General features: G+C 55.7%; 234 protein-coding genes, 2 tRNA genes, 1 other RNA gene and 1 other annotated feature (2 of these 238 running past the window's edge). Of the genes, 123 read left to right on the forward strand and 114 right to left on the reverse strand.

All coding sequences use genetic code 11. The features are described 5' to 3' along the window. The 3 genes in view from potC to potA are tightly spaced (each overlapping or abutting the next) and all read right to left on the reverse strand, a layout consistent with a single transcriptional unit that may run on beyond the window. On the reverse strand, window positions 1–352 hold the start of the coding sequence (gene potC / locus UR289_RS04125; protein ID WP_029739855.1) for a spermidine/putrescine ABC transporter permease PotC. It extends 440 nt beyond the left edge of the window; 352 of the gene's 792 nt are visible here — the first part of the coding sequence; its start codon is at window positions 350–352; its stop codon lies beyond the left edge, outside the window. Next, window positions 349–1,206, reverse strand: a complete 858-nt coding sequence (gene potB / locus UR289_RS04130; protein ID WP_033145229.1) for a spermidine/putrescine ABC transporter permease PotB — start codon at window positions 1,204–1,206, stop codon at window positions 349–351. Before potB ends, potC begins: the two co-directional genes overlap by 4 nt. Further along, entirely contained in the window at window positions 1,190–2,338 is a 1,149-nt protein-coding gene (gene potA, locus UR289_RS04135) for a spermidine/putrescine ABC transporter ATP-binding protein PotA (RefSeq protein ID WP_320709360.1), read from the reverse strand. Before potA ends, potB begins: the two co-directional genes overlap by 17 nt. A 237-nt stretch (window positions 2,339–2,575) precedes the next feature. Between potA and pepT the strand changes: the two genes are divergently transcribed. Continuing rightward, a complete protein-coding gene (pepT, locus tag UR289_RS04140) occupies window positions 2,576–3,799 on the forward strand; it encodes a peptidase T (protein WP_320709188.1) in 1,224 nt (407 codons plus the stop codon). A 41-nt stretch (window positions 3,800–3,840) separates the two neighbouring features. Here the strand turns inward: pepT and UR289_RS04145 are convergent, their stop codons facing one another. The 8 genes from UR289_RS04145 to rluE form a co-directional block, all read right to left on the reverse strand. Beyond that, the gene (locus UR289_RS04145) at window positions 3,841–4,962 is read right to left on the reverse strand and encodes a cupin domain-containing protein (RefSeq protein WP_023311180.1); all 1,122 of its coding nucleotides are present in this window, start codon (window positions 4,960–4,962) and stop codon (window positions 3,841–3,843) included. A gap of 91 nt (window positions 4,963–5,053) precedes the next feature. Then, entirely contained in the window at window positions 5,054–6,517 is a 1,464-nt protein-coding gene (gene phoQ, locus UR289_RS04150) for a two-component system sensor histidine kinase PhoQ (protein WP_320709189.1), read from the reverse strand. Continuing rightward, window positions 6,518–7,189: a two-component system response regulator PhoP gene (phoP, locus tag UR289_RS04155; RefSeq protein ID WP_033146521.1), complete on the reverse strand. Its 672-nt coding sequence runs from the start codon at window positions 7,187–7,189 to the stop codon at window positions 6,518–6,520. Between the two features lie 123 nt (window positions 7,190–7,312). Further along, on the reverse strand, window positions 7,313–8,683 hold the full coding sequence (gene purB, locus UR289_RS04160) for an adenylosuccinate lyase (protein WP_008500757.1): 1,371 nt from the start codon (window positions 8,681–8,683) through the stop codon (window positions 7,313–7,315). Between the two features lie 19 nt (window positions 8,684–8,702). Next, window positions 8,703–9,332 (reverse strand): high frequency lysogenization protein HflD, encoded by a 630-nt coding sequence (gene hflD / locus UR289_RS04165; RefSeq protein WP_032657965.1) that lies wholly within the window; start codon window positions 9,330–9,332, stop codon window positions 8,703–8,705. A gap of 26 nt (window positions 9,333–9,358) precedes the next feature. Next, complete coding sequence (gene mnmA / locus UR289_RS04170; protein ID WP_032657963.1) at window positions 9,359–10,471, reverse strand: tRNA 2-thiouridine(34) synthase MnmA; 1,113 nt, start codon at window positions 10,469–10,471, stop codon at window positions 9,359–9,361. A gap of 40 nt (window positions 10,472–10,511) precedes the next feature. After that, window positions 10,512–10,985, reverse strand: a complete 474-nt coding sequence (locus tag UR289_RS04175; RefSeq protein ID WP_033145233.1) for an NUDIX hydrolase — start codon at window positions 10,983–10,985, stop codon at window positions 10,512–10,514. Window positions 10,986–10,994: 9 nt separating this feature from the next. After that, window positions 10,995–11,648, reverse strand: a complete 654-nt coding sequence (gene rluE, locus UR289_RS04180; RefSeq protein WP_023311239.1) for a 23S rRNA pseudouridine(2457) synthase RluE — start codon at window positions 11,646–11,648, stop codon at window positions 10,995–10,997. A 117-nt stretch (window positions 11,649–11,765) separates the two neighbouring features. Between rluE and icd the strand changes: the two genes are divergently transcribed. The 3 genes from icd to UR289_RS04195 all read left to right on the forward strand — a co-directional run bounded on the left by icd (window position 11,766) and on the right by UR289_RS04195 (window position 13,761). After that, window positions 11,766–13,016: an NADP-dependent isocitrate dehydrogenase gene (icd, locus tag UR289_RS04185; protein WP_032657958.1), complete on the forward strand. Its 1,251-nt coding sequence runs from the start codon at window positions 11,766–11,768 to the stop codon at window positions 13,014–13,016. 77 nt (window positions 13,017–13,093) lie between these two features. Then, complete coding sequence (locus UR289_RS04190; protein WP_023311240.1) at window positions 13,094–13,441, forward strand: DUF1304 domain-containing protein; 348 nt, start codon at window positions 13,094–13,096, stop codon at window positions 13,439–13,441. Between the two features lie 74 nt (window positions 13,442–13,515). Continuing rightward, window positions 13,516–13,761 carry a YmjA family protein gene (locus UR289_RS04195; RefSeq protein WP_320709190.1) on the forward strand — a complete coding sequence of 82 codons (246 nt, stop codon included), beginning with the start codon at window positions 13,516–13,518 and terminating at the stop codon, window positions 13,759–13,761. Between the two features lie 290 nt (window positions 13,762–14,051). Here the strand turns inward: UR289_RS04195 and UR289_RS04200 are convergent, their stop codons facing one another. Next, window positions 14,052–15,551, reverse strand: coding sequence for an EAL domain-containing protein (locus UR289_RS04200; protein ID WP_320709191.1), 1,500 nt, complete (start codon window positions 15,549–15,551; stop codon window positions 14,052–14,054). Window positions 15,552–15,756: 205 nt separating this feature from the next. Here UR289_RS04200 and UR289_RS04205 point away from each other — a divergent pair, with 205 nt between their 5' ends. The 3 genes from UR289_RS04205 to UR289_RS04215 all read left to right on the forward strand — a co-directional run bounded on the left by UR289_RS04205 (window position 15,757) and on the right by UR289_RS04215 (window position 19,439). Then, window positions 15,757–17,307 (forward strand): EAL domain-containing protein, encoded by a 1,551-nt coding sequence (locus UR289_RS04205; RefSeq protein ID WP_320709362.1) that lies wholly within the window; start codon window positions 15,757–15,759, stop codon window positions 17,305–17,307. 125 nt (window positions 17,308–17,432) lie between these two features. Next, window positions 17,433–18,905, forward strand: a complete 1,473-nt coding sequence (locus UR289_RS04210) for a sensor domain-containing diguanylate cyclase (protein WP_033146522.1) — start codon at window positions 17,433–17,435, stop codon at window positions 18,903–18,905. A 285-nt stretch (window positions 18,906–19,190) separates the two neighbouring features. Continuing rightward, window positions 19,191–19,439, forward strand: a complete 249-nt coding sequence (locus UR289_RS04215; protein WP_006174788.1) for a GlsB/YeaQ/YmgE family stress response membrane protein — start codon at window positions 19,191–19,193, stop codon at window positions 19,437–19,439. Window positions 19,440–19,569: 130 nt separating this feature from the next. Here UR289_RS04215 and UR289_RS04220 read toward each other — a convergent pair whose 3' ends face one another. Together UR289_RS04220 and UR289_RS04225 are read right to left on the reverse strand one after the other, a co-directional pair. After that, entirely contained in the window at window positions 19,570–19,668 is a 99-nt protein-coding gene (locus tag UR289_RS04220; RefSeq protein ID WP_029739841.1) for a YoaK family small membrane protein, read from the reverse strand. A 45-nt stretch (window positions 19,669–19,713) separates the two neighbouring features. Continuing rightward, on the reverse strand, window positions 19,714–20,742 hold the full coding sequence (locus UR289_RS04225; RefSeq protein WP_047061889.1) for a sensor domain-containing diguanylate cyclase: 1,029 nt from the start codon (window positions 20,740–20,742) through the stop codon (window positions 19,714–19,716). Window positions 20,743–21,051: 309 nt separating this feature from the next. Here UR289_RS04225 and UR289_RS04230 point away from each other — a divergent pair, with 309 nt between their 5' ends. Further along, the gene (locus UR289_RS04230) at window positions 21,052–21,306 is read left to right on the forward strand and encodes a DUF333 domain-containing protein (protein WP_023311246.1); all 255 of its coding nucleotides are present in this window, start codon (window positions 21,052–21,054) and stop codon (window positions 21,304–21,306) included. Window positions 21,307–21,386: 80 nt separating this feature from the next. Then, complete coding sequence (locus tag UR289_RS04235) at window positions 21,387–21,692, forward strand: periplasmic protein (RefSeq protein ID WP_039262013.1); 306 nt, start codon at window positions 21,387–21,389, stop codon at window positions 21,690–21,692. Here UR289_RS04235 and UR289_RS04240 read toward each other — a convergent pair whose 3' ends face one another. After that, window positions 21,693–22,037: a DUF488 domain-containing protein gene (locus UR289_RS04240; RefSeq protein ID WP_143347217.1), complete on the reverse strand. Its 345-nt coding sequence runs from the start codon at window positions 22,035–22,037 to the stop codon at window positions 21,693–21,695. A gap of 101 nt (window positions 22,038–22,138) precedes the next feature. On the opposite strand from UR289_RS04240, the gene UR289_RS04245 reads away from it, so the two are divergent. Further along, window positions 22,139–22,846, forward strand: coding sequence for a CTP synthase (locus UR289_RS04245; RefSeq protein WP_033145239.1), 708 nt, complete (start codon window positions 22,139–22,141; stop codon window positions 22,844–22,846). A gap of 32 nt (window positions 22,847–22,878) precedes the next feature. Here UR289_RS04245 and UR289_RS04250 read toward each other — a convergent pair whose 3' ends face one another. Further along, entirely contained in the window at window positions 22,879–24,066 is a 1,188-nt protein-coding gene (locus tag UR289_RS04250; protein WP_320709192.1) for a CynX/NimT family MFS transporter, read from the reverse strand. 99 nt (window positions 24,067–24,165) lie between these two features. On the opposite strand from UR289_RS04250, the gene UR289_RS04255 reads away from it, so the two are divergent. After that, window positions 24,166–24,957: an AraC family transcriptional regulator gene (locus tag UR289_RS04255; protein WP_033145241.1), complete on the forward strand. Its 792-nt coding sequence runs from the start codon at window positions 24,166–24,168 to the stop codon at window positions 24,955–24,957. On the opposite strand, the gene UR289_RS04260 is transcribed toward UR289_RS04255, so the two are convergent. Further along, entirely contained in the window at window positions 24,941–25,387 is a 447-nt protein-coding gene (locus tag UR289_RS04260) for a DUF441 domain-containing protein (protein ID WP_024908579.1), read from the reverse strand. The two genes, UR289_RS04255 and UR289_RS04260, sit on opposite strands and share 17 nt — an antisense overlap. 145 nt (window positions 25,388–25,532) lie before the next feature. On the opposite strand from UR289_RS04260, the gene yoaI reads away from it, so the two are divergent. Then, the gene (gene yoaI / locus UR289_RS04265; RefSeq protein ID WP_087822389.1) at window positions 25,533–25,637 is read left to right on the forward strand and encodes a small membrane protein YoaI; all 105 of its coding nucleotides are present in this window, start codon (window positions 25,533–25,535) and stop codon (window positions 25,635–25,637) included. A 21-nt stretch (window positions 25,638–25,658) separates the two neighbouring features. Here the strand turns inward: yoaI and UR289_RS04270 are convergent, their stop codons facing one another. From UR289_RS04270 to yeaG, 3 genes are all read right to left on the reverse strand, one after another. After that, window positions 25,659–26,159 carry a YbaK/prolyl-tRNA synthetase associated domain-containing protein gene (locus UR289_RS04270; RefSeq protein ID WP_320709193.1) on the reverse strand — a complete coding sequence of 167 codons (501 nt, stop codon included), beginning with the start codon at window positions 26,157–26,159 and terminating at the stop codon, window positions 25,659–25,661. Window positions 26,160–26,257: 98 nt separating this feature from the next. Next, window positions 26,258–27,541, reverse strand: a complete 1,284-nt coding sequence (locus tag UR289_RS04275; protein WP_032651499.1) for a YeaH/YhbH family protein — start codon at window positions 27,539–27,541, stop codon at window positions 26,258–26,260. Window positions 27,542–27,616: 75 nt separating this feature from the next. Then, on the reverse strand, window positions 27,617–29,551 hold the full coding sequence (gene yeaG, locus UR289_RS04280) for a protein kinase YeaG (RefSeq protein WP_008500713.1): 1,935 nt from the start codon (window positions 29,549–29,551) through the stop codon (window positions 27,617–27,619). Window positions 29,552–29,982: 431 nt separating this feature from the next. Here yeaG and UR289_RS04285 point away from each other — a divergent pair, with 431 nt between their 5' ends. Next, window positions 29,983–30,729: a MipA/OmpV family protein gene (locus tag UR289_RS04285; RefSeq protein WP_032657936.1), complete on the forward strand. Its 747-nt coding sequence runs from the start codon at window positions 29,983–29,985 to the stop codon at window positions 30,727–30,729. Window positions 30,730–30,807: 78 nt separating this feature from the next. On the opposite strand, the gene UR289_RS04290 is transcribed toward UR289_RS04285, so the two are convergent. The 5 genes from UR289_RS04290 to UR289_RS04310 all read right to left on the reverse strand — a co-directional run bounded on the left by UR289_RS04290 (window position 30,808) and on the right by UR289_RS04310 (window position 33,954). Next, window positions 30,808–31,692 (reverse strand): D-hexose-6-phosphate mutarotase, encoded by an 885-nt coding sequence (locus UR289_RS04290; RefSeq protein ID WP_320709194.1) that lies wholly within the window; start codon window positions 31,690–31,692, stop codon window positions 30,808–30,810. A gap of 207 nt (window positions 31,693–31,899) precedes the next feature. After that, a complete protein-coding gene (locus tag UR289_RS04295) occupies window positions 31,900–32,214 on the reverse strand; it encodes a hypothetical protein (protein WP_320709195.1) in 315 nt (104 codons plus the stop codon). After that, on the reverse strand, window positions 32,201–32,599 hold the full coding sequence (locus UR289_RS04300; protein WP_240476415.1) for a hypothetical protein: 399 nt from the start codon (window positions 32,597–32,599) through the stop codon (window positions 32,201–32,203). Before UR289_RS04300 ends, UR289_RS04295 begins: the two co-directional genes overlap by 14 nt. Next, window positions 32,592–33,536 carry a tyrosine-type recombinase/integrase gene (locus UR289_RS04305; RefSeq protein ID WP_205626247.1) on the reverse strand — a complete coding sequence of 315 codons (945 nt, stop codon included), beginning with the start codon at window positions 33,534–33,536 and terminating at the stop codon, window positions 32,592–32,594. The genes UR289_RS04300 and UR289_RS04305 overlap by 8 nt, the downstream gene beginning before the upstream one ends. Before the next feature lie 118 nt (window positions 33,537–33,654). After that, window positions 33,655–33,954, reverse strand: a complete 300-nt coding sequence (locus UR289_RS04310; protein WP_032638449.1) for a helix-turn-helix domain-containing protein — start codon at window positions 33,952–33,954, stop codon at window positions 33,655–33,657. 120 nt (window positions 33,955–34,074) lie between these two features. Between UR289_RS04310 and UR289_RS04315 the strand changes: the two genes are divergently transcribed. The 8 genes from UR289_RS04315 to UR289_RS04350 all read left to right on the forward strand — a co-directional run bounded on the left by UR289_RS04315 (window position 34,075) and on the right by UR289_RS04350 (window position 41,856). Continuing rightward, complete coding sequence (locus UR289_RS04315; protein WP_072058752.1) at window positions 34,075–34,344, forward strand: DNA-binding protein; 270 nt, start codon at window positions 34,075–34,077, stop codon at window positions 34,342–34,344. Window positions 34,345–34,357: 13 nt separating this feature from the next. Beyond that, entirely contained in the window at window positions 34,358–34,579 is a 222-nt protein-coding gene (locus UR289_RS04320; RefSeq protein ID WP_047368320.1) for a phage filamentation protein Fil family protein, read from the forward strand. 22 nt (window positions 34,580–34,601) lie between these two features. Further along, window positions 34,602–34,985 (forward strand): hypothetical protein, encoded by a 384-nt coding sequence (locus UR289_RS04325; RefSeq protein ID WP_205626248.1) that lies wholly within the window; start codon window positions 34,602–34,604, stop codon window positions 34,983–34,985. 69 nt (window positions 34,986–35,054) lie between these two features. Next, a complete protein-coding gene (locus UR289_RS04330) occupies window positions 35,055–36,041 on the forward strand; it encodes a DNA adenine methylase (protein ID WP_047368322.1) in 987 nt (328 codons plus the stop codon). Next, window positions 36,038–36,265, forward strand: coding sequence for a hypothetical protein (locus tag UR289_RS04335; protein ID WP_047368323.1), 228 nt, complete (start codon window positions 36,038–36,040; stop codon window positions 36,263–36,265). The genes UR289_RS04330 and UR289_RS04335 overlap by 4 nt, the downstream gene beginning before the upstream one ends. Beyond that, complete coding sequence (locus UR289_RS04340) at window positions 36,262–38,853, forward strand: replication endonuclease (protein WP_320709196.1); 2,592 nt, start codon at window positions 36,262–36,264, stop codon at window positions 38,851–38,853. The genes UR289_RS04335 and UR289_RS04340 overlap by 4 nt, the downstream gene beginning before the upstream one ends. A gap of 183 nt (window positions 38,854–39,036) precedes the next feature. After that, the gene (locus UR289_RS04345; protein WP_320709197.1) at window positions 39,037–40,572 is read left to right on the forward strand and encodes an AAA family ATPase; all 1,536 of its coding nucleotides are present in this window, start codon (window positions 39,037–39,039) and stop codon (window positions 40,570–40,572) included. A gap of 117 nt (window positions 40,573–40,689) precedes the next feature. Then, entirely contained in the window at window positions 40,690–41,856 is a 1,167-nt protein-coding gene (locus UR289_RS04350; protein ID WP_320709198.1) for an AAA family ATPase, read from the forward strand. 39 nt (window positions 41,857–41,895) lie between these two features. Here UR289_RS04350 and UR289_RS04355 read toward each other — a convergent pair whose 3' ends face one another. Genes UR289_RS04355 through UR289_RS04365 form a run of 3 tightly spaced genes read right to left on the reverse strand, consistent with a single transcriptional unit; the run spans window position 41,896 to window position 45,091 of the window. Continuing rightward, the gene (locus UR289_RS04355; RefSeq protein ID WP_320709367.1) at window positions 41,896–42,156 is read right to left on the reverse strand and encodes an ogr/Delta-like zinc finger family protein; all 261 of its coding nucleotides are present in this window, start codon (window positions 42,154–42,156) and stop codon (window positions 41,896–41,898) included. Between the two features lie 56 nt (window positions 42,157–42,212). Beyond that, the gene (locus UR289_RS04360; protein WP_414146678.1) at window positions 42,213–43,277 is read right to left on the reverse strand and encodes a phage portal protein; all 1,065 of its coding nucleotides are present in this window, start codon (window positions 43,275–43,277) and stop codon (window positions 42,213–42,215) included. Further along, window positions 43,274–45,091 (reverse strand): terminase large subunit domain-containing protein, encoded by a 1,818-nt coding sequence (locus UR289_RS04365; protein WP_320709199.1) that lies wholly within the window; start codon window positions 45,089–45,091, stop codon window positions 43,274–43,276. The genes UR289_RS04360 and UR289_RS04365 overlap by 4 nt, the downstream gene beginning before the upstream one ends. 175 nt (window positions 45,092–45,266) lie before the next feature. Here UR289_RS04365 and UR289_RS04370 point away from each other — a divergent pair, with 175 nt between their 5' ends. The 22 genes from UR289_RS04370 to UR289_RS04475 all read left to right on the forward strand — a co-directional run bounded on the left by UR289_RS04370 (window position 45,267) and on the right by UR289_RS04475 (window position 62,694). Then, window positions 45,267–46,319 carry a GPO family capsid scaffolding protein gene (locus UR289_RS04370; RefSeq protein WP_320709200.1) on the forward strand — a complete coding sequence of 351 codons (1,053 nt, stop codon included), beginning with the start codon at window positions 45,267–45,269 and terminating at the stop codon, window positions 46,317–46,319. Between the two features lie 28 nt (window positions 46,320–46,347). Beyond that, the gene (locus UR289_RS04375; protein WP_163310286.1) at window positions 46,348–47,370 is read left to right on the forward strand and encodes a phage major capsid protein, P2 family; all 1,023 of its coding nucleotides are present in this window, start codon (window positions 46,348–46,350) and stop codon (window positions 47,368–47,370) included. 2 nt (window positions 47,371–47,372) lie between these two features. Further along, window positions 47,373–48,077 (forward strand): phage terminase small subunit, encoded by a 705-nt coding sequence (gene gpM / locus UR289_RS04380; RefSeq protein WP_320709201.1) that lies wholly within the window; start codon window positions 47,373–47,375, stop codon window positions 48,075–48,077. Window positions 48,078–48,180: 103 nt separating this feature from the next. Further along, complete coding sequence (locus UR289_RS04385) at window positions 48,181–48,654, forward strand: head completion/stabilization protein (protein WP_032638426.1); 474 nt, start codon at window positions 48,181–48,183, stop codon at window positions 48,652–48,654. Beyond that, on the forward strand, window positions 48,651–49,127 hold the full coding sequence (locus UR289_RS04390; RefSeq protein ID WP_320709202.1) for a phage tail protein: 477 nt from the start codon (window positions 48,651–48,653) through the stop codon (window positions 49,125–49,127). Before UR289_RS04385 ends, UR289_RS04390 begins: the two co-directional genes overlap by 4 nt. A gap of 35 nt (window positions 49,128–49,162) precedes the next feature. Beyond that, entirely contained in the window at window positions 49,163–49,819 is a 657-nt protein-coding gene (locus tag UR289_RS04395; protein WP_320709371.1) for a hypothetical protein, read from the forward strand. 2 nt (window positions 49,820–49,821) lie between these two features. Then, window positions 49,822–50,970 carry a DUF2586 domain-containing protein gene (locus UR289_RS04400; protein ID WP_320709203.1) on the forward strand — a complete coding sequence of 383 codons (1,149 nt, stop codon included), beginning with the start codon at window positions 49,822–49,824 and terminating at the stop codon, window positions 50,968–50,970. Continuing rightward, on the forward strand, window positions 50,967–51,425 hold the full coding sequence (locus tag UR289_RS04405; RefSeq protein WP_032638419.1) for a phage protein: 459 nt from the start codon (window positions 50,967–50,969) through the stop codon (window positions 51,423–51,425). Before UR289_RS04400 ends, UR289_RS04405 begins: the two co-directional genes overlap by 4 nt. Window positions 51,426–51,429: 4 nt before the next feature. After that, on the forward strand, window positions 51,430–51,741 hold the full coding sequence (locus UR289_RS04410; protein ID WP_048962605.1) for a holin: 312 nt from the start codon (window positions 51,430–51,432) through the stop codon (window positions 51,739–51,741). Further along, on the forward strand, window positions 51,728–52,066 hold the full coding sequence (locus UR289_RS04415) for a M15 family metallopeptidase (RefSeq protein ID WP_049027674.1): 339 nt from the start codon (window positions 51,728–51,730) through the stop codon (window positions 52,064–52,066). Before UR289_RS04410 ends, UR289_RS04415 begins: the two co-directional genes overlap by 14 nt. Continuing rightward, the gene (locus UR289_RS04420) at window positions 52,066–52,446 is read left to right on the forward strand and encodes a hypothetical protein (RefSeq protein WP_320709204.1); all 381 of its coding nucleotides are present in this window, start codon (window positions 52,066–52,068) and stop codon (window positions 52,444–52,446) included. The genes UR289_RS04415 and UR289_RS04420 overlap by 1 nt, the downstream gene beginning before the upstream one ends. A gap of 105 nt (window positions 52,447–52,551) precedes the next feature. Next, the gene (locus tag UR289_RS04425; RefSeq protein WP_320709205.1) at window positions 52,552–52,821 is read left to right on the forward strand and encodes a putative phage tail assembly chaperone; all 270 of its coding nucleotides are present in this window, start codon (window positions 52,552–52,554) and stop codon (window positions 52,819–52,821) included. A gap of 8 nt (window positions 52,822–52,829) precedes the next feature. After that, the gene (locus UR289_RS04430) at window positions 52,830–53,009 is read left to right on the forward strand and encodes a DUF6890 family protein (protein ID WP_032638407.1); all 180 of its coding nucleotides are present in this window, start codon (window positions 52,830–52,832) and stop codon (window positions 53,007–53,009) included. Window position 53,010: 1 nt separating this feature from the next. Then, entirely contained in the window at window positions 53,011–55,089 is a 2,079-nt protein-coding gene (locus UR289_RS04435) for a phage tail tape measure protein (RefSeq protein ID WP_320709206.1), read from the forward strand. Further along, window positions 55,086–55,421 carry a DUF2590 family protein gene (locus tag UR289_RS04440; RefSeq protein WP_136195284.1) on the forward strand — a complete coding sequence of 112 codons (336 nt, stop codon included), beginning with the start codon at window positions 55,086–55,088 and terminating at the stop codon, window positions 55,419–55,421. Before UR289_RS04435 ends, UR289_RS04440 begins: the two co-directional genes overlap by 4 nt. Next, a complete protein-coding gene (locus UR289_RS04445; RefSeq protein ID WP_320709207.1) occupies window positions 55,414–56,598 on the forward strand; it encodes a baseplate J/gp47 family protein in 1,185 nt (394 codons plus the stop codon). The genes UR289_RS04440 and UR289_RS04445 overlap by 8 nt, the downstream gene beginning before the upstream one ends. Then, entirely contained in the window at window positions 56,591–57,184 is a 594-nt protein-coding gene (locus UR289_RS04450; RefSeq protein ID WP_320709208.1) for a phage tail protein, read from the forward strand. The genes UR289_RS04445 and UR289_RS04450 overlap by 8 nt, the downstream gene beginning before the upstream one ends. Before the next feature lie 7 nt (window positions 57,185–57,191). Next, on the forward strand, window positions 57,192–59,135 hold the full coding sequence (locus UR289_RS04455; protein ID WP_320709209.1) for a phage tail protein: 1,944 nt from the start codon (window positions 57,192–57,194) through the stop codon (window positions 59,133–59,135). After that, window positions 59,135–59,743, forward strand: a complete 609-nt coding sequence (locus UR289_RS04460) for a tail fiber assembly protein (protein WP_320709210.1) — start codon at window positions 59,135–59,137, stop codon at window positions 59,741–59,743. Before UR289_RS04455 ends, UR289_RS04460 begins: the two co-directional genes overlap by 1 nt. Continuing rightward, on the forward strand, window positions 59,733–60,455 hold the full coding sequence (locus UR289_RS04465) for a hypothetical protein (protein ID WP_320709211.1): 723 nt from the start codon (window positions 59,733–59,735) through the stop codon (window positions 60,453–60,455). Before UR289_RS04460 ends, UR289_RS04465 begins: the two co-directional genes overlap by 11 nt. Then, the gene (locus UR289_RS04470; protein ID WP_163310301.1) at window positions 60,427–60,966 is read left to right on the forward strand and encodes a hypothetical protein; all 540 of its coding nucleotides are present in this window, start codon (window positions 60,427–60,429) and stop codon (window positions 60,964–60,966) included. Before UR289_RS04465 ends, UR289_RS04470 begins: the two co-directional genes overlap by 29 nt. Before the next feature lie 3 nt (window positions 60,967–60,969). Further along, on the forward strand, window positions 60,970–62,694 hold the full coding sequence (locus UR289_RS04475) for a hypothetical protein (RefSeq protein WP_320709212.1): 1,725 nt from the start codon (window positions 60,970–60,972) through the stop codon (window positions 62,692–62,694). Window positions 62,695–63,396: 702 nt separating this feature from the next. Here UR289_RS04475 and gapA read toward each other — a convergent pair. After that, window positions 63,397–64,392: a glyceraldehyde-3-phosphate dehydrogenase gene (gapA, locus tag UR289_RS04480; protein ID WP_023311257.1), complete on the reverse strand. Its 996-nt coding sequence runs from the start codon at window positions 64,390–64,392 to the stop codon at window positions 63,397–63,399. 340 nt (window positions 64,393–64,732) lie between these two features. Here gapA and msrB point away from each other — a divergent pair, with 340 nt between their 5' ends. Continuing rightward, the gene (gene msrB / locus UR289_RS04485) at window positions 64,733–65,146 is read left to right on the forward strand and encodes a peptide-methionine (R)-S-oxide reductase MsrB (RefSeq protein WP_008500710.1); all 414 of its coding nucleotides are present in this window, start codon (window positions 64,733–64,735) and stop codon (window positions 65,144–65,146) included. A gap of 56 nt (window positions 65,147–65,202) precedes the next feature. Beyond that, the gene (locus UR289_RS04490) at window positions 65,203–65,466 is read left to right on the forward strand and encodes a YeaC family protein (protein ID WP_196238666.1); all 264 of its coding nucleotides are present in this window, start codon (window positions 65,203–65,205) and stop codon (window positions 65,464–65,466) included. Between the two features lie 45 nt (window positions 65,467–65,511). Here UR289_RS04490 and pncA read toward each other — a convergent pair whose 3' ends face one another. From pncA to sppA, 3 genes are all read right to left on the reverse strand, one after another. Next, window positions 65,512–66,153, reverse strand: a complete 642-nt coding sequence (pncA, locus tag UR289_RS04495) for a bifunctional nicotinamidase/pyrazinamidase (protein ID WP_320709213.1) — start codon at window positions 66,151–66,153, stop codon at window positions 65,512–65,514. Between the two features lie 9 nt (window positions 66,154–66,162). After that, window positions 66,163–67,179: an asparaginase gene (ansA, locus tag UR289_RS04500; RefSeq protein ID WP_008500705.1), complete on the reverse strand. Its 1,017-nt coding sequence runs from the start codon at window positions 67,177–67,179 to the stop codon at window positions 66,163–66,165. A gap of 63 nt (window positions 67,180–67,242) precedes the next feature. After that, window positions 67,243–69,099, reverse strand: coding sequence for a signal peptide peptidase SppA (gene sppA / locus UR289_RS04505; RefSeq protein WP_039262030.1), 1,857 nt, complete (start codon window positions 69,097–69,099; stop codon window positions 67,243–67,245). Window positions 69,100–69,266: 167 nt separating this feature from the next. Between sppA and UR289_RS04510 the strand changes: the two genes are divergently transcribed. From UR289_RS04510 to UR289_RS04520, 3 genes are all read left to right on the forward strand, one after another. Continuing rightward, a complete protein-coding gene (locus tag UR289_RS04510; RefSeq protein WP_167819289.1) occupies window positions 69,267–69,818 on the forward strand; it encodes an NAD(P)H nitroreductase in 552 nt (183 codons plus the stop codon). A 115-nt stretch (window positions 69,819–69,933) separates the two neighbouring features. Further along, a complete protein-coding gene (selD, locus tag UR289_RS04515; RefSeq protein ID WP_008500702.1) occupies window positions 69,934–70,977 on the forward strand; it encodes a selenide, water dikinase SelD in 1,044 nt (347 codons plus the stop codon). Between the two features lie 4 nt (window positions 70,978–70,981). Further along, on the forward strand, window positions 70,982–72,889 hold the full coding sequence (locus tag UR289_RS04520) for a DNA topoisomerase III (protein ID WP_320709214.1): 1,908 nt from the start codon (window positions 70,982–70,984) through the stop codon (window positions 72,887–72,889). Window positions 72,890–72,960: 71 nt separating this feature from the next. Here UR289_RS04520 and gdhA read toward each other — a convergent pair whose 3' ends face one another. Next, a complete protein-coding gene (gene gdhA / locus UR289_RS04525; protein ID WP_048979437.1) occupies window positions 72,961–74,304 on the reverse strand; it encodes an NADP-specific glutamate dehydrogenase in 1,344 nt (447 codons plus the stop codon). Between the two features lie 228 nt (window positions 74,305–74,532). On the opposite strand from gdhA, the gene UR289_RS04530 reads away from it, so the two are divergent. Then, on the forward strand, window positions 74,533–74,811 hold the full coding sequence (locus UR289_RS04530) for a DUF1496 domain-containing protein (protein ID WP_029742006.1): 279 nt from the start codon (window positions 74,533–74,535) through the stop codon (window positions 74,809–74,811). Here the strand turns inward: UR289_RS04530 and UR289_RS04535 are convergent. Continuing rightward, a complete protein-coding gene (locus UR289_RS04535) occupies window positions 74,771–75,187 on the reverse strand; it encodes a pyrimidine (deoxy)nucleoside triphosphate diphosphatase (protein WP_269837052.1) in 417 nt (138 codons plus the stop codon). The genes UR289_RS04530 and UR289_RS04535 overlap by 41 nt on opposite strands. A gap of 75 nt (window positions 75,188–75,262) precedes the next feature. Here UR289_RS04535 and UR289_RS04540 point away from each other — a divergent pair, with 75 nt between their 5' ends. Continuing rightward, window positions 75,263–75,832, forward strand: coding sequence for a carboxymuconolactone decarboxylase family protein (locus UR289_RS04540; RefSeq protein WP_045889122.1), 570 nt, complete (start codon window positions 75,263–75,265; stop codon window positions 75,830–75,832). Then, entirely contained in the window at window positions 75,825–76,442 is a 618-nt protein-coding gene (locus tag UR289_RS04545) for a CDP-alcohol phosphatidyltransferase family protein (RefSeq protein ID WP_182931831.1), read from the forward strand. The genes UR289_RS04540 and UR289_RS04545 overlap by 8 nt, the downstream gene beginning before the upstream one ends. On the opposite strand, the gene UR289_RS04550 is transcribed toward UR289_RS04545, so the two are convergent. The 6 genes from UR289_RS04550 to xthA form a co-directional block, all read right to left on the reverse strand. Beyond that, window positions 76,439–77,746: a sulfurtransferase gene (locus tag UR289_RS04550; protein ID WP_087822396.1), complete on the reverse strand. Its 1,308-nt coding sequence runs from the start codon at window positions 77,744–77,746 to the stop codon at window positions 76,439–76,441. The two genes, UR289_RS04545 and UR289_RS04550, sit on opposite strands and share 4 nt — an antisense overlap. Before the next feature lie 73 nt (window positions 77,747–77,819). Beyond that, window positions 77,820–78,440, reverse strand: coding sequence for an ATP-binding cassette domain-containing protein (locus UR289_RS04555; RefSeq protein ID WP_320709217.1), 621 nt, complete (start codon window positions 78,438–78,440; stop codon window positions 77,820–77,822). Continuing rightward, window positions 78,440–79,969, reverse strand: a complete 1,530-nt coding sequence (locus UR289_RS04560; protein ID WP_320709219.1) for a thiamine ABC transporter permease — start codon at window positions 79,967–79,969, stop codon at window positions 78,440–78,442. Before UR289_RS04560 ends, UR289_RS04555 begins: the two co-directional genes overlap by 1 nt. Beyond that, the gene (locus UR289_RS04565; protein WP_414146679.1) at window positions 79,942–81,102 is read right to left on the reverse strand and encodes an ABC transporter substrate-binding protein; all 1,161 of its coding nucleotides are present in this window, start codon (window positions 81,100–81,102) and stop codon (window positions 79,942–79,944) included. The genes UR289_RS04560 and UR289_RS04565 overlap by 28 nt, the downstream gene beginning before the upstream one ends. Before the next feature lie 15 nt (window positions 81,103–81,117). Further along, the gene (locus tag UR289_RS04570) at window positions 81,118–81,801 is read right to left on the reverse strand and encodes a TVP38/TMEM64 family protein (protein ID WP_320709221.1); all 684 of its coding nucleotides are present in this window, start codon (window positions 81,799–81,801) and stop codon (window positions 81,118–81,120) included. Window positions 81,802–81,807: 6 nt separating this feature from the next. Next, entirely contained in the window at window positions 81,808–82,614 is an 807-nt protein-coding gene (gene xthA / locus UR289_RS04575; protein WP_023311273.1) for an exodeoxyribonuclease III, read from the reverse strand. Window positions 82,615–83,047: 433 nt separating this feature from the next. On the opposite strand from xthA, the gene UR289_RS04580 reads away from it, so the two are divergent. The 7 genes from UR289_RS04580 to ves all read left to right on the forward strand — a co-directional run bounded on the left by UR289_RS04580 (window position 83,048) and on the right by ves (window position 90,759). Further along, a complete protein-coding gene (locus UR289_RS04580) occupies window positions 83,048–84,268 on the forward strand; it encodes an aspartate aminotransferase family protein (RefSeq protein WP_039262052.1) in 1,221 nt (406 codons plus the stop codon). Continuing rightward, window positions 84,265–85,299: an arginine N-succinyltransferase gene (astA, locus tag UR289_RS04585; RefSeq protein WP_320709222.1), complete on the forward strand. Its 1,035-nt coding sequence runs from the start codon at window positions 84,265–84,267 to the stop codon at window positions 85,297–85,299. The genes UR289_RS04580 and astA overlap by 4 nt, the downstream gene beginning before the upstream one ends. Further along, window positions 85,296–86,783, forward strand: a complete 1,488-nt coding sequence (astD, locus tag UR289_RS04590; protein ID WP_320709223.1) for a succinylglutamate-semialdehyde dehydrogenase — start codon at window positions 85,296–85,298, stop codon at window positions 86,781–86,783. The genes astA and astD overlap by 4 nt, the downstream gene beginning before the upstream one ends. Then, a complete protein-coding gene (gene astB, locus UR289_RS04595) occupies window positions 86,770–88,095 on the forward strand; it encodes an N-succinylarginine dihydrolase (protein ID WP_167819300.1) in 1,326 nt (441 codons plus the stop codon). The genes astD and astB overlap by 14 nt, the downstream gene beginning before the upstream one ends. 10 nt (window positions 88,096–88,105) lie before the next feature. Then, the gene (gene astE / locus UR289_RS04600) at window positions 88,106–89,071 is read left to right on the forward strand and encodes a succinylglutamate desuccinylase (protein ID WP_320709224.1); all 966 of its coding nucleotides are present in this window, start codon (window positions 88,106–88,108) and stop codon (window positions 89,069–89,071) included. Window positions 89,072–89,409: 338 nt separating this feature from the next. Next, window positions 89,410–89,904 carry an ATP-independent periplasmic protein-refolding chaperone Spy gene (spy, locus tag UR289_RS04605; protein ID WP_320709225.1) on the forward strand — a complete coding sequence of 165 codons (495 nt, stop codon included), beginning with the start codon at window positions 89,410–89,412 and terminating at the stop codon, window positions 89,902–89,904. Window positions 89,905–90,201: 297 nt separating this feature from the next. Further along, window positions 90,202–90,759 (forward strand): environmental stress-induced protein Ves, encoded by a 558-nt coding sequence (ves, locus tag UR289_RS04610; RefSeq protein WP_023311280.1) that lies wholly within the window; start codon window positions 90,202–90,204, stop codon window positions 90,757–90,759. Here ves and cho read toward each other — a convergent pair. Together cho and nadE are read right to left on the reverse strand one after the other, a co-directional pair. Then, a complete protein-coding gene (gene cho, locus UR289_RS04615) occupies window positions 90,737–91,615 on the reverse strand; it encodes an excinuclease Cho (RefSeq protein ID WP_075204792.1) in 879 nt (292 codons plus the stop codon). The two genes, ves and cho, sit on opposite strands and share 23 nt — an antisense overlap. A gap of 178 nt (window positions 91,616–91,793) precedes the next feature. Then, window positions 91,794–92,621 (reverse strand): ammonia-dependent NAD(+) synthetase, encoded by an 828-nt coding sequence (gene nadE, locus UR289_RS04620; protein ID WP_033145265.1) that lies wholly within the window; start codon window positions 92,619–92,621, stop codon window positions 91,794–91,796. 232 nt (window positions 92,622–92,853) lie between these two features. Here nadE and osmE point away from each other — a divergent pair, with 232 nt between their 5' ends. The 7 genes from osmE to chbG all read left to right on the forward strand — a co-directional run bounded on the left by osmE (window position 92,854) and on the right by chbG (window position 98,704). Beyond that, on the forward strand, window positions 92,854–93,198 hold the full coding sequence (gene osmE / locus UR289_RS04625; RefSeq protein ID WP_198885232.1) for an osmotically-inducible lipoprotein OsmE: 345 nt from the start codon (window positions 92,854–92,856) through the stop codon (window positions 93,196–93,198). A gap of 281 nt (window positions 93,199–93,479) precedes the next feature. Then, window positions 93,480–93,797, forward strand: a complete 318-nt coding sequence (chbB, locus tag UR289_RS04630; RefSeq protein ID WP_008500676.1) for a PTS N,N'-diacetylchitobiose transporter subunit IIB — start codon at window positions 93,480–93,482, stop codon at window positions 93,795–93,797. A gap of 79 nt (window positions 93,798–93,876) precedes the next feature. Further along, window positions 93,877–95,235, forward strand: a complete 1,359-nt coding sequence (gene chbC / locus UR289_RS04635) for a PTS N,N'-diacetylchitobiose transporter subunit IIC (RefSeq protein WP_023311283.1) — start codon at window positions 93,877–93,879, stop codon at window positions 95,233–95,235. Between the two features lie 47 nt (window positions 95,236–95,282). After that, window positions 95,283–95,630, forward strand: a complete 348-nt coding sequence (gene chbA / locus UR289_RS04640; RefSeq protein WP_023311284.1) for a PTS N,N'-diacetylchitobiose transporter subunit IIA — start codon at window positions 95,283–95,285, stop codon at window positions 95,628–95,630. Between the two features lie 5 nt (window positions 95,631–95,635). Beyond that, a complete protein-coding gene (chbR, locus tag UR289_RS04645; RefSeq protein WP_071884835.1) occupies window positions 95,636–96,478 on the forward strand; it encodes a transcriptional regulator ChbR in 843 nt (280 codons plus the stop codon). 109 nt (window positions 96,479–96,587) lie between these two features. Further along, on the forward strand, window positions 96,588–97,943 hold the full coding sequence (locus UR289_RS04650; RefSeq protein ID WP_320709227.1) for a 6-phospho-beta-glucosidase: 1,356 nt from the start codon (window positions 96,588–96,590) through the stop codon (window positions 97,941–97,943). Between the two features lie 11 nt (window positions 97,944–97,954). Further along, the gene (chbG, locus tag UR289_RS04655; protein ID WP_320709228.1) at window positions 97,955–98,704 is read left to right on the forward strand and encodes a chitin disaccharide deacetylase; all 750 of its coding nucleotides are present in this window, start codon (window positions 97,955–97,957) and stop codon (window positions 98,702–98,704) included. 102 nt (window positions 98,705–98,806) lie between these two features. Here the strand turns inward: chbG and katE are convergent, their stop codons facing one another. Next, a complete protein-coding gene (gene katE / locus UR289_RS04660) occupies window positions 98,807–101,056 on the reverse strand; it encodes a catalase HPII (RefSeq protein ID WP_320709229.1) in 2,250 nt (749 codons plus the stop codon). A gap of 86 nt (window positions 101,057–101,142) precedes the next feature. On the opposite strand from katE, the gene cedA reads away from it, so the two are divergent. Then, window positions 101,143–101,499 carry a cell division activator CedA gene (cedA, locus tag UR289_RS04665; RefSeq protein WP_072196682.1) on the forward strand — a complete coding sequence of 119 codons (357 nt, stop codon included), beginning with the start codon at window positions 101,143–101,145 and terminating at the stop codon, window positions 101,497–101,499. Window positions 101,500–101,547: 48 nt separating this feature from the next. Here cedA and tcyP read toward each other — a convergent pair whose 3' ends face one another. From tcyP to hxpB, 3 genes are all read right to left on the reverse strand, one after another. Then, window positions 101,548–102,939, reverse strand: coding sequence for a cystine/sulfocysteine:cation symporter (gene tcyP / locus UR289_RS04670; RefSeq protein ID WP_008500667.1), 1,392 nt, complete (start codon window positions 102,937–102,939; stop codon window positions 101,548–101,550). 127 nt (window positions 102,940–103,066) lie between these two features. After that, on the reverse strand, window positions 103,067–103,657 hold the full coding sequence (locus UR289_RS04675; protein WP_014883483.1) for a metal-dependent hydrolase: 591 nt from the start codon (window positions 103,655–103,657) through the stop codon (window positions 103,067–103,069). Between the two features lie 101 nt (window positions 103,658–103,758). After that, window positions 103,759–104,430 (reverse strand): hexitol phosphatase HxpB, encoded by a 672-nt coding sequence (hxpB, locus tag UR289_RS04680; protein ID WP_320709230.1) that lies wholly within the window; start codon window positions 104,428–104,430, stop codon window positions 103,759–103,761. A gap of 148 nt (window positions 104,431–104,578) precedes the next feature. Between hxpB and UR289_RS04685 the strand changes: the two genes are divergently transcribed. After that, window positions 104,579–105,115 (forward strand): YniB family protein, encoded by a 537-nt coding sequence (locus UR289_RS04685; protein WP_023311291.1) that lies wholly within the window; start codon window positions 104,579–104,581, stop codon window positions 105,113–105,115. A gap of 36 nt (window positions 105,116–105,151) precedes the next feature. Here the strand turns inward: UR289_RS04685 and UR289_RS04690 are convergent, their stop codons facing one another. From UR289_RS04690 to pfkB, 3 genes are all read right to left on the reverse strand, one after another. After that, entirely contained in the window at window positions 105,152–106,012 is an 861-nt protein-coding gene (locus UR289_RS04690) for a fructosamine kinase family protein (RefSeq protein ID WP_029740438.1), read from the reverse strand. Window positions 106,013–106,117: 105 nt separating this feature from the next. Then, window positions 106,118–106,408 (reverse strand): type V toxin-antitoxin system endoribonuclease antitoxin GhoS, encoded by a 291-nt coding sequence (gene ghoS / locus UR289_RS04695; protein ID WP_033145271.1) that lies wholly within the window; start codon window positions 106,406–106,408, stop codon window positions 106,118–106,120. A 106-nt stretch (window positions 106,409–106,514) separates the two neighbouring features. Next, window positions 106,515–107,447 (reverse strand): 6-phosphofructokinase II, encoded by a 933-nt coding sequence (gene pfkB, locus UR289_RS04700; protein WP_320709374.1) that lies wholly within the window; start codon window positions 107,445–107,447, stop codon window positions 106,515–106,517. A 295-nt stretch (window positions 107,448–107,742) separates the two neighbouring features. Between pfkB and UR289_RS04705 the strand changes: the two genes are divergently transcribed. Continuing rightward, on the forward strand, window positions 107,743–108,501 hold the full coding sequence (locus UR289_RS04705) for a YdiY family protein (protein WP_033145273.1): 759 nt from the start codon (window positions 107,743–107,745) through the stop codon (window positions 108,499–108,501). Window positions 108,502–108,581: 80 nt separating this feature from the next. Here UR289_RS04705 and yniD read toward each other — a convergent pair whose 3' ends face one another. Together yniD and yncL are read right to left on the reverse strand one after the other, a co-directional pair. After that, the gene (gene yniD, locus UR289_RS04710; RefSeq protein WP_008500658.1) at window positions 108,582–108,689 is read right to left on the reverse strand and encodes a small membrane protein YniD; all 108 of its coding nucleotides are present in this window, start codon (window positions 108,687–108,689) and stop codon (window positions 108,582–108,584) included. 98 nt (window positions 108,690–108,787) lie between these two features. Next, on the reverse strand, window positions 108,788–109,060 hold the full coding sequence (gene yncL, locus UR289_RS04715) for a stress response membrane protein YncL (protein WP_080277768.1): 273 nt from the start codon (window positions 109,058–109,060) through the stop codon (window positions 108,788–108,790). A 142-nt stretch (window positions 109,061–109,202) separates the two neighbouring features. Here yncL and thrS point away from each other — a divergent pair, with 142 nt between their 5' ends. The 14 genes from thrS (at window position 109,203) to selO (ending at window position 121,853) form a co-directional block, all read left to right on the forward strand. After that, the gene (gene thrS / locus UR289_RS04720) at window positions 109,203–111,131 is read left to right on the forward strand and encodes a threonine--tRNA ligase (protein ID WP_320709232.1); all 1,929 of its coding nucleotides are present in this window, start codon (window positions 109,203–109,205) and stop codon (window positions 111,129–111,131) included. 3 nt (window positions 111,132–111,134) lie between these two features. Then, window positions 111,135–111,677 carry a translation initiation factor IF-3 gene (gene infC, locus UR289_RS04725; protein WP_014069901.1) on the forward strand — a complete coding sequence of 181 codons (543 nt, stop codon included), beginning with the start codon at window positions 111,135–111,137 and terminating at the stop codon, window positions 111,675–111,677. 97 nt (window positions 111,678–111,774) lie between these two features. Then, the gene (gene rpmI / locus UR289_RS04730; protein WP_003030583.1) at window positions 111,775–111,972 is read left to right on the forward strand and encodes a 50S ribosomal protein L35; all 198 of its coding nucleotides are present in this window, start codon (window positions 111,775–111,777) and stop codon (window positions 111,970–111,972) included. 50 nt (window positions 111,973–112,022) lie between these two features. Next, window positions 112,023–112,379 carry a 50S ribosomal protein L20 gene (gene rplT, locus UR289_RS04735; RefSeq protein ID WP_000124850.1) on the forward strand — a complete coding sequence of 119 codons (357 nt, stop codon included), beginning with the start codon at window positions 112,023–112,025 and terminating at the stop codon, window positions 112,377–112,379. Between the two features lie 117 nt (window positions 112,380–112,496). Next, window positions 112,497–112,621 (forward strand) — a sequence feature (Phe leader region). Next, on the forward strand, window positions 112,502–112,546 hold the full coding sequence (gene pheM, locus UR289_RS04740; protein WP_001386830.1) for a pheST operon leader peptide PheM: 45 nt from the start codon (window positions 112,502–112,504) through the stop codon (window positions 112,544–112,546). Its footprint overlaps the feature before it by 45 nt. A 62-nt stretch (window positions 112,622–112,683) precedes the next feature. After that, window positions 112,684–113,667, forward strand: a complete 984-nt coding sequence (gene pheS / locus UR289_RS04745; RefSeq protein WP_010426091.1) for a phenylalanine--tRNA ligase subunit alpha — start codon at window positions 112,684–112,686, stop codon at window positions 113,665–113,667. A 15-nt stretch (window positions 113,668–113,682) separates the two neighbouring features. Continuing rightward, window positions 113,683–116,070 carry a phenylalanine--tRNA ligase subunit beta gene (gene pheT, locus UR289_RS04750; RefSeq protein WP_320709233.1) on the forward strand — a complete coding sequence of 796 codons (2,388 nt, stop codon included), beginning with the start codon at window positions 113,683–113,685 and terminating at the stop codon, window positions 116,068–116,070. A gap of 4 nt (window positions 116,071–116,074) precedes the next feature. Beyond that, window positions 116,075–116,374, forward strand: coding sequence for an integration host factor subunit alpha (ihfA, locus tag UR289_RS04755; RefSeq protein WP_003857805.1), 300 nt, complete (start codon window positions 116,075–116,077; stop codon window positions 116,372–116,374). Between the two features lie 103 nt (window positions 116,375–116,477). Further along, entirely contained in the window at window positions 116,478–117,458 is a 981-nt protein-coding gene (gene btuC / locus UR289_RS04760) for a vitamin B12 ABC transporter permease BtuC (protein WP_236902488.1), read from the forward strand. Window positions 117,459–117,492: 34 nt separating this feature from the next. Then, window positions 117,493–118,044 (forward strand): glutathione peroxidase, encoded by a 552-nt coding sequence (locus UR289_RS04765; protein WP_094935163.1) that lies wholly within the window; start codon window positions 117,493–117,495, stop codon window positions 118,042–118,044. Next, a complete protein-coding gene (gene btuD, locus UR289_RS04770) occupies window positions 118,044–118,799 on the forward strand; it encodes a vitamin B12 ABC transporter ATP-binding protein BtuD (protein WP_143347195.1) in 756 nt (251 codons plus the stop codon). Before UR289_RS04765 ends, btuD begins: the two co-directional genes overlap by 1 nt. A 74-nt stretch (window positions 118,800–118,873) precedes the next feature. Further along, the gene (locus UR289_RS04775) at window positions 118,874–119,338 is read left to right on the forward strand and encodes an NlpC/P60 family protein (RefSeq protein WP_320709235.1); all 465 of its coding nucleotides are present in this window, start codon (window positions 118,874–118,876) and stop codon (window positions 119,336–119,338) included. Window positions 119,339–119,632: 294 nt separating this feature from the next. After that, the gene (locus UR289_RS04780; protein ID WP_032657851.1) at window positions 119,633–120,349 is read left to right on the forward strand and encodes an EAL domain-containing protein; all 717 of its coding nucleotides are present in this window, start codon (window positions 119,633–119,635) and stop codon (window positions 120,347–120,349) included. A 61-nt stretch (window positions 120,350–120,410) separates the two neighbouring features. Further along, window positions 120,411–121,853, forward strand: coding sequence for a protein adenylyltransferase SelO (selO, locus tag UR289_RS04785; RefSeq protein WP_320709236.1), 1,443 nt, complete (start codon window positions 120,411–120,413; stop codon window positions 121,851–121,853). 40 nt (window positions 121,854–121,893) lie between these two features. Here selO and UR289_RS04790 read toward each other — a convergent pair whose 3' ends face one another. Genes UR289_RS04790 through UR289_RS04810 form a run of 5 tightly spaced genes read right to left on the reverse strand, consistent with a single transcriptional unit; the run spans window position 121,894 to window position 126,668 of the window. Next, the gene (locus UR289_RS04790) at window positions 121,894–122,664 is read right to left on the reverse strand and encodes a 3-hydroxybutyrate dehydrogenase (RefSeq protein ID WP_320709237.1); all 771 of its coding nucleotides are present in this window, start codon (window positions 122,662–122,664) and stop codon (window positions 121,894–121,896) included. Window positions 122,665–122,674: 10 nt separating this feature from the next. Continuing rightward, window positions 122,675–124,066, reverse strand: coding sequence for a GntP family permease (locus tag UR289_RS04795; protein WP_039262085.1), 1,392 nt, complete (start codon window positions 124,064–124,066; stop codon window positions 122,675–122,677). 14 nt (window positions 124,067–124,080) lie between these two features. Beyond that, window positions 124,081–125,292 (reverse strand): acetyl-CoA C-acetyltransferase, encoded by a 1,212-nt coding sequence (locus tag UR289_RS04800; protein WP_320709238.1) that lies wholly within the window; start codon window positions 125,290–125,292, stop codon window positions 124,081–124,083. A 9-nt stretch (window positions 125,293–125,301) separates the two neighbouring features. Beyond that, entirely contained in the window at window positions 125,302–125,958 is a 657-nt protein-coding gene (locus tag UR289_RS04805; RefSeq protein ID WP_029740425.1) for a CoA transferase subunit B, read from the reverse strand. A 2-nt stretch (window positions 125,959–125,960) separates the two neighbouring features. Beyond that, window positions 125,961–126,668: a CoA transferase subunit A gene (locus UR289_RS04810; protein ID WP_320709239.1), complete on the reverse strand. Its 708-nt coding sequence runs from the start codon at window positions 126,666–126,668 to the stop codon at window positions 125,961–125,963. Between the two features lie 140 nt (window positions 126,669–126,808). Here UR289_RS04810 and UR289_RS04815 point away from each other — a divergent pair, with 140 nt between their 5' ends. After that, window positions 126,809–127,732 (forward strand): LysR family transcriptional regulator, encoded by a 924-nt coding sequence (locus tag UR289_RS04815; protein ID WP_033145286.1) that lies wholly within the window; start codon window positions 126,809–126,811, stop codon window positions 127,730–127,732. Here the strand turns inward: UR289_RS04815 and UR289_RS04820 are convergent. From UR289_RS04820 to UR289_RS04855, 8 genes are all read right to left on the reverse strand, one after another. Beyond that, window positions 127,699–128,478: a heme ABC transporter ATP-binding protein gene (locus tag UR289_RS04820; protein WP_033145287.1), complete on the reverse strand. Its 780-nt coding sequence runs from the start codon at window positions 128,476–128,478 to the stop codon at window positions 127,699–127,701. The genes UR289_RS04815 and UR289_RS04820 overlap by 34 nt on opposite strands. After that, window positions 128,471–129,463, reverse strand: coding sequence for a FecCD family ABC transporter permease (locus tag UR289_RS04825; protein WP_058840776.1), 993 nt, complete (start codon window positions 129,461–129,463; stop codon window positions 128,471–128,473). The genes UR289_RS04820 and UR289_RS04825 overlap by 8 nt, the downstream gene beginning before the upstream one ends. After that, window positions 129,463–130,284 carry a heme/hemin ABC transporter substrate-binding protein gene (locus tag UR289_RS04830; protein ID WP_213730127.1) on the reverse strand — a complete coding sequence of 274 codons (822 nt, stop codon included), beginning with the start codon at window positions 130,282–130,284 and terminating at the stop codon, window positions 129,463–129,465. Before UR289_RS04830 ends, UR289_RS04825 begins: the two co-directional genes overlap by 1 nt. Next, window positions 130,281–131,309, reverse strand: coding sequence for a hemin-degrading factor (locus UR289_RS04835; RefSeq protein ID WP_320709241.1), 1,029 nt, complete (start codon window positions 131,307–131,309; stop codon window positions 130,281–130,283). The genes UR289_RS04830 and UR289_RS04835 overlap by 4 nt, the downstream gene beginning before the upstream one ends. Before the next feature lie 35 nt (window positions 131,310–131,344). After that, the gene (locus tag UR289_RS04840; RefSeq protein ID WP_320709242.1) at window positions 131,345–133,327 is read right to left on the reverse strand and encodes a TonB-dependent hemoglobin/transferrin/lactoferrin family receptor; all 1,983 of its coding nucleotides are present in this window, start codon (window positions 133,325–133,327) and stop codon (window positions 131,345–131,347) included. Between the two features lie 77 nt (window positions 133,328–133,404). Then, on the reverse strand, window positions 133,405–133,587 hold the full coding sequence (gene hemP / locus UR289_RS04845) for a hemin uptake protein HemP (RefSeq protein WP_032638304.1): 183 nt from the start codon (window positions 133,585–133,587) through the stop codon (window positions 133,405–133,407). Between the two features lie 209 nt (window positions 133,588–133,796). Then, on the reverse strand, window positions 133,797–134,843 hold the full coding sequence (gene aroH, locus UR289_RS04850) for a 3-deoxy-7-phosphoheptulonate synthase AroH (protein WP_320709243.1): 1,047 nt from the start codon (window positions 134,841–134,843) through the stop codon (window positions 133,797–133,799). 152 nt (window positions 134,844–134,995) lie between these two features. Further along, window positions 134,996–135,829 carry a pyruvate, water dikinase regulatory protein gene (locus tag UR289_RS04855; protein WP_023311315.1) on the reverse strand — a complete coding sequence of 278 codons (834 nt, stop codon included), beginning with the start codon at window positions 135,827–135,829 and terminating at the stop codon, window positions 134,996–134,998. Between the two features lie 335 nt (window positions 135,830–136,164). On the opposite strand from UR289_RS04855, the gene ppsA reads away from it, so the two are divergent. From ppsA to UR289_RS04870, 3 genes are all read left to right on the forward strand, one after another. After that, window positions 136,165–138,543: a phosphoenolpyruvate synthase gene (gene ppsA / locus UR289_RS04860; protein ID WP_023311316.1), complete on the forward strand. Its 2,379-nt coding sequence runs from the start codon at window positions 136,165–136,167 to the stop codon at window positions 138,541–138,543. A 233-nt stretch (window positions 138,544–138,776) separates the two neighbouring features. Further along, entirely contained in the window at window positions 138,777–140,177 is a 1,401-nt protein-coding gene (locus UR289_RS04865) for an MFS transporter (RefSeq protein WP_320709244.1), read from the forward strand. Window positions 140,178–140,180: 3 nt separating this feature from the next. Next, a complete protein-coding gene (locus UR289_RS04870; RefSeq protein WP_320709245.1) occupies window positions 140,181–142,556 on the forward strand; it encodes a glycoside hydrolase family 3 N-terminal domain-containing protein in 2,376 nt (791 codons plus the stop codon). 5 nt (window positions 142,557–142,561) lie between these two features. Here UR289_RS04870 and rprA read toward each other — a convergent pair. Then, window positions 142,562–142,669, reverse strand: an RNA gene (rprA, locus tag UR289_RS04875) — antisense sRNA RprA. Between the two features lie 209 nt (window positions 142,670–142,878). After that, the gene (gene ydiK, locus UR289_RS04880; protein WP_033145295.1) at window positions 142,879–143,994 is read right to left on the reverse strand and encodes an AI-2E family transporter YdiK; all 1,116 of its coding nucleotides are present in this window, start codon (window positions 143,992–143,994) and stop codon (window positions 142,879–142,881) included. A gap of 199 nt (window positions 143,995–144,193) precedes the next feature. On the opposite strand from ydiK, the gene UR289_RS04885 reads away from it, so the two are divergent. The 3 genes from UR289_RS04885 to UR289_RS04895 all read left to right on the forward strand — a co-directional run bounded on the left by UR289_RS04885 (window position 144,194) and on the right by UR289_RS04895 (window position 147,937). Continuing rightward, window positions 144,194–147,250, forward strand: a complete 3,057-nt coding sequence (locus UR289_RS04885) for an FAD-binding and (Fe-S)-binding domain-containing protein (protein ID WP_320709246.1) — start codon at window positions 144,194–144,196, stop codon at window positions 147,248–147,250. After that, window positions 147,247–147,657 carry a 1,4-dihydroxy-2-naphthoyl-CoA hydrolase gene (gene menI, locus UR289_RS04890; RefSeq protein ID WP_023311321.1) on the forward strand — a complete coding sequence of 137 codons (411 nt, stop codon included), beginning with the start codon at window positions 147,247–147,249 and terminating at the stop codon, window positions 147,655–147,657. The genes UR289_RS04885 and menI overlap by 4 nt, the downstream gene beginning before the upstream one ends. Before the next feature lie 85 nt (window positions 147,658–147,742). Then, entirely contained in the window at window positions 147,743–147,937 is a 195-nt protein-coding gene (locus UR289_RS04895) for a YdiH family protein (protein ID WP_003857766.1), read from the forward strand. A gap of 88 nt (window positions 147,938–148,025) precedes the next feature. On the opposite strand, the gene fdhF is transcribed toward UR289_RS04895, so the two are convergent. From fdhF to ycgZ, 4 genes are all read right to left on the reverse strand, one after another. Further along, a complete protein-coding gene (gene fdhF, locus UR289_RS04900; protein WP_320709249.1) occupies window positions 148,026–150,176 on the reverse strand; it encodes a formate dehydrogenase subunit alpha in 2,151 nt (716 codons plus the stop codon). 191 nt (window positions 150,177–150,367) lie between these two features. Beyond that, a complete protein-coding gene (locus tag UR289_RS04905) occupies window positions 150,368–150,646 on the reverse strand; it encodes a biofilm development regulator YmgB/AriR family protein (protein ID WP_039262102.1) in 279 nt (92 codons plus the stop codon). A gap of 29 nt (window positions 150,647–150,675) precedes the next feature. Beyond that, a complete protein-coding gene (locus tag UR289_RS04910; protein ID WP_029739770.1) occupies window positions 150,676–150,996 on the reverse strand; it encodes a hypothetical protein in 321 nt (106 codons plus the stop codon). A gap of 4 nt (window positions 150,997–151,000) precedes the next feature. Further along, window positions 151,001–151,240, reverse strand: coding sequence for a regulatory protein YcgZ (gene ycgZ, locus UR289_RS04915; RefSeq protein WP_029739771.1), 240 nt, complete (start codon window positions 151,238–151,240; stop codon window positions 151,001–151,003). A 336-nt stretch (window positions 151,241–151,576) separates the two neighbouring features. Between ycgZ and UR289_RS04920 the strand changes: the two genes are divergently transcribed. The 9 genes from UR289_RS04920 to ldtE all read left to right on the forward strand — a co-directional run bounded on the left by UR289_RS04920 (window position 151,577) and on the right by ldtE (window position 160,656). Then, window positions 151,577–152,797 (forward strand): diguanylate phosphodiesterase, encoded by a 1,221-nt coding sequence (locus UR289_RS04920; protein WP_039262103.1) that lies wholly within the window; start codon window positions 151,577–151,579, stop codon window positions 152,795–152,797. A 188-nt stretch (window positions 152,798–152,985) separates the two neighbouring features. After that, window positions 152,986–153,714, forward strand: a complete 729-nt coding sequence (locus tag UR289_RS04925) for a MerR family transcriptional regulator (protein WP_033145300.1) — start codon at window positions 152,986–152,988, stop codon at window positions 153,712–153,714. Between the two features lie 313 nt (window positions 153,715–154,027). Further along, the gene (sufA, locus tag UR289_RS04930) at window positions 154,028–154,396 is read left to right on the forward strand and encodes a Fe-S cluster assembly scaffold SufA (RefSeq protein ID WP_008500631.1); all 369 of its coding nucleotides are present in this window, start codon (window positions 154,028–154,030) and stop codon (window positions 154,394–154,396) included. Between the two features lie 8 nt (window positions 154,397–154,404). Then, the gene (gene sufB, locus UR289_RS04935) at window positions 154,405–155,895 is read left to right on the forward strand and encodes a Fe-S cluster assembly protein SufB (protein WP_023335409.1); all 1,491 of its coding nucleotides are present in this window, start codon (window positions 154,405–154,407) and stop codon (window positions 155,893–155,895) included. 9 nt (window positions 155,896–155,904) lie between these two features. Further along, window positions 155,905–156,651, forward strand: coding sequence for a Fe-S cluster assembly ATPase SufC (gene sufC / locus UR289_RS04940; protein ID WP_033145303.1), 747 nt, complete (start codon window positions 155,905–155,907; stop codon window positions 156,649–156,651). Next, a complete protein-coding gene (gene sufD, locus UR289_RS04945; RefSeq protein ID WP_320709251.1) occupies window positions 156,626–157,897 on the forward strand; it encodes a Fe-S cluster assembly protein SufD in 1,272 nt (423 codons plus the stop codon). The genes sufC and sufD overlap by 26 nt, the downstream gene beginning before the upstream one ends. Next, window positions 157,894–159,114 carry a cysteine desulfurase SufS gene (sufS, locus tag UR289_RS04950; RefSeq protein ID WP_320709252.1) on the forward strand — a complete coding sequence of 407 codons (1,221 nt, stop codon included), beginning with the start codon at window positions 157,894–157,896 and terminating at the stop codon, window positions 159,112–159,114. Before sufD ends, sufS begins: the two co-directional genes overlap by 4 nt. A gap of 14 nt (window positions 159,115–159,128) precedes the next feature. Beyond that, the gene (sufE, locus tag UR289_RS04955; protein WP_028012869.1) at window positions 159,129–159,545 is read left to right on the forward strand and encodes a cysteine desulfuration protein SufE; all 417 of its coding nucleotides are present in this window, start codon (window positions 159,129–159,131) and stop codon (window positions 159,543–159,545) included. 97 nt (window positions 159,546–159,642) lie between these two features. Continuing rightward, the gene (gene ldtE / locus UR289_RS04960) at window positions 159,643–160,656 is read left to right on the forward strand and encodes a L,D-transpeptidase LdtE (RefSeq protein WP_033145307.1); all 1,014 of its coding nucleotides are present in this window, start codon (window positions 159,643–159,645) and stop codon (window positions 160,654–160,656) included. Between the two features lie 60 nt (window positions 160,657–160,716). Here the strand turns inward: ldtE and lpp are convergent, their stop codons facing one another. The 4 genes from lpp to UR289_RS04980 all read right to left on the reverse strand — a co-directional run bounded on the left by lpp (window position 160,717) and on the right by UR289_RS04980 (window position 165,589). Then, window positions 160,717–160,953 carry a murein lipoprotein Lpp gene (lpp, locus tag UR289_RS04965; protein ID WP_010430241.1) on the reverse strand — a complete coding sequence of 79 codons (237 nt, stop codon included), beginning with the start codon at window positions 160,951–160,953 and terminating at the stop codon, window positions 160,717–160,719. A 309-nt stretch (window positions 160,954–161,262) separates the two neighbouring features. Continuing rightward, window positions 161,263–162,684 (reverse strand): pyruvate kinase PykF, encoded by a 1,422-nt coding sequence (gene pykF / locus UR289_RS04970; RefSeq protein ID WP_029739779.1) that lies wholly within the window; start codon window positions 162,682–162,684, stop codon window positions 161,263–161,265. A gap of 377 nt (window positions 162,685–163,061) precedes the next feature. Continuing rightward, a complete protein-coding gene (locus UR289_RS04975; protein ID WP_087822427.1) occupies window positions 163,062–164,207 on the reverse strand; it encodes a trans-sulfuration enzyme family protein in 1,146 nt (381 codons plus the stop codon). Window positions 164,208–164,218: 11 nt separating this feature from the next. Beyond that, window positions 164,219–165,589 (reverse strand): cystathionine beta-synthase, encoded by a 1,371-nt coding sequence (locus UR289_RS04980; protein WP_320709253.1) that lies wholly within the window; start codon window positions 165,587–165,589, stop codon window positions 164,219–164,221. Window positions 165,590–165,989: 400 nt separating this feature from the next. On the opposite strand from UR289_RS04980, the gene UR289_RS04985 reads away from it, so the two are divergent. The 4 genes from UR289_RS04985 (at window position 165,990) to fumD (ending at window position 168,829) form a co-directional block, all read left to right on the forward strand. Then, window positions 165,990–167,012: a methionine ABC transporter ATP-binding protein gene (locus UR289_RS04985; RefSeq protein ID WP_048977436.1), complete on the forward strand. Its 1,023-nt coding sequence runs from the start codon at window positions 165,990–165,992 to the stop codon at window positions 167,010–167,012. Beyond that, window positions 167,005–167,673 carry a methionine ABC transporter permease gene (locus UR289_RS04990; protein WP_008500617.1) on the forward strand — a complete coding sequence of 223 codons (669 nt, stop codon included), beginning with the start codon at window positions 167,005–167,007 and terminating at the stop codon, window positions 167,671–167,673. The genes UR289_RS04985 and UR289_RS04990 overlap by 8 nt, the downstream gene beginning before the upstream one ends. A gap of 23 nt (window positions 167,674–167,696) precedes the next feature. Then, window positions 167,697–168,509: a MetQ/NlpA family ABC transporter substrate-binding protein gene (locus UR289_RS04995; protein ID WP_008500616.1), complete on the forward strand. Its 813-nt coding sequence runs from the start codon at window positions 167,697–167,699 to the stop codon at window positions 168,507–168,509. Between the two features lie 110 nt (window positions 168,510–168,619). Further along, on the forward strand, window positions 168,620–168,829 hold the full coding sequence (fumD, locus tag UR289_RS05000; RefSeq protein WP_008500615.1) for a fumarate hydratase FumD: 210 nt from the start codon (window positions 168,620–168,622) through the stop codon (window positions 168,827–168,829). Here fumD and UR289_RS05005 read toward each other — a convergent pair. From UR289_RS05005 to UR289_RS05020, 4 genes are read right to left on the reverse strand one after another with little or no spacing between them, the layout of a single operon-like run. Continuing rightward, window positions 168,810–169,496, reverse strand: a complete 687-nt coding sequence (locus UR289_RS05005) for an amino acid ABC transporter permease (protein ID WP_032657777.1) — start codon at window positions 169,494–169,496, stop codon at window positions 168,810–168,812. The two genes, fumD and UR289_RS05005, sit on opposite strands and share 20 nt — an antisense overlap. Further along, on the reverse strand, window positions 169,480–170,256 hold the full coding sequence (locus tag UR289_RS05010) for an amino acid ABC transporter permease (protein ID WP_039262345.1): 777 nt from the start codon (window positions 170,254–170,256) through the stop codon (window positions 169,480–169,482). Before UR289_RS05010 ends, UR289_RS05005 begins: the two co-directional genes overlap by 17 nt. Beyond that, entirely contained in the window at window positions 170,256–171,071 is an 816-nt protein-coding gene (locus UR289_RS05015; RefSeq protein WP_039262344.1) for an amino acid ABC transporter ATP-binding protein, read from the reverse strand. The genes UR289_RS05010 and UR289_RS05015 overlap by 1 nt, the downstream gene beginning before the upstream one ends. A gap of 2 nt (window positions 171,072–171,073) precedes the next feature. After that, window positions 171,074–171,892 (reverse strand): ABC transporter substrate-binding protein, encoded by an 819-nt coding sequence (locus UR289_RS05020; protein WP_069303906.1) that lies wholly within the window; start codon window positions 171,890–171,892, stop codon window positions 171,074–171,076. Between the two features lie 257 nt (window positions 171,893–172,149). Here UR289_RS05020 and UR289_RS05025 point away from each other — a divergent pair, with 257 nt between their 5' ends. Continuing rightward, on the forward strand, window positions 172,150–172,317 hold the full coding sequence (locus UR289_RS05025) for a hypothetical protein (protein WP_014831607.1): 168 nt from the start codon (window positions 172,150–172,152) through the stop codon (window positions 172,315–172,317). Window positions 172,318–172,409: 92 nt separating this feature from the next. Here UR289_RS05025 and UR289_RS05030 read toward each other — a convergent pair whose 3' ends face one another. Beyond that, on the reverse strand, window positions 172,410–172,550 hold the full coding sequence (locus UR289_RS05030) for a hypothetical protein (protein WP_003857665.1): 141 nt from the start codon (window positions 172,548–172,550) through the stop codon (window positions 172,410–172,412). A 125-nt stretch (window positions 172,551–172,675) separates the two neighbouring features. Here UR289_RS05030 and UR289_RS05035 point away from each other — a divergent pair, with 125 nt between their 5' ends. After that, window positions 172,676–173,458 (forward strand): MBL fold metallo-hydrolase, encoded by a 783-nt coding sequence (locus UR289_RS05035; protein WP_320709255.1) that lies wholly within the window; start codon window positions 172,676–172,678, stop codon window positions 173,456–173,458. Between the two features lie 72 nt (window positions 173,459–173,530). After that, on the forward strand, window positions 173,531–174,166 hold the full coding sequence (locus UR289_RS05040; protein WP_023311344.1) for a carbonic anhydrase: 636 nt from the start codon (window positions 173,531–173,533) through the stop codon (window positions 174,164–174,166). Window positions 174,167–174,194: 28 nt separating this feature from the next. On the opposite strand, the gene UR289_RS05045 is transcribed toward UR289_RS05040, so the two are convergent. The 4 genes from UR289_RS05045 to mdtK all read right to left on the reverse strand — a co-directional run bounded on the left by UR289_RS05045 (window position 174,195) and on the right by mdtK (window position 177,593). Then, window positions 174,195–175,790, reverse strand: a complete 1,596-nt coding sequence (locus UR289_RS05045) for an FAD-NAD(P)-binding protein (RefSeq protein ID WP_320709256.1) — start codon at window positions 175,788–175,790, stop codon at window positions 174,195–174,197. A 118-nt stretch (window positions 175,791–175,908) separates the two neighbouring features. Next, a tRNA-Val gene (locus UR289_RS05050) sits at window positions 175,909–175,985 on the reverse strand. Between the two features lie 4 nt (window positions 175,986–175,989). Continuing rightward, window positions 175,990–176,066 (reverse strand) — tRNA-Val (locus UR289_RS05055). Window positions 176,067–176,219: 153 nt separating this feature from the next. Beyond that, window positions 176,220–177,593 (reverse strand): MdtK family multidrug efflux MATE transporter, encoded by a 1,374-nt coding sequence (mdtK, locus tag UR289_RS05060; protein ID WP_320709257.1) that lies wholly within the window; start codon window positions 177,591–177,593, stop codon window positions 176,220–176,222. Window positions 177,594–177,818: 225 nt separating this feature from the next. On the opposite strand from mdtK, the gene UR289_RS05065 reads away from it, so the two are divergent. Further along, window positions 177,819–178,463: a riboflavin synthase subunit alpha gene (locus UR289_RS05065; RefSeq protein WP_320709259.1), complete on the forward strand. Its 645-nt coding sequence runs from the start codon at window positions 177,819–177,821 to the stop codon at window positions 178,461–178,463. A 30-nt stretch (window positions 178,464–178,493) separates the two neighbouring features. Here UR289_RS05065 and cfa read toward each other — a convergent pair whose 3' ends face one another. Both cfa and punC read right to left on the reverse strand, forming a co-directional pair. After that, on the reverse strand, window positions 178,494–179,642 hold the full coding sequence (gene cfa / locus UR289_RS05070; protein WP_023335428.1) for a cyclopropane fatty acyl phospholipid synthase: 1,149 nt from the start codon (window positions 179,640–179,642) through the stop codon (window positions 178,494–178,496). Window positions 179,643–179,940: 298 nt separating this feature from the next. Beyond that, window positions 179,941–181,140: a purine nucleoside transporter PunC gene (punC, locus tag UR289_RS05075; RefSeq protein WP_045887802.1), complete on the reverse strand. Its 1,200-nt coding sequence runs from the start codon at window positions 181,138–181,140 to the stop codon at window positions 179,941–179,943. Window positions 181,141–181,254: 114 nt separating this feature from the next. On the opposite strand from punC, the gene punR reads away from it, so the two are divergent. Further along, complete coding sequence (gene punR / locus UR289_RS05080; RefSeq protein ID WP_320709260.1) at window positions 181,255–182,166, forward strand: DNA-binding transcriptional activator PunR; 912 nt, start codon at window positions 181,255–181,257, stop codon at window positions 182,164–182,166. Window positions 182,167–182,183: 17 nt separating this feature from the next. Here punR and purR read toward each other — a convergent pair whose 3' ends face one another. Continuing rightward, the gene (purR, locus tag UR289_RS05085; protein ID WP_023335431.1) at window positions 182,184–183,209 is read right to left on the reverse strand and encodes an HTH-type transcriptional repressor PurR; all 1,026 of its coding nucleotides are present in this window, start codon (window positions 183,207–183,209) and stop codon (window positions 182,184–182,186) included. Between the two features lie 297 nt (window positions 183,210–183,506). Between purR and UR289_RS05090 the strand changes: the two genes are divergently transcribed. Together UR289_RS05090 and UR289_RS05095 are read left to right on the forward strand one after the other, a co-directional pair. Further along, a complete protein-coding gene (locus UR289_RS05090) occupies window positions 183,507–183,596 on the forward strand; it encodes a YnhF family membrane protein (protein ID WP_008500596.1) in 90 nt (29 codons plus the stop codon). 163 nt (window positions 183,597–183,759) lie between these two features. After that, on the forward strand, window positions 183,760–184,926 hold the full coding sequence (locus UR289_RS05095; RefSeq protein ID WP_045353824.1) for an MFS transporter: 1,167 nt from the start codon (window positions 183,760–183,762) through the stop codon (window positions 184,924–184,926). Window positions 184,927–184,964: 38 nt separating this feature from the next. Here UR289_RS05095 and sodB read toward each other — a convergent pair whose 3' ends face one another. Next, complete coding sequence (sodB, locus tag UR289_RS05100; protein ID WP_029739795.1) at window positions 184,965–185,546, reverse strand: superoxide dismutase [Fe]; 582 nt, start codon at window positions 185,544–185,546, stop codon at window positions 184,965–184,967. Between the two features lie 122 nt (window positions 185,547–185,668). Next, a complete protein-coding gene (locus UR289_RS05105) occupies window positions 185,669–186,442 on the reverse strand; it encodes a C40 family peptidase (protein WP_023311354.1) in 774 nt (257 codons plus the stop codon). Window positions 186,443–186,780: 338 nt separating this feature from the next. Between UR289_RS05105 and grxD the strand changes: the two genes are divergently transcribed. Further along, window positions 186,781–187,128 carry a monothiol glutaredoxin 4 gene (gene grxD / locus UR289_RS05110; RefSeq protein WP_003832760.1) on the forward strand — a complete coding sequence of 116 codons (348 nt, stop codon included), beginning with the start codon at window positions 186,781–186,783 and terminating at the stop codon, window positions 187,126–187,128. A gap of 44 nt (window positions 187,129–187,172) precedes the next feature. Here grxD and rnt read toward each other — a convergent pair whose 3' ends face one another. The 5 genes from rnt to eptA all read right to left on the reverse strand — a co-directional run bounded on the left by rnt (window position 187,173) and on the right by eptA (window position 191,844). Further along, on the reverse strand, window positions 187,173–187,823 hold the full coding sequence (gene rnt / locus UR289_RS05115) for a ribonuclease T (protein ID WP_023311355.1): 651 nt from the start codon (window positions 187,821–187,823) through the stop codon (window positions 187,173–187,175). 95 nt (window positions 187,824–187,918) lie between these two features. Next, a complete protein-coding gene (gene gloA / locus UR289_RS05120) occupies window positions 187,919–188,326 on the reverse strand; it encodes a lactoylglutathione lyase (RefSeq protein ID WP_013096923.1) in 408 nt (135 codons plus the stop codon). Window positions 188,327–188,426: 100 nt separating this feature from the next. Next, the gene (locus UR289_RS05125) at window positions 188,427–189,524 is read right to left on the reverse strand and encodes an alkene reductase (protein ID WP_023311356.1); all 1,098 of its coding nucleotides are present in this window, start codon (window positions 189,522–189,524) and stop codon (window positions 188,427–188,429) included. A 53-nt stretch (window positions 189,525–189,577) separates the two neighbouring features. Next, window positions 189,578–190,177, reverse strand: coding sequence for a TetR/AcrR family transcriptional regulator (locus UR289_RS05130; RefSeq protein WP_047061657.1), 600 nt, complete (start codon window positions 190,175–190,177; stop codon window positions 189,578–189,580). 41 nt (window positions 190,178–190,218) lie between these two features. Next, window positions 190,219–191,844 carry a phosphoethanolamine transferase EptA gene (gene eptA, locus UR289_RS05135; protein WP_320709261.1) on the reverse strand — a complete coding sequence of 542 codons (1,626 nt, stop codon included), beginning with the start codon at window positions 191,842–191,844 and terminating at the stop codon, window positions 190,219–190,221. 148 nt (window positions 191,845–191,992) lie between these two features. Here eptA and UR289_RS05140 point away from each other — a divergent pair, with 148 nt between their 5' ends. The 3 genes from UR289_RS05140 to sodC all read left to right on the forward strand — a co-directional run bounded on the left by UR289_RS05140 (window position 191,993) and on the right by sodC (window position 193,777). Continuing rightward, window positions 191,993–192,232, forward strand: coding sequence for a DUF1289 domain-containing protein (locus UR289_RS05140; protein WP_008500587.1), 240 nt, complete (start codon window positions 191,993–191,995; stop codon window positions 192,230–192,232). A 48-nt stretch (window positions 192,233–192,280) separates the two neighbouring features. Then, entirely contained in the window at window positions 192,281–193,177 is an 897-nt protein-coding gene (locus UR289_RS05145; protein ID WP_320709262.1) for an aldo/keto reductase family oxidoreductase, read from the forward strand. 81 nt (window positions 193,178–193,258) lie between these two features. After that, the gene (sodC, locus tag UR289_RS05150) at window positions 193,259–193,777 is read left to right on the forward strand and encodes a superoxide dismutase [Cu-Zn] SodC (protein ID WP_320709263.1); all 519 of its coding nucleotides are present in this window, start codon (window positions 193,259–193,261) and stop codon (window positions 193,775–193,777) included. On the opposite strand, the gene UR289_RS05155 is transcribed toward sodC, so the two are convergent. Genes UR289_RS05155 through UR289_RS05165 form a run of 3 tightly spaced genes read right to left on the reverse strand, consistent with a single transcriptional unit; the run spans window position 193,756 to window position 196,888 of the window. Next, window positions 193,756–195,789, reverse strand: coding sequence for an FUSC family protein (locus UR289_RS05155; protein WP_320709264.1), 2,034 nt, complete (start codon window positions 195,787–195,789; stop codon window positions 193,756–193,758). The genes sodC and UR289_RS05155 overlap by 22 nt on opposite strands. After that, the gene (locus tag UR289_RS05160; protein ID WP_087822437.1) at window positions 195,789–196,649 is read right to left on the reverse strand and encodes an HlyD family secretion protein; all 861 of its coding nucleotides are present in this window, start codon (window positions 196,647–196,649) and stop codon (window positions 195,789–195,791) included. Before UR289_RS05160 ends, UR289_RS05155 begins: the two co-directional genes overlap by 1 nt. Before the next feature lie 2 nt (window positions 196,650–196,651). Next, window positions 196,652–196,888 (reverse strand): DUF1656 domain-containing protein, encoded by a 237-nt coding sequence (locus UR289_RS05165; protein ID WP_032657739.1) that lies wholly within the window; start codon window positions 196,886–196,888, stop codon window positions 196,652–196,654. A gap of 186 nt (window positions 196,889–197,074) precedes the next feature. Here UR289_RS05165 and slyA point away from each other — a divergent pair, with 186 nt between their 5' ends. Then, window positions 197,075–197,515 carry a transcriptional regulator SlyA gene (gene slyA, locus UR289_RS05170; protein WP_033145325.1) on the forward strand — a complete coding sequence of 147 codons (441 nt, stop codon included), beginning with the start codon at window positions 197,075–197,077 and terminating at the stop codon, window positions 197,513–197,515. A 35-nt stretch (window positions 197,516–197,550) separates the two neighbouring features. Here slyA and UR289_RS05175 read toward each other — a convergent pair whose 3' ends face one another. Beyond that, window positions 197,551–198,912 carry a GGDEF domain-containing protein gene (locus UR289_RS05175; protein ID WP_320709265.1) on the reverse strand — a complete coding sequence of 454 codons (1,362 nt, stop codon included), beginning with the start codon at window positions 198,910–198,912 and terminating at the stop codon, window positions 197,551–197,553. A gap of 199 nt (window positions 198,913–199,111) precedes the next feature. Then, entirely contained in the window at window positions 199,112–199,579 is a 468-nt protein-coding gene (gene slyB, locus UR289_RS05180) for an outer membrane lipoprotein SlyB (protein WP_023311367.1), read from the reverse strand. A gap of 255 nt (window positions 199,580–199,834) precedes the next feature. Between slyB and anmK the strand changes: the two genes are divergently transcribed. From anmK to pdxY, 5 genes are all read left to right on the forward strand, one after another. Further along, complete coding sequence (gene anmK / locus UR289_RS05185) at window positions 199,835–200,959, forward strand: anhydro-N-acetylmuramic acid kinase (protein WP_320709266.1); 1,125 nt, start codon at window positions 199,835–199,837, stop codon at window positions 200,957–200,959. A 93-nt stretch (window positions 200,960–201,052) separates the two neighbouring features. Then, window positions 201,053–201,376, forward strand: coding sequence for a C-type lysozyme inhibitor (gene mliC, locus UR289_RS05190; protein WP_023311369.1), 324 nt, complete (start codon window positions 201,053–201,055; stop codon window positions 201,374–201,376). A gap of 57 nt (window positions 201,377–201,433) precedes the next feature. Then, on the forward strand, window positions 201,434–202,090 hold the full coding sequence (gene pdxH / locus UR289_RS05195) for a pyridoxamine 5'-phosphate oxidase (RefSeq protein ID WP_024909355.1): 657 nt from the start codon (window positions 201,434–201,436) through the stop codon (window positions 202,088–202,090). A 125-nt stretch (window positions 202,091–202,215) separates the two neighbouring features. Further along, window positions 202,216–203,490, forward strand: a complete 1,275-nt coding sequence (gene tyrS, locus UR289_RS05200) for a tyrosine--tRNA ligase (protein WP_069302707.1) — start codon at window positions 202,216–202,218, stop codon at window positions 203,488–203,490. A gap of 66 nt (window positions 203,491–203,556) precedes the next feature. Then, on the forward strand, window positions 203,557–204,417 hold the full coding sequence (gene pdxY / locus UR289_RS05205) for a pyridoxal kinase PdxY (protein WP_033146525.1): 861 nt from the start codon (window positions 203,557–203,559) through the stop codon (window positions 204,415–204,417). 60 nt (window positions 204,418–204,477) lie between these two features. Here the strand turns inward: pdxY and gstA are convergent, their stop codons facing one another. The 12 genes from gstA to blr all read right to left on the reverse strand — a co-directional run bounded on the left by gstA (window position 204,478) and on the right by blr (window position 214,745). Further along, window positions 204,478–205,083, reverse strand: coding sequence for a glutathione transferase GstA (gstA, locus tag UR289_RS05210; protein WP_048977464.1), 606 nt, complete (start codon window positions 205,081–205,083; stop codon window positions 204,478–204,480). A gap of 105 nt (window positions 205,084–205,188) precedes the next feature. Beyond that, window positions 205,189–206,697, reverse strand: coding sequence for a dipeptide/tripeptide permease DtpA (dtpA, locus tag UR289_RS05215; protein WP_033145330.1), 1,509 nt, complete (start codon window positions 206,695–206,697; stop codon window positions 205,189–205,191). Between the two features lie 591 nt (window positions 206,698–207,288). After that, a complete protein-coding gene (gene nth, locus UR289_RS05220; protein ID WP_008500570.1) occupies window positions 207,289–207,924 on the reverse strand; it encodes an endonuclease III in 636 nt (211 codons plus the stop codon). Then, complete coding sequence (locus UR289_RS05225; RefSeq protein WP_023617347.1) at window positions 207,921–208,607, reverse strand: electron transport complex subunit E; 687 nt, start codon at window positions 208,605–208,607, stop codon at window positions 207,921–207,923. Before UR289_RS05225 ends, nth begins: the two co-directional genes overlap by 4 nt. Before the next feature lie 2 nt (window positions 208,608–208,609). Then, complete coding sequence (gene rsxG, locus UR289_RS05230) at window positions 208,610–209,230, reverse strand: electron transport complex subunit RsxG (protein WP_087822442.1); 621 nt, start codon at window positions 209,228–209,230, stop codon at window positions 208,610–208,612. Between the two features lie 10 nt (window positions 209,231–209,240). Then, window positions 209,241–210,293 (reverse strand): electron transport complex subunit RsxD, encoded by a 1,053-nt coding sequence (rsxD, locus tag UR289_RS05235; RefSeq protein ID WP_221702463.1) that lies wholly within the window; start codon window positions 210,291–210,293, stop codon window positions 209,241–209,243. Further along, complete coding sequence (gene rsxC / locus UR289_RS05240; protein WP_320709268.1) at window positions 210,294–212,417, reverse strand: electron transport complex subunit RsxC; 2,124 nt, start codon at window positions 212,415–212,417, stop codon at window positions 210,294–210,296. Next, window positions 212,410–212,988: an electron transport complex subunit RsxB gene (rsxB, locus tag UR289_RS05245; protein WP_023311378.1), complete on the reverse strand. Its 579-nt coding sequence runs from the start codon at window positions 212,986–212,988 to the stop codon at window positions 212,410–212,412. Before rsxB ends, rsxC begins: the two co-directional genes overlap by 8 nt. Beyond that, window positions 212,988–213,569 (reverse strand): electron transport complex subunit RsxA, encoded by a 582-nt coding sequence (rsxA, locus tag UR289_RS05250; protein WP_014883581.1) that lies wholly within the window; start codon window positions 213,567–213,569, stop codon window positions 212,988–212,990. The genes rsxB and rsxA overlap by 1 nt, the downstream gene beginning before the upstream one ends. Before the next feature lie 76 nt (window positions 213,570–213,645). Further along, complete coding sequence (locus tag UR289_RS05255; RefSeq protein WP_048977467.1) at window positions 213,646–214,086, reverse strand: DUF2569 domain-containing protein; 441 nt, start codon at window positions 214,084–214,086, stop codon at window positions 213,646–213,648. A gap of 86 nt (window positions 214,087–214,172) precedes the next feature. Further along, entirely contained in the window at window positions 214,173–214,388 is a 216-nt protein-coding gene (gene ydgT, locus UR289_RS05260) for a transcription modulator YdgT (RefSeq protein WP_013096896.1), read from the reverse strand. Window positions 214,389–214,619: 231 nt separating this feature from the next. Beyond that, window positions 214,620–214,745 carry a division septum protein Blr gene (gene blr, locus UR289_RS05265; protein WP_168112406.1) on the reverse strand — a complete coding sequence of 42 codons (126 nt, stop codon included), beginning with the start codon at window positions 214,743–214,745 and terminating at the stop codon, window positions 214,620–214,622. 243 nt (window positions 214,746–214,988) lie between these two features. On the opposite strand from blr, the gene UR289_RS05270 reads away from it, so the two are divergent. Beyond that, window positions 214,989–216,029, forward strand: coding sequence for an oxidoreductase (locus tag UR289_RS05270; RefSeq protein ID WP_143347161.1), 1,041 nt, complete (start codon window positions 214,989–214,991; stop codon window positions 216,027–216,029). A gap of 53 nt (window positions 216,030–216,082) precedes the next feature. Here the strand turns inward: UR289_RS05270 and add are convergent, their stop codons facing one another. The 3 genes from add to malX all read right to left on the reverse strand — a co-directional run bounded on the left by add (window position 216,083) and on the right by malX (window position 219,994). Then, the gene (add, locus tag UR289_RS05275) at window positions 216,083–217,084 is read right to left on the reverse strand and encodes an adenosine deaminase (RefSeq protein WP_033145337.1); all 1,002 of its coding nucleotides are present in this window, start codon (window positions 217,082–217,084) and stop codon (window positions 216,083–216,085) included. 96 nt (window positions 217,085–217,180) lie between these two features. Further along, entirely contained in the window at window positions 217,181–218,353 is a 1,173-nt protein-coding gene (locus UR289_RS05280; RefSeq protein WP_064672360.1) for a MalY/PatB family protein, read from the reverse strand. 48 nt (window positions 218,354–218,401) lie between these two features. Then, entirely contained in the window at window positions 218,402–219,994 is a 1,593-nt protein-coding gene (gene malX / locus UR289_RS05285) for a maltose/glucose-specific PTS transporter subunit IIBC (RefSeq protein ID WP_029740306.1), read from the reverse strand. A gap of 177 nt (window positions 219,995–220,171) precedes the next feature. Between malX and UR289_RS05290 the strand changes: the two genes are divergently transcribed. Beyond that, entirely contained in the window at window positions 220,172–221,200 is a 1,029-nt protein-coding gene (locus UR289_RS05290) for a Mal regulon transcriptional regulator MalI (RefSeq protein ID WP_033145339.1), read from the forward strand. A gap of 2 nt (window positions 221,201–221,202) precedes the next feature. Here the strand turns inward: UR289_RS05290 and UR289_RS05295 are convergent, their stop codons facing one another. Further along, window positions 221,203–222,099 carry a LysR family transcriptional regulator gene (locus UR289_RS05295; RefSeq protein WP_320709269.1) on the reverse strand — a complete coding sequence of 299 codons (897 nt, stop codon included), beginning with the start codon at window positions 222,097–222,099 and terminating at the stop codon, window positions 221,203–221,205. Window positions 222,100–222,206: 107 nt separating this feature from the next. Between UR289_RS05295 and UR289_RS05300 the strand changes: the two genes are divergently transcribed. Both UR289_RS05300 and UR289_RS05305 read left to right on the forward strand, forming a co-directional pair. Beyond that, window positions 222,207–223,187 (forward strand): MBL fold metallo-hydrolase, encoded by a 981-nt coding sequence (locus tag UR289_RS05300; protein ID WP_320709270.1) that lies wholly within the window; start codon window positions 222,207–222,209, stop codon window positions 223,185–223,187. Window positions 223,188–223,202: 15 nt separating this feature from the next. Beyond that, a protein-coding gene (locus tag UR289_RS05305) for an alpha/beta fold hydrolase (RefSeq protein WP_193139117.1) crosses the window boundary here: on the forward strand, window positions 223,203–224,055 show its 5' portion. Its footprint extends 2 nt past the window's final position; only the first 853 of its 855 coding nucleotides appear in the window; it begins with the start codon at window positions 223,203–223,205; its stop codon straddles the right edge of the window (only 1 of its three bases is visible, at window position 224,055).

Below are 224,055 nucleotides of genomic sequence, written 5' to 3' on the forward strand. Positions count from 1 at the left end.
GCACCAGCAGCGAAATGGCCATTACGATGTCCGGCGACATCATCACCACAAATAGCATGCCGCTGACGAACGGTTTGCCGCGAAAGCGATAGCGGTACAGCGCCACGGCGGTGAGCGAGCCAATCAGCGTCGCGAAGGTGGCGGAGAAGATCGCCATCGTCAGCGAGTGCTGCGCGGCCTGCAGCAGGCTGTCGTTGTTCATCAGCAGGCTGTACCAGCTGGTGGTAAAGCCCTGCCAGTTAATCCCGAAGCGTGAGCTGTTAAACGAGTTCACGATCAAAATAACGATCGGGATATAGAGATAGGCATAAATGGCGGTCATAAAACCGCCGCGAAGCAGTCGACCGATCATTCGAGTTCCACCTTTTTATTCAGCAAGCGTGAGGCGCGCCAGTAGACCAGCAGCATCAGGCCCATGATCACCGTCAGCGTAATGCTGGTCGCGGAGCCGAACGGCCAGTCGCGGATGTTCAGGAACTGGCTCTTGATCACGTTACCGATCAGCAGGTTTTTCGCGCCGCCCATCAGATCCGACACGTAGAACAAACCCATCGCCGGGAGCATTACCAGCAGACAGCCCGCGATAATGCCCGGCATGGTCAGCGGGATAATAATGCGGATGAAGGTCTGCAGCTTGTTAGCGCCCAGATCTTTTGCCGCCTCCAGCAGCGGTTTATCCAGCTTCTCGATGCTGGAGTAGAGCGGCATCACCATAAACGGCAGCAGGATGTAGACCAGGCCGACAATCACCGCGCTCGGGGTAAACATGATGCGGATCGGCGTATCAATCACCCCCAGCCACAGCAGAAACTCGTTGAGATAGCCTTTAGTGCTAAGGAAGATTTTCAGCCCGTAGATGCGGATTAACGAGTTGGTCCAGAAGGGAACAATCAGTAAAAACAGCAGCAGGGGTCGCACCTTTTGCGGCAGGCCCGCGAGGAACCATGCGAAAGGATACCCCAGCACCAGACAGGCAAGGGTGGCAATCAGCGCCATGTTGAGCGAGTGCAGCAGCACGTCAAAATAGAGTGGATCGAGCAGGCGCGCGTAGTTGTCCAGCGTAAAGACCAGCGAAACGAAGCTAGCGTCGTCGCGGGTCAGAAAGCTGGTGGCAACGATCATCAGGTTGGGCAAAAAGACAAACAGCACAAGCCAACCGACGATCGTGGCGATCACCACATTCTGGAATTTACTTGTGTTCTTCATCAGCCAGCACAACCTCCCAGCTTTCTACCCAGTTGATAACCATTTTCTGGTCGAGAGAGTGGTCGAAGTCAGGGTCGTCTTCGTTAAAGAACTCGCTGACCATCACCATCTTGCCGTTCTCCAGCTCGACAACGGACTCCAGCGTCATCCCTTTGTAGTTGCGCTCGCGGATATAGCCGATTAACCCTTCGGCCTCGGTATTGCCGTGAATTTCATCGACGCGCAGATCTTCCGGGCGCAGCAGAACGTTGAGCTTTTGTCCCTTTTCGACGGGGAAATTCACCGTGATATTACACTCGCGTCCTTCGACGCTGGCGCGCACGCGCTGGTCGTCCAGACGCTCAATCACCGTAGCGTCGAAGATATTGATCTCGCCAATGAAGCTGGCGACAAACAGATTCTTCGGCTCTTCGTAGATTTCGCGCGGCGTGCCGTCCTGCTCGATTTTGCCGTCGCGCATTACCACGATGCGGTCGGACATGGTCAGGGCCTCTTCCTGATCGTGGGTGACGAAGACAAAGGTAATGCCGAGCTTGCGCTGCAGGGCTTTGAGCTCGTTCTGCATCTGCTTGCGCAGCTTGTAATCCAGCGCGGAGAGGGATTCATCCAGCAGGAGCAGGCGCGGCTTGTTGACCACGGCGCGGGCGATGGCCACGCGCTGCTGCTGGCCGCCGGAAAGCTGATGGGGTTTACGCTGGGCAAACGTCTCAAGCTGCACCATGCGCAGGGCGTTGGTGACGCGCGGTTCGATCTCATTCGCCGGGGTTTTTTGCATCCGCAGGCCAAACGCCACGTTTTCAAACACGGTCATGTGCGGGAACAGGGCGTAGCTCTGAAAGACGGTATTGACGTGGCGATCTTCGGCAGGAACTTGGGTGATGTCCTGGTTTTCAAGATGGATATGGCCGTTATCGACGCTTTCCAGCCCGGCGATAAGGCGCAGTACGGTTGTTTTGCCGCAGCCCGAGGGGCCAAGCAGCGTCAGAAACTCACCGTCATTGATGGTCAGAGTGAGGTCGGAAATAACGTCTTTACCATCAAAACTTTTACGAATTCGTTCCAGTTGCACCAGCGGTGAACGTGAACGGGATTGTGTATTCAATTTTTGCGCTGTCCCATATAGACGCCTCAGGCAGCAGACTGAAGCGGGGTTTGTGTGTAACCACCTTGGTGACTCGTAATGAGGGCGGACATTCTACGGCAATCCCCTGCGATCGCCAAACCTTGTCACTGATTCATAAGCTACATTTACTAACGCATAACCATATAAACGGAAAATATTCTCGTTTGCGGGATAAAAGTGACCTGACGCAATATTTGCGTTTTGATGCTTATTGATAATGTTGTCACGAAAAGTGAGGGTGACTGCATGGATAAATTACTTGAGCGTTTTTTACAGTACGTTTCGCTGGATACCCAATCTAAGCCGGGTGTTCGCCAGGTGCCGAGCACTGAAGGCCAGTGGAAGTTATTAAACCTGCTTAAAGAGCAGCTTGACGCCATGGGGCTGGTCAACGTCACGTTAAGCGAAAAAGGCACTGTGATGGCAACGCTGCCGGCGAATGTCCAGGGTGATATTCCGGCAATTGGCTTTATCTCCCATGTCGACACCTCTCCGGATTTTAGCGGTAAACATGTGAACCCGCAGATTGTGGAAAATTACCGCGGCGGCGATATTGCGCTGGGCATTGGCGAAGAGGTGCTCTCGCCGGTGATGTTCCCCGTGCTGCACCAGCTGCTGGGCCAGACGCTGATCACCACCGACGGTAAAACGCTGCTGGGGGCGGATGACAAGGCGGGTATCGCGGAAATTATGACGGCGCTGGCGGTGCTGAAGGGCAAAAACATCCCGCACGGCGATATCCGCGTGGCCTTTACGCCGGATGAAGAGGTCGGCAAGGGCGCGAAGCACTTCGACGTGGAAGCTTTTAACGCGCAGTGGGCCTATACCGTCGACGGCGGCGGCGTCGGTGAACTGGAGTATGAAAACTTCAATGCCGCGTTCGTCACGATCAAAATTGTCGGCAACAACGTTCACCCCGGCTCGGCGAAAGGCGTCATGGTGAACGCGCTGTCGCTGGCGTCCAGAATTCATGCAGAAGTCCCGGCGGAAGAGAGCCCTGAACAGACCGAAGGGTATGAAGGTTTCTATCACCTGACCAGCATCAAAGGCACCGTGGACAGCGCGCAGATGCACTACATCATCCGCGATTTCGACCGCAAAGCCTTTGAGGCGCGCAAGCGCAAGATGATGGAGATCGCCAAGAAGGTCGGTAAAGGGTTACACCCTGATTGCTATATTGAGCTGATCATTGAAGACAGCTATTACAACATGCGCGAGAAGGTGATGGCGCATCCGCATATTCTCGATATCGCCCAGCAGGCGATGCGCGACTGCGATATTGAACCGCAGCTGAAGCCGATTCGCGGCGGCACCGACGGTTCTCAGCTGTCGTTTATGGGGCTGCCGTGCCCGAACCTGTTTACCGGTGGCTACAACTACCATGGTAAGCATGAGTTCGTGACGCTGGAGGGGATGGAAAAAGCGGTGAAGGTGATAGTGCGGATAGCGGAGTTGACCGCGAAGCGGTAAGAAAAGCCCGGTGGCGAAGCGCCACCGGGAATTAAGGCGACTCAGTCCTCAAAGAACCAGTACCCGCTGTTGACCAGCGCGGCCAGCATCGCGAGGAAGGAAGGATCTTCCAGCGCATCGCCAAAGGTGTCGGCAGTCAGCACCAGATGGCTGGCAATGGCTTCCAGCGCCGGACGGTGCGGAGAGTCCAGCTTCTCGCCGTTGACGAACACCTCTTCACCAATGCGCAGCACGCGCAACCCGCCCAGACGCGTCAGCTTGTCGCCCTGCTGAAGCGCATCATAAATCTCGTCAGCCTGATACGGCGGCTCCGGCGGCGCAACGTCCAGCTCATGACGAGACTGGCTGATAAACTCACCAAACCACTGTTTGAAGTGCTCCGGCTCGTTGATCAGATCCAGCATCATGCCGCGCAGCTTATCGAGTTCTTCTGGCAGAATATCCGCCGGATGCTCGCGTGCAGGCACATCAGGGTCGCTGTAACGATAGCTGCCCAGCTCGCGTTGCAGAACGTAGTCGGCAAATCCGCTGATCATCTCGCGGCCGCTTGGCGCGCGGAACCCCACGGAGTAGTTGAGTGAGTTTTCCAGGGAGTAGCCTTCGTGAGGGAATCCCGGCGGAATGTAGAGAATATCACCCGGCTCCAGCTCTTCGTCGATAATCCCTTCAAACGGGTCAACCTGAAGCAGGTCAGGATGCGGGCAGTGCTGCTTCATCGGCACTTTTTCACCCACGCGCCAGCGGCGGCGGCCCGTACCCTGAATGATGAACACGTCGTACTGGTCAAGATGTGGACCTACGCCGCCGCCCGGCACGGAGAAGGAGATCATCAGATCGTCCATGCGCCAGTCGGGCAGGGCGCGGAACGGGCGCATTAAGGCAGCAGTCGGCTCGTGCCAGTGGTTGACCGCCTGCACCAGCAGCGACCAGTTGTTTTCACCGAGGTGATCGTAGCTTTCGAAAGGACCGTGGCTAACCTGCCATTTCCCGTCCTGGTGGCTGACCAGACGGCTGTCGACTTCGTTTTCCATGGCCAGACCAGCCAGCTCGTCAGGCGAGATAGGGTCGACAAAATTGCTGAATCCGCGTTTCAGAACCACCGGGCGTTTTTGCCAGTAGCGTTCAATAAACTCGGGCCAGTTAAGCGTTAAGTGATAATCCATATTTTTTTATTCCGCAGGCTCTTACTGACTCGGATTATAACGGAAGCTCAGCCCCCCGGCTGCGAGATCCTCGCATTTTTCACATAACGGGTTAACTATCGTTCAATGTGGGCTGCTGGCGACCAAAAATAACCTCCATTCTGGCGCCGCCCAGCAGGCTTTCACTGGTTTCTATTTTCCCGTCGTACTGGTCGACAATCTCACGGGCGACGGCTAATCCTACGCCCTGGCCAGGACGTAGCGTATCGGCGCGCTGACCGCGATCGAACACCACATCGCGTTTATTTCGCGGGATCCCCGGGCCATCATCCTCAACGATAATATGCAGTTCGGTTTCCGTCTGACGCGCTGACACTTCCACGAACTCCAGGCAGTATTTGCAGGCGTTATCCAGCAGGTTACCCATCACTTCCATGAAGTCATTTTTTTCACCCACAAAGCTTATCTCTGGTGAGATATCGAGGCTGATGTTCACCCCTTTACGCTGATACACCTTGTTGAGGGCGGACGTGAGGTTATCCAGAAGCGGGGCTACCGGGTGCAGCTCGCGGCTCAGAAGCGCGCTGCCGGAACGCATGCTGGCGCGGTGCAGGTAATAGCCAATTTGCTGTGAAATACGGCTGATCTGCTCCAGCATCACCGGCTCGGCATCATCGACGCTCAGCTTCGAACTGCGCATTGAACGCAGGGTACTTTGCATGACGGCCAGCGGAGTTTTCAGGCTGTGGGTCAGGTCGGTAAGGGTGGTACGGTATTTATCGTAGCGTTCGCGTTCACTTTTCAGCAGGCGGTTGAGGTTACGCACCAGGCTGGTGAGCTCACGGGTGGTTTCCGGGTTCAGCTTCTCGCGATGATGTTCTTCCAGCTCACGAACCTCTTTCGCCAGTGACTCAATGGGGCGCAAGCTCCACCACGCTGCCACCCACAGCAGCGGGATCACCAGCAGGAGATTCGCAGCCAGAACGTAGATGAACCAGCTCCAGACCATATAAGAACGCTTCAGCTCGACCGGAATGGTGTCGATCACCACAATGGTCAGCTGCGGCATGTTCAGCGTCGCCGGATAGAGGTTAATCGCGACGGAGTGCGTCATCTCCGTTTCGGCGTTGTCGGCGCGGATCTCGTTCAGCTTTTGCTGCAGGGAGCGATCTTCACGGATCAGCGAGCTGGTGGTGTTGAGATCGGCTTCAATTTCATGAAACCCGTTGGTTTTGAGCCAGTCCGGACGAATGCTTTTAACCAGCCAGGGGATATCACGCTGCGCCCACAGTAATTTCCCTTTTTCGTTATAAATCAGGGCCAGCGTTGGGCTCTGCTGGTTGAGTTTTTCCGGCATTTCGACGGTGATTCGGTTGTTTTCCCACTTCGCCAGGGTATAAAACAGATTGCTTTCGCCGCGCAACAGCCGAAAGGTTGTTTTATCAAAGCTGACGCTGTAGCCCACCAGGGCGACCATGCCGTAGGAGAGCGACAGCACCAGCACGACGGCGGCTGTTGCCAGTAAGAAACGAACCCGCAGCGAGAGGGGCAGAATGTGGCGTAAAATCCCTCTCATTTAGCGTAATTCGAACAGGTAGCCCTGGCCACGGACGGTGGTAATCACATCCTGCGGATACTGCGCCTGAATTTTCTTACGTAAACGGCCCATCAGCACGTCAATGGTATGGCTCTCGCGCAGTTCAGCATCAGGATAAAGCTGGAGCATTAAGGAATCTTTGCTCACCACTTTGCCATTGTTACGGATCAGCGTTTCCATGATGGTGTATTCGAAGGCGGTGAGCTTAATCACTTCCTCATTGATCGCTAATTCCCGGCGGGAGAGATCGACCTGGAATGGCGGGATGGAAATAACCTGTGAAGCCAGCCCGCTGTTGCGGCGTAACAGCGCCTGCATGCGCGCCGCCACCTCTTCAATATGAAACGGCTTGGTGACGTAATCGTCTGCACCCGCGCTGAGCACTTCGACCTTATCCTGCCAGCCTTCACGGGCGGTCAGAACCAGAACCGGCAGGGAGACATCGTGGCTGCGCCAGCGGCGAATTAACGACAGACCGTCTTCGTCAGGCAACCCTAAATCGACAATGGCGATATCCGGCAGGTGTTCATTGAGATAATAATCGGCTTCTTTTGCATCTTCAGCATCGTCCACCTGATGTCCCATCTCCTGAAGCTGAACCTTCAGGTGATGGCGTAGCAATGCGTTATCCTCAACAACCAGTACGCGCATCATCTCTTCTCCCTAAATAATTGGTATGAATAGTTTAACGCTGATTATGTTGTTGTGGGGATAAACATTGAGTAAACCGGGGAAAAGCATCCCCCTTTTCGGGCGAAAAGGGGGAGAAGGGCGTTACTTCAGCTCGTCGACCATGGTGATAGCGCGACCAATGTAGTTCGCCGGGGTCATCGCCTTCAGGCGCGTTTTCTCTTCTTCCGGCAGCGCCAGACCGTCGATAAACTGCTTCATGCCTTCGGCGTCAACGCGTTTGCCGCGGGTCAGCTCTTTCAGCTTCTCGTACGGTTTTTCGATACCGTAACGGCGCATCACGGTCTGGATTGGCTCCGCCAGCACTTCCCAGTTGTGATCCAGCTCGTCCAGCAGACGGTCACGGTTCACTTCCAGTTTGCTCACGCCTTTCAGGGTGGACTGGTACGCGATCAGCGCGTAGCCAATGCCCACGCCCAGGTTACGCAGTACGGTGGAGTCGGTCAGGTCGCGCTGCCAGCGGGATACCGGCAGTTTGCTCGCCATATGCTGCAGCACGGCGTTCGCCAGGCCCAGGTTGCCTTCGGAGTTTTCGAAGTCGATTGGGTTCACTTTGTGCGGCATGGTGGAAGAGCCGATTTCACCGGCGATGGTTTTCTGCTTGAAGTGGTTCAGGGCGATGTAGCCCCACACGTCACGATCGAAGTCGATCAGGATGGTGTTGAAGCGCGCGATGCAGTCAAACAGTTCGGCGATATAGTCGTGCGGCTCAATCTGCGTGGTGTACGGGTTCCACTGAATGCCCAGAGAGGTCACGAACTCTTCGCTGAACTGGTGCCAGTCCACTTCCGGGTAAGCGGCGATGTGGGCGTTATAGTTACCGACCGCGCCGTTGATTTTGCCGAGGATCTCAACCTGCTCCAGCTGACGGTACTGGCGCTCCATACGGTACGCGACGTTAGCCATCTCTTTACCCATCGTGGATGGGGTGGCCGGCTGGCCGTGGGTACGGGAGAGCAGCGGAATGTCGCGGTATTCCACGGACAGCGCTTTTACCGCGTCGATGATTTTACGCCAGTAAGGCAGCACCACCTCTTTACGCGCGGTGGAGAGCATCAGCGCGTGAGAGAGGTTGTTGATGTCTTCAGAGGTACAGGCGAAGTGAATGAACTCAGACACGGCATGCAGCGCAGGGACGCTTTCCACTTTCTCTTTCAGGAAGTACTCAACCGCTTTCACGTCGTGGTTGGTGGTGCGTTCGATGGTTTTAATGCGCGCGGCGTCTTGTTCGCTAAACTCAGCAACGATTTTATCAAGGTAATCGTTTGCCTTTTCGTCAAAAGCAGGAACTTCCTTGATTGCTGCCTGGGCGGCCAGCTTTTGCAGCCAGCGTACTTCAACCTGAACACGGAACTTCAGCAAACCATATTCGCTGAAGATCCCGCGCAGCGCGCTGACTTTATCGCCGTAGCGTCCATCGACAGGGGATACGGCGGTCAGTGAGGATAATTCCATAATTCGCAACTCCGGGAGGTTAACAATGAGCAAGAATTTGTTTTGCCTGAGTGGTCAGGCGATTACGAGAAAACATTAACTGCAGGCGGCCACCGCCCACCTGGTGCCACAGCACGGCGGCGCGGATACCTGCCAGCAGGGACGCGCGCACTTTTGCCTGTACCTGCGGACTTTGCAGCACGGCAGGGGATCCGGTGACCTGAATACGCGGCCCCAGCGGGCTGATGACGTCAACATAAATGCCGGCCATAGCGCTCAGCAGCGTTTCGGACTGCAGATCAAAATGGTCAAGTTGGCGCTGCAGCCCGGCAATACGATCGCCCAGGGTATTCATTGCGCCTTTTGCGGCGCTCAGCTTACGCTCCAGCACCATCAGGCTCAGCGTGTAGCGGGTCAGCTCCGCGTTTAATCCCTGACGGCTGCTGGCGTTAAGCACGCCGAGCAGGGTTTCAAGACCGAGACGAAGATTAGTTTCACTGCCGCCGAACACGCCCAGGGTCGAGCCGGGGTTGAGATCGATAACGCTGTTCAGTGAAACGTGCAGGGCATCTGCGTCGCAATGACCCTGATGCGCCAGCTGTTGCACCAGACGGGCTGACTGGCAAATTCCCGCCAGCGCCAGGGTGATGTCATAGTAGTTCTTCGCCACACGGTCTCCTTTATGTGTGAATCGTATTAAACAGCAGGCAGCGGCAGGCGCTGTTCAATGATCCCGCCGCCCAGACAGATTTCGCCGCTGTAGAAGACAGCAGACTGACCCGGGGTGACGGCCGCGACCGGCTCGTCGAAACGCACGTCAATGCGATCGTCATCGAGCGCGGTAATGGTGCAAGGAATATCGGTCTGACGGTAGCGTGTTTTCACCGTGCAGCGCAGGGTGCCTTTCAGCGGCTCACGATCGACCCAGTGAAGCTGCTGCGCGATAAGACCAACGGACATCAGACGCGGATGATCGTGACCCTGGGCAACAACCAGAATATTGTTTTCGACGTCTTTGTCGACAACATACCATGGATCTTCGCTACCTTCTTTGGTCCCGCCAATACCCAGGCCTTTACGCTGACCGAGCGTGTGGTACATCAGCCCCTGATGCTGGCCAATCTCTTCCCCGTCGACGGTGACAATTTTACCCGGCTGAGCAGGCAGGTAACGTCCGAGGAAATCGCGGAATTTGCGCTCGCCGATGAAGCAAATGCCGGTAGAGTCTTTTTTCTTCGCGGTGATGAGGTCCAGCTCTTCGGCGATTTTACGCACCTGCGGCTTTTCCAGCTCGCCGACCGGGAACAGGCTCTGGGCGATTTGCTCGTGGCTCAGCGTATAGAGGAAATAGCTTTGATCTTTGTTGCCGTCCAGACCGCGCAGCAGCTGGCTTTTGCCATTCACGTCTGCGCGACGCACGTAGTGACCGGTCGCGATGTAGTCAGCGCCCAGATCTTCCGCGGCGAATTCCAGGAAGGCCTTAAATTTGATCTCTTTGTTGCACAGAATATCCGGGTTCGGCGTGCGGCCCGCTTTGTACTCTTCCAGGAACAGTTCAAAAACGTTGTCCCAGTATTCTGCGGCAAAGTTAACGGTGTGCAGTTCAATGCCGAGCTTATCGCATACGGCCTGCGCGTCGGCGAGATCCGCTGCGGCGGTGCAGTATTCCTCGCCATCATCTTCCTCCCAGTTCTTCATGAACAGGCCCTCCACCTTATAGCCCTGTTGCTGTAACAGGTAGGCGGAAACGGAGGAATCGACACCGCCGGACATGCCGACGATCACTTTTTTCTGGCTGTTATCTGACATGGAATACTCACGACATTGAACTTCAAGGCGGCGTATTCTATCACGCCCCCCCACCATTGACACCCTCTGTAAACGGCCAGTTAAATGCGCCGATGACATCCAGCGGTAAGCGGCCAGCAGACTGCCAGCAGCGAATGCTTTCCGCAACCAGCGGCGAGCGCAGGTTTGGCGCGTTCAGGATCTCGTCGGCGGTGACCCAGAGACAGCGATCGATATCGTCATCCTGCGGCTCTGTGGCGCACGTTTCGCTAAGCTCAACGGCGAATAAAAAGCGCAGAAACGGGGTGTGATCCGGCGCGATCCACTGGTGCATACGGATGAAGTGCTGGGGCTCAGCGTGAATGCCGGTCTCTTCCCACAGCTCGCGTTTTGCTGCCTGCAGCAGGGTTTCATTGGCTTCAAGGTGTCCGGCAGGCTGGTTCCACAGCGCTTTGCCGTTAATGCTCTCTTCGACAACAAGGAATTTACCCCTGGCGTGGACCACGCAGGCAACCGTGACATGAGGTTTAAACATAGTGACTCCTTAAGGGGTGACGTCGCGCCATTCGCCGTTTGCCAGCGTTTCCAGGGTGTAGCTGCCCATGGCGTAGCGAATCAGACGCAGGGTTGGGAAGCCGACGTGTGCGGTCATGCGGCGAACCTGGCGGTTGCGGCCTTCATAAAGGGTGATTTTGAGCCAGCTTGTCGGGATGGATTTACGTTCGCGAATCGGCGGGTTGCGCGGCCACAGCCACTCCGGCTCATTCACGCGTTCAATACCTGCGGGCAGGGTTGGGCCGTCGTTCAACGTCACGCCGCTGCGTAGCGCTGCCAGCGTCGCGTCATCCGGCTCGCCTTCCACCTGGACGAAGTAAATTTTGCCGGTGCGTTTGCCCGGCTGCGTGAGCTTCGCCTGCAACGCGCCGTCGTTGGTTAAGACCAGAAGGCCTTCGCTGTCGCGGTCCAGGCGCCCGGCCGCGTAGACGCCCTGAACGGGAATGTAGTCCTTCAGCGTGCTGCGCCCGGCTTCATCGGTAAACTGCGGCAAAACATCGTAGGGTTTATTGAACAAAATAACCCGCTTCGGCTGGGTTTCCTGCGGTCTTCTGGCGGCTTGTCGCGAGCTGAATCGCTCAACCCGGTGTTTTGTAAAAGAAGTTTTCTTCATGGTATTTTCAGGCGTTATCAATTGCCGCATTATAGCCTAATAACGAAGACCTTTCATGGCGCAGGACAATCAGGTACTATCGAAGGGCTCATTACAATTTATTAACATAAGATCAGTAACAACCAGAAGCGCTCGAAGGAGAGGTTAATGGAAAGCAAAGTAGTTGTTCCGGCGGAAGGTAAAAAGATCACCCTGCAAAACGGCAAGATTAACGTTCCTCACAATCCGATTATCCCGTTCATCGAAGGTGACGGTATCGGTGTAGACGTTACCCCGGCGATGCTGAAAGTGGTTGATGCCGCTGTTGAGAAAGCCTACAAAGGCGAGCGTAAAATTTCCTGGATGGAAATTTACACCGGTGAGAAATCTACTCAAGTTTATGGCCAGGACGTCTGGCTGCCAGCAGAAACGCTGGACCTGATCCGCGACTACCGCGTTGCTATTAAAGGCCCACTGACGACGCCAGTTGGCGGCGGTATCCGTTCCCTGAACGTGGCACTGCGTCAGGAGCTGGACCTGTACGTGTGTCTGCGTCCGGTTCGTTACTATCAGGGCACCCCAAGCCCGGTTAAGCACCCTGAACTGACCGATATGGTTATCTTCCGCGAAAACTCAGAAGACATCTACGCGGGTATCGAATGGAAAGCGGACTCTGCTGACGCAGAAAAAGTGATTAAATTCCTGCGCGAAGAGATGGGCGTGAAGAAGATTCGCTTCCCTGAGCATTGCGGTATCGGCATCAAGCCATGCTCTGAAGACGGTACTAAACGTCTCGTGCGTGCGGCCATCGAATACGCGATCACCAACGACCGTGACTCTGTGACTCTGGTTCACAAAGGCAACATCATGAAGTTCACCGAAGGCGCGTTCAAAGACTGGGGCTACCAGTTGGCGAAAGAAGAGTTCGGCGGTGAGCTGATCGACGGTGGCCCATGGCAGAAGATTAAGAACCCGAACACCGGCAAAGAGATCATCATTAAAGATGTGATCGCCGATGCGTTCCTGCAGCAGATCCTGCTGCGTCCTGCAGAATACGACGTAATTGCCTGTATGAACCTGAACGGTGACTACATCTCTGACGCCCTGGCTGCTCAGGTTGGCGGTATCGGTATCGCCCCTGGCGCGAACATCGGTGACGAGTGCGCCCTGTTCGAAGCGACCCACGGTACTGCACCTAAATATGCAGGCCAGGACAAAGTGAACCCAGGCTCTATCATCCTGTCCGCAGAGATGATGCTGCGTCATATGGAATGGTTCGAAGCCGCAGACCTGATCGTTAAAGGTATGGAAGGCGCGATCAACGCGAAAACCGTAACCTATGACTTCGAACGTCTGATGGAAGGCGCTAAGCTGCTGAAATGCTCAGAGTTTGGCGACGCGATTATCGCAAACATGTAATCCAGATTCTGGGTTAAACAAGAGCGGGGGCCTGAGGGTTCCCGTTTTTTTTGCCTCTGCCTGCGGGAGACAACACGATGTTAGCCACCGTCCTTATCGCTGTCGTTGCATTCATCCATCTTTACATACTTGTGCTGGAAATGTTCCTGTGGAATACCAAAACAGGGCATAAGGCCTTTAATCTGCGTCCTGATTTTGCGCGCGAGACCCGCGTGCTGGCCGCGAATCAGGGGCTGTATAACGGTTTTCTGGCGGCCGGTCTGCTCTGGAGCCTCTGGCTCGGGGAAAAGGGGATTCAGGTGGCCATCTTCTTCCTTACCTGCGTGCTGATCGCCGGACTCTTTGGCGCAGCCACCGCCAGCCGAAAAATTTTGTATGTACAGGCCGCGCCTGCTCTCGCAGCGCTGCTTGCGTTACTCATCTGAAGCAATGCTTTGGTTGAGATTAGGCGTCCGATATACTGATGGCTTTACCCGTAAAAATTAGCGACGAGACAGTTATGAACAACGATATCCCACTGAAATATTATGACATTGCCGATGAGTACGCGACGGAAGCCGCTGATCCGGTCGCTGAGTCAGAGCGTGACGCGCTGGCACATTATTTCCAGCTGCTGCTCACCCGTTTATCGAATAATGAGGAGATTAGCGAGGAAGCCCAGCAGGAGATGGCCACTGAGGCCGCGATCCGTGCGGGTCGCGTTGATGATATTGCGAACTTCCTCAATCAGTGGGGAAATGAATAGTCTGCTTCAAAAACCGTTATGCTGATGCTTTGCGATACAGCTCAGCATCACGCTATCGGACCACATGCATTTTTTCCGCAGAATATGCGAAGCGGGGGCGTCGATAAACAGCGCGAAAATAACGGTCAGACAAAAGAGTACCACTGGGAATAGTAAGGATAATTTCACGTTTTTAACCAAAATATGAGTGTGCTTCAGGGTAATCTACCGTCTGAATGTGACGACTATATGTTTTTGCGTAAAAAATAGAAATGCCCGACTGGAAAAAAACGGACGCGCAAGGCTTCGGGTTACGGTGCGACCCCGGTGAGTCGCTTCGCCAGCTCGCTCCGGGTGAGTGCTTTTGAAAAATACCATCCCTGAATCAGCGCATCGGGATATCTGCTTGCAATAAAGCGATATTGAATTTCATTTTCCACGCCCTCGAAAACAAGCGTTTTATTCAATCTTGCAAGGGCATCGCAGAAGATTGCAAAGATGTTTTGCTTATAATGCTCGCTGATGCCGTCCACCAGCGACTTATCAATTTTGATTTCATCATATTCAAGCAGCGACAGGCGGGCGAGATTGGAGTTTTGCACGCCAAAATCATCTATTGATATTTTAACGCCGAGCGATTTCAGCTCCTGACAGAATCCCTCGAGGATATCTGCCGTGGAAACGGCTTTCTCAGAAAGTTCGACCTTCATCAGGGAAAGGGGAAGGTGATTGGCAAAACACGCACGACGCAAAATGGTAATGAACTGTCCATCTTCAATTTCCTTGTGCCCAACGTTTATTGAGACTATCAGCTGGTGTTTTATCGCCAGAGGGGCAATTTCGGAAAGGGATTTTTCGATAATATTACTGTAATATTTTTTATACAAACCGATCTTCTTAATTAATGGGATAAACAGCTCCGGAGAGACGTCCCCGTGCTTTTGGTCACGCCATCTCGACAGAACTTCTACACCCACGATTTTTTGATCGTGAATACGAATAATGGGCTGATAGTTAACGCTTATGGTATTCGTGAGGACGGCTTTTATCAGCGTACGTTCCAGAGAAAAACGGTCTTCATAGATACGGAAGATAAATAACGTTATCGCAATCCAGATAAAACAGAGAATGACCGCGAGAAGCGCAAAGATAAACGGAGGTAACGAGGCGAGCCCGGCGTCGTGATGCTGCACGATGACGCACAGGTCCCAGAAGGCGCTGCACTGTGTCAGGGTCAGGGTAAACAATGTCGAATGCAGCCAGCTCTGCTGATTTAGCTCCGTGGCGGCCGAAAAAAAGATTCTGCCGAAGTCTTTGGTGGTAGCACTGAGCGAATAGCTTGCGGTGACCGGGGTGAATTTATCGTAAGCATAGCGGGAGGTGAAGATAATAATATTATTATAAATTGCCGCATTGCCCGTGAAAAAGTCTTTTCTCGAAAACTGGGCCAGGAGAAAGCCCCTCGGCGTTTTATGCAGTTCTGCAGGAAGTGCAACGGGCGTCGCGAGTTTCCCCCAAAAAGCGGTACAGACTATTTTTCCCTTCTCAATAAAGCCTATATCGGCAAAATAAAGATTATTAAGCTTAATTTGTCTGTAGCGATCGAGGCTGGTTTTATCACATCCCTGCGTCGTGATGCTTTTGAGACCCAGCGCCACGCTTTGGGACACGTCTTCTGAATAATGTAAAAGGGTATGGGATATTTCACGCTGTTTACTCTTCTGCTGACCGATGATTACAGCATTGACCGCATAAAGAGACAGGAAGACCAGAAGCGTCGAAACGATAGCAATGGCAATGAGCTTTTTCATTTTCCAGATATCCAGTCCGCTCCCTGATTTCACAAATCTTAACACAGCTAGGGCAAGGAACAAGCCTGATAGTCACGTCATGTGAGTAAATGCCGGCAGGTGAACTCATACGAAAGTATCAGTTTTTTAAGACAATTCTCAGCTAAGCTATTTTCATTGTTATATGCAATACCGGGATAGCACAGGCTCTTCTACCAGAACATCCATGCTTGTTTTTTCTATTAAGGAAAACATCGTGCGCAACGTGATGATCCCTATTCTTAGCGCTCTGTTTCTTTTTCTGAGCGGCATTTTGATTATTAACTGGCAGCTATGGCAGATGGCGAAGCTGAGTAATAGTCATACCGCCACGGCGAGCACCCAAAAAATAGAAAACATTCTGGCTGAAGCAGTCAGTGCGGCCAGCACGGCAAAGCGCATTGCGGCTCAAGGGTGTACCAGTAGCGGACAGCTGGCGCTGGGGACAGAGGCAGCGCTAAAACCGCATCTGCGCGCCATCATGATCGAGTTGCAGGGTAAAATCATCTGTACTTCCCTTCCCGGGAATGGCGTGTTGATTATTCATCCTGAGACGTTACCTGCCGAAAAATTGATGCTGTTACCCGGCAATCGACTGGTGAACGGCATTCCGGTGCTTATCTTCCAGATGCCCATCGCGGGAGGGCGCGTCATTGTCAGCATCAGTGACGCGCATTTGCAGGACGTCATTGCAAGCGCATCGAACAGCGTGGATCTGGGACTGGTTGTCGGCGAAAGCATGCTTGTTCGCAACGGCGATGTGAGGGGCTGGAAAGCGGCCTCCTGGACGGGGGCGCTTATGGCATCAACGCAATTTCCCTTTAGCCTTGCCTGGCAACCTCCTGCCTTTTTCAGCCTGACGCGGCTTTTGCAACAGGGATGGAGCCTGATACTGCTTATTCTCGCGCTATCGGTGGCGGTGGGTATTTTGATCCGCCGATACAAGGGGAAAAGTACCTCATTTGAAGACGATTTGCGTAAAGCGATTTTGCAGGGGGAGATCGAGCCTTATTACCAGCCGATCGTGAACGGCGATACCGGCGGGCTGTACGGCGTTGAGGTCCTGGCAAGATGGAAGCATCCAAAGTCAGGCTTTATCCCGCCGGATGTCTTTATTCCTATTGCTGAACGTAGCGGGTTGATTATTCCGCTGACCAAAGGATTGATGGCGAAAGTGGTGACCCAGCTTAAGCCGCTTTTGCCTAAGCTACCGGACGGGTTTCATATTGGGGTGAACATCAGCGCCAGGCATATTAATGCGCCTTCATTTATCGGTGACTGTCGCGTTTTCGGGAAGGGGTTTCAGGGTAAAGAGGTCAAACTGGTTCTCGAGGTGACCGAGCGTGAACCGCTGGTCGATAATCCTCACCTCGTGGAGAACCTTAACATGCTGCATAACGCCGGCTTTGTTATTGCCCTGGATGATTTTGGTACGGGTTATTCCGGGCTGTCATGCCTTAATGCGCTTGCCATTGATTATATTAAAATTGATAAAAGCTTTGTGAACCGGGTTTCAGAGGAAAAGGACTCAACTATCTTGCTGGACTGCGTCATTGACCTGGCGAAAAAACTCTCATTGCGCATTGTCGCTGAAGGCGTAGAAACAAAAGAGCAACTGGAGTATCTCAACCGTAATGAGATAACCCTGTTACAGGGATATTATTTTGGTAAGCCCGTCTCCTATATCGATTTTATTAAGGTCATTTTATCTAAACCCAGGGAGACCGTTAGTTTGTAAAACGAAATAAAGACGAGCTTCTGTTGTATGCTTAAGTGCAATTCATTTTCCTCTTATCCCCAGCTTTGTTACAGTGACAAGAGTTGTCAGCCAGGGATGTCAGGCGTGATAAGGTGGAAAAGCTCGTGCATGTGAAAAATACTTTTTACACAACAACCATTACCGTCATCATTGTCTCATTGATCATCTCGCTGTCGCTTGCCGTCCAAATTGCCACGTCCAGACAGCAGTCAATTCAGCAAATTAATACCAGCGTTGCTAACCTGAGCCATACCCTTGATGTCTACACCGAGGGGATCATGCGCCAAAGCGAAATGTTAATTACTACCGTTTCCGACATAATCGAAATTTATGGCATGACGCCGCAACAGGCGACCAATATTCAGCGGATGATAAATAATCAGGATAATCTTCTTACCCAGATTAATAATGTGGTTGTTTACGACGCTCAGGGCGATATCTTTACCGCGTTGCACGAAACTTTTACAGGCCCACGCAAAGGATCGGACAGGTCATTTTTTATCTATCACAAGGAAAATAAAAATCAGCAGATTTTTATTGGTGAGCCCGTGGTCAGCAGAACCAATGGCAAATGGGTCATTACCATTAGTCGTCGCCTTGAAACCCACACCGGGGCATTTAACGGTGTCGTGGTGGTGACGCTGGGTATCGAGAATTTTCTCGCGCTTTACGGGCAGATTAATATTGGTCACCTGGGCGTCATTGGCTTAACGACACAATCCGGCGTGCTGCTGGTCCGTCACCCCTTTAAAAATACCTACGTCGGCACGATTTTTTCTGATTCACCCCTCTTCAGGAAATACCTAAAGGTACAAAATACCGGGATAGCCAGTTCCGTTTCGCGGTTTGATAAAATCGAACGCATTTACGCCTATGAGAAAAACCGACGCTACGGGCTGGTGACCACCGTGGCCGTCAGCATTGATGAAGCCCTCGCACCGTGGCGCAAGCAGGCCATTCAGCTGGCGCTGCTCATTTTCGTTTTCACTGCGATACTTATCGTCGCGTCATACTTCCTGTATTCCGACTTATCCAGAAAAACCAGAGATAATAAGGCGCTGAAGATTATCGCTTCCGAGGATGCGTTGACCGGGCTGTATAACCGTCGCATTTTTGATGAAAGAATCCTCTCGGAAATCGCGACTTGTGCCGCGCATGACGCAGCAATTTCGATACTGATTGTGGACGTGGACTACTTCAAAAAATACAACGATAACTACGGCCATCCGGAAGGGGACCGGTGTCTGACGCTGCTGGGAAACAGTCTCAGGGAGAGCCTTACCCGTGATAATCAGATTGTGGCGCGCTACGGCGGAGAGGAGTTTGCGCTGATATTGCCTGATACGGATATTCAGGAGGCGCTTCGACTGGCGCAGACGATTATTCGCAACGTGTTCTCCCTGCAAATCACGCATGATTTTAGCCCCTTCGGACGGGTGACGGTAAGCGTCGGGATTTCCACCGCGCGTGCGGTCGACATCGCGGGCAGCCAGCAGAATATCATTATTGCCGCTGACCAGGCGCTCTACCAGGCAAAACGCGCAGGACGTAACCGGTACGCGTTTGTTGGGGTATGAACAGAAAAAAAAGCCCACTCAGGAGTGGGCAAGAAATACTGGAAGCAATGTGAGCAATGTCGTACTGAATACCTGAGTGTTACGCTCAACTATTCAGTGTTGAGAAAGATAATCTTTCTCAACAAAAGATGCAACCCCACAGTTTATGCGGTAGGCTCTTTTTGTTGATGAATAATTGCGCACTCTCTCATTGTGATGCCTATCACAAATTTCCTTTCTGAAATCCTGTGCTATTCTTTTTTGTGTCGTTGATTTAATGACAAAAACCATACAGAGAGGAAAGTTATGGGAATTTTATCCTGGATTATCTTTGGGCTTATTGCGGGTATTCTGGCGAAGTGGATCATGCCGGGCAAAGATGGCGGTGGGTTTATCGTCACCGTAATACTGGGTATTATCGGCGCGGTAGTCGGCGGCTGGATCAGTACGCTGTTCGGTTTTGGCAAAGTCGATGGCTTTAACTTCGGCAGTTTCGCTGTCGCGGTGATTGGTGCGCTGGTTGTTCTGTTTATCTACAGAAAAATCAAAAGCTAAGGCTTACAAGCGTTAAAAAAGGCTGCCAGATGGCGGCCTTTTTACGTAGTGGCGTTTACCACCAGCCAAGCTGCGTGCCGGCAAATGCCGCGATGGCAACGATCAGCATAACGAGGGTCGTTTTTCTCATTTATGCCCCAGGCGCCGCGTAACCACCGACAAAAAACCATGCTAAAAAAATCACCGCCGTTATAAAAATAACGACCGGGAAGAGGATCCCTATTCTCATATCATCACCTGTTTCGGTTTTTGTAACGCCGTAGAGTGTACGGGGTTAATCGATAGTGAGAAAGCGTGTTTTGCTTTTTCCTTTCTTATCCTGATACATCGCGACATCTGCGTCGCGTAATGCGCTGTCCGGATCGGTTATCTGAGGGTCCACTTCGATAACGCCGACGCTGGCTCCGGGGTAAATGAGGTTGACGCTACCCAGCCAGTATTCACCGGCAATACAGGCGCTGAGACGCGTTTTGAGCAGCGTGACCTGCGCGTTATCTCCTTCGCTGTGGGATGTGCTCAACGACGCCACCAGAAACTCATCGCCGCCCAGCCGGCCAATGATATCGTCCTGCTGTTTTTCTTCCGTCAGACGCTTGCCCACTTCAATCAGGAACTGGTCGCCAGCCTCGTGGCCGTAGCGATCGTTAATCAGCTTGAAATCATCCAGATCGATGAACGCGATGACGGTGTTACGTTTAAGGTGACGCGCCAGGGAAAACAGCGTGGTCAGATCTTCAAAAATGGCGCGACGGTTGGGTAAACCGGTAAGGGCATCCGTGTAAGAGTGCGCGATGAGGGCCGCGTTGGCTTCGCGAAGCTGGGTTACCAGCGACTCTTTCTGAATGGACTGGGCAATCAGCCCGGCGAATAACTTCAGGACCTGTTCACCGCGCTCGCTAAGCGGCTTTCTGGCGGTGCTGGTGGCACAAAGCGTTCCGTAGAGTGAACCATCCGCAAGATGGACAGGAATACTCATGTAGGTCGTAATGCCGAGCGCTTTCGCCGCCTCGCACTCCGGCCAGCGTTCGGGAACGTCGTTGCTGAATACGGTGTCGCTATCCAGCGCGCGCTTGCACAGTGTTTCATCCCACGGGACGCTCAGCCCCTCAGGAATTGTCATCTGCTTGCTGTTGCGGGCGTAGAGGATATGCTGCAGTCGGGCTTCGATATCTACCTTGGTGAGGTAAGTCGACTCCATGTCAGTCACAATCTCCAGCATCTCCAGCAGCTGGCGAACGAGACCTTCAAGGGATTGTTCAGTGGCGAGGGTTTCTGAAACACGGGCAAGGATAATATCCGACATGACGTAGAATGACTCCCAGGCAGAAGACGTCTGCATCTGCATGTTATGCTGAGTTTTTAGACTTCAGGCATAGTAAAACATGAATATAAAAAATTTAATATATGCAGGGAGGGGGCAGCAGCAGAGAAAAAAGGCCCCGTTGTTGAGACCGGGGCAAAGACATCTTGATTACGGAATGATGTTCTCTGGTCATATCGAGAACATGCCACACTATAGTGTTGAAAAGTGCAGTTAAAATGGAGAAATCATGGAGAAAGGGGTGATGACCCGTTAACCTTAGATTGTCATGATGTCACAAGGATCAATGAGATGAGATTTCTGCTTCTGGCGCTGGCGCTTCCCCTGGCTGCCTGCACCGCGAAAACAACTCCACCCGATGCCCCGAAACCGCCTCATGCTATCGGTATGGCGAACCCGGCCTCCGTGTACTGCCTGGAGAAAGGTGGGGAACAGATCCCGGTTCAAAGCCCGCAGGGCGTTCGCACGGAGTGCAAACTACCGGGGGGCGAAGTGATTGATGAATGGACGCTCTACCGTCGCGATCGTCCGCAACCCACCAGGTGACAGACGTATATTGCCTGCGATACACTTCTCTTTAGGATTATTCTTAGCCATTTCCTGGCTACCGTTACCGTGAGAGAAGTATGTTTCAGCTTAAACCGGGCAGCATGGCGATGATCATCGGTGCCCGCACGGCGTCAGGCCGTCGCAATATTGGTAAATCTGTTGAGCTGTTTGGCCTGTGTCAGCCCGGCCTGCGTTTCGTTAACCCGGTCAACGGCGTGATGACGCAATTACCCGCTACCGCCGATCGCGCCCTTTGGCTGGTGACTGGCGATGTTTACGCCTTTGACAATCAGCACGGCTTTGCCTTTGTCCGCGCCGAACATCTGATGCCGCTCACTCCCGATGAAGCGCCGCAAATCCTCGATGAGCTGGCGATCGGCTGATCAGAGATGGCGCAGCCAGTCGGCTAATACCAGGGCGTGATTTTGCTTCGTGTCTTTGGCAGCGTAGAGCAGGGTGACGGTCTGCCTGTTCGCCAGCGTCGCCAGACGCATTCCCTCGTCAGCATGCTGCGCCAGCTCTTCCCGATAGGCTTTACTGAAGGCGGCGAAATCAATGGTTTCGCTATGAAAGGCCTTGCGTAATTCATTCGAGGGCGTGAGCGTTTTACACCATTCATCATACGCGAGGTCCGTCTTTTTAACCCCGCGCGGCCACAGTTTGTCCACCAGCACCCGATAGCCGTCGTCCGGGCCAGCCTGCTCGTATACACGTTTGCATTGAATCATAATTCCACCCTCCCAATTTAAGGTATTGTGATAATTGCAGAAGATCGGTAGTCTGAGGTTCCTTATGTTATCTGATAATACTCTGGCATAAGGAACCTTTCATGGAACACCTCCCGGTTAAAACGACGCTGCGCATTGCGCTGGTTGGCGATTACAATCCCAGTGTTATTGCGCATCAGGCGATCCCGCTGGCGATTGACGACGCCGCCGCAGTCCTTGACCTCACCGCCGATTACGACTGGCTTGCCACCACGGAGCTGACAAGCCCTGAAGATCTGGTGGGCTACGATGCCATCTGGCTGGTGCCTGCCAGCCCCTATAAAAACACCGAGGCCGCCTTTATCGCCGCGCGCTACGCGCGTGAAAACGGCGTACCGTTCCTGGGCACCTGCGGTGGATTCCAGCACGCGCTGATTGAGTATGCCCGCAATGTGTTGGGCTGGGCCGATGCGGCACATGCCGAGACGGATACAGAAGGCACCATGGTGATTGCGCCGCTGACCTGCTCGCTGGTGGAAAAAACCGATGCCATTGAGCTGCGCAAAAATACGCTGATCGCGAAAGCGTACGGCAAGCCGGAAATTGAAGAGGGCTATCACTGTAACTATGGCGTGTCGCCGGCGTTTGCACAGGCGCTGGAAAGCGGTGATATGCATGTTACGGGCTGGGACGAACAGGGGGAAATTCGCGCCGCAGAACTGGTTACGCACCCGTTCTTCGTGATCACCTTATTCCAGCATGAGCGTGCAGCGCTGGAAGGCCGTCCGGTCGTGCTGGTGCAGGCGATGCTGCGCGCGGCTCGCGGGTAGGAAAAGGCAGACCCGATGGTCTGCCACAGTCTTTAACGGGGCGAGATCTCGCGGTCTCGCCCGGCAAGCACGCCGCAGAGTGCCATTATCACGGCGGCCAGAGCGCAGCCCAGAAGCGGGATTTGCCAATTTCCCGCGCTATCGTGAATTTTCCCCATAAGCGGAGGGCCGCAGGCGGCGAGCAGATAGCCAATCGACTGCGCCATGCCGGACAGCGCCGCAGCCTGGTGCGCGGAGCTGGCGCGCAGACCGATGAACGTCAGGCCGAGGATCATCGTTGCTCCAGAGCCAAAGCCAAACACCAGCGTCCACATCACCGCCATGTCAGGCATAAACCATAGCCCCGCCGCGCTTACCGCGCACATCAGCGCCACCGCGGCGGCGATCCCCCGCTGGTCTTTCAGACGGTGGAGGATCAGCGGAACGGCAAGCCCCGGCACGGCCGTGGCCAGCTGCAACAGCCCGTGCACCGAGCCGGCCTGCGCTTCGCTGTAGCCGTGGCTGAGCAATATCGCCGGCAGCCAGCCGATGATGACGTAGTAAATCAGCGAGTTAATCCCCAAAAAGAGCGTTACCTGCCAGGCGAGGGCCGAGCGCCAGATGGCGCGATTATGCAGCGCGCCAGCGCCCGTTACCGTCGCAACGTGTTTCTGACGCCACTGCGGCAGCCAGAGCAGCAGCGCGACCAGCGGAAACGCCATCAGCATCAGCAGCGCGCCATGCCAGCCTGCGCTACCCTGCGCCAGGGGAACAATCATCGCTGAGCCAAACGCCGCCGAGACGCCCATCGTCAGGGAATAGGCCCCGGTGAGTCGGGCTACCTGGCCCGGGAAGTCACGCTTAATTAATCCGGGTAATAGCACGTTCCCGAGCGCAATTCCGCAGCCAATGACCGCGGTTCCGATGAAAAGCAGCGCGGCGGAGGGCAGCGAGCGAACCGCAATTCCGGCGCAAATCAGCAGCAGGGCGACAAACAGGCTGCGCTCCATGCCGATACGTCGGGCAACGCCTGCGGCGAGCGGCGAGACAAGGGCGAAAGCCAGCAGGGGCAGGGTGGTCAGCAGACCGGTTTGCGCCGTGCTTAAGCCATAATCAAGACGAATAGTGTCGAGCAGCGGGGCTGCGCCGGTAAAGGTGACGCGAAGCGTAGTGGCAATCATCAGGATGCCTGCAATCAACAGCGCGCCGTGTTTTCCTGAGGTGCGAATAGCAATAGTCATTATGTTCTCATACGTTCAAGCGAGCGCACACAATACCGATTTTCCCGGCGGTTTAAATCAGGCTAAAATGACAGTTTATCGCTAAAATCGGACAAAATGATGATTGGTCTGGGACTGGACGGCTATGATCCCGATAGCCAGCACGACGCGGCCGTCGCATTTCGCATCCGCGTGGTGGCGGAGGAACAGTATATTCCCCGGCATCATCACCGTAAGGGGCAGCTGATTCTGGCCCTCGGCGGCGCGATCACCTGCGAAGTGGAAAATGCCATGCTGATGGTTCCGCCCCAGTACGCCGTCTGGATCCCCGGCCAGATGCCGCACAGCAACAGGGCCACCCCGGGCGCGCAGCTCTGCTTTTTGTTCATTGAACCGGGGGCGGCAAGCTTGCCCGACCGCTGCTGCACCCTGAAAATTTCCCCTCTGGTGCGGGAGCTGATTTTATCCCTGGCGGAAAAATCGCGTGAACAACTCTCTCTTGCGGCCACGTCGCGCCTGGTGGACGTTCTGTTTGACGAGCTGCCGCTCCAGCGTCAGGAGCATCTGCAGCTGCCCGTCTCGCCCCATCCTAAAATTCGGCTGATGAGCGAGAAAATGGCGGAAGAGCCCGCCGCCTGGCAGACGCTGACGCAGTGGGCGAGCCACTTTGCCATGAGCGAACGCAACCTGGCGCGGCTGGTAGTGAAAGAGACCGGTTTAAGCTTTCGCCGCTGGCGTCACCAGCTGCAGCTGATCGTGGCGTTACAGCATTTGATCGGTGGGAAATCGGTACAGCAGGTGGCACAGACACTCGGCTACGACTCTACCACCGCGTTTATCACCATGTTCAGAAAGGGACTGGGCCAGACGCCGGCGCGTTATATGGCCAGCCTGACTACGACTTCCCAATAAACAGAGAGACAAGGCCTGCCGCAATCAGCGGCCCCACCGGAACGCCGCGAAAGAGCGCCACGCCCAGCACGGTGCCCACCAGCAGACCCGCCACCAGCGAGGGCTGGCTGCTCATCAGCGTAACGCCGCGCCCGCCCAGCCACGAAACAAAAATCCCCACCGCGATCGCCACCAGCGATTTCCAGTTTACAAACGAGTGCAGCAGGGTTGAAGCGGGAAGCGTGCCGCTGGCGATGGGCGCCATTACTCCGATGGTTAAAATGATGATCCCGATGGTGAGGCCCTGTTTTTCTATCCACGGGAAGAAGGTATTTAACGGGGTCACGCGAACAATAATCAGCACCAGAATCGAGATGGCGACGGTGGTGTTATGGCTGACAAAGCCGAGCGCGGCGAGTGCCAGAAGAATGAGCAGAGTAGGGTCAAACATAGGGAATCCTTGCCAAAATAATCAACTTGCTTACTGTACGCGCAAACGCGTCGGAGGACAGTTTTAAAAAGATTATATTGCTGTCATAACCTTGTCATTTACGCGGATTAAAACGAAGGCAGATATCGCAAAAGGGGTCGCCATCATGAACGATCACATGTTTGTTGAAACGCTGATTATCTCCTCATCGTTTTTCGCTATTGCCATTATTCTCGTCGCCTCCGTGCTGTTTCTGGAAAGAAAAGGCTGACAGGGGCGTCAGCCATCGCGGTTACGCTTTGTGGAAGGTCACCAGCTCAGGACGGGCGATGCGCAGGTAATCCTTGGTATCCATAATCACGGATTTCTCCAGTAAACCGGCGTTAAAGGCGATTTCGTCAAAGCGCTCGAACAGCAGCGGGTCGGCCACCAGTGCCAAATCAGGATGGAAGCTAAAGGGCGGGATCGCGCCGAAAACGCAGGCGGTCAGGGTATCGACCTCAGCCGGGCTGGCGAGGGAGGCCTTCAGCCCGCCAAAATGGCTGGCAAGCTGGCTCAGGTCGGCCTGCAGATCGGCGGCGAGGATCGCCAGAACGTGTTTTTTTACGCCGTTTCCCTTCACCTTGCAGACCAGGGCTTTTGCGCCTTGCCGCAGATCGGTTCCGCGAATTTCACTTACCGCTTCGCATTTCCCGACCGCCTCGTGCTCCATGACGCGAAACCGCGCGCCCTGCTCGGTGAGTAAGGTAATCAGCTGCTGGTGGGTTCCTGCCCCAATAACGTCGTCAGTCATAACGATTTCCCGGTGATAATCCATTTTGCAGGGTTCTACATTAGCACGGGATGAACGGGGTCGAAAGAAAACAGCCAGCGGGTTCGCTGGCTGTTGGGTTATGCGTTGCTGGTAGCAGATTGCTTGTGGAACAGCTCCCTGAACACCGGATAAATATCATCCTGGTCACGGATATGCTGCATGGCAAAATTATCGAACATTGCTTGCAGATGTTCATACTCCCGCCACAGGGTCTGGTGCGCGCGACGGGTAATTTCGATATAGCTGTAGTAACGCACCACCGGCAGAATTTTCTTCGCCAGAATCTCGTGGCACAGCGGTGAATCATCGGCCCAGTTGTCGCCATCGGACGCCTGCGCGGCATAAATGTTCCACTGCGCCGGGTCGTAACGCTCTTTGACCACTTCATCCATCAGCTTCAGAGCGCTTGATACGATGGTCCCGCCGGTCTCCTGCGAGTAGAAGAACTCATGTTCATCCACCTCTTTCGCCTGAGTGTGGTGACGAATATAAACCACCTCCACGTTCTTATAGGTTCTGCTCAGGAACAGGTAGAGCAGAATATAAAAACGCTTCGCCATATCCTTCGTGGCCTGGTCCATCGAGCCGGAAACGTCCATCAGACAGAACATTACCGCCTGGCTGGAGGGCTCAGGGCGTTTTTCGTAATTCTTGTAGCGCAGGTCGAAGGTGTCGATAAACGGTACCCGTTCGATCTTCGCTCTTAGTTCCGCAATCTCTTTACGCAGGCGCTCCTCTTCCAGCAGTTGCGCCGGTTCCGTGTTTTCGACGACCTTCAGGCTGCTCTCCAGCTCGCGCAGTTCGCGCCGTTTGCCCGCCGTCATGGCCGTTCGTCGCGCCAGCGAATTCTGCAACGAACGCACGACGCTGATATTGGCGGGCACGCCGTTGGCGGTATAGCCCGCGCGATGGGTTTTATATTCATTAAGCTGACGATGCTGATTCTTTTTCAGATTCGGCAGCGCCAGGTCTTCAAACAGCAGGTCGAGATATTCGTCTTTCGAAATCTGGAAGACAAATTCGTCCTGACCTTCACCGTCCTGGCTGGCCTGTCCCTGACCGCTTCCTGAACCACCGCCGCCGCCCTGAGGACGCTCAATTCTGTCGTTCTGAACGAAGTGGTCATTACCTGGGTGTACGCGATGGCGCAGGCCGCCTCGCCCCTGATGAAACATCGGTTCGCTGATGTCATCGGTGGGGATGGAGACAGACTCGCCGCTGTCGACGTCGGTCACCGAGCGTTTGTTGATGGCCTCGGAGATAGACTGTTTAATTTGCGCTTTATAACGACGCAAGAAGCGCTGGCGGTTCACCGTGCTCTTGTTTTTGCCGTTAAGACGCCGGTCAATAAACCAGGTCATATACCCCCCGTACTGCATTTGCCAACTTGCATTTTGTAGGCCCGGTCAGCGCTAACCGCCACCGGGCACTTGTTTTTAAGACGATTTACGCACGCGCAGATACCATTCGCAGAGCAGGCGGACCTGCTTGCGGGTGTAGCCTTTTTCCATCATACGGTCGACAAAGTCGTCGTGCTTTTTCTGCTCATCGGTTGAGGTTTTGGCGTTAAACGAGATCACCGGCAGCAGCTCTTCGGTATTGGAGAACATTTTCTTCTCAATGACCGTGCGCAGTTTCTCGTAGCTGGTCCAGTTCGGATTGCGCCCGTTGTTATGCGCTCTGGCGCGCAGGACAAAGTTCACAATCTCGTTACGGAAGTCTTTCGGGTTGCTGATCCCGGCAGGCTTCTCGATTTTTTCCAGCTCCGCGTTCAGGGATTCACGGTCAAACAGCTGGCCGGTATCCGGGTCGCGGTACTCCTGATCCTGGATCCAGAAGTCAGCATAGGTGACATAACGGTCGAAAATGTTCTGCCCGTATTCTGAATAGGATTCCAGGTAGGCCGTCTGGATCTCTTTGCCAATGAACTCGGCGTATTTCGGGATCAGGTAACCTTTGAGGAACTCAAGGTAGCGTTCAGCCTGCTCCTGCGGGAACTGCTCGCGTTCGATTTGCTGCTCCAGCACGTAGAACAGATGAACCGGGTTGGCCGCCACTTCCGCATGGTCGAAGTTAAAGACGCGGGAGAGGATCTTAAACGCGAAACGCGTGGACAGACCGTTCATCCCCTCATCGACCCCGGCATAGTCGCGGTATTCCTGATACGACTTCGCTTTCGGGTCTGTATCTTTCAGGCTTTCACCGTCATAGACGCGCATTTTCGAATAGATGCTGGAGTTTTCCGGCTCTTTCAGACGCGAAAGGATGGAGAAGCGCGACAGTGTTTCCAGCGTTCCCGGTGCGCAAGGAGCGTGCACCAGCTCGCTGTGGTTAAGCAGTTTCTCGTAAATTTTGATCTCTTCGGAGATCCGCAGGCAATAAGGCACCTTGACGATGTACACGCGGTCAAGGAAGGCCTCATTGTTTTTGTTATTACGGAAGGTCACCCATTCAGATTCGTTCGAGTGGGCGAGAATAATCCCGTTGAACGGCAGGGCGGAGATACCTTCCGTCCCGTTGTAGTTGCCTTCCTGGGTAGCCGTCAGCAGAGGATGCAGCACTTTAATCGGTGCTTTAAACATCTCGACGAATTCCATAATCCCCTGGTTCGCACGGCACAGCGCGCCTGAGTAACCGTAGGCATCCGGATCGTTTTGCGCGAAGTTTTCCAGCTTACGGATATCGACTTTACCCACCAGCGCCGAGATATCCTGGTTGTTCTCATCACCCGGTTCTGTTTTGGCGATGGCGATTTGCTCAAGGATAGACGGCCAGACCTTCACCACGCGGAATTTGGTGATGTCGCCACCAAACTCGTGCAGGCGTTTTGCCGCCCACGGCGACATGATGGTGCCGAGGTAGCGACGCGGGATGCCATACTCTTTATCCAGAATTTGCGCGTCTTCCTGCGGATTGAACAGGCACAGCGGATGGTCGTTTACCGGGCTGCGTTCACCGTTGGCGCTCAGCACATAGATAGGGACGCGCTGCATCAGCGACTTCAGACGTTCAGCCAGCGATGATTTACCGCCACCCACCGGGCCGAGTAAATAGAGGATCTGTTTCTTCTCTTCCAGACCCTGAGCGGCATGCTTCAGATAGGAGACAATCTGTTCAATGGCATCTTCCATACCATAGAACTCTTCAAACGCCGGGTATCGGGCGACCACCCGATTCGAAAAGAGACGGGAAAGCCGAGGCTCCAGGGCAGTGTCAACCATGTTTGGCTCACCAATAGCCATCAATAGCCGTTCTGCCGCATTGGCATAGGCACTGCGATCTTGCCGACAGATGGTAAGAAACTCCTGCAGTGTGAACTCTTCGTCCTTGGCAGCTTCATAGCGCTGGCGATAGTGATCGAATATATTCATGGCATGCCGTCCTTTCGTTTTTTAGCACAGGATAAGAGCCGTTCGTATGAGTAGTGGAGGCTCCCGGAAGAGAATCTCTCGCACCTCACTGCCAGAGCAGCAACCTGTGTGCCAGGTCAGACGCTAAGAACCGCAGGGTGTTCAGGAAAACTCTTCTTAAATTAAAGCGTAGATGGCATTTGCAAAACTTGCATGCCCAGAAAATCTACTTTCAATGACATATCAATAACTCATCCAAAAATTTCCACTGTCGTTATAAGACAAATGCACGTTTTTCATTCAGTGGTCATATAAATGAAAGCGTGTTGTCATCTGAAAAGTTAAAAATAACGGGTTAATCAGACTGATTAGCAGGCAAAAAATTTTGGGATGTACGGGAATGGCGGTTACACTTCATCCGCTGATTATTTGACTACAGGAAAGAATGGATTGTGACCAAACTCAAACTTCTGGCATTAGGCATCCTTGCCGCGACCGCAGTGAATACCGCGCAGGCGGAAAGTCAGTGGACGGTTGGCGCGGGTGTTGGCGTCATTAACAGCCCGTATAAACAGTATGACCGTGATGTTTATCCTGTTCCCGTTATCACCTATGAAGGCGACAACGTCTGGTTCCGCGGGCTCGGCGGCGGCTACTATCTCTGGAACGATAAGGCCGATAAGCTTTCCATCATGGCCTACTACGATCCAACGCACTTCAAGCCGGGTGACAGCGACAGCCATGCGCTTCGCCAGCTCGACAAGCGTAAAAGCACCATGATGGCCGGGCTCTCGTATGTACATAACACCGAGTATGGCTTCCTGCGTACGGCACTGGCGGGTGACACGCTGGATAACAGCAACGGCTTTATCTGGGATCTGGCGTGGTTGTACCGCTACACCAACGGTGGGCTCACCCTGACGCCGGGTATCGGTGTGCAGTACAACAGCGAGAACTACAACGACTACTACTACGGCGTCTCTAAAAACGAGTCCCGCCGCAGTGGTCTGAAAAGCTACAGTGCAGATGACGGCTGGGATCCTTACCTGGAGCTGACCGCGAGCTACAACTTCCTCGGTGACTGGAGCGTGTACGGTACCGGCCGCTATGAGCGTCTGAGCGATGAAGTGAAGGATAGCCCGATGGTCGATAAGTCCTGGGCAGGCATCTTCTCTGTGGGTGTGAGCTACAAGTTCTGATTGTGCATTAATTTAGTGTAATTTATGCATCAAAACGGGGCGCTTGCGCCCCGTTTGCTTTAGCGTGGTGCAGGGAGTTTATCGCTTAACAATGCGAATCGTCTGCCCTAAACGAGACGGTTTTTCCTCACTCGCTTTTTGCGGGTTGCTCACGCAAGCGGTTTCCACGCAGACAAACGTTTTGTAGCCATCATCCGCCATGTCGGCCATGCTGACGGACAGCGCAGGGCCCGGGTTCCAGCCCACCACGTCGCTGTGATGATGATGGACCACTTCAATGCCGCGGTTCAGGGCGCCGTCGTGGATCACGCTGCACGCTTCCGGGTGCAGGTAAACGCGGTCGGTACGGTCAGGGAATGCCTGAACGCCGTCGCTCAGTTTGCCTTCTTTCGCGTTATCCACTTTGTCGATATAGGTATCGCCCAGGCCGCTCACCTTCACGGCGCTGATATCACCCACGTTGAAATAGGTGTGCAGGGCAGAGGTGGTTTCGAACTCGCCGTGAGCTTCCAGTTCGATTTCACAGGTTTTACCCAGCTTGAAGCGGGCATAAAGGGTGAAATCGTGCGGCCAGAGGGCGCGGGTTTCATCATTAGCCTGCAGCTCAAAGGTCAGCACTGCGCCGTTGTCATCTTCGTTATGCGCTTTCAGCGTCCACTGCTGGTTGCGGGCAAAACCGTGAGACGGCAAACCCGGCTGTGCGGACGGGCCGAACCACGGCCAGCAGATCGGTACGCCACCGCGGATTGCGGCCCCTTTTTTGAAGGAGGTCGCATCGCTCAGCCATAGGCCTTCTGCTTCGCCTTCCGGTTTCCAGGAGAGCAGGTGGGCGCCGTTGAGCGCTACGGAGGCTTTAACGCGTGGGTGGTCAACGACGATGACATCAGCACCGTCAATCTGACGGCGGGAGAGCACAGGGGTAAGTTGTTCGACTACCGGAAGTGCAAAAATTTTATTAGTCATTAAGCAATCCTCTGTCTAAAAACAATAAAAAAGGCGACCGAAGTGGCCTCTTTTAATCTAGTGAATTCAGTAAGTTACTGTTTTATCAGTAATGTGGTTACAACATTCTACACCATAAAACCACACCAAACAGCAGTGATTGGGGCAATTTGTGGGCACGCAGATACGAAAAAGCCCCGCATTGCGGGGCTATTCTTATACTGTGATTTACATCCATCCAAAACCACGGGCCATGATACCGGCCAGACCTAGCGCGACGGCGATCAGGGCGCCGAAGGTGATTCGGAAGTCAGTACGCATATCTGTTCGAATATCTTTGATATCACTGCGCACATCTTTAATATCGCCTTTAATGTCCTGAATATCTCGTTTGATATATGAGATATCTGACTCAATGCGAGCTACGCGACCGTCCATAGAGGCATCGGAACTTGAAGCGTCACTTCTGCGCATACCCACTTGTCTAATACCTCCATACGAGAAGCCAATCTGTGATGATATGATATCACTATAGTTGCCCATCTTCAGCCTCTCCCTCATTAGCTTCAGATTGCAGCCATTGCAAAACAGGAGTCACAGCATGCATCGTGATGTAACCGCAGTTTTCGCAGAAGGATTTATAATAATAGTTCTGATCGCTGTCTCCGGGGTGGTCGGGAGCAAGTCTAAAAAAAGTGACAAAATGAATCCCGTCTTTTCCTTTTAGCAATGCCCCAAGGTTGGTTTTACCTGACGTTGCGGTAACCTGTAGACCTTTTTTACCACAACCCTGACAAATATCAGTTACTCCTTTTTCATCTAGAAAACGGAAGAAATCTTGAGGTGTGACGGATTCTAAAAGGTTTCTAAAAACTTTAGCTTTTTCATTTTTATCGTTCTCTTGTGCTTCATCCATCTGATCAATCATTGTGGAACTCCTTACTTAATGGATTGAACCGTACTGCTTCCAATAGGAAATCGGGCGCCAGATGCGCATAAACCATTGTTTGCTGTATTTTGGCGTGGCCCAAAATCTTTTGCAGAACAAGGATATTTCCGCCGTTCATCACAAAGTGAGACGCGAATGTGTGACGTAGTGCGTGCACTGCCTGGCCTTTCGGCAGGTCGGGCGCGACTTTCTTAAGCGCTTCTCTCACAATGTCATAATCAACGTTAGAAAAAATGTAACCACGCCCCCGCGCCTTAAGTGCTTTCTCAAGTTTTTCACTTATCGGCACCGTGCGATCTTTGCCGTTTTTTGTATCGGTATACGTAACGCGGCCATGGGCAATACGTGTGCTCATGAGACCTTTAACTTCCCCCCAGCGCGCACCAGTTGAAAGTGAAAGCTCCGCCGCCAGTTGTTCATCTTCGGGAAGTTCAGCGAGTAGGGCGCTGATTTCGGCCCGAGTTAAAAATCCCATTTCGGCAGTGGCGATTTTTAACTTCTTAGTACCGGAGAATGGATTTTCTCCGTGGTAGTTTCCGGTCTCGATGAGAGTGGTAAACACTGCTGAGATTGCTGTGATATCGCGATTGATTGTGTTTGCTGTAACACCCGCCTCGAATCGTTTAGCCCGGTAGTTGGCAATCATTTTTTTGTTAATTTTATCTGCACGCGGATAGCCAAGCCGTTTATCAATCGCTTTAACTTTGTTGTGGGTATTTGTAGCAGATTTCATCATCTGGCCTTTAATCTGATACCAGAGGTCAATCAACTCGGAAAGCTGGCGTTTATCCGCTGGCCGTTCCTGCCACTCTTTATTGTGAAAAGACGCAACCGCCCAGCGCTCATACTGCTGAGCTTCGGATTTGGTTGTAAATCGTTTTCTAATCCGCTTCCCATCCCGACCCTGAGGACGCACGTCTACTAGATACCTGCCGTCAGGCAATTTAGAGACTGTCATTCGGCATCCTCCCAAAAGTTCACTTTGTAGGCGCAAATCCCGCCAGCTGACCAATTTTCCTTAATTTTCAATGCGACTAACCAGCCTTGTGGCCTTTTGGGTGGTCGGATGTGTTCTCTTGCCCATTAGGGGAGAGAGCCGGACAGATCTGTCCGGCAGATTCATTAGCTACGCCGGTCATTAGCCACAAGGTGTATTTACTAAAGTCTTTAGTCTCGATTACTCGATCAATAACGGTTATACCTGCGCCGGAACGACCAGACTCATAATTCTTTATAACTCCGATATTTATGCCTGTTAACTCTGCAAATCCTGCTTGGCTGTAACCTTCAGCCTCACGTATTTCTTTGAGCCTTTTTCCACGATCGCTTGACATGGTAGTGTTTTCACTCCTAATATTGCGCTCATTGGTAGTGAAAACACTTCCAACTAGCAATGGAAAACGGCTAACTGCAACAAACTACAGCAGAAAGCCCCAAAAGGTGAGAATAACACTATGCCTAAGAAGCTGAAAACCTCAGTGAATGCTGGGTCATTAAACAACCAATTACCTTCTGATTATCCATTCGGTAACCGTGTCTCCGAATCGCTTGCAGAATATGCAAAACGTATGGGGGTTTCAGTCGGTGCAATACGTACAAGAGCGGATCGGGGATTAATTCCGATTCTCCAGACTGCACCTGGCAAAAAGCGTGAAGTTAACCTTTATGCGCTTTATATGAACGCCCGTTACAAAGCCGAGCGTTACACTGAAATGATGAACTGAGGCAAAGACAATTATGGATATGATTCAATGCCCTTCATTTGCCAGCCTATTAACTAAAAGCCAGCAGATAACACACCGCGCCCACACCCGGGGCTGGATCGAAACCCCGGACGGGCGCTTCTTCCAGCCAAAGGCAACCGACGTGCAGTTCATCAAACAGTCACGTTTGCCGTTTATGTCTCGCCCGCGCAATAAGCGCCGCTGGTTCGCCCGCCTGATGGGCATCTTCGCTTAGTTCTGGTGAGGTGGATATGTTCATGGATAAAACAGGACAGCAACCGGGCCGCCGCAGTTTTCTGGAACAACGCGCCCGACTGCAAGCCAGTTTGAACGCCAACCGCGTGAACGATACGGCAACCCGCTTTAATCGCCTGGATGAAACTCGCAAGAAAGTGGTTTTCATCCTGGCGAATGATGCGGCCAGCCGCGTGGCCGGTTTACCACAACTGACCCGCCGCCACCTGAATTTATCTTTTGCTGATCTGACCGAAGCGGAACAAACCTGCCTGATGATGGGGATTAAGCGCCTTTCAGAGTTCGCCGCGTCAATGCCGTGGGAATTTGAGGACTACGCCGCGCCTCGCGCTGAAATGCAGGCTTTACGTGACAAGCCGCCAGAGCCAGACAAACCAACCAATTAACAAATAACTGACCACAAAAAAGAAACAGGCGCTAACGCGTCGGGCTTCTTGCACCCTGGAGAAAGTAAAATGATTCGTTCGCTTGTGAAATGGCCTGGTGGTAAAAGCCGCGTAATTCCCGATCTGCTGCCCGTACTGCCTAAAGCGGATTGCCTGGTTGAACCGTTCGTCGGCGGTGCTTCTGTCTTCCTCAATACTGAATATCGCCGCTATATCCTGGGCGATATCAATCCAGACCTGATTAACCTTTACCGCCAGATAACGCGCTGGCCGGATGCAGTGATTAACGCCGCTCGCCCGTTGTTTAAGGTGTATGGCGATAAAGACGGTTATCAGTGGGTCCGGGATGATTTCAACGCCCGTGCCAGAGATAATCTTTCTTCGCGTGAAGTTTTCGAAAACGGCCCGGACGCGGGCAAGATCCTTCGCGCTGCGCACTTCCTTTATCTGAATCGCCACGGCTATAACGGCGTTGTGCGCTACAACCGCCAGGGCGGATATAACGTTCCCTTTGGTAAGCATAAAACCCCGCCTTACTTCCCCGAAGAACAGATCCGCTTGTTCTCTGAAAAGGCCAACGACACGAAGGCCGTTTTCGTTTGTTGCGACTACCAGAGCACATTAAAAATCATGATTGGCAGCGATGCCGTTATCTACTGCGATCCGCCGTACCTGCCAGCGAGCGAAACAGCCAATTTTACCCAGTACCACACCGCCCCGTTTGGTGAGAAACAACACCACCAGTTAGCTGCGGCCCTGCTGGCTGCCAACCGCCTGACTGGTTCGCCGGTGATCCTGTCAAACAGTGATACCCCCGCCACCCGTGATATTTACAGCGCTTTCAAATTCCAGGAAATCAGCGTTAACCGTTCAGTGAGTGCGAGCGCCATTACCAGGGGAGCCGCCAGCGAGGTGATCGGCGTCCTCAAAGTGTGCGACAGCTGCGGGCGTGCCGGTGGCGGTTGCTGCCCTGATTGCGGCCCAGTAATGGGGAATGCGACATACAAAGAAATGATCGCGACGGCTACGGCGAATGGTGTGGAGGTTTTCCAGTGACTACCCGTTTGCAGATTTCATGCGCCGCACCGCTGTGCGTAAGCAAGCGTGCAACCGCTGAATTAAGCCAGTACGTGAAAGGCCGGAGAAATTTTTCCCGCATTGCGCCACATCATTACCTGGTGATCCGTCTGGGTTGCCGCTGGCGGTTGTTGAGTAAGGACGGCGGCAAGGTCTGGTCATTGCTGACCCACGAAAAGTACAACGTGGAAAGTAAGAAATGACGGAGTTCGCCTGGCCCTGGAATAAGCCCCGCCCCGCTATCGGGGCGTTTACCTTTGAATCTGCAAAACTTGCCCCGCTCGCCGGGGCGGTGGCGCATCATCCTGCCGTTGAAAAGCATATCGACCGGCTTATCAAACGCGCCGGTTATAACCCGGCTGAGGTTCGCAATCGTGGAGCGCTGATCCATGCGCTGGACAAATACGAGCCGCACGGCCTGCCGTTTGCCGTACATCAAGAAATGGTCAGAAAAGATATGGCCTCTGCAAAGGCCGCCGCAGCCGCATGGGCCAGCACGCCGGAAGGTGTGGAGGCCCGTTTGTTGTCTGAGCCGTTTTTTATCCGCGAAGTCTGGCGCAAAAAAATCGACTGGTTACGCGCCAACCGTGAAGCCCGACACATTAATGATTTTGTTATGGGGACCGTGAAAAAATCATTACTGCGTCTTGATGTCGTGCGCAGCAAACAAGGCGTTGCGACAGATGTTAACAGCGAACTAGCCGCCTACTGGCATGGCCGCTGGCAACGCCTGGCAGATTTCACCAAACGGGAAGCGTTAAGCGCCGCGCATGAGATTGCCAACCGCCTGGCGGAAATGCTTGAAACCGAATGCGCCGCTTTGGGCCTGACCGCCGAGGGCATGAGCGTTGAGGAACTGGACTGGATTTATTGCCACCTGGGCCGCGAAATGCTGGCCCTTCGCGTTGTGCCGCCCGCATGGACCGCGCCGTGGGAACGAGATCGGATCTTTACCGCCATTCTGCGTATGTGCTCGCCGGACTGGTGGGGCCGTAAAATCTGGCGTCTTCGCTGTGACTGGCGCGAAAACCAGTTGCGTGCAGTCGGCGCAGTTCATCGCAAGGCCCACGCCTATGTAAGTGCATCAAGCCTGGTTGAGTGGCAGGAACAGCGCCGGAAGAACCGGGAATTTTACAAGAGTCATGAGCTTGTAGACGAAGACGGCAACGTTTCATCGCTTGAAGATATGATAAACAAGTCCACGTCCAATCCGGCGATCCGCCGCCATGAGCTAATGGCGCGTATGGCTGGCGTGGAGCTTGTCGCACAACAGCGCGGCGATGTGGGTATCTTCCTGACCATCACTTGCCCGTCCAAATATCACAGCAATGTCGAATCCGGTCACCATAACAGCAAGTGGAATCACACCACCGTTGCCCAGGCGCAGCGGTATTTATGCCGCGTCTGGAACCGAGCAACCGCCAAACTGAAACGTGAAGATTTGCGCCCTTATGGCTTCCGTGTCGCGGAGCCACACCACGACGGCACGCCGCACTGGCACGCCTTGTTATTCATGCCGCAGGCCGAGGTTAAAGCCACCGTCGCGATCCTTCGCGCTTACTTCATTGCGGAGGACCGCGACGAACTGGGCCGCAATACCGGCGCTCGCTTCAAGTCCAAAAAAATGGATCCGCGCAAGGGGTCAGCAACGGCCTACATCGCGAAATATATTTCCAAGAATATCGACGGCCACGCGCTGGCCGGTGAGCTGGACGACGAGACGGGCAGGCCGCTGAATGAAACGGCCAGATATGCAATGGCGTGGGCATCGCTTCACCGTATCCGCCAGTTTCAGCCGCTGGGCCAGCCGCCTGTGTCCGTTTATCGCGAACTGCGCAAACTGAGCAACCAGCTAACCAACCAGCGCAAAATCGCGAATACCTTCAAACGTGGCGCGGCAATGCTGGCAGATCCCGAAATGGATGCGGTCTGCGCCGCTGCCGATGTGGGTTGCTTCGCCACATACATTTTGCGCCAGGGCGGTGTGTTGATCCCGCGTGAAAACTATGTCGTCCGTCTCGCCTATCAACCAGCCGATGAAATGAATGCTTACTGTGAGATCCCCGACAAGGTCTTCGGTGTCTGGTCGCCGCGTCTGGGGGAAGACTCCCGCATTTGCACGCGTCTGGTTAAGTGGACAATCCGCACCAAATCAAAAGCCGCCACCGGGGCCAAAAGCGGCCCTAGCTTGGGGGGTGACGTTTTGCCGTCGCCACCCGGCGACGCTTGGAGTTCTGTCAATAACTCTACGGAAGATGAAAAAAACACCGATTTTTCGCCTGATGTGGGGGACGTGGCAGTAGATTCTGAGGAAGAAATGGTCGATTTTGATAACCTTGATCATGCGGCACATCGCAAGCTTATGCAGCGGTTAAGGGATACTCCGTTCAAAAAACATTCTACTGACACACCATATGAGTTAGGAAGTGATCTGGAACTCACCTGGCGGAGTGCTTTTAACGCTAGGCTGGAAAAACAACAAACGGAAGAGGCTTGTGTGGCTTTGTTACAGCCCGCAGTGGAAAGATTAATATCAGAAGGAATAATACAGAAGCTAAGTATTAGCAGAGGGCAAGCTCTTTCTTTAATCCGGGGAAGTAAGCTGAAAGTAGGTTGCAAAATTTACCGCTCATCACCATTTGGCCGGTTGTGGATTGAACGCAGTAAATCTTATGATCTTGTCGTGACTCATCTATGGCTTCGGCTCAGTACCTTGCATGGGGTAGATAGCAAAAAATTTAGATTTGATCCTTTCGGGGAGTATTTGAAAATGTTGAAAAGCATAGTCTAGAAGGACTTTGGGGAAGTTGGGTACTTAAGTGTCCAACTAATATGTTGAAAGATTCCTCCGATACTCTTTTCGATTTTTTTTCGTCAAACCTGCTAGAGGATCTAGCAATAATCATTCATTTTGTATAATGTGAACTGGAAAAATCTGAAATTGTAAGTTCTATACAAAAGCTTAAGGTTACCTATGGACGAGTATATCTCTGAATTTTTATATAATTATTACGATGAAGATAATAACTACAAGAAACTATTGTTATGGCTTATCCTCGATAGGAATAATAACGCCAGCAAAATTACGGCTAGATTGAAGTACGCTCAAGAATATAAAAACATATATAATGATACGAGTTTTTATCGAAGCCTCTTGAAATATAAAAAATTCTACGAGTCGCGCAATTTAAATGTACAGGGTAGGAGGGCGTCAAACAGGAAAATAAAATACCTCCAAGTCAGTAATTTTCGTGGTTTTGGTCAGCTTACTGATGAAGATATGGGAGTTAGATTTAATTTTAATATATCGAACAATATATTTTTCGCTCCAAATGGCGGAGGGAAGAGCAGTCTTTGTGAGGCGCTGGAGTTCCAGACGACAGGTGATATTAAAGAAGCTGGACGGAGAAAGACAGCACTTAAAAATTACATTAAACGAAATGGGAAACCTAGCATTACTCTTCATGATTATAATAATAAACCAATTCTTCCTACCTCAGATTGCAAGTTTAATTTCATTGATAGGAACCGACTCCAAGAGTTTTCATTGCTTGGATCTAATGATACTAAGTTCCAAGAGCGAGATGTTCTTGCCGCATTAGTTGGCCTAGAAGATTATGATACATTCCTTTCTACACTTGTTGCACCAAAGAGCTTCAATGCACAAAGCTTTGTCAGTGTAGATTGCTCCTCAAAACTTACATCTCTGAATCTTGATTTACAAAGATACCGTAAAGCGTCAAAAGACAATTATGACGATTTGCAGGAAATAAAATTAAAGATCCTTAATGAATTAGGTATAAATTATGAGAAACTTTGCGAACGTTATCGCGATAATGTTGCAAGAACAAAATTCCCACACCTTAAAAGATATCACGCGATATTAACTGAAAAGAAATCACAATTAAAAAAAGGCATTTCATCTATTGAAATACCGTTAGAAAAATCAACAAAAATCTTATTGTCACTAATTAAAGTAATAGAGAGAAAAGAAAGGATTGAGGCAGCTTTAGAGGGAATAGCATTCAACGAAAAAACAATAGAACTTCACAGGATTTCAAAATTATTACTTGAAGAAGAAGCACATGATGCTTGCCCGTTATGTAATACACCTATTGAAAAGGTTAGTATCAATCCATTACAACATAGCATTGATATTCTCGTATCATTCACTAATGTAACCAGCTTACAGAAACGATTGAAAAAGCATAGTTTATATATAGTAAAACTAACAAATGTGATCCTGGAAACTCTGCGGTCGTTTTTGATATCGCCAATTAATACATTGGTAGACTGCGATTTTGTTTCATTATCTGATATTTCAAATAAATTAGCACAAATGAATGAAGACGGGTTGAAAAAAAATCTTAGATACCTGCATGAATCATTGATAAACTGCACGTCCATTGCATCATATAATGAAAAAACAATTCAGCACAATTTAATTGTTAGTGACATTACTGAGAGTCTAAAAAAAATAGATGCAAAAATAAATAAGGTTTCTAACTAAATCACTAATATTACTAACTATATTGCAATTTATAAATCAAAGATTCAAAATAAGGCAGAGAAACATAAGGCATTTGATACGCTCCTAAAGCAAATACAGTCTGCTAGTGTTAAGTTATTGGAGGAGAATGCAAGGAATGATTTTTTCAGAGGGTTGAATGTTGAATATGCTGAGTTTCACAGGCAAGCATATGAGTATAAAAGAAATAAAGAAGCACAAATACTTTCAGGTATTGAGGGTTCAATCGTTGATTATTATAATGAAATCAATAAGCATGACGACGATAGCGAAAAACTTGATGGTATTTCATTTGTTTTTGAAAGCTCACAGCAATCCTATCGAGTTCAATTGAATATCCAAAATGAACAAGTAGACGCATTTGTAAGGTTATCAGAAGGTCATTTAAAATCACTTGGCCTTTCAATATTATTAGCTTTAGCTAAAAAGAAAAATTCGCAGTTTATCGTTTTTGATGATGTTGTAAATGCTATTGATACTGAACACAGATCGAACATTATCAATACGTTTTTGACTGATCCCTATATAAAGAAAACTCAAAAAATAATTACTACTCATGATAAGTTATTTTGGGAGTTATATAGCAATCGGCAAAGATCATTAGGGAATGGTGAATTCAAGAGTTTTGTCCTTAACTGCTATCCGCATGGCATTCACTATGAAGAAAAGGATATTTCTTTTGAAGGGAAAATAACTGAGAGTTTAGAGTGCTATGACATTAGGCAGGCATTAATATATTGTCGAATTTGGTTTGAGTCACTTGCATCTCAGCATTGTGTAGACTCAGGGTTGAGTGTAACTGCTAGTTTTACAAGTAGAGATTTTCAAAAGCCTAATATGATTAAAATAAGCTTGGAGAAAATGTATGCGGTTCTCATTGAATCCTTGGGTACACGTTTGGAAAATGTTAATTACATTAAATCAAATTTCTTAAGTTGGGCATCTCAAAATCAAGAGCATCATGCTTTTAGTGAGCACAATTATAATATAGTGCATTCAAAAACCAGCCAAGAAATCCAAATGATTTTTGATTCTATTAGGCGGTTTGAAATTCAGCTATCTCCTCAGAAAAAATTAGCTAGTTTAGTTGCTACTCTTAGTGCGTTAGAAACTAAAATATCATCTTGTGATAATAAAATTCAGAGAGCAACACAAGCAACACCGGCTGATGTGATGCGGCAATGGAATAATGAACGTTTAAAATATCTGAGAGAGAAAAGTAAAATTGAAGAATTAAAGGATTATTGCGAAAATTGTCTTTTATAAACTAACTCAAGGAGCCTCAAAATGAGGCTCCTTGACAAATCAATTTCCATTCAAGAGATTAAGCGCGAACTGGCGTTCTTCAGGTTTGAGCCGGTCAATCAGGAATTTGACCAGCTTGTTACCGGTTAGCCCGCTGGGGCTGAGAGTGTGAGAAAACGAGGCGTTAAAAACAAACGTGTGGCCGCATTCAACTTCGGTGCACGCGCAGTATAAATCAGCCAGTTTTTTATCTTTCCAGTCAGATTTACGAATGATGGCCGGTTGACCGCATTCAGGACATTTAATTTTAAAAACTCGCATGTTCACCACCCCGCACGCCATTGCTAACAATGGGGATGATTTTAAACTAATTACGTTCATTTTTCGCCCTTATCGGCGGTAATTACCGGCAATTCAACGTCAAAATTAAGGTGTAAGCGCGGCGGGATTTCCGGGTCATTGTTAACCCCATTCATAAATTTACGCTGTAACGGGATAACTTCGTCTTTCCGATAGGTCGTTCGGGCGGTTTCAGGGTTACCCATTACCGCGCCGTTCGTCGGGATGATGCCCGCCAGCCCTGCGGGGAAACGGTGCGCGGTAAAGATATCCTGCGCGGTGATCCCTTTGATGTTCTGGAATTCATCCTTTGCGCTGACTTCACCCACCGGCAGGATTTTGACCCCGTCCGGGTCGCCTTTCGGGATGTTGATAAACATGTTGCGGAAGTTGCCCAGCCCTTTGGACTGCGCAATCTTGTCTTTGATTTCGTTTTCCATTTCCAGGGTTAAATTTGGGTCGCTGGTATACAGAATAAAGCCCATATGCGCGCCGTTGTTGTAGTAGCGGCGGCGGAAGATGGTCGCTTCGCTGTTAAGTAAAACGGAATGGATCCCGCCGATATAATCCGGCAGGCCGTAGACCTGCTGACGCGGGTCATACATTTTAAAGAAGACAATGTCTTCCGGGTCATAAATCAGCGCTGGCCCTTCCTGGAGAACGGCGAACGTTCCGTCTTTACGGCAGCGCAGATAAAGCGACGGCAGCGGCAGCAGGTCGATCACCTCCCCGAATACGTTGCGAATTTTCAGGATTGCGACGTCGCCAAACAGCAGATAATCAAAAACCGCTTGTTCTACCTGGTCAGGCGTCAGGCCGCCGCCGATATAGCCACCCGCAACCATATTGCGCCGCGCATACAATACGCCACCATGCTGGCCGTTAAGGTTTGGCAACTGAGCCAGCGCCAGCCGGTCAATCGGGAGCCGCCAGTGATCCGCCTCGTTGTCATACCAGATGTTGTGATAATCGGTGCCGGTCGTCAGGATGGGTTCTGGTTCGCCAAACGTGATCACGCTGCCGCGCCCCGGTGTGAACGTTTCAACGTTGCTGCCGGTCATTGCCCTGAATTTTTTCGCTTTACGCTGTTTCTTTGTCGTCATGCTGCATTCCCAAAAGCCCAGGTCGATGGGCGGTCAAATTCGTGATCGATAGGTTCGTTTATTACGGCGTGCGAGATAGCAAAGAAAACATCCGCGTGGCCGGTCGCGTCGGAACGTTCAGCAACGAACGTTAACGCGTTGCCGCTGTTAGTTGTGGTGCGCCGGATAGCCATAAACGACGCGGGAATTTCGACGCGCTCTTTGTTGGTTTCGTCTATGGCGTCTTTCGCCCATTCGATGCGCTTACGTTCCACGACGTCGATCATCTTCATTACCAGGCGGTTTTTACTTTCGACGCTGTAAAGAATGGCGTTCGCTTCGCGCGGGGCAAACTTGCTGACCAGGTCATACACCCCTTTCCCGATGCCGGTTGTGTCGATCCCGATGTAGGTAATATTAAAGCGGCGCATAAGCTGGCGGATCTGGTCAGCCTGCCAGCTAAAGTTAAAGCCCTGCCATTGCCAGCAGGCCAGCACGCGGAAGCGTTCACCGTCGTGAATGGGTGGCGCGATTATCACAAAAGTGGAGTTGTCGCCGGAGCGAGACGGGTCGAAGCCCGCCCACACTTCGCGGTTACCGAATGGCCGCGCGGCGGTCGGGTCATAATCGCCCCAGGTTGCCCGGTCCACTTCGCAGCCGACCAGCGTCGAGAATTTGAAGACCGCGTCTTTGCTGTCAACGAACTGGCACATGTAGAGCATGGCGAACGCGGTCGGGTTGTACTTGTTGCGGAGCCGCTCAATATCGACGAGCGCACCCAGCCCGCCTTTGATAGCGTCTTCCATCGTGATGATGTAGCGCCAGATCCCGTCCGGGCAGATGATGCCCTGGCGCATGGCGTTTTCTTTCGGAAACTCAATCCCTTTGCGCTTCGGATCGTCGCCGCGCCATTCTTCGCCAGTCCATACCGGGTAGGCCTGGTGCGTCTTCGCGCTGGGCGTTGAAAAGTAGGTCGTTCTGTATTTGTTGTGCGTCGCCATTGCGCTGGCAACTTCGTGCAGGCGCGTGAATTTCGGGATCCAGAAGACTTCATCACCATACAGGTGGCCGTTAAAGCCCTGGGCTGTGCTGGCGTTCGTGGACAGAAAGCGCAGGATTGCGCCGTTGCTGAGGCGGATATTTTTGCCGGTCAGTGTGATGCCGAAATGGTTCTGGGCAATCTGGACAATGTATTCGCGGAAGATTTCAGACTGTGCGCGGGATGCGGAGAAAAAGACCTGGTTATCACCGCTGATTACAGCGTCTTCAAAGGCTTCCCATGCAAAGTAGTAGGTCATGCCAACCTGGCGGCTTTTCAGGATGAAGCGCCAGTCTTCGCCTTTGTGCTCGCGGCAATGTAGCTGATATTCGAAAAGATGTTCCCGCGCCCAGGTATCGAGCATTTCAGGCGTCAGCCCGGAAACGTCGTTTTTCTTATACCGGCGCTTTCCTTCTCTTTCCCCAGGTTCCCCGCCTGCGCTACTGAGGCAGTAACCTTCACCGTCATAGGATGCTTTTTTGGCCTGAATTTCGGCCAGTTTTTCGGCGTGCTTATTGCGCTGCGCCATAAGCTTGACGTGATGGGCAATCAGATCGCGGAGTTCTTCCAGTTCCAGCGCCGTTTTTTTCTCGCGGCGGGAAAGCTGGTCAATGCGGCGGGCGATGACGTTTTCCACTGATTCGACGGGCAGCAGTGATGCCCACTCCCCGACGTCAGCCCAGTGGTATATGGTGCGCGGTGGAATATTCAATTCCTGCGCAATATCTTTCGGCGCCCAGCTTTTAATGTAAAGCGTGCGGGCCGCTTCTTTTAATTCATCGGAATATTTAGCCATGAGGCTATTATGACGGGATTATTTGACCAGCCTGATAACTAAATATCGGCAAAAAGTGGTTATCCATTTATAACCGAATGCATAAGAAATAAAGCGGTCGCGACATTCTTTTTAATTGGCAATACTGACCATCACAAACGAATTGTATTATTCATTTCATTATTAAAGGTCAGTTATGACGCAACCCAGTTATCGAACTGATTGGCTATGCATCGCCACATCCGGGCAGGCCGTGGACGGTCGTACCATTGAAGCGCAATGGTTAATTGACGCTGCGGAAACCTATTCCCGCAAAACCTACACGGCAATGATTTGGCCGCATCATCCACAATACGATATTGGCGAGCGTGAATTTACCTGCAACCTGGGCGAAGTGGATGCGCTAAAAGTTGAGACGGAAGGTGACGTCACCAAATTATATGCCCAGTTAATCCCTAACCAGTTCTTAATTGATGCCAATCGCATGGGGCAAAAGTTATTTACGTCTGCCGAATTTGTCACTGATTTTGCAGGCAGCGGACGGGAATATCTTTTCGGGCTGGCCGTTACGGATATTCCGGCAAGTCTGGGGACTGAAAAACTTAAATTTATTCTGGCTGGAGAAGAAAAGGACGCGGAACGCGGAAGCCTTGAAACATTCAGCCTGGGAAATTTGCAGAAAAGTAAAAAAGATTCTTTCTGGTCGCGACTGTTTTCGGCCAGCAAAGATTTTACGCCAACACCAGAACCTAACACCGACAAGCCCAACGAGGGCGAGGAACAGAAAATGGAAGAGTTAAAAGCCCTCATCCAGCAACTGCTGGATTTAGTCAAAAGCGGCAAAGACGCTGCCACTGGCGACGCTGACAACGTCGACACGCCGGAGCAGGCGGCCGAGGAAGTGGCAGATATCGCCGCTGATATCGCCGAAGCTGCGGCAGAAGTTGCCGATCTTGCCGAGGAAGTGGCAGAGAACCCGGAAGACGAAGTCAAGGCGGAGGAATTCAGCGTTGCAAAAGCAAACCTGGCTAAAGCAATGAAAGCGTTCAACGTGACCCCGTCCAAACGCCCGCGCCGCAGCCGTCGCCGTGAGTTTTCAGCGCGTCGCCAGTCTGGTGGTAACCAGATGGACACGCTGACCACACAACTGACCACCGTACTGACGAAGTTGTCAGCGATGGAAAGCGGCGGCACGCAGCGCCCGAATAATGCGCCAGGCGGCAGCAACAAGCCGTTTGACTTCTGTTAATCAATTTTCTTTCCAGGGATAAAACGAAATGCAATTAACCCCAAAAGCAGAGCAGATGTTGCGTAAGTACGCCGCAGGCCTGGCGAAAGCCAACGGCCAGGTGGACACCTCGCGATACTTCTCGCTGACCAACCCGAAAGAAACTCAGTTGCGCAATGCGCTGCTGGAAAGCTCTGAATTCCTGCGCCTGCTGCCTAACGTGCTGGATGTGAACCAGATCACCGGACAGGTGGTAACTACCGGCCAGAAAGGTATTTATACAGGCCGTAAAAAAGACGGGCGTTTCTCGCGCGTACTGGGTGTGGAGGGTAACGAGTACAAACTGGTAGAAACAGATTCCGGTTCGTATCTGCCTTACTCCCTGCTGGTTGTCTGGGCTAATGCGGGCAGTGAGGAAGAATTCTTCCAGCGCATCCAGGCTTTCAGCAATGAATCATTCGCACTGGATATGCTGCGCGTGGCGTTTAACGGTACAAGCGTTGCCGAAGATACCGATCCGGAAGCCAACCCGAACGGCGAAGACGTAAACATCGGCTGGCACAAAATTGTTAAGGACCGTTCAGCCGAGCAAATCATCACCGGCGACGTCACTATCGGCGGTGCGAATGCTGATTTCATGGGGCTGGACGCGGCGGTCACCGATCTGGTGCATAGCTGCATTTATGAGCCTTATCGCAATGACCCGCGCCTGGTTGTGCTGGCATCCGCTGACCTTATCGGCGCAGACGTCACCACGCTGATGAATAAGATTGATCGCCCTACTGAAAAAGTTGCGGCGCAGTTGATTGGTCGCCAGATCGCGGGCCGCACAGTGTACACCCCGCCATTCATGCCGGAAGGTCGCCTGATCGTCACCACGCTGGACAACCTGCATATCTACACCCAGCAGGGAACCCGCAAGCGCAAGGCCGAATGGAACGACGACCGCAAGCGCTTTGAAAATAACTACCTGCGTATGGAAGGGTACGCCGTCGAGCATGACGAGCTTTACGCCGCATACGACAAAATTACCCTGGCAACCGACGCGCCAGCTTCAGGCGGGGGCGAATAATCATGGCTCTTTCCCTGTGTCAGCGACACCGCGCACGCATTAAGACCGCAAAGACGCTGGATAAACGCGAAGCCCTGGCGTCATCACCGGTCAGCTTCCACCTGCAAATGCTGGAACTGGCAAAAGATGTTGAGCAACTCCGCAGCCTGCCGCGCACCGAAGACCGCATCGAATTTAAACGCGATGTGTTGTTGCCACGCTGGATGCCGACCGTTGAGTCCTATCTTGCCGGTGATGCCCGCTTCGCAAATCCGGCCCTGGTCTACTGCGTGATCTGGTTGTTCGACACGGGGGAAATGAGCCAGGCGCTTGACTGGGCCGACGTGGCTATCACTGAAAATCAGGCGATGCCGGAAAACTTCAAAAGTACCATGCCCGCCTTTGTGGCCGATACGGTGCTGGAGTGGGCAACGAGCCAGGCGGAAGCCGGTCACAGCATCGAGCCGTATTTCAGCCGCACGTTTGAAAACATCCGCGAAAAGTGGCGTTTGCACGAAGACATTAACGCGAAATGGTTCAAGTTCGCGGGGCTTTACCTGCTGCGCGACGAACGGGGCCGCCCGCGTGCCACTGCCGTGGATGATGTGGAAACGCTTGAACAGGCCGATGCCCTGCTGGCCCAGGCGCACGCCTTTAACAATAACTCTGGCGTCAGGACCGCACGCGACAAGATTCGCGCCCGGATTAACAGCCTGACAAAGCAATAACGACTCCCGCAAGCCGGGACGGGCGCGGGGGAGGCATCAACCCTTTTGGGTTGTTGGCTATGGATCCCGTTAGCCCGTTTCTTTTGCAAACAAGGTGTAAACCATGAGTGGTCCAAGTTTCAGCATTAGCGGCAAGCCGTTAACGGTCACGCCAACTGTGATCACCAATGGTGTGACGTTCTGGCCTGATCTGGATCTGGCTGAATTTCAGACGTCGCGCACCCTGCCCGCAGACCTGCCGCCAGACACCGCAGGCGTTGCCCTGCTGGCCGCCATAGCGGAGGTAAACACGACGCTGGCCGACGTGGTGGCCTACTGGAACGGGAAAGGATGCGAGCGGGCCGCCGATGTACCGGGCGCAAAGCTGGGAGACGAAAACCAGTTAACAGCCCAGTACAAAAAAGCAGTTTATGCGCGGGCGAAAGCCGATTTGCTGGGCGAGTTCGCCACCATCGGGCGACGTGAGTCGCACCCGGGCCAGGAAAGCCTGGACACCCGCGCCAATCTGCTGGCCGAAGCGGCCAACGTGATGCGCAACATGCTGCAACAGCCACGCGTGGGGGTGCATCTGATATGAGCCAGCTTGAAAGCCTGACGGCGTTTATTACGGCGAATCTGCCGCCCGATGCCATGCAGATGTTTTCCAGTTCAATGGACGATTGCGAACTGGTCCGCAGCGCCAAAGCGCTGGGGAACAATCAACGCCGCATCGGCGTGCTGACGTATAGCGCCCGCTTGTCGTGGGATAGCTTCCCGTTTCGCATTTATTCGCCGGGGCTGATTTATGCCCTGGTGCTGGCCTGGGTGGATGAACATGCAAACGAGCTGCGCGACGAGCTGAAATTACCCGATCCCACAGTGGACCCGGAGTTCGACGACGAAGGAAGCTGCATTCTTGATGTGGTGGTCGGGTTGGCTGATCCGGTGATTATCCGCGAAGTGGAAGACGGTCCGATCCCGTTCAGGGGCAAAGCGTGGGACATCGTCAACCCGGAAATCTGGGTCGCGGAGGAAGCGGAATTCACTGTCCAGCGTGGTGATGCGTCGTGATCCGAGGGGAGTTAAACCAGCAACAGCTTAAGCAGATGCGCGAAGTGCTGGCAAAAGCTGACCTGCCACCACAGAAGCGCCAGCGCCTTTTATGGCGTATCGCAAAACTGGGAATTATTGCGGCTGCTAAACGTCACCAGCGCCAGCAGGCGGCCCCGGACGGCACGCCGTGGGAACCGCGTAAGCGCGGCAAAGGGAAGATGCTAAAGGGATTGCCCAAGCTGCTGGCCGTCCGGGAAATGCCGGAAATTCAGGGCGTCCGGGTTTATCTCAAAGGCGGCAATTATCGCAACGGAAATAAGCCCGTCGCGGCGGGTCTGGTCGGTGCGGTCCAGCAGGACGGTGCGCGGATCCAGATGAAAGCCAGCAATGCCCCGCGTAAACCGCAGGCGAATCAGCCAGCGCTGCCGCGCCAGGCAAAGCGACTGCGGGCGCTGGGGTACAAGGTCCGCAAGGGCAAGCGCTGGCTGAAGCCGTCCAGCAAACAAATCATGGAAACCATGAGCATGGCACAGGCCGGGCTGGTTATCCGCAAGCTGAAAGGCACACCGGCCAAACGCACATGGACCATAGACATACCGGGCCGCGTTTTTCTGGGTGTCAGTAACGACGAATTTAACCAAATCATAGCGCGGCAAATGCAGGCAATCGGCTTCGGCTGGGACGTCAACGCGCAGGATATCAGGGGGTAAAAATGACGTGGCCGAATGTCACAGTTAGTCAGAAAAACCGCTACAACGGCACGACGAACGATATCGAACGCGTTGTCCTGTATGTCGGTTACGGTGACACCAACACCGACAAAACCCAGGCGGTCAACACCGGCACAGATCTGGATAAGGCGCTGGGCAACACCGACAGCCTGTTAAAACGGATTGTGGCCGCTGCCGCCAATAACGCCGGTCAAAACTGGTTTGCTTATGTGCATGTCATGCCTGAGCCAGATCCAGACAATGCGGATTACAAATTCGATGATGCGTGGATGAAAGCCGTCACGGCTGCCCAGTCCGTCGCATCCGTTGAAGGGGTTGTCCTGGCGGTTGATGTGACTGAAAAAGCGACCATCAACCGCGCCACAGAAATGCGAACGACCTTACAGGCTAAATTCGGGCGCTTTGTCTGGTTTGTGCTGTCTGTGGGTGGCCCGGAGGAAGACGAATCCTGGGCGGATTACCAGACGCGCATGGCTGCGCTTGAAAACGGTATCGCATCGCCTGGCGTCCAGCTTGTGCCGCGACTGTGGGGCAACGAACCGGGCGTTCTCGCCGGTCGCCTGTGCAACCGTGCGGTGACCGTCGCAGACAGTCCGACCCGTGTGGCAACCGGCGCGGTCACTGCGCTGGGCAGTGACGACCTGCCGAAAGACGGAACCGGGCAAGAAATTGATCTGGCCGTCTTGCAGGGATTGCAGGCAAACCGCTTCAGCGTGCCGATGTGGTATCACGACTATGACGGGATTTACTGGTCAGACGGTCGCACGCTGGATGTTGAGGGCGGCGATTATCAGGTCATTGAAAACGTCCGCGTCGTGGATAAGGCATCCCGCCGCGTCCGTTTACGAGCCATTCCAAAAATCGCGGATCGCTCGCTTAACAGCACACCGGGCAGCATTGCGGCGCATGAAACCTATTTCGGCAAGCCGCTGCGCGAAATGTCGATTGCAACGCAGATCAACGGCGTGGAGTTCCCCGGTGAAGTGAAACCGCCAAAAGATGGCGACGTCACTATCACCTGGACCAGTAGCGTTGCGGTGCAGATTTATTTGATTGTCCGCCCGTATGAGAGCGCGAAGGAAATCGGCGTCAGCATCGAACTGGATACATCACTGGAGAATCAGGCATGAGCGGAGAACGCATTAGCGGCGGTTCGTTCGATGTGAACTATGACGGCGTCATGATTCACGTCGAAAACGCAACCGTCACCATTACGGATAACAGCGCCGTGGCACAAACGCGTGGCGTTCCGAACGGCCACACAAAGGGATCGGTGTCGGCGGATGTGGAAATCGAAGTCGATTCCCAGAATTTTAAAAAATTCACCGCCGTGGCCCGCGCTGCCGGTTCGTGGCGCGGCATCCCCGCAAAGGACTTTTTGTTCTATGCGAACGCCGGAGACGACGAAGAAAAAATCGAGGTGTTTGGCTGCGTTCCCGCGCTGTCTGACATCGTCAACATCAACCCCAACGAGGCCAGCAAAACCACGAAGAAAATTAAATTCATGGTGACCAGCCCCGACTTTGTGGCGATTGACGGCGTTCCGTACCTGTCAGCCCGCGACACCCGCGATCTGAAAGGTTAACAAGATGCCAAATGGAGAAACATCACTGCTGGCAAAGCTGCTGCTGATCGGGGCCGTGATCGGCCTGGGGCAACTGATGGTCAGCAGTGAGCAGATCACAACCCGCCTGCTGGTCGGGCGGATGATTCTGGGGGCTGCGGTGGCCCCGCTCGCCGCAATCCCGCTGCTGAAATTTCCCGATATGCCGGAACTGGTTGTCGTGGGCATTGCCTGCGCCCTGGGCATCCTGGGGAGCGCCTTTATCGAGGCCGGTTTAAAACGCCTCGCGGAATACTGGATTAAACGATGGGGAAGCAAACGCCATGAAACTGAGTGAGAAACAACAGCTTTTCACCGTGATGATCGCAAATCTGATCCACTTCGCGGAGGAAAAAGGCTACCGCCTGACGTTTGGCGAGGCGTACCGCACGCCCGAACAGGCCGCGCTAAATGCCAAAAAAGGCAGCGGCATTGCAAACAGCCTGCATACCCAGCGCCTGGCCGTGGATTTCAACCTGTTTATCAATGGGGAGTACCAGACCGACAGCGCCGCCTACCGTCCGCTGGGCGAATACTGGGAATCCATCGGCGGTTCATGGGGTGGCCGTTTCAGTAAGCCGGACGGCAATCATTTTTCCCTTGAGCATAACGGGGTGCGCTGATGCGTAATTTGCTGGGGTTGCTGCTGATCCTGATTGCTGCCATGTCAGCAGGGTGGCAGGCGCACGACTGGCACGACGCAAAGCTAAAGCTGGCCGCCAGCGAATCGGCAGAGCAAACCCGCCAGATTGTCGCCGAAGTAACGCGGCAGTCTGGTGAAGCGCTGGAAGCAAAAATCGCGGAGCTAAAAGGTAATGAGATCCACACGGAACGGGAAATACGCACCGAAATCATCAAGCCGGTATTTAGTAACGTTTGCGCTTCTGATGATTACGTCCGGTTGTTCAACGAAAGTGCAGATCGTGCCGAGCGAGCATTATCAGGAAAACCAGCTAACGCTTTGCCCGGTGAATCTGCCCAGACTGGCGGGGCCAACCGGTAACGACTTTGACGCGGCGTTAACTGCCTATCGGCAGATGTACACCGATTGCGCCGCACGACATAACGCCCTGGTGGGCATCATTCGACAACGTAAGGATTTAACAAAATGAGCAAGTCCAAAAAAATCACCATGACCGTGGCGGGCGTCAGCCTGAGCTTTGAACCGAACAAAACCGCTTACAACGGCCTGATTAATGAAATGACCATGACCAACAAGGTTGCGCCGATGGTCACCTATCTGGGCCGCATTGTTGATGCCGAATGCAAAGAGGCATTAAACAAGCTGCTGGACGATTATCCAGGCTGTGAAATGCAGATCGTCGAGAAGGTCAACGAGATTTACTCGCCGAAGCTTGAGATCGAAGTAAAAAACTAGCGGCGCGGGTGGCGGCCATTCGCACGAACGGGCTGGAGCAATACCTTGCCCTTCGCCGCTACTACCTCCCGCATGAACCTGACGACGAAGAAAGCATCGCCCGCGCCCTATGGCTGGACGAGTATTTCGCCAAAACCAGGGCGAATAAAACGGCGGAAGGTATCGCCATTGCACTAAACGGAAGCTGATATGAGCCACCTGGATTTTACGCTGAGCCTGATTGATAAGCTGACGCGGCCACTGAAAACGGCCCAGTCTTCGCTGACTGGCTTTGCCGAAAAATCGCAGGCGTCTTTTGCAAAGATCGGCATCGGCGCGGCGGCGGTCTGGGGTGTTGCCCAGTCCATCGCGGGCGTGGTTGGCCCCGCGTATGAAATGAATGCTGCGCTTTCCGAAGTTGGCGCAAAGGGCGTGGCAGAAGACACGCTAAAAAGGCTGTCCAGCGAAGCCCTGAAATTCAGCATGCGCTACGGTAAAAGCGCGGTTGATGTGGTGAATTCCAGCTATGCGATGAAAGGCGCAATGTCCGGCCTGAGCGATGCGGATCTGCCACGCGTGACAGTGGCGGCCAACACTCTGGCCGCAGGCGTGAAAGCCAGCGGCGAGGAAGCGGGCGAATATATCGGCGCGATGGCATCCCGTTTCAATGCGGAACTGTCCAGCCTGGGCCATGTAAAGTTTGCCGAAGAACTGGCCGGTAAAACGGCGTACATGGTGCAAAACTTCGGCGTGAAAATGCAGACCATGCAGGAGCTTATCGAGGGGACCAAAAACGCCGGTGCTGACTTCGGCGTCAGCATGGATGAACAGTTCGCGGTGCTGGGTACGCTTTCGCGCACCCTGGGCACGGAGTCCAGCGGTATTTACGAGCAGTTTTTGCGAAGCGCACCGGCAGCGGCTGAAAAGCTGGGCATGAGCTTTGTAGATGCGACCGGCAAAATGCTGCCAATGGGCGACATCCTGCAAAAGTTGCAGGACAAATACGGGGCCAGCATTGAAGGGAACGTCAAAGCCCAGCAGGCGCTGGACGCGGCCTTTGGTGGCGGTGCTGATGTCATTAAAAAACTGTACGGCCAGCAGAATGATTTAAATCGCAGCATCACCGAACTGGGGCGCAATGACGGCATGAAACGCGCCCAGGAAATGGCCGCACGTATGGCGAAACCGTGGGAACGCATCGTCGCCACGTTCTACGCGATGCGCGTCGCGCTGGGTAATACGCTGATCCCTATTCTTACGCCGATGATGAACCGTGTCGCCGACGTGGGGGCAAAATTTGCCCGCTGGCTGGAGATGTTCCCCAACATCGCCCGCTGGCTGGGTTATATCACCCTGGGCGTGCTGTCCTTCGGGCTGGCCGGTGCGGCAACCAATATCGTGATGGGCATCTTTGGTTTCACCATGACGGGCCTGACCAGTATCGGAAAAGGTCTGGGCAATGTATGGAAAGCCCTGTTATGGACCCTTAACTTGCTGCGCCCGTCATTGCTTACAACCCGCATCGGGCTGGCCGCGCTGTGGATCCAGTCAAAGCTGTTAGCCCTGTGGACTGGCGTTTGTCGTGTCGCGCTGGCCGCCTGGAATGTGGTGTTAAAAACCGGTGCGGTTGCCATGCGCGTTTATGGTGTGGCGACCATGTTTGCCGGTGTGGCCATGCAACTGCTGACCAGTCCGATCACCCTGATAATTGCCGCCCTGGCTTTGCTGGCGCTGGGGGTCTGGTATGTCGTGAAACACTGGGATGAACTGAAAGCGGCGGTAATGAATACCGAGGCTTTTGCATGGGTGATGGATGTTGCCGGCCAGGTAGGCCAGGTCTTTTCCGACGTCTGGCAATCCATCACTGACGGCTGGGATTCTGTGGTTGCGTTCTTCGCCGGTCTGTCCCCCCTCGCCACGTTTGAAGGATTCGCGGACACCATCGGCGGTGTATTCAGCAAGCTTTTTGACGTCCTGAAAAGCACGTTTGCATCCACCTATAACTGGATTGCGGAAAAGCTAAACAAAATCCCCGGCGTCAATATCGATCTGAAAAACGTTTCACCGCCTGCGGGAGCCGGAGCGCCGCCAAAACTGAACGGCCCGTCCTTGCTGACGGGTAACACGGTTAATGCGGATATCCCGCGCGGCGGCCTGATGGGGCAGGTCAAAACCGACAGTAAAACCGTTGTGGATAGCCGTAAGACGTGGGGCGATACCTATATCAACGCCCCGAATGGAATCACCCCGGCCCAGTTGGCCGAATGGCAGGAGCTTAACGCCGGATGAGTACCGAACCGTTATACATCGACCTTTTGATCACAGACGGCGATTTCACGCTGGACAGTGGCAACGAGCCGCAGCGGTGCAATAACCGCGACAGCATAGCTCAGGACATCATCCACAGCATTCTGGAAAGCGGCATCACCACGCGGCTGATCGGTGAGCGAAGCCCGACCATGCGCGGCGACGCGCTGACCCAGTTATCACTACTGATTGAAAGTGACGAACGTCTGGTCCCCGGCACGATTGTGATCACAGAGGAAAGCATCACGCGGCTGTATGTCACCGCCGAAACCTACGATTTCGGCAGCGTTGGCACGGAGGTGAATTATGACTGAGAAACCGGAAGTTGATTTCGAAAAAGTCCTGAGTGACAGCGGGATGCCAACGACGGAAGCGGAAATCACCGCCGTGTTTAAAGACACGGTTAAGGCTGAGGGATTTATTACCAATACTTCCCGCATGTCACCGTTCTGGCGTCTGATTTCGAAAATAGTCACCACACCCGTGCTGTGGTTGCAGGCTGCGCTGGTCAATGTCGTCCTGCGAAACATGTTTGTGGCAACCGCCACGGGTGCAATGCTGCGCTTGCTCGCCTGGGCGGTGAACATCACCCCGAAACCGGCAAGCGCTGCCGCAGGAGTAATGCGCTTTTACAAAACAAATCCTTCGGATGTTGTGATCGTGCCTGCCGGTACGTTGATTCAGACAGAGCGAATTAACGGCGTGGTTTACGTGCTGGCCGTGAACGAAGACACGACACTGGCGGCGGGTCTTGAAAGCGGGCTGGTTCCCGTTACGGCAACCGGCACCGGCAGCGGTTACAACCTTGCGCCGGGATATTTTCGTATTTTGCCCGTGGCCGTTGCAGGTATTGCCAGCGCAGTGAATGAGGAAGACTGGTTGATCACACCAGGCGCAGACGAGGAAAGCGACGACGAATTGCGCGACAGAACGCGAAACCAGTTCAACCTGGTGGGCAATTACCACACCGATGCCATATACCGCAGCATGATTGCGGGCGTTGTGGGGTTGAGCATTGATCGCATCTTCTTTTTGCATGACGCCCCGCGCGGGCCGGGAACCGCAAATGCCTACCTGCTACTGGATAGCGGGGAAACGTCGCAGCCATTTATTGATGCGGTTAATGATTACGTTAACTCCCAGGGCCACCACGGCCACGGCGATGATTTGCAGTGCTTCGCGATGCCGGAAACGACCCACGCGCTCGCGGTAAAGGTCTATGTGGAAAGCAAAGAAAATATGGAGCCGGAAGAACTGAGCCAGCTAGAAAGCGGGGTTTCAGATTTGATCCGGTGCGCATTCAGGGAAAACGCCAATTACGACGTTAAAAAGACGTGGCCGTATTCGCGTTATTCCTTTTCGAATCTGGGCCGGGAGATTCACAAAGCATTCCCGGTCATAGATTCGCTGAGTTTCTCACTGACAGATATTGTCAGCGAATTATCGGTCCCGCGTCTGGCCTCCTTAACAGTGGAGATCCTCAATGACTGAGTTTGCCAGACTGCTGGCCGGTTTAAAGCTGCCGTCATGGATGGACCGTGGCGACCCCGCGCGGCTGCTGCGTGCCTGCGTGAAATTCTGGTTGCAGGTTTACGAGTGGATCACCTGGCCGTTGAGGCAGTTCGACCCGCTGACCTGCGTCGAGCCAGTGTTGAACCTGATCGCATGGGAACGTGATATCACCCGCTTTAAAGGTGAGCCGTTAAGCCTGTTTCGTAAGCGAGTCAGCTACGCCTTTATCAATGCGCAGCAGGCGGGCGAGGTGGCGGGGTTTATCGCCATTTTTGAGCGGCTCGGGATCGGGTATGTCGAACTACTGGAACGCCAGGAGGGGGTGGACTGGGACGTGATTACCGTCCGCGTCACTGACAGTCAGATAGCGGATAACAGCGATCTCCTGCTGGAGATTATCCGCAAGTATGGTCGAACCTGCCGCCGTTATCAGTTTGAAGTGATCACCGCCCTGCCGCTGCATATCAATATTGGATGGTATCAGGGTGATTATGTTTGCTGGCCTGCGACCCTGGGCGATGTGCAAAACGAGTTAAGCGCGACATATAGCGCAAGGTTGGAGTAAAGGAATTATGGCTCAGACAGTCATTACAAAAGCGTTTACCGAATGGAAAGCCCAGCAGGCAATTGATAATCAGCCGGTTAATCTGGATGAATTTATTTTTGCCTATATCCCCGATCTGGATGTGACAAAGCCGGTTGAGAATACAGAGGGTTTGCCACCTGCCGATAAAATCGTCCATCGCCAGGCGGTGAGCAAATCAGGTGTTGTTAACGCGGATTCCGTTGTGTATTCCGTCACTCTGGGTGCGGACGTCGGCGACTTTAATTTCAACTGGATCGGTCTGGCGAACAAAGCAACCGGTACGCTGGCGATGATTATTCACGCCCCTACCCAGAGCAAAATTAAGAACGCCAGCGGGCAACAAGGTAACGTCCTGGTTCGTTCCATGCTTATGGAGTATAGCGGGGCTGAGTCGGCAACCAATATCACCACGCCAGCAGAAACCTGGCAGATTGACTTTACCGCCCGCCTGGCGGCAATTGACGAACGCCAGCGCAGGGAGAATATCGATCTTTATGGTATGGCGGCATTTTTTGACAGCGGTTATCTGGTCGCCAAAAGTGGCGCACAATATTACGTAACAAAAGGCGCGGGCTACGTTGCCGGGCTACGCGCAGAACTGGCCGCGAATCAGAACATCACGGTTTCAACCAGGCCGGTAAAGGTCTGGCTGGATGTGTCCTGGTCGGGAACGCTGACAAGCGAATGGGCTGTAAAGAGCAAAATTACTGTGGCTGCGAGTCTTGCCGATTATGTGGAAAACGGTAGCCAACATTATGTGTTTGCCGTGGCTAGCATCGACGCAAGCGGCAATATTACCGATCTGCGCCCGAAAGGCTCCCTTAACGACCAGTCAATCAAAGAGCATGAAAAATCACGAAATCACCCTGACGCGACCACTACCGAAAAGGGATTTACAAAGCTAAGTAGCGCAGTCGATAGCGAATCAGAAACGGAAGCCGCAACACCAAAAGCGGTAAAAGCTGCTAATGACAACGCAAATGGCCGCGTGCCGTCAGGGCGGAAGGTTAACGGGCGAGCGCTGGCAGAAGATATCAATATCACTTCGCAGGACATTTTTAACGGTCAGGCCGTGCTGATTGGGGATGCTGCCGATCTGAATAGCTTTACCACACCGGGGCTTTATTACCAGTCATCCAATACGCAGGCGCAAGCTGGAACTAATTATCCCGAAACGGTGGCCGGGTCGCTTGAAGTTTACAAACATGCGGGTGTTACACAGGTATACCGGATATATGCTGATTCACGCTCATACATCCGTATTTTTTATAATGGCACATGGACGCCATGGGCAAAACAGTATGACTCAGCCAATAAGCCAGTACCATCGGATATCGGTGCGGTGTCTGCGAATGGAGGTAATTACAACGCCACATTCAAGCTGGGAAGAGTTGAAACCTTGCCCACAGAATCAAATATGTCTGCTCTTTATAATGTGCGGGCTGGTGATGGCGGGGTTGTGTCAGGTGTTGAATTTAACTGGTACGGTCAAAAATTTACAGTCGGCATCACCCGCGACGGAAGCACCGGCACAAACGGTTTAGTATTTCAGCACAACGGATATACGCGTCTGAGAATAGATAAGGATGGTAATTTAATATCTACCGGTGCAATTTCCGCAGGTGACAAAGTAGTAGCTGGCGCTGGCGTTTTCGATACTCCAGGCGTGCGGGTTTATTCTTCGAACAACCCCCCAAATTTAAGCGCTTATGCAACAACTTCATGGACTATCGCTAACTTCCTGCAAGGGGGGCTCAGGCTGGCATCAGTAGGCGTCGCCACAAACGGAAATAATGATAACGAATTTGCGTATGCGCCTAACGGAACGGTAGTTACTGCTGTGCAACAAAGAACGAATTACACGGCGGTACAATATCGTTCTCTTCAATATAACATCGGCGGGAACTGGTACACAGCATGGGTGGCTTAATGACGAAGCAATCTGGAGTGTTTAAAAAATATGACCCATTAGATAAGTGGGGGAAATATACCCCGGCGAAGGTGGCTAAATTATCGCCGGAGGAACTCGAATTATATTACGTTGCAAAATCACCAGAGGTGAATATTGTTTTCCTGAAAGATGATAACGGCAATGACTGGTATCTTTGGCTTAAGACGCTTTCGCAGGAAACGCTAAAAATATCATTTAACCCTGACACAAAAGAAATTATCCATTTCTCTTATGATGCAAGCGCGATTTTCCCGATTAATCAGATTGTCGTTGAAGTCGCGCCGGAGAATGTACCGGATGAATTTACCGCTGCGGGCGAGAAAGCATTAGGCGGAGCATTTCTTTTTGATGGAGGGGAGATCATTGCCGCACCTATTGATTATGAGGCAGAGGCAGAACGTAAAAAACTGGAGTTATTAAGCCAGGCGAATAACGTGATTGCCACGCTTCAGGATGCCGTTGATCTGGGTATGGCGACCGATAAAGAGGCAAAAAACCTGCCGGAGTGGAGAAAATACCGCGTTTTATTAAACCGGGTTGATACCACCAGGCCCGAATGGCCGGAGCCACCCGAAGATGTGGCGTGATTCAGTTATCAAAATTGCCGACGATATGGCGGGTTTGAGTTGCTCAATCATCCCGGCGCATCCGTGGGTTTATGGTCTGGGTCAGTCGGCAGATTCAGGGGGGTATCTGAGTCCGGCTAATGCTCTGGGCTATCTGGCGGGGAAGCTGGCAACCAGCAGCGGGAGCGGTGACATTATCGTGATGATGATTGCCGAAAATACCCATGATGGATTTATGAAAGCCCTGAACGGGCTTGCAACGGTGTTTCCAGCGCCCGCATTTACCCAGGTTCGCCGCATGGCGGCTGCGGCGGCCGAACTGAGCACGGTTAAAATGCAACTGCCGTCGAAATCCAGTTCGCTGCCGGTCGCCGCGCCGCTGTCCGTCGCGACAAACCGCCTTGCGGTGAACGCGCAGCGGGTTGCCGCCGCGCAGCTAGCTGCCGCTATCAGCACGACAACCGAAGGGCTGAAAAAACAAATTGCCGAATTCGTCCAGGCGCGTGCTGGCCTGCTTTCTTCAGTTAGTCAGTCTCTTGAAGACCTGAAAGGGGCCAGCGCGAAAGCCTGGTCATTCAGTTACACCGGCAATCACAGAATGGCGGCTATTGAATTACTAAAAGACATACCGCAGGCAACCGCCGTGCATACAGCGGCAATGATGTTTATCGGTGATTCGCTTGCAGATTTGGGGAAGATGATAAATGAGCCAGACCGCACTACTCGCGCTTAATGGTGAAGGGATCGCGATGCAAAACATGCTGGTTTCCCCTTCCATGCAGTTTCAGGAAAAGGACCAGTCAGGCCAGACATCGAGCACGACAAATTCAGAACAGGGCATCAAGGCCAAAGAATTGCGTGTGTCGGGCCTGGTAACATTTGACGACGAGGCTGTTTTACAGCGCCTTTTCCAGTTGGCATCCGCTACAGAGTCCAGCGGAGCCTTAAAAACTTATCGCGTCGCCAATGCCACGGCAACCGCAATCAACTTCCGCGAAGCCACCTTTACCGGTCAGATTGATGCCGTTCCCCAGGAAGACCGCCTCGCCTGGCAGGTCAGTTTCACGCTTCGGGAAAAAAACAGCGTGCCGGAAAAACGCCAGGCACGAAAAGGCAACGCAACCGCCAGCACGAAGCAAACCGGCGCAGGGGGTAAAGGTGGCGCAGCGGCAGACGAACCAGCCGACAAAATGAGCTGGTTTGAAGAAAAAGTCCTGAAACCCGTTAATGATGCGCTGGGGTAAAACATGAAACCAATTAAACGCCTTTTCCTGTCCAGTGACCCGGTCCACATGGTGGACTGTAATATCGTGCTTGAGCAAAACGCCTGCGGGCGTGGATTCATCACGGCCAGCACTGAAATGGATTACACCGGCAAATTGGTTCGGGTCGATGTGGGTTATGACGGGCTGGTCCTGCGCTGGTTCACCGGCTATGTTGAGCGGTCGCAGCCTGCTGATAATGGCGCCTGCCGGTTGTTCGTGCGTGAGCTTGTCGGAGTGTTCGATAAGCTGTGGCCGTGTTCGTTCCAGCACCCAACGTTACGCCAGATCACTGACTGGTTAACGGAGCAAAGCGGGCCAACCGTCGCACCGCCTGCCGGTGCGGCTTATGCGGATAAACCTATCCCGCACTTTACCCACAGCGGAACCGGCTATCAGCTATTAGCCAGCCTGGGGCGGGCTTTCTCAATCAAAGATTATGTCTGGTATCAGTTGCCGGACGGAGCCGTCTTTACCGGCGCAGCAGAGCATAGCCTTTTTGCCGGTAAGCCAGTGGAGATCCCACACGAATTTAGCCAGGCATCCGCAGCCGGTAATTCAATGGTTGTACCGATGATCCAAAGCCTGCGCCCCGGAGTTGAGGTCAACGGCCAGCGCTTAAGCCAGGTTCAGCTTAACAACGACGATATGACAATCACCTGGTTGCCACGCAATAAGGCAACCGGCAAGCCACTGCAAAAATCACCGATTCAGCGCCAGATAGAAAGCGCCTACCCGGAACTGGCTTCCGGGCTGCATTTGCCAAAACTCGCCAGGGTTGAAGCGCCAAGCGAAGATGTTTCCGGGGGTAACATCGCGGACCCATTCCGCCCCCGTTACGCTGTGGATCTGCAACTGCTGGATGAAGACGGCAACGCGGCGGCCAACACGCCGGTTTATTCCGCCGTGCCGCTGCCGGTTCCAATGGCAGGTAGTGAATCGGGCATGTTTCAGTTTCCGCCGCCTGGCACGCTGGTTGAGATTGGTTTCGTGGAAGGCCGACAGGATAAACCGTTTATTCGTCAGACCATGCCTCAGGGGCATAACCTGCCAGCGGTTAAGCCTGGCGAACAGTTACAGCAACAGCGCGATGGTGTATCACAGCGCGTTACCGTTGCCGGTGACTGGGTGCGCCAGACCGACCAGACGATAAGCGAAACATCAATGACGCGGGAAGTGACCGCAGATGATGAAAAGCGAAAGCTGGTTGCCCGTGAAACAACAGTCCAGGCCACGGATAAAACAACCGTGCTGGGAACGGCCACACTTCTGGCCGGTGCGGTTATGCATGTAAGCGAGGGAGATTACAGCGTCGGCACGTCTGGCAACCTGACGGTGACTTGCAGCAAGGACAATTCTGTCAGTGTGGGCCAGAACGTAAAACGCGATATCGGCGGCAAGCTGGAAGACAACATCCAGGGTAATGCCGACGTCACTATCGGCGGAGCGCTTAACGAGAAAATCGCAGGCATTAAAAAAAGCGTTGCCGCAGCGCAGGAGTTGATCGGGGCTTCCGTTAAGCTGGGCAGCGAGGAAACCAACGTCCTGACGTTGCTGACCGACACTCTGGACGTTGTCCGCGAACTGGCGCAGATATGTGCGACCCATACGCACCCCAACACGGGAGCCAGCGGGCAGGCATCACAGTTCACCGGAACCGCAGAAAAAACAACCGCTTTGAAAGAAAAATACAGCCCCATTATTGCCTGACAAAACGCAGGCGAAAACCATCACGTCACCAGACGCCACAGAACGCCCCACAGCAAGCGCAGAAACATAAGGCCGACACCGTTCGGCCTTTTTTGCGTTCGTTTAACCACGCCTCGGAGACAAAGCGACAGAACGCAGACGGAAGCGGATCCGAGACGGAAACGGCGCTACACCGCACCCGCCTGCGGTATTTGGATCATAAAAATTTTGCAAAAAAATTTTTGCGCAAAGCATCTCGCCAGCCCGCGCCGCCGCTGGGCTTCTGCGGTCTGCTGGCGCTTGCACACCGCGCAAGGATTTGCAGAGTTTTGCAAAATTTGCCGACCAGTCAGCACCTAACCGATTGGTTAACATGATGTTTTTAAAAGGATCGTTTTACTTTCCGTCACGATCAAATGTGAGCGGCGGTTGCTGGGTGTTTTTAATCGGTAACGAGGCAAAGCCATACACGGCGGGGGCTGGCAGTTTGCTAAAGTATCACTGGACTTTGCAAAAATTTGCTTAACTCAGAAAAAAGGTCTGTATAGGTTGTGCTGTCAAATTATGGGTTATGAGTGGTAAGAAAGGAGGAGGGCGGTTGTAAAATTAATATACGTGGACACTATGTGGGCCATGAAAATAATAAATTCATTCTATACAGTTAGTTGTGTAAATAAAAAAGGCGACCGAAGTCGCCTTTTTGGATCAAACACTCATCTCAACTTATTTGGAGATGTGAGCGATCAGGTCCAGTACTTTGTTAGAGTAGCCAGTTTCGTTGTCGTACCAGGAAACCAGTTTCACGAAGTTGTCGTTCAGTGCGATACCTGCTTTAGCATCGAATACTGAAGTGCAGATTTCGCCGTTGAAATCGGTAGATACAACGTCGTCTTCGGTGTAGCCCAGAACGCCTTTCATTGCGCCTTCGGAAGCAGCTTTGATCGCTTTCTTAATTTCTTCATAAGAAGCAGCTTTTTCCAGACGAACGGTCAGGTCAACAACGGATACGTTAGGAGTTGGAACGCGGAACGCCATACCAGTCAGTTTGCCATTCAGTTCTGGCAGTACTTTACCTACAGCTTTAGCAGCACCGGTAGAGGATGGGATGATGTTCTGAGCCGCGCCACGGCCGCCGCGCCAGTCTTTGTGAGACGGGCCATCAACGGTTTTCTGAGTAGCGGTAGTCGCGTGAACGGTAGTCATCAGACCTTCGATGATGCCGAAGTTGTCGTTGATAACTTTAGCCAGCGGTGCCAGGCAGTTGGTGGTGCAGGATGCGTTAGACACGATATCCTGGCCAGCGTAAGTTTCGAAGTTTGCACCACGAACGAACATTGGGGTGTTGTCTTTGGAAGGACCAGTCAGAACAACTTTCTTCGCACCCGCGGTGATGTGTTTACGCGCAGTTTCGTCGGTCAGGAAGATACCGGTTGCTTCAGCAACAACGTCAACACCGATTTCGTTCCATTTCAGGTTAGCTGGGTCTTTTTCAGCAGTAACGCGGATGGTTTTGCCATTAACAACCAGGTGGCCGTCTTTCACTTCAACGGTGCCGTCGAAACGACCGTGAGTTGAGTCGTACTTCAGCATGTACGCCATGTATTCAGCGTCCAGGAGATCGTTGATACCAACGATTTCGATGTCAGAACGTTTCTGAGCAGCACGGAAAACAATACGGCCGATACGGCCAAAACCGTTGATACCTACTTTGATAGTCATATATTCCACCAGCTATTTGTTAGTGAATAAAAGGTTGCCTGTAAAATTACAAAAACCTTACGCAGCGTCAAGCGGAATCGTGTCAATCATTGCGACAAATCAATCCTGTGACTAACGTTTGTGCGACTGACTCGCCTCACTTTCCCTTTGAGCTTGCACCCATATGGGGGCTGAGCCGGGATTTTAAAGTCCTCGCAGGATAAAAATGTGAACGTGATCACAATTGCCTGACCGCTTATTCGCGACACATAAGTTTAGATCAAAAGTGCACGCAAGGGTGTTAATGTTTTGTTAGAATCCGGGTTGAAAGATGTCTGTTTCTACAGCGAGATGTAAGCATATGTCGAACCAACGTAACCCTGACGATTTGAAAAAAAACCTCACAGAAATGCAGTTTTACGTGACGCAGAATCACGGAACGGAACCGCCGTTCACCGGGCGTTTACTGCACAACAAGCGAGACGGCGTCTACCACTGCCTGGTCTGCGATGCGCCTCTGTTCAATTCACAAACGAAATTTGATTCTGGCTGCGGCTGGCCGAGTTTCTACGAGCCGGTGAGCGATGAGGCCATCCGCTACCTGACCGACTCGTCGCACGGCATGGTGCGTACGGAAATTCGCTGCGGCAACTGCGATGCGCACCTTGGGCACGTCTTCCCGGATGGCCCCCAGCCTACGGGCGAGCGTTTCTGCGTAAATTCAGCCTCAATGAGCTTCACCGATGATGAAAACGGTGACCAGATTAAGGGTTGAAAAAACGATTCAGCAAATTATTCCTTTGAAAGGGCGCGAGAGTGAATATTGATGACATGATTAGCGGCATGACGCCAGAGATTTATCAGCGTCTGGTGACCGCCGTAGAACTGGGAAAATGGCCCGACGGCGTTGCGCTGACGCCGGAGCAAAAAGAGAACAGTCTTCAGCTGGTGATGCTGTGGCAGGCGCGCAATAACACCGACGCGCAGCACATGACGATCGACACCAAAGGCCAGATGGTCATGAAGAGCAAGCGCGAGCTGAAAGAAGACTTTGGCATCACGCCGAAGCCGATTGCGACGATGAAAATGCAATAACGGTGCAGGTTGATACCCTCTCCCACAGGGAGAGGGCGTAAGAGACTACGCCTGCGTTTCCAGCCAGTCTTCGAGCGTATACAGCGTTGCGCCTTCCGCAGCCATATCCATAAACGCCTGAGCGCTGTCCTGCGGGTTAATGTTTACCCCGCGGCAGCCGTCGGTGATGACGCTGACGGTATACCCCAACTGGAGCGCGTCCAGCACGGTAAACTTCACGCAGTAATCCGTCGCCAGGCCCAGCACGATCAGCTCCGTGATTTCATGGTGGCGTAACCACGCGTCCAGCGCCGTTTTCTGGCGATGCCCGTTATCAAAAAACGCGCTATAGCTGTCGATAGCCGGGTTTTCACCTTTATGGAACACCGCGTCGATGGCTTTCTGGTTCAGGAGCGGATGCAGCTCCGCGCCTTCCGTCTGCTGCACGCAGTGATCCGGCCAGAAGGTTTGCGCCAGCCCGTCGAGTTCTCCCTGAGTGAAAGGCTCGACGTCGTGCTGGCTGGCAAAGCTGCCGTGGTTCGCCGGGTGCCAGTCCTGGCTTGCGACAACCGCTTCGCCGCGGGCTTTGCACCAGTCAATCAGCGTGTTTGCCACGTCAACGGTACTGTCACCTTCGGCGACGGCCAGCGCACCGCCCGCGCAGAAATCATTTTGCAAATCGACCAGTAGCAGGGCGCGTTGCTTCATGAGCACTCCTTATTCGTCCGGGGTCAGCTCGCCGCGCAGGTTTTGCATCATCGCGCTGCGAATGGACTGAATGTCCAGATCCTGACTCAGTAAATAGTGAAGTTTAGTCAGCGTTGCCTCAACGGTCATATCGAAGCCGCTGATAACTCCCGCATGCGCCAGCGCGTTGCCGGTGGCATAGCCGCCCATGTTGACCTTTCCGGACATACACTGGGTCAGGTTCACGACCACAATTCCGCGCTCGCTGGCTTCCTGTAGCTCTTTCAGGAATTCGCCGTTCTGCGGCGCGTTGCCGACGCCATAGGAGCGCAGAATCAGCGCTTTCACCGGCTGGCGCAGGAAGTTACGCACCACGTCGGCAGAGATACCCGGGTAGATAGTGACCACGCCAATCGGCTGCGGAGTGATCGGATGCACGATCAGCTCGCCGGCGGTGTTCGGCGCAGGCGGCGTGCCCAGACGACGGATATGAATCCCGGCCTCCAGCAGCGGCTGCAGGTTAGGGGAGGCGAAGGCGTCAAAACCGTCAGCATGGGCTTTGGTGGTACGGTTGCCGCGATACAGACGGTTATTGAAGAACAGCGACACTTCGTTGATCGGGTAATTCGCCGCCACGTACAGGGAGTTCAGCAGGTTGATCTGCCCGTCCGAGCGCAGCTCCGCCAGCGGGATTTGCGACCCGGTGACGATAACCGGCTTGCTCAGGTTCTCCAGCATGAAGGAGAGCGCCGAGGCGGTAAACGCCATGGTGTCGGTGCCGTGCAGGATCACAAAGCCGTCGTACTGGTCGTAATGGGCTTTAATGTCATCCGCGATATGCTGCCAGTCTTCCGGCGTCATGTCGGAGGAGTCCATCAGCGGCTCGTATTCGTGGATGGTGAAGTCAGGCATCTCCGGACGGTGGAATTCTGGCATCAGCGCAAGCTGACGCTGAAGGTGGCCGGAGACAGGGATATAGCCGTTTTCAGAGCGCTGCATACCGATGGTACCGCCAGTGTAGGCTACATAAATCGATTTCTTCTGCATGGTAGTGAGTTCTTGTTCTTCAAAAGAAAAAAATCCCCTCTTCGCGGGAAGAGGGGACGGTTTTTAACGGACGTTAGCGCAGGTCAGGCAAAACGCGTAACGACTCTGTGGATCGTTAAAGGCCGCAAGCTTGTCGCTTTCCGCCTTCATCGCTTTCGCTGCCGTGGCGACCGGCGCAGGCAGGTAAGCCTGCATCGCCTCCGGCAGCATGGCGCGTACCGAGCCGGACATGCTGTCCATGACCATATCGAAGAACGACGGCTCGTCCTGGTAATACTCGATATGCCACTGCTTGAGCTTCGCCAGCTCGGCGGCTTTTTTCACCGCGTCATCGAAGTCGCCCAGGCTGTCCACCAGACCGTTGCTCTTCGCATCCTGGCCGGTCCAGACGTGTCCCTGTGCGATCTGGTCGATCTGCTCAGGCGTCTTTTTACGCGAGTCCGCCACCAGGGTGATAAAGCGCTTATAGCCGTTCTCAATGCTGAGCTGCATCATCTCAGAGACTTCCGGCGGCAGGGATTTGGTCACCGACACATCCGCCAGCGGAGAGGTGGCCACGCCATCGGTATGCACGCCAAGAGAATCCAGGCTGTTTTCCACGGTGTTGATCACCCCGAAGATGCCAATCGAACCGGTCAGCGTGCTTGGGTTGGCCACGATGTAGTTGGCTGGCGTTGAGATCCAGTAACCCCCGGAGGCGGCCATTCCGCCCATTGATACAACCACCGGCTTGCCGGCGGCACGCGCCGCGGCAAGTTCAGCGCGGATCACCTCGGAGGCGCTGACGCTGCCGCCAGGGCTGTTCACCCGCAGGACAATCGCTTTAACTTTCGGATCCAGACGAGCATCGCGGATTTGTGACGCGGTAGTATCGCCGCCCACGTTCCCCGGCGTCTCCTGGCCGTCCATGATGGCGCCGTTGGCAAACACCACCGCGACGCTGTCACCGCTGTCATCCGGCTTTTTTGCCGAGTAATCATACATGCTGATGGCGCTGTAATTTTTGTCCTCTTTGCTCCAGCCAAACTGCTTGCTCAGGGATTTTTCAATCTCGGCGCTGGTGCCCAGGGCATCAACCAGTTTGTTATCCAGCGCATATTTCGCGGTATCACCGTCAACCTTACGCAGGCCATCCAGCACGCCCTGCGCGCCGGGGAACGCCTGCTCAGGCGTAATCTGGCGGTTAGCGGCAACGGTGCCGAGATAGTTCTGCCACAGCTCGCCAATCCAGCGGCTGTCCGCTTCGCGGGCGGCAGGGGACATATCGTCGCGGATAAACGGCTCGACGGCGGATTTGTACGTGCCGACGCGGAAGACGTGGGTGGTGACCTTCAGCTTGTCGAGCAGGGATTTGTAGTACAGGCCGTTGGTGGCAAAACCGTGCAGATCCACCGTCCCCTGCGGTGAGAGCCAGATTTTATTGGCGAAGCTCGCCAGATAATATTGCCCCTGGCTGTAGCTGTCGCCCACGGCAATCACCGGCTTGCCGCTGTCGCGGAATTCGCGCAGCGCTTTACCGATGTACTGCATTGAAGGCTGATCGCCTCCGGCAAAATCTTTCAGATCCAGCACGATCCCGGTGATGTTCCGGTCGTCTTTGGCCTGGCGGATGGTATCGACGATATCGAACAGGGAGTTTTCCTGCAGACGGTCTGATGTCGCGCCAAACAGCTGGCGGCTGATTGCCCCCAGACGGTTGCTGGCGGACGGTTTATCAACGATAACGCCGGTGATATCGAGTAACAGGGCCCCGCGAGTCGAATGCTGCGCCTGATTCGCGTTGCTGATATGCATCCAGATGCCCGCGCAAACCAGAACCAGCAGGATGAAGAAGATGTTCATCACCAGGTTGCGGACGAAGTTGAGCAGTCGCCACGTCCATTTAAAGAAACCGGCAATGATTCGCCAAAGGGTTCGCATGTATTCTCCCTAACCAGAAAATGACTGTTTCCGTCGCCACTGGACGGTAATGTTGGGTTATCGTAATGACCCAACCGCCACTTGTCAGCAGGAATCGCCTGCCAGGCTGTAACAAAATCTGCCGTCGTGTTAATTTTGTGAGTAAATTTCAAGAAAGGAGTTAACCAATGGACGCACTCGAACTGCTTGTTAACCGCCGTAGCGCTTCCCGTCTGGCCGAACCTGCCCCGGCAGGCGAGCAGCTGGAGAACATTCTGCGTGCCGGCATGCGTGCCCCCGATCACGGCACGCTGCAGCCGTGGCACTTCTTTGTGATTGAAGGCGAAGGCCGCGATCGTTTCAGTCAGCTGCTGGAGCAGGGCGCGGTTGCCGCCGGTCAGGATGAGAAAGGGATCGACAAGGCGCGCAATGCCCCGTTCCGGGCCCCGTTGATTATCGCCGTCGTGGCGAAATGCCAGGCCGGCCATAAGGTGCCGGTCTGGGAGCAGGAAATGTCCGCAGGCTGTGCGGTGATGGCGATGCAAATGGCCGCCGTCGCGCAGGGCTTTAACGGTATCTGGCGTACCGGTGCGCTGACCGAAAGCCCGGCGGTCCGTGACGGTTTTGGCTGCGGTGAGCATGACAAAATTGTCGGCTTCCTCTATCTCGGCACCCCGCAGCTTAAAGCCTCCAGCACCATCAGCATTCCGGACACCACGCCTTTCGTCAGCCATTTCTGATAACGCACCTAAACTGTCTGGATTCTGAGCATCTGCCGCAGAATTCAGACAGTCATACTTACCTCTTTATGGAATGAGCGCTACCATAGCGCGATTGAGATGACAGGAGACGTCCATGAGCGAGCAAACCATTCGTTTAACGCAGTACAGCCACGGAGCCGGTTGCGGTTGTAAAATTTCCCCGAAAGTGCTGGAGACCATCCTGCACAGTGAACAGGCGAAGTTTGTCGACCCGAACCTGCTTGTCGGCAATGAAACGCGTGACGATGCTGCAGTTTATGACTTAGGTAACGGCACCAGCATTATCAGTACTACCGACTTCTTTATGCCGATTGTCGATAACCCGTTCGACTTCGGGCGCATTGCGGCCACCAACGCCATCAGCGATATCTTCGCGATGGGCGGTAAGCCGATCATGGCGATTGCCATTCTGGGCTGGCCGATCAACACCATCCCGCCGGAAGTGGCCCGTGAGGTGATTGATGGCGGACGTTTTGCCTGCCAGCAGGCAGGGATTGCCCTGGCCGGCGGTCACTCTATTGATGCGCCGGAGCCTATCTTTGGCCTGGCCGTTACCGGCGTAGTGCCGACCGAACGCGTGAAGCGCAACAGCACCGCGCAGGCGGGCTGCAAACTGTTCCTCACCAAGCCGCTGGGCATTGGCGTGCTGACCACCGCCGAGAAAAAATCCCTGCTGAAACCGGAGCACAAAGGCCTGGCAACGGAAGTCATGTGCCAGATGAACCTCGCCGGTGCGGCGTTTGCCAATATCGACGGCGTGAAGGCGATGACCGACGTCACCGGTTTTGGTCTGCTGGGACATCTCTCTGAAGTGTGTCAGGGCGCGGGCGTGCAGGCGCAGGTCTGGTATCAGGACGTGCCGAAGCTGCCGGGCGTGGAGGAGTATATTGCTCAGGGCGCGGTCCCGGGCGGTACCCAGCGCAACTTCGCCAGCTACGGTCACCTGATGGGCGAAATGCCTGAGGAGTGGCGCAACCTGCTGTGCGATCCGCAAACCTCCGGCGGCCTGCTGCTGGCGGTCACACCGGAATCCGAAGCCGAGGTTCAGGCCACTGCCGCCGAGTTCGGCATCACCCTGACGGCGATCGGCGAGCTGGTGACCGCGCGCGGCGGTCGTCCGATGATTGAGATCCGTTAATTCGATGCGGTTGTTTATTGCCGAAAAGCCGAGCCTGGCCCGTGCCATCGCCGACGTGCTGCCTAAGCCGCATCGCAAGGGCGACGGCTTTATCGAATGCGGTAACGGGCAGGTGGTCACCTGGTGTATTGGTCACCTGCTTGAGCAGGCGCAGCCGGACGTTTACGACAGCCGCTACGCCCGCTGGAACCTGAACGATCTGCCCATCGTGCCGGAAAAATGGCGCCTGCAGCCCCGTCCCTCCGTCACCAAACAGCTCAACGTGATTAAGCGCTTCCTGCATGACGCCGCTGAAATTGTGCACGCGGGTGACCCGGACAGGGAAGGACAGCTGCTGGTGGATGAGGTGCTGGACTATCTTGAGCTGGCGCCGGAAAAGCGCCAGCAGGTGCAGCGCTGCCTGATTAACGACCTCAACCCGCAGGCCGTCGAGCGGGCGATTTCGCGCCTGCGCGCCAACAGCGAGTTTATTCCGCTGTGCGTTTCCGCGCTGGCGCGTGCGCGTGCCGACTGGCTGTACGGCATCAACATGACCCGCGCCTACACCATTCTTGGGCGCAACGCGGGCTATCAGGGCGTGCTTTCCGTGGGGCGCGTGCAGACGCCGGTGCTGGGGCTGGTCGTGCGTCGTGACGAAGAGATTGAGAACTTCGTCGCCAAAGATTTCTTTGAGGTGAAAGCGCATATCGTCACGCCTAAGGACGAACGCTTTACCGCCGTCTGGCAGCCGAGCGATGCCTGTGAATCGTATCAGGATGAAGAGGGGCGTCTGCTCCATCGTCCTCTGGCGGATCACGTGGTTAACCGCATTACCGGGCAGCCGGCTATCGTCACCAGCTATAACGATAAACGGGAATCAGAACCCGCGCCGCTGCCGTTCTCGCTTTCTGCACTTCAGATTGAGGCGGCCAAAAAGTTTGGCTTGAGCGCGCAGAACGTGCTGGACATCTGCCAGAAGCTCTACGAAACCCATAAGCTCATCACCTATCCGCGTTCGGACAGTCGCTATCTGCCGGAAGAGCACTTTGCCGGACGACATTCGGTGATGAACGCCATCAGCGTCCACGCGCCGGATCTGCTCCCGCAGCCGGCGGTAAACCCGGACACCCATAACCGCTGCTGGGACGACAAAAAAGTCGATGCCCACCACGCGATTATCCCGACGGCGCGCGCCAGCAACGTCAACCTGACCGAGAACGAAGCGAAGGTCTATAACCTGATCGCCCGTCAGTACCTGATGCAGTTCTGCCCGGACGCGGTATTCCGTAAGTGCGTGATTGAGCTTGAGATTGCCAAAGGCAAGTTTATCGCCAAAGCGCGTTTCCTCGCGGAAGCAGGCTGGCGCACGCTGCTGGGGAATAAAGAGCGCGACGAAGAAAACGACGGCACGCCGCTGCCGGTGGTCGCCAAAGATGACGAACTGCTGTGCGAGAAGGGCGAAGTGGTTGAACGTCAGACCCAGCCCCCGCGCCATTTCACCGATGCGACGCTGCTGTCGGCGATGACCGGGATCGCCCGGTTTGTGCAGGATAAAGATCTGAAGAAGATCCTGCGCGCCACCGACGGTCTGGGGACGGAAGCGACGCGATCGGGGATCATCGAGCTGCTCTTTAAGCGCGGCTTCCTGGAGAAAAAGGGACGCTACATCCACTCAACGGAACCGGGCCGGGCGCTGATTCATTCTCTGCCGGAGCTGGCCGCGAGGCCGGACATGACCGCGCACTGGGAATCGGTGCTGACGCAGATCAGCGAGAAGCAGTGCCGCTATCAGGACTTTATGCAGCCGCTGGTCGGGACGCTTTATCAGCTGATCGATCAGGCGCGCAGCACGCCGGTGAAAATGTTCAGAGGGATGGTTGCGCCCGGTGGCGGCGCGAAGAAACCGTTTAAAAAGAAAAAGAGCGCGGCCTGATACGCCCGGTTTTCTCCCTCTCCCTGCGGGAGAGGGCCGGGGTGAGGGCACCCGGCCGCACGCGATAAACCTTAAATCACACCCTGCCCAATCATCGCATCCGCCACCTTCACGAACCCGGCGATATTCGCCCCGCGCACGTAGTTGGTTTGCGACGCCTCGCCGCCGTACTCCACGCAGGCATGGTGAATATCCAGCATGATGTGGTGCAGGCGCGCATCCACTTTCTCCGCCTTCCAGCCGAGACGCGCGGCGTTTTGCGCCATCTCGAGGCCGGAGGTCGCCACGCCGCCCGCGTTAGCGGCCTTGCCCGGCGCAAACAGCACGCCCGCTTCCAGGAACAGGTCCGTCGCGTCGATGGTGGTCGGCATATTCGCCCCTTCGGCCACCGCTTTTACGCCGTTGCTAATCAGGGTACGCGCGGCGTCTGCATCCAGCTCGTTCTGCGTTGCGCACGGCAGGGCGATATCCACCGGCACGCCCCACGGCTGTTTCCCTTCCAGGTAGGTCAGGCCAAGCTCCCGGGCATAATCCGCCACGCGACCGTCGCGGCTGGCTTTGATTTCACACAGGCGCGCCAGCTTCTCTGCCGTGAAGCCCGCTTCATCCACCACCGTGCCGCTGGAGTCAGAGGCGGTCACCACGCGAGCGCCAAACTGCATCGCTTTCTCAATCGCATACTGCGCCACGTTACCGGAGCCGGACACCGCGACGCGCATGCCTTCAAAGCCTAAACCGTGACGCTTGAGCATCGCCTCGGTGAAGTAAACCAGGCCGTACCCGGTCGCTTCCGGGCGGATCAGGCTGCCGCCAAACGACAGACCCTTGCCGGTAAAGACGCAGGCGCTGTTGTTGGAGAGCTTTTTCATCATCCCGGCCATAAAGCCCACTTCACGTCCGCCCACGCCGATATCACCGGCAGGAACGTCGGTATCCGGGCCGAGGTGACGGTAGAGTTCGGTCATCAGCGCCTGGCAGAAGCGCATGACTTCGCCTTCGCTTTTGCCTTTCGGGTCGAAATCGCTGCCGCCTTTCCCGCCGCCCATCGGTAGCGTGGTGAGGGCGTTTTTAAAGGTCTGCTCGAAGCCGAGGAATTTCAGAATCGACAGGTTCACGGACGGATGAAAACGCATGCCGCCCTTAAACGGGCCAATCGCCGAGTTAAACTGAACGCGCCACGCCCGGTTAACCTGTACCTGGTTGCGATCGTCAACCCACGTCACGCGGAACTGGATCACGCGCTCTGGCTCGACCAGGCGTTCAAGCAGAGACATCTGGCGATAACGCGGGTTTTGTTCAAGGAAGGGCCACAGGGTGGTCATAACTTCACGCACGGCCTGCGCGAACTCGCTTTGGTGCGGGTCGCGCTGCTGAACATGGGCAAGGAAACTTTCCAGAGAGCGTGTCTGATCCATAGATATAAGAACCTCTTATCGTATTTTATGTGTATTACTTATGCGATTTGTGTTGTTTTTTTGACTATACCACCCGTACCGCTTTGTGAGGCAAGCAGAAATTTATGACGAAAGGGAAATTAATGAGAGGGCGGGCGTCATAACTAAAAGCGATGAAGAGATAAATTAAAGGTTCGGCTCTGGTTTACCGTTATAGTCATTATCAAGGAACTACTGGAAGATGTGTCTATGAAACGTTATCTACTCACCGCGTTATGTCTGATCTTTACCGCAGGCGTGCAGGCCAACCCCATTCTCCCGGACGTGGAAGTGAATGTGCCGCCGGAAGTGTTTAGCTCCAGCGGCCAGAATCAAACGGTGCAGCCCTGTAATCAGTGCTGTATCTATCAGAATCAGAACTACTCGGAAGGGGCCGTTGTGAAAGCGGACGGCATTCTGCTGCAGTGCCAGCGCGACGAGCGCGCCATCAGCACGAACCCGCTGGTCTGGCGTCGCGTAAAACAATAAAGGCTTCCAGCAGCGGAATATCCGCCGGGGCTAAGTCGTAGCCAAACGCCTCTTCCGGCGTACACCATGCGAGCGCGCTGTGGTAGTGCGCCGTGAGCTCGCCGCGAAAAGCAGGAACGTGCCAGGCATGCAGGTTAATTAACCGCTGGGAGACTTCCCGCTGGTGGCTTGCCACGTATTGCCCCGGCAGGGCGTCAATGCCCAACTCTTCACGCAGCTCGCGGATAAGCGCTTCTGGCTGGGTTTCTCCGGCCTCGACTTTACCGCCTGCAAATTCCCACATTCCCGGCTGGTCGGCGTGGGCAGGGCGCTGCGCCAGTAAAATGTTGCCGTCTTTTTCGATGATGGCGGCAACGACATCGAGTGTTTTCAGCATGGTCGTCAATAATTGATAGCGAAAAAAGACATATTATCGTGCCCTTTCTCAGAGTCCAGTAAACAGGAGAATCAGGTGAAAGAGTCCACCGCCTGGGTTGCCCCCCTCGAATCCCTTCCCGCCAGCCTAAAACCGATAGCCGCCATGCAGAAAAAACATTTTGGCGCGGTGCTGAATCCCACCCGCTGGTGGGGGCGCATGCCGCGTCTGTTCTGGCTGGTGGCGCTGTTTGTCGGCTTTCTGGAGCGCCGTCACGCGCGCCTGACGCCCGCGCTGCGTTCGCTGCTCATGACGCGGGTATCCCAGCTCTGTCACTGCGCTTTCTGTATTGATGCCAACAGCCTGCGTCTGGCCGAGCGCTGCGGCGCGCTGGATAAGGTTCAGGCCGTGAGCGACTGGCAGGATTCCGCCTTGTTTACCGAGCAAGAGCGCGCGGCGCTGGCCTACGCCGAGGCGATGACCGCCACGCCGCCCCGGGCGGATGAGGCAGTCAGAACGGCGCTGAAGCGCCACTTCACGGATGATGCCATCACCGAGATGACGGCGCTGATTGCGTTTCAGAATCTCTCCGCCCGCTTTAATGCCGCGCTGGATATTCCGGCGCAGGGGCTGTGCGCCACGTTTAACGAGACTCCTCATGCTTGACCGTCATCTTCATCCGCGGGTAAAGCCCGTTCTGAATCGTCTGGTTTCCGTGCTGGATAAGCCGGGCATCACGCCCGACGGATTGACCCTGACCGGGTTTGTCTTCGGCGTGCTGGCGCTGCCGTTTCTGGCCCTCGGCTGGTATCCGGCGGCGCTGGCCGCCATCGTGCTTAACCGCCTGCTGGATGGTCTGGACGGCGCGCTGGCGCGCCGGAGAGGGCTGACCGATGCGGGGGGATTTCTCGACATCGCGCTCGATTTTCTGTTCTACGCCCTGGTGCCGTTTGGCTTTGCACTTGCGGCTCCGGCAGAGAATGCGCTCGCGGCCGCCTGGCTGCTGTTTGCGTTTATCGGTACCGGCAGCAGCTTTCTGGCGTTTGCGGCGCTGGCCGCAAAGCACGACATCGACAACCCCGGCTATGCGCACAAGTCGTTTTATTACATCGGTGGGTTAACGGAAGGGACGGAGACCATCGCGCTGTTCGTGCTGTGCTGCCTCTTCCCGGCGCACTTTGCGCTGTTCGCGTGGGTATTCGGCGCGCTGTGCTGGCTGACCACCACAACGCGCGTCTGGAGCGGTTATGTAACGCTGAAGTCACTCACCCGTTAGAGAGTACTCTCGGGCCCGCGCTCTCCGGTGGTGACCGGGTTCTGCGGGTGACTGCTCCATTCGTACCAGCCGCCGTCATAGACGGCGACATTCTTCCAGCCCATCGCCCGGGCGTACATAAAGGTTTCTGACGCCCGCCACCCGGTGCCGCAGTAAAACGCGACGTGCTGCTCCGGCAGAATATTCCAGCGCTTCCACTGGGCGGCGATATCGTCCGCGCTGCGCATGGTGCCATCCGGGTTATGGAAATCTTCCATATGGGTCGCGTCGCTGCCCGCATGACCCCAGCGGGCACCGGCTATTTCACCTTTTGGCTTGATGTAGCTGTAGCCGCTGGTTTCGCCGATGAACTCCGGCCACGAACGAATGCTGACCAGGGAGGCATCCTGACGGTGCAGCATCCCCCGCGCCTGTTCCATATCAACCATCAGCTGCGGCTGGCCGGGGATCGGCGCGCCGAAATCGGGTGCTGGCGTCACTTTGCCGGGCGTGCCGCGTTCAACCGGGAGGCCTGCATCCGACCACGCCTTCCAGCCGCCGTCGAGAATGCGCACATCCTTCACGCCTGCATACAGCATTATCTGCGCCACGCGCGCGGCGGCGTAAACGTCACGGCCATACAAAATAACGGTGGTGTCGTGACGGATACCGTGCTTCGCCAGCATCGCTTTCAGCTTGTCGTCGGAGACTTTATTCCACAGCGGCTCGCTCTCCACCTCGTTGGTGTCGATGTAGCCCGCGCCGGGAATGTGGTTCAGCAGGTAAAACTTCGGTGCGCCCCAGGCGGCTTCAATCACTTTCCAGTCACCCGCCGGCGCGGCGGTCACGGGTTTACCCTGCTGGAGGCGGTGGATCCACTGCGGGTAAACCAGCTGTTCAAAGTGGGGCAGGCGCTGAAGGCGGTCGGGCGTCTGCAGCGCGTCGCTGAGCAGCGAGACCTGGCGGTATCCGGCTTTCTCCAGGCGGGACTTCACCGCCAGGTTATCGTTCTCGTCGCCGTACAGGGCGATGGCGGTTGCAGGCGTAAGCTGATGCTGTTTTGCCCAGCTCGCAATCTGCTCGTCGCTCATTGCGCCCAGCCAGGCGGCAGCCAGGTTGAGTGCGGCGGGTTCATGTCCTGAGGGGCCGCTGAGGGTTTGCGGCCAGCCGTTATAGAACGCGCTGGGGCGGGTGTCGACAGGCGTGCCGTGCTGCGCCTGAAGCTGGGAGAGCGTCATCGCGTTGGGCATATCAGCCGCCAGAGAGGAAAAGGACGCGAGGCCGCAGAGCAGGGCCAGCGCGGTCAGTTGAGAAACACGTTTCATCGAATAACCTGACGTCAGTAAAAGAGGGGGGCATTGTCGTCTCTCCCGAAACGGAAAACATTGCGTTAGCACATTATTGCCAGCGAGAAATCTCAATCAGCTCGCCGCCGGGCGGAATATCGTCCTCATCGTGCGTGATCAGCACCACCGGGATATTGCGCGCGCGGACGGCGTCAAAAACCCATTCCCGAAACGCTATGCGCAGCGTTTTATCGAGACGACTGAACGGTTCGTCCAGCAGCAGCGCCTGCGGCTCTGCGAGCAGGGCGCGCAGCAGGCTGACCCGGGCACGCTCCCCGCCGGAAAGGGTGGCCGGATCGCTGGCGTAATGACCGCTCAGCCCGGCGGAATCCAGCGCCTGCTCGACCGCTTCCCGACGCGCTCTCCCTACGATGCGCTCAGGCAAGGCCAGCAGCAAATTTTGCCCGACGCTGAACGGTTCAAACAGCAGCGCGTCCTGAAAGAGAATGCCCAGCCCGCGGGATTCGACGGGAAGGCCGTCGCAGCGACGCGCGTCGAGCCACAGTTCGCCCCGCGCCTGGAAATCGTCTGACAGCGCGCCGACCATCCACGCAAAAAGGGTCGATTTGCCGCTGCCGGACGGCCCCATCAGGGTAACGATCTCCCCGCGAGGAACGCAAAAATTGACCTCGCGGAAAAGCGGTTCGATGGTGAGATCTTTTACCTTCAGCATTAACGTAATCCTTGACGGTAGCGGCCCGCGAGTCGGGATAACAGGGCGGCAAGACCGAACACCGTGCCCGTGACCAGCAGTAATCCCAGCGCCCGGTTAGCGAGAACAGGGATGCTGCCCCCGCTGCTGAGCGCGACGGTTTCAGTGGTCAGCGTGGCGAAACGCCCCGCGCCAAGCCAGAGCGTCGGCATGTATTGCGCCATGCTGACGGAAAAACCAATGGCAAAGGCCAGCAGCGCCGGGCGCACCAGCAGGGGGCATTTCAGCAGTAAGAATATTTTTGCCCGTCGCCAGCCGAGCGTTCTGGCGGTAAGGATAAGCCGGGGATCGATTCGCCGCCAGGCGGGCTGCAGAACCAGCAGCATCCAGGGTAATACCCACAGCAGATGGCTCCAGAGCACGGCGGCATAGTGCCCGTCGAGTCCCAGACGCAATGCAATAAAGTATTGCCCGGTGACGAGCGGCAGCGCAGGAAGGGCGAGCGGTGACCACACCCACGCTGCGCCGCGCTGCGGTCCCCATTCCAGCCAGAGAAAAATGACGATGAGGGCGATCAGGCTCGACAGCAGGCCGAAGGAAAGGCTGGTCTCCACGGGGCCAACGTCGCCCCCTTGCGCCTGCATCAGCAGTACCGCGGTGCACAGGATGCCGCACGCGGGCAGTAACCCGCTGAATGCCCGCTCAGGCAGGACGAGTGGAGAACGGGGGCGCTTCCCCGCGAGATTCGGGATCGTGCGACGCCATGCTTTCCAGAGGCCGTACCCGAGGGCGGCCAGCGCGGCCAGCAGTACAAGGAGAAGCAGGCACAGCAGCATTCCTTTTGCCTGCTGCTGCGCGTCGCCCTGGCTTAGCCACTGAAAGGCCAGCACGGCCAGGGTGGGCGGGTTGCCGGGCCCGAGAACGATCGCCACGTCCACGACCGAGAGCGACCATGCCAGCACCGCCAGCATCACCGCGCCGAGGACAGGCGCGATCGCCGGGAGGATCAGCCAGCTGAGCGTCTGATAACGCCCGTAGCCAAAGGTTTGCAGGACGATCTTCTGCTGCGCGAGCCGTTTTTCCGGCAGCACGGCGTAAATGGCCCACAGTACGAACGCGCTCTCTTTGACCGCGAGCGTCAGGCCCAGCCCGACGCCGTAGCGGTCAAACGGAGCCGTACAGACGGTACAGAGCTGATAAAACAGACCGCCCTCGGCAAACAGCAGCAACGCGCTGGTGGCAAAGGCCACATGGGGGATAGCCAACAGCCAGGGCAGGCGGGTCGTGAGGCGTCGCCAGCGTTGACCGGGCCACAAAAGGCAGACGAAGAAAAGGGCAATCAGCAACGCCCCCAGCGTGGCGATGAGCGTTGAGACCAGCGTGGCGACGGTCGCCTGCGGCAGCTGCGGATCGTTCAGCAGCCGCTGCCAGTTTGTCGCAGAAAGCGCCGGTGCGAAAAGCATCACGCCGGCGGGCAGGATCGGCAGATAAATCACCGCCATCGCCAGCCAGACAAGCCCGCTCAGCGGGTGCCGTAACGACGCAGCCATTCCTGCTCCAGCGCGTTCACCCAGGCGGACTGCGGCTCTGCAAGCACCTGCGGCAGCCCCTGAGGCGTATGGGCCAGCAGCTGTTTCGCTTCCTCTTCGGGCAGCGCTTTCGCATCCAGGACGCTCGGGTCTCCCCAGATGGCCGGGTCGGCCTTGCGGATTTGCGCCTGCGGTGACAGCAGGAAATTAGCGACCACCTTTGCACCCGCGCTCGCGCTGGCATTGGCCGGGATAGCCACAAAATGGACGTTGCCGAGCATCCCGCTCTCGAAACCAAAGCTGTAGCTGTCGGCGGGCAGTTCGCCGCTCGCCACTTTCTGCTGCGCATGGGCGGGGTTAAAGGTCAGCGACAGGTTCAGACTGCCGCTGGCAAGCAGGGTATCCATTCGGGCAGGTGAGGGAGGGAAATCTTTTCCTTCGCGCCACAGCAGAGGGTGCAGCTTATCGAGGTAGGACCAGAGCGGCGCCGTAACCTGAGCAAACGTTGCATCGGGCGCTTTTTGTAACGCCTCAGGGCGATCGGTGAACGTCAGCAGCAGCTGCTCAAGAAAGGCCGTGCCGGTAAAATCGGGCGGGCGAGGATAGCTGACCTTGCCCGGATGCTGCTGCGCGTACGCCAGCAGCGCCTGGGGATCCACCGGCGGCGTCGGCATGCTGGCTTTGCGGGCGATAAAGGTCAGCTGCGCGCCGCCCCACGGGGATTCCGCCCCGTCGGTTGGAATCGCAAAATCTTCCGTGACGGGTTTGCGGGTATCGACATAGCGCCAGTCTGGCAACGTCTGCGCCCATCCGGTTTGCAGCAGGTTCGCCTCTTTTAACGTGCGGAAGTTTTCGCCGTTGACCCACAGCAGGTCAACCGAGCCGTTGGCCTTACGTCCTGCGGCGGCTTCCGTCTGGATCCGTTTTACCGCATCGGCGGCGTCCGCCAGCGGGACAATTTTTAGGGTAATGGCGTAGTGCGTTTGCATCTCACCGCTGACCCACTCAAGGTAGCGGTTGACCGCCGGATCGCCGCCCCAGGCGTTAAACCAGACGGTCTGGCCTTTGGCCTGCTGTTGAATATCGTACCAGCTTTCGGCGGCACAGAGGGGGGCTGCCAGCAGCAGACCGGTCAGGAACGCGCAAAAACGCACACGGCGCATAATGCCTCACTTTTTAACAGACGGGAGATAACGGGAAAACAGCCGGCGAGTCGCCAGCGGCAATAACCCCAGTAGTGTAAAGGCGATTAGCATGCCCGGCGACACAATATCGCGCAGCGACGCCACTTTCCCCAGCTCGCGCCCGGCGTTCAGAAAGACCACCGTCGCGGGCAGCATGGCGACCTGGCTGACCCACCAGTAGCGATATACGCCAATGCGGGTCAGCCCCATCAGCAAATTCACCAGGAAAAACGGGAACAGCGGCATCAGGCGCAGCGCAAAAAGATAGCCCGCGCCGTCATGCGCCATACCGGCGTTCACCGTTTTCATCTGCTGAGCAAACCGCCGCTGGATCCCGTCGCGCAGCAGATAACGGCTGGCGAGCATCGCAAGCGTGGCCCCGAGCGTGGAGGCAAACGAGACCAGCACGGTGCCTTCCCACAGGGGAAATAACGCCCCGCCCAGCAGGGTGAGGATCGCCGCGCCGGGGATCGACAGGGCGGAGACCGCCACATAGAGCGCAAAAAAGATCAGCGCGCTTCGCAGCGGCGCGTGGTTAACATGGGAGAGGAGTGCCTGCTGGTGGGTTTTAATTCCTTCCAGGGAGAGCGTGCCTGGAGGAAGCATGACAAACGTCAGAATAAATGCGCCCAGAAGGGCGCAAAGGAAAAGTGTTTTTCGAATGTTCACGCGTCATTACAGCTTGAATTTAGCCCACACCGGCGCGTGGTCAGACGGTTTTTCCATGCTGCGGATCTCGTAGTCGATCCCGGTTTCGATGCAGCGCTCTGCCAGCGGCGAACTGGCCAGCAGCAGGTCGATACGCAGGCCGCGGTTGTCGTCAAAGCCTTTTGAGCGGTAGTCAAACCACGAGAAGCGATCCTGCGTGTCCGGGTTGGCGGTACGGAAGGTATCCACCAGCCCCCAGTCCAGCAGGCGCTGCATCCACTCGCGCTCTTCCGGCAGGAAGGAGCATTTGCCGGTACGCAGCCAGCGTTTGCGGCTGTCTTCACCGATGCCAATATCCAGATCGGTCGGGCTGATATTCACATCACCCATGATCAGCACCGGATTGTCTTTATTGAGTTCGGTTGTCAGGTAGTTCTGCAGATCCTGATAAAACTTGGCTTTGGCCGGGAATTTGGTCGGATGGTCGCGGCTTTCGCCCTGGGGAAAGTAACCATTAATCACGGTGATGTTCCCCAGCGGGGAAGGCAGCTCCGCCATGATGATGCGGCGCTGTGCTTCTTCGTCATCGCCGGGAAACCCACGGCGGACTGAAACTGGCGTCTCTTTGGTCAACAGCGCAACGCCGTAATGGCCTTTCTGCCCATGATAGAAGACGTTGTAGCCGAGCTTCGCCACCTCTTCGAGGGGGAACATGTCGTCGTGAACCTTGGTCTCCTGCAGGCCGATCACATCTGGCTGATGTTGCTCAACAATGGCTTCAAGCTGATGGGGGCGGGCGCGCAGGCCGTTGATATTAAAAGAGACAAATTTCATAGTCGCTGCCAGTGCAAGGTGAATAGTGCATGGATGGTAGCAGAATTTGCGTCAACTGTTACCGGGTTCGGCCAATAACTGCGACAGATAATGCCGGTGGTGCAATATTTGCACCATTCTGACGCGCATCGCCCTCAAACAGGGCGTAAATGACCGATAAATTTCGTGAGCGATCACAATTCCAGAATTATATTTGGCCCTTGCATACTCTTTCTGATTTTCATGCGGCAAAGCGCCGCTTGTCGTAAAAATATTCACTTTTTATGCAATAACAGTGAATAACTCCATATTGTAACTTATTGATATTCTGTTACCTCAGCCCGTTTATGCAATTTTATCGCTGGCTGGCACGAAGGCTGCAATCTACATTCACAGTGCAAACACTCAATTATTTAACATTCAAATAACTTTTTATTTACCGGATGAGGTCGCTATGTCTCTGTCAATTACGCGTGAAAATTTCGATGAATGGATGATGCCGGTTTACGCTCCGGCGGCTTTTATTCCGGTTCGTGGGGAAGGCTCGCGCCTGTGGGATCAGCAGGGTAAAGAGTATATCGACTTTGCAGGTGGGATTGCGGTCAACGCGCTGGGTCATGCGCACCCTGCGCTGCGTCAGGCGCTGAATGACCAGGCGGCGAAGTTCTGGCATACCGGCAACGGCTTTACTAACGAGCCCGCGCTGCGCCTGGCCAAAAAACTGATCGACGCGACGTTTGCCGAAAAAGTCTTTTTCTGTAACTCGGGGGCGGAAGCCAACGAAGCGGCGCTGAAGCTGGCGCGCAAATATGCGCACGATAAATTTGGTACCCACAAGAGCGGCATCGTGGCGTTTAAAAATGCCTTCCACGGGCGCACGCTCTTTACCGTCAGCGCGGGCGGCCAGCCTTCCTACTCGCAGGATTTCGCCCCGCTGCCGCCGGATATCCGTCACGGTGTTTATAACGATCTGCAGTCCGCCAGCGAGCTGATTAACGACACCACCTGCGCGGTGATCGTCGAGCCGATGCAGGGCGAGGGCGGCGTGCTTCCGGCGCAAAAAGCCTTCCTGCAGGGGCTGCGCGAGCTGTGCGATCGCCACAACGCGGTTCTGATTTTCGACGAAGTGCAGACCGGCGTGGGCCGCACCGGCGAGCTGTATGCCTATATGCACTACGGCGTGACGCCGGACGTGCTTTCGACCGCCAAAGCGCTGGGCGGCGGCTTCCCGATTGGCGCGACGCTGACCACCGATAAATTCGCCAGCGTAATGACCGTAGGTACCCATGGCACCACCTACGGCGGCAACCCGCTGGCAACCGCCGTTGCCGGGCAGGTTCTGGACATCATTAACACGCCTGAGGTGCTGAAAGGCGTTAAGCAGCGTCACGACTGGTTTGTTGAACGTCTGAATGCCATCAACGGCAAAACGGGGCTGTTTAAAGAAATTCGCGGTCTGGGGCTGTTAATCGGCTGCGAGCTCACCGCCGAGTTTGCCGGAAAAGCTAAACTTATTTCACAGGAAGCGGCAAAAGTGGGCGTGATGGTGCTGATTGCCGGTGCCAACGTGGTGCGTTTTGCGCCGGCGCTGATCGTCAGCGAGGAAGAGGTGCAAACCGGTCTGGACCGTTTTGCGCTGGCGTGTGAAAAAGTGAAATCCGGGGTGTCATCATGATGGTCATCCGTCCCGTTGAGCGCGGCGATCTCGCCGGGCTCATGCAGCTTGCCGGTAAGACGGGAGGCGGGCTGACCTCGCTTCCTGCCGATGAAAAAACGCTGTCGGCGCGCATTGAGCGCGCCCTGCAAACCTGGCACGGGACGTTGCCAAAAAGCGAACAGGGGTATGTGTTCGTGCTGGAAGACACCGACACGGGGACCGTGGCCGGGATCTGCGCCATTGAAGTGGCCGTCGGGCTTAACGACCCGTGGTACAACTACCGCGTCGGCACCATGGTTCACGCCTCGAAAGAGCTGAACGTCTATAACGCGCTGCCCACGCTGTTCCTCTGCAATGACCACACGGGCGCCAGCGAGCTGTGCACGCTGTTCCTCGACCCGGCGTGGCGCAAAGAGGGCAACGGCTATCTGCTCTCCAAATCGCGCTTTATGTTTATGGCCGCCTTCCGCGATCGCTTTAACGAAAAAGTGGTCGCTGAAATGCGCGGCGTGATCGACGACACCGGCTACTCGCCGTTCTGGGAGAGCCTGGGCGAGCGCTTCTTCTCGATGGAGTTCAGCCGGGCGGACTATCTCTGCGGCACCGGCCAGAAAGCCTTTATCGCCGAACTGATGCCGAAGCATCCTATCTATACCCATTTCCTCAGCCCGGAAGCGCAGGCGGTGATTGGCGAAGTCCATCCGCAGACCGCGCCCGCCCGCGCGGTGCTGGAAAAAGAAGGGTTCCGCTACCGGAACTATGTCGACATCTTTGACGGCGGCCCAACGCTTGAGTGCGATATCGACCGCGTGCGCGCGATCCGTAAAAGCCGTCTGGTTGAGGTCTCTGAAGGTCAGCCCGCGCCGGGTGACTGGCCCGCCTGTCTGGTGTCGAACGAAAATTACGCCAACTTCCGCGCCATGCTGGTGCGTACCAACCCGAAATGTGAACGTCTGGTGCTGACGGCTGCAGAACTGGATGCCCTGAAATGTAACGCCGGCGATACGGTTCGCCTGGTGCGTCTCTGCCCTGAGGAGAAAACAGCATGACATTATGGATTAACGGTGACTGGGTCACGGGCGAAGGCGAAGAGCGCGTAAAGACCAATCCGGTTGGAAAAGAGGTGCTCTGGAAGGGGCATGACGCCAGCGCCGCGCAGGTGGAACAAGCCTGCCGTGCCGCGCGCCGCGCGTTTCCTGCGTGGGCAAAACAGCCTTTCGCCGTGCGTCAGGCGATTGTGGAAAAGTTTGCCGGGCTGCTGGAGGCAAACAAGGCCGAACTGACGCGCATCATCGCGTCAGAAACCAGCAAGCCGCGCTGGGAAGCGACAACCGAAGTGACGGCGATGATCAACAAAATCGCCATTTCGGTGAAGGCGTACCACACCCGCACCGGCGAACAGCACACCGACATGCCGGACGGCGCGGCCACGCTGCGCCACCGTCCCCACGGCGTGCTGGCGGTGTTTGGCCCGTATAACTTCCCGGGGCATCTGCCGAATGGCCATATTGTGCCTGCGCTGCTGGCGGGCAATACCGTCATTTTCAAACCGAGCGAGCTCACGCCATTCACCGGCGAGGCGGTGGTTAAGCTGTGGGAACAGGCCGGCCTGCCGCCGGGCGTGCTGAACCTGGTGCAGGGCGGGCGGGAAACCGGTCAGGCGCTGAGCGCGCTGAGCGATATCGACGGCCTGCTGTTTACCGGCAGCGCCGGTACGGGCTATCAGCTGCACCGCCAGCTGGCAGGGCAGCCGGAGAAAATCCTGGCGCTGGAGATGGGCGGCAACAACCCGCTGATTGTGGAAGACCCTGACGATATCGACGCCGCGGTGCACCTGACGATTCAGTCCGCCTTTATTACCGCCGGACAGCGCTGTACCTGTGCTCGCCGTCTGCTGGTCAAGCGCGGCGCGCAGGGGGATGCCTTCCTGAAGCGTCTGGTTGAAGTGAGCGCGCGTCTGGTGCCTGCCGCGTGGGATGCCGACCCGCAGCCGTTTATCGGCGGGCTGATTTCCGAACAGGCCGCGCTGAACGTGCTGAAGGCCTGGCAGGACCACGTCGCGCGCGGCGCGAAAACCCTGCTGGAGCCGAAGCAGGTTCAGCCGGGTAGCTCGCTGCTGACGCCGGGCATTGTAGAGATGAGCGGCGCGAGCAACGTGCCGGATGAAGAGGTCTTTGGCCCGCTGCTCTGTGTCTGGCGCTATGACGATTTCGATGCGGCCATTGCGATGGCGAATAACACCCGCTACGGCCTGTCGAGCGGACTGATTTCACCGCATCGCGAGAAGTTTGATCGGCTGCTGCTGGAAGCACGCGCCGGGATTGTGAACTGGAATAAACCGCTGACCGGGGCCGCGAGCACCGCGCCGTTCGGCGGCGTGGGCGCGTCGGGCAACCATCGCGCCAGCGCGTGGTATGCCGCCGATTACTGCGCGTGGCCGATGGCGAGCCTGGAAACCCCGGCGCTGACGCTGCCGGAGACGCTTAATCCGGGGCTGGATTTTACCGGAGGGGATCGCCATGAAAGCGCGTGAGGTTAACTTTGACGGGCTGGTGGGGCTGACGCACCACTATGCCGGTCTCTCTTTTGGTAATGAAGCCTCGACGAAGCACCGTTTTCAGGTCTCCAACCCGAAGCTGGCGGCGAAGCAGGGGCTGCTGAAGATGAAAGCACTGGCGGATGCCGGTTTCCCGCAGGCGGTGATCCCGCCGCAGGAACGCCCGAACGTGGCAGTCCTTCGTCAGCTCGGCTTTAGCGGTACCGATGAGCAGGTCGTCGAAAAAGCGGGTACGCAGACGCCGCACCTGCTCTCCGCGGCAAGCTCCGCCTCCTCGATGTGGGTGGCAAACGCGGCGACCGTCGCGCCGTCAGCCGACACGCTTGATGGCAAAGTTCATCTGACGGTGGCGAACCTGAACAATAAATTCCACCGCGCCACCGAAGCGGAAACCACCGAGCGCGTGCTGCGCGCCATTTTCAACCATGACGCCCATTTTGAGGTGCATCAGGCCCTGCCGCAGGTGGCGATGTTTGGTGACGAAGGCGCGGCCAACCATAACCGCCTGGGGGGCGACTATGGCGACCCGGGCCTGCAGCTGTTTATCTACGGGCGAGAAGAGGGGGGCCACGCCGCGCCAACTCGTTATCCTGCTCGTCAGACGCTGGCGGCCAGCCAGGCGGTTGCGCGCCTGAACCAGGTCAATCCTTCCCAGGTGGTTTTTGCCCAGCAAAACCCGCATGTGATTGACCAGGGCGTGTTCCATAACGACGTGATTGCCGTTTCTAACCGCCAGGTGCTGTTCTGCCACGAGCAGGCGTTTGCCCATCAGGAGAAGCTGCTCGCCACGCTGCATGAGCGCGTGCGCGGCTTCACGCCAGTCCAGGTGCCCACGGAGGCGGTGAGCGTGCAGGACGCGGTAGAAACCTATCTGTTCAATAGCCAGCTGCTGAGCCGTGACGATGGCAGCATGATGCTGGTCCTGCCGCAGGAGTCCCGGGATCATAAAGGCGTGTGGCACTACCTGACGGAGCTGGTTAAGGCCGATAACCCGATTGACGAACTGCGCGTGTTTGACCTGCGCGAAAGCATGGCCAACGGCGGTGGTCCCGCCTGTTTGCGTCTGCGCGTGGTACTGACCCAGGACGAAATGCAGGCGGTGAACCCGGCGGTCATGATGAACGATACGCTCTTTACGCGGCTGAATGACTGGGTCGATCGCTACTACCGCGATCGTCTGACGCAGGCGGATCTGGTTGACCCGCAGCTTCTGCGTGAAGGACGCGAGGCGCTGGACGCGTTATCGACAATCCTGCAGCTGGGATCGGTTTACCCGTTCCAGCGCTAAAGGAGTGGATATGGAAAATTTACTGGCGCTGACCCTGGCCGACGAGACGCCGGAACTGAAAGAGGGGGACGGCCCCTCATTTCGCTGGCGGTGGCTGGGGCGAGGGGTGCTTGAGCTGACGCCGACCGTAAAAAGCGATCTCTCCCTGCTGCTTTCAACGGGTATCCACGGGAATGAAACCGCGCCCGTTGAGATTGTTGATCTGCTGCTGCGTGCGCTGTACCGCAATGAGATCGCCCTGAAGTGCCGCACGCTGGTGGTGCTCGGCAATCCCCCTGCGCTGGCGCAAAACAAACGGTATCTGGTGAGCGACATTAACCGCATGTTTGGCGGCCGCTGGTCGCAGTTTCCCCAGAGCGATGAAACGGCGCGGGCAGAGTGGCTGGAGAACGTCGTGACCGCGTTTTTTGCCGCCGCGGGACCGGGGCGCTGGCATCTGGATCTGCATACGGCAATCCGCGCGTCCTACCACGTTCGCTTCGGCGTTCTGCCGCAGCGCAGTCAGCCTTGGGATGAAGCGTTCCTGAGCTGGCTGGGTGACGCCGGGCTGGAGGCGCTGGTATTTCATCAGTCGCCGGGCGGAACGTTTACCCATTTCACCTGTGAACGTTTCGCTGCGCTGTCCTGCACGCTGGAACTGGGAAAAGCGCTGCCGTTCGGCCAGAACGAGCTGAGCCGCTTTGCGCCTACGCATCTCGCCCTTCGGGCGCTGCTGGGAGGAACGGCTCCCGAGCACGCGCATCAGCCCGTTGAGCGGTATCGGGTCGTACAGCAGATCACGCGCCGCAGCGATGCCTTCCAGCTCCATATGGCCGCGCACACCCTGAACTTCACCCCGTTCCGCAAAGGGGCGCTGCTGGCTGAGGATGGCGAGGAACGTTACGAGGTGCAGAACACCACCGAGTATGTATTATTTCCTAACCCCACCGTCGCGTTTGGCCTGCGGGCCGGGCTGATGCTGGAAAAAATATCCTGAACCTTTCCCCTCTCATCATCCGGGAGGGGGAAGCAAAAAACTTTTCTTAACGATTAAAGCGCTTGCGCTTGTTTTGCAGAATATTCCTGGTGAATTGCTTTATTATTGATCTGCACTTCGCTATACTTCTGCTTAATCTCTTTAAAATCATCCTGTTAAATATTTTTTGTTGCAACTCTCCACGCTTTATCCTTATTTCCTCCACATTTGGCGAAAATTTGTTTTTTACACTTTCATTGTTTTACCGTTGCTCTGACTAATTGACGATAAACCCCGTAAAGTTAATCTCGTCAACACGGCATAGCGCCGAAGAATAACTGAAAGAAAGGAAATAAATTATGCGTAAGTTTACTGCACTGTTTGTTGCTTCTACCCTGGCTCTGGGCGCTACCAGCATGGCGTTCGCCGCAGATACTGCGACCACTGCACCTACCGCGCCTGCTGAAGGCAAAATGATGATGCATCATAAAGGTACGGGTATGCACAACGAGATGATGATGTTTAAGGATCTCAACCTGACGGATGCGCAGAAGCAGCAGATCCGCGACATCAGAAAAGCCGAACGCGACCAGATGAAACGTCCTCCGCTTGAAGAGCGTCGTGCGATGCATGACATCATCGCCAGCGACAGCTTCGATAAGGCGAAAGCCGAAGCGCAGATCGACAAAATGGCCGAGCAGCACAAAGCCCGCATGCTGGCTCACATGGAAACCCAGAACAAGATCTACAACATTCTGACCCCGGAACAGAAAAAACAATTTAATGCGAATTTTGAGAAGCGTCTGACAGAACGTCCGGCGATGGAAGGTAAAATGCCAGCACCAACCGAATAATCGGTTCACACTCTTAAGACCGCCGGGATCCTGTCCACAAAAGCGCAACCGCTGTGGACAGGACCGGCGGTTTTTCTTTCCTGCCCTCTTGCCTGCCGCCGCCAGCGCGGTATCCTCCTGTAGTCGCTTCAGAGAATGTTTGCAGAGTCATGGCGTTAGAATTTTTATTAACGTTCCGCTAAGGCCTGCCCGCTCTGCTGCCGATACTGTTTCTGTGAATACCCAACGATAACAAACAAGACAGCAACGATAGCGATATCCTTGCCCTGGCACGGGTTGTGCCATTCAGGAGTGGTGATGGAGTTCTTTGATATCCGTAAGATGCCGGTCAGCCTCTGGCGCAATGGTGCTGGCGAAACGCGTGAGATTTGCTGCTTCCCTCCCGCGACGCGCGATTTTCACTGGCGCGCCAGTATCGCGACGATTGCCAGCAACGGCGAATTCTCCTCGTTTCCCGGTGTTGACCGGGTGATTACCTTGCTGGAAGGGGGAGAGGTGACGCTGGACGCGGGTCAGGCGTTCTCCCATACCCTCAAGCATCATCAGCCCTACAGTTTTGCCGGCGATCTGCCGGTGAAAGCGCTGCTTTCAGATGGGCGGATGGCGATGGACTTTAACATCATGACCCGGCGCGACTGCTGCCGGGCGAAGGTGCGCGTTGCTGACCGAACCTTCACCACCTTTGGCTCACGCGGGGGCGTGGTGTTCGTGCTAAGCGGGGCGTGGCAGCTGGGCGATAAATTGCTGACGGCCGATCAGGGTGCCAGCTGGGAGGAGGGTACCCATACGCTGCGTCTGCTGGAGGCTCAGGGCACCTTATTGTTCAGCGAAATCACGTGGCTGCCGGGTCATTGAGCACAATGATCTCAAACTTTCCTGCCAGGACCGGTTTACAGAGAATTTTGTAGCCATCGTGGTCAAATCCGGCGGGCGTGCGCAGCAGGGTTGCCGCGTCGTTGATGTCGTCGACGGCGCCCAGCCAGAGCCAGTTGTTGACGATGTGGTACTGGGTCATAGCCTCGCCCACTTCTTTTAGCGCAACGGCGCTTTCCCAGGGCCAGCAGTTCACGCTGATGGCCGCCAGACCGGTGAGAAGCCGGGCGTGATGCGCCTCAACGCTCTCTTTCCCGCAGCACGCACCGGCGCAGCGCTTCAGCGCGGATCGAAAACAGGCGCGTCCCCGGGTGGTAGCCTCCAGACCTAAAAGGCTATAGCAAAGCTGTAAATCGTCCGCCAGCGTCTGCAGCGCCTGGAGCGCGGCGCGTTTATTGGCGAATAGCCCATAGAGATTCGGGGCATGAGAAAAATCGACGTCGCGCGCGTAGACGACCTGCGGCCTGCCATCGTTTATCTGCAGGGAGCAGAGCTGACGGTTGCGGCGCAGGCGCTTATTGAACAGCGGCTGTTGTTCTTTTATCAACCGCGCCTCCAGCAACAGCGCGCCCATTTCTCCCGCCGTCTGGAACCAGGTAATGCGTCGCGACTGGCGCAGCATGGCGGCCTCGTCCGGCGTACGGAGATGGGATAACACCCGACTGCGAATGTTTACGCTCTTGCCGATATAGAGCGGCAGGGTGTCGCTTTCACCGTGAAAGATGTACACGCCCGGCTGTTTAGGCAGCGCCTCAAGCCAGGGGCGAAGGTGTTCGGGATATTCGTAGATAGCCGCCGCTTCAAATTCAAGACGCGGGGCGGATTGACGCCTGCTCACATACTGCTCCATATACTGTTCAGGCATACAGTGTAGCAGGAGTGTGATGGTTAAAAAAGAGCCGGGTGGCGGCTAAGCCTTACCCGGCCAGGACGTGCGGCTTGATGCCCTCACCTCAACCCTCTCCCATGGGAGAGGGCGCAAACATTAAAAGCGGTAACCTGGTTACCGCTTTGCTTTATTTTTTCCAGAAGTCGTCAAACACCGTAATTGGCGTGTGGCGCTTGTGCTCGGTTTTCAGATACCAGCCTTCGATGATTTTCGCGGTCCGTTCATCCAGCTTTTTGCCTTCCAGATAATCATCGATGTTGTCATAGGTGACGCCAAGGGCCGCTTCATCCGGCAGGGAAGGGCGATCGTCTTCAAGGTCCGCTGTCGGCGCTTTCTTATACAGATGCTCAGGACAGCCCAGCGCGGCCAGCAGCTGCTTACCCTGACGCTTGTTCAGACGGAAGATCGGGTTAATGTCGGTGCCGCCGTCGCCGTATTTGGTGAAGAAACCGGTGATCGCTTCTGCCGCATGATCGGTGCCGACCACAACGCCTTTGGTCATCCCGGCGATGCTGTACTGCGCTTTCATGCGCTCGCGGGCCTTCTCGTTGCCGCGAACAAAATCGCTCAGCTCAATGCCCGCTTCGCGAAGCGCCTGCTCGCTTGCCAGCACCGAGCCCTTAATATTCACGGTGAGCACGCGGTCAGGCTGAATGAAGGCAATGGCATCCTGGCAATCCTGCTCGTCCGCCTGTACGCCATAAGGAAGACGCACCGCGATAAACTGCAGTTTCTCATCGCCCGTCTCTTCGCGAAGCTCTGAAATCGCCATCTGGCAGAGTTTACCGGTCAGGGTAGAGTCCTGGCCGCCGCTGATGCCCAGCACCAGGGATTTCAGGAAAGCGTTCTTTTTTAAGTACGATTTTAAAAAATCCACGCTGCGGCGGATCTCTTCATGTGCATCTACCGTAGGCTTCGCGCCCAGTGCCTGAATAATCTCTTGTTGCAGAGCCATCACGCCCTCCATATGCAGTACATAAACAGAATGTGTTAGCTGTTAAAACTAACCCTTTGGGCGAGAAACGACAAGGATCACAGTTTCGAGTGCGCTAATTTGCGCCGATTTAGCAGGTTATCGTTGTTTTATTAGAATTTTCCGAAATTCGTCTGGCGTAACTCACAAAGTTGAACAATAGTACTTTTTATCCCATGCTTAGATAACACGCTGATAAACAAGAGGACGGAATATGAACAAGAACGTAGCAGGAATTCTTAGCGCAGCGGCGGTACTGACTATGCTGGCAGGGTGTACGGCTTACGATCGCACTAAGGATCAGTTTACGCAGCCCGTAGTAAAAGACGTTAAAAAAGGGATGACCCGTTCGCAGGTGGCTGCGATTGCCGGTAGACCTTCTTCTGAAGTGACCATGATTCATGCGAAAGGGACCTGCCAGACCTATATCCTGGGTCAACGTGATGGTAAGGCAGAAACCTACTTCGTCGCCCTGGATGATACCGGTCATGTGATCAACTCCGGCTATCAGACCTGTGCTGAATACGATACCGATCCTCAGGCACCTAAGGCGCAGTAACCCTGCTTGCCTGAGGATGTTAACAAACCGGCCCATGGGCCGGTTTTTTTATGCATCAGAAAATCTTATTTCTTTGCGCGAATTATTTGCCCGAAATGTGAAGGGAGTCAACAAGTCAGGTCAATGAGAGACAATTTGAGCCTATCCAGAATTATCCCCTGTCTGTACCATTGCGTATACTCACTCCAACGATAAACAACAGTACGCAAGCTACCTGTCTGCCGGGACAGCGAGTCGAGTGATAGCGCGATGGCAGGTAGTCATACAAGAGGGAAATCACGATGGAAAAGAAACATATCTACCTGTTCTGCTCAGCGGGCATGTCAACGTCGCTTCTGGTGTCAAAGATGCGTGCGCAGGCTGAAAAGTATGAAGTCCCTGTGGTGATTGAAGCGTTTCCAGAGACGCTGGCGGGCGAAAAAGGCCAGACAGCCGATGTTGTTTTACTGGGGCCACAAATTGCCTATATGTTGCCCGAAATTCAACGACTGTTACCCAATAAACCGGTCGAAGTGATCGACTCGGGGCTGTACGGCAAAATTGATGGTTTAGGTGTTCTTAAAGCTGCTGTGGCAGCCATTAAAAAAGCTGCTAATTAATTTTTATTTTTCCCGTCAAAGAGTTATTTCACACACAATACGCCGTAACATGCGTTACGGCATTTAAGGGTATTTTCCTATGAGTAAAGTCATCGCTTCACTTGAAAAGGTACTCCTTCCTTTTGCTGTTAAAATAGGAAAGCAGCCTCACGTTAATGCCATCAAAAACGGCTTTATTAAATTAATGCCGTTGACGCTGGCCGGGGCCATGTTCGTTTTAATTAACAACGTTTTTCTGAGCTTTGGTGAAGGTTCCTTCTTTTATTCATTAGGAATTCGGTTAGACGCTTCCACTATTGAAACCCTTAATGGTTTTAAAGCCATTGGCGGCAACGTCTATAACGGTACGTTAGGGATTATGTCGCTGATGGCGCCTTTCTTTATTGGGATGGCACTGGCAGAAGAGCGTAAAGTGGATCCGCTGGCTGCCGGGTTATTATCCGTTGCCGCCTTTATGACCGTAACGCCTTATAGCGTGGGTGAAGCCTATGCCGTTGGCGCCAACTGGCTGGGCGGGGCCAACATCATCTCCGGTATTGTTATCGGCCTGGTGGTGGCAGAAATGTTCACCTTTATTATCCGCCGCAACTGGGTTATCCGCCTGCCGGATAGCGTACCGGCTTCCGTTTCTCGTTCATTTTCCGCGTTGATTCCAGGCTTCATTATTCTCTCCATCATGGGGATTATCGCCTGGGCGCTCTCCCACTGGGGCACTAACTTCCACCAGATCATCATGGACTCTATCTCTACGCCGCTGGCGTCGATGGGTGGCGTGGTCGGTTGGGCGTATGTGATTTTCACCTCTCTGCTGTGGTTCTTTGGCGTGCATGGTTCACTGGCACTGGCCGCGCTGGACAGCGGGATTATGACCCCCTGGGCACTGGAAAACGTTGCGCTTTACCAGCAGTACGGCTCCGTTGACGCGGCGCTGGCAGCGGGTAAAACCTTCCATGTGTGGGCGAAGCCGATGCTTGACTCCTATATCTTCCTGGGCGGTACCGGGGCGACCTTGGGTCTGATCATCGCGGTCTTTATTGTCTCTCGTCGTGCTGACTACCGTCAGGTCGCGAAGCTGGCGCTGCCATCAGGCATCTTCCAGATTAACGAACCGATTCTGTTCGGTCTGCCAATCATCATGAACCCGGTAATGTTCATTCCGTTCATCCTGATTCAGCCGCTGCTGGCCGCGATCACCCTGACGGCGTATTACATGGGCATCATTCCACCGGTCACCAACATTGCGCCGTGGACCATGCCGGCGGGCCTGGGCGCCTTCTTCAACACCAACGGTAGCGTCGCGGCCTTCCTGCTGGCGATATTCAACCTCGGGATTGCCACCCTGCTGTACATGCCGTTCGTGGCGATTGCCAACAAAGCCGCCACCATTATTGATGAAGAAGAGAGCGAAGAGGATATTGCCCTCTCACTGAAATTCTAGGATTGACCGGCGCGGGGAAGCCCGCGCCGGCCACAAGGAGCTTAAACATGTTAGATTTGGATAGTATTGTCGCAGACGAAGCCGTCGAGAACGATCTCGAAGAAGTGGTGATGGGGCTTATCATCAACTCCGGACAGGCCCGCAGCCTGGCCTATGCCGCACTGAAGCAGGCCAAGCAGGGAGATTTCGCCGCCGCGAAAACCATGATGGACCAGTCCCGCACGGCGCTGAACGAAGCGCACCTGGTGCAGACAAAGCTGATTGAAGGCGATCAGGGCGAAGGGAAGATGAAGGTCAGCCTGGTGCTGGTCCACGCGCAGGATCACCTGATGACCTCGATGCTGGCGCGTGAGCTGGTGGCGGAGCTTATCGAGCTTCACGAGAAAATGCACTGAGTCGGATTTCGCAGCAGGAGGTCAGCACGATGGAAATTAAAACCGCACTTGAACAGCAGCTGTTTAACGGCAAAAATTTTCACGTGGTTATCTACAACAAGACGGAGAGCGCCAGCGGTCTGCACCAGCATGACTACTACGAGTTCACGATTGTTCTGACCGGCCGCTACTACCAGGAGATCAACGGTAAGCGCGTCCTGCTTGAGCGAGGGGATTTTGTCTTCCTGCCGATGGGTTCTTATCACCAGAGCTTTTACGAATTTGGTGCCACCCGTATTCTGAATGTGGGCGTCAGCAGACGCTTCTTTGAGAAGCACTATCTGCCGCTGGTGCCGTTCTGCTTTGTGGCCTCCCAGGTCTATCGGGTCAAAAACGAGTTTATGACCTGGATTGAAACGGTTATCGCCTCGCTTAACTTCCGCGACAATGAATTTGATGAGTTTATTGAAACGGTGACCTTCTATGTGATGAACCGGCTGCGCCATCATCGTGAGGAGCAGCAGGTGACGGATGATATTCCACAGTGGCTGCGCAGCACCGTTGAGCTGATGCACGATAAAGGCCAGTTCAGCGAAAATGCGCTGGAAAATATGGTGTCACTGTCGGGAAAATCCCAGGAATATCTGACCCGCGCGACGCAGCGCTATTATCGTAAAACACCCGTGCAAATTATTAATGAAATCCGCATTAATTTTGCCAGGAAACAGCTGGAAATTACCAACTACTCTGTCACCGATATTGCGTACGAGTCAGGATACAGCAGTCCCAGCCTGTTTATTAAGACCTTTAAGAAATTGACTTCATTCACACCGAACAGTTACCGGAAGAATTTAACGGTAATTAATTAACTTTCGGCGGATTACCCGCCACAAATATTGCTTTAATGGCTTGCCCAAATAGCGGGAAGAGTACGCTATACCTTGCAGGCGATTAACCTGATACGCTAAGGGAGATATTATGCAGAAGAAATTAAAAGTCGTAACCATTGGTGGCGGCAGCAGCTATACCCCGGAATTACTTGAAGGTTTCCTGAAACGTTATCATGAATTACCGGTCAGCGAATTATGGCTGGTAGACGTTGAGGAAGGTCAGAAAAAGCTGAATATTATTTTCGACCTGTGCAAGCGCATGGTGGAGAAAGCGGGCGTGCCTCTGACCGTGCATAAAACCCTGGACCGTCGTCTGGCGCTGAAAGATGCGGATTTCGTCACCACCCAGCTGCGCGTCGGCCAGCTGAAGGCGCGCGAGCTGGACGAGCGTATTCCGCTGAGCCACGGCTATCTCGGGCAGGAGACCAACGGCGCGGGCGGCCTGTTCAAAGGCCTGCGTACCATCCCGGTGATTTTCGACATCGTCAAAGACGTACAGGAGATCTGCCCGAACGCGTGGGTGATTAACTTCACCAACCCGGCCGGGATGGTGACCGAGGCGGTCTATCGCCATACCGGTTTTAAACGCTTTATCGGCGTCTGTAATATTCCGATTGGTATGAAGATGTTTATCCGCGACGTGCTGGCGCTGAACGACAGCGACGATCTCTCCATCGACCTGTTCGGCCTGAACCACATGGTGTTCATTAAAGACGTTATCGTGAACGGTCAATCGCGCTTTGCCGAACTGCTCGACGGCGTGGCTTCCGGTCGCCTGACGGCGGCATCGGTGAAAAACATCTTTGACCTGCCGTTCAGCGAAGGGCTGATCCGCTCGCTGAATCTGCTGCCGTGCTCGTACCTGCTTTACTATTTTAAGCAGAAAGAGATGCTGGCCATCGAAATGGGCGAGTACTATAAGGGCGGCGCGCGCGCGCAGATCGTTCAGAAAGTCGAGAAGCAGCTGTTCGATTTGTATAAAGATCCGAACCTGAACGTCAAACCGAAAGAGCTGGAGCAGCGCGGCGGGGCCTACTACTCCGATGCGGCGTGCGAAGTGATTAACGCCATCTACAACGACAAGCAGGCGGAACACTATGTCAACGTGCCGCACCACGGCCATATCGACAATATCCCGGCTGACTGGGCGGTCGAGATGACCTGCATCCTGGGACGCGAAGGCGCTAAACCGCATCCACGCATCACCCACTTCGATGATAAGGTCATGGGCCTGATCCACACCATCAAAGGCTTTGAAGTGGCGGCAAGCAACGCGGCGCTGAGCGGCGAGCTCAATGACGTGCTGCTGGCGCTGAACCTCAGCCCGCTGGTGCATTCCGATCGCGATGCGGAGCAGCTGGCCAGCGAGATGATCCTGGCGCATGAAAAATGGTTGCCGAACTTTGCCGCCACCATCGAGAAGCTGAAGTTCAAACACCACTGAGAGGACGCACAATGGAAAACCTGCTGATCGTTAATGCTGATGATTTTGGCCTCTCGAAAGGTCAGAACTACGGCATTATTGAAGCCTGTCGCCGGGGTGTTGTGACCTCTACCACGGCAATGGTTAATGGTGAGGCGGTTGAACACGCGGCGCAGCTGAGCCGCGAGGTGCCGGAGCTGGGCGTCGGCATGCATTTTGTGCTGACGCTCGGGATGCCGCTTTCGCCAATGCCGGGCCTGACGCGCGATGGCCAGCTGGGCAAATGGATTTGGGAACTGGCGGAGCAGGGCGCTCTGCCGCTCGAAGAGATTGCCCACGAGCTGGAGTGTCAGTTCAACCGCTTTGTTGACGCGTTTGGTAAGGCATCGACGCACATCGACAGCCATCACCACGTGCATATGATCCCGGCGATTTTCCCCATTGTCGCTGAGTTTGCAAAACGCAAAGGCGTGGCGATGCGCGTGGATCGGGAGGCGCGCGGCGTTCCCGACTGCGACGTGACCACCACTGAGGGGTTCAGCAGCGCATTTTACGGCGACGAGATCGACGAAGCGCTGTTCCTTAAGGTGCTGGATGATTCCAGCGCGCGGGGGGAACGGTCGCTGGAGATCATGGCGCATCCTGCTTTTGTCGATAACATCGTACGTAAGAGCGCCTACTGCTGGCCGCGCCTGGCGGAGCTGGACGTGCTGACGTCGCCGTCGCTGAAATACGCGATTGCCGAGCGTGGGTATCGGTTGGGGACGTTCGGGGATCTTTGAGATAAAGCCCGGTGGCGAGGTAAAAGCAAAACGGTAACCTGGGTTACCGTTTTTATTGTTTACTCCCTCTCCCGTGGGAGAGGGGTGGGGTGAGGGTATTTTTTACGCCGGGATCTGGTCAATCTTACTGCTGCGCGACCAGACGCGGTGCGCGGCGACCAAATCAAACAGCTTCGTCATAAAGGCATCGTCAACGTTGTCGCCCTCGACAATGCCGTCCTCACCCTGATCGGCCACCTTCAGCTGCGCCTTAAACCGTCGCGCGTCGCCGGACAGCGCGATCGGTTTCAGGTGCTTATAGGCTTCCAGCAGATAATACACCGCGTCACCGTTGTTCAGCAGGCTGTCAATGTCCCCGCACGGCACAATCACCGCATCGACGGTCAGCGATGGCGCCCCGGCAAAGGTCGCCGCCACCGGCAGCACGGAGCCGTCATCGGCGGTCACTTCCCCCATGCGGGAATAAAGCAGTTTCGCATGCACGCCCTGGGTCTTCAGCGCCTGCATGATCCCCAGCACGTCGCTGGCGCGGGTTTTGTCGTTCAGCAGGATGGCGACCACGCGGCCTTTAATCGAGCCACCCGGCACGGCATACAGGCTCAGCGACGGATCTTTCTTCACGCCGTTAACCTCTTTAGGCGGGGCAAGGTTGCGCTGCTCGTCGGTCAGCGTAATGCCCAGGTTATCCGCAACGCTCTGGGCGAGCTGAATATCAATGCGCGCCAGCTGATCGACGACCCGCTCGCGGATGTAGGTACGCACCACTTTGCTCAGCTCAAAGCTGAAGCCGCCGATAATGTGCTGTTGCTCAATCGGCGTCTGGCTGTTCCAGAACAGGCGAGGATGGGCGTAATACTCGCCGAACGACGGGCTGCGCTCGCGAATTTTGTTGCCGTCGATACGCTCCTGGTACGATTCGAATCCACCGCGTTTCGGCGCCGGAGGCGTTTCGCGCGGCCAGTTATCGTTGATGGAGTTCGGCTCATAGTTCGCCGGATTGGTATCAATATCCTGACGGTGCATCCCGTCGCGCTGGAAATTGTGGTATGGGCAGGTTGGGCGGTTAATCGGAATTTCGTGGAAGTTCGGCCCGCCCAGACGGCTGATCTGCGTATCGGTATACGAGAACAAACGACCCTGCAGGAGCGGATCGTTGGTGAAGTCCAGCCCCGGCACGATATGCCCCGGGTGGAATGCGGCCTGTTCGTTTTCGGCAAAGAAATTATCCGGGTTGCGGTTGAGCACCATTTTGCCCACCAGCTGAACCGGCACCAGCTCTTCCGGGATCAGCTTCGTCGGGTCAAGCAGGTCGAAATCGAACTTAAATTCGTCCTCTTCCGGAATGAGCTGCAGGCCCAGCTCGTACTCCGGGAAGTCGCCCGCTTCGATGGACTCCCACAGCTCGCGGCGATGGAAGTCCGGATCGCGCCCGGTCAGCTTTTGCGCCTCGTCCCACACCAGCGAGGCTTTACCCGCCACCGGCTTCCAGTGGAAACGGACGAACGTGGCTTTACCCTCGGCGTTGATCAGACGGAAGGTATGGATGCCAAAGCCTTCCATGGTGCGATAGCTGCGCGGAATGCCGCGGTCTGACATCGCCCACATCACGTTGTGTAAGGTTTCAGGCTGCAGGGAGACATAGTCCCAGAATGTGTCGTGCGCGCTTTGTCCCTGCGGTATGGCCCAGTGGGGCTCCGGTTTTACCGCATGGACAAAGTCAGGAAATTTATGCGCGTCCTGAATGAAGAACACCGGGGTGTTATTGCCCACCAGATCGAAAATACCCTCTTCGGTATAAAACTTGGTGGCAAAGCCGCGGATATCCCGGACGGTATCTGCCGAACCCGCGCCGCCCTGTACGGTGGAGAAGCGCACAAATACCGGAGTGATTTTATCCGGGTCGGAGAGGAAATCCGCTTTGGTGATCGCTTTCAGGCTCTTATAGGGCTGGAAGTAGCCGTGCGCAGCGGAACCGCGCGCGTGGACGATGCGTTCCGGTATCCGCTCGTGGTCGAAATGGGTGATTTTTTCCCGCAGGATAAAATCTTCCAGCAGGGTTGGCCCGCGCGCGCCTGCGCGAAGGGAGTTCTGATCGTCAGCAATGCGCACGCCCTGATTGGTGGTCAGCGCAAAACCTTCGCCGCCTTTGCGGTGCGGCTCAAGCGATTTCAGCTTCTCGTTTCCCGTCTCCGGCGATTTCATGCTTCCCGGTGCGGTAGGCTGTTCGCCCGGTGCAGAGGGGCCAGGGGAGGGGCGGTGAGAGCCGTCAGCAGGGGCGAGAGAGTCCATACCCGGTTGAGATTCCTCAGTGCCATGAATCGGTGATTGATGTGTTTTATCTTTGTTCGACATTGCACGCTTCTCCTTTATCCATTGCTAAAAACCCTATTAAGGATAGAACAATGTCGCGAGATGGCTCGCGAACTAAGAGTTTTCACATGCCGTCATTGACGAAAGGAGCCTTCTCGCCCACTCGGGGCGCGACGGAAGGCAGCAGGATCGGCTATCATAGAATTTTCCTGCTTCAAGAATTTGCTTTAGTGAACCAGTCGCTTATGAAACCTCTTCGTCAACAAAACCGCCAGGTTATTAGCTATGTGCCCCGCGTTGAGCCCGCGCCGCCTGACCATGCCCTGAAAGTGGAGGGTTTTCGCGATGTCTGGCAGCTTCGGGGGAAATATGTGGCCTTTGTGCTGATCGGCGAACACTTCCGCCGCTCGCCCACGTTTACCGTGCCGGAGTCAGCGCAACGGTGGGCGATGCAGATCCGCCAGGATGAAGAGGTTGAGGAATAACAGCCATAAAAAAACCGCCATCAGGCGGTTTTTTTATTTCGACCGTAATTAACGGTGCGCCAGCTCGGCGTCGTCTTCACTTTCCAGAATCGCTTTGTCGGTCTGCTTCAGCCACTGGCTGGTCAGCGTACCGGCGGTCATGGAGCCGCTCACGTTCAGCGCGGTACGGCCCATGTCGATCAGCGGTTCAACGGAGATCAGCAGCGCGACCAGCGTCACGGGCAGACCCAGCGCGGGCAGCACAATCAGCGCGGCGAAGGTTGCGCCACCGCCAACACCCGCAACGCCTGCGGAGCTTACGGTAACAATCCCGACCAGCGTGGCGATCCAGACCGGATCCAGCGGGTTAATCCCAACGGTAGGGGCAACCATCACCGCCAGCATCGCCGGGTACAGACCCGCACAGCCGTTCTGACCAATGGTGGCACCAAAGGAGGCAGAGAAGCTGGCGATGGATTCAGGCACGCCCAGACGGCGGGTTTGCGCTTCAACGTTCAGCGGAATAGACGCGGCGCTGGAACGGCTGGTGAAGGCAAAGGTCAGCACCGGCCAGACTTTACGGAAGTATTTCAGCGGGCTGACGCCGTTTACGCCCAGCAGGATGCCGTGCACCACGAACATAATGCCCAGGCCCAGATATGAGGCGACAACGAAGCTGCCCAGCTTAATGATGTCCTGCAGGTTAGAGCCGGCAACCACTTTGGTCATCAGCGCCAGCACGCCGTAAGGCGTCAGCTGCATCACCAGACGCACCAGCTTCATCACCCAGCTTTGCAGGGTATCAATCGCGGTCAGCACGCGTTCGCCTTTAGGCGCGTCGTCTTTCAGAAGCTTCAGCGCCGCTACGCCCAGGAACGCGGCGAAAATAACCACGCTGATGATTGAGGTTGGGCTCGCACCGGTCAGGTCAGCAAACGGGTTCTTCGGAATGAAGGAGAGCACCATCTGCGGCACGGTCAGATCAGCCACTTTACCCACGTAGTTGGTTTGAATCGCGGTAAGACGCGCCGTTTCAGCGGTACCCTGAACCAGACCTTCTGCGGTCAGGCCAAACAGGTTGGTGACCAGCACACCCACCAGCGCGGCAATCAGCGTGGTGAACAGCAGCGTACCAATGGTCAGGAAGCTGATTTTTCCCAGCTGGGTCGCGTTATGCAGGCGGGCAACGGCGCTCAGAATAGAGGCGAATACCAGCGGCATAACGATCATCTGCAGCAGCTGAACATAGCCGTTACCGACGATGTTGAACCACTGAATAGAATCTTTCAGAACTGGATTATCGGAGCCATAAATTGCCTGTAACGCCAGACCAAATACGACACCCATGGCCAGACCAACCAGCACTTTTTTCGCCAGGCTCCACTGTTTGTGGCGCGCCTGCGCGAGAAGCAATAGCAATACAACGAACACAACGACGTTCGCGATGAGTGGAAAATTCATCCCCGTTCTCCTGATTTATTATTGGGTCGGTTTTTACCGATCCTGTTGGCGGAAGGTTAGCAGAAGTGTGATGTAGCGCTTATATCCAAATGGAATGGGTTATGACAAATAGGATAATTTTGTTGGTTTACTGTTCAATCTGGTGATGAATAAAGCGATTGAACTGAAATTGCAGCGAATTAATCATCTGGGATGACCAGCGAACTGCACTGTTTTCGGGCAATGTTTGCGGCATCCAGACGGCATAAGCAAATAGCGCCATGCACAATACGCGCTCAAGCTGGTTCCCTTTCTGCGGTGCGAGGATCGGAAAGCGGAAACGCCAGCGGCAGGGCCAAAGCAGCGGCACGCCCGCAGGCGTCAGCATATCGGCGAGAATATGGCTTAAATAGCCCAGCACCATCCCCTGGATGGCATCGGCGGGGACTATCCAGCTTTCGGGCACCTTCAAATAGAAAAGCGTCAGCAGGCCAAACACGGCCAGCAGGCTGTGCGTAAACCCCCGGTGGCCGAACGCGCGGGCGATGGGTTTCGACACCCACTTCAGGCGTTGTCCGAGGAAGGACTTGGGGTGGTCAATGTCGGGCAGCAGACAGGTCAATACGGCGGAAGGGACAATATGCCACCAGTCCCCCTGCGCCAGCACGGGGGTGAGTTCAGCGTTTTTGGCAAATACTGCGCACGCAATAGAAAAAAGCAGGTGGCCTTCCGCCGTCATGATAAAACCCACAAAACTGTCAATTCATACAGTATAGGGTTTTTATACAGTAGGCGGAAGAGGTGACGGTGTAACTGTTTGTCACAAACCGGAGAAGGGCGTTAACCGCCCTGCAGATGATGCGCCGTGAGTTCTGCCAGCGAGTTAAGCTTCACGTCGGCGAGGGCAAACCGGGGGTCGTGACGGCCTTCTTCAGCGGGCACCACAATGGAGCGCATCCGTGCAGCCTTCGACGCCACCATACCGTTAACGGAATCTTCCAGCGCAACGCAGTTGAGGGGATCCAGGCCCAGCTTTGCGGCGCAGTCCAGATAGACCTGCGGGTGCGGCTTGCTGTAAGGCAATTTTTCAGCGGACGCCAGCGCGTCGAAACTGTCGCGCAGTTCAAACATCGTGAGCACTTTTTCCAGCATATGCAGCGGTGAGGCCGAGGCCAGGCCAACCTTCAGCCCCTGGGCTTTACACAGCGCGACGGCCTCACGTACGCCGGGCAGCAGCGGCCTGTTCTCTTCCACCAGAGAAATGGCGCGGCTGATAATGCGTGCGGTCACCTCATCGCGATTGGGACCCACCCACGGCTGTTGGGCAAACCACAGTTCAACCACCATATCGATGCGCAGGCCCAGCGTATCGGGAAGTTCATTACGGCGGCTGATATCCACGCCGAGGCTGGCCATCACATCCAGTTCGGCGCGATCCCACAGCGGTTCGGAATCGATCAGTAATCCATCCATGTCAAAAATTGCGGCAAGAATTTGGCGCGGTGTCGACATCACAACGTCTCCTTATCCAGGGTGTTCGACAGACGATACGTGCTAAGCACACTCTGCAATTTAGCATATTGCTTTTAAAGAGCGGGCGAAATTGATGACCAGCAGGTAGACTTAGGCACAAATAACGCGTCTTTATGAAGAGGAACTGATGACGTATCAACAAGCTGGACGCATTGCGGTCTTAAAACGTATTGCTGGCTGGGTGATTTTTATTCCTGCCGTCATTTCTACGCTGATTTCTGTACTCAAATTTATGTACGACCACAGCGAAAAACAGCCGGGTATCAATGCGGTAATGCTTGATTTCGCTCATGTCATGATTGAGATGATGCGTTTTAATACGCCATTTTTGAATGTCTTCTGGTTTAACTCACCCACCCCGGATTTTCATCAACAGCTGAATATCGGCTTTTGGGTGATATATGCCCTGATCTTTGTCGCGCTGGCATTACAGGCCTCTGGCGCGAGAATGAGTCGCCAGACGCGCTTTTTACGCGAAGGCGTTGAGGATCAGTTGATTCTGGAGCAGGCCAAAGGCCCGGAAGGAATGAGTCGGGAGCAGATTGAATCCCGCATTGTTGTGCCGCGTCACACCATTTTCCTGCAAATTTTCCCGCTCTATATCCTTCCCGTGATTATCATTGTGGCGGGATACTTCTTCTTCTCACTGCTCGGTTTTCTGTAAGCGATAAGGGTGGTGGCAAGGCCACCCGTTATCTTCTCAGGCGGCAAGCATACGCTCGAGTGCCCGCTGCGCGTTAACAAGGTGTTCTCCGCCAAAAAGAATGGCCCGGTTCATCAGCGTATAAAGCTGATACACCGGCTGGCGGTCGAGGAAACCGGGCGGGAGAGGGGAAACAGACTGGTATCCGTCGTATATTTGCGGCGGCTGCTCAGGATGAAGCGGCAGCATGGCAAGATCGCACTCTCTGTCACCCCAGTAGCAGGCCGGGTCAAAGATATACGGGCCGTTGGGACCCAGCGCGCAGTTATTGGACCACAAATCGCCGTGAAGCAGAGACGCCTGAGGCTGGTGGGATGCCAGACGCTGTTGAACATGCTCGACGATGGCGTCAATATTGCCAAATTCCAGCCCTTTCTCGGCGGCCAGCTCAAGCTGCCAGCCAATGCGCTGCTCGGCAAAAAATGTCGACCAACGACGCTGCCAGGCATTGGGCTGTGGCGTGGTGGAGAGATCGTTGTCAAAGTCGAGACCAAACTGCGGCTGGTCGCTCCATTGATGCAGGCGCGCTAACTGTTGGCCAAGGATGAACGCATTATGGGCATCCAGCGGGCGGGCGGGGAGATATTCCATTACCAGGAAGCTGTAGTCGCGGTCGCTCCCCACGGCCAGAACCTGCGGGACCGTGACCGTTTTACTGCGGGACAACAGCTCCAGCTGGTCGGCTTCGGCGGTAAATATTGGAAGCAGCTCTCGCTCATCGCATTTAACGAAGAGATCGCGCCCTGCGTAGCGTAAATGCCACGCGGCGTGGATCTCACCGCCTGGCAGTTCGTTACGCAGTTCAATTTCACCTTCACCCAGCTGCTCACGTAAAAGATGACTGATAGCCTGCCACATGTTGTCTCTCCCATGTTGTCTGCCAGATCATAAAGTTAGCGCATAACTGCGGTAAAAAAATACGAACTAACGCACACCTGAGCGGTTTAAATTCATACAGCGCACTTATTGTTCTTTTTTCCGCCAGCTTTCCCAGGTATCCACGTCAATTTCGGCAGGCTTGTCGGTCACGCTCTCCACCAGACTGGCGGCCAGCGCATGAACCTCTTCCTGACTCAGGGCGCCGATCAGACCAAATGTCAGGGTGCCTAAATCATGAATGTTGCCCTCGTCATCCGTCAGCGTGAGGAGAAAATTAGCGCGGGTGAAAGCATTGTTGAGCTCATTCAGCTCGGTCAGCGATGCTTCATGAAGGTTGATGGTCACGACGTAGCGTGTGATGTCACCACTGCTCATAATTCACCTCATTGTTATCATGGAAGTTTTCTTAGCATAGTCGATAGTTTGCGTTTGGCGACTCAGAGACGGCATTCCCCTCCGTAAAGACGAAGGGGAAGAGGGGTTAATTTCGGGACAGGTAATCGACGATTTTTTGCGTATCGGCGAGCGAACAGAGACGCGTGCCCTGGTTGATGGTGGCGGCGCTACCCGCCGCCACGCCGTAGCGTGTCATCTCGAGCAGAGACGCGCCCTGCGCCAGTTTTAGCGTCATCGCACCCACCATGCTATCGCCCGCGCCAACCGTGCTCTGGCTCTTCATCGGCGGTGGGACAACCTGAACGGACGACGATTCATCGACTGCCAGCGCCCCCTGAGGGCCAAGGGAGACGACTACGCGCCGCGCTTTGCCGCTGCGCACCAGCTCCTGCGCGGCGGTGCGCACATCATCAGGCTGCGTCAGTTCGCGGTTGACCAGCGCGCTTAACTCTTTCTGGTTGGGTTTGACCAGCTCCAGATTGCCCGGCACCAGGGCCGCCTGCAGGGCCTCGCCGCTGCTGTCGACAATGCAGCGGATGCCGCGCTGCTGCGCGGCCTGAATCAGCGCCGTTAATTTTTCCGGGCTTACGCCGGGCGGCAGGCTGCCGCTTACCACCAGCAGCGCGCCGCTTTCTATCGTCAGCACTTTCTCTTCAAGCTGACGAAACTCGTCATCGCTGAGTTTCGCGCCCGGCATGACAAAACGGTACTGCTCGCCGCTGGATTCTACGTGGACATGCAGGTTTTGCCGCGTCCAGTCTTTCGCCTCGACGGTGTCTACGGCCACCTGTTCATCGGCCAGCAGAGAGACCAGGTGTTCACCGGTGGCACCGCCTGCGGGGAAAATTGCCGTGGCTTTGCCGCCGAGGTGTGTAATGGCGCGCGCCACGTTGATCCCGCCGCCGCCGGGCTCAAAGACCGGGGCGCTGCAGCGCAATTTACCTTCCGGGTAAATCTGCGGCGTCAGGGTGGCGGAATCCAGGGAAGGGGAGAGCGTCAGAGTATAAATAGAAACCATCATTACCTCCTTTTAGCATGGGTTCTTATTAGCCTGGCACCATTTGTCAGGAAGGCAATGTAAATAACAGTATGATTTTAAATATGAATACTGACGAAAAGTGAGGCGGGGGATATATAAAATAAAACGCTTTTTGAGATCGTTCTTATTCAAAAAATGAAATAAGAAAACATTGCTATGTTATTTGCGGCTTTTTATAATTTGTTACCTTTCTCTGGACGCCTTGTCATTGATCCTCAAGAAAGATTCCGGGACCGTGTGGTCTCTTTTTTTGTTGTACGGACTCCTTAATAAAATGAAGCTTTTAAAGACAGTGCCCGCTGCACTGATGCTGGCGGGTGGCGTGTTTGCGGCTATGAACGCGACCGCTGATGATACCGTTTTTACTGTCATGGACGATCCTTCCACCGCGAAAAAACCCTTTGAAGGTAACCTGAACGCCGGATACCTGGCACAATCCGGTAACACGAAAAGCTCTTCTCTGACGGCGGACAGTACGCTCACCTGGTACGGTAATACCACCGCCTGGTCTCTGTGGGGTAATGCCAGCAACACTTCCGCTAACGACGAACGTTCTTCCGAGAAGTATGCGGTAGGCGGACGTAGCCGTTACAACATGACCGACTATGACTACCTGTTTGGTCAGGCAAGCTGGTTAACCGACCGTTACAACGGTTATCGCCAGCGCGATGTATTCACCGCCGGTTATGGTCGCCAGTTCCTGAACGGTCCGGTACACAGCTTCCGTTTTGAATTCGGTCCGGGTGTGCGTTATGACGAGTACACCAATGGCGATACTAAAACCCAACCGCTCGGTTACGCTTCCGGTACCTATGCCTGGCAGATGACTGACAACACCAAATTTACCCAGGGTGTTTCTGTATTTGGTGCCGACGATACGACGCTGAACTCTGAGACGGCGCTGAACGTGGCTATCAACGAACACTTTGGCCTGAAAGTCGCCTACAACGTGACCTGGAACTCTTCACCACCAGAATCTGCACCGGATCATACCGACCGCAGAACCACGGTTTCACTGGGTTATAGAATGTAATAAAAGCGGGCCGATGATGATGTCGGCCCGTTTATTGTCTGCGGTCTTTAGACGTCCCTTCTGATGACTTGTCTTCGCCCCTAGCCCCAAATCATTGCCGCCCAACGGAGTAGCAGCATTGCGCCGCAGATGGCAATCAGCACCAGCACCATTTTCCAGTGTTTTACGGCAAATCGTTTAGTTGGCATAACCTAATCCTTGTTGGTTGATATCCCCAGTCTACCAAACAGGGCCGAAATATGCCCCTTCTCAGGATCGATTGGGTTATGCCAGCGCAGGATTCGGCTCAGAACCAGTGGAATCGTTCGGCGAGAATCAACAATAAACCTGTGGCGGAAAGGATGTTCAATATCACAACCGTTCTACTGGATACGTTCATGGTATGCACCTTTGGGTTTAAAGACCTGTTCAAGAGTAGCCCAGCATCTTTGAAATGCGAGCGCAGGGGAGAAGCAACCTGCAAATTCGTACGAAAGCGCCAGCCCATCAATCTGGCCGCAGAGGGTGCAATCTCCTTGCCGTTAGTGTTAACATTACGTCGCTTGCCGTAAATCCGCATTAATCTGAATTCGGCTGGTGAATGATGACGAACCAATTTGACGATTGTTGGTCAGATGGTGTCGTAATCTATTGTCAAATCACGATTATTTTCTTTGTATATGCTCTTATGTGTGGGGCATCACTGCAAATAAGGATATAAAATGCCTGTAATTACTCTTCCTGATGGCAGCCAACGCCATTTCGACCGTGCTGTTAGCCCAATGGATGTTGCCCTGGACATTGGTCCTGGTCTCGCGAAAGCGACTATCGCTGGCCGCGTTAACGGTGAGCTGGTGGATGCTTCCGATCTGATCGAAAACGATGCGACGCTTGCAATCATCACTGCGAAAGACGAAGAAGGTCTGGAGATCATTCGTCACTCCTGCGCGCACCTGTTAGGCCATGCCATCAAACAGCTGTGGCCAAACACCAAAATGGCGATCGGTCCGGTTATCGACAATGGTTTCTACTATGACGTTGACCTTGACCACACCCTGACTCAGGAAGATATCGACGCGCTCGAAAAACGCATGCACGAGCTCGCCGAAACGAACTATGACGTCATCAAGAAGAAAGTCAGCTGGCACGAAGCGCGTGAAACCTTCGTGAAGCGCGGCGAGAGCTACAAGGTCTCTATTCTTGACGAAAACATTTCGCATGATGACAAGCCTGGCTTGTACCATCACGAAGAATACGTCGACATGTGCCGTGGACCGCACGTGCCGAACATGCGCTTCTGTCATCACTTTAAGCTGATGAAGATCGCAGGCGCCTACTGGCGTGGCGACAGCAACAACAAAATGTTGCAGCGTATTTATGGTACCGCGTGGGCTGATAAAAAAGCCCTGAACGCATACCTGCTGCGCCTGGAAGAGGCGGCGAAGCGTGACCACCGTAAAATCGGTAAGCAGCTTGACCTGTACCACATGCAGGAAGAAGCGCCGGGTATGGTGTTCTGGCATAACGACGGCTGGACTATCTTCCGTGAACTGGAAACTTTCGTACGCTCCAAACTGAAAGAGTACCAGTATCAGGAAGTGAAAGGCCCGTTCATGATGGACCGTGTGCTGTGGGAAAAAACCGGCCACTGGGACAACTACAAAGATGCGATGTTCACCACCTCGTCTGAGAACCGTGAATACTGCATCAAGCCAATGAACTGTCCGGGCCACGTTCAGATCTTCAACCAGGGTCTGAAATCCTACCGCGACCTGCCGCTGCGTATGGCGGAGTTCGGTAGCTGCCACCGTAACGAGCCATCAGGTGCGCTGCACGGTCTGATGCGTGTTCGTGGCTTTACTCAGGATGATGCGCATATCTTCTGTACTGAAGATCAGGTCCGTGACGAAGTTAACGCCTGTATTCGTATGGTCTACGATATGTACAGCACCTTTGGCTTCGAGAAGATCGTGGTCAAACTCTCAACGCGTCCGGAAAAACGTATCGGCAGCGATGAGACATGGGATCGCGCAGAAGCGGATCTCGCCGTGGCGCTGGAAGAGAACGGCATTCCGTTCGAATACCAGCTGGGCGAGGGCGCATTCTACGGTCCGAAAATTGAATTTACCCTGTATGACTGCCTCGATCGCGCATGGCAGTGCGGTACTGTACAGCTGGACTTCTCCCTGCCGCAGCGTTTAAGCGCCTCTTATGTTGGCGAAGACAACGAGCGTCAGGTACCGGTAATGATTCACCGTGCAATTCTCGGTTCTCTGGAGCGCTTCATCGGCATCCTGACCGAAGAGTTCGCTGGCTTCTTCCCAACCTGGCTTGCGCCAGTGCAGGTCGTGGTGATGAACATTACCGATTCTCAGGCGGATTACGTTAAAGAATTGACGCTGAAACTGCAAAATGCGGGCATTCGCGTAAAAGCAGACTTGAGAAATGAGAAGATTGGCTTTAAAATCCGCGAGCACACTTTACGTCGTGTCCCGTATATGTTGGTCTGTGGTGATAAAGAGGTGGAAGCAGGCAAAGTTGCCGTTCGCACCCGCCGTGGTAAAGACCTGGGGAGCCTGGACGTAAGTGAAGTGATTGAGAAGCTGCAACAAGAGATTCGCAGCCGCAGTCTTCAACAACTGGAGGAATAAGGTATTAAAGGCGGAAAACGAGTTCAAACGGCACGTCCGAATCGTATCAATGGCGAGATTCGCGCCCAGGAAGTTCGCTTAACAGATCTTGAAGGTGAACCACTGGGGATTGTGAGTCTGAGAGAAGCGATCGAAAAAGCTGAAGAAGCTGGAGTAGATTTAGTTGAAATCAGCCCTAACGCCGAACCGCCAGTTTGTCGTATCATGGACTACGGCAAGTTCCTTTATGAAAAGAGTAAGTCTTCTAAGGAACAGAAGAAGAAGCAAAAAGTTATCCAGGTTAAGGAAATCAAATTCCGTCCTGGTACCGACGATGGCGATTATCAGGTAAAACTCCGCAGCCTGATTCGCTTTCTGGAAGATGGCGATAAGGCCAAGATCACACTGCGTTTCCGCGGTCGTGAGATGGCCCACCAACAGATTGGTATGGAAGTGCTTAACCGCGTCCGTGACGATCTGAGTGAACTGGCAGTAGTCGAATCCTTCCCTACGAAGATCGAAGGCCGCCAGATGATCATGGTGCTCGCTCCTAAGAAGAAACAGTAAGGCCTTCAAGCAGCAAAATCTGTGGAGCCTTCGGGTTTCATAGGTTTTGTTCGCCTATGTTTCGTTTATTTAACAATGCGAAGTGGAAGTTATTAAGATGCCAAAAATTAAGACCGTACGCGGTGCTGCTAAGCGCTTCAAAAAAACCGGTGGTGGTGGATTTAAGCGTAAGCACGCAAACCTGCGTCATATTCTGACCAAAAAATCTACTAAGCGTAAACGTCACCTGCGTCCAAAAGGCCTCGTTTCTAAAGGCGATCTGGGTCTGGTTATCGCGTGCCTGCCGTACGCATAAGCCGTTAACGTTTAATTTTTTACTAAGAATATAGATACAGGAGAGCACATATGGCTCGCGTAAAACGTGGTGTAATTGCACGTGCACGTCACAAGAAAATTTTGAAACAAGCTAAAGGCTACTACGGTGCGCGTTCACGCGTATACCGCGTTGCCTTCCAGGCTGTTATCAAAGCAGGTCAGTACGCTTACCGTGACCGTCGTCAGCGTAAGCGTCAGTTCCGTCAACTGTGGATTGCGCGTATCAACGCAGCAGCACGTCAGAACGGTATTTCTTACAGCAAATTCATCAACGGCCTGAAAAAAGCCTCTGTTGAAATCGACCGTAAGATCCTGGCTGACATCGCAGTATTCGACAAAGTAGCGTTCACCGCTCTGGTCGAAAAAGCGAAAGCAGCACTGGCATAAGCCAGTTGAGAGAGGGGGCTTTGCTCCCTCTTTTCATTTAACACCATCAGAAGATTGACATTTATCCGTCCAGGCTTTTCAATAAGGTCTCAACGGTTTTTACCAGACAAGGTAACGCAAGCATGAATGCTGCTATTTTCCGCTTCTTCTTTTACTTTAGCACCTGATTTCAGGAGGCTAGCGCGTGAAAGATGAAACGAAAAACAGCGCCAGATAAGCCTCCCGATGGAGGCTTTTTTTGTGCCTGAATTTGAGAGAATAACTCCACCAAATCGGTGTCTGCACCGACATAATGAGGAAAATCATGTCACATCTCGCAGAGCTGGTTGCCAGTGCAACAGCCGCCATTAATCAGGCCTCAGATGTTGCCGCGTTAGACAATGTCCGCGTCGAATATCTTGGGAAGAAAGGGCACCTGACCCTTCAGATGACAACCCTGCGTGAGCTGCCGCCAGAAGAACGCCCGGCAGCGGGTGCGGTGATTAACGAAGCCAAAGAGCAGGTTCAGCAGGCGCTGAACGCGCGTAAAGCCGAGCTGGAAAGCGCGGTGCTGAATGCGCGTCTGGCCGCAGAGACGATCGACGTTTCTCTGCCGGGTCGCCGTATCGAAAACGGTGGTCTGCATCCGGTTACCCGCACCATCGATCGCATTGAAAGTTTCTTCGGTGAGCTCGGCTTTACCGTGGCGACTGGCCCGGAAATCGAAGATGATTACCACAACTTCGACGCCCTGAACATTCCTGGCCATCATCCGGCACGCGCTGACCACGACACTTTCTGGTTCGACGCTACGCGTCTGCTGCGTACTCAGACCTCCGGCGTTCAGATCCGTACCATGAAGGATCAGGAGCCGCCAATCCGCATTATCGCGCCGGGCCGCGTCTATCGTAACGACTACGATCAGACCCACACGCCAATGTTCCACCAGATGGAAGGTCTGATTGTTGATAAAAACATCAGCTTCACCAACCTGAAGGGCACGCTGCACGATTTCCTGAACAACTTCTTTGAGGAAGATCTGCAGGTTCGTTTCCGCCCGTCCTACTTCCCGTTTACCGAACCGTCTGCGGAAGTTGACGTGATGGGTAAAAACGGCAAATGGCTGGAAGTGCTGGGCTGCGGCATGGTGCATCCAAACGTGCTGCGCAACGTGGGTATCGATCCGGAAGTTTACTCCGGCTTTGCTTTCGGCATGGGCATGGAGCGTCTGACCATGCTGCGTTACGGCGTGACCGACTTACGTGCATTCTTCGAAAACGATCTGCGTTTCCTCAAACAGTTTAAATAAGGGCAGGACAGAACAATGAAATTCAGTGAACTGTGGTTACGCGAGTGGGTGAACACCACGCTGGACAGCGACGCGCTTTCTAACCAGATCACCATGGCAGGTCTGGAAGTCGACGGCGTTGAGCCGGTTTCCGGTGCCTTCAACGGCGTGGTCGTTGGCGAAGTGGTCGAGTGCGGCCAGCACCCTAACGCTGACAAACTGCGCGTAACAAAAGTAAACGTGGGCGGTGACCGTCTGCTGGATATCGTCTGCGGTGCGCCAAACTGCCGTCAGGGCCTGAAGGTGGCCGTGGCGACCGTCGGTGCGGTGCTGCCGGGTGATTTCAAAATTAAAGCGGCTAAGCTGCGCGGCGAGCCGTCTGAAGGCATGCTGTGCTCCTTCTCCGAGCTGGGTATTTCCGACGATCACAACGGCATTATTGAGCTGCCGCTGGATGCGCCAGTCGGCACCGATATCCGTGAATACCTGAAGCTTGATGACAACACTATCGAAATCAGCGTCACGCCAAACCGTGCCGACTGCTTAGGTATCATCGGCGTGGCGCGCGACGTGGCCGTGCTGAACCAGACTGAGCTGAACGCGCCGGAAATCGCGCCGGTTGAAGCGACCATCAGTGACGTGCTGCCTATCCAGGTTGACGCTGCGGATGCTTGCCCGCGCTACCTCGGTCGCGTGGTGAAAGGCATCAACGTGAAAGCGCCAACTCCGCTGTGGATGAAAGAGAAGCTGCGCCGCTGCGGTATTCGCTCTATCGACGCCGTGGTTGACGTGACCAACTACGTTCTGCTGGAGCTGGGCCAGCCAATGCACGCGTTCGATAAAGATCGTATCGACGGCGGCATCGTTGTGCGCATGGCGAAAGAGGGCGAAACCCTGGTTCTGCTGGACGGCAGCGAAGTGAAACTGAACGCCGACACCCTGGTGATTGCTGACCACAGCAAAGCGCTGGCAATGGGCGGTATCTTCGGTGGCGAGCACTCAGGCGTCAACGACGAGACGCAAAACGTCCTGCTGGAATGCGCATTCTTCAGCCCGCTCTCCATCACCGGTCGCGCACGCCGCCACGGCCTGCATACCGATGCCTCTCACCGCTACGAGCGCGGCGTTGACCCGGCGCTGCAGTACAAAGCGATGGAACGTGCGACCCGCCTGCTGATCGACATCTGCGGCGGTGAAGCGGGCCCGGTTATCGACGTCACCAACGAAGCGACCCTGCCGAAGCGTGCGACCATCACCCTGCGCCGCAGCAAGCTGGATCGCCTGATTGGTCACCACGTTGCCGATGCGCAGGTAACCGACATCCTGAAACGTCTGGGCTGTGAAGTAACCGAAGGGCAGGACGAGTGGAAAGCCGTTGCGCCATCATGGCGTTTCGACATGGAAATTGAAGAAGATCTGGTGGAAGAAGTGGCCCGCGTTTACGGCTACAACAACATCCCTGACGAGCCTGTCCAGGCGGGTCTGGTAATGGGCACCCACCGTGAAGCCGACCTGTCCCTGAAGCGTGTGAAAACCATGCTGAATGACAAAGGCTACCAGGAAGTGATCACCTACAGCTTCGTTGATCCAAAGCTGCAGCAGCTGATCCACCCGGGTCAGGAGGCGCTGATCCTGCCAAGCCCAATTTCCAGCGAAATGTCCGCGATGCGTCTGTCTCTGTGGACGGGCCTGCTGGGTACTGTCGTTTATAACCAGAATCGCCAGCAAAACCGCGTGCGAATTTTCGAAAGCGGTTTGCGCTTTGTACCGGATAATCAGGCAAATTTAGGCATCCGTCAGGATCTCATGCTGGCTGGCGCCATCAGCGGCAACCGCTATGAAGAGCACTGGGACCTGGCAAAAGGCACGGTTGATTTCTACGATATGAAGGGCGATCTGGAAGCGATTCTGGATCTGACCGGTAAATTATCTGAAATTGAATTCCGCGCAGAAGCTATCCCGGCGCTGCATCCGGGCCAAAGTGCAGCCATCTATTTAGACGGCAAACGCGTTGGTTTTATTGGGGTTGTTCACCCTGAGCTGGAGCGTAAGCTGGACCTGAACGGCCGTACCATCGTGTTCGAGCTGGAATGGAACCCGGTGGCTGACCGCGTGATTCCTCAGGCTCAGGACGTCTCCCGCTTCCCGGCAAACCGCCGTGATATCGCGGTTGTGGTCGCGGAAAATGTGCCTGCAGCAGATATTTTGGCCGAATGTAAGAAAGTTGGCGTAAATCAGGTAGTTGGCGTAAACTTATTTGACGTGTACCGCGGCAAGGGCGTAGCAGAAGGTTTCAAGAGCCTCGCTATTAGCCTTATCCTTCAGGATACCAGCCGTACACTCGAAGAAGAGGAGATTGCCGCTACCGTCGCCAAATGTGTAGAGGCATTAAAAGAGCGATTCCAGGCATCATTGAGGGATTGAACCTATGGCGCTTACAAAAGCTGAAATGTCAGAATATCTGTTTGATAAGCTTGGGCTTAGCAAACGGGATGCCAAAGAGCTGGTAGAGCTGTTTTTCGAAGAGATCCGTCGTGCTCTGGAAAATGGTGAGCAGGTAAAACTCTCCGGTTTTGGCAATTTTGATTTGCGAGACAAAAACCAACGTCCGGGCCGCAACCCGAAGACGGGGGAAGATATTCCCATTACAGCCCGCCGCGTGGTGACCTTCAGACCCGGCCAGAAGTTGAAAAGCCGTGTCGAAAACGCAACGCCCAAAGCAGAGTAATATGAACTAACTAAAAAGGCCGCCCACGCGGCCTTTTTTCTTTGCGCTCTCCGGCAAACCCGCCGTAAAATCAATTACATCTCACGCTACTAAAACCGTACACATGCTTGATTATGCCTATCACCAGCACCGTTCCGATCGGCGTCACCTGCTTTTGCTGGTGCTGATGCTCATTGTCGCCGCGGGCGTGAGCCTCTGCGCGGGCGACAGATGGATCGGGCCTGAAAGCTGGTGGGGGCCTGACGGGCAGCTCTTCGTCTGGCAAATTCGCCTGCCGCGCACCGTCGCGGTGGTTCTGGTCGGCGCCGCGCTGGCGCTGTGCGGTACCATAATGCAGGCGTTGTTTGATAACCCTCTGGCGGAGCCCGGGCTGCTCGGCGTGTCAAACGGCGCAGGCGTAGGCCTGATTGCGGCGGTGATGCTGGGTGGGGGAGAACTCTCCGGATGGAGTATTAGCCTGAGCGCTATCCTCGGCGCGCTGCTAATCACCGCGATCCTTCTTCGTTTTGCCAGACGGCACTTATCGACCAGCCGCCTGCTGCTTGCCGGCGTGGCGCTGGGGATCATCTGTAGCGCGCTGATGACCTGGGCGGTCTACTTTTCAACATCCTTTGACCTGCGTCAGCTGATGTACTGGATGATGGGCGGTTTTGGCGGCGTTGACTGGCACCAGGGCTGGCTGATGGCGCTGCTGGTACCGGTCATCGTCTGGGCGGCCCTGCAGGCGCAGCCGCTGAATATGCTCGCGCTGGGTGAAACCTCTGCCCGCCAGCTCGGCATGCCGATTGGGTTCTGGCGTAATGTGCTGGTAATAGCCATTGGCTGGCTGGTCGGCGTCAGCGTGGCTCTGGCGGGCGCGATCGGCTTTATCGGGCTGGTGATTCCGCACATGCTGCGCCTGTGTGGCCTCACGGACCATCGGACCCTGCTTCCGGCCTCGGCGGTTGCCGGGGCCGCCACGCTGCTGGTGGCCGATATCATCGCCCGGCTTGCCCTGACGGCCGCCGAGCTGCCGATTGGCGTGGTGACCGCCACGCTGGGCGCGCCGGTATTTATCTGGCTACTATTAAAAGCTGGACGTTAAAACAACTAGCCGTAAGACAACCTGAGGGAATGCTATGCAGACTGATATCCTGAATACTGAAGTGACCACCATTGATGGCGTTAACACCACGCTGGAAGGCTACAAAGGCAACGTGCTGCTTATCGTCAACGTGGCATCCAAATGTGGCCTGACGCCGCAGTACGAACAGCTGGAGAACATTCAGAAGGCCTGGGAGAAAGACGGTTTCACCGTGCTGGGCTTCCCGTGCAACCAGTTCCTGGGCCAGGAGCCGGGCAGCGAAGAGGAGATTAAAACCTTCTGCAGCACCACCTATGGCGTGACGTTCCCGATGTTCAGCAAAATCGATGTCAACGGTGAAGACCGCCATCCTCTGTATGCGAAGCTGATCGCTGCCGCGCCGAAGGCCGTTGCGCCGGAAGGAAGCGGTTTTTATGAACGCATGGCCAGCAAAGGCCGCGCGCCGCTTTACCCGGACGATATCCTGTGGAATTTTGAAAAATTCCTGATTGGCCGCGACGGCCAGGTCGTTCAGCGTTTTTCGCCGGATATGACCCCTGAAGATCCGATCGTCATGGAATCGATCAAGCTGGCGCTGGCGAAATAATGTCGTTGCTGATGCAGCTCACGGACGTTGCCGAGAGGGGACGTCTGGAGCCGATAACCGGTACCATCAATGCGGGAGAAATCCTGCATCTTGTCGGGCCAAACGGTGCAGGGAAGAGCACGCTGCTGGCACGGATGGCAGGCATGACCGACGGAGAAGGGCAGATAACGCTGCTGGAGCATACGCTCGCCGACTGGTCACCGGTCTCGCTGGCGCACCGGCGCAGTTACCTCGTGCAGCAGCAGGTGCCGCCCTTTGCGATGCCGGTCTGGCACTATCTGATGCTGCATTTGCACGACAAACAACAGACGGCACTGCTGACGGACGTGGCCGCAGCCCTGGGGCTGGAAGATAAACTGTCCCGGCATGCCAGCCAGCTTTCCGGCGGAGAGTGGCAGCGGGTGCGTCTGGCGGCGGTCATTCTTCAGATCCACCCGGCAGGTAATCCTCACGGGCGAATGCTGCTTCTCGATGAACCCATGAGCGGTCTGGACGTGGCGCAGCAGGCGGCACTGGATACGCTGTTAAGCGCCCTGAGCCGAAAAGGTATCGCCGTGGTGATGAGCAGTCATGACCTCAACCACACCCTGCGTCATGCCCACCGGGTGTGGCTGCTGTCGCAGGGAAAGATGATCGCCAGCGGCGCGCGGGATCGGGTTCTTACGCCGCCCCATCTTGCCCGCGCGTACAACATGTCGTTCCGCAGGCTGGATATTGAGGGACATAAGATGCTGATTTCTACCGGGCAGACGTAACCGTTTCTTGCCTCTTAGCACAATTGCACGCTAAATTACGAAAAGAACAAAAAAAGCAGAGGATTCGTCTGAAAATGCGATTCTGGTTTCTCCTGATGGCCGCACTTTTTCTTGCGGGATGCAGTAGCCATCGTGCGCCGCCGCCTAACCCACGGCTTTCAGATTCGATCACCGTCATTGCCAGCCTCAACGATCAGCTGAGCAACTGGCGCGGTACGCCTTATCTTTACGGAGGCATGAGTCGAGGCGGCGTAGATTGTTCCGGCTTCGTTCTGATGACGTTCCGCGACAAGTTTGATTTACAGCTTCCGCGCGAAACGCGCAAGCAGGCCGAAATTGGCACTGAAATTGATAAAGGCGATCTTCTCCCCGGGGACCTGGTTTTCTTCAAAACCGGATCGGGTGAAAGCGGTCTTCATGTGGGCATATATGATACAGACAATCAGTTCATTCATGCCTCGACAAGCCGCGGGGTGATGCGCTCTTCACTTGATAATGTTTACTGGCGTAAAAATTTCTGGCAGGCACGACGTATATAGTCTTTGTCAGACACTTCTCTTATGACGGCATGGTTTCTAATAAATCATGCCGTTTTTTCTCAAATAAGATGCTTAAAGTTAAATTTATCTAAAATTAGCGAATCCTGCATGTGTCTGTTTTATCTAAAACTGGCTATTATTCGGCAACCAGGATAAAATTATTTAAGATTCAGGGATAAATCTGAAAATAAATACGGAACTAATGAAATTAATCTTATTAAAATCAAGACAGTGGAATTGTGTCGGCAATTGCTCCAGGATGTCCTCTCTCATCTTTAATGCGGAGCGAGTGCAATGATTATTACGCTAGATAATGCTTACCAGTCTGAACTGCTGCTTCTGCCTGCTCGTAATAGCGCAGGGGAGCTTAAAGGTTTAGAGGTTCTGGTTAACTTTACTGGCGTCGGCAGCGATGTGCGGATCCCCACTGAGCTCGTTATCCCTCGGCTTTCAGCAGCTGAAGAGTTAGTGCTGTTTAACGAAAAATTGCAATTGCTTGATACCTGTAAACTGTTTTTTATTCAGCATCAGTTAATTGCATGGATCAATATTACACCTGCAATAGTTGAATTTTTATTAAGTAATGGAAACGCTGTTTCAATCCTTGAGCGTTACCCGTTTCTTGAGTTTACTGTTAATGAGAATTATCCAGGTTTAAATAACGGAAAGGACGATCTGCAGCTGGCGAGAATGGCAATCCATTTCCCGTTGGTCCTGGCAAACTTTGGCGCAGGTGCCGCATCGCTCAAAGCGGTCTATGATGGATTATTTAAACGGGTTATTCTCGACAAAGGCTTCATTCAGCAGCGTGCCCCGGAGCTCTCTTTTGAGCCTTTTATGCGCGCCATCCTCTGGCAAATCACACCGCACTGCCAGTCAGTGATCGTCTCGGGCATTGACGACCACGGCCTGTTGCAACGCGTTTTGTCCTTCAATTTTGGCGCCATGCAGGGCGCACTCTGGCCAGCCGTCTCTGCGGAGCACGTTACATCGCTGGTTCAGCAGCGATAACCCTTGCTTTCGCCCGTGTTTAAGTCCGGGTAAACCCTCTACACTAAAAGCAGGAGGACTTATGACCCTGTCTTTTACTGCTCACTGGCATGACGAGTTGCCTGGCTTTTACACCGCACTCAAACCAACACCGTTACAAAATTCACGCCTTATCTGGCACAACGATTCGCTGGCAGAAGAGCTGGCCATTCCGCCTGGGCTGTTTCAGCTTTCAGAGGGCGCTGGCGTCTGGGGCGGTGAAACGCTTCTCGCCGGGATGCAACCTCTGGCTCAGGTCTATAGCGGACATCAGTTTGGCGTCTGGGCGGGGCAGCTGGGCGACGGCAGGGGGATCCTGCTCGGCGAACAACGGCTTCCCAACGGGGAGACGGTTGACTGGCACCTGAAAGGCGCAGGCCTTACTCCCTATTCGCGAATGGGCGACGGGCGCGCGGTGCTGCGTTCAACGATTCGCGAGTGCCTGGCGTCCGAAGCGATGCATGCCCTGGGGATTCCCACTACGCGCGCGCTGTCGATTATCACCAGCGATACGCCGGTAGCACGCGAAACGGTGGAAAAAGGGGCAATGCTGATGCGTATTGCGCAAAGCCATTTGCGCTTCGGCCATTTCGAGCACTTTTACTATCGCCGCGAGCCGGACAAGGTTCGCCAGCTGGCTGATTTTGCCATTCGTCACCACTGGGCGCATTTGCAGGACGAGGCGGATAAATACGTTCTCTGGTTCAGGGATGTGGTTGCCCGTACCGCAAGCCTGATTGCCCGCTGGCAAACGGTGGGCTTTGCGCATGGCGTCATGAATACGGACAACATGTCGATCCTGGGGCTGACCTTTGATTACGGTCCGTTTGGTTTCCTGGACGATTATCAGCCTGGCTATATCTGCAACCACTCCGACTATCAGGGACGTTACAGCTTTGATAATCAGCCAGCGGTTGGCCTGTGGAACCTGCAGCGGCTTGCGCAAACCCTGTCGCCGTTCATCGACGTAGATGCCCTCAATGATGCGCTCGACAGCTATCAGGACATATTGCTGCGAGAATACGGCACGCTGATGCGCAACAAGCTGGGGCTGATGACGCAGGAGAGGGGCGATAACGACATTCTCAACGGTCTGTTTGCCCTGATGGCGCGCGAGGGCAGCGATTATACCCGTACCTTCCGGATGCTGAGCCAGACGGAGCAGCACAGTGCGGCCTCACCGCTGCGCGACGAGTTTATTGACAGACAGGCGTTTGACGACTGGTTTGCCACTTACCGCGCGCGGCTGCAGCAGGAGCAGGTAGATGACGCTGTCCGACAGGCGCAGATGAACGCGACGAATCCAGCGATGGTGTTGCGCAACTGGCTGGCGCAGCGGGCGATTGAGCAGGCAGAGCAGGGTGAATACGACGAGCTACACCGTTTGCATCTGGCGTTGCGCACGCCATTTGCCGAGCGGGATGATGACTACGTCAGCCGCCCGCCTGACTGGGGCAAGCGGCTGGAGGTCAGCTGCTCAAGCTAGCGATTTTGCCGGGTGGCGGCGTCGCCTTACCCGGCAAACATTACTGCGCAACCCAGCCGCCATCCATATTCCACGCGGCGCCGCGAACGTTCACGGCGCCCTCGCTGCACAAAAACAGCGCCAGTTCACCCAGCTGCTCCGGGGTAACAAACTCGCCCGAAGGCTGTTTCTCCGCGAGAAGCCGATCGCGAGCCTGCTCCGGCGGGACGCCTTCAGCGATACGCTGGTCGATTTGCTGTTGCACCAGCGGCGTCAGTACCCAGCCGGGGCAGATGGTATTGGCGGTAATACCGGTGCGGGCGGTTTCCAGCGCCAGCGATTTCGTAAAGCCCACTACGCCATGCTTGGCGGCAACGTAGGCTGACTTCTCTTTTGAGGCGACCAGCCCGTGAACGGAGGCGATATTAATGATGCGCCCCCAGTTTTTCTCGCGCATGGCGGGCAGCGCTAGCCTGCTGGTGTGAAATACCGAGGAGAGGTTGATGGCGATAATGTCGTTCCATTTCTCCACCGGAAACGAGTCAACCGGGGCGACATGCTGTATCCCGGCGTTGTTGACAAGAATGTCCACGCCGCCAAACTGCGATTCGGCGTAGCGCATCATGGCTTCAATTTGCAGCACGTCACGCAGGTCCGCATCGTGATAGCCTGGCTTTTTGCCCAGCTGCGCAATCTCTTCTCTTGCTGATTCGCTGTCGCCGAAACCGTTGAGGATCAGCTGCGCTCCGGCCTTCGCCAGCACGCGGGCGATCCCAAGTCCAATGCCGCTGGTCGAGCCCGTCACCAGCGCGGTCTTACCGTTCAGATTCATCTTTCTCTCCTTACACAATGCCGGTCAGATAGAACACGGCAATGACAAAAAGCACTGCCAGACTTTTAATGAGGGTGATAGCGAAAATGCCGCCGTAGGCCTGACGATGGCTCAGGCCGGTAATCGCCAGCAGGGTAATCACCGCGCCGTTATGGGGAAGGGTATCCATCCCCCCGCTCGCCATCGAGGCCACGCGGTGCAGAACCTCAAGCGGGATATTGGCTGCGTGGGCGGCGGCGACAAACGAGTCTGACATGGCGGCGAGGGCAATGCTCATCCCGCCGGACGCCGATCCGGTGATCCCCGCGAGGACGGTCACGCTGATGGCCTCATTCAGCAGCGGATTCGGGATGGCCGCCAGCGCTTTGGATAACACCAGGAACCCGGGCAGGGCGGCGATCACCGCGCCGAAACCGTATTCCGAGGCGGTATTCATCGCCGCCAGAATGGCACCGCTCACCGCGGTCCGGCTGCCTTCAGCCAGACGCCCCCGAATATTGCGAAAGCCAAAAATCAGCACCAGCACGATACCGGAGATCAGCGCAGCCTCGACGGCCCAGATGGCGGTGATCTTGCCCACCTCGGTCACAATCGGTTTCGCCAGGCCGGGCAGAGTAAGCTCGTGGGTCGTGCCGTACCAGCCGGGGATCCAGCGGGTAAACAGCAGGTTCAGTATGCCCACCACCAGCAGCGGGGAGATAGCAATCAGCGGGTGCGGAAGGTTAATGTTATCCGGCGTTTCGGGTTCATTTTTCAGATCCGTGCCGTAGCCTTCGTTGTTATTGAACGCCTTACGACGCTGGCGCTCCAGCCAGAGCAGGCCAAAGACGATAATAAACAGAGAGCCAATAAGCCCAAGCCACGGCGCGGCCCAGGCGTTCGTGCCAAAGAAGCTGGTGGGGATGATATTCTGGATCTGCGGCGTGCCGGGCAGGGCGTCCATGGTAAACGAAAATGCCCCCAGCGCCACGGTGGCCGGGATCAGCCGCTTAGGGATGCCGCTCTGGCGGAACAGTTCCGCGGCAAACGGATACACTGCAAACGCCACCACGAACAGCGACACGCCGCCGTAGGTTAACAGCGCACACACCAGGACAATCACCGGAATGGCGTGGCGACGGCCGAGGATCTGAATCGCGGCCGCGACGATGGATCGTGAGAAACCGGAAAGCTCAATCAGCTTGCCGAAAACGGCCCCCAGCAGGAACACCGGGAAGTAGAGCTTGACGAAGCCCACCATTTTTTCCATAAACAGACCGGTAAACGTCGGGCCGACGGCACCCGGATCGGTCAGCAGCACGGCGCCGAGCGCCGCAATCGGCGCAAACAAAATAACGCTGTATCCGCGATAGGCCGCCAGCATCAGCAGCGCCAGCGCCGCCAGGGCAATTAACACGCTCATTACGACTCCTCACTTTAGTTATTATTCGGGTACCAACGAGATGCATACCGCTCGACGGTCAGAGCAATGCCTTGCCCGCCGCCCACGCACAGGGTGACGAGCCCTTTTTTGACGTCACGGCGCTGCATTTCGTACAGCAGCGTCACGAGGATGCGGCAGCCGGAGGCGCCAATCGGATGACCCAGGGCGATAGCGCCGCCGTTAACGTTCACCCTGCGCTCATCCCAGCCGAGCTGCTTGCCCACCGCCAGCGCCTGGGCGGCAAAGGCTTCATTGGCTTCAATGAGATCCACGTCATCGAGCGTCCAGCCCGCCCTCGCCAGCGCCGTCCGGCAGGCGCTGACCGGACCGATGCCCATTACCGACGGGTCAACGCCCGTCACGGCGTAGCTCACGATGCGACCGAGGATCGGCAAACCGCTCTCCCGCGCCTTTTCGCCGCTCATCAGCAGCACCGCGGCGGCACCGTCGTTGAGCGTCGACGCATTTCCGGCCGTCACCGTGCCTTCCGCCTGCAAAAAGGCGGGGCGCAGCTGCGCCAGCTGCTCAGCGGTAGTGCCAGGCCGGGGTTGTTCGTCACGGCTGACGATAAGCGGCGGTTTTTTGCCCTGTTTTACCGTCACCGGCGCTATCTCGGCGTCAAACCGACCCGCTTCAATGGCAAAGGCCGCTTTTTGCTGCGACCGGGCGGCGAAGGCGTCCTGCTGCTCGCGGGAAATGGCATTCTCACGGGCGACGTTTTCAGCGGTGATCCCCATGTGGTAATCGTTGAACGCGTCCCACAGCCCGTCGGTAATCATGCTGTCCTGCAGGCCCGTATGGCCAAAACGCAGCCCTGAACGCGCGCCGTCCAGCAGATAGGGGGCGTTGCTCATGCTCTCCTGACCGCCAGCGATGGCCACGTTCGCGTCGCCGCAGCGGATCGCCTGCGCGGCGAGCTGCACCGCTTTTAGGCCCGCGCCGCACACCAGGTTGACCGTTGTCGCCGGCGTGCTGACGGGTAATCCGGAGGCGATGGCCGTCTGACGCGCGGGGTTTTGCCCGCATCCCGCCGTCAGCACCTGTCCGAAAATCAGTTCATCTACCTGTTCTTCGAGAAGATTGCTGTTCTCCAGCAGTTGCCGCACCGCGACGGCCCCCAGTTCAACCGCCGAAAGGGACGATAGCGAGCCGCGAAAACTGCCTATGGGGGTCCGCGTTGCCCCGACAATCATGACTTCTTTCATCGTGAGTCCTCAGTTGAAGCGCATCTCGCGAACGTCGTCCGCCACAATCATTTTTCCGGCTGTCTTAGCCGCAATTTCGTCGATACTGACGCCGGGAGCGTATTCCCGCAGGATGAACGCGCCGTCCTCGATCTCCAGCAACGCGAGGTCGGTCAAGACCCGACGGATGCAGCCCGCGCCCGTGAGCGGCAGCGTGCAGCGCGGCAGCAGCTTAGACTCACCGCTTTTCGAGGCGTGGGTCATCACCACAATGATGTTCTGCGCCCCGGCGACGAGATCCATTGCGCCGCCCATGCCCTTGACCATCTTTCCGGGGATCATCCACGAGGCGATATTGCCCTCGACGTCCACTTCAAACGCGCCCAGCACGGTCAGATCCACATGACCGCCGCGGATCATGGCAAACGACTGGGCCGAGTCGAAAATGGCCGCGCCGGTGCGTGCGGTGACGGTCTGTTTACCGGCGTTGATCATGTCGGCGTCAAGGCTCTGCTCGTCAGGAAAAGCCCCCATCCCCAGCAGCCCGTTTTCCGACTGAAGCATCACGTCCATCCCGTCCGGAATGTAGTTCGCCACCAGGGTAGGAATACCGATCCCCAGGTTGACGTAATACCCGTCGCGCAGCTCGCGGGCGACGCGCATGGCCATCTGTTCACGGGTTAACATCGTCAGACTCCTTCCGCGCGCAGGGTGCGCTGTTCGATGCGTTTTTCAAACTGGCCGACAATCAGCCTGTCGACGTAAATTCCCGGGGTATGAATGGCCGACGGGGGCAGCTCGCCCGGTGCAACAATCTCTTCCACCTCAACGACCGTTATCCGGCCCGCCGTTGCCATCAGCGGATTAAAATTTTGCGCGGTATGCCGATAGACAACGTTGCCGTACCAGTCCGCTTTCCAGCCCTTAATGAGCGCGAAATCTCCCACAATCGCCTCCTCGAGGATGTAGTGCTTCCCCGCAAACTGGCGCACGTCTTTGCCGGTAGCCACGGGCGTGCCGTAGCCGGTGGCCGTGTAAAATGCCGGAATGCCCGCGCCGCCCGCGCGCACCTTTTCCGCCAGCGTGCCCTGAGGCGTGAGTTCAATCTCCAGTTCGCCGCTCAGCACCTGCCGCTCGAACAGGGCGTTCTCGCCGACGTAAGAGGCCACCACTTTGCGAACCTGCCGCGTTTCGAGCAGTATCCCGAGACCGAAACCGTCCACGCCGCAGTTGTTTGATACCACCGTCAGATCTTTCACCTGACGGCGTCTGACCTCTGCAATCAGGTTCTCCGGAATCCCGCACAGGCCGAAGCCGCCCGCCAGCAAGGTCATTCCGTCCGTCAGCCCTTCCAGCGCCTGCGCATAGCTGCCGACGCGCTTGTCCAGTCCCGCCATAGTTATCCCTCCCGTTATCCGTGCCGGTATCATTAGGGACGGCGACTCATTTGTTAATTTTGAATTTGTGACCCACTCATTTGGTTTTTTTATTAATTTACTGTTAACTAAATTTTTTCAATTAGTTAACAGGATGGAAAATGAGAATGAGTGTCAAACAGTTACGCGCGTTTTTAGCGGTAGCTCACACTCTCAATTTCGCGCACGCCAGCGAACGGCTGAATCTTTCCCAGCCGGCCCTGAGCCTGACGATTAAAGCGCTGGAGGATGCGCTCGGCGGACCGCTGCTGCAGCGGAGCACGCGCAAGGTCGCGCTGACGCAGGAGGGAGAGACGTTTTTGCCGATGGCGCGCCAGCTGCTTGCCGACTGGGATAACGTCGAAGAGGCGATGCACCAGTGCTTTACCCTGCAGCGCGGTAAAATTTCGGTTGCGGCCATGCCGTCGTTTGCCGCGAATGTCCTGCCCGAGGTGCTAAAAGCGTTTCGCGATCGCCATGCCGGGATCAACGTCACCGTGCATGATGTCATTAACGAGCAGGTGATAGAGATGGTGCGGGAAGGGCGGGTCGAGATGGGCATCGCCTTTGAGCCCGCGCCAACGCACAACCTGCTGTTTACCCCGCTGGGCCTCGACAGGTTTGTGGCCATTGTGCCAAAAGATTCCTCGCTGGCAGGCAAGAAGCGCCTGTCATGGGAAGAGCTGCTGACGCTGGATTTCATCACCCTGCAGCGCCCTTCGGCGGTACGTCTGATGATGGAGGAGGAGCTGGCGCGAAGCGGCAGAAAGCTGGACGTGGCGCTGGAGAGTCATCAGCTGGTGACGGTCGGGCGAATGGTCGCGAGCGGGCTGGGCGGCAGCGCCGTTCCGGCGCTCTGCGAGGCGCAGATGACGGCGCTGGGCGCGGTCTGTATTCCGCTGGATAACCCGCCGATAGAAAAGTGCATTGGAGCGATCCATCCAGGACACACGCAGCTCTCTAAAGCGGCGCATGCCCTGCTGGAAACGCTGAAAGATTTTTACCAGCCCAATCAGGGGGCGAGAAACACCTGCGGCGCGGCGTGAGCCGGATGCCTGCCGACGATAACCTGCGCGCCGTACCAGCGCGCCAGCGCGTCGGCCTGCAAAACGGTTTCCGGTGCTCCCTGGGACACGATTCTGCCGTCATGCAGCAGCAGGATGCGGTCCGCCCACAGCGCCGCCAGATTAAGGTCGTGCAGCACCGCGCAAACGTGCAGATGACCCCGACGGGTCAGGGATTTCAGCAGGCGCAGCAGATGCTGCTGGTGATAGAGATCCATCGCAGACGTGGGTTCATCAAGGAACAGCCAGCCGCGCGGCGCGCCGTCGCACCAAAGCTGAGCCAGCGCGCGGGCGAGCTGGATGCGCTGCTGCTCGCCGCCGGAGAGTGCGGCAAACTGCCTGCCCGCCAGCGGTAAACAGCCGGTGACGGCCATGACCTCCTCAATAACCGTCGCTTCAGGCGTGCGGGTCCAGGGCGCTCGCCCCATACCGACGACCGCCTCAACCGGCCAGTCAAATCCGAGCTGCGTGTTCTGGCGCATTACCGCCCGGTAGCGGGAAAGCCTGTTCGGCTGCCAGGCCGCAAGCGGTGTGCCCGCCAGGCTGCACCGTCCGCCCGCAGGTTTAAGGTAGCCGGTCAGCAGCCGCAACAGCGTTGATTTCCCGGCGCCGTTGGGGCCAATCAGCGCCACCAGCTCGCCCTGAGATAAGGTCAGCGACACGTCGTCAATCAGCGTCCGTTGTCCGGCGCGAAAAACAAGGTTTTCAGCACAATAGCGTTCAGCCATGCGCACCTCCGCGACGAAAGATAAGCCACAGAAACCACGGCGCGCCGAGAAGGCTGGTCAGTAAGCCGACCGGCATTTCCGCCGGTGCGACCAGGCTGCGCGCCAGCGTATCGGCAACCAGCAGAAGCAACGCGCCGGCCAGCACCGAGCCGGGGAGCACGGCCCGGTGGTCGGCTCCCAGCCACATGCGCACCAGGTGCGGCACCACCAGGCCGACAAAGCCGATCACGCCGCTGACCGCAACGGCGGCGGCCACCAGCAGGGCGCTGCACAACAGCAGGATCCGCTGCACGGCGGCAACCTCCACGCCGAGGTAATGTGCCTCTTCGTCGCCCAGCTGCAGCAGGTTGAGGGCGCCTGCCAGACGCCAGATCGCGAGCACGGTGGGAACCATCAGCGACGCGACGACCAGCAGCGTTGACCACTGCGCCTGGCCGAGGCTGCCCATTCCCCAGAGCGAAAGCTGGCGAAGCTGGGCATCATTGCTGAGCCATGACAGCACCCCGACGGCCGCGCCGCACAGGGCGTTGATAGCAATTCCCACCAGCAGCAGGCGCGACAGGGAAGCGTCACGCTGACGGCTGAGCAGGAAAATCACGAAGGTGGCGGCCAGCGCGCCGAGAAACGCCGCCAGCATCGGGGCATACAGCATCACCAGTGCAGGCAGCGAGAGCGGAAGAACCACCCACAGCGCAACGGCGAGCGCTGCGCCGCTGCTGATGCCGAGCAGTCCCGGGTCTGCCAGCGGATTTCGAAACAGCCCCTGCATCACGCAACCCGCCAGCGCCAGTGAACCGCCGATCGCCAGCGCCAGCAGCACGCGAGGCAGGCGGATTGTCAGCCAGATTTGACGCAGCGCCTCGTCGGTCCCGTTCCACATCAGGCTGATCGGCAGGTGTAATGCCCCAACCCCGGTCGCTGCGAGCGTCATGATGGTCAGGATCGCGGTCAGCATCCATAACGATAAGGCGATCCGCCGGGACATCAGGGCAGCAGCTCCGCTTTGGCACGCAGCTGCTGGATGGCTTCCGGCGTTCGCACGCTGAAGCCCAGCAGCGCCATATCGTCAATCGCCAGCACCTGCTTGTTCCGTCCCGCCGGGGTTTGCGCCAGGCCGGGCAGCGTCCACAGATTCGCTTCACCGCCCAGGGCGTTGAGACCGTCCTGAGAAATCACCACCAGATCGGGTTGGCTGGCTATCGTGCCTTCCTGAGACAGCGGCTGATAGCGGGTAAACCCCTGCATCGCGTTCTGCAGCCCCGCCGCACGAATGGCAGCATCCGCGCCGGTCTGTTGTCCGGCGGCCATGGCGGTCATCCCGCCGTGGTTGAGAATAAACAGTACCCGCTTATTGAGCGGCGACGCGGGAAGCGCCGACAGTGCCTGGCGCAGCGTGCTGCGCAGGACCTCCCCCTCGACCTCGCGGTGCGTCGCTTCAGCGACGATCCGCACCTTTTCGTCAATGACGTTCAGGTCGTTACTGGCAGGAACAGCGATCACCCTGACGTGGCTTTGCTCAACCTGCTTTAGCGCCAGAGACGGCTGCGCCTGAGCGCTGGCCAGCACCAGCGTGGGGCGCATGGATAAGATCCCTTCCGCATTGAGCTGGCGCAGATAGCCCACGTCAGGCAGCGAATTCGCCGGCTGCGGCCACTGGCTGGTGCTGTCGCGGGCCACCAGCGAGGGCGCCGCGCCGAGAGCGTAGACAATCTCGGTGACGTCGCCGCCGAGGGTAACGATTTTCTCCTGCGGCGCCGCAGACGCCAGCAGGGGCAGGGCGCTAAGCAGGGCAAGCCACCGTTTCATGCGGTCAGCCCTTTCGCCGTTAAGGCGTCAATCTGGCTGCGCCACTGGCTCTGCTCCGGTTCGCCTTCCGTACGCTGGCCGTACAGCTGGGCGATTTGCGTTCCGTCGGCGGCAAACAGCTCCAGGCTGGTGACATGCCCGTCAGCCGTCGGCTTGCGCGTGACCCACGTTTCCGCAATGGATCCTTCAAGCAGATGCAGGGTAAAGGTTGGGTTAAAGACGTTCAGCCAGCCTTTCATTGGCACCAGCTTTTCCACCGCGCCGGTGAAGATCTGCACGCAGCCGCGGTTGCCGACGAAGACCATGATTTCGTTACCGTCCCGACGCGCCGTCTCCAGGAGCTGCGCCAGCGCGGTGTTTTCTACCCGGCAGGCCAGATCGTCACCCACCAGGCGAAACGCCTGCTGGCGGCTGAGGTTATGGCGCTTGAGCAGGCTGAAGAACTGATGAACGTCGGTCATGGCGCGCCACTCGTTATCCACGAGAGCGGCATTTGCGTTTTCTGCATGAGCCGGAGCATCGGCTATCCTCAACGCCAGCGGCGGGTTGTCGGCAAAGATAAAGCGGGTCAGCACGTCGCCCCAGGCGGAAACGTCGGTGTTGTCCGTGGCGTAGACCTTCAGCAGGGCATCGCCCTGGTGATCGAAGAACTGAATGCTCTGCCGCTCGCCGCGTGCGGTGGCTTCACTGATGTGAAACACGCTCGACCACTGGTTGAGGAACAGGCGCAGATCCAGCGCGCGCGGGTTCAGCACCAGCCCGGCGTGGCCGTTCAGGTGCTGGTTGGTAAATCTCCCGACCTGCTCGTGTACGGCGTATTCGTTGCGGCAGATACATTTGGTTTCGCCCACCGCCTCCAGCGCGCCCAGGATCTCGCGGATTTCACCGCGCAGTCGCCAGGCGTCGTGACCTACGCGGGCAAAGGTCAGCTCTGCTTCACTGATGTTCATTAACCCCGCGACGTCGCGCGCGTACATACCCGGATTGGCTTCTTTTAGCTCAAGCCAGCGCGTGTAGTGATTCATTGTCTCTTCCTTCTGAATAGTTGCCCCGAAGGGAATTACCACTGATAGCTTACGAAAATCTTACCGTTACGACCGTCCTGCGGAATGCCCTGAGGTGACCAGTACGCTTTGTCAAAGGCGTTGCCCAGCACCAGCGTGGTGGTCACGCCTTTGAGCCGCTCCTGGCCTTTGTAGCTCACGTAGAAATCGTTGACCGCATAGCCCGGCTGCTTGCTGTAGCTGCCGCTGATATGCGTTGAGCGATCGACAAAAGTACCGATCCAGCCGACGGAGAACCCGCTTTGCGCCACCGGGATATCCAGCTTGCTGGTGACGGTGTCCGGGTTAATGCTGGAGATGTACTCGCCCGTATCGGTGTCTTTCCCGCGCGTGCGGTTGTAGGCCAGATCGAGGCTGAAGAGATCGGCCGAGTATTTTGCCATCATATCCCAACCCCAGATTTTGGCGTTCGGAACGTTGTACGACATGGTGGTCGCGGCGGCAAAATCGACGGTGGTGGAGATATAGTCTTTGGCTTTGGTGTCGAAATAGCTGGCTTTAAACTCCAGCGCATCGTTGGCAAGCAGCAGATTGTCAAAGCGCAGGCCAAAACCAAACTCCTGCGTTTCGTTGGTTTCCGGGCGCAGGTTCGGGTTTGGCACCCAGTAGTTGGTATAGAAGCGGCCAATGGAGAAGTGTTTGGCGTCGTTATACATTTCGCCCATGGTCGGCGCGCGGAAGGCCTGCGCGTAAGAGCCAAACAGCATCAGCCAGTCGGTTGGGCTGATGGTTAACCCGGCGCGGGATGACCACTTGTCTGCATCCACATCTTTGTAGCCGTCGCTGCTGCCGCGGTAGCTGTCATAGCGCGTGCCGCCCAGCAGGGTAACAGGCAGATCGCGCAGGGTGATCTCATCCTGCAGCCAGCCGGAGCTGAAGTCGATTTTCGCGTCCGGGAAGCCGGTGGTTGCCCCGCCCGGATGCTGCTCCTGACGATAGTATTCCCCGCCGTAGGTCAGAAGGTGTGCTGCAAAGGTGTCGCTGAACAGACGGGTGCGGTTTTCCACCTTGCCGCCTTTGGTGGTCTGCTTGCGGAACTCACCGCTACCGTCGACGTTCTGGGCATTAATGCGCGCTTCGGACCAGTAGACCTTCGCGTCGGCGTCCAGCCAGTCGTACCCTTCCGGTGAAATGTGGTAGCCAACCTGCGCATCGCGCTGGATGGTGGAGCGGTCAGTCATCGGGTTACTGCTGTCCGCCCCGGTGGTTTGCGGGTTTTTCGGCTCCTGAGCGGCGTTGTTGTAGTAGCGCAGGGAGCCGCTCAGGGTCTGGGCGGGGTCGATTTTCCAGCTGCCTTTCGCCAGCATGTTGTTGATGGATTCGTCGTTAGGCGCGATTGCACCGTCGCTCTGGCGGACATCACCGCGATCCCGGCTGGACCAGGAGACCAGACCGTCAAGCGTATCGGTGCGGCCGTAGGCGCTGGCCCCCATCCCGAGGCTATGATCGCCCGTTGCGCCCGTTCCAAACACGCGGTAGCCGCTGTTTTTACCCGGTTCGAGCAGATCGTTGGCATCGGCGGTGTCATAAGAGATCACGCCGCCCAGCGCGCCGCTGCCGTACAGCAGGGCCGACGGGCCGCGGACCACCTCGATACGTTTGATTAGCGCGGGATCGAGAAAGGTGCTGTTCAGGTGACCGGTGTCGGTGCCCTGACGCACGCCGTCAACCAGCACCAGCACGCCGCGACGGTCATAGCCGCGCAGGTTGACGTCCTGCCCGTTAGTGCGCCCAGTGCCGTCCAGCGTCAGACCGGGGACGTTACGCAGCAGGTCGGCCGCCGAGCTTGCGGTTTGTTTCTCCGGCGCGCTGGCGTCAATTACGCTTACCATCATGGGCGCTTCAAAGGTGCTGCGGGCGTTGCCCGTGGCGGTGACGGTAATGTCGTCTGTGGCGGCGAACGCGACGCCCGGTAGGGTACTGGCAATCGCCAGCGCCAGAAGTGACGGACGTAAAGATGCGGAAGGCAGGTGTGGCATAGCAACTCTCCATAAGAAGTGAAAAGCGCTGGCTGCCTGGGGATAACCTGGGTGGCTGGCGTATTTTTAAGTGTTGTTTATTTTGTGAGGATCAGTTTTCCGGCATGGGTCTGGCGCAGAAGATAGCGCTGTCCGTCATGCTCGATAATGACCCGTCCCTCATCGCCGAGGAGGGTTTTGCTGTCAATGCGACGCTCGGCGGGGGCTGGCGCTGTGTGTGTTTTTGCTGGCGTTGCCGCGCTGTTATCCGTACGTGACATAATGTTTATAAATAACAATCAATGTAACAATGATAATCATTATCAATAAACTGCAAATTGACGGCAAGCATTTTTGTGAAAAAAGGGTGAGGGGATCAAATTTGGGGGTGAGGTGCGGTCTGATGCCCTCACTCCGACCCTCTCCCACAGGGAGAGGGAGAAGGGCACAATCGTAGGTCGGGTAAGCGCAGCGCCACCCGACAATAACATCAGAAGCGAGAATCTACCGCAGCTGCCAGCTTTTCCAGCAGCAGTTCGCTGTCTTCCCAGCTCAGGCACGGGTCGGTGATCGACTGGCCGTAAACCATCTGCTGTCCGGCAATGATTTTCTGCGTGCCTTCTTTGATAAAGCTCTCAGCCATAATCCCTGCAACGGCAGTCGAGCCGCTGCGGATCTGCTGACAGATCTCATCGCAGACGTCCAGCTGGCGGCGATGCTGCTTCTGGCAGTTGCCGTGGCTGAAATCCACCACCAGATGTTCCGGCAGGTCGAATTCGGCCAGCGTTTCACAGGCCGCCGCAATATCCTGGGCATGGTAATTGGGTTTCTTCCCGCCGCGCATAATGATATGCCCGTAAGGGTTACCGCTGGTCTGGTAGATGGTCATATGACCGCTCTTGTCCGGCGACAGGAACATGTGGCTGGCACGGGCAGCGCGGATGGCATCAACCGCGATACGGGTGTTGCCATCGGTCCCGTTTTTGAAGCCGACCGGGCAGGAGAGGGCAGAGGCCATCTCACGGTGGATCTGGCTTTCGGTGGTGCGCGCGCCAATCGCGCCCCAGCTGATCAGATCGGCGATAAACTGCCCGGTCACCATATCGAGAAACTCGGTCGCCGTCGGAACGCCCAGTTCGTTGACCTGTAAAAGCAGCTTACGTGCCAGCTCGATACCGTGGTTAACGCGATAGCTGCCGTTGAGGTCAGGATCGGAAATCAGGCCTTTCCAGCCCACCACGGTGCGCGGTTTTTCAAAGTAGGTGCGCATCACGATCTCAAGGCGATGCTGGTACTTATCCCGCAGTCCCTGGAGTCGTTTTGCATAATCCATCGCGGCATCCAGATCGTGGATGGAGCAAGGCCCAATCACCACCAGAAGACGTTTGTCTTCACCGTTCAGGATTTTTTCAATGCGGCGGCGGGAGGCCGTCACATGTTCCGCGACGGCGGCGGAAACGGGATGCCGCTGTGCCAGTTCAGCCGGCGTGACCAGGCTGTCAATGCGCGCAGTGCGGAGTTCATCGGTTTTATTCATGGAATGTCTCAGAAAATTTTTGCTTCATCGGCAGACTACCGGGAAGTGATGGGCATCACCTTAAACCAATCCCTGCTGATTTCAAGTTCGGGGCGACACCGCCCCGTGGTTGCAGGTGATGATACCTGAATCTGAGCTAATGTACTAGCATATTAGTACATGCGGCGATTAAGCCCCATGATGTCGAGAATTTTGGTGGCAATTTCTTCAACCGAATAGTTGGTGCTGTTCAGCCACGGGATCTGGTTTTTGCGGTACAGCGCTTCCACTTCGGAGACCTCCATCCGGCACTGGCGCATGGAGGCGTAGCGGCTGTTCTCGCGACGCTCCTCGCGGATGGCCGCAAGGCGTTCAGGGTTGATCGTCAGGCCGAACAGCTTGTGCTGCAGCGGCTTAAGGGCGGCGGGCAGCACCAGGTTATCCATATCGTCGGCGATAAACGGGTAGTTTGCGGCGCGAATGCCAAACTGCATCGCCAGATAAAGGCTGGTCGGGGTTTTGCCGCAGCGCGACACGCCAAGCAGGATCACCTGCGCCTGGTCGAGATTTCGCAGCGAGATACCGTCGTCGTGGGCCAGGGTGTAGTCGATAGCGGCGATACGCGCGTCGTACTTGGTCAGGTTGCCGGGGTTCAGCCCGTGGGTTCGGTGGGCAATCGGGGTCGGGTCGAGCTTAAGCTCGCTCTGCAGCGGCGCCACCAGCGCCTGCACGATATCCTGGCAGAAGCCTTCACTTTGCAGAATGATGGAGCGAATCTCGGGGATCACGATAGAGTAGAACACCAGCGGGCGGACGCCGGTCTGCTGGTAGATGGCGTCAATCTGGTCCTTCACCGCTTTGGCGCGGCTCTCGTTTTCGACAAACGGCAGCGTGATGCTGTTAATCGAGACGGGAAACTGCGACATCACCGCGTGGCCCAGCACCTCGGCGGTGATCGCCGTACCATCAGAAATATAAAAAACGTGGCGATCGACAGCACTATCCATTTTACTCACCCTGAATATCAGACCTAATTGTCTGAAAGCATAAATTAAAAAAGTAAATTACACAGCAAAGAACTTATCCTAATTATGAATGAAACACTGTTTTTGATTTTCCTGAAAAGTGGATTTCATTTTTCAAATAGCGACTTTATTTTTGGGGTTTCTGGCTGAATATAGAGGAATCATCGGGTTAATCGTTGATGGGAAAGTATCCGAAAAGTTGAAATTTTAAATTGCTTACACGATTCACCGTTTTTTTAGCGGAAATAAATATGCCAGTATAAATACGTAGTCAGGTGTTACTTACTCCGATCAAATATCACAAAAGGATTGTTTCGATGTCCAACAATGGCTCGTCACCGCTGGTGCTTTGGTATAACCAACTCGGCATGAATGATGTAGACAGAGTTGGGGGCAAAAATGCCTCCCTGGGTGAAATGATTACAAATCTGTCAGGTATGGGTGTCTCCGTACCGAACGGGTTTGCCACCACCGCCGATGCCTTTAACCTGTTTTTAGACCAGAGCGGTGTTAACCAGCGCATTTACGACCTGCTGGATAAAACGGATATTGATGACGTTACCGAGCTTGCCAAAGCCGGGGCGCAGATCCGCCAGTGGATCATCGACACACCTTTCCAGCCGGAACTGGAAAAAGCCATTCACGACGCGTACAACCAGCTCTCTGCTGACGATGCGCAGGCCTCCTTTGCCGTACGTTCCTCTGCGACCGCAGAAGATATGCCGGACGCCTCGTTTGCCGGGCAGCAGGAAACCTTCCTGAACGTCCAGGGTTATGATGCGGTGCTGGTGGCGGTGAAGCACGTGTTTGCTTCCCTGTTCAACGATCGCGCCATCTCCTATCGCGTGCACCAGGGCTACGACCATCGCGGCGTGGCGCTCTCCGCTGGCGTGCAGCGCATGGTGCGCTCGGACGTGGGCTCATCCGGCGTGATGTTCTCCATTGATACCGAATCCGGCTTCGACCAGGTGGTGTTTATCACCTCCGCGTGGGGTCTGGGTGAGATGGTGGTGCAGGGCGCGGTAAACCCTGACGAATTCTACGTCCACAAGCCTACGCTGGCTGCTGGCCGTCCGGCGGTGGTGCGCCGCACCATGGGCTCGAAAAAAATCCGCATGATCTATGCCCCGACCCAGGAGCATGGCAAGCAGGTTAAAATTGAAGATGTACCGCAGGAGCAGCGCGACCGCTTCTCCCTGACCGACGCCGAAGTGCAGGAACTGGCGAAGCAGGCGGTGCAGATCGAAAAACACTACGGCCGTCCGATGGACATCGAATGGGCAAAAGACGGTAACACCGGCAAGCTGTTTATCGTGCAGGCGCGTCCGGAAACCGTCCGCTCGCGCGGTCAGGTGATGGAGCGTTATACGCTGCACGCGCAGGGTAAAATCGTGGCGGAAGGCCGCGCCATCGGCCACCGCATCGGTGCCGGTCCGGTCAAAGTGATCCACGACATCAGCGAGATGAACCGTATTGAGCCAGGCGACGTGCTGGTGACCGACATGACCGACCCGGACTGGGAACCGATCATGAAGAAAGCGGCGGCTATCGTCACCAACCGCGGCGGTCGTACCTGCCACGCGGCGATCATTGCCCGCGAGCTGGGCATTCCTGCGGTTGTCGGCTGCGGTGACGCCACCGAACGCATGAAGGACGGCCAGAACGTGACCGTCTCCTGTGCCGAAGGCGATACCGGCTACGTCTACGCCGATATCCTCGACTTCAGCGTGAAGAGCTCAAGCGTGGATACCATGCCGGACCTGCCGCTGAAGATCATGATGAACGTCGGCAACCCGGACCGCGCGTTTGACTTCGCCTGCCTGCCGAACGAAGGCGTTGGCCTGGCGCGTCTGGAATTTATCATCAACCGTATGATCGGCGTTCACCCGCGCGCGCTGCTGGAGTTTGACGACCAGGATCCGAAGCTGCAGAACGAAATCCGCGAGATGATGAAAGGCTACGACTCACCAAAAGAGTTCTACGTCGGTCGTCTGACCGAAGGGATCGCGACGCTGGGCGCCGCCTTCTATCCGAAACGCGTGATCGTGCGTCTGTCAGATTTTAAGTCTAACGAATACGCCAATCTGGTAGGCGGCGAGCGCTACGAGCCGGAAGAAGAGAACCCGATGCTTGGCTTCCGCGGAGCCGGACGCTACGTGTCCGACAGCTTCCGCGACTGCTTCGCGCTGGAGTGCGAGGCGGTGAAACGCGTGCGCAACGACATGGGGCTGACCAACGTCGAAATCATGATCCCGTTCGTGCGTACCGTTGATCAGGCGAAAGCCGTTGTGGACGAGCTTGCGCGTCAGGGTCTGAAGCGCGGCGAGAACGGGCTGAAGATCATCATGATGTGCGAAATCCCGTCCAACGCCCTGCTGGCCGAGCAGTTCCTGGAGCACTTCGACGGCTTCTCTATCGGCTCGAACGACATGACGCAGCTGACGCTGGGTCTGGACCGCGACTCCGGGGTGGTCTCCGAGCTGTTCGACGAGCGCAACGAGGCGGTGAAAGCGCTGCTCTCCATGTCCATCCGCGCGGCGAAGAAGCAGGGTAAATACGTCGGGATCTGCGGTCAGGGTCCATCCGACCATGAAGACTTTGCCGCATGGCTGATGGAAGAGGGGATCGATAGCCTGTCCCTGAACCCGGACACCGTGGTGCAAACCTGGCTGAGCCTGGCGGAACTGAACAAGTAACGCCACGCTGACCCGAAAAGGCGAGGATATTATTCCTCGCCTTTTTTATTTCATTTCTTATTTGCTCCCCATCACAAATAAAGTAAAAAACCAAATATCATAATTTGTCTGTCAATTTAGACAATTGTTAGCGCGCAAACCGTTGCTAATACTTGAGCCTTACTGCGCATTTCCCTTAAGAAGATGCGCAACTGGTTGAAATACGTTTTAACCTGATAAAAAGGCAAATAACAATGACTCTCTCCTCTGTATTGCGTACCAAAGATAAAATAGGTTATGGCTTAGGCGATATGGCCAGCGCGCTGGTCTGGCAAACGGCAACCTTATTTCTCGCTTATTTTTATACAGACGTATTTGGGCTGCCCGCCGCGATTATGGGCACCATGTTTTTAGTGGTGCGCGTGGTCGATGCGTTTGTCGACCCGTGCATTGGCGCACTGGTTGACCGCACCCGGACGCGTCACGGACGTTTCCGTCCCTGGCTGCTGTGGTTTGCTATCCCGTTTGGCGTGAGCTGCCTCATTACCTTCTATGTGCCGGACGTTGGGCCGACGGCAAAAATCGTTTACGCCTGCGTGACCTACGCGATTTTAAGCCTGATTTACTCCGCGATTAACGTGCCTTACTGCGCCATGCCCGGCGCGCTGACGCTGGACCCGCGCGAGCGTCATTCTCTGCAGTCGTGGCGCTTTGGCCTGTCGTTTATCGGCGGGCTGATCGTGACGGTTATTGCCCTGCCGCTGGTCTCACTGTTAGGCCAGGGCAACGTGCAGAAAGGCTATTTCTATGCCATGAGCCTGATGGGTCTGCTGGGAATTGTGCTGTTCTTCTGCTGTTTCCTGATGACCCTCGAGCGTTATTCTCCGCGCAATGATACCTCCGGCTCCATGCTCACCGATTTAAAACTGCTGGCCGGGAACAGCCAGTGGCGTATTGTGTTCCTGTTTAATATTTTGCTGTTAACGGCGGTGGTGACGCGCGGTTCCGCCACCATGTATTACGTGAACTATGTGCTGCTGCGTCCGGATCTGGTTTTTGCCTTTATTGTTTCCGGCATGGTGGCCTCCTTAAGCGGCGCATTATTATCTGAACGGCTGCTGGGGAAATTTGACCGCGTGCGCGCCTACCAGTGGACGATTATCTCCTTCGTTATCTTCGGCGCGCTGATTTTCTTCCTGCCTCCTTCACAGGTGTGGCTAATCTTTGGCCTTAACATCGTCTTTAGCTTTATTCAAAACCTCACCACGCCGCTGCAGTGGACCATGTTCTCCGATGTGGTCGACTACGAAGAGCACCGCAGCGGCCGTCGTCTGGACGGGCTGGTCTTCTCCACCGCGCTGTTTGCCATCAAGTTTGGCCTGGCGCTGGGTGGGGCGGTCGTCGGCTGGGTGCTTGGCATGGTGGATTACGCCCCGGGCCAGGCAACCCAGGCGCCAGGCGTTCTCTCGACCATTAACGCGCTGTTCACCCTTATCCCTTGCGCGCTGTTCCTCTGCATGGTCGCGCTGCTTGCTATCTACAAACTCAACAGCCGGCTGGTGGATTCCATCGCCAGGGAGCTGGCCAGCAAGCGTGAAGTCAGACTCGAAGCGGGGCAGCTTCGCCCGGCAACCCCTTCCGCACTACAGGAGTAAAACATGACGACTATCTATAAGGACGCGGGACGTCCCGTGCACGAGCGCGTCGCCGATTTACTGGCGCGCATGACCCCGGAAGAGAAGTTCGCCCAGATGCACGCGTACTGGCTGATCCTCGATGAAAACGGTAACCACCGCGAGCGCAGCGATCTGAGTGACGAATTCGCCGGCGTGAGCGAGCAGGCTGCGCTCAGCGAACGGCTGAAGCTGGGCGTCGGGCAGATCACGCGGCCGCTGGGCACCCACATCGTTGACGCGAAGACCGGCGTGCGCGCGGCGAACCGCCTGCAGCGCATGATGATGGAAGAGACGCGGCTCGGCATCCCGGCGCTGTTCCATGAAGAGTGTCTGGTGGGGCTGCTGTGCAAAGATGCTACTCTGTTCCCGTCGTCATTGAACTACGGTTCGACCTGGGATCCGGAGCTGGTGCAGCGGGCGGCAGAGCAGATTGGCAAAGAGGCGCGCTCCGTCGGCTGCCAGCAGGGGCTGGCACCGGTGCTGGACGTATCCCGCGACGTGCGCTGGGGGCGAACGGAAGAGACCTTCGGGGAGGATCCCTGGCTGGTGGGCGTAATGGCGACCGCCTACGTGAAGGGCTTACAGGGCGATAAGCGCGATCTGCTGGCGACGCTCAAGCATTACGTGGGGCATTCGTTCAGCGAAGGAGCGCGCAACCATGCGCCGGTCCACCTGGGGTTCAGCGAGCTGAACGACACCTTCCTGCTGCCGTTCGAAATGGCGGTCAAGCTGGCAAACGCCGGTTCGGTGATGCCCGCGTACCACGATATTGATAACCAGCCGGGGCACAGCGACAGCTTCCTGTTGACCACCGTCCTGCGAGAGCAGTGGGGGTTCGACGGGATTATTGTCGCGGACTACGGCGGCGTAAGCCTGCTGCACCAGCACCATGGGATTTCCCACGATGCGGCCGAATCTGCTGCGCTGGCGTTCAACGCCGGGCTTGACGTCGAGCTGCCGAAAGATGACTGCGCGCGGCATCTGGCGGAAGCGGTAGAGCGCGGGCTGATCTCTATGGCGAAGGTCGACGAGATCGTGGCGCGTACGCTGACGGAAAAATTCCGCCTTGGCCTGTTTGAAAAGCCGTACGCGGATGAAAACGGTATCGACCTGCAAAATACTATCACCCGACAGGCCGCGCGGGAGGTGGCGACGAAATCGATCACGCTGCTGGAAAACAACGGCATTTTACCGCTCGGGGGCAAACCCCGCGTGGCGGTAGTGGGGCCGACGGCAGACGATCCGCTGGCATTACTCAACGGCTACAGCTTCCCGGTGCATTTGATCATCAGCGATATGGTGGAAGAGACCTCGCAGGTCACGACCCCGCGCGCGGCGCTGGAGCAGTATCTCGGTGCATCGAACGTCCGCTATGCCAAAGGGTGCCACATCATCGAAAAACGGATGGCGGGCGCGCCGGTCTTCCCTGGCGACAGCGGCGGCAAACCGATGCAGCAGTCGCCGGTATCGCAAAGTACCGCCCCGATCCCCGAGGCCGTGAACGCCGCGCAGGAGAGTGACGTGGTGGTGGCCTGCGTGGGCGATCTCGCCGGGCTGTTCCAGAGCGGTACCGTGGGGGAAGGTTCCGATACCGACTCCCTGAACCTGCCGGGCGTGCAGCAACAGCTGCTGGAAGCGCTGGTCGCCACCGGTAAACCGGTGATTGTCGTGATGACCGGGGGGCGTCCATACAACCTGCAGGGTCTGGAAGATAAGGTCGCGGCGCTGATGATGGCCTGGGCGCCGGGGCAGGAAGGGGGCTGGGCGATTGCGGACGTGTTAACCGGGCGTGCGGAGCCGCAGGGTCGTCTGGTGGTGAGCGTACCGAAAAGCGCCGGTGCGATGCCGTATTACTACAATCACAAGCTCAAAAGCGGCGGCACGCCGTTTGCGTTCCATTTCGGCTCACGTTACCCGTTTGGCTTCGGCCTCGGCTGGACGACGTTTAGCTGGGGCGCTGTCCGCGTCGCCGAAAGCAGCGTACCGGTCGACGGTGAGGTGAGGCTGAGCGTGGATATCACCAATACCGGAGAGCGCAGCGGCAGCGAGGTGGTGCAGGTTTACGTCAGGGATAAGGTCGCCACGCAGGTGCGGCCGCTTCAGGAGCTGAAGGCCTTCCAGCGCGTCACGCTCTCGCCGGGAGAAACCGCCACGCTCACCTTCACGCTGCCGGTTGAGATGTTCAACTTCACCCGTCGCGACGGAAAACGCATCGTCGAGCCGGGCGAGTTTGAGCTGCAGGTTGGCGCATCGTCGGCGGATATCCGCGAGACGGTGATGGTCAATGCGACAGGGGAAACGCGGGTGCTGCCGGCTGAGTGGCGGATGCTCAGTACCTGTGAGGTTCAACGCGCGTAGTCAGAATAAAAAAAAGCCCATCGTGGGAGATGGGCAAAGACTACACACAGCAATTCGTTGTTTCACTCAGGGGATTTCCATGCTTATAAATCAAGGTGTTGATTTATAACCGTGTGCTAATAGTAGGCATTGTGTTATTTAGCGTCGATCGGATTCGTCTCAATAGTTAAAGAGACGTAAAGAATTCTTGAGGTTATTAGCAGACTTATTGCTGAAAAGGCGGGTCTGACCAGTGAGCAACGAATAAATACTTTAGCAGTGTTTAAGTATCATGCGGGAAAGTGTAGGCCGGGTGAGCGTTAACGCCACCCGGCAGCATACCTTAATGCGTGTTCTTCTCTTCCAGCTCTTCCAGTTCGCTCAAAATCACGTCCGGGTCAGTTCCCGGCGGCGGAATTTCATGCACCCAGGCAGAGAACAGACGCCAGGTGACGGCGAGCAGCACCGGGCCGATGAACAGGCCAATCATGCCAAAGGCAATCAATCCGCCAATGACCCCGGAGAGGATCAGGATCAGCGGCAGGTCTGCGCCCATGCGGATGAGGATCGGACGAATCACGTTATCCATGGTGCCGACCACGCAGCTCCAGACCAGCAGCACCGTTCCCCACGTGGTATCGCCCGTCCAGTAGAGCCAGATAATGCTGGGAACCAGCACCAGCAGAGGTCCCAGCTGTGCAAGACAGGTCATCAGCATGACAACGGTGAACACGGTGGCGTACGGTACGCCGGAAATCGCCAGACCGATCCCGCCCAGCACCGCCTGCACCAGCGCGGTGACCACCACGCCCAGCGCAACCGCGCGCACGGCCTGCGCGGCCAGCAGCACCGCCGCGTCACCGCGTTTGCCCGCCAGGCGGGTGGCAAAGTGACGAACGCCTAAAGCCACCTGCTCGCCGCGCCAGTAGAGCAGGGCGCTGAAGAGCAGCATCAGGGTACAGTGCATCATAAAGCGGCCGATATGCGCCGCCTGCCCGACAAACCAGGTGGTGGTGGTGCCAATGTACGGGCGGACTTTTGCCATCAGCGCGCTGCCGCCCATCTCCAGCAGGCTATGCCAGCCGCTGTAGAGTTTGGCGCCCACCAGCGGAATGCTGTTCAGCCAGGCGAGATCCGGCAGCGTCAGGTCGCCGCTGCTAATGGCGCGAATAACCGGGCCACTCGAATCCACCAGGCTATTTACCAGCAGGGCAATCGGAATGATAAACAGCAGGAACAGCAGGAGCGTCATGACCAGCACGGCGAGCCCGCGACGGCCGAACAGCAGCTTCTGCAAGCGCAGCAGCAAAGGCCACGTGGCCACGACAACGGTCGCTGCCCACGCAAAGCCGAGAATAAAGGGTTGAACAATCCACAGACACGCAATAATCATGAGGGCCAGAAACAGCACCGACAGCAAAATTTGCGCAACATCCCTGGGCTGGCGAAGATTGACCATAAATGAAACTTTCCTTAAAAGAACGCCAGTACAACTGGCGGGAACGGAAAACCGCGTCTCTTTAATCATTAATGATCTCAGCGGTTTTTAACAGGCGAATTCTGCCTGTAATTCAGCAGAGATTATAAGAAAAAAATGTGATAAAACTTTTAAGATACACGCAAACGATTTCATACAACTCTAATTAGGGTCGACAGTCATGATCCCACAGATTTCTCAGGCACCTGGCGTCGTTCAGCTGGTGCTTAATTTTTTGCAGGCACTGGAGCAACAGGGTTTTACAGGTGATACCGCCACGAACTATGCCGACAGGCTGACGATGGCGACCGATAACAGTATCTACCAGCTTCTTCCCGATGCCGTGGTTTTCCCTCGTTCAACGGCCGACGTCGCGCTTATCGCCCGGCTGGCCACGCAGGAGCGGTTTGCCTCGCTGGTCTTCACGCCGCGCGGCGGCGGCACCGGGACCAACGGTCAGGCGCTAAACCAGGGCATCATTGTTGATATGTCGCGCTATATGAACCGCATCATTGAGATCAACCCGGAAGAGGGGTGGGTGCGGGTCGAAGCGGGCGTCATCAAAGATCAGCTTAATCAGTATCTCAAGCCGTACGGTTACTTTTTTGCCCCCGAGCTTTCCACCAGCAACCGCGCGACCCTTGGCGGGATGATTAACACGGATGCCTCCGGGCAGGGCTCGCTGGTCTACGGTAAAACTTCCGATCACGTGCTGGGCGTGCGTGCGGTGCTGCTGGGCGGCGACATCCTCGATACCCAGCCGATGCCGGTTGAACTGGCGGAAACGCTGGGCAAAGACAACACCGCCAGCGGGCGCATCTATCGTACCGTGCTGGAACGCTGCCGCGACAACCGCCAGCTTATTCTCGATAAATTCCCCAAGCTGAACCGCTTCCTGACCGGTTACGATCTGCGTCACGTCTTCAACGATGACCTGACCCAGTTTGATTTAACCCGCGTGCTGACCGGCTCCGAAGGAACGCTGGCGTTTATTACCGAAGCGCGGCTGGATATCACCCGGTTGCCGAAGGTGCGCCGTCTGGTGAACGTCAAATATGACTCCTTCGACTCCGCGCTGCGCAATGCGCCGTTTATGGTGCAAGCGCAGGCGCTGTCGGTGGAGACCGTCGACTCTAAGGTGCTCAATCTGGCCCGGGAAGATATTGTCTGGCACTCCGTAAGCGACCTCATTACCGACGTGCCGGATAAAGAGATGCTCGGTCTTAATATCGTGGAATTTGCCGGCGATGATGCGGAGCTGATTGAGCGTCAGGTCACCACGCTCTGCCAGCGGCTGGACGAGCTGATAGCGCAGAGTGAAGGCGGCGTGATCGGCTGGCAGCTCTGTAACGATCTGGCCGGGATTGAGCGTATCTATGCGATGCGTAAAAAAGCCGTGGGCCTGCTCGGCAATGCGAAAGGGGCGGCGAAGCCCATTCCCTTTGCCGAAGATACCTGCGTGCCGCCCGAGCATCTGGCGGATTACATCGTGGAGTTTCGCGCCCTGCTGGACAGCCACGGCCTGAGCTATGGCATGTTCGGCCACGTCGACGCCGGGGTACTGCACGTGCGTCCGGCGCTGGACATGTGCGACCCGCAGCAGGAGATCCTGATGAAGCAGATCTCCGACGACGTGGTGGCCTTAACCGCCAAATACGGCGGTCTGCTGTGGGGGGAGCACGGGAAAGGGTTCCGCGCGGAATACAGCCCGGCATTCTTCGGCGAACAGCTCTACGCGGAATTGCGTAAGGTGAAAGCGGCGTTCGACCCGCATAACCGCCTCAACCCGGGTAAAATCTGCCCGCCTGAGGGTGTTGATGCCCCGATGCTGCAGGTGGATGCCGTCAAGCGCGGCACCTACGACAGGCAGATCCCTATTGCGGTGCGCTCGTCCTGGCGCGGCGCGATGGAGTGCAACGGCAATGGCCTGTGCTTTAACTTTGATGTGAAAAGCCCGATGTGCCCGTCGATGAAAATCACCAGCAACCGTATTCACTCGCCGAAAGGGCGGGCGACGCTTGTGCGCGAGTGGCTGCGTCTGCTGGCCGACCGCGGGGTGGATCCGCTCAAGCTGGAGCAGGAGCTGCCGGAAAAACGGGCCAGCCTGCGCTCGCTGATTGAGCGCACCCGCAACAGCTGGCATGCCAACAAGGGCGAGTATGATTTCTCCCACGAGGTGAAAGAGGCGATGTCCGGCTGTCTGGCCTGTAAAGCCTGCTCCACCCAGTGCCCGATTAAAATCGACGTGCCGGAGTTCCGCTCGCGTTTCCTGCAGCTTTACCACACCCGATACCTCCGCCCGGTGCGCGACCATCTGGTGGCGACGGTGGAAAGCTACGCGCCGCTGATGGCGCGTGCGCCAAAGACCTTCAACTTCTTTATCAACCAGCCGCTGGTGCGCAAGCTCTCCGAAAAACACATCGGCATGGTCGATCTGCCGCTGCTGTCGGTGCCGTCTCTGCAGCGCCAGCTCGTCGGTCACCGTTCGGCGAACATGACTCTGGAACAGCTGGAGGCGCTCGCTCCGGAGCAAAAAGCCAGTATGGTGCTGGTGGTGCAGGATCCGTTCACCAGCTACTACGATGCGCAGGTCGTGGCCGATTTTGTCCGTCTGGCGGAGAAAGTGGGTTACCAGCCGGTGGTGCTGCCGTTCTCTCCCAACGGCAAGGCGCAGTACATTAAAGGTTTCCTGAACCGCTTTGCGAAGACCGCGCAGAAAACGTCTGACTTCTTAAACCGCGTGGCGCAACTCGGGATACCGATGGTCGGTGTCGATCCGGCGCTGGTGCTTTGCTATCGCGATGAATACAAGCAGACGCTGGGCGATAAGCGCGGTGATTTCAACGTCATGCTGGTGCACGAGTGGCTTCCGGTGGCGCTGGCAGATAAAGCCGTTCAGGATGTCAGCGGTGAACCGTGGTATCTCTTCGGCCACTGCACGGAAGTGACCGCGCTGCCGGGTGCCCCCGCGCAGTGGGCGTCCGTTTTTGCCCGCTTCGGTGCGAAGCTGGAGAGCGTCAACGTAGGCTGCTGCGGGATGGCCGGAACCTACGGACACGAAGTGAAAAACCACGCCAACTCGCTCGGCATCTATGAGCTGTCCTGGCATCAGGCGATGCAGCGTTTGCCGCGAAACCGCTGTCTGGCGACGGGCTACTCCTGTCGCAGCCAGGTAAAACGGGTAGAAGGTAACGGTGTGCGTCACCCATTGCAGGCTTTACTGGAGATAATTGGATGATCTGGAAACGTGCCGTGACGCTGCAGGCGCTGAACGCCATGGGCGAGGGGAATATGGTGGGGCTGCTGGATATCCAGTTCATCCGCATTGGCGACGATGAGATTGAGGCCACCATGCCCGTCGATAGTCGCACCCACCAGCCGTTTGGTTTATTGCACGGCGGGGCCTCCGTCGTGCTGGCCGAAACGCTGGGCTCGGTGGCGGGGTATCTCTGTACCGAAGGGGAGCAGAAGGTTGTCGGACTTGAGGTGAATGCTAACCACATTCGCTCGGTGCGCAGCGGGCGCGTGCGCGGTGTTTGCCGCGCGCTGCACGCCGGAAGCCGCCATCAGGTGTGGCAGATAGATATTCTCGATGAGCAGGATCGCCTGTGCTGCTCGTCGCGGCTGACCACGGCGGTTGTGTAAAGTTTTCAGATGTTTTGCCTTTGGTCAAAAACTAGCCAGTGCGTTGTGATATACTGGTCAGGTTTTGTACATAAGCGAGGACATCATGGATACTGAAATAACCCCAACACAGCTGGCAATTGAATATTTACGTCGCGATAAGAGCAACCTGTCTCCGGCGCAGTACCTGAAAAAGCTGAAACAGCTTGAGCTGGAATTTACAGATTTGCTGGCGCTCTCTTCGAATGAACTGAAAGAAGAGATCTACTTTGCCTGGCGGTTGGGCGTTCACGTCCATTGAGTACATGAGAATAAAAGGGCCGCGAGTGCGGCCTTTTTTGTGTCTGAAATTCAGTATCGGGCGGCGGTGACGCCACCCGATATTTTCCTCAGACATTGACGGCGTTGATCAGCCGCGACTTCATGGACTGATACGCCGACGCCGCAAAATCCTCCGCCCAGCGCTGGTCCTCAATCGCCTCAAGCTGCACCGCACAGTACTTCGTTTCCGGCGTTTTGGAGATGGGATCGAGATTATCCTGGGTCAGCTCGTTGCAGGCGCCAATCCACCACTGATAGGTCATGTAGACCGCCCCGGCGTTGATACGCTCGCTGATGCTGGCGCGGGTAATCACTTTGCCGCGACGCGAGCGCACCCAGACTAGCTGGCCCTCCGCGATGCCCAGCTTTTCCGCATCGGCAGGGTTCATTTGCACCCGGCCCGGCTCATCGGCCAGGCTTTGCAGCGCGGCGCAGTTCCCGGTCATCGAGCGGCAGGAGTAGTGACCCACTTCACGGACCGTACACAGCACCAGCGGGAAATCCGCGTCCGGAGTTTCCGCCGGTGCGCGCCACGGGGCAGCAAAGAGCTGCCCTTTACCGGTTGGGGTGTCGAACTGATTGTCTTTGTACAGGTACGGCGTTCCCGGATGATCCAGCGTCGGGCACGGCCACTGCACGTGGCCCATCTCGCCCATTTTTTCATACGTCACGCCATAGAAGAGAGGGCACAGCTCGCGCATCTCGTCCCAGATCTGCTGGTTGGAGTCATAATGCATCGGGTAGCCCATCTCGGTGGCGAGCAGGCTGATAATCTCCCAGTCGCGCTTCACGTTGCCGCTGGCCTCAATGGCTTTGCCAAAACGCTGGAATCCGCGATCGGCACAGGTAAAGACGCCGCCGTGTTCACCCCAGGAGGTGGCAGGAAGCAGAACGTCCGCCACTTCTGCCGTTTTGGTCATAAAGATGTCCTGAACCACCACAAAGTCGAGCGCCTCAAAACCGCTGCGAACGAGACCGAGATCGGCTTCGGTCTGAAGCGGATCTTCCCCCATGATGTAGTAGGCCTTGACCTTGCCTTCCAGCGCCAGATGGGGCACCTCGGTAATGCGCGTCCCGACCCGATCGTCCATTTTAGTGGCGTCAATTCCCCAGGCATCGGCAAACTTCTGCCTGACCGCCGGATCGGTCACATCCTGATAGCCCGGGAACATATTCGGCAGAACGCCCATATCGCAGGCGCCCTGAACGTTGTTTTGCCCGCGCACGGGACCGACGCCGACGGCAGGGCGCCCGAGGTTGCCGGTCAGCAGCGCCAGGCTGGAAAGCCCTTTGACCACATCCACGGCCTGACCAAACTGGGTCACGCCCATCCCCCACATCACGGTGGCGGAAGGGGCCGCCGCGAAGGTGCGCATCGCCTGGCGAACGTCGCGGGCGGGAATGCCGGTAAGATGCTCGACCTTCTCCGGCGCATAGTCTTTCACCGTCTGGCGATAGGCCTCAAGCCCCTCGGTAAAGCGCGCCACGTAGCTTTTGTCGTAGAGCTCCTCTTCCAGCAGCACGTAGCCAAAGGCGTTCACCAGCGCCATGTTGCTGCCGTTTTTCAGCTGCAGATGCTGGTCGGCGATGCGCGCCGTTTCAATGCGCCGCGGATCGCAGACGATAATTTTTGCGCCATTTTCCCGCGCTTTCAGCACGCGTCGGGCGACGATAGGGTGGGAGTCCGCGCAGTTATAGCCAAACACCAGCAGGCATTTTGAGTTTTCAATATCGTTGATTGAGTTGCTCATCGCGCCGTTGCCGAGCGTTTCCTGTAAACCGGCCACGGAAGGGCCGTGACAAACGCGCGCGCAGCAGTCCACATTGTTGGTGTTAAGCACCGCGCGGGCAAATTTTTGCATCACATAGTTTGTTTCATTGCCGGTTCCGCGGGAGGATCCGGTGGTCATGATCGACCGCGGCCCGTGCTGCGCTTTAATGCTGCTGAGTTTGTGCGCGGTGTAGCGGATAGCCTCTTCCCAGGTAACGGGAGTGAATGCCTCGCCTTTGCGGTAGCGGATCATCGGCTGGGTCAGGCGCGGGGTGAGCAGACGGGTATCGTTGAGGAAGTCCCAGCCGTAAAAGCCTTTCAGACACAGGGTGCCCTGGTTTGTGACGCCTTCTGCGGCTTCGGCACGGATGATACGGTTATTTTCAACGACAAGGTTTAGTTTACAGCCTGCACCGCAGTAGGGGCAGACGCTGGCGATCTTTTTCATCAATAACAGACCTGTTAAGAAATGAAGCAAAGTTGACTGGAAAATCCAGTCCCGTACACGGAGGTAAGCAGGAACCGTGCCAGGTTGGCTTTGCTGGTTTTACAGGGTGTTAAGCGGGGAAGGCGCGTGTCATCGTCAGGCTGTTCGTCAGTTTTGACGATGACACGAAAGCAGGATGAGGAGCCGTGAAATTACAGGTCGTCCATGGTGTGGCCCACGACAATTTCCAGCGTCTTGCGAATCACATCCGCCTGGACAACGTCACGGGTCGCTTCCAGCGTCTGAATGAGCCAGAGGATGATCGCTTTGTTGGACAGATGGCCTTCGGAGGCCAGAACACAGCGTACTGCAGTAGAAAAAATAGCGGACTCTTCAGCAAAACGATCGCCTGCATGACGGAAATATTCCGCCAGCGCACTGTCTAAAAAAGCAGAGTGGTATTCGGGTTGAAGCTGAATATTTTGTCTCATTTGTTCTCACCGTAGCTGTTAAATTGCAGTCAATGTATTTTTTTGGGGTCGGACGGTTTTCCACTTCCAAATAACGGCACTACATTGTCTCTGTTATCGTTGAGAGGTCCCTCTCTGTTCGTTCGTCCTTGCGCGGTTCTGCGACGTTTAAAGGCGATGCTGTTTGAGCCGATCTCGGCAATCACCACCGCTAGTGTCTCCCGCCGCCGGGGATCCTTTTCATGTTCTTTCATAACCCGCAGACGCTGCAGCAATCCTTCGGTTGTCACTGGCCCCCGCTCTTTCAGAAGAGAGAGAACGGCTTCACCGATAAGCGTGTCGATCAGTCGGTCTGCGTCACTGCTATTCATCACGTTACCGTTCGAAGAGCAGACCAAGCAGCATGTGGTAGTGCTCTTCCTCTTCCGGACCATCGGCCCTTTCGAGGCGGCTGAGCAGTTTGGTACAGAGCGATTTGCGATTCAGGTTTCGCCCGTCGCTGAGGATTTCGACAACCACCTGGCCCAGCGTCTCCTGCTGAGTAGGAAGCGCCGCCTTTTCGAAGTACTGTGCGATCGCTGCTGCGGAATCTGTGGCGTAACCTTTCTGCTGCATGTTTCGCTCCTGTAAAATTTTGTAATCACTAACGTTACAATTAAGGTATACACAATTCTTAAATCTGTACACTTAAAATGTACAGATTTTTAATATTTTTATGATATATTTTATAAATTGCTTTATTTTCAGATGGTTAATTAGTTGGTATGAACCGGTAATGTTACAGGATATATTGTACAAAAAGGTCTGACACTGGTAAGTTGTACAGCGCAGAAAAATGTTTCATTAACTGCCGTAAATGATTGAGATGTAAATTATTTGTCAGGCAATGAATGTGCTATAAATGATACTTATCCACCTTTTTGTGGCCAAAACCCTAACCCCAGGAATCGCATGCTCACAACCATCATTTACCGCAGCCATATCTGCGAGGACGTTCCAGTGAAAGCGCTGGAAGCCATGGTCGCTGCAGCAAATAGTAAAAACCGGCAATCCAATGTCACGGGGATCCTGCTGTTTAACGGCACACATTTTTTTCAGCTGCTTGAAGGGCCAGTGGAACACGTCTCTGCTATCTATGAGCAGATCTGCAACGACCCGCGCCACCATAACGTGGTGGAGCTGATGCGCGATCACGGACCTGTCCGGCGTTTTGGCAACGTGGGCATGGAGCTTTTTGATTTGCGCCACTTCGACAGGGAAGAAGTGCTGCAGCAGGTGCTCAACAGGGGGACGACACGCTATCAGCTGACGTATAATGACCGCCCGCTGCAGTTTTTCCGCACCTTTGTCGAGGCCACGGAAAAAGCGAACTATTTTGAACTGCCGCCTGCGGATTCCTGGGAGTTCGTTCGCGAAGAAACGCGCCTGTCCGCGCAGCCCGAAGTGGTCGCGAAAGGGGCGGATTGCAGCTTTGCGTTCCAGCCGATAGTCGATCCGTTTATGCAGCAGGTCGTCTCCTGGGAGGCGCTTCTCCGCACGCCTGACGGCGGCGCACCGGGAGATTACTTTGCCAATCTGCCGCGTGACGAGGTGTATGCCTCTGATTTACACAGCAAGCAGGTGGCGCTCTCCATGGCCAGCGCGCTGGGGCTACAGGATCAGACGTTATCCCTCAACCTGCGGCCCATGACGCTGGTCAACATTCCCAACGCCGTGGATTTCCTGCTCACCGCGATTGAAGCCAATGGGTTTGTACCCGAGCAAATTGTGGTGGAGTTCACCGAGAGCGAAGCCATTTCCCGTTTTGATGAATTCACGGATTCGGTCAGGCAGTTAAAAAGCGCGGGTATCAGCGTGACGATCGATCACTTTGGCGCCGGTTTTGCCGGGCTGCAGCTGCTGGCGCAGTTCCAGCCGGACAGAATTAAGATTAATCGCGATCTGGTCGCGAACGTGCATAAAAGTGGCCCCCGACAGGCCATTATTCAGGCGATTATTAAATGCTGCTCCTCGCTTGAGATCCAGTTCTGCGCGGTAGGAGTAGAGAAGGCTGAAGAGTGGATGTGGCTGGAATCCGCCGGGATTTCCCAGTTTCAGGGACATCTTTTTGCCAGCCCGCGACACGGCGGTATTCCCGCGATTGCGTGGCCGGAGAAAAAGTTCGACTTCTGATAAAGCTGTACACATTACGGCAGAGTTAACTGTACGAATGGTAATTTTTATACAACAATGTATTAACAGGTGAAGGGAGGAGTAGCCCATTCGCCTGAGCAAAATGCGGTCTTAGTTATACAAATGGTGTGTACAATCTGATAAGGTTGGTGCAGTTAGGTATGGAAGTTCTGAGCGTGAGGGAGTTAATGGCCTATTACAGTATCGGCGAAGTGGCCGAACGATGCGGTATCAACCCCGTTACGCTGCGTGCCTGGCAGCGCCGTTATGGATTGTTGAAGCCGCAGCGCAGCGAAGGGGGTCATCGTCAGTTTGACGATGAAGATATCCTCCGCATAGAAGAGATCAAGCGCCTGATGAAAAGCGGCGTTTCGGTCGGAAAAGTCAAAGCCTTGCTGGAAAACAAAGAAGTATTGACTCAGGGCAACTGGGTCTCGTTCCAGGAAGAAATGATGACCGTTCTGCGTTACGCCAGCCCGGCAAAGCTGCGCGCCAAAATGGGCGAATTCCGCCGCGATCACGCGATAGATGCGCTGATTGACAATATTATTTCTCCCGTTCGTCAGCGCATGAATCAGGATCAAAACACCGTGCGCCACATGGCGAGCCTGTTTGACGGCGTCCTGATCGAATTCGCGATTGCAAGCCTGGCGGAATCCCGCAAAAAAGCTGGTAAAGACGCGCTTCTGATTGGCTGGGAATGCGATGACCGCACCCACCTGTGGCTGGAAGCCGCGCGCCTATCGCAGAAGGGCTGGCACATTGACGTCCTGGCGGAACCTATTGATTCGCCGCGTCCTGAACTGTTCCCTGGGCAAAAAATCTTCGTCTGGACGGGGAAATCCCCAACGCCTCGCCAGCAGGAACAGCTCGACCACTGGCGTGAACAGGGGTTTGCTGTCTCATTTCATCACTGATTAACAGAGGCCTTGAGGGCCTTTTTTTGTTTTTGTCATTTTCTGTGCAAAAGCTATCTCAAAAATAGGCATTTCCGATGCATATTTTACTTTTCTCTTCCCTGTCATAAATACCGCGACGAAATGCATTATTAATCAATGCATTGAACAAATACATCCATCCTGACTGCATCCTCTCACAGGGTCTATGCTTAATAAAAGTAGGCAAAAAGGGCGGTTTAGCCGAATGCCCCTGCTGACAGAGGGTTGAAGTGATAATCGTTATCACTAACATGGTGTTATGCCCTGATGGCTTATCAGATGAGGTGGACCTATGGAACTGCATTCAGAAACCTTTAATCCTGCCGATTTTGCCTGGCGCGGCTTAACGCTCACGCCAGCGGCGGCGGCACATATTCACGAGCTGGTGGCGAAAAAGCCCGAGATCCTTGGCGTGCGTTTAGGCGTCAAACAGACCGGCTGCGCGGGTTTCGGCTACGTGCTCGATACCGTCACCGAACCCGAGAAAGATGACCTGGTGTTCGAGACTGACGGCGCGAAGCTGTACGTCGCGCTGCAGGCCATGCCGTTTATTGACGGCACCGAAGTGGACTACGTCCGCGAAGGCTTAAACCAGTTATTCAAATTTCATAACCCGAAAGCCCAGAACGAATGCGGCTGCGGCGAAAGCTTTGGGGTATAGGCGGTACTATGTCTCGTAATACTGAAGCAACGAGTGAAGTAAATACCTGGGGCGGTGGGCACCTCAACTATAAAGAGGGGTTCTTCACCCAGCTGCAGACCGATGAGCTGGCAAAAGGCATCAACGAAGATGTCGTGCGGGCGATCTCGGCGAAACGCAACGAGCCCGAGTGGATGCTGGAGTTCCGCCTGAGCGCCTTCCGCGCCTGGCTGGAGATGGAAGAGCCGCACTGGCTGAAAGCGCACTACGACAAGCTGAACTATCAGGATTACAGCTACTACTCCGCGCCCTCCTGCGGCAGCTGTGACGATACCTGCGCCTCGCAGCCCGGCGCGGTGCAGCAAACCGGTGCGGAGAACAGTTTCCTCAGCAAAGAGGTGGAAGAAGCCTTTAACCAGCTTGGCGTGCCCGTGCGTGAGGGGAAAGAGGTGGCGGTGGACGCCATTTTCGACTCCGTCTCGGTGGCAACCACCTACCGCGAGAAGCTGGCAGAGCAGGGGATCATTTTCTGCTCCTTCGGCGAAGCGATTCACGATCATCCGGAACTGGTGAAAAAATACATTGGGACCGTGGTGCCCTCTAACGACAACTTCTTTGCGGCGCTCAACGCGGCGGTAGCCTCTGACGGCACCTTTATCTATGTGCCGAAAGGCGTGCGCTGCCCGATGGAGCTGTCGACGTATTTCCGTATCAACGCCGAAAAAACCGGCCAGTTCGAACGCACGATTCTGGTCGCGGATGAAGGCAGCTACGTCAGCTATATCGAAGGGTGCTCCGCCCCGGTCCGCGACAGCTACCAGCTGCACGCGGCGGTGGTGGAGGTCATCATCCACAAAGACGCCGAGGTGAAATATTCCACGGTGCAAAACTGGTTCCCGGGCGACGGCAATACCGGCGGTATCCTGAACTTCGTCACCAAGCGCGCGCTGTGCGAAGGCGAAAACAGCAAGATGTCGTGGACCCAGTCTGAAACCGGCTCTGCCATCACCTGGAAATACCCGAGCTGCATTCTGCGCGGGGATAACTCCATCGGCGAGTTTTACTCGGTGGCGCTGACCAGCGGCCATCAGCAGGCCGATACCGGCACCAAGATGATCCACATTGGTAAAAACACCAAATCAACCATCATCTCGAAAGGGATCTCTGCCGGGCATAGCCAGAACAGCTATCGCGGGCTGGTGAAAATCATGCCGACGGCCACCAATGCGAGAAACTTTACCCAGTGTGACTCGATGCTGATTGGCGCTGACTGCGGGGCGCATACCTTCCCGTACGTCGAGTGCCGTAACAACACGGCCCAGCTTGAGCACGAGGCGACGACGTCGCGGATTGGGGAAGATCAGCTCTTCTACTGCCTGCAGCGCGGGATCAGCGAAGAAGACGCCATCTCGATGATCGTCAACGGCTTCTGTAAGGACGTGTTCTCTGAACTGCCGCTGGAATTTGCCGTTGAAGCCCAGAAACTCCTCGCCATTAGTCTTGAACACAGCGTCGGTTAAGGAAAGCACATGTTAAGCATTAAAGATTTACAGGTTAGCGTAGAAGACAAAGCCATCCTGCGTGGCCTCAATTTTGACGTCAGGCCGGGCGAAGTTCACGCCATCATGGGGCCGAACGGCTCCGGGAAAAGTACGCTTTCTGCGACGCTGGCGGGGCGCGAAGATTATGAGGTAACCCACGGCTCGGTGGAGTTTAACGGCAAAGATCTGCTTGAGATGTCGCCGGAAGACCGCGCGGGAGAGGGCATCTTCATGGCCTTCCAGTACCCTGTCGAAATTCCGGGCGTCAGCAACCAATTCTTCCTGCAGACGGCGCTGAATGCGGTGCGCAAGTATCGCGGCCTGGAGGCGCTGGACCGCTTTGACTTCCAGGACCTGATGGAAGAGAAGATCAAGCTGCTGAAAATGCCGGAAGATCTGCTGACCCGTTCGGTTAACGTTGGCTTTTCCGGCGGCGAGAAAAAGCGTAACGACATTCTGCAGATGGCGGTGCTGGAGCCCGAGCTGTGCATTCTGGATGAAACCGATTCCGGTCTGGATATCGACGCCCTGAAGATTGTCGCTGACGGGGTGAACTCCCTGCGCGACGGCAAGCGTTCGTTCATTATCGTCACCCACTACCAGCGCATTCTGGACTACATTAAGCCGGATTACGTTCACGTGCTTTACCAGGGGCGTATTGTGAAATCCGGTGATTTCACGCTGGTTAAACAACTGGAGGAGCAGGGCTATGGCTGGCTTACCGAACAGCAGTAATGCGCTCCAGCAGTGGCACCGGCTGTTTGAAGCCCAGGGCGGCACGCGCTCTGAGCAGGCGCAGCAGCATCTGCAGCAGATGCTGCGTCTCGGCCTGCCGACGCGTAAGCATGAGAACTGGAAATACACCCCGCTTGATGGCCTGCTGAACGCCGAGTTTGTGACCCGCCTGGCGGATCTCACCCCGGCGCAGCGTGACGCGCTGGCCGTAAACGTGGATGCCGTGCGCCTGGTGTTTGTCGACGGTGAGTTCCGTCCGGAGCTGAGCGACGACCTTCAGGGGAGCGGATTTGAGATTGAGATAAACGACGATCGCCAGCCCCTGAGCGCCCCGGTTCAGCCTGAGGTTTTCCTGCACCTGACCGAGAGCCTGGCCCGCAGCGTGACGCATATCCGCGTGAAGCGTAACCAGCGTCCGGCAAAACCGCTGCTGCTGATGCACATCACCCAGGGTCTGGACGGCGACGAAATCAACACCGCGCACTATCGCCACCATCTTGAGCTGGCGGAGGGGGCGGAGGCCACGGTAATCGAACATTACGTCAGCCTCAACGATGTCCGGCACTTTACCGGATCGCGTCTGACGATGAACGTTGCCGCCAATGCCCAGCTTCACCACGTCAAGCTGGCGTTTGAGAATGCGCAGAGCCACCACTTTGCCCATAACGACATTGTACTGGGTCAGGATGCCGCGGCGTACAGCCACAGCTTCCTGCTCGGCGGGTCGGTATTGCGCCACAATACCAGCACGCAGCTTAACGGTGAAAACACCACGCTGCGCATCAACAGCCTGGCGATGCCGGTTAAATCTGAAGTGTGCGACACGCGCACCTGGCTTGAGCACAACAAAGGCTACTGCAACAGCCGCCAGCTGCACAAAACTATCGTGAGTGATAAAGGGCGCGCGGTATTTAACGGACTGATTAACGTGGCGCAGCACGCCATTAAAACGGACGGGCAGATGACCAACAACAATCTGCTGTTAGGTCGCCTGGCGGAAGTGGACACCAAACCGCAGCTGGAGATCTACGCCGACGACGTGAAGTGCAGCCACGGTGCGACGGTCGGACGCATCGACGACGAGCAGATGTTCTACCTGCGTTCCCGCGGTATCGACCAGCAGGCGGCGCAGAAAATGATTATCTATGCGTTTGCCGCCGAACTGACGGAAGCGCTGAACGATGGTCAGTTGAAACAGCAGGTGCTGGCGCGTATCGGTCAGCGTCTGCCTGGAGGCGAAGCATGAGTTTTCCCGTCGAGAAAGTACGGGCAGATTTTCCGGTTCTGACCCGTGAAGTAAACGGTCTTCCTCTGGCCTATCTGGACAGCGCGGCCAGCGCGCAGAAGCCGAACCCGGTAGTGGATGCGGAAGCCGAGTTTTATCGCCACGGCTACGCCGCCGTGCATCGCGGTATTCATACCCTGAGCGCCGAGGCGACCCAGCGTATGGAAAACGTGCGCACGCAAATTGCCGCCTTCCTCAATGCAAAATCGCCTGAAGAGCTGGTCTTCGTGCGCGGAACTACCGAAGGGATCAACCTTGTCGCTAACAGCTGGGGCAACGCGCAGGTCCACGCGGGGGATAACATTATCATCACCCAGATGGAGCACCACGCCAATATCGTGCCGTGGCAGATGCTCTGTGAGCGCGTTGGCGCGCAGCTGCGGGTCATTCCGCTTAACCTTGACGGGACGCTGCAGCTTGAGCAGCTCGACGCACTGCTGGATGATAAAACGCGGCTGGTGGCGGTCACCCAGGTCTCTAACGTGCTCGGGACGGAAAACCCGGTGGCAGAGATTATCGAAAAAGCCCACCAGGCCGGCGCGAAGGTGCTGATTGACGGCGCTCAGGCGGTGATGCACCACGCGGTTGACGTTCAGGCGCTGGACTGTGATTTCTACGTCTTTTCAGGCCACAAGCTCTATGGGCCGACCGGGATTGGCGTACTGTACGTGAAAGAAGATATCCTGCAGGCGATGCCGCCGTGGGAAGGGGGCGGATCGATGATCGCCACCGTTAGCCTGACGGAAGGCACCACCTATGCGCGCGCGCCGTGGCGTTTTGAGGCGGGCACGCCCAATACCGGCGGGATTATCGGGCTGGGGGCGGCGGTCTCCTACGTCTCCGCAATCGGCCTTCAGAGCATTCAGGAGTACGAACAGCTGCTGATGCACTATGCGCTTGCCGAGCTTGCCAGCGTGCCGGATCTGACCCTCTACGGGCCTGCCGACCGGCAAGGGGTGATCGCGTTCAATCTCGGGAAACATCACGCCTATGACGTGGGCAGTTTCCTCGATAACTACGGCGTGGCGGTCCGTACCGGGCACCACTGCGCCATGCCGCTGATGGCGTTTTACCAGGTGCCGGCAATGTGCCGCGCGTCGCTGGTGATGTACAACACAACGGAAGAGGTCGACAGGCTGGTGGCGGGGCTTAAGCGCATTCACCAGCTGCTGGGCTAACGGAGAGGCGAAAGATGGCAGAACTGCCGGACAGAGACAAATTGCTGCGCAACTTTGGGCGTTGCGCAAACTGGGAAGAGAAGTACCTGTATATCATCGAGCTGGGGCAGCGTCTGCCGCCGCTCGGTGAAGAGGCGCATAACCCGGAAAATATTATTCAGGGCTGTCAGAGCCAGGTGTGGATTGTGATGGAACAGTCTGACGACGGCACGATAGCACTGCACGGCGACAGCGATGCGGCCATTGTAAAAGGGCTTATTGCGGTCGTCTTTATTCTTTATCACCGGATGTCGGCGCAGGATATTGTCGCGTTCGATGTCCGCCCGTGGTTTGAAAAAATGGCCCTCACACAACACCTCACCCCGTCTCGTTCCCAGGGGCTGGAAGCGATGATTCGCGCGATCCGCGCCAAAGCTGCAATCCTTAGCTAGACTTACAGAACAGCATTCATTCTGTTTCGCGAGGTGGTTCCCGCCTCGCTGGTTTTTCAGCTTTCTGGCGTCCTGCCAGTGAATAAGGAATCTCAGCATGAAGCGCGCGTCTCTCATAACTCTATTACTCCTCAGTTCGCTCGGCGCACTTAATTCGGCCCGCGCGATGGACTATCCGTTGCCGCCCGCAGGCAGTCGCCTGATTGGGCAAAATCAAACCTACACGATACAGGAAGGGGATAATAAGCTGCAGACCATCGCCCGCCGGTTTAATACCGCGGCGCAGGTGATTCTGGAAACGAACAATACCATTGCGCCAGTCAACCCGGCGCCGGGAACCGTCATTACCATCCCGTCGCAGATGCTGCTGCCGGACACGCCGCGCGAGGGGATTGTGGTGAACCTCGCTGAGCTGCGGCTCTACTACTTCCCGCCGGGAGAAAACATCGTTCAGGTCTTCCCGCTCGGCATCGGACAGCTGGGGCTGGAAACACCGGTCACGACCACGCGCGTAAGCCAGAAAATCCCGAATCCCACCTGGACGCCCACGCCGGGCATCAGAGCACGCTCTCTTGAGCAGGGAATTAAATTACCGCCGGTGGTACCTGCCGGGCCAAATAACCCGCTGGGACGCTTCGCACTGCGTTTAGGCGTGGGCAACGGGGAATATCTCATCCACGGCACCAGCGCGCCGGACAGCGTTGGCCTGCGCGTCAGCTCCGGCTGTATGCGGATGAACGCCCCGGACATTAAAGCCCTGTTTGAACAGGTGCGGGTTGGCACGCGGGTACAGATTATCAATGAACCCGTGAAGTTCTCCGTGGAGCCGGATGGTAAACGCTATATTGAAGTCCACCGCCCGCTGGCGCAGGCTGAGGGAGAAAACCCGCAGGTCTCGCCCATTACCCACTCCGCCGACTTTGCGACCTTTGTTTCTCAGGCGGGAAGCGATAAGGCACTGATTGAGAAAGCCCTGTCGCGCCGCGCCGGGATCCCGGTTATCGTGTCGTCAGGGAGCGGCCCGTCGGCCAGCAATAGCGTGTTATCGGTGCAGAACAGTCGGGTGTCCGCTGCGGTAGCGGAAGATGAAGGGGAGAAGGTGACGCAGTAGCCGTTTGACGCAGGCAAAAAAAATGGCGCACAATGTGCGCCATTTTATTAACAGGTACTATTACTTACGGTATTTAGTAGCCTGGTTGTCCAGACGCTGGTTAGCGCGAGCTGCGTCGTCTTTAGCAGCCTGAACGTCGGAACGGATTGCGTTCACGTCGTTGCTCAGCTGGTCAACTTTAGCGTTCAGAGTCTGAACGTCAGAAGACAGCTGATCGATTTTAGCGTTGCTGGAGCAACCAGCCAGCAGAGTAGAACCCAGGATTACCGCGCCCAGTACCAGTTTAGTACGATTCATTATTAATACCCTCTAGATTGAGTTAATCTCCATGTAGCGTTACAAGTATTACACAAAGTTTTTTGGGTTGAGAATATTTTTTTGATGGGAATACACCTATTTTTGATCGTTCGCTCAAAGAAGCATCGAATCGGCCCTTTTTGAGCAAAAATCTATGTAAAAAAAGGCATTTATCATCGGATTCATCTTAGATAATTCGCAATTAAATAGAAAAACCCGATTTGCAATTTGAATGACTTTAGCTAATGCCAGGAATAAAAAAAGCGCCCGGAGGGCGCTTTTTATCAAAATTAATTCGTTCGGGAATTATTACAGCACGTGAACAGATGCGGTATTGGTGGTTCCGCTTGGTACCAGCGCGCCAGAAACCATGACCACAACGTCACCTTTCTGTGCCAGACCACGATCAACCAGCTCCAGAGCCACTTCTTTACCCAGACGGTAGAAATCATCCGTAGACGCGATCTCTTTCACCAGGTGAGGGATCACGCCTTTGCTCAGCACCAGCTGACGAGCCGTGGTTTCGTTGGTGGTCAGTGCCAGGATAGTCGCATCCGGGAAGTATTTACGCACCGCGCGAGCTGATTTACCGCCCTGGGTGGCAACCACGATCAGCGGCGCTTCCAGCTTCTCAGCCGTTTCTACTGCACCGCGGCATACCGCTTCGGTGATGCGCAGCTTGCGGCTGTCGTTGTTGTAGTCCAGACGGCTTTTCATTACGCGGTCGGTACGTTCGCAGATGGTGGCCATGATGGACACCGCTTCCAGCGGATATTTACCTTTTGCGGATTCGCCAGACAGCATAACGGCATCAGTACCGTCGAGGATGGCGTTAGCCACGTCGCCTGCTTCTGCGCGGGTTGGGCGTGGGTTTTTGATCATGGAGTCCAGCATCTGCGTTGCGGTGATAACCACTTTGCGCGCGCGAACGCATTTCTCGATCATCATCTTCTGCGCGAAGATCACTTCTTCAACCGGGATTTCTACGCCCAGGTCGCCACGTGCAACCATGATGCCGTCAGACGCTTCGAGGATTTCGTCGAAGTTGTTCAGGCCTTCCTGGTTTTCAATTTTGGAGATGATCTGGATCTTCTCGCCGCCGTGCGCTTTCAGGTGCTCACGAATTTCAACCACGTCAGAACGCTTACGGATGAAGGAGGCCGCAACAAAGTCAACGCCTTGTTCGCAACCGAAGATCAGGTCCTGTTTGTCTTTTTCGGCCAGTGCTGGCAGTGCGATAGAGACGCCCGGCAGGTTAACGCCTTTGTTTTCGCCCAGGTCGCCGTTGTTCAGCACTTTACAGATAACCTTGTTGCCTTCGATGGCGGTCACTTCCATACCGATCAGACCATCGTCTACGAGCACGGTGTTACCGACGGACAGGTCGTTGGTGAATCCTTCGTAGGTCACTGCAACGATTTCGCTGTTGCCGACAACGGATTTGTCGGTGGTGAAGGTGAAGGTCTGGCCCGCTTTCAGAGAGACGTCGTTACCGCCTTCCAGTTTGATGGTGCGGATTTCTGGACCTTTGGTATCCAGCAGGATCGCAGCTTTTTTACCGGTCTTGCTCATTACGTTGCGCAAGTTCTGGATACGCTGACCGTGTTCTGCGTAATCACCGTGGGAGAAGTTCAGACGCATCACGTTCATGCCGGCGTCCAGCATTTTGGTCAGCATCTCTTCAGATTCGGTTTTCGGGCCGATAGTACAAACAATTTTCGTCTTTTTCATGACAGTCTTAGTCTTTAAGTTGGGAAGGATATGGAAATCTCGCTCCGGGGGCGCACCGCCGCGGAGTCAAACCTGTGTTGCAAAAGAGTATATGACACGCACTAAGGATAGGAGACATCAAATGAGCGTGCAGAAGAAAGTGTGCCTGAGTGACAGCCCAACGAAGGAGAGGAGAAGTTGTACGTTGTTTTTTGTATTCCAAGCGCTGAAACCATTCACCAGGGATTAGGCGCGCATTATACGCTGATTTTAAGATAAAAGGAAAATGGAAACGGTGTTTCAGAAATAATCTGTGCAGTTTCACATAATATTGTTATCAAGGCGTTAAGCCATGATGACAACTTATGGCGGCAGGTGATTGACCTGCCGCGTTTTGCTTATTTTTGCAGCGCCTGGCTGAGGTCGGCAATCAGGTCTTTCGGATCTTCAATCCCGACTGACAGACGGATCAGCTGCGGCACAATGCCGTTTGCCAGGCGTTGCTCCAGCGGAATCGAGGCGTGGGTCATGCTGTAGGGCTGGCTCACCAGACTTTCCACACCGCCGAGGCTTTCCGCGAGGGTGAACAGCTTCAGGTTGCGAATTACCTCGGTGGCGCGTTGCGCATCGCCTTTTACCACCACGGAAATCATCCCGCCGGGAAGGGCCATCTGCGTGCGGGCAAGTTGATATTGCGGATGCGATTCCAGGCCGGGATAGAACACCTTTTCGACCAGAGGATGCTGCTCCAGCCATTGCGCAATCGCCAGCGCGTTGGTGCTGTGCTTTTCTACCCTCAAAGCAAGCGTGCGAATACCGCGCAGCGTCAGGAAGCTGCTGAACGGATCCAGTACTCCGCCCACCGCGTTTTGCAGATAGCCCAGCTTATCCGCCAGTTCCCTGTTGTCCCCGACAATCGCCAGCCCGGCCACCACGTCAGAGTGGCCGTTCAGGTATTTGGTGGCGGAGTGCACCACGATATCGAAACCCGACTCCAGCGGACGGTGGATCACCGGTGACGCGAAGGTGTTATCCGCCACGCTGATGACGTTATGACGGCGGGCGATCGCCGCAATGGCAGCCAGATCCGCCAGCTTCAGCAGCGGGTTGGTTGGCGTTTCGACCCACACCATGCGGGTATCCGGGCGGATGGCGCCCTCGAGACCGGCTAAGTCGTCCGGTTTAACCCAGCTGACCTGCAGGCCGGTGCTGCGCTTGCGCACGTTTTCAATCAGGCGGTACGTCCCGCCGTAAACGTCATCAATGGCGACAATATGGCTGTCTTTATCCAGCAGTTCGAGCACCGTGGAGATGGCCGCCAGACCGGAGGCGAAGGCGTAGCCGCGCGTGCCGCCTTCCAGTTCGGCGATGGCGGTTTCCAGCGCATGGCGGGTAGGGTTGCCGCTGCGGGAATATTCATAGCCGGTATGCTCGCCGGGTGACGGTTGCGCAAACGTCGAGGTGGCGTAAATCGGCGGCATGACTGCGCCGTGCTGGTCGTTAAACTCGCCGCTGTGTACGCTCAGGGTAGCCAGGTTTTTCATCATCGATTCCTTTATTGCTGTAGACGGTTGCGCCAGGCGGTCAGAACGTCGCTGCGCGTAATCAGACCGAGAAAACGGTCGTTGTCATTAATGACGGCCACCAGACCGCGGTCGAAGATGGCGTTCAGGGCGCTTTCCGGGGCGTGTTTATCAAGAAACTCCACCTGACGCGTCATGGCTGCCGTCACCGGAAGCGCGAAGCGGTCGCCGTCGCCGCCGATATGCCGCAGGAGATCCCACTCGTCGATAATGCCCACCACCTTGCCGTTCTCCAGCACCGGCAGCTGGGAGATGTCATACAGGCGCATGCGTGCCAGTACGGTGGAAAGCGTGTCATCCGGGGCGGCGGTTACGGTGGCGCCTTCATCGTGGCGCAGGGCGATGTAGTCAGAGAGATCGCCGGCCTGAGGGCGCGTGATGAGCCCTTGTTGACGCATCCAGTCATCGTTGAACATCTTCGAGAGATACTTATTGCCGCTGTCGCAGGCGAAGGTCACCACGCGTTTCGGCGCGGTCTGCGCCTGGCAATACTTCAGCGCGGCCGCCAGCAGCGTGCCGCTGGAGGAGCCCGCCAGAATGCCTTCCGTTTTCAGCAGATCGCGCGCGGTGGTGAAGGCCTCGCGGTCGGTGATGCGCCAGGCGCGATTCACCCCTTCAATGTGGGCCAGCGGCGGAATAAAGTCTTCGCCAATACCTTCAACCAGCCAGGAGCCCGCGTCGTGATAGCGTCCAGTTTCCACCTGGTCGGCCAGAACCGATCCTGCCGGGTCTGCCAGGACAAACTCCGTGTGCGGAGAGTGCTCGGCGAACCACGCCTGCAGGCCGCCCAGCGTACCGCCTGAGCCGACGCCCACCACGATGGCGTCGATCCGCCCGTCAAGCTGCTCGTACAGTTCCGGTGCCGTGGTGGTGCGGTGCGCCAGCGGGTTGGCCTCATTATTGAACTGGTCGATGTAAAACGCGCCGGGCAGCTCGTTGGCCAGGCGCTGGGCGTAATCCTGGTAATAGGCGGGGTGGCCCTTGTTAACGTCGGAGCGGGTCAGCACCACCTGGGCACCCAGCGCGCGCAGGTGGAAAATCTTCTCGAGGCTCATTTTGTCCGGCACCACCAGGATCAGCGAGTAGCCTTTCTGGGCGGCAATCAGGGCCAGGCCGAGACCGGTATTCCCCGCCGTCGCCTCAATAATCGTGCCGCCCGGCTGCAGCTGGCCGGTACGCTCCGCTTCGTTAATCATCGACAGCGCAACGCGATCCTTAATAGAGCCGCCCGGATTCTGGTTTTCCAGCTTCAGGAACAGCGAGCAGGGGCCGGTATCAAGCTTGTGCAGCTGGATAAGCGGGGTACGGCCAATCAGTTCGGTGACGGAGTGGTAAATCGTCATGATGTTTTCCTTTCTGGATGTCATGACGGGATGATAGAGCGGCGAAATTTTCGCAATAAAGAACCATTCACTGCTCTTTAGAACAGAAAAGAATATAAATGCCATTTTTGGATGTCAGGACAGCAAGACGTAAAGTTGTCTGGATGTGAGGATGGCTATACCGGCAGGAAATGCTGAAAAAATGAGCGTTTTTAGCGGGCATCTGCCAGCAGATATGCATCCGGCAGATAATCATTGCTGAAATTGATCTAAATGCTTCCCACCCTGTAAATCCGCTGTTTATTTCCGAAAGTTATAACAAATTCTTTTTTGTTCATTTGAAAGCTGATAACGCCTGTTTACTATCGTTTGGACATCCATACTGCTAAACAGCCATGCGCGAAACGGATAAAGAATAAGAATGATCGTACTCAGGAATATTTCGAAGGTTTTTGACAACGGAAAGGTCGCGCTGACTGCCGTTGATAACGTCAATTTGACGATAGAGCAGGGACAGATTTACGGAATTATTGGCTACAGCGGAGCCGGGAAAAGCACGCTGATTCGTCTGCTGAACGGTCTGGAAAAACCCAGCGCCGGAAGCGTGACCATTAACGGGCAGGATATCTCTGCGGCAAAGGGTGAAGCGCTGCGCCAGGCGCGCCTGAAAATCAGCATGGTGTTCCAGCACTTCAACCTGCTGTGGTCGCGCACGGTGAGCGAGAATATCGCTTTCTCGATGCAAATCGCCGGTGTGCCAAAAGCCAGCATCAAGGCGCGCGTCGCCGAGCTGGTGGATCTGGTCGGCCTGAAGGGGCGCGAGAATGCGTACCCGTCCCAGCTGAGCGGCGGGCAAAAGCAGCGCGTGGGTATTGCGCGCGCTTTGGCTAACAGCCCTGACGTGCTGCTCTGCGATGAAGCCACGTCCGCGCTCGACCCGCAGACCACCGATCAGATCCTCGATCTGCTGCTGGATATTAACCGCCGCTTCAGGCTGACCATCGTGCTGATCACCCACGAGATGCACGTAGTCCGCAAAATCTGCGACCGCGTGGCGGTGATGGAGAACGGTAAAGTGGTTGAAGAAGGCGACGTGCTGAGCGTCTTTACCCATCCGCAGCAGCCGATTACGCAGCAGTTTGTCCGCCAGGTGAGCCAGTACGCTGAGGAGGAAACCTTCAATACCGAACTGGCAAACGATCTGGAAGGCACGGTCATCAGGCTGACCTTTACCGGGCACAGCACCCATAAGCCGATTGTGGGTGAACTGACCCTGCGCTACGGCCTGCCGTTTAACATCCTGCACGGGAAAATGACGCAAACCGCCCACGGGGTGTTTGGTCAGCTCTGGGTACATGTCGTGGCATCCGATGAACAACTGAACAATATCCTCGCCGACCTGCAGCACAGCGATATTGAAGGCGAGGTGATTAAACATGGCTGAGAATCTCTTTCCGCATCTCAAGTGGGATCAGCTCTGGGCGGCGACGCTGGAGACGCTGTACATGACCGCGCTGTCCGGCGTGGCGACGTTTGTGCTGGGCATCGTGCTGGGGCTGGCGCTGTTTTTAACCGCGCGCGGCGGGCTGTTCCACAACCGCACGGTCTACAGCGTGATTTCGATTGTGGTGAACGTGTTCCGCTCTATTCCGTTCATCATTTTGATTGTCCTACTGATCCCGTTCACCAAGACCGTCGTCGGCACCATTCTTGGCGCCAACGCGGCGCTGCCGGCGCTGATTGTGGGCGCGGCACCGTTCTACGCACGCCTGGTGGAGATCGCCCTGCGTGAAGTGGATAAAGGCGTCATCGAAGCAACGCGCTCGATGGGCGCACGACTGAGCACGTTAGTGTTTCGGGTTTTACTGCCGGAATCATCACCCGCACTGGTATCGGGTATTACGGTGACGCTCATTGCGCTGGTGAGCTACAGCGCAATGGCGGGGGTGATTGGCGCCGGCGGTTTGGGAAATCTGGCTTATCTGGAAGGATTCCAGCGCAACCATGGTGACGTCACGCTGGTGGCAACGGTGACCATTCTGATCATCGTTTTCATTATCCAGTTCTGCGGCGATGTCATTACTTCATTGTTAGATAAACGCTAATAAATACACACAGGAACCACATCATGAAAAAAACACTGACACTGATCGCCGCCGCAACCCTGAGTGCCCTGAGCTTCGCCTCCTGGGCCGACACCCTGACCGTGGGCGCATCCAACACGCCGCACGCCGAAATTCTGGAGCAGGCTAAGCCGATTCTGGCGAAGCAGGGTATCGACCTGGAGATTAAACCGTTCCAGGACTACATTCTGCCGAACACCGCGCTGGCGGGTCATGACATCGACGCGAACTATTTCCAGCACATTCCTTACCTGAACAGCGTGCTTAAGGATCATGCGGGCGATAAAGACTACGATTTCGTCAGTGCGGGCGCGATCCACATTGAGCCAATCGGCATCTACTCCAAAAAATACAAGTCGCTGAAAGACCTGCCGGAAGGTGGCAAGATCATCATGCGTGACGCGGTTTCTGAAGAGGGGCGTATTCTCTCCATCTTCGAGAAAGAGGGCGTGATCAAGCTGAAGCCGGGCATCGACAAAGTGACCGCGCGCATCAGCGACATCGTTGAGAACCCGAAAAAGCTGAAGTTCACCCCGAACGTGGAAGCCTCTCTGCTGCCGCAGATGTACAACAACAACGAAGGCGATGCGGTGGTGATTAACGCCAACTACGCGATTGACGCCGGTCTGGATCCGGTTCACGACCCGATTGCGGTAGAGAGCGGTGAAAACAACCCGTACGCCAACATCATTACCGTGCATCGCGGTGACGAGAAGAAGAAAGATATCGTTGCGCTGGTGAACGTGCTGCACTCGAAAGAGATTCAGGACTGGATCCGCACCAAGTACAAAGGCGCGGTCATCCCAGTAAACAACTAATTTACTGATTTTACAGATGAAGCCCGGTGAGTCTCTCGCCGGGCTTCTTTTTTGTATCCGGCAGGAGAATCATTTAAGCTCAACGTTTAACAGGCAATGGAGTGATGACGATGGGTAACGTGACCAAAGATGAAGCGCTGTACCAGGAGATGTGCCGGGTGGTCGGGAAGGTGGTGCTTGAGATGCGTGATTTAGGGCAGGAGCCAAAGCATATTGTCATTGCCGGAGTCCTGCGTACCGCGCTGGCGAACCAGCGCGTTAAGCGCAGTGAACTGACAACCGAAGCGATGGAAACGGTGGTTAAAGCGCTGGCCGGGTAATGCGCCAGCGTTTCGCAAGCTGTTCGAGCGAGCAGCAGAGCAGGTAGTAGACCACGCCCGTAAAGATAAAAATGGCCGCCGGGTAGATTTGCACCCGGTTGTTGACCTGTCCCGCCACCGTGGTCAGTTCCGGTACGTTCACGATAAACGCCAGCGACGTATCCTTCAGCAGGCTGATAAAAATCCCCACCAGCGACGGCAGAATATTCCTCAGCGCCTGCGGCAGCAGCACGCGCAGGAGGGTTTGCTGCGTGCTGAATCCCTGTGACAGTGCGGCCTCATATTGTCCGGACGGTAGCGCGTTAAGCCCGGCCAGCACCGAGTGCATCACCGTTGCCGCGGTAAACCAGGCCAGGGCCAGCGTGACGGTCAGCGCTCCCGGCAGATCGCCCCCGGTCATAAGCGGCAGCAGATACCACATCCAGAAAATCACGAAGATGAGCGGGATACCGCGGATCAGCTCTGCCCATAAAAAGAGGGCCTTTCGCACGAGCCCGGTAAAGCGCCAGGCCAAACACGCGAGCACTATCCCACCGGGCAGGGCGATGACGGCGGCCCCGGCCGCCATCATCAACGACAGCAATACGCCCCCCGGTTCACCCGTCGCCGCGCGTCCCCACAGCAGATAGTCGAGGTTATCGGTGATGACGTTAAGTCCGGCAATCATGTTTTTCACTCCCTGTGGTGGCGACGCCTGGGCGTTTACGTTTCGCGTCAGGCCCGATGCGAACCAGCACCAGCCCCATGACCAGGCCGGTCAGCAGATAGAGCGCGGTACCGAGGGTAAACGCCTCCAGCGCGTGCGCATTATAGCTCTCGATCTGCCTGACCTGATAGGTCAGCTCGGCAAAGCCAATCCCGCTCGCGAGCGAGGAGAGCTTCATCAGATTAAGGTACTGGCCCACAACCGGCTGCCAGGCGTTGGCCAGGCCCTGCGGCAGAAGGATGTAACGAAACAGACGCCACGCGGAGAATCCCTGCGCGAGCGCCGCCTCCCGCTGTCCGGCAGGTACGGAACGTAACCCCGATTCCACCTCTTCGATTAAAAACGCCGAGGTAAAGACGCCCAACCCCCAGGCAGAACATAAAAATTCGGGCGTAAACCACCAGACGTCGCCGGGCAGAATTGACCAGCTGTGATCCGCGTTCACCGCGTCGCGGAACGCCTGCGGTAGCCCGTTCCAGGCGGCAAAATACCAGAACAGCAGCTGCACCAGCAGCGGCGTATTGCGAAACAGCGACACCCAGCTGCTGACGACCGCGTTCCCGGGGCGTCCGCCGGAAAGGCGCAGGAGCATAAAGAGCAGTGCGAGCAGGCTGGCCAGCAGCATCCCGGCAAGCGTGACCCACAGGGTGGTGAGGAATCCGGAGAGTATCCACTGCAGAGGCTGTCCGGTCAGTACCCCCTGCCAGTCGAGCGCGGGCATTACAGATGCTCCTGATGCAGCGGGTTGAGCACCTTCTGCAGGAACCGCTGCGCGCGCGGATGCGACGGCTGGCTGAAAAATTGTGCCGGCGGCGCCGTTTCCAGAATTTGCCCGCCGTCGATAAAGACAATCCGGTCGGCAATTTCCCGGGCAAACTGCATCTCGTGGGTCACCACGATCATCGTGATCCCGCTGTGGGCGAGGGCTTTCATCACGTACAGCACTTCACCAATCATCTCCGGATCCAGCGCGGAGGTGGGTTCATCGAACAGAATGATTTGCGGTGAAGAGGCCAGGGCGCGGGCAATCGCGACGCGCTGCTGCTGTCCACCGGAAAGCTCTGCCGGGAAATGGTGGGCTTTTTCCAGCATCCCGACCTTCTCCAGCAGGGCCAGCGCGCGCTCCTGAGCTGGCTGCGGCTTCCAGCCGTGAACGTGCTCCAGCGCCAGGGTAATGTTCTGGCTGGCGGTGAGGTGGGCGTAAAGATTGAACTGCTGGAACACAAACCCCACGCGGCTGCGCAGCTGGCGCAGCCCGGTACCGGAGAGCTTTGCGGTAGGCTTGTTGTCGACCAGAATCTCCCCGCCGCTCAGGGTTTCAAGCTGGTTGATGAGACGAATCAGGGTGGATTTACCGGAACCCGAAGGGCCGAGGATGGCGACCACTTCACCGGGCGTGATGGTGAGGTTAATGTCGTTTAAAACCTGATGGTCACCGTAGCGTTTGTCCACATGACGAAACTCGACGCTGGCCTGTTCCAGATGTGAAAAATCCGCGGCACCGGCCGCGGAGTGTGAAAATAAACCTGAGAGCATAATTATCTGGCTTCTATTTTAAAGGCGCGAGGCTGTGGGGAAGGCGTGTTTGGGCCAAACCAGACATCGTAGATTTTTGCTGCCTGACCGTTCTTCTCGAGATTAACCAGCTCGTCGTTAACGGCCTTCAGCAGCGCCGTTTCACCTTTCTTCACCCCAACGCCAATCTCTTCTTTGCTGAGCAGATCGGGCAGGATTTTAAAGTTCGCTTTATCCGGCGCCTGCGCCAGCAGACCGGCCAGAATGGTGCTGTCCTGGGTGATGGCCTGTACGTTACCGTTGCGCAGCGCCGTCAGCGCCAGCGGAATATCGTCATACGAGAGCACGCGTGACTGCGGGAAACGCTGGTGCAGCGCCTGCTCGCCCGTCGTTCCTTTGACCGCGCCAATCCGCGCCCGGCTGTAGTCATCAAGCTTGTCCGGTGATTTAGCCGGCACCAGGAACTGCTGGCCGGTGACAAAGTAAGGCGTCGAGAAGTCAATCACCTGCGCGCGTTCCGGGGTGATGGTAATATCCGCCACGATCAGGTCGGCTTTTCCGGACTGCAGCAGCGGAATACGGTTAGCCGGATTGGTGGCAACCAGTTCAAGCTTCACGCCGAGCGATTTTGCCAGCGCTTTGGCGAAGTCCACGTCATAACCCACGATCTCGTGCGTTTTGGCATCAATAGAGCCAAACGGCGGGTTGGCGTCAAACGTGGCCACTTTCACCACCCCTGCGGCCTTAATATCCGCCAGCTGATCGGCCTGTGCCTGCGCTGAAAGCAGGCTCCCCGCCGCCAGTAATGCCAGAACCAGTGTCCGTTTGGTAAACCCTTTCATATTTGCTGCCATAGTCATTCGCCATCCCGTTGTTTTTGTTTTACCCCGCTACGCTCCCATAAGCGAAAGCTATCGCCAAATAAGAAATCGTTCTTTGCTATGAGCAAAAAAGCATTAGTGAACAACGTGTTAATGAAGAGTGAAAAGAGCGGGATGCTATTTGCAGATCCTGCACATCGACAGTGGATTTTGGTATTTCCCCCGCGCGGCATTTGAGTGCTTAACTGAGATCAGACACGGCGAGAGAGGGTAAGACGATGAAAAAATGGATCAGCACGTTACGGCGGTTTTTTGCGACCCGACCAGTGAATGCGGAGAACAGCGCGCAACGTGTTCTTGAGTCAATCCTGCCTGTCGCCAGCCTGTATGGCGTCGACGTTGCCAACATTGACCCGGAGTGGTTCCATGATAAAACGTCACGCTGAACTGCGCCGCACGCGCGAAACGTACTGGAACGAGGTGTGCGTGACGTTTAACGAGTGAAATAAAAAAGCACCGGTTTCCCGGTGCTTTTTTATTAGATTTTGCAGGCGTCGCCGCAGTCGTCGTCGGCGACAATCGCCTGCGCTTTTTTGTCTGCATCGTCCAGACGTTCCGCATTACGCTCTTCGGCTTCATCCAGACCGTTAAAGACTAAGTTATCGAGATCAATTTCCATGTGGCACCTGCTCTGTTCAGTTTTCGATACTGGCACAGTATAGGGCAAAAAAAGCCAGCAATGTACCTCGCAGCACATAAGGATAATCCCTGCCATACTCAGTGCTTTATCGCTGAGGAGAGCACATGATTACACTCTGTAAAACCTGCGGAACCGCCTACGATGCCCGGCCGGACAGATGCCCAATTTGCGAGGATGAGCGCCAGTACGTGCCCGCCACGGGCCAGGCATGGACCGATTTCGACACCGTCACCGCCACCCATACCAACAAATGGCAGCAGCTGGAGCCGCGGCTGTTCGGGATCAAAACGGTGCCCGCGTTTGCGATCAACCAGCGGGCGCTGCTCCTGCAAACGGCCTACGGCAATATCCTCTGGGACTGCATCGCCAACCTCGACCCCGCAACCAAAACGCTCATTACCGCCCTCGGCGGCATCAGCGCGATTGCTATTTCACATCCGCACTATTACACCACGATGCAGGAGTGGGCTGCGGCGTTTGATGTGCCGGTTTACCTGCACGCCAGCGACAGAGAGTGGGTCATGCGCGATAGCCCGGCCATTCATTTCTGGGAGGGGGACGCGCTGGAGATTTTCCCGTCGGTCACCTTGCTGCGTCTGGGCGGGCATTTTGCCGGTGGAACGGTGCTGCACTGGCAGGAGGGGGATGGGGTATTGCTGGTGGGCGATATTCTGCAGGTCACGCCGGGTAAAGACGCCGTCTCGTTTATGTGGAGCTACCCGAATTATCTTCCGCTGCCGGCCCGCGCCGTGGCGTCGGTGGTGAATCATCTCGAAGGCAAAACCTTCGAACGTCTTTACGGCGCGTTTGAAGGGCAGAACATCCCGGCCTTCGCGGACGAGATTGTTCAGCGGTCGGGCCAGAAATATATTGCTTGTCTGAAGTAAACCACGATGGGTAAACTTTACGAGTGTGATCTCGATCATGCCTAAACTAAAACAGATAAAAGAGACATTGCTATGCAACATATCATTGAAGGTTTTCTCAGCTTTCAAAAAGAGATTTTCCCGCAACGTAAAGAACTCTTCCGCAGTTTAGCGTCCAGCCAGAATCCCAAAGCGCTGTTCATCTCATGCTCCGACAGCCGTCTGGTCCCGGAACTGGTCACCCAGCAAGAGCCAGGACAACTCTTTGTCATTCGTAATGCTGGCAACATCGTGCCGCCATTCGGGCCGGAGCCTGGCGGCGTGTCTGCAACCATCGAATACGCCGTGGTGGCGCTGGGCGTCACGGATATCGTGATTTGCGGTCACTCCAACTGTGGCGCGATGAAGGCGATTGCCGATAACGCGAACCTGGAGCCGATGCCTGCTGTGTCACACTGGCTGCGCTATTCTGACGCGGCGAAAGCCGTGGTAGAGAAGAAAACCTGGGATAAGCCGATCGATAAAGTCAATGCGATGGTGCAGGAGAACGTGTTTGCGCAGCTGAGCAACATTAAGACCCACCCGTCCGTCGCGGTGGGCCTGCGTAATAACTCCATCCGACTGCACGGCTGGGTGTACGACATTGAAAGCGGCAAAATTCTTGCCCTGGATAAAGCGACGAAAACCTTCGTTTCGCTGTCTGAAAACCCGGAAGTCTTCTTCGAGTAATCCGCGACAGCAGGGCATGGAAGCCCTGTTAGTTCTCAATATACGGTAATCTGCGCCGCGATCCCGACGCGGGTTTTTCCGCCGCCTTCGCCATTGCTTGTGCAATCTCTGCACACTCCGCCAGCCCCTGAACGAAGGGACGATCGTGCATCAGCCACGGTATCGCGCCGAAGGCAATGCGCCCGCGAACGGCGTCAGGCGCATTTAAGGTGTAATCCTCACCGACGTCCGGTATCTCTTCACCCGTGGCTTCCAGCTGTTTGCGCAGCGTCGGAAAGGGCAGATCTTTCGTTTTGAGCGGCTTTTGCCCGCGCGCATCAATAAACACGTCGAAACGGTAAACGGTCTCTTGTGTGGTGATTACCGTTCGATCGCTGCCAACGTCCAGCGTGTAATCGTCACCGAGCGTCGCCACGCTGATGATGCCGGCTTCGCGAAGCGCGAGCAGCCTGCGGATAGACTGCGGAGGAATGGCCGCATAGTTGTCGATGAATACGCGGGCGAGGCCTTGCTTAAAGCGCTCTCTGTCCCGTTCGCTGAGGTGGGGAACAATCTCCTGAACCACCTCATGCAGCCGAAGCACGGTATAGCGCCAGGCTACGGTGCGCCGCTCGCGTTTGTTCCGCTCCACCTCGTTGAGATTCTCTTCCGCCCAGGTAAACGGGCCGTGCCGTTTACGATCCTCAAACCAGGCCTCACGAATGCTGTCCGCATTCTGCTTATGCAGGGATATTTTCTCACACCACGTCGGGTCAGCGAGCTGAAGCTCTTTCACCATCAGGGTAAATATACGGTCGAGCAGGCCATTCGATCCTTTGGCGATCTCGTTTTCAACCACAAATTCGGTTAAGACCGACAGCGGTTCATAAGGAATAGGGCAGTAAAAATCGGCTTCCGGCAGAATGCCCGTCCGGGACATCAGGACAATCTTCAACGCGTCGCTGCCTTTATCCAGCACGAACTCATCGTCACGAAATTCACCGTGCTGCATCACTACCGCCATGGCCGCGTCGAGACCGCTTAACGATGTCCCCATAATACCGACGCGGCAGGGAGGGATACTGGCGTCCATCAGACCGGACCACGGGCTTGGGAAGAACGCGCGCGTGGCTTCGTCCTCGTCTGGCCAGACGTGACCGGTGGCGATAACCGCAAGGTCGAAGCGTTCAGGAAAGGCGCTGTCGTTGACGGAAAGCGTGACCCCTTCTTTCGTGGACACGATATCGGTGACCCGGGCGGATTCATGGACATCAACCTGAAACCCCAGCTTTCTGGCCTCTTTCACGATTGAACGAAAGCTGTCGCGAAAATACTCGCCCAGCAGAAGCCGGGGCAGGAACTGCCGGTCATGCAGGCGGGTTGTATCGACCTTAAAGCGCGCCAGATGAGCTTCGCTCTGATCCTTCAGCCAGTCGAGGTAGTTCATAAAAATGGGCGGGATTTCAATGCTCGCAATGTTCGCCAGCATCAGCCGTGAGTTATCGTCGTCGTTATAGGGCATACCCACGCCAGCTTCATCGGCCTGTTCGAAAACGGAAACGGAGAGCGGCTTACTGTTTTTAAGGAGATGATAAAAAGTATAAATCCCTGTGGGGCCGGAGCCGATAATCGCGATTTTCTTCATCGACGGTCTTCCTGTTTTTTTTCCATAAGAAAAGCGTAGCAGGAGAACAATGATGAAAATAAGGGATTAGGAAAATTCAGGATATCAGAAGAGGATTTGCACCATTTCAGGACTGAAATGGTGCGTCCGAGTGGACTCGAACCACCGACCCCCACCATGTCAAGGTGGTGCTCTAACCAACTGAGCTACGGACGCAGAATGGTGCGTTCAATTGGACTCGAACCAACGACCCCCACCATGTCAAGGTGGTGCTCTAACCAACTGAGCTATGAACGCAACGTGTTGTCGGCGACAACGGGGACGAATATTAGCGGCACAGCACCGAGGTGGCAAGAGGGAAAATGCATTTTTCTCTCTGATTTCACGCGATTGCTTCATTACCGCGCAAAGTGAAGAGAAAGTAGCCGCCGGGCGGCGGCTACCGCGTCGTTAACGTGCCGCGCGTTGCAAAATGACCGTTGATGGCTGGCGCTGCAGGAAGCGCATTCGCATCATCATCATAATTGCCGCCGACGTCAGGCCGATGATAAAGCCCATCCAGAACCCTGCCGGACCCATGCGATCCACCACCAGATCGGTAAGCGCCAGGATATAGCCACACGGCAGACCCAGCACCCAGTAGGCGATGAAGGTGATAAAGAAGATGGAGCGCGTGTCTTTATATCCGCGCAGCACACCGCTGCCAATCACCTGGATGGAGTCAGAGATCTGGTAAATCGCGGCCAGCAGCATCAGGTGCGATGCCAGCGTGACCACTTCCGGGTTGTCGTTATAGAGCAGGGCAATCTGCTCGCGTAATGCAACGGTAAAGAGCGCCGTACAGATAGCCATGCAGACGCCGACGCCCAGCCCGGTCCGGGCGGCCGTTTGCGCATCCAGCGTTGAGCCCTGGCCCAGGCGGAAGCCGACGCGAATCGTCACCGCCGCCGCCAGCGACATCGGCAGGACGAACATCAGGGAGCTGAAGTTCAGCGCAATCTGGTGCCCGGCCACGTTCACAATGCCCAGCGGGGAGACCAGCAGGGCGACTACGGCAAACAGGGTCACCTCAAAGAACAGCGCGAGGGCGATCGGCAACCCTAACTGCACCAGACGCGTCATGATGTTCCAGTCCGGCGTGCTAAATCTTTTCTCGTTACGAATATCGCGCATGGAACGGGCGCGTTTTACAAAGGCGATCATGGAGAAGAACATCACCCAGTAAACGGCTGCTGTCGCCACGCCGCAGCCGACGCCGCCGAGCTCCGGCATCCCGAAATGACCGTAAATAAAGACATAGTTCACCGGAATGTTGACCAGCAAACCGATAAAGCCCATCACCATTCCGGGCTTGGTTTTCGCCAGGCCTTCACACTGGTTACGCGCCACCTGGAAAAAGAGGTAGCCGGGCGCACCCCAGAGCAGGGCGCGCAGATAGCCCACGGCTTTATCAGCCAGTGCCGGGTCAATGTTATGCATAGCGCGAATGATGTGGCCCGCGTTCCAGAGCACGACCATGATCAGCACGGAAACAAACCCTGCCAGCCAGAAACCCTGACGAACCTGATGGGCAATGCGCTCGCGACGACCCGAGCCATTGAGCTGAGCGATAACCGGCGTGAGCGCGAGCAGCAGACCGTGGCCGAACAGGATGGCCGGAAGCCAGATTGACGTGCCGATAGCAACGGCCGCCATATCGGTGGCGCTATAGCCACCTGCCATTACCGTATCCACAAATCCCATTGCGGTCTGGGCCACTTGCGCGACGATCACTGGTATAGCCAGTGCCAATAGCTGGCGCGCTTCATTCATGTACTTCTGCACGTGAACACCTTTATTTTGTTGTTATTTGAGAGACTAAAAAAGCCGCCGAAACGGGCAGCAAGAAGAAAATGCAGGGGGGTGCCAGCTATTGTAGCGGGCTTTAGCTATTTATCTAGTGAAAAAATCGCCAGAAAATGCGCTCCGCTGGCAACCTCTTTTTCCAACTGTTATTGTGGTGGGATTAAACGGTGTCACCACCGTCCGGAAAAAACAGGAGTTGTAAGCATGTTTACTGGTATTGTGCAGGGCACCGCCAAAGTGGTGTCCATTGATGAAAAACCTAATTTCCGTACTCATGTTGTTGAGCTGCCGGAATATATGCTTGAGGGCATTGAAACAGGCGCGTCGATTGCTCATAACGGCTGCTGCCTGACCGTTACCGAAATTAACGGCAACCAGATTAGCTTTGATTTAATGAAAGAGACGCTGCGCATCACCAACCTTGGCGAGCTGGCGGTGGGAGATACCGTCAACGTTGAGCGGGCGGCGAGGTTCAGCGATGAGATTGGCGGCCACCTGATGTCCGGGCACATCATGACCACCGCTGAAGTGGCAAAAATCGTGACCTCGGAAAATAACCGTCAAATCTGGTTTAAAATGCAGGATCCTTCATTAATGAAATACATCCTCTATAAAGGATTTATTGGCATTGACGGGATTAGCCTGACGGTGGGTGAAGTAACGCCAACGCGTTTTTGCGTGCATTTAATTCCTGAAACGCTGCAGCGCACCACGCTGGGCGCCAAAAAACTGGGGCATCGCGTGAATATTGAAATCGATCCGCAAACCCAGGCGGTAGTGGATACGGTTGAGCGCGTGCTGGCAGCAAAAGAAGCGGCGATAATAAAGACCGCCACAGAAGAAGAATAAAAAATAACCCCGGGCATCCGGGGTTATTTTTTAGCGTGCGACACGTAATCCGTGTTCAATCCCACGGCTGAATACCACCTGCCAGAGCTGAATATCCCGTGCGCGAAACGCCCCCGCGCAGGCATTCAGATAATAGCTAAACATCCGCCTGAATCGTTCAGAATAGTTGTCCGCAATCTCAGGCCAGGTTTCCTGAAAACGCGCATGCCAGGCCATCAACGTGGTGTCGTAATCCGCGCCAAAGTTATGCCAGTCTTCCATCACGAAATGGGGTTCACTGGCGTTGGCAATCTGGCGGACGGACGGTAAACAGCCATTCGGAAAGATGTATTTGTTGATCCACGGGTCGACGTTATTGTCGGTCCGCTTAGAGCCGATGGTGTGCAGCAGGAAGATACCGTCCGGTTTCAGATTCCGATCCACCACCTCAAAATAGGTAGCGTAGTTTTTCGGCCCGACGTGCTCGAACATGCCGACGGAAACGATCCGGTCAAACTGTTCGTTAAGATCACGGTAATCCTGCAGCCGGATATCCACATCGAGGCCCTGGCAGCGTTCCCGCGCCATTTTTTGCTGTTCCGCTGAAATCGTGACGCCGACGACGCTGACGCCATAGTGCTTCGCCATAAAATACGCCAGCCCACCCCAGCCGCAGCCGATATCCAGCACGCGCATTCCGGGCTGGAGCTGGAGCTTCTCGCTAATCAGACGCAGCTTGGCCTGCTGGGCCTCTTCAAGCGTCGACGCCTCTTTCCAGTAGGCGCAGGAGTACTGCATGAAAGGGTCCAGCATACGGCTGAACAGGTCGTTGCCAAGATCGTAGTGTTCTTTACCAACGATCCACGCGCGTTTTTTACTTTGCAGATTGAACAGTCGGGCAGAGGCGACGCGCAGGGTGTCTTTCAGATTGCGAGGGAGTTGATTTTCAAGACCGGCACGCAGCACGCTGGCGAAAAAGGTATCCAGACGTTCGCACTCCCACCAGCCGTCCATGTAGCTTTCTCCCAGGCCTAACGATCCCTCTCGCAGCACGCGTTTAAAAAAGTCGGGATGTTTAACCTGAGGATCGGATGGCGATGATCCATTGATAGTGATGCCTGCTCGACCTAACAGTTCACTGACGATCCGGGACCAGTTATCGTCCGGAACGCTGACTTCTTCTATACACGATGAACTCATAGCTTCTCCATCACCCTACTGTGATCAGAACCTTAAAACAGCGTAGACGCTTTTTTTGGTTTGTGAGAAATCTCACGGTAAATACCGCGAGGCTAGTATCCGACGTAGAACAGAGGAAGGGAGATAACCCTTGCCGAAATGCCTTCCATGGTAAAACGGGAGCACTCCGGCTCCCGTTAACACTTAATATTTATCGTATTTAATCGAACCAAATTTAGTATAGGCCTCAAAATTTGGTGATTCAATAGAAAATTCTTAGCAACCTAATCACTGAAAATTAACATGATTTCTGACGCAATCAGGCATGTGACGTTTCAACCTGAGCACTCTTTTCATGCTCACGCTGCGCGGAGGCCTGCATGCGATAGCCCAACACCGCCAGCGCAACGGTCACCAGCATCACGCTGGTGGTGGTCAGGAGCGGCGTGGCAATCAGCGCCGATACAACCAGGCTTGCCAGGAAGCACAGCCCCAGCTGCAGGGTATTCTGCAGCGCGGCGGCGCGGCCTGTTGCCTGCGGGAAGGGACGCAGCGCCTGGGCTACAACGATAGGGTAAATCGCCCCGTTCGCAACGGCCATCACGCAGAATGGAATCAAAATTTCGGCCAGACCGGCGCCAGGAATAAAGCCAACGGCCCAGGTCCCGATAACGCTCAGCGCATATAGCACCAGCAGCCACGGAAGCATCTGCTGACCTTCCCACTTTTGCAGCGCCGCGCGACAGCCGTACCCGCCTACCAGGAACGCGATTGTCTGCGGAACATAGCTCAGGCCGATGGCTGCCGGGCTGTAGCCCATATCGTGCAGAATGAACGGCGAGCCGGTGAGCCACGCGAAGAAGCTTGCCGAGCAGGCGGCATAGATCAGGACATTCCCGCGATACGCTTTGGCGCTGAGCAGGGAAGTGAAGGTAATCGGCTTCGCGTCTGCATGCGCTTCTTTTTTATGCGCAGGCTTGAGGGCGAACGCCGGCAGCATCAGGACCAGGGTAATGGCAAACAGCGTGGCGAAAATGGCCTGCCAGTCGAAATGCGCGAGGATCCAGCTGCCCAGCAGGGGAGCGAGGGCAGGTGAGAGGCCCACCAGCGGCATAATGGTGGCGAAAATACGGTTTGTGCGGTTAGCCGGGTAATAGTCGGTGACCAGCGCCTGCCAGGTCACGGCCGCGGCACAGACGCCCACGGCCTGAATAAACCGCAGCACCAGCAGCCAGGTGGCATCGCGTACCCATAACATTCCCAGGCAGCCCACCGCAAAAATGGCCAGGCCCAGCAACAGTACCGGTTTACGACCAAAGCGATCCGAGAGCGGTCCCCAGAGCAGCTGTGCGAAGGCAAAGCCGGCGAGGAATAAACTCAGGCTGGCGCTGATGGCGGCAGCCGGGGTTTGCAAATCTTCCTGCATGGCGGCAAACGCCGGCAGGTACATATCGGTGGCTAAAAAGCCCAGCACGCTTAAGCCGCCGAGCCAGACTAAAAAACCGTTCCTGGGTTGCATTATTTTATTCTCCTGAGGAGGCAGGTATACATTGGCGCTGAGTGTAGGGAGTGCAAAGCCGCTTGTGAAACGCTAATATTTGGCGGGTGCATTCAAAAATTTTGCAGGCAGAAAATGTGGTCAGATTATTCTCTTGAAGTGGTCGATGCTGTGGCGCGTAACGGCAGCTTCAGCGGTGCGGCGCAGGAGCTGCACCGCGTCCCTTCGGCAATAAGCTACACGGTGCGCCAGCTGGAGGAGTGGCTGGCGGTTCCGCTGTTTGAACGGCGGCATCGTGATGTGGAATTAACGCCCGCAGGCGCGTGGTTTTTGAAGGAAGGGCGTTCTGTTATCAAAAAAATGCAGATCACCCGCGAACAGTGTCAGCAGATCGCGAACGGCTGGCGGGGGCATCTTTCCATCGCGGTGGATAACATCGTTAAGCCGGAACGCACCCGGCAGATGATCGTCGATTTCTACCGTCATTTTTCTGACGTCGAGCTGCGGGTCTCGCAGGAGGTGTTTAACGGCGTCTGGGATGCGCTGGCGGACGGCAGGGCAGAGATGGCGATTGGGGCGACGCAGGCGATCCCGGTCGGGGGACGTTACGCCTTTCGCGATATGGGGATGCTGAGCTGGAAATGCGTGGTGGCAAGCGATCATCCGCTGGCTTCGATGGAAGGGCCGCTCAGCGATGACACGCTGCGCAACTGGCCGTCGCTGGTGCTGGAGGATACGTCCCGTTCATTGCCCAAGCGTATTACCTGGCTTCTGGACAACCAGCGGCGGGTGGTGGCCCCTGACTGGGAATCGTCGGCGACGTGCCTCAGCGCCGGGCTGTGCGTCGCGATGGTGCCCGTTCATTTCGCGCGTCCGCGCATCGATACCAGAGAGTGGGTTGAGCTGACGCTGGAGAATCCGTTCCCGGATGCGGCCTGCTGCCTCACATGGCAGCAAAATGACGTCTCGCCTGCGATGGCCTGGCTGCTGGATTATCTGGGAGACAGCGAAACGCTGAACCGGGAATGGTTACGGGAGCCAGCATAGCTGGCCCCGTAAAGCGATTAACGACGGTAGTCGCGGAACGGACCGTCCGCAACGGAACGGCGTTCGATAAGACGCGGGTGAACTTCAATAGACTGCGACTCTTCGCGCTTGTTGACGATCCTGTCCATCAGCATATTGAAGGCCGTTTCGCCCAGCGAATCTTTCGGCTGGTGAATGGTGGTCAGCGCCGGGGTGAAGAAACGCGCGTTACGCACGTTGTCATAGCCGATCACGGAAATATCCTGCGGTACGCGCAGGCCCAGCTCGTCGGCAGCGCAGAGCGCGCCCATGGCCATGATGTCGCCCCCGCAGAACACGGCGGTCGGACGGTGCGGCTGGGAGACGATCTGCTGCATCGCGCGGTAGCCCGATTCCGGCTCAAAGTCGCCCTGCACAATCCAGTTTTCCGGCACGTTGATCAACGCTTCTTCCATCGCTTTCATAAAACCGGCCAGACGGCCCGCGCCGGTGTTGCGCTCCAGCGGACCGGGGATCACGCCAATCTCGCGGTGACCGCGTTCGATCAGATAACGACCGGCCATATAGCCGCCTTCAAAGGCGTTATCGATAACGGAATCGGTAAAGTCCGCGCGCGCTTCGCCCCAGTCCATCACCACCATCGGAATATGGCGATACTCTTCCAGCATCGACAGCACGGATTCCGGGTACTCGGAACACATCACCAGCAGGCCATCAACGCGCTTTTGCGCCATCATCGACAGGTAGGCACGCTGTTTTTCAATGCTGTTCCACGCGTTGCCCAGAATCAGGGTATAGCCTTTCTGGAAGCAGTTCTTTTCGACCGCTTCAATGATCTCGGCAAAATAGGCCGCTTCACTGCTGGTCGCCAGCAATCCAATGGACTTGGTGTGATTAACCTTGAGGCTACGCGCAACCGCGCTTGGCGAATAGTGCAGCTCTTTGATCGCTGCCCAGACGGCGTTGCGCGTCTCTTCCGCCACAAAGCGGGTTTTGTTAATTACATGTGATACGGTTGTAGTGGAAACGTTTGCGCGTTTTGCTACGTCTTTAATTGTTGCCATTAAATGTCACTCCAGACCATATCCTAAGCTCCTGAAAAACTTGAAGGTAAACGTTTGCCTTCTCTCACCCTTATCTCGCAATCTTGAATTGCGGCACGCCGGGAAAACGACACGGGACGTCAGGAGGGGGTCAATGGCCGGTACGCTAATAAATTTAGCGTGGAATTTTGTCCTATCTTGATGAAAAGGGGAAGAGCTAAAGTGGTTATCAGTATAAATCCAGGAAGATTTTTGACGTAATCTGTGCAAAAATGAGCAAGCTCACTTTTCGTGTGGGGATTAAAAGGAGAAAAATTGATGAGTTCCGATCTTAAGTTTTCGCTGTTCACCACCGTTGTTGTGCTGGCTCTGATTGTTGCGGCCGGTCTGACGGCTGCGCTGCACTGATTTACGCGGAGGGAGAGCCTTCTCCCTCCCGACTCCCCGGATTGTTACTTCTCTGGCAAAAATCTTTTGCCATTTTGTTAACTTCTCATTTTTTGTGATTGATGTCATGCTTTCCGCTTCTTTGTTCTGTGTCACCACATGACACGGCATCCGGAGTTGACGCATGAAAATCAATTTTCCCCTGCTGGCCCTGGCGATTGGCGCTTTTGGGATTGGCACCACTGAATTCTCCCCAATGGGGTTACTTCCTGTTATTGCCCGGGGCGTAGATGTCTCTATCCCTGCGGCAGGGATGTTAATCAGCGCCTACGCTATCGGCGTGATGGTAGGGGCGCCGCTGATGACCCTTCTTCTTTCGCACCGCGCGCGCCGCAATGCGCTGATTTTCCTGATGGCGATTTTCACCCTGGGCAACGTGCTTTCGGCCATTTCGCCGGACTACACCACATTGATGCTGTCGCGCATTCTGACCAGCCTTAACCACGGAGCGTTCTTTGGGCTGGGGTCGGTCGTGGCTGCCAGCGTGGTGCCAAAACACAAGCAGGCGAGCGCCGTGGCAACCATGTTTATGGGGCTGACGATTGCCAATATCGGCGGGGTGCCTGCGGCAACCTGGCTGGGAGAAGCGATCGGCTGGCGTATGTCTTTCCTGGCGACGGCCGGTCTAGGCGTGATTGCGATGGTGGCGCTGTTCTTCTCCCTGCCGAAAGGAAGCGCCGGAGAACGTCCGGAAGTGCGTAAAGAGCTGGCGGTGCTGATGCGTCCGCAGGTGCTCTCCGCGCTGCTCACCACCGTGCTGGGGGCAGGGGCGATGTTTACCCTCTACACCTATATTTCGCCGGTACTGCACGATATCACCCACGCAACGCCTCTCTTCGTTACCGCGATGCTGGTGCTGATTGGCGTGGGCTTCTCGATTGGCAACTATCTCGGCGGGAAATTTGCCGACCGTTCCGTGAGCGGGACGCTGAAGGGCTTCTTAACCCTGCTGATTGTCATCATGGTTGCCATTCCGTGGCTGGCGCGTAATGAGTTCGGGGCCGCGATTGCGATGGTCGTCTGGGGAGCCGCCACTTTCGCCGTGGTGCCGCCGCTGCAGATGCGCGTAATGCGTGTCGCGCACGAGGCGCCGGGACTTTCATCTTCCGTGAATATCGGTGCGTTTAACCTGGGTAATGCCCTGGGCGCGGCGGCCGGTGGGGCCGTGATTTCAGGTGGTCTGGGGTACAGCTTTGTGCCGGTGATGGGGGCGATTATTGCCGCGCTCGGCCTGCTGCTCGTGATGATGTCGGGTCGTAAACAGCCTGAAGCAGCCTGCGCTGCGGAATAAACCAAAAACGCAGAAGGGCGAACCCTTCTGCGTGTCTCTTACGCGGCGAAGTTCTTCGCGACAAAGTCCCAGTTAACCAGTGCCCAGAAGTGCTCCAGGTAGTTCGGACGCGCGTTGCGGTAGTCAATGTAGTAAGCGTGCTCCCACACGTCCACGGTCATCAGCGGCTTCGCGCTGGTGGTCAGCGGGGTACCCGCGTTAGAGGTGGACACGATAGCCAGTTTGCCATCCGCCTCTTTAACCAGCCACGTCCAGCCAGAACCGAAGTTCTTGATGGCTGCATCGGTAAATTTCGCTTTGAAATCCGCGAAGCTGCCAAATGCGGCGTTGATAGCGGTAGCCAGTTCACCGACAGGTTCACCGCCGGCATTTGGCGCCAGGCAGTGCCAGTAGAAGGTGTGGTTCCACACCTGAGCGGCGTTGTTAAAGACGCCACCCTCTGAGCTGCGGACGATCTCTTCCAGCGTTTTGCCTTCAAAATCGGTGCCCTTGATTAGATTGTTCAGGTTGGTGACGTACGTCTGGTGATGCTTGCCGTAGTGATATTCCAGGGTTTCCGCAGAAATGTGCGGTGCCAGGGCGTCTTTTGCATACGGTAGTGCAGGTAATTCGAACGACATTGCTTCTCTCCTTATTGTATTTTGTGTTGCCAATAACCACACAGACAACATGGACAGGATAGCAAATTGAAAGGGTATGCAAAAGAGGAACTTACCCTGCCACGGATGCGGCAGGGCAGGGATTAGCGAATGGTTTTTGGCGTCATCACGCGACGCGCGCCGACGTAGTGGCGTACCCAGTAGTCTTCACTGAGAGAAGTGATCTGAATATCCTGGCCGCTGCGTGGAGACTGGATGAATTTCCCGTTGCCGACATACACGCCGACGTGGTCAGCCGTGCCGCGACCCTGAGTGCGGAAGAACACCAGATCGCCGTTTTCCAGCTCACCGCGGTCAACCGGTGAGGCATCGCGCAGGTGGTACATCTCATTGGCGGTACGAGGAATGCGGAATTTGACCAGATCTTTATAGGCGTAATAGACGAGGCCGCTGCAGTCAAACCCGGTACGCGGCGAGCTGCCACCCCAGTGATAAGGTTTGCCAATCTGCCCCATCAGTTTGTTCATCGCGGTTTTTTGCGCTTTCTGTACGCGCACTTTATGCACTTCCGCTATTTTCGTGACCTTCGTGCATTTCGCCTTGTGGCCTTTACGCGTGATGCATTTTTCAGTAACGAGGTTAGCGGCGGTTTGCGAAGCTTTACTTTTGGCGGAGTGGGCAGTGCGGGAAGGTTTTGTTTTCGTCTTGCTGGAAGCGGTCTGTTTCGTCTGAGCCGGTGTTTTTTTCTTGTCGTTCTTAGCGGTGGTTTTTTTCTTACGTTCTGTGGCTTTCACCAGATGGTTTTTTTGTACAGCAGAATGCCGCGCCTGCTGAGAGGCGTTTGCCACTGGCGTGAAAGTGAGTGAAGTAAACAGTAAAGCACAGAGCGTGATCGAGATTTTATTTATCCGCGCCACTGGGCAGTCCCCTGATAAATGCAGGTCATCAATAATACCCGCGTGTGATTTACAAAGCCCGTCGATTCTAATCTATAAAAACCCAGAAAGTTAATAGCATTTTTCAATCTACAATCGTGTTTCGTTAGCAAGTGCAAAAAAATTCATCGTTCTGTCGCACATTTACCCACTCCCTAAGCAAAACCCTGACCGCCGCAGGGGTAAACACCATTTGCAATGCAACTTTTCGTGACTCGGGGTAGAATGTATAAACGTGACAAAAATGTTATTTTCCGATGCCAGTCTGAACCGCTACAATGTCAGACGAATGCCGTAACAGAAGTTAAAGGAAGCAAGACATGAGCACCACTATTGAAAAAATCCAGCGCCAGATCGCTGAAAACCCGATTCTGCTGTATATGAAAGGTTCTCCGAAGCTGCCAAGCTGCGGCTTCTCCGCGCAAGCGGTTCAGGCGCTGTCAGCCTGTGGTGAGCGTTTTGCTTACGTTGATATCCTGCAGAACCCGGACATCCGCGCTGAGCTGCCTAAGTACGCTAACTGGCCGACTTTCCCACAGCTGTGGGTTGACGGTGAGCTGGTTGGCGGCTGCGATATCCTGATTGAAATGTATCAGCGCGGCGAACTGCAGCAGCTGATCAAAGAGACGGCGGCGAAGTACAAAACCGAAGAGCCGGACGCAGAGTAATTTTCTGAGCAAATAAAAAAGCGACCTGATAAGGTCGCTTTTTTTTATTCTTCGCTGTCGCCCATCGGCAGCGGCCAGCCGCCAAGACGCTTCCAGCGGTTGACGATCTCACAGAACAGCTCTGCGGTGCGCTCCGTGTCGTATAAAGCGGAGTGCGCCTGCGTACCGTCAAAAGGTATACCCGCCGTGATGCAGGCTTTTGATAACACCGTTTGTCCCAGGGCCAGGCCGCTCAGTGCGGCGGTGTCGAAGGTCACAAACGGATGGAAGGGGTTGCGTTTGAGCGCGGCGCGCTCGGCGGCGGCCATAGTAAAGCTGTGATCGAAGGTGGCGTTATGGGCCACCATGATGGCGCGGCTGCAGTTACTCTCTTTCATGCCTTTACGCACCATTTTGAAAATGGCGTGCAGCGCATCATATTCACTGACTGCACCACGCAGCGGGTTGTGCGGATCGATACCGTTAAACGCCAGCGCTTCCGGCTGTAAGTTTGCCCCTTCGAAAGGTTCAACGTGGAAATGCAGCGTGGTGTCCGGTGTAAGCCAGCCCTGTTCATCCATCTTCAGCGTGATGGCGGCAATTTCGAGCAGCGCATCGGTTTTAGCGTTAAATCCGGCTGTTTCTACATCAATGACAACGGGATAAAAACCACGAAAACGGTCGCACAGACCGCTAAATTGAGCGTTATCGGACATCAGGGTCTCTTACAAGGGGAAAAAGCAGAGCGCATTATGGCAAATTTTGCAGGGTGATGCAGTAAAACTACGGGCGCATGTTGCGCCCTGAGGGATCAGTTGCCCAGACCGCGACCCGCGTCTTTGGCTTCAATCAGTTCGATTTTGTAACCGTCCGGATCTTCCACGAACGCAATCACGGTGGTACCACCTTTTACCGGACCCGCTTCGCGCGTAACGTTACCGCCGTTGCTGCGAATGCGTTCACACGCTTCGGCCGCGTTGTCCACTTCCAGCGCGATGTGGCCGTAGGCGGTGCCCAGCTCATAGCTGTCCACGCCCCAGTTGTAGGTCAGCTCGATCACCGCTTCATCCGTTTCCGGGCCGTAACCCACGAACGCCAGCGAGTATTTGTATTCCGGGTTTTCGCTGGTGCGCAGCAGCTTCATGCCCAGGACGTTAGTGTAGAAATCAATGGAACGTTGCAGATCGCCAACGCGCAGCATGGTGTGAAGTAGGCGCATAATTTCCTCATTAACCAATGGAATAGACTGTCTTTTTGAACAGAAACGATGTTTTAGTATAGCGGCGAAGTATCGCCGCTATCAATGAACAATGGCGAGATTACAGAGAAGGGTAGTCGGTGTAGCCTTCCGCGCCGCCGCCGTAGAAGCTTTCCGGGCGCTGCGGGTTCAGGGCCGCTTTTTTCTGCAGGCGGGCTACCAGATCCGGGTTGGCGATGTAGTCGCGGCCAAACGCGACGGCATCGATCAGCCCTTTGCCGATCAGGTCTTCGGCTTTCTCCGGGGTATAAGCCCCCGCACCGATGATCACCCCGTGGAAACGCTCGCGCACTTTCTGACGGAAAGCGTCCGTGTAAGGCTTACCGCCAGCCCAGTCCGGTTCGGACATGTGCAGATAGGCGATGCCGCGTTTAGCCAGTTCTTCGATCAGGTACAGGGCATCGGCTTCTTCGTTCGGACCGTTGTCGACGTTCTGGAAAGAACCGATTGGGGAGACGCGGATCCCGATACGATCCGGGCTCCACTCCTGGCATACGGCGTCAACCACTTCCAGCACCAGGCGAGCGCGGTTTTCGACGCTGCCGCCGTACTGGTCGGTGCGATGGTTGGACGACGGTGACAGGAACTGGTGTAGCAGGTAGCCATGGGCGGAGTGCAGCTCAATCAGGTCAAAACCGGCTTCACGGGCGTTGGCCACGGCCTGGCGGAAGTCGTTCACGATACCCGGAATTTCATCCAGCTCAAGCGCGCGCGGCATAGAGGTATCCACGCGGATCGCATTGCCGTTTTCATCACGCAGGGAAGTACGGGTATTTGCGCTCAGGGCCGAAGCGGAGACCGGTGCCTGGCCGCCAGGCTGAATGCTGCTGTGGGAGATACGACCGGTATGCCAAAGCTGGACCGCAATGCGACCCTCTTCAGCGTGAACGCCCGCGGTGATTTTCTGCCATGCGGCGATCTGTTCCGGGCTGTGAAGACCCGGCGCACCCGCATAGCCTTTAGCCTGAGCGGAAATCTGCGTGGCTTCGGTGATGATCAGGCCAGAGCTTGCGCGCTGACGATAGTATTCACCCATCAGTGGGGTTGGGATGTCGCCCGGTTCAATGCTGCGCAGGCGGGTAAGTGGAGCCATAAACACGCGGTTTGGCGCAGTGACGGCACCTACTTTCAGTGGGGTAAATAATTTTTCAGCGGACATAAAGACTCCTGAGTAGACCAGTCGACTAGTAGTTGGGTAAATAAAAACGCCTGTTAAATGCCAGGCGCAGTAATGCTGTTTTTCACATGTGCCAGCGCGCTTTCCAGCGGCACGGCACTGCGCGAGATTTTTGCCTGCAGGTTAGCGCCTAGCCAGAGCGCATATAACACCTGCGCCTGGGTTAACGGCTCGCCGGAAAAGGCCAGCGTTTTTTCATCGCGGCCTTTCTCCAGCGCCTGGGCCAGGAGGGCGATAACGCCGCGGGCACCTTTATCCATCGCCGTGCGCATATCTTCAGAAAGATCGCACACTTCTGCAGACAGCTTAACGGTCAGGCATCCGCTAATAATGCCCTGCTGACAGAACTGGTTCAGCGTTTCCTGATAGTAGTTCAGAACACGATCCCGGTAGTTACCTTCACCCGACGCAAAGTGGGTCGCCAGACGCTGGTGGTAGCCAGCATAATGACGCTCCAGCATCGCTACGCCAAAAGCCTCCTTGGACCGGAAGTAGTGATAAAACGACCCCTTCGGTACCTCAGCGGTTTTTAACAGCTCGCTCAACCCCATACCGGTAAACCCGCGATGCATGCAAAGCTGCTCGCCGGTTGCCAGTAAATGTTCGCGGGTATCGTGTTCAGTATTTCTGCTCATGGCCGCACTCTAATAGACCGTTCGGTCTAATGCAAGCGAGTTTACGGGCGACATGCGCTCAGGATATCCAGCTGCGGTTGATAAACCGTTGATTTCACATCCATCATACCCAATACGGTTGAGAATAAATTGTCCTGGGAAACCGCATTTTTTGCTGCATGGTCGCGCAAACACTGTTCGTTGATGCCAAAGTTTTTCGCGTAATCCGGTGACAGCCAGAACATAAACGGAATATGGGTTTGCTGCTCCGGCGCCAGCATGTATGGCGTACCGTGCAGGTAAATACCGCTTTCGCCCAGCGATTCACCGTGATCTGAGAGATAAATCAGCGCGGTGTTCATGCTCGACTGGCGCGCTTTCAGCGCATCAATGGTTTTACTGACCATGCTGTCGGTATAGAGGATAGTGTTGTCATAGGTATTGATCAGCGCCTGATGGTCGCAATCCTGAATTTCATTAGTGTCGCAGGTTGGGGTGAATTTACGGAAGTTGTCCGGGTAACGGCGATAGTATGCCGGACCGTGGCTCCCCATCAGGTGGATAACCAGCACCGTATCTTGCTTCACGCCATCCAGCACGTTGTCCAGACGATAAAAGTTCACATCGTCAATACAGGATTTGTCTTTGCAGAACTGATCCAGCTGCCACTGCGTCATGTCGGTATGGGGCACGCGATCGCAGGCACCTTTACAGCCGCCGTCGTTGTCGCGCCACAGCAGGTTGATACCCGCATGCTTAAGCACGTCGAGTAGCCCCTCGCGATGGTGAGCCAGGTCGGCATCGTATTTGCTGCGCGTCATGTCGGAGAACATGCACGGAACGGAAACCGCGGTTTCGGTACCACATGAGGAGGCCTGCGGGAAGTTAATCACGTCCTGCTTTTTCAGCTCCGGGTTGGTTTCGCGTTCGTAACCGTTCAGGGAATAGTTTGCCGCGCGAGAGGCTTCGCCGACGACAAGCACCAGAACGGTTTTCTTTTGTTGGCCGGTAATCAGTGACCCTTTGTGGGCATCTTCACCAATGCGCACCAGCGTTTGATCGCCGGCAAACCAGCGCATCTTGCTGTACTTCACCACGGCGCTGACATAGTTCGCCGGGGTGACCATTTTGACGATGCTTTTGTTATTGCGGAACAGCGACGCGTAATCTTTATAAAACAGCGCGGCAATCAGGATAATCACCAGCAGAGCGCCGAGCATCGCGGCAACGCGCGTCAGCAGCGCGTACCACCATTTTCCGGTACGAATCCGGGTCAACGCCAGCACCACGGAGGGAACGAGGCCGGCTATGACAATCCACAGAATCATCTGCGGGGTCACCAGGGCGGTCGCTTCCTGAGAGTTGGTTTCGAACACGTTCACAATCATGTTCTGGTCGATCACCGCGCCGTAGGTATACATGAAATAGGTCGCCGCGGCGCATCCGATCGTCAATACAATCAGCAGCGGCTTGCGGAGATACGGGATGTTAAGCAGGCTAAAGACAATCACCCAGCCGCAAAACAGCACCAGCGGGACGGAGGCGGCAAAGAGGAAGTCGTGCAGATGCACTGGGCCGATAATGGCCCAGCTGCGCTGGATAAACAGCCCGTTCAGCAGAGTAAAAAAGAGTGCACAGCCCAGAGTAAATTTAATGTCGTTACATTGTAACTTTCTGATTAACCACATCGATCGGTAAACCTGTTATTGTCATGATGGGCCGAGTATAGAGAGGGAAGATTAGTGAAACCTTAATGCCACAAATCTGTGATACGGCCTTGCACGCGGCGCGATTAACGTCTTCACTGTAGGTGAGAGTAGCTATCGGGAGGTGAGTGTGGCAGAGCAGCTGGAGTTTTTCCCCATCCAGAGCCCGTGCCGGGGTATTTGTCAGGTCGATGAACGCGGATATTGCCGCGGGTGCATGCGTACCCGCGATGAGCGTTTTAACTGGCAAAACTTTAGCGACACGCAAAAGCAGGAGGTGTTACGCCTCTGTCGACAGCGTCTTCTGCGCAAAATACGCGCAAACAAAGCGGGTGAAACCGAAGAACCCCAGCAACCTTCACTTTTTTAACACGGTAATTGCGTATACTCATGACATTACGTCCTTGAGGAAAATGTTATGGTTCAGCGAATTACCCTTGCCCCCCAGGGGCCAGAATTCTCCCGTTTTGTGATGGGCTACTGGCGTCTGATGGACTGGAATATGTCCCCCCTCCAGCTGGCGAGCTTTATTGAAGAGCACCTCGATTTAGGCATCACCACGGTCGATCATGCGGATATTTACGGTGGCTACCAGTGCGAGGCCGCGTTCGGCGAGGCGCTTAAGCTGGTTCCGGCCCTGCGCGACCGCATGGAGATCGTCACGAAGTGTGGAATTGCCACCACGGCAAAACCTGAACATGCCCTCGGTCATTACATCACCGACAGCGCGCATATCATCAAGAGCGCCGAGCAGTCGCTGGTCAATCTGGCGACCGATCGTATCGACCTGCTGTTAATCCACCGCCCCGACCCGCTGATGGATGCCGATGAGGTGGCGGAAGCCTTCCTGAACCTGCACCAGAGTGGGAAAGTGCGTCACTTCGGCGTGTCAAACTTTTCCCCGGCACAGTTTGCGCTGCTTCAGTCTCGTCTGCCGTTCACCCTCGCCACCAACCAGGTTGAGATTTCCCCGGTACACCAGCCGCTGCTGCTGGATGGTACGCTCGATCAGCTGCAGCAGCTGCGCATTCGCCCGATGGCGTGGTCCTGCCTGGGGGGCGGACGTTTGTTTAATGATGAGGAATTCCAGCCGCTGCGCAACGAGCTTGAAACCATCGCCCGCGAACTGAACGCGGAGAGCATCGAGCAGGTGGTTTACGTGTGGATCCTTCGCCTGCCGTCAAAACCGCTGCCCATTATCGGCTCCGGCAAAATAGAACGCGTGCGTTCTGCACTGGCTGCTGAAGAGCTGCAGATGACCCGTCAGCAGTGGTTCCGCATCCGTAAGGCCGCGCTGGGTTACGACGTACCATAAAGCGCCTGAAGGTGACTTTCCGGTGAAATCTTTGCCCCTGGTATACACTTAAGGGGCAAAAAATAACCCGCGGAGGTCACTATGAAGCGTTTTGCTCTGGCACTGGTCACGCTGGTTGTTTGCGCAGGGGCGCAGGCAGCCAGTGACGAAGTGGAAATGAATCTCGTCACCCCACAGGGTGTGGGTCAGTCCATCGGAACGGTGAAAATCACTGAAACCGATAAAGGACTGGAGTTTGCCCCCAACCTCAAAGCCCTCCCTCCCGGTGAACATGGTTTCCATGTTCACGCCAAGGGCAGCTGTCAGCTCGCTTTAAAAGAAGGTAAACCGTCTGCGGCGGAAGCGGCAGGAGGGCACCTCGATCCGCAGCATTCCGGCAAGCATGAAGGCCCGGATGGAATGGGGCATTTAGGCGATCTGCCTGTGCTGGTGGTGAATAACGACGGTAAAGCCACCGATCCTGTTGTCGCGCCGCGACTGAAAAAGCTGGATGAGGTGAAAGGCAAGGCGCTGATGATCCATGTCGGCGGCGACAATATGTCCGATCGGCCTAAACCGCTTGGCGGCGGCGGAGCACGCTATGCGTGCGGCGTGATCTGATCCCCAATCGTTCCCGGTGGCGGTGCCTGTTCCAGCTGCGACAGCGAGCAGTGCAGGCGCCAGATTATTGAGGCCAAATCACGGGCTGCGGGCAGATGATGCTGTGCCAGCGTATCGCAGATCCGCTGCAGTTCATTCAGCGTGGCTTCCAGTGGCCGCTGCTGGACACCGCGCTCGCTCATTACATCGCGCAGCAGGGAGATGCAAACATCACGAACCTGCGACAGCGGATCGGAACGCGTTTCCCACTCGCGCAGCTGCCAGACCACGTGCGAGCAGTTCAACAGCACCACGCCCCAGCGCAGCAGCCAGCGCCGGGACAGCGCGTCCTGGCTGTTATTCAGCTGGCTGACGTGATGATAGACCAGCGACTCATATTCGTTTTCGCTCAGATGCGGTTTACGGCTGAGCTGATCGACAAACCCTCTGCGTAGCTCCCGGATATGCCTGCGGCTCTTGCGTGCATCGGAGCCGGGACGTAACACCGCGAAAGCCAGCCACGCCAGCCCCACGCCCAGGATCTTCGCCAGGTTGTCATTGAGAAAATCGGCGTAATCATAAACAGGTGGATTCGTCACGGAGATAAACGAGCCCATAAAGACAATCAGCTGTCCCCAGAGGCCCGCCAGCTTAGGCATTTGCAGCTTCAGAAGCTGCATGGTGGTCAACAGGGGAAACAGGAACAGCAGGAACTGCCACAGATCGCTTATCTGCACCATCAGGCCAAACTTCACCACGAAGCTGAACAGCGACAGCAGCACCAGCGTGCGCAGCAGCAGCGTAAGCGAGTTGAACGGCGAGGCCGCGACGGAATAAAGCACGCAGCTGATGGCGGCAAGCGTCAGGGCCGCCGTACCGGACTCCCACTGCGTGGTAATGCTCCACGCCCCCACCAGCATCAGCGCGCAGAAGGTGCGAAAACCGCTCCACAGCGCTTCCAGATAGTCGGTATGGCGCGCAAGTGCCGGGCTGCCGGGGACGTTGAACTCCGTCAATGGGGTCGCGTTTTCGACGGCCGTAATCCAGCGGCTGCTGCGCAGGTACAGCCGACAAAAGTAATTCAGGCGCTGCCAGAAGGCACGATGGCGGTAGTCGTACTCATCAACCGGAGCAAGCGGGGCGATAATCCGCGCTACGGTGTAAATGTCCGCATCCGGGCGCGCAAGGGCCGCGAGCAGCGTTTCAATCACGGCGCGGGTGTTTTCAGGCGGCGTCGGCCAGTTGAGCAGCATCCGGCGCAGGCTGGAGATGGCGCTGGTCATGCGCAGCTGCTGGTGCAGCAGATAGTTAAGCAGGGTGTTCTGGCGGCGAAAGCGGTAGTGGCTCCAGAACGCCTGAATGCGCAGCAGATTCATGGTCAGGATCTGTCCGATAACCTTTTCATGCGCGAGGCGGATATCGTCGCTGGAATCCGGTTGCCACAGCAGGCTCGCGTGTTCCAGTAATCGGGTATGCATGGTTTTTAGCGCGGTGATGAGCGCGGTGCCGTCGGATGTGCTGGGGAGGATCATCATCATGAAGCCGCCGCTGAGGATCCCGACAATCACTTCACAGACGCGCGCCTGCGCAATATCCCACAGCTCGGTGGTGTCGAGCACGTTAACCACCGGAAAGGCGATGATGGCGGCGGTATAGCCAGCCAGCTGAAACGCGTAGGCGACGTTATTGGTAAAATGGGCGCAGGCCCAGGTACAGCAACCCAGCCATGCGGCCATGCTCAGCAGGAACAGCCACGGATCGTTCAGCGTATGGCCAGCGATAATTAACGCCGCGGTGGCGCCCAGCAGGCTGCCCGCGATGCGGCCAAGACTTTTACTGATCACTCCGCCTACTGTCGGAAAACTGACTACCGCCGCAGACGTCATCGCCCAGTAGGGCTCATCCAGGTTCAGGTAATAAGCCAAAGTCAGCGCAAGACACATGGCAATGCCGTTACGCAGCGCATAGCGCCACTGGGGACGCGTTGCTTTCATCCACGGCGTGTTTTGCCAGGAGAGACCCTCCAGCTTCATCACCGGTTTCCGATGGAGACAGTGCAGGTTGTGCCGGACACCAGGGTAATGTCCTCCGGTAAGCGGTCAAACTCCACGCGAACCGGAACGCGCTGGGCCAGGCGCACCCAGGGAACGTTCGGCTTTATGTCCGGCACCAGGCCTGAATCCGTTTCAACACTCTGATCGTAAATGGCGCGGCCAATGCTGGACACGTGACCCTGTAACTTTTGAGAGCCGCTGTAAAGCGTAATTGCGGCTGGCGAACCCTCGCGAATATGCCGAAGCTTGGTCTCTTCGAAATAGCCCACGACGTAGAAGGAGTGGCTGTCGACGAGGGCAAATATCGGTTGTCCCGTGGTGGCATAATTCCCCACGCGGGCCGAGAGGTTGGTCACCCATCCATCAACAGGTGCCGTAATCACGGTTTGGGTCAGTTGCCACTGCGCCTGCTTCAGCGTCGCCTCCGCCACGTTAACGTTAGCTTGCATCGCCTTGACGTTGATATTGGCGGTGTCTAAATCTTCCGCTGAGATGTAGTTTTGCGACAGGTGGCGGCGGCGGTTGGCCTCGTTGTTGGCCTTAGCCAGATCCGACTGGGCTTTCGCCAGCTGCGCCTGGGCGTTCAGGATCGCAATGTGGTACGGGGTATCGTCGATGCGGAATAAAATGTCTCCCTTTTTGACGAACTGGTTATCCTTAACCAACAGCGTCGTAATACTTCCCGATACCTGAGGGGTAATGCTGACCTGCTCGGCGCGGACTTTGCCGTCACGCGTCCACGGCGACTGCATATAAAAATTCCACATCCACCAGCCCGCAACCAGCGCGAGGGCAAGGACCAACAGGGTGGAAAAGTACTTTAGCGTTTTCAGGGACATATTCACCACACAGTCAAAACGGCAAGGCCCAGGCATACGGAAAGGGCAAACAGGGAAAGATCCATCAGCATGGGATGCCAGATTTCGCCGGAGTACATCCAGTCGCGAAGCAGGCGATGCGCGATGAGCCAGAGGATAAAGCCCACCAGAACGGCCTTAAACAGAGGAGGAAAGTAGACTGACGCACCGAAGATCAGGTCCTGAAGGGGTAAACCCTCTGAGCGATGAAAAAACGTCACGGGCAGAAATCCTTTGCAGTGAACAGAATGCCGCGTTGGCTTGTCTTAGTATGATGAAGCATCACAATTCAGTGTAAGTCATACTTTTAAGTTCGATGAATGCAGTATTGCATTTGTTTTGGCAATACAAATGCTGCACACTATTCTAAAATCAGTATAATAACTTAGCAAGCTAATTATAAGGAGATGAAATTGGAATCGCCATTAGGTTCTGATCTGGCAAGGTTGGTACGCGTCTGGCGTGCTCTGATTGACCATCGCCTGAAACCTCTGGAACTCACACAGACGCATTGGGTCACGCTGCACAACATTCATCAGCTGCCGCCCGAACAGTCGCAAATTCAACTGGCAAAAGCGATAGGGATTGAGCAACCGTCGCTGGTGCGCACGCTTGACCAGCTGGAAGAGAAGGGGTTGATCTCGCGGCAAACCTGCGCCAGCGATCGTCGCGCCAAGCGGATTAAACTCACCGAGAAAGCGGCGCCTATCATCACGGAAATGGAAGCCGTGATCACTAAGACGCGCGGTGAAATCCTGTCAGGCGTTTCACCGGCGGAGCTGGAAATGCTCATCAGCCTCATTGGGCGCCTTGAGCAAAACATCCATGAGCTACAGTCGCGCGACTGACAAACAACAAGGCCTTGCAGCAGCAAGGCCTTTTTTTACTTAAAGGCGACCACGCGGTTACGGCCCGTCTCCTTCGCTTCATACATCGCTTTGTCGGCATTTTCCACGCACGTTTCTGCGGCTATTGCGGGTGACGTTGCCGTAAACACCCCCATGCTGATGGTGATTGGCTCCGGTAGTTGACCGCCGCTGCTGGCGTTATCGAAGCTGCTCAGATTTAACCGTATGCGTTCCGCCACCTGGTACGCCGCGTCTGATGAGGTGTTGGCCAGCATCAGAACAAACTCCTCACCACCGATACGGGCCGCGATATCCTGGGGGCGCACGGAATCCATCAGCAGATTAGCAACAAACTGCAGGACCTTGTCGCCCTGAAGATGCCCGTAGGTGTCGTTGATGCGCTTGAAGCGATCGAGATCGCTGACGATGACGGAAACCGGACGGCTGGGTTTGGCGATATCCAGCGCCTGCTTTAATGTTTCATAAAAATAACTGCGGTTATACAGGCGCGTCAGCGGGTCGCGAATGGAGTTCTGGTAAGACTGCTGATATTTAACGTGCGAGTCGCGATACAGCCTGAAAACATCGTAGAGCAGAACAAAAATGATCATCAGCGTGGCGACGGTTTCAAATAAGCGAGCGCGATACCAGGAGACATCTTCAACATGTCCACCCACTAACAGCATTGAGAGCGTGACGATATAGCAGACGCACAGAAAATTACCGCCCACCCAGAATAAGTTGCGTATGCGCGTAATAAACATCAGCGTGACTAATGTGACCACCCAGAGTGCAATCAATGCAATATTAATAAAGTGGCTCCAGAGAACCATAAACTCACGGGTTTCATTATCAACAAGATCAATGGATAAAATGGAAGAATGACTGGAATACATCCAGGCCAACCCTACAGTAAAAGCGGTAAAGAGAAACTCGCCGCTCACAATAACAATATGCGCCAGCCGCGAAAGGGGACAATTGCGCGTGGTATAAAGTATTGCCGAAACGATTATTAGCACCGCCATTAAGAGATGGCGGAACATATAGAAGATCATCGCATCGTTGTAGTTCACCGCGTTGAACTGATAGAGGTCCAGCCAGGCGGGAAAGCTGCACAGCGTTCCGACCATCAGCGATGCCGACCCGGCAAAGGCAAAAGCAAGCGATACCAGATACAACCGTTTTCGGTCACACCAGTATTTCATTGCCATAAAGCAGGCAATAAACAGGTCAAACACCAGTAAAAAAATGGTGAGCGTAGGGAACAAGTGAGACGAAAAGGTAGGAACCCATTCGGCAATTTTTGAAAACAGGGCGTGTAATATGCCGATAACAGCAATACAACCTAGACAGAACGAGATATAACGGCCCTTTACAGAACGGCGATTCGCAAACATATATGGTTTTAATAACTTTATAATGAATTAAGGTGAGGGTATTGCGAAGAGTGTAATCAATTAGCACGCTAAATACTTTGCGCAGAAACAATATATGGCGTGGTTAATTATGGGTAGGGTGAATGTATTTTGTAAATATATTTGTGGGAGTGATAAATAATGTAAATGGATGTGGCCTGATGACCACATCCATTTTTAATTAACGTGGAGAAACGGTCACCTGACTTCCGTTGCTTGCCAGAACAACGCGCTGGCCTGCAGAGAAGCGAGTGCTGCCTTGTTTCTGCACAACCATGATCGTGCTGCCGTCGTCTTTACGAATTTCCAGCTCTACGCCCTGGGTTTTGTTCATCGCACCCTGAACGCCCTGGCCGGCTACGCCACCCGCAACGGCACCTGCGGCCGTTGCCAGAGAACGGCCAGTGCCGCCGCCGACGGTATTACCCAGGAAACCACCCAGCACGGCACCGCCGATTGCGCCCATCACGTTGCTTTCATCACCACCCTGGATCTGTACAGGGCGTGCGTTAACAACGGTACCGTAAGTCACGTTCTGAACCTGTTTCGCTTCAGAAGCGCTGTAAACGTCGCCAGAAAGTGAACTGTCATTCACACAGCCAGCCAGAGTTAAACCAATCAGCGAAACGCCCAGTACACGTAAAATCATTTGAATCTCCTGTTCACCAAAAACGCCCGATTGGGGGCATCCGTTATGGCTAAATTATATGGCATAAGGGGCAATAGTTCATATCTTTGCACTAACAATAAGAAAATTGTACTTGAATTTGACTTAACGAGACATAAACAGGATCCGCCCGTGTTACCCGTCTGACATTGTTAAAAAATATTATCGCCGGATGGCAAAGCTGCGCCGTTTATGGTTGAGTGGATATCCTTAGCCCACGCAACGTAAGGAAAGCGCATGAAATCGGGTCGCTACATTGGTGTGATGTCAGGCACCAGTCTGGATGGGGTAGATGTCGTTCTGGCCGCCATTGACGAAAACATGGTGGCGCAGCAGGCAAGCCTGACCTGGCCAATCCCCATTTCACTGAAAGAGGATATTCTGAGTATCTGTCAGGGGCAGCAGCTGACCCTCTCCCAGCTTGGACAGCTTGATGTTCGCCTGGGGGCGCTGTTTGCGGATGCAGTGCAGGCTTTGATGCAAAAAGAACATCTTCGCCCGCAGGATGTGGTGGCCATCGGCTGTCACGGACAAACGGTCTGGCATGAGCCCGGCGGAGATGCCCCGCATACCCTGCAAATCGGCGATAACAACCAGATTGTGGCGAAAACGGGCGTGACTGTGGTAGGCGATTTCCGTCGTCGCGATATCGCCCTTGGCGGGCAGGGAGCGCCGCTGGTACCCGCGTTCCATCAGGCGTTACTGGCGCACCCTATAGAACGTCGCATGGTGCTCAATATTGGTGGGATTGCCAACCTGTCGATGCTCATCCCGGGGCAGCCCGTCCGCGGCTACGATACCGGCCCGGGCAATATGTTAATGGATGCCTGGATCTGGCGTCAGTGCGGACAACCGTATGATAAAAACGCCGAGTGGGCGAGCGGGGGGAAAGTGATTATTCCGCTGCTGCAGTCGATGCTAAGCGATCCTTATTTTGCCCTGCCGGCCCCCAAGAGTACGGGGCGTGAATACTTCAATCTGGGCTGGCTTGAGCGTCAGCTGGCGCCATTCCCGGCGCTCGCACCGCAGGATGTCCAGGCGACGCTTGCCGAGCTGACGGCCGTGTCGATCTCCGAACAGGTTCTGCTCAGCGGCGGATGTGAACGCCTGCTGGTGTGCGGCGGAGGAAGCCGAAACCCGCTGGTGATGGCGCGTCTTGCGGGGCTACTGTCGGGTACCGAAGTGACCACGACCGACGAGGCAGGCATCAGCGGGGATGATATGGAGGCGCTGGCCTTCGCCTGGCTTGCCTGGCGCACCATTGCCGGACTGCCGGGCAACTTGCCGTCGGTGACCGGCGCGCGTGAGGCGAGCGTCCTCGGGGCGATTTTCCCGGCAAATCCTCGTCATAATCAGAGTTAACTGAAATTCAGCGCGGCGCGTCATCGTTAGAATGGAACGAAACAGGAGGGCAGCCATGCCCTCCAGGACCAGGAAAGTCTTCGGAATACGCCCATGAAAAAACTTCTTCTTATTGCCGCGCCTTTATTGCTGTCAGGATGCAGCGTCTATAACCAGCTTCTTGAGCGCATGCAGACCGATACGCTGGAGTATCGCTGCGATGAAAAACCGCTGACCGTCAAGCTGAATAACCCACGCCAGGAAGCCAGTTTTGTTTATGACAATAAATTGCTGACGCTGAAGCAGGGCATGTCAGCTTCCGGCGCACGTTATTCCGACGGTATCTACGTCTTCTGGTCGAAAGGCGACAGCGCCACGGTCTACAAACGCGACCGCATTGTGCTGAACAATTGCCAGCTCGAAAATCCGAAGCGTTGAGATTTTTACAGGGGCGGCGCACAATAGCGCCACCCACTCTCAATGTCAGCTAACGCCATGTCAGATAACGACGAACTGCAGCAAATTGCGCATCTGCGCCGTGAATACACTAAAGGCGGCCTGCGTCGCCAGGATCTTCCCGCTGAGCCCCTCGTGCTTTTTGAACGCTGGCTGAAACAGGCCTGCGAAGCGAAACTCGCCGACCCAACCGCCATGGTTGTTGCGACGGTGGATGAAAACGGCCAACCGTATCAGCGAATCGTATTGCTCAAGCATTATGACGAGAAAGGGCTGGTGTTCTATACCAACCTCGGTAGCCGCAAGGCGCACCATTTAGAAAACAATCCGCGTATCAGCCTGCTGTTTCCCTGGCACATGCTGGAACGTCAGGTAATGGTAACCGGCAAGGCGGAACGTCTCTCGACGCTGGAAGTGGTGAAGTATTTCCACAGCCGCCCGCGCGACAGCCAGATTGGCGCCTGGGTATCAAAACAGTCCAGCCGAATTTCCGCCCGCGGCGTGCTGGAAAGTAAATTCCTGGAGCTGAAACAGAAGTTCCAGCAGGGTGAAATTCCTTTGCCAAGCTTCTGGGGCGGTTTCCGCATCCCGATTGAGCAGATGGAGTTCTGGCAGGGGGGCGAACATCGCCTGCACGACCGCTTTTTATACCAGCGCGAGAATGGCGGCTGGAAAATCGACAGACTGGCACCGTAATCCCCGAAATTTGTTGATTTAAGCGCTAGCGCACACCGCGCTTGCGCTTTATTCTATTGTCCTTTCGCATCAGGCGAAAAGTCGTGTACCGGCAAAGGTGCAGTCGTTTATACATGGAGAATTTGATGGCAAGCAGTAACTTGATTAAACAATTGCAAGAGCGGGGCCTCGTGGCCCAGGTGACGGACGAGGAAGCGTTAGCAGAGCGACTGGCGCAAGGCCCGATCGCGCTCTATTGCGGCTTCGATCCCACCGCTGACAGCTTGCATTTGGGGCATCTTGTTCCATTGTTATGCCTGAAACGCTTCCAGATGGCGGGCCATAAGCCTGTTGCGCTGGTGGGCGGCGCGACCGGCCTGATTGGTGACCCAAGCTTTAAAGCCGCTGAGCGTAAACTGAACACCGAAAATACCGTGCAGGAGTGGGTGGATAAGATCCGCAAACAGGTTGCACCGTTCCTCGACTTCAACTGTGGTGATAACTCTGCCATTGCCGCGAACAACTACGACTGGTTTGGCAGCATGAACGTGCTGACTTTCCTGCGCGACATCGGAAAGCACTTCTCTGTTAACCAGATGATTAACAAAGAGGCCGTGAAGCAGCGTCTGAACCGTGACGACCAGGGTATCTCCTTTACCGAGTTCTCCTACAACCTGCTGCAGGGTTATGACTTTGCCTGCCTGAACAAGCTGCACGGCGTTTCCCTGCAGATTGGCGGTTCCGATCAGTGGGGTAACATCACCTCCGGTATCGACCTGACCCGTCGTCTGCACCAGAACCAGGTCTTCGGTCTGACCGTTCCGCTGATCACCAAGGCAGACGGCACCAAATTTGGGAAGACAGAAGGCGGCGCGGTATGGCTCGATCCGAAGAAAACCAGCCCGTACAAATTCTACCAGTTCTGGATCAACACGGCGGATGCCGATGTTTACCGCTTCCTGAAGTTCTTCACCTTTATGGACATCGAAGACATCAACGCGCTGGAAGAAGAAGACAAAAACAGCGGTAAAGCACCGCGCGCCCAGTATGTGCTGGCGGACGAAGTGACCAAACTGGTTCACGGTGAAGAAGGTCTGGCCGCGGCAAAACGTATTACCGCAAGCCTGTTCAACGGTACCCTGAGCGATCTGAGCGAAGCGGACTTCGAACAGCTGGCGCAGGACGGCGTGCCAATGGTTGAGATGGAAAAAGGGGCTGACCTGATGCAGGCGCTGGTGGACTCTGAGCTCCAGCCTTCGCGCGGTCAGGCGCGTAAAACTATCGCCTCTAACGCTATCACCATCAACGGCGAGAAACAGGCTGACCCGGAATACACCTTCGTTGACGGTGACCGTCTGTATGGTCGCTACACGCTGCTGCGTCGCGGTAAGAAAAACTACTGCCTTGTCTGCTGGAAATAATTAACAGTCTCCAGGGGCGTGGGAAACCACGCCCCTTTTGTTTTTTCAGGGTTTGGTAAGAAAAAAATGAAGAACATCCTCGCCATTCAGTCCCACGTTGTTTTTGGACACGCAGGCAATAGCGCCGCGGAATTCCCGATGCGTCGCCTCGGCGTCAACGTCTGGCCCCTTAATACCGTGCAGTTCTCTAACCACACGCAATACGGCAAATGGACCGGCTGCGTAATGCCACCTTCGCACCTCACCGAGGTTGTGCAGGGAATTGCCGATATCGACCAGCTCAGACGCTGTGACGCCGTGCTGAGCGGCTACCTCGGCTCAGCGGAGCAGGGGGAGCATATCCTCGGCATCGTACGTCAGGTGAAAGCCGCAAACCCGGCGGCAAAATACTTCTGCGACCCCGTCATGGGCCATCCGGAGAAAGGCTGTATCGTGGCGCCAGGCGTCGCAGAGTTTCACGTCCGCCACGCGCTGCCCGCCAGCGATATCATTGCGCCAAACCTGGTCGAGCTCGAAATTCTCTGCGAGCGTCCGGTTAACAGCGTAGAAGAGGCGGTAAGCGCGTCTCGCGAACTGATCGCTCAGGGGCCTGAGGTGGTGCTGGTAAAACATCTCGCCCGCGCAGGGCTGAGCCAGGACCGTTTTGAGATGCTTCTGGTGACGAAAGATGACGCCTGGCATATCAGCCGTCCGCTGGTGGATTTTGGCCTGCGCCAGCCGGTTGGGGTCGGGGATGTCACCAGCGGTCTGCTGCTGGTGAAATTGCTGCAGGGCGCGACGATGCGCGACGCGCTGGAGCACGTTACCGCGGCGGTGTACGAAATCATGATTGCGACGAAAGAGATGCAGGAATATGAACTGCAGGTGGTTGCGGCACAGGATCGTATCGCGAAGCCGGAGCACTATTTCAGCGCAACCCGGTTATAACCGGCCAAAACGTGTAGGCCGGGTAAGCGTTAGCGCCACCCGGCAACACAGGCAGCTCGGTTAGTTCAACCCTTCCGCTTTCAGCGCCGCAGCCACTGCAGGACGCTCTGCCACGCGTTTCATATACGATGCGATATGGTCTAACCCTTCCAGGTTCAGCTTAACCGCGCGCGCCCAGCGCAGCACGGTAAACAGATACGCATCGGCAATCGTGAAGCGCGAACCACAAATCCACTGTTCGTCTTTCAGCGATTCGTTAACGTACTGCAGCTTTTTCTCAAGAAGCGCACGCAGGGTCGGTTTGAACTCCTCTGGCGTATCCGGGCGGAACAACGGCGTAAATCCTTTGTGCAGTTCGGTCGCAATGTAGTTCAGCCATTCCAGCGTCTTATAGCGAGAAATGGTACTGACCGGAGCCAGCAGCTGGCGATCGGGTACGCTATCGGCCAGGAACTGCATAATCGCGACGCCTTCGGTCAGCAGAGTACCGTCATCCAGCAAGAGCGCCGGAACTTGTCCCTTGGGGTTAATGGCAAGAAAATCATCGCCATTTTCCAGACGCTTTTTCATCAGATCAACGCCATCCAGCGTGAAATCTTTGCCGCTCTCGCGCAGGGTGATATGGGAAGCAAGAGAGCACGCGCCCGGTTTGTAGAACAGTTTCATCGGTAACTCCTTTTTGCTGAGGTTTCAGCTATGTTAGTGCGCCAACGGACAAAAAAAAAGCCGCTAATACACTAGCGGCTTCTGTTCTGTCGTTTCTCAATAATCTTACGCGGTAGCGGTTTTGGTCGCTTCAGCCGTCTTGTCGTCGTCCTGAGTCATACGATTCAGTTTCGGCGCGGTCAGCAGCATCAGAACTGCAATAACCGCAGTCGCGATACCAATCTGCATGAACACGGTACCGTAGACGTTCAGGGAGACCAGTGGGTCAGTGACGTTTTCCGGCACAGCCATCAGATTCGCAATTTTACCCGCAATGATTGCCGCACCGGCAGTGGTCAGGAACCAGCTACCCATAATGAAGCCCATCAGACGCTGTGGCACCAGCTGCGCAACCATCGCCAGACCCAGACCGGAGATCATCAGTTCACCGATAGACTGCAGCGCGTAGCTCAGGATCAGCCAGTTAACGGACACGATACCCGCGTCGGTGGCAAATTTGGTACCCAGCGGCAGCACCAGGAACGCGCCGGAGCACAGCACCATACCGATAGCAAACTTGTGCGGCATTGGCAGACGGTCGCCCATCTTGTTATAGATAGCGGCCAGAATCGGGCTACCAATCATGATCCAGAACGGGTTCAGCGCCTGATACTGTTCCGGCTCGAACGCGATGCCCAGAATTGAGTGCTCAACGTTACGAATGGCGAAGAAGTTCAGTGAGGTTGGCATCTGGCTGTACAGTACGAAGAAGATAATCGCTTCCAGCATCAGGATGAACGCCACAATCATCTTGCGACGGGCAGCACCCTGCATGGCGAACGCTTCTTTCGCAAAGATAACCACGATACCCAGCGCAACCACGCCCAGAACGGCACGGGCGATACCCTGGTTGTGCAGCAGCCAGGTGGCAATTGCCGCGAGGACAACAACGCCCACGATGGTGGCCAGCAGTTTGCCCATATGCACAGGCTCGAAGTCAGGTTTTGAACCGTAGTCTTTAACCCAGCTGCGGCAGAACAGGAAGTTGACCACGGTGATCAACATGCCCACGAAGCTCAGCGCAAACGCCACGCTCCAGCCGAACTTCGCCGCAAGCCATGGGGTTGCCAGCATCGAGAAGAACGAACCGATGTTGATGGACATGTAGTACATGGTAAATGCACCGTCCAGGCGCGGATCGTCTTTGTTATAGCAGGTAGAAAGCAGGGAGGACGGGTTCGCTTTGAACAGACCGTTACCGACGGCAATCGTCGCCATACCCATATACACGACAGCGGCATCATGCCCTGACCATGCAACCAGACCATAGCCAATCGCCAGGACAATGGCGCCCAGCATGATGACGCGTTTAGTCCCGAGGACTTTATCACCCAGCCAGCCGCCAATAGCGACCAGACCGTACACCAGAGCACTAAAGGAAGAGAACAGCGTGATGGAATCGGCTTCGGACATACCCAGCTGTTTTACCAGGTAAACCGCCATGATCCCTTGCAGGCCGTAATAACCAAAACGCTCCCATAACTCGATAGAGAAGATGAGATAGAACGCTTTAGGCTGTTTAAAAGCGTTAAGACTCACGCTTTCATCTGTTGGTTTATTGTTTGCAGTAGACACATATACCTCTTTTTTTACATCCCATATTAACGGGGGTGTTCATAGCGCGATGGCCGTAGTCCATACGCCTTATAGTTATATTGGGAGGAGAAACGGCGGGTAATGTTCACTATCCTGCCCCATCTGGCAATACGTTTGTAATAATCTGTTACATATATCTGAGGTGGTATAATCGTCGGTTCATATAAATGTTATTCAGCGTTAAATTTCATACGATGAGTAAAGGTAGTTTTTTCGACTGGCGATAACCCACCCTGACCGGCTTTTGGCGATATGTTCTGCTATTTGCCGCTTAATGCAGTGATATGGGCCATATTCTGAAAAATAGCTGGTCTTATCTTCGGTGATGGAAGGAGAGTATCTTGTCAGACAAAGGGTTTAGGCGGATTTTGACAACAAAAATTCAACATGAAGTTATCAGGGTGATCGCGATCACAGATGTATAGAAATTTTTGGCTATGAAAAAAGTATTAACCTGTTTGAGCGTTAAACAACCGAACAAGTGACAGGTCAGGGGGAATGAAAGACGGACAAATAACGGCCAAAAGAAGGGTGTCTGGTAGCCCTTCTTTTGGTAAGGGTTTGTGACGATCAGGGATACACTTTTTCTTTGTATTCGCAGAGATCTTCAATAATGCAGGAGCCGCAGCGAGGCTTACGGGCAATACAGGTATAGCGGCCGTGCAGAATCAGCCAGTGATGACAGTCAACCTTAAATTCGGCCGGAACCACCTTTAACAGCTTCTCTTCGACCTGCTCAACATTTTTCCCCGGCGCGAAGTTAGTCCTGTTAGAGACGCGGAAAATATGCGTATCCACGGCGATGGTCGGCCAGCCAAACGCGGTGTTGAGCACCACGTTTGCGGTCTTACGCCCCACGCCCGGTAAGGCTTCCAGTGCGGCGCGATCTTCCGGTACTTCGCCTCCGTGCTGTTCCAGCAGGATCCGGCAGGTCTTAATGACGTTCTCGGCTTTGCTGTTAAACAGGCCGATGGTTTTGATATAGGACTTCACGCCTTCCACGCCCAGCTCCAGCATGGCTTTTGGCGTATTGGCGACCGGATAGAGCAGGGCAGTGGCTTTATTGACGCTCACATCGGTCGCCTGTGCAGAGAGCAACACCGCGATCAGCAGCTCAAACGGGGAGGTAAAATTCAGCTCCGTCGTCGGGTGCGGGTTCTCGTCCCGCAGACGGGTCAGGATCGCAATGCGCTTTTCTTTATTCATGAAGCCTTCTCGGGTGTCCCTTCCAGAACGCTACGCTCAGCCGCGCGGCGCTTACGTTTCTCATCAATCAGGTATTTTATCGCCAGCATCATGCCAAGGCCAATAAACGCGCCAGGGGGCAGCATTGCCAGCAGGAATGGCGTATCGGTGTGGAACACTTCAACGCGCAGCGCTTTGGCCCAGCCGCCCAGTAGCGCATCTGCGCCGTCAAACAGCGTACCGTTACCGAGGATCTCGCGCAGCGAGCCCAGCACGAACATGGCGCAGGTGGCGCCCATTCCAATGGAAAAACCATCCAGCGCCGACATGGCGGGGCTGTTTTTCACCGCGAACGCTTCCGCACGGCCAACGACGATACAGTTGGTGACGATAAGGGGAATAAAGATCCCGAGCGACTGGTACAGACCGAACGCGTAGGCGTTAATCAGCATCTGGACGATACTGACCACCGACGCAATGATCATGACGTAAATCGGAATACGAATTTCCGACGGCGTCCAGCGGCGCAGGGCGGAGATGGAGAGGTTGGTCAGCGTCAGCACCAGCGTGGTTGCCAGACCCAGACCGAGCGCGTTGGTGGCGGTGGACGTTACCGCCAGCAGGGGACACATCCCCAGAAGCTGGACCAGCGCGGAGTTGTTCTTCCACAACCCCTGGACAATAACCTCTTTAACCTGGCTCATGATTACTCCTCACAGGCCGGAAGATTGTTGATTTGCGCGGGCAGCGTTTCAGCATACAGCCCGGCTCGTTTTACGGCGTTCACCACGGCGCGCGGCGTGATGGTCGCGCCGGTGAACTGGTCGAACTCGCCGCCATCTTTCTTCACCGCAAACGCGGTATCCCCTTCGCCATGGATAACTTTACCGGCGAAGTGCAAAATCCAGTCGCTCAGACGGGTTTCAATTTTATCGCCCAGGCCCGGCGTTTCATGATGTTCCGTCACGCGAGTACCCAGAATAGTGCCGGAGAAATCGCTGCCGACAAGCAGCTGAATGGCGCCGGAATAGCCGTCGGGCGCGGTCGCTTCCATCACCGCGCCTACCGGTCTATCCCCTTTGCGGGCAATAAAGAGGCGGTGCGCGCCTTTCCCAAGCTGCGGCGCGTCTACCACAAAGCAGCTCTTTTGCAGGTCATTATCGTAGAAATCTGACGGGATCACCTGATCGAACAGCGCCTTTTGCTGCTTTGAAGCCTGCTCTTCGATGGTCGTTTTGGTTAACGTGTTAACCAGGGCCGTCAGCCCGGTGAGAACCGCGGCGAAGACAGCCAGCGTGACGCCGTGCTTTTGCATCGTTTTTAACATGGCGAAACCCTTAGCGATGGCCGTACACGCGCGGACGCGTGTAATAGTCGATGAGCGGAACGGTAATATTGGCAAGCAGGACGGCAAACGCGACGCCGTCCGGGTAACCGCCAAAGCTGCGGATGAGCCATACCAGCAGGCCCGCCAGCGCGCCGAAGATCAGGCGGCCGCGGTTAGTCGTTGACGCCGTGACCGGGTCCGTCAGGATAAAGAAGGCACCCAGCATGGTCGCACCGGAGAGCAAATGCATCTGCGGGCTGGCGAGTGATTCAGGAGAGAATACCCAACCCAGCGTGGCGCAAACCGCCAGCGTCACGAGGAAGCTGACCGGAATATGCCAGCGAATGGCTTTCTGCTGCAGCAGGAACAGGCCGCCCAGCAGATACGCCAGGTTGACCCACTGCCAGCCCGCACCCGCCAGCATGCCGCTGTAAATCGCGGATTTCATGATCTGCTCAACGCTTTGCCCGGCGTGCAGGGACGTTTTAAAGGTATCGAGAGGCGTCGCCTGGCTGATACCGTCCACGCCCATGCGCAGCGCGTTCATATCAGCGCCGAGCGCCGTATGGCCGGTAAAGATAACGTGCAGGGCATCCATAAAGCCCGGAACCGTGGCCGCAATCTCGTGCGGTGGCAGCCAGCTGGTCATCTGCACCGGGAAGGAGATCAGCAGCACCACGTAGCCAATCATCGCCGGGTTAAACGGGTTATGGCCGAGCCCGCCGTACAGCTGTTTGGCAATGATCACGGCAAACACGGTACCGAGCATGACCATCCACCACGGGGCAAACGGCGGAATACTGATGGCGAGCAGCAGGCCGGTCAGCAGCGCGGAGTTGTCAGCCAGAATGCGTGACACCGCCATCTTACGCAGCTTCAGGACGAGTGCTTCCGCCGCGACGGCGCTGGCGCAGCCCAGGGCTATCTGGAACAGGGTTCCCCAGCCGAAAAACCAGCACTGAACGGCAATGCCCGGCAGCGCGGCCAGGCAGACCAGCATCATAATGCGCGATGTCTGACGCTGGTTGTGGGTGTAAGGGGAACTTGCGATTCTGAAAACCATTTAATCCTCGTTTACGGCTTGCTGTGCGGCTTTCTTCGCCTGAACGCGCGCAATGGCGGCGGCGACGGCGGCCTTGCGCGGGTCATCGTTGGCGGCCTGCGGCTGCTCTTCCTGCTGCGCAGCCTTACGGGCTTTGGCGCGGGCAATCGCTGCTTCGACGGCGGCTTTACGCGGGTCGACCGGTGGTGTTTCTGATACTGCCTCTGGCGCCTGCTGCGCAGCCTTGCGGGCTTTGGCGCGAGCAATCGCTGCTTCGACGGCGGCTTTACGCGGGTCGACCGGTGGTGCTTCTGATACTGCCTCTGGCGCCTGCTGCGCAGCCTTGCGGGCTTTGGCGCGAGCAATCGCTGCTTCGACGGCGGCTTTGCGTGGGTCGACCGCTTCTTGCTCGACGACTACCTGCTGCTCTCCAGCTTTGCGGGCCTTGGCCCGGGCTATCGCCGCTTCAACGGCCGCTTTACGCGGGTCGATCTCAGTATCTGCCTGAACCGTTTGCGCTTTTTCCGCCTGACGCGCGCGAGCCGCAGCCTTTCGCGCTTCGCGAGCGTCAATCGCCTCGCTGTTATCCGGTTTTTCCCCGGCCTGGATCACCACCGTCTGGGCGGCATCGGCTTTTTTCTCGCGAACGCGCGCCAGTGCGGCGTTGATCGCATCCTGATCTTTCCCGGCAGGCTGAACGGCGGCCTGCTTATGGCGTTCCTGACGGGCGATTTTTTCGCGCTCCAGTCGCGCCTGACGCGCTTCAAAACGTGCCTTGGCTTCTGCGGCGCGTTTTTCTTCCATGGAGATGGCATAAATCTCGGCCTTCTCCTGACGGAAGTATTGCACCAGCGGAATGTTGCTTGGGCAGACCCAGGCGCAGGCGCCGCATTCAATGCAGTCGGCCAGATTATGTGATTTTGCCTTGTCGTGCAGTTGGCCTTTGCTGTACCAGTACAGCTGCTGCGGGAGGAGATCCGCCGGGCAGGCATCGGCACAGGCGCTGCAGCGGATGCAACCTTTCTCTTCCTGCTCTTCACCCATTTCGGTGGGGGAAGGGGCGAGCAGACAGTTAGTGATTTTCACTACCGGAACGTCCAGCCACGGCAGCGTAAAGCCCATCAGCGGGCCGCCCATGATCACCATCTGATCGCTGGCCGGGCAAAATTCAGCCTGTTCCAGCAGATGGCGCACCGGCGTACCCAGACGCGCCCAGACGTTGCCCGGACGGGAAATCGATTCCCCTGTCAGCGTCACCACGCGCTCGGTCAACGGCTCGCCGTCAATCACCGCGCGCTTCACCGCATAGGCGGTGCCAACGTTTTGCATCAGCACGCCGATATCCGATGAGCGTCCGCCGTGCGGCACCTGCTTGCCGGTCAGAATTTGCGTCAGCTGTTTTGCGCCGCCAGAAGGGTACTTGGTCGGGATAACGCGCAGGCTAATATCATGACTGCCCGCCAGCACGGCGCGCAGCATCGAGATGGCCTGCGGTTTATTGTCTTCGATACCAATCAGCACTTCCCGCGGCTTAAGAATGTGCGCCAGGATGCGGATGCCTTCCACCACCTGAGCGGCGCAATCCTGCATCAGACGATCGTCGGCGGTGATATACGGCTCGCACTCGGCGGCGTTGATAATCAACGTCTGGATGTTATCGCCACCGCCGCGCAGCTTAACGCCGGTAGGGAAGCCCGCGCCACCCAGCCCGGCGACGCCGAACTGATGAATTCGCTCGATAAGGGCTTCGCGGCTGTGGGAGCGGTAGTCGCTCCAGCCGTCACGATCGATCCAGCGGTCTTCGCCGTCGGCTTCAATGATCACGCTCGGCTCCGACAGCGCGGACGGATGAGCCACCGTATGAGGGGCAATCGCCACCACTTTACCGGAGGTAGGGGCGTGCACCGGCAGCATACGTCCACGGCCAAAGGTCAGCGGCTGACCGCGAAGAACCGTATCGCCTTCTTTCACGCACAGCTCGCCCTCAGCGCCAATATGCTGCTTGAGCGGCATGACGTAACGCGTTGCCAGCGGAATTTGACGCAGCGGCGTGCCGTTGGACTGGGTTTTCATCTCTGGCGGATGGATACCGCCGTCAAAGTCCCAAATCTTCTCTTTTCTGAAAGCAGAAAATAACTTAAGCATGTTGTTCCACAGGAATGATGCGAACCGGAATGGTTTGAAGATCCCACTTCCAGCTTTCGGTAGTCGTTTCAACCGGGCGCAGCTCGATACATTGCGTCGGGCAGGGAGCCACGCAGAGGTTACAGCCGGTGCAGAGGTCCGCCACGACGGTGTGCATGGCGCGGGTGGCGCCGACAATGGCGTCAACCGGGCAGGCCTGAATACATTTGGTGCAGCCGATGCAGTTGGCTTCGTCGATCACGGCCAGGGCGCGAACCGGCTCCTGCACCTCCGCATCGCCATCAACGGGCTGCGGATCGACGTTAAGCAGGGCCGCGATTTTCAGCATCACCGCTTCGCCGCCGGGGGCGCAGCGGTTAATTTTTTCACCCTGAATGCCTACCGCTTCAGCGTAGGGACGGCAGCCCGGGTAGCCGCACTGCCCGCACTGGCTTTGCGGCAGCAGCTCATCAATTTTCTCAACAACAGGATCGTCCTCTACCGCGAAACGGCGGGAGGCGTAACCCAGGATAAGGCCAAACACCAACCCCAGGACGCTGATAGAGGCGATGGCAATCCAGATAGCATTCATTACAACTTCACCAGACCACTAAAGCCCATAAAGGCCAGAGACATTAAACCCGCGGTCACCAGCGCAATCGCGTTACCGCGGAAGGGCGCAGGGATATCCGCTGCCGCCAGACGCTCGCGAATCGACGCGAACAGGACCATAACAAATGAGAAACCGACGGCGGCGGAAAAACCGTACAGCGCCGACTGCATAAAGTTATGGCCAAGGTTGATGTTCAGCAGCGCAACGCCGAGAACGGCGCAGTTGGTGGTGATCAGCGGCAGGAAGATACCCAGCAGGCGATAGAGGGCCGGGCTGGTTTTACGCACCACCATTTCAGTAAATTGCACAACAACCGCAATGACCAGAATAAAAGCCAGCGTACGAAGATAGATTAACCCCAGCGGGATGAGGATCCAGGTATCAATCAACCACGCGCAGATGGACGCCATCGTCATGACGAAGGTTGTCGCCAGCCCCATGCCCATCGCCGTTTCCAGCTTTTTGGACACGCCCATAAACGGGCACAGGCCAAGGAACTTCACCAGAACGAAGTTGTTAACCAGCACGGTGCCGACAAAGAGCAGTAAGTAATCGGTCATTATTTAGCCTGAAATAAAAAAGCCGCCTATTATCGGACAAACTCACGCAGGCGACAACAGGTTATCTGTAAGGTTATTACGGGTTCACGAAGGTGTTTTTTACCCGCGTCGAACGTTTGAAATAGGGAACCAGCAGCGCGGCCGCCAGTAACGGGAAAAGCAGCTGACGAACGGCCAGAGCGTCTGATACGGGCGAAAAAGCAAAGGCTTTAACCGCCAGCAGAACCGAAATCAGCAGCCAGATAATGTAGTGTTTAGGTACACTTTTGCGGCGCTTAAAGAAGGCGATGGTCAACCACAGGGTGTAGTACCACATACCAATCGCGAAAACGAACGACACAAACCACATCGCAATACTCAGCACGCTTTGCGACATCAGGGTCTGGATGGCGTGAGGAGTAATCAGTGCGGTGGTATACAGCAGCAGCGCAAGTGATGCGCTTAATAAGGCAACCAGCAGCCATGCCAGTGGGGCGATTAACCAGCCTCCAATGCGTTCTCCAGGCGTTGCGGTCATGAACTCTCCCATAATCTGCGCGAAATGTTGTACAGCCAGTTTGCAGGGCGGAGAGTATATAACATTTCGCGCGGATGGCTACTTTCTTATAAAACGTAACGCCATACGGACTTAGGCACTTCACCCACGTTGAACAAACGACCTCCGGAAACCAGCTCCGCACGGCGATGGTCAGCAGCGCGATACATATTAATGATGTCCTGATTATCCGACAGGGTGTAGTTCAGATGGTCAAACAGTTTTTCCAGGCTCTCAAGCGAATTGATCTTGCGAAATTTTAATAAATAGTCCTGAACTGTCATATTAATAAGTTTCCATATAAAAGTGAGTAATACCAGTTAAGGTAATTCGTTCGAATAATAAACGGATTAATAAAGACGTAAACAGCCCACTCAGGTAACGCGACGAAATTAGGAGTTTTCTTTGCTGAAATTCAGGCATCAGACGATGCCTGGAAGAGAAGGTTAACCGTGTTCACCAGGGCTGGCAATAAGTAACTGACATATTATGTCACTCTTTATTGCAGTAACCGGTTACTTAGGTTGGGCGACTGTGACAGGCTCCGGCGGCTGGTAGTTATCGATATGGCTGGCAACGCCCAGCAAAATGACCGAAACCCCAAGGACAATCCATCCCGCTAATTCAATGATTCGATTAATAATTGACGTCATGATTCGTAGTTGTACTTTATCCATAAATACAGGTCGCAAATGTTACAGCGACGTTTCCCCGACGGCAAGCGCTTTGGGAACGGTTCCCTTAAACAAAATCAGTGGGTTAATACTATGTAACAAAAACAACCCTTACAACCTGCTATTTTAAGTCATATGGCACATTATTAATCTGTGGTAATGCCAGGCTAGCCAGTGTGAAATAAGAACGTCATAAAAGAGGACGGCACTATGAGTGATAATATCCGCGTTGGGCTTATCGGCTACGGGTATGCAAGCAAAACGTTTCATGCGCCTCTGATAGCCGGGACGCCGGGGATGATCCTGGCTGCGGTATCCAGCAGCGATGCCGCTAAAGTCCATGCCGACTGGCCTTCCGTGCCGGTTGTCTCTGAGCCAAAACACCTTTTCAACGATCCGAATATTGATTTAATCGTTATCCCCACCCCGAACGACACCCACTTCCCGCTGGCAAAGGCCGCGCTTGAAGCCGGTAAGCACGTGGTGGTCGATAAGCCCTTTACCGTCACGTTGTCTCAGGCTCGCGAGCTGGATGCGCTGGCAAAAAGTCTGGGCAGGCTGCTGTCGGTATTCCATAACCGCCGCTGGGACAGCGACTTTCTGACGGTAAAAAGGCTTCTCAGTGAAGGCACGCTAGGGGAGATCCTCTTTTTTGAATCGCACTTTGACCGCTTCCGTCCGCAGGTACGAAACCGCTGGCGCGAGCAGGCCGGTCCGGGTAGCGGCATCTGGTACGATTTAGCCCCGCATCTGCTGGATCAGGCCGTCAATCTTTTTGGTCTGCCGGTGAGCATGACGGTCGATCTGGCCCAGCTCCGGCCCGGAGCGCAGACGACCGATTACTTCCACGCGGTGCTCAGCTACCCGCAGCGGCGGATTGTGCTGCACGGCACGATGGTCGCGGCCGCGGAATCGGCCCGCTACATCATTCACGGCACGCGCGGGAGCTACGTGAAGTTTGGCCTCGATCCGCAGGAGGACCGGCTGAAAAGCGGTGAACGTTTGCCGCAGGAAGACTGGGGCTATGATATGCGGGACGGCGTGGTCACGCGGGTGGAAGGTGAGGAACTGGTAGAGGAAACCTTGCTGACGATCCCGGGCAACTATCCGGCCTATTATGCGGGCATTCGCGATGCGCTGAACGGCACGGGCGAAAATCCGGTTCCGGCCAGCCAGGCGATTCAGATTATGGAGCTGATTGAGCTGGGTATTGAATCTGCCAAACATCGCGCCACGCTCTGTCTGGCATAAGTTTTAAGGGCTGTTGTAGGCCGGGTAAGGCGTAGCCGCTACCCGGCAAATGCTCAACCGCGAGCCACTTTATCTTTAAGCGCCTGCTTCTCTTCAGGCGTCAGGAAGGCGATCTCCAGCCCGTTGATCTGCGCCTGACGGATCTGCTCGCGGCTCAGACCCGCCTGCGGTGCGGCGATGTTGTATTCGTGGATGATATCCACGCCCTGAACCGCCGGGTCGTCAGTGTTCAGCGAGGCCAGCACGCCGTGCTCGAGGAACGTTTTCAGCGGATGATGCGCCAGCGTTGCCACGGTGCTGGTCTGAATATTAGACGTCAGGCACGACTCAATCCCGATACGCTGCTCCGCCAGGAAATCCATCAGGGCGCGATCTTCTACCGCCTTCACGCCGTGGCCGATACGCTCGGCGCCCAGCTCGCGGATGGCCTGCCAGATGCTTTCCGGGCCAGCCGCTTCACCCGCATGCACGGTAATGTGCCAGCCGGCATCGCGCGCGCGGTTGAAGTGGGAGAGGAACAGACTGCCCGGGAAGCCCAGCTCGTCACCGGCCAGATCGACGGCGGTGATGGCATCGCGATGGGCCAGCAGCGCTTCAAGCTCCTGCAGGCAGGCGGCTTCGCCGAACGTACGGCTCATAATGCCAATCAGACGGGCCTGAACGTCGAAGGTTTTACACCCTTCGCGCACGCCTTCAATCACGGCTTCCACCACGCCTGCAACGGGCAGGCTGTGGGTCATCGCCATATAGCCCGGCGAGAAGCGCAGCTCGACGTAATGCAGGCCATTACGGGCCGCATCTTCAATGTTCTCAAACGCCACGCGGCGGCAGGCATCCAGCGAGGCCAGCATCTTCACGCCCCAGTCGAGTTTGCTCAGGAAGCTGACCAGGTCCGGTTCATTGGAGGTTACCTGTACGTGAGGGATCAGCGACTCAAGCGTCTGCGCAGGAAGCGTTAAATTGAACTGGCGGCCAAGATCGAGGATGGTTTGGGCACGAATGTTACCGTCAAGGTGACGATGAATATCAGTTAAAGGCAGGCGTGTATCAATCATGGTCGCACTCTTTTCTGGTTAAAGTGCGCCATATTATAAAAACAAAACGGGGTAAAAAGCTATTTGCGCAAGGGAATATTCCGTTGCGCAAATTGATTACAGGAGCGTGTTAATCCCGGCAATGAGACGTTGCACCCCTTGTTCAAGCTTGCTGCGCGGACAGCCGGCGTTCAGGCGAACAAAGCCGTTTCCCTCTTTGCCGTAGGTATATCCCGGCATGATGGCGACTTTTTGCTGCTCGATCAGCACTTTTTGCAGCGCCCGATCGTCAATGTTCAGGGGGCGCAGGTCAATCCAGGCCAGGTAGGTCGCTTCGGGCGGCTGCCAGTTCAGTTTCGGAAAGGCGCGGTTTACTTCCTGCGCGATATACAACAGATTCTCTTCCAGATACCCCCGCAGGGCATCCAGCCACGGCGCTCCCTGCTGATAGGCGGCAATATGCGCCGTCAGCGCCAGCACGGAAGGGGAAGAGAGTCCGTCCCGGCCTTTTAGTGCGCTGAGATAACCGTTACGGCTCGCTTCATCGCCGATCAGGCCGTAAGCGCCCGTCAGCGCCGGAATATTAAAGCTTTTCGAGCCGGAGGTGAGAAGCGCCCATTTACCGCGCGCCACCGCGTTCCAGGGCGTGTGGCGATGCTCTCCCCACACCATATCCATATGGATTTCATCGCTGATAACCGCCACGTCATAGCGTGCGCACAGTTCAGCCATCTGCGCCAGCTCGTCCCGCGTCCAGACCTTGCCGGTCGGGTTTTGCGGGCTGCACAGCAGCAAAATTTTGTTTTCAGGTTTCGCCAGGGCCACTTCCAGCGCCGCCATATTTCCCTGCCAGCCTGCGGCATGCTTTTCCATCTCCACGGGCACCACATGACGCGCATTCCCTTCAATAGCTTTGTAAAACGCGTCGTATGCCGGGGTGTGAACCACTACGCCATCGCCGGGGTGTGACCAGAGACGAATCAGCTCTGACACCATGTAGATAACGGAAGGACCATAAACGACGGTTTCCGTATCAATCGTGCTGTTAAAGCGCTGCTGGAACCAGTGCGCGACGGCGGCGAGAAACTCATCATTCTTCCAGCGGCTGTAGCCCAGCACGCCGTGATTAATGCGCTGATGCAGCGCGTCGGTAACGCAGGGCGCGGTGGCGAAATCCATATCCGAGATGGTGAAGGGCAGCAGATCGGCCGCGCCAAAGCGGTCGGCGACGTAGTCCCACTGCGTACACCAGGTGCCGTGTCGATCCACGACGGTAGAAAAATCAAACATGACGTGAGTCCTTAAAGTAAAACCCCCTCAAGAGAGGGGGCTGAGGCATCAGGCTTCAACTGTTCGCATCAGGGTTGCCAGCTCATCCTTCACCGACTGGACCTGCGGGCCGATAACCACCTGCAAATTGTGCTGATTTAACTGTACCACGCCGATGGCCCGGTTGGCTTTCAGGGCGTTGGTATCCACTTTTGACATATCCGCCACCGACAGACGCAGGCGGGTGATGCAGTTATCGAGCGAGGTGATGTTATCCGCGCCGCCCAGCGCCGCCAGAATGGCCGGTGTGTTGTAGCCGGATTTGCCCACGGTCCCGGCAACCGCCTGTTCAACGCTGCTCGCCGTATCGGTATCGCGGCCAGGCGTTTTCAGGTTAAAGCGGGTGATGGCGAAGCGGAAGATGCCGTAGTAAACCGCAAACCAGATAGCCGCCACGACCGGCACCAGGTACCACTTGGTGGACAGGCCGTGCAGGATCCCGAACACCACGAAGTCGATCACGTTGCCGTCGGTGTTGCCGATGGTCACGCCCAGCACCGCCATCACGGTAAAGCCCAGACCGGTCAGCACCGCGTGGATGAGGTACAGCACCGGTGCGACGAACAGGAACAGGAATTCGATTGGCTCGGTGGTACCGCCCACGACGCAGGCGATCACGCCGGAAATCAGCAGGCCTTTAATTTTATGACGGTTTTCCGGGCGAGCGCAGTGGTACATCGCCAGCGCGGCACCCGGCAGGCCGCCGAGGAAGGCAGGCATTTTACCCTGAGACAGGAAGCGGGTGGCGCTTTCCGAGAAGCCGTGGGTGGTCGGGCAGCTCAGCTGCGCCTGGAAGATGGTCAGCGCGCCGCTCACGTCGTGACCGCACACCTCCATGGTGCCGCCCGCTTCGGTGAAGCGAATCAGGGCCACCAGGATATGCTGCAGGCCAAACGGCAGCAGCAGACGCTCGCCGGTGCCGAAGATCATCGGACCGAAATCTCCCGCGCCGTTGATGATGCGGCCAATACCGTTAATGCCCATCGCAAAGACCGGCCAGATCAGCGGAATGATTAAACCGAACAGACCCATCACGACCAGGGTAACAATCGGCACAAAGCGGGTACCGCCGAAGAAGGCCAGGGCATCCGGCAGCCGGATATTGTGGAAGCGCTCGTGCAGCATCCAGATAATGACCCCTGCGATCACTGCCCCGAGTATCCCGGTATCAATAGACTGGATACCGATCACGCTCTGAATGTTGTTGGCTTTAAGTACGGCGGCGTCGGTGGTCGGCAAAATGCCTTTCGCGGTCAGCCAGAAGTTAACCGCCAGGTTCATCACGGCGTAGCCCACAAAGCCGGCAAACGCCGCGACGCCTTTGTTCTCGCGCGCCAGACCCAGCGGGATAGCAATACAGAACATCACGGGCAGGAAGCTAAACGCAAAGGAGCCGACTTTACTCATCCAGATGAAGATCGCCTGCAGCACCGGGGTACCGAGGAACGGGATCAGCGTGATGACGTCTTTACTGCTCAGCGAGCTGCCGATCCCAAGCATGATCCCGCAGAACGAGAGGAGTGCCACGGGCAGCATAAAGGTTTTACCCAGTTGCTGGAAAAATTCCCACAGCGATATTTTTTGTGCTGCTTTCGCCGTCATAAAACGACTCCTTTATTGTTAAAATCAGTTTGCCTGCTTCAATGCTGCGAGAAGATAAAACGTTTTATCAAAGTTTAGTGCGCGCTAAATCACATTCTCAGGCTTTGACTGGTAGTATAAAGATAACGTATTGATAAAACGTTTTACCGATCTCATTTCAGGGAGTCACGCCAACACATGGCTGTAGCGAAAAAAATCACCATCAACGATGTCGCGCTGGCGGCGGGCGTTTCCGTCAGCACCGTTTCTCTGGTGCTAAGCGGAAAAGGGCGCATCTCTCCTGCGACCGGTCAGCGGGTTAACGAGGCGGTTGAGCAGCTGGGTTTTGTGCGTAACCGTCAGGCGTCGGCGCTGCGCGGCGGGCAAAGCGGGGTGATTGGCCTGATTGTCCGCGACCTGACGTCACCTTTCTATGCGGAGCTGACCGCAGGGTTAACCGAAGCGCTTGAAGCGCAGGGGCGGATGGTCTTTCTTCTGCACGGCGGTCGCGAGCCCGATCAGCTTCTCTCCCGGCTCGATATGCTGCTGAATCAGGGTGTTGACGGGGTGATCGTCGCCGGGGCGTCGGGCGTGGGCAGCGAGCTGTGCGAGCGCGCCGCCGAAAAAGGCGTGCCGCTGGTGTTTGCTTCGCGCGCCAGCTATCTGGACGAGGCCGATACGCTGCGCCCGGATAACATGCAGGCCGCGCAAATGCTGACCGAGCATCTTATTCGTCGCGGACACCAGCGCATTGCGTGGCTCGGCGGGAAAAGTTCGTCCCTGACCCGCGCCGAGCGGGTCGGCGGCTACTGCGCGACGCTGATTAAATACGGCCTGCCGTTCCACAGCGAATGGGTCGTGGAGTGTGAATCCAGCCAGAAGAAAGCGGCGGAAGCGATAGGCGCGCTGCTGCGCAGCAGTCCGACGATCAGCGCCGTGATTTGTTACAACGATGTGATTGCTATGGGCGCCTGGTTTGGCCTGATCCGCGCCGGGCGTCAGAGCGGCGAGGGCGGGGTGGAAACCTTCTTCGGCCATCAGGTGGCGCTCGGGGCGTTCGCCGACGTCGGTGAAAACGCGCTCGACGATCTGCCGATCGTCTGGGCTACCACCCCTGCGCGGGAGATGGGCTACACGCTGGCGGACAGGATCATGCAGCGCATCGACAACACGGACGTTCAGGCCGGGCACCAGATTGTGGCGGCGCGGCTGGTGACGGTGAAATAATATTAGGTGGGTTGCGTCAGCGGATTGAGCAACAGTTCGGCTTCCAGCGCTTCCACAAATTTTCTTACTTTTGCCGGGATCAGCCTGGAGGTCGGGTAAACCGCCCAAACGGCCAGCGATTCCGGCTGAGCGTCCTCCAGGACGATCCGCACGAGTTTACCCTCACTGAACGCCGGCTCTACGTACCAGCGGGATAAATTGGCGATCCCCAACCCTCCGAGGCAGGCTTCGAAAATGGCCTCAACGGAGTTCGCGGAGAATCGGCCCGACACCTTTTGTTTGTAGCGCTGTTCACCCTGTTCGAATGACCAGTGGACGGTATCTGACGTGGTCAGACAGCTGTGTGCCGCCAGATCGTTAAACGATTTTGGATAGCCATTCGCGGCAAGATACGCCGCGCTGGCGCAGAGATCGCGAGGGTTGTGACACAGGCGATGGGCAACCAGCCGGTTATCGCGCAGCGGCGCAATGCGTAACGCCACGTCTATGCCTTTTCCGACAATATCAACCTGTTCGTCGGTGGCGAGTAAATCGACCTGCAGGGCGGGATGTTGCTGCATGAACCGGGTCAGCATGGGAGCAACGATCTTACGGCCAAACCCCGCTGAGGCGGTAATACGCAGGCGTCCGGAAAGGTGCGTCCCTTCGGGAAACAGATCGGCAAGCGCGTTATTTTTATCTTCCAGCAACGCCTGCGCATGGGGCAAAAAAACGGCCCCATCGCTGGTGGGTGACAGGGAACGCGTGGTGCGGTGCACCAGCCTGACCCCCAGTTCAGCCTCAAGATTATTAAGAGACCGTGACGCCGCCATGGCGCTCACAGAGAGCCGACGCGCGGCTCCCGCCAGACTACCCGCCTTGACGGCTTCGACAAACACTTCAACATCTTCCAGTTTCATTGCATCGATTTTCGTTATGCTGACTTATCAAAGTACATATCTACATTATTTATCGTTATGCTGCCATAGTCTCTTCACAACCTGAAAAATATCAATCTGGAGTGAAGATGAAAAAGTTGAAAACGGTTCTGGCGCTCAGCGGCCTGCTCCTGGCAAGCACATCGTGGGCAGATGCCCCGGCACAGGTGAAACAGCAGATTCCGGGCTATTATCGTCTGGCGGTCGGGGAATATGAGGTAACGGCGCTGTTCGACGGCTATAACGATCTTTCGCCTGCCTTACTACACGGGCTCTCAGGCGACAAGGTTCGCGAACTGCTGGCTCAACACAAAGTTGATGCCGAACGCATGCCTACCGCCTTTAACGCCTTTCTGGTGAATACCGGTAAACACCTGGTCATGATTGACAGCGGGGGGGGCCACTGCATGGCGGAAACGGCCGGCCAGTTGGTCAGCAATATGAACGCATCAGGGTACCGTCCCGAGCAGGTTGATACCATTTTCCTGACCCACCTGCATCTTGACCACGTGTGCGGCCTGAGCGATGCAGAGGGTAAAGCATTGTTCCCCAATGCCACCGTCTACGTACCGCAGGGTGAGGCCGACTACTGGCTTGACCCCGCAAAAGAAGCGAGCGCGCCGGCTAATGCGAGGGAGTATTTCGCTATCGCCAGGCAAGCGCTGTCTGCGTATAAAGCCGCCGGGCACCTTAAAACCTTCGTCCCGCCAGCTTCGCCTGTCCCGGAAGTCCAGACGGCATATGCCATCGGGCATACGCCTGGCAGTACCGTTTATCGCTTCGCGTCGCAGGGAACGGCTATCAACTTCATTGGGGATTTGATTCATGCTCCTGCCGTCCAGTTCCCGCACCCTGAAGTGTCTATTCGCTTTGATGTCGATCCGAAAAAAGCCATCTCATCCCGGGCGCAGGAATTTAACGCGCTGGCGAAAGACGGTGAGTGGATGGCCGCGGCGCATCTGCCTTTCCCCGGTATCGGTCATATCACCGCCTGGCAGCAGGGCTATAGCTGGAATCCTGTCGATTACGGTCCTTATCAACGTGCGGCCAACGTGCCTCTGCTGAAATAAAGTGAGGTGACGAGCATGAAAAGTTACACCGTAATGGCAAACGGTATCCGTCAGTTTGTGGTTGAAGAGGGTGAAGGCGCACCGGTTATTCTCCTGCATGGTTTTCCTGAAACAAACTATGCCTGGCGCTACCAGATACCCGTACTGTCCCGGCACTACCGCGTGATTGCACCGGATTTACGCGGGTATGGCGAAACGGATAAACCTGCTTCTGGCTATGATAAGCGCAATATGGCGCGGGACATCCGGGAACTGATGCGTGTGCTGGGTTTACAGAAAGTGGTGCTGGTAGGGCACGATCGCGGCGCACGCGTTGCGACGCGGTTTGCAAAAGATTACCCTGAGCTGGTGGATCGACTGGTGGTGATGGATAACGTGCCAACGCGTATTGTGGCACGCGATCTGAATGCGTCGATTGCGCGTGCGTACTGGTTCTTCCTGTTTCATCTTGTGCCAGACCTGCCGGAAGCGCTGATTGCGGGTCGGGAGCATATCTGGCTGCGCCACTTTTTCTCGGACTGGACCTACAATCCCTCGACCATCAGCGGCGAGGCGTTTGACACCTATGTTCGGGCGTATCAGGCGCCGGGTGCCGTGCGTGGCGCAATGGCTGACTATCGCGCCAACGCAGATGATGTGGCGCAGGATATGGCAGACGCTGAGGTGAAAATCACCTGCCCGGTAATGTCGCTGTGGGGTAATGATTTTCATGCGGTCGGCAAGCTTTTCGATATGGAAAGCGTCTGGGCCGAAATGGCGGAGAACCTGCGGGCGCAGGGTATTGATGAGTGCGGCCATCTGCCGCAGGAGGAGCAGCCAGAGAAAGTGAACGCGCTTCTGCTGGATTTCCTGGCTGGATGGAAAAATT

Origin of the sequence: Enterobacter sp. 302C9, from assembly GCF_034106085.1 — a bacterium.
GTDB classification, from domain to species: domain Bacteria; phylum Pseudomonadota; class Gammaproteobacteria; order Enterobacterales; family Enterobacteriaceae; genus Enterobacter; species Enterobacter asburiae_B.

Excerpts from the sequence above, each read along its gene's own strand:
- potB (WP_033145229.1), bottom strand. The coding sequence starts at position 1,206 with ATGAAGAACACAAGTAAATTCCAGAATGTGGTGATCGCCACGATCGTC.
- pepT (WP_320709188.1), top strand. The coding sequence starts at position 2,576 with ATGGATAAATTACTTGAGCGTTTTTTACAGTACGTTTCGCTGGATACC.
- UR289_RS04145 (WP_023311180.1), bottom strand. The coding sequence starts at position 4,962 with ATGGATTATCACTTAACGCTTAACTGGCCCGAGTTTATTGAACGCTAC.
- phoQ (WP_320709189.1), bottom strand. The coding sequence starts at position 6,517 with ATGAGAGGGATTTTACGCCACATTCTGCCCCTCTCGCTGCGGGTTCGT.
- phoP (WP_033146521.1), bottom strand. The coding sequence starts at position 7,189 with ATGCGCGTACTGGTTGTTGAGGATAACGCATTGCTACGCCATCACCTG.
- purB (WP_008500757.1), bottom strand. The coding sequence starts at position 8,683 with ATGGAATTATCCTCACTGACCGCCGTATCCCCTGTCGATGGACGCTAC.
- mnmA (WP_032657963.1), bottom strand. The coding sequence starts at position 10,471 with ATGTCAGATAACAGCCAGAAAAAAGTGATCGTCGGCATGTCCGGCGGT.
- UR289_RS04175 (WP_033145233.1), bottom strand. The coding sequence starts at position 10,985 with ATGTTTAAACCTCATGTCACGGTTGCCTGCGTGGTCCACGCCAGGGGT.
- rluE (WP_023311239.1), bottom strand. The coding sequence starts at position 11,648 with ATGCGGCAATTGATAACGCCTGAAAATACCATGAAGAAAACTTCTTTT.
- icd (WP_032657958.1), top strand. The coding sequence starts at position 11,766 with ATGGAAAGCAAAGTAGTTGTTCCGGCGGAAGGTAAAAAGATCACCCTG.
- UR289_RS04190 (WP_023311240.1), top strand. The coding sequence starts at position 13,094 with ATGTTAGCCACCGTCCTTATCGCTGTCGTTGCATTCATCCATCTTTAC.
- UR289_RS04195 (WP_320709190.1), top strand. The coding sequence starts at position 13,516 with ATGAACAACGATATCCCACTGAAATATTATGACATTGCCGATGAGTAC.
- UR289_RS04200 (WP_320709191.1), bottom strand. The coding sequence starts at position 15,551 with ATGAAAAAGCTCATTGCCATTGCTATCGTTTCGACGCTTCTGGTCTTC.
- UR289_RS04205 (WP_320709362.1), top strand. The coding sequence starts at position 15,757 with ATGCTTGTTTTTTCTATTAAGGAAAACATCGTGCGCAACGTGATGATC.
- UR289_RS04215 (WP_006174788.1), top strand. The coding sequence starts at position 19,191 with ATGGGAATTTTATCCTGGATTATCTTTGGGCTTATTGCGGGTATTCTG.
- UR289_RS04220 (WP_029739841.1), bottom strand. The coding sequence starts at position 19,668 with ATGAGAATAGGGATCCTCTTCCCGGTCGTTATTTTTATAACGGCGGTG.
- UR289_RS04225 (WP_047061889.1), bottom strand. The coding sequence starts at position 20,742 with ATGTCGGATATTATCCTTGCCCGTGTTTCAGAAACCCTCGCCACTGAA.
- UR289_RS04230 (WP_023311246.1), top strand. The coding sequence starts at position 21,052 with ATGAGATTTCTGCTTCTGGCGCTGGCGCTTCCCCTGGCTGCCTGCACC.
- UR289_RS04235 (WP_039262013.1), top strand. The coding sequence starts at position 21,387 with ATGTTTCAGCTTAAACCGGGCAGCATGGCGATGATCATCGGTGCCCGC.
- UR289_RS04240 (WP_143347217.1), bottom strand. The coding sequence starts at position 22,037 with ATGATTCAATGCAAACGTGTATACGAGCAGGCTGGCCCGGACGACGGC.
- UR289_RS04245 (WP_033145239.1), top strand. The coding sequence starts at position 22,139 with ATGGAACACCTCCCGGTTAAAACGACGCTGCGCATTGCGCTGGTTGGC.
- UR289_RS04250 (WP_320709192.1), bottom strand. The coding sequence starts at position 24,066 with ATGACTATTGCTATTCGCACCTCAGGAAAACACGGCGCGCTGTTGATT.
- UR289_RS04255 (WP_033145241.1), top strand. The coding sequence starts at position 24,166 with ATGATTGGTCTGGGACTGGACGGCTATGATCCCGATAGCCAGCACGAC.
- UR289_RS04260 (WP_024908579.1), bottom strand. The coding sequence starts at position 25,387 with ATGTTTGACCCTACTCTGCTCATTCTTCTGGCACTCGCCGCGCTCGGC.
- yoaI (WP_087822389.1), top strand. The coding sequence starts at position 25,533 with ATGAACGATCACATGTTTGTTGAAACGCTGATTATCTCCTCATCGTTT.
- UR289_RS04270 (WP_320709193.1), bottom strand. The coding sequence starts at position 26,159 with ATGACTGACGACGTTATTGGGGCAGGAACCCACCAGCAGCTGATTACC.
- UR289_RS04275 (WP_032651499.1), bottom strand. The coding sequence starts at position 27,541 with ATGACCTGGTTTATTGACCGGCGTCTTAACGGCAAAAACAAGAGCACG.
- yeaG (WP_008500713.1), bottom strand. The coding sequence starts at position 29,551 with ATGAATATATTCGATCACTATCGCCAGCGCTATGAAGCTGCCAAGGAC.
- UR289_RS04290 (WP_320709194.1), bottom strand. The coding sequence starts at position 31,692 with ATGACTAATAAAATTTTTGCACTTCCGGTAGTCGAACAACTTACCCCT.
- UR289_RS04295 (WP_320709195.1), bottom strand. The coding sequence starts at position 32,214 with ATGGGCAACTATAGTGATATCATATCATCACAGATTGGCTTCTCGTAT.
- UR289_RS04300 (WP_240476415.1), bottom strand. The coding sequence starts at position 32,599 with ATGATTGATCAGATGGATGAAGCACAAGAGAACGATAAAAATGAAAAA.
- UR289_RS04310 (WP_032638449.1), bottom strand. The coding sequence starts at position 33,954 with ATGTCAAGCGATCGTGGAAAAAGGCTCAAAGAAATACGTGAGGCTGAA.
- UR289_RS04315 (WP_072058752.1), top strand. The coding sequence starts at position 34,075 with ATGCCTAAGAAGCTGAAAACCTCAGTGAATGCTGGGTCATTAAACAAC.
- UR289_RS04320 (WP_047368320.1), top strand. The coding sequence starts at position 34,358 with ATGGATATGATTCAATGCCCTTCATTTGCCAGCCTATTAACTAAAAGC.
- UR289_RS04325 (WP_205626248.1), top strand. The coding sequence starts at position 34,602 with ATGGATAAAACAGGACAGCAACCGGGCCGCCGCAGTTTTCTGGAACAA.
- UR289_RS04330 (WP_047368322.1), top strand. The coding sequence starts at position 35,055 with ATGATTCGTTCGCTTGTGAAATGGCCTGGTGGTAAAAGCCGCGTAATT.
- UR289_RS04340 (WP_320709196.1), top strand. The coding sequence starts at position 36,262 with ATGACGGAGTTCGCCTGGCCCTGGAATAAGCCCCGCCCCGCTATCGGG.
- UR289_RS04345 (WP_320709197.1), top strand. The coding sequence starts at position 39,037 with ATGGACGAGTATATCTCTGAATTTTTATATAATTATTACGATGAAGAT.
- UR289_RS04355 (WP_320709367.1), bottom strand. The coding sequence starts at position 42,156 with ATGCGAGTTTTTAAAATTAAATGTCCTGAATGCGGTCAACCGGCCATC.
- UR289_RS04360 (WP_414146678.1), bottom strand. The coding sequence starts at position 43,277 with ATGACGACAAAGAAACAGCGTAAAGCGAAAAAATTCAGGGCAATGACC.
- UR289_RS04365 (WP_320709199.1), bottom strand. The coding sequence starts at position 45,091 with ATGGCTAAATATTCCGATGAATTAAAAGAAGCGGCCCGCACGCTTTAC.
- UR289_RS04370 (WP_320709200.1), top strand. The coding sequence starts at position 45,267 with ATGACGCAACCCAGTTATCGAACTGATTGGCTATGCATCGCCACATCC.
- UR289_RS04375 (WP_163310286.1), top strand. The coding sequence starts at position 46,348 with ATGCAATTAACCCCAAAAGCAGAGCAGATGTTGCGTAAGTACGCCGCA.
- gpM (WP_320709201.1), top strand. The coding sequence starts at position 47,373 with ATGGCTCTTTCCCTGTGTCAGCGACACCGCGCACGCATTAAGACCGCA.
- UR289_RS04385 (WP_032638426.1), top strand. The coding sequence starts at position 48,181 with ATGAGTGGTCCAAGTTTCAGCATTAGCGGCAAGCCGTTAACGGTCACG.
- UR289_RS04390 (WP_320709202.1), top strand. The coding sequence starts at position 48,651 with ATGAGCCAGCTTGAAAGCCTGACGGCGTTTATTACGGCGAATCTGCCG.
- UR289_RS04395 (WP_320709371.1), top strand. The coding sequence starts at position 49,163 with ATGCGCGAAGTGCTGGCAAAAGCTGACCTGCCACCACAGAAGCGCCAG.
- UR289_RS04400 (WP_320709203.1), top strand. The coding sequence starts at position 49,822 with ATGACGTGGCCGAATGTCACAGTTAGTCAGAAAAACCGCTACAACGGC.
- UR289_RS04405 (WP_032638419.1), top strand. The coding sequence starts at position 50,967 with ATGAGCGGAGAACGCATTAGCGGCGGTTCGTTCGATGTGAACTATGAC.
- UR289_RS04410 (WP_048962605.1), top strand. The coding sequence starts at position 51,430 with ATGCCAAATGGAGAAACATCACTGCTGGCAAAGCTGCTGCTGATCGGG.
- UR289_RS04415 (WP_049027674.1), top strand. The coding sequence starts at position 51,728 with ATGAAACTGAGTGAGAAACAACAGCTTTTCACCGTGATGATCGCAAAT.
- UR289_RS04420 (WP_320709204.1), top strand. The coding sequence starts at position 52,066 with ATGCGTAATTTGCTGGGGTTGCTGCTGATCCTGATTGCTGCCATGTCA.
- UR289_RS04425 (WP_320709205.1), top strand. The coding sequence starts at position 52,552 with ATGAGCAAGTCCAAAAAAATCACCATGACCGTGGCGGGCGTCAGCCTG.
- UR289_RS04435 (WP_320709206.1), top strand. The coding sequence starts at position 53,011 with ATGAGCCACCTGGATTTTACGCTGAGCCTGATTGATAAGCTGACGCGG.
- UR289_RS04440 (WP_136195284.1), top strand. The coding sequence starts at position 55,086 with ATGAGTACCGAACCGTTATACATCGACCTTTTGATCACAGACGGCGAT.
- UR289_RS04445 (WP_320709207.1), top strand. The coding sequence starts at position 55,414 with ATGACTGAGAAACCGGAAGTTGATTTCGAAAAAGTCCTGAGTGACAGC.
- UR289_RS04450 (WP_320709208.1), top strand. The coding sequence starts at position 56,591 with ATGACTGAGTTTGCCAGACTGCTGGCCGGTTTAAAGCTGCCGTCATGG.
- UR289_RS04455 (WP_320709209.1), top strand. The coding sequence starts at position 57,192 with ATGGCTCAGACAGTCATTACAAAAGCGTTTACCGAATGGAAAGCCCAG.
- UR289_RS04460 (WP_320709210.1), top strand. The coding sequence starts at position 59,135 with ATGACGAAGCAATCTGGAGTGTTTAAAAAATATGACCCATTAGATAAG.
- UR289_RS04465 (WP_320709211.1), top strand. The coding sequence starts at position 59,733 with ATGTGGCGTGATTCAGTTATCAAAATTGCCGACGATATGGCGGGTTTG.
- UR289_RS04470 (WP_163310301.1), top strand. The coding sequence starts at position 60,427 with ATGAGCCAGACCGCACTACTCGCGCTTAATGGTGAAGGGATCGCGATG.
- UR289_RS04475 (WP_320709212.1), top strand. The coding sequence starts at position 60,970 with ATGAAACCAATTAAACGCCTTTTCCTGTCCAGTGACCCGGTCCACATG.
- gapA (WP_023311257.1), bottom strand. The coding sequence starts at position 64,392 with ATGACTATCAAAGTAGGTATCAACGGTTTTGGCCGTATCGGCCGTATT.
- msrB (WP_008500710.1), top strand. The coding sequence starts at position 64,733 with ATGTCGAACCAACGTAACCCTGACGATTTGAAAAAAAACCTCACAGAA.
- UR289_RS04490 (WP_196238666.1), top strand. The coding sequence starts at position 65,203 with ATGATTAGCGGCATGACGCCAGAGATTTATCAGCGTCTGGTGACCGCC.
- pncA (WP_320709213.1), bottom strand. The coding sequence starts at position 66,153 with ATGAAGCAACGCGCCCTGCTACTGGTCGATTTGCAAAATGATTTCTGC.
- ansA (WP_008500705.1), bottom strand. The coding sequence starts at position 67,179 with ATGCAGAAGAAATCGATTTATGTAGCCTACACTGGCGGTACCATCGGT.
- sppA (WP_039262030.1), bottom strand. The coding sequence starts at position 69,099 with ATGCGAACCCTTTGGCGAATCATTGCCGGTTTCTTTAAATGGACGTGG.
- UR289_RS04510 (WP_167819289.1), top strand. The coding sequence starts at position 69,267 with ATGGACGCACTCGAACTGCTTGTTAACCGCCGTAGCGCTTCCCGTCTG.
- selD (WP_008500702.1), top strand. The coding sequence starts at position 69,934 with ATGAGCGAGCAAACCATTCGTTTAACGCAGTACAGCCACGGAGCCGGT.
- UR289_RS04520 (WP_320709214.1), top strand. The coding sequence starts at position 70,982 with ATGCGGTTGTTTATTGCCGAAAAGCCGAGCCTGGCCCGTGCCATCGCC.
- gdhA (WP_048979437.1), bottom strand. The coding sequence starts at position 74,304 with ATGGATCAGACACGCTCTCTGGAAAGTTTCCTTGCCCATGTTCAGCAG.
- UR289_RS04530 (WP_029742006.1), top strand. The coding sequence starts at position 74,533 with ATGAAACGTTATCTACTCACCGCGTTATGTCTGATCTTTACCGCAGGC.
- UR289_RS04535 (WP_269837052.1), bottom strand. The coding sequence starts at position 75,187 with ATGCTGAAAACACTCGATGTCGTTGCCGCCATCATCGAAAAAGACGGC.
- UR289_RS04545 (WP_182931831.1), top strand. The coding sequence starts at position 75,825 with ATGCTTGACCGTCATCTTCATCCGCGGGTAAAGCCCGTTCTGAATCGT.
- UR289_RS04550 (WP_087822396.1), bottom strand. The coding sequence starts at position 77,746 with ATGAAACGTGTTTCTCAACTGACCGCGCTGGCCCTGCTCTGCGGCCTC.
- UR289_RS04555 (WP_320709217.1), bottom strand. The coding sequence starts at position 78,440 with ATGCTGAAGGTAAAAGATCTCACCATCGAACCGCTTTTCCGCGAGGTC.
- UR289_RS04560 (WP_320709219.1), bottom strand. The coding sequence starts at position 79,969 with ATGGCTGCGTCGTTACGGCACCCGCTGAGCGGGCTTGTCTGGCTGGCG.
- xthA (WP_023311273.1), bottom strand. The coding sequence starts at position 82,614 with ATGAAATTTGTCTCTTTTAATATCAACGGCCTGCGCGCCCGCCCCCAT.
- UR289_RS04580 (WP_039262052.1), top strand. The coding sequence starts at position 83,048 with ATGTCTCTGTCAATTACGCGTGAAAATTTCGATGAATGGATGATGCCG.
- astA (WP_320709222.1), top strand. The coding sequence starts at position 84,265 with ATGATGGTCATCCGTCCCGTTGAGCGCGGCGATCTCGCCGGGCTCATG.
- astD (WP_320709223.1), top strand. The coding sequence starts at position 85,296 with ATGACATTATGGATTAACGGTGACTGGGTCACGGGCGAAGGCGAAGAG.
- astB (WP_167819300.1), top strand. The coding sequence starts at position 86,770 with ATGAAAGCGCGTGAGGTTAACTTTGACGGGCTGGTGGGGCTGACGCAC.
- astE (WP_320709224.1), top strand. The coding sequence starts at position 88,106 with ATGGAAAATTTACTGGCGCTGACCCTGGCCGACGAGACGCCGGAACTG.
- spy (WP_320709225.1), top strand. The coding sequence starts at position 89,410 with ATGCGTAAGTTTACTGCACTGTTTGTTGCTTCTACCCTGGCTCTGGGC.
- ves (WP_023311280.1), top strand. The coding sequence starts at position 90,202 with ATGGAGTTCTTTGATATCCGTAAGATGCCGGTCAGCCTCTGGCGCAAT.
- nadE (WP_033145265.1), bottom strand. The coding sequence starts at position 92,621 with ATGGCTCTGCAACAAGAGATTATTCAGGCACTGGGCGCGAAGCCTACG.
- osmE (WP_198885232.1), top strand. The coding sequence starts at position 92,854 with ATGAACAAGAACGTAGCAGGAATTCTTAGCGCAGCGGCGGTACTGACT.
- chbB (WP_008500676.1), top strand. The coding sequence starts at position 93,480 with ATGGAAAAGAAACATATCTACCTGTTCTGCTCAGCGGGCATGTCAACG.
- chbC (WP_023311283.1), top strand. The coding sequence starts at position 93,877 with ATGAGTAAAGTCATCGCTTCACTTGAAAAGGTACTCCTTCCTTTTGCT.
- chbA (WP_023311284.1), top strand. The coding sequence starts at position 95,283 with ATGTTAGATTTGGATAGTATTGTCGCAGACGAAGCCGTCGAGAACGAT.
- UR289_RS04650 (WP_320709227.1), top strand. The coding sequence starts at position 96,588 with ATGCAGAAGAAATTAAAAGTCGTAACCATTGGTGGCGGCAGCAGCTAT.
- chbG (WP_320709228.1), top strand. The coding sequence starts at position 97,955 with ATGGAAAACCTGCTGATCGTTAATGCTGATGATTTTGGCCTCTCGAAA.
- katE (WP_320709229.1), bottom strand. The coding sequence starts at position 101,056 with ATGTCGAACAAAGATAAAACACATCAATCACCGATTCATGGCACTGAG.
- cedA (WP_072196682.1), top strand. The coding sequence starts at position 101,143 with ATGCCGTCATTGACGAAAGGAGCCTTCTCGCCCACTCGGGGCGCGACG.
- tcyP (WP_008500667.1), bottom strand. The coding sequence starts at position 102,939 with ATGAATTTTCCACTCATCGCGAACGTCGTTGTGTTCGTTGTATTGCTA.
- UR289_RS04675 (WP_014883483.1), bottom strand. The coding sequence starts at position 103,657 with ATGACGGCGGAAGGCCACCTGCTTTTTTCTATTGCGTGCGCAGTATTT.
- hxpB (WP_320709230.1), bottom strand. The coding sequence starts at position 104,430 with ATGTCGACACCGCGCCAAATTCTTGCCGCAATTTTTGACATGGATGGA.
- UR289_RS04685 (WP_023311291.1), top strand. The coding sequence starts at position 104,579 with ATGACGTATCAACAAGCTGGACGCATTGCGGTCTTAAAACGTATTGCT.
- UR289_RS04690 (WP_029740438.1), bottom strand. The coding sequence starts at position 106,012 with ATGTGGCAGGCTATCAGTCATCTTTTACGTGAGCAGCTGGGTGAAGGT.
- ghoS (WP_033145271.1), bottom strand. The coding sequence starts at position 106,408 with ATGAGCAGTGGTGACATCACACGCTACGTCGTGACCATCAACCTTCAT.
- pfkB (WP_320709374.1), bottom strand. The coding sequence starts at position 107,447 with ATGGTTTCTATTTATACTCTGACGCTCTCCCCTTCCCTGGATTCCGCC.
- UR289_RS04705 (WP_033145273.1), top strand. The coding sequence starts at position 107,743 with ATGAAGCTTTTAAAGACAGTGCCCGCTGCACTGATGCTGGCGGGTGGC.
- yniD (WP_008500658.1), bottom strand. The coding sequence starts at position 108,689 with ATGCCAACTAAACGATTTGCCGTAAAACACTGGAAAATGGTGCTGGTG.
- yncL (WP_080277768.1), bottom strand. The coding sequence starts at position 109,060 with ATGCGGATTTACGGCAAGCGACGTAATGTTAACACTAACGGCAAGGAG.
- thrS (WP_320709232.1), top strand. The coding sequence starts at position 109,203 with ATGCCTGTAATTACTCTTCCTGATGGCAGCCAACGCCATTTCGACCGT.
- rpmI (WP_003030583.1), top strand. The coding sequence starts at position 111,775 with ATGCCAAAAATTAAGACCGTACGCGGTGCTGCTAAGCGCTTCAAAAAA.
- rplT (WP_000124850.1), top strand. The coding sequence starts at position 112,023 with ATGGCTCGCGTAAAACGTGGTGTAATTGCACGTGCACGTCACAAGAAA.
- pheS (WP_010426091.1), top strand. The coding sequence starts at position 112,684 with ATGTCACATCTCGCAGAGCTGGTTGCCAGTGCAACAGCCGCCATTAAT.
- pheT (WP_320709233.1), top strand. The coding sequence starts at position 113,683 with ATGAAATTCAGTGAACTGTGGTTACGCGAGTGGGTGAACACCACGCTG.
- ihfA (WP_003857805.1), top strand. The coding sequence starts at position 116,075 with ATGGCGCTTACAAAAGCTGAAATGTCAGAATATCTGTTTGATAAGCTT.
- btuC (WP_236902488.1), top strand. The coding sequence starts at position 116,478 with ATGCTTGATTATGCCTATCACCAGCACCGTTCCGATCGGCGTCACCTG.
- UR289_RS04765 (WP_094935163.1), top strand. The coding sequence starts at position 117,493 with ATGCAGACTGATATCCTGAATACTGAAGTGACCACCATTGATGGCGTT.
- btuD (WP_143347195.1), top strand. The coding sequence starts at position 118,044 with ATGTCGTTGCTGATGCAGCTCACGGACGTTGCCGAGAGGGGACGTCTG.
- UR289_RS04775 (WP_320709235.1), top strand. The coding sequence starts at position 118,874 with ATGCGATTCTGGTTTCTCCTGATGGCCGCACTTTTTCTTGCGGGATGC.
- UR289_RS04780 (WP_032657851.1), top strand. The coding sequence starts at position 119,633 with ATGATTATTACGCTAGATAATGCTTACCAGTCTGAACTGCTGCTTCTG.
- selO (WP_320709236.1), top strand. The coding sequence starts at position 120,411 with ATGACCCTGTCTTTTACTGCTCACTGGCATGACGAGTTGCCTGGCTTT.
- UR289_RS04790 (WP_320709237.1), bottom strand. The coding sequence starts at position 122,664 with ATGAATCTGAACGGTAAGACCGCGCTGGTGACGGGCTCGACCAGCGGC.
- UR289_RS04795 (WP_039262085.1), bottom strand. The coding sequence starts at position 124,066 with ATGAGCGTGTTAATTGCCCTGGCGGCGCTGGCGCTGCTGATGCTGGCG.
- UR289_RS04800 (WP_320709238.1), bottom strand. The coding sequence starts at position 125,292 with ATGAAAGAAGTCATGATTGTCGGGGCAACGCGGACCCCCATAGGCAGT.
- UR289_RS04805 (WP_029740425.1), bottom strand. The coding sequence starts at position 125,958 with ATGTTAACCCGTGAACAGATGGCCATGCGCGTCGCCCGCGAGCTGCGC.
- UR289_RS04810 (WP_320709239.1), bottom strand. The coding sequence starts at position 126,668 with ATGGCGGGACTGGACAAGCGCGTCGGCAGCTATGCGCAGGCGCTGGAA.
- UR289_RS04815 (WP_033145286.1), top strand. The coding sequence starts at position 126,809 with ATGAGAATGAGTGTCAAACAGTTACGCGCGTTTTTAGCGGTAGCTCAC.
- UR289_RS04820 (WP_033145287.1), bottom strand. The coding sequence starts at position 128,478 with ATGGCTGAACGCTATTGTGCTGAAAACCTTGTTTTTCGCGCCGGACAA.
- UR289_RS04825 (WP_058840776.1), bottom strand. The coding sequence starts at position 129,463 with ATGTCCCGGCGGATCGCCTTATCGTTATGGATGCTGACCGCGATCCTG.
- UR289_RS04830 (WP_213730127.1), bottom strand. The coding sequence starts at position 130,284 with ATGAAACGGTGGCTTGCCCTGCTTAGCGCCCTGCCCCTGCTGGCGTCT.
- UR289_RS04835 (WP_320709241.1), bottom strand. The coding sequence starts at position 131,309 with ATGAATCACTACACGCGCTGGCTTGAGCTAAAAGAAGCCAATCCGGGT.
- UR289_RS04840 (WP_320709242.1), bottom strand. The coding sequence starts at position 133,327 with ATGCCACACCTGCCTTCCGCATCTTTACGTCCGTCACTTCTGGCGCTG.
- hemP (WP_032638304.1), bottom strand. The coding sequence starts at position 133,587 with ATGTCACGTACGGATAACAGCGCGGCAACGCCAGCAAAAACACACACA.
- aroH (WP_320709243.1), bottom strand. The coding sequence starts at position 134,843 with ATGAATAAAACCGATGAACTCCGCACTGCGCGCATTGACAGCCTGGTC.
- UR289_RS04855 (WP_023311315.1), bottom strand. The coding sequence starts at position 135,829 with ATGGATAGTGCTGTCGATCGCCACGTTTTTTATATTTCTGATGGTACG.
- ppsA (WP_023311316.1), top strand. The coding sequence starts at position 136,165 with ATGTCCAACAATGGCTCGTCACCGCTGGTGCTTTGGTATAACCAACTC.
- UR289_RS04865 (WP_320709244.1), top strand. The coding sequence starts at position 138,777 with ATGACTCTCTCCTCTGTATTGCGTACCAAAGATAAAATAGGTTATGGC.
- UR289_RS04870 (WP_320709245.1), top strand. The coding sequence starts at position 140,181 with ATGACGACTATCTATAAGGACGCGGGACGTCCCGTGCACGAGCGCGTC.
- ydiK (WP_033145295.1), bottom strand. The coding sequence starts at position 143,994 with ATGGTCAATCTTCGCCAGCCCAGGGATGTTGCGCAAATTTTGCTGTCG.
- UR289_RS04885 (WP_320709246.1), top strand. The coding sequence starts at position 144,194 with ATGATCCCACAGATTTCTCAGGCACCTGGCGTCGTTCAGCTGGTGCTT.
- menI (WP_023311321.1), top strand. The coding sequence starts at position 147,247 with ATGATCTGGAAACGTGCCGTGACGCTGCAGGCGCTGAACGCCATGGGC.
- UR289_RS04895 (WP_003857766.1), top strand. The coding sequence starts at position 147,743 with ATGGATACTGAAATAACCCCAACACAGCTGGCAATTGAATATTTACGT.
- fdhF (WP_320709249.1), bottom strand. The coding sequence starts at position 150,176 with ATGAAAAAGATCGCCAGCGTCTGCCCCTACTGCGGTGCAGGCTGTAAA.
- UR289_RS04905 (WP_039262102.1), bottom strand. The coding sequence starts at position 150,646 with ATGAGACAAAATATTCAGCTTCAACCCGAATACCACTCTGCTTTTTTA.
- UR289_RS04910 (WP_029739770.1), bottom strand. The coding sequence starts at position 150,996 with ATGAATAGCAGTGACGCAGACCGACTGATCGACACGCTTATCGGTGAA.
- ycgZ (WP_029739771.1), bottom strand. The coding sequence starts at position 151,240 with ATGCAGCAGAAAGGTTACGCCACAGATTCCGCAGCAGCGATCGCACAG.
- UR289_RS04920 (WP_039262103.1), top strand. The coding sequence starts at position 151,577 with ATGCTCACAACCATCATTTACCGCAGCCATATCTGCGAGGACGTTCCA.
- UR289_RS04925 (WP_033145300.1), top strand. The coding sequence starts at position 152,986 with ATGGCCTATTACAGTATCGGCGAAGTGGCCGAACGATGCGGTATCAAC.
- sufA (WP_008500631.1), top strand. The coding sequence starts at position 154,028 with ATGGAACTGCATTCAGAAACCTTTAATCCTGCCGATTTTGCCTGGCGC.
- sufB (WP_023335409.1), top strand. The coding sequence starts at position 154,405 with ATGTCTCGTAATACTGAAGCAACGAGTGAAGTAAATACCTGGGGCGGT.
- sufC (WP_033145303.1), top strand. The coding sequence starts at position 155,905 with ATGTTAAGCATTAAAGATTTACAGGTTAGCGTAGAAGACAAAGCCATC.
- sufD (WP_320709251.1), top strand. The coding sequence starts at position 156,626 with ATGGCTGGCTTACCGAACAGCAGTAATGCGCTCCAGCAGTGGCACCGG.
- sufS (WP_320709252.1), top strand. The coding sequence starts at position 157,894 with ATGAGTTTTCCCGTCGAGAAAGTACGGGCAGATTTTCCGGTTCTGACC.
- sufE (WP_028012869.1), top strand. The coding sequence starts at position 159,129 with ATGGCAGAACTGCCGGACAGAGACAAATTGCTGCGCAACTTTGGGCGT.
- ldtE (WP_033145307.1), top strand. The coding sequence starts at position 159,643 with ATGAAGCGCGCGTCTCTCATAACTCTATTACTCCTCAGTTCGCTCGGC.
- lpp (WP_010430241.1), bottom strand. The coding sequence starts at position 160,953 with ATGAATCGTACTAAACTGGTACTGGGCGCGGTAATCCTGGGTTCTACT.
- pykF (WP_029739779.1), bottom strand. The coding sequence starts at position 162,684 with ATGAAAAAGACGAAAATTGTTTGTACTATCGGCCCGAAAACCGAATCT.
- UR289_RS04975 (WP_087822427.1), bottom strand. The coding sequence starts at position 164,207 with ATGAAAAACCTGGCTACCCTGAGCGTACACAGCGGCGAGTTTAACGAC.
- UR289_RS04980 (WP_320709253.1), bottom strand. The coding sequence starts at position 165,589 with ATGACGATTTACCACTCCGTCACCGAACTGATTGGCCGTACCCCGCTT.
- UR289_RS04985 (WP_048977436.1), top strand. The coding sequence starts at position 165,990 with ATGATCGTACTCAGGAATATTTCGAAGGTTTTTGACAACGGAAAGGTC.
- UR289_RS04990 (WP_008500617.1), top strand. The coding sequence starts at position 167,005 with ATGGCTGAGAATCTCTTTCCGCATCTCAAGTGGGATCAGCTCTGGGCG.
- UR289_RS04995 (WP_008500616.1), top strand. The coding sequence starts at position 167,697 with ATGAAAAAAACACTGACACTGATCGCCGCCGCAACCCTGAGTGCCCTG.
- fumD (WP_008500615.1), top strand. The coding sequence starts at position 168,620 with ATGGGTAACGTGACCAAAGATGAAGCGCTGTACCAGGAGATGTGCCGG.
- UR289_RS05005 (WP_032657777.1), bottom strand. The coding sequence starts at position 169,496 with ATGATTGCCGGACTTAACGTCATCACCGATAACCTCGACTATCTGCTG.
- UR289_RS05010 (WP_039262345.1), bottom strand. The coding sequence starts at position 170,256 with ATGCCCGCGCTCGACTGGCAGGGGGTACTGACCGGACAGCCTCTGCAG.
- UR289_RS05015 (WP_039262344.1), bottom strand. The coding sequence starts at position 171,071 with ATGCTCTCAGGTTTATTTTCACACTCCGCGGCCGGTGCCGCGGATTTT.
- UR289_RS05020 (WP_069303906.1), bottom strand. The coding sequence starts at position 171,892 with ATGAAAGGGTTTACCAAACGGACACTGGTTCTGGCATTACTGGCGGCG.
- UR289_RS05025 (WP_014831607.1), top strand. The coding sequence starts at position 172,150 with ATGAAAAAATGGATCAGCACGTTACGGCGGTTTTTTGCGACCCGACCA.
- UR289_RS05030 (WP_003857665.1), bottom strand. The coding sequence starts at position 172,550 with ATGGAAATTGATCTCGATAACTTAGTCTTTAACGGTCTGGATGAAGCC.
- UR289_RS05035 (WP_320709255.1), top strand. The coding sequence starts at position 172,676 with ATGATTACACTCTGTAAAACCTGCGGAACCGCCTACGATGCCCGGCCG.
- UR289_RS05040 (WP_023311344.1), top strand. The coding sequence starts at position 173,531 with ATGCAACATATCATTGAAGGTTTTCTCAGCTTTCAAAAAGAGATTTTC.
- UR289_RS05045 (WP_320709256.1), bottom strand. The coding sequence starts at position 175,790 with ATGAAGAAAATCGCGATTATCGGCTCCGGCCCCACAGGGATTTATACT.
- UR289_RS05065 (WP_320709259.1), top strand. The coding sequence starts at position 177,819 with ATGTTTACTGGTATTGTGCAGGGCACCGCCAAAGTGGTGTCCATTGAT.
- cfa (WP_023335428.1), bottom strand. The coding sequence starts at position 179,642 with ATGAGTTCATCGTGTATAGAAGAAGTCAGCGTTCCGGACGATAACTGG.
- punC (WP_045887802.1), bottom strand. The coding sequence starts at position 181,140 with ATGCAACCCAGGAACGGTTTTTTAGTCTGGCTCGGCGGCTTAAGCGTG.
- punR (WP_320709260.1), top strand. The coding sequence starts at position 181,255 with ATGTGGTCAGATTATTCTCTTGAAGTGGTCGATGCTGTGGCGCGTAAC.
- purR (WP_023335431.1), bottom strand. The coding sequence starts at position 183,209 with ATGGCAACAATTAAAGACGTAGCAAAACGCGCAAACGTTTCCACTACA.
- UR289_RS05090 (WP_008500596.1), top strand. The coding sequence starts at position 183,507 with ATGAGTTCCGATCTTAAGTTTTCGCTGTTCACCACCGTTGTTGTGCTG.
- UR289_RS05095 (WP_045353824.1), top strand. The coding sequence starts at position 183,760 with ATGAAAATCAATTTTCCCCTGCTGGCCCTGGCGATTGGCGCTTTTGGG.
- sodB (WP_029739795.1), bottom strand. The coding sequence starts at position 185,546 with ATGTCGTTCGAATTACCTGCACTACCGTATGCAAAAGACGCCCTGGCA.
- grxD (WP_003832760.1), top strand. The coding sequence starts at position 186,781 with ATGAGCACCACTATTGAAAAAATCCAGCGCCAGATCGCTGAAAACCCG.
- rnt (WP_023311355.1), bottom strand. The coding sequence starts at position 187,823 with ATGTCCGATAACGCTCAATTTAGCGGTCTGTGCGACCGTTTTCGTGGT.
- gloA (WP_013096923.1), bottom strand. The coding sequence starts at position 188,326 with ATGCGCCTACTTCACACCATGCTGCGCGTTGGCGATCTGCAACGTTCC.
- UR289_RS05125 (WP_023311356.1), bottom strand. The coding sequence starts at position 189,524 with ATGTCCGCTGAAAAATTATTTACCCCACTGAAAGTAGGTGCCGTCACT.
- UR289_RS05130 (WP_047061657.1), bottom strand. The coding sequence starts at position 190,177 with ATGAGCAGAAATACTGAACACGATACCCGCGAACATTTACTGGCAACC.
- eptA (WP_320709261.1), bottom strand. The coding sequence starts at position 191,844 with ATGTGGTTAATCAGAAAGTTACAATGTAACGACATTAAATTTACTCTG.
- UR289_RS05145 (WP_320709262.1), top strand. The coding sequence starts at position 192,281 with ATGGTTCAGCGAATTACCCTTGCCCCCCAGGGGCCAGAATTCTCCCGT.
- sodC (WP_320709263.1), top strand. The coding sequence starts at position 193,259 with ATGAAGCGTTTTGCTCTGGCACTGGTCACGCTGGTTGTTTGCGCAGGG.
- UR289_RS05155 (WP_320709264.1), bottom strand. The coding sequence starts at position 195,789 with ATGAAGCTGGAGGGTCTCTCCTGGCAAAACACGCCGTGGATGAAAGCA.
- UR289_RS05160 (WP_087822437.1), bottom strand. The coding sequence starts at position 196,649 with ATGTCCCTGAAAACGCTAAAGTACTTTTCCACCCTGTTGGTCCTTGCC.
- slyA (WP_033145325.1), top strand. The coding sequence starts at position 197,075 with ATGAAATTGGAATCGCCATTAGGTTCTGATCTGGCAAGGTTGGTACGC.
- UR289_RS05175 (WP_320709265.1), bottom strand. The coding sequence starts at position 198,912 with ATGTTTGCGAATCGCCGTTCTGTAAAGGGCCGTTATATCTCGTTCTGT.
- slyB (WP_023311367.1), bottom strand. The coding sequence starts at position 199,579 with ATGATTTTACGTGTACTGGGCGTTTCGCTGATTGGTTTAACTCTGGCT.
- anmK (WP_320709266.1), top strand. The coding sequence starts at position 199,835 with ATGAAATCGGGTCGCTACATTGGTGTGATGTCAGGCACCAGTCTGGAT.
- mliC (WP_023311369.1), top strand. The coding sequence starts at position 201,053 with ATGAAAAAACTTCTTCTTATTGCCGCGCCTTTATTGCTGTCAGGATGC.
- pdxH (WP_024909355.1), top strand. The coding sequence starts at position 201,434 with ATGTCAGATAACGACGAACTGCAGCAAATTGCGCATCTGCGCCGTGAA.
- tyrS (WP_069302707.1), top strand. The coding sequence starts at position 202,216 with ATGGCAAGCAGTAACTTGATTAAACAATTGCAAGAGCGGGGCCTCGTG.
- pdxY (WP_033146525.1), top strand. The coding sequence starts at position 203,557 with ATGAAGAACATCCTCGCCATTCAGTCCCACGTTGTTTTTGGACACGCA.
- gstA (WP_048977464.1), bottom strand. The coding sequence starts at position 205,083 with ATGAAACTGTTCTACAAACCGGGCGCGTGCTCTCTTGCTTCCCATATC.
- nth (WP_008500570.1), bottom strand. The coding sequence starts at position 207,924 with ATGAATAAAGAAAAGCGCATTGCGATCCTGACCCGTCTGCGGGACGAG.
- UR289_RS05225 (WP_023617347.1), bottom strand. The coding sequence starts at position 208,607 with ATGAGCCAGGTTAAAGAGGTTATTGTCCAGGGGTTGTGGAAGAACAAC.
- rsxG (WP_087822442.1), bottom strand. The coding sequence starts at position 209,230 with ATGTTAAAAACGATGCAAAAGCACGGCGTCACGCTGGCTGTCTTCGCC.
- rsxD (WP_221702463.1), bottom strand. The coding sequence starts at position 210,293 with ATGGTTTTCAGAATCGCAAGTTCCCCTTACACCCACAACCAGCGTCAG.
- rsxC (WP_320709268.1), bottom strand. The coding sequence starts at position 212,417 with ATGCTTAAGTTATTTTCTGCTTTCAGAAAAGAGAAGATTTGGGACTTT.
- rsxB (WP_023311378.1), bottom strand. The coding sequence starts at position 212,988 with ATGAATGCTATCTGGATTGCCATCGCCTCTATCAGCGTCCTGGGGTTG.
- rsxA (WP_014883581.1), bottom strand. The coding sequence starts at position 213,569 with ATGACCGATTACTTACTGCTCTTTGTCGGCACCGTGCTGGTTAACAAC.
- UR289_RS05255 (WP_048977467.1), bottom strand. The coding sequence starts at position 214,086 with ATGACCGCAACGCCTGGAGAACGCATTGGAGGCTGGTTAATCGCCCCA.
- ydgT (WP_013096896.1), bottom strand. The coding sequence starts at position 214,388 with ATGACAGTTCAGGACTATTTATTAAAATTTCGCAAGATCAATTCGCTT.
- UR289_RS05270 (WP_143347161.1), top strand. The coding sequence starts at position 214,989 with ATGAGTGATAATATCCGCGTTGGGCTTATCGGCTACGGGTATGCAAGC.
- add (WP_033145337.1), bottom strand. The coding sequence starts at position 217,084 with ATGATTGATACACGCCTGCCTTTAACTGATATTCATCGTCACCTTGAC.
- UR289_RS05280 (WP_064672360.1), bottom strand. The coding sequence starts at position 218,353 with ATGTTTGATTTTTCTACCGTCGTGGATCGACACGGCACCTGGTGTACG.
- malX (WP_029740306.1), bottom strand. The coding sequence starts at position 219,994 with ATGACGGCGAAAGCAGCACAAAAAATATCGCTGTGGGAATTTTTCCAG.
- UR289_RS05290 (WP_033145339.1), top strand. The coding sequence starts at position 220,172 with ATGGCTGTAGCGAAAAAAATCACCATCAACGATGTCGCGCTGGCGGCG.
- UR289_RS05295 (WP_320709269.1), bottom strand. The coding sequence starts at position 222,099 with ATGAAACTGGAAGATGTTGAAGTGTTTGTCGAAGCCGTCAAGGCGGGT.
- UR289_RS05300 (WP_320709270.1), top strand. The coding sequence starts at position 222,207 with ATGAAAAAGTTGAAAACGGTTCTGGCGCTCAGCGGCCTGCTCCTGGCA.